Genomic DNA, 230,686 nt, shown 5'->3' on the forward strand with positions numbered 1-230,686 from the left:
GTATCACCTCCACCAATAACGATTACTTTTTTGCCTTTGGCAGTTAGTTCCTCGCCTTTGTAAGGTATTCCATCCACCTTGCGATTGTTCTGTGGAAGAAAATCCATGGCCTGAACTACCCCTTTCAAATCGGAACCTGGTATGGGCAGCCCACGGCGTACTGTGGCACCACCACAAAGCACAATGGCATCAAAATCCTGCTTTAGTTCAGTAGCTGTTACATCAACACCAACGTGAACTCCTGTTTTAAATTCGATGCCTTCCTTCTTCATTACCTTCAAACGTCTGTCGATGACATTTTTTTCCATCTTAAAATCAGGAATGCCATAGCGCAATAGTCCTCCTATTTTTTCATCCCGTTCAAAAACTGTTACCTCGTGGCCGGCACGGTTTAGTTGTTGTGCGGTTGCCAGACCTGCAGGTCCGGAACCAATGACGGCTACTTTTTTTCCAGTTCTTTTAGAAGGAGGTTCGGGTTGGATCCAACCGTTCTTGAAAGCGGTCTCCACAATGTTCTTCTCGATATTTTCGATGGAAACGGGGTCTTCATTGATACCTAGAACACAAGCTTCCTCGCAAGGTGCGGGACATAATCTTCCTGTAAACTCCGGAAAGTTATTGGTTGAATGCAGAATTTTGGCCGCTTTTTGCCATTTCCCTTGATAAACCGCATCGTTAAAATCGGGAATCAAATTACCTAGTGGACATCCACTATGGCAAAAAGGGATACCACAATCCATGCAGCGCGCTCCTTGGTTCTTGAGCTCATTTTCTTTGAGTGGCTCCGTGAACTCCTTATAGTTTTTGATGCGTTCTTCAACAGGGGCATAACCTTCCACTTTCCTGTCAAATTCCATAAATCCTGTAATCTTTCCCATCTGTCAAATTATAAGGTTTGCATTTTTTCTTGCTCCAATCGGATAAGGGCCTGTCTGTATTCCTCAGGAAATACCTTGACGAACTTGGGTAGCACTTTTTCCCAGTTTTCCAATATATCCTGCGCCAATGGACTTAGTGTTGCATTGTAGTGGTTCTCGATTAATTCCCTAAGTTGTGCAATGTCGTTGGATTCCTCAACGGGAAGGAGGTTAAGTGCCTCACCATTACATTTTTTCTCGAACGTACCATCTTTGTCATAAACATAGGCAATACCGCCACTCATACCAGCGCCGAAGTTTCTTCCAACGGCACCCAAGATTACGGCGACACCACCGGTCATGTATTCGCATCCATGGTCACCGATGCCTTCCACCACCGCTTTGGCCCCTGAGTTTCGTACACAGAAACGTTCCCCGGCCTTACCGTTGATATAGGCTTCTCCTGAAGTGGCCCCATAAAGTGCAACGTTTCCGATGATGATATTGTCCTCTGGTTTAAAGGTGGATTTAAACGGAACCTTGATGACCAATTTTGCACCCGAAAGTCCTTTGCCCAAATAATCGTTGGTGTTTCCATTGACCACCATGGTGAGCCCTTTGGTGGCAAACGCACCAAAACTTTGTCCAGCGGAACCCGTAAAGTTCAATTTAAGGGTGTTGTCTGGTAAGCCATCTGCTCCATAGATTTTTGAGATTTCATTACTGATGATGGCCCCGACCGCCCTATCGGTGTTATGGATCGGAAAATCCAAAGACGTCTTTTCTTTCCTGAAAAGGGCAGGGTGCGCTTTCGCAATGATACCAAACTCAATGGAATCCATGATATCGTGATGCTGTTTTTGTGTATTGTAGAATTTGGTCCCTTCGGGAACATCAACCTGATATAAAATAGGGGTTAGGTCGATACCTGCAGCTTTATAATGGGCAATAGCCTTGTTTCTATCCAGTTTTTGTACTTGACCTACCATCTCATTAATGGTCCTAAAGCCAAGCTTGGCCATAATCTCTCTTAATTCTTGGGCTACAAAATACATATAGTTGACGACGTGTTCCGGTTTGCCCTGGAATTTTTTGCGTAGTTCAGGATTTTGGGTGGCGATGCCTACTGGACAGGTATTCAAGTGGCACACACGCATCATGATACAGCCCGATGCCACCAAAGGTGCCGTGGCAAAACCAAATTCCTCAGCTCCCAAGAGACAGGCTATGGCCACATCCCTTCCGGTTTTCAATTGTCCGTCACATTCTAGGACTACCCTATTTCGAAGATCGTTCAAGACAAGGGTTTGTTGTGCCTCGGCGATCCCAAGTTCCCATGGCAAGCCTGCATGTTTCAATGAGGTCAATGGAGATGCCCCTGTACCGCCATCAAAACCTGAGATCAATACCACATCAGCCTTGGCCTTGGCTACCCCTGCGGCTACGGTACCCACGCCCACTTCGGAAACCAATTTCACATTGATCCTCGCTTCGCGGTTGGCCGATTTCAGGTCGTAGATCAATTGGGACAAATCCTCAATGGAGTAAATATCGTGGTGGGGTGGTGGAGAGATCAATCCCACATAAGGGGTTGAATTTCGTGTTTTGGCAATAGCGGGATCTACTTTTGGTCCTGGCAATTGACCACCTTCCCCAGGTTTTGCCCCTTGGGCCATTTTTATCTGGATTTCTTGGGCATTGGCCAAATAATTGGAGGTTACCCCGAACCTGCCCGAAGCTACCTGTTTAATGGCGCTGTTTTTCCAGTCGCCAGTCTGACTTCTATAGAAACGAGCCGGGTCTTCTCCACCTTCACCTGAATTGCTTTTTCCACCGATACGGTTCATGGCAATCGCAAGATTTTCATGTGCTTCCTTGCTGATACTTCCGTAGGACATGGCCCCTGTCTTGAACCTTTTTACGATTTCGGTCCAAGGTTCTACTTCCTCAATGGGAATGGGATCATAGTTTGAAAATTCAAACAAACCACGGATGGTCATCAAGTTTTTCGATTGCTCATTGACCAATTCGGAATACTCTTTGTAAGTCTCCGGCTCGTTATTGCGTACCGATTTCTGAAGTTTGGCAATAGTCAATGGGTTGAACATGTGTTTTTCACCATTCCTTCTCCAACGGTACTCGCCACCAACCTCAATGTCGAGATTGGCTGCTAATTCCTGATTCTTGAATGCCTTATTATGGCGTTTGGCAATCTCCTTCTCAATTTCATACAGTCCTATGCCCTGGATGCGAGTGGGGGTATTGGGGAAATACTTGTCCACCACCTTGGTGTTAATGCCGATGCATTCGAATAGTTGGGAACCTCGATATGAATTCAAGGTGGAAATCCCAATTTTGTTCATCACCTTTAAGATGCCTTTACCGATGGCTTTGTTGTAATTTTTGATGGCTTCCTCAAAAGTGAATTCTGTGATATTGTTCTCTGTGATCTGCTCCCCGATGATCTCATTGACCAAATAGGGGTTGATGGCACTTGCCCCAAAACCGAAAAGCAGTGCAAAATGATGCACCTCACGTGGTTCAGCAGATTCTATGATGATGCTCAACTTGGAACGTTTCCCCAGTTTTTGCAAGCCGCTGTTCACATATGAACAGGCCAAAAGTGCTGGAATAGCGGCCATTTCGGTGCTTACCATCCTATCGGAAAGGATGATGATGTTGGCACCCTCGTCAATGGCTTTTACAGCTTGTGAAAGAATGGAGTCCAAAGCCTCTTCCAGTCCATTGTGTCCTTTAGCTATTTCATAAAGGATGGAAATGGAGACCACTTTGTAATCTGGACTGGCATCGTAATTTTTGATTTTATCCAAGTCTTCTTTCGAGATGACCGGATTCTGGATCTTCAATTTTCGGCAGTGTAGTTCGGAAAATTCGAAAATATTGTGGTCACTACCCAAAGTAAGGCTGATGTCGGTGATCAACTCTTCGCGGATTCCGTCCAAAGGTGGGTTGGTCACCTGTGCAAAAAGTTGCTTGAAATAATTATAGATCAATTGGGGCCTTTCAGAAAGAACAGCAATAGGTGTATCCGATCCCATGGATCCAATGGGCTCCTTGCCTTGCTTGGCCATAGGCATGATGATGGTGTTGATATCCTCATGCGTAAAACCAAAAGCGGCCCTTCTTGTTTTCAAAGGGAATTCGCCAAAGAAAACTGGGCAATCATTATAAGGAATATCGCGCAGGTGGACCAAATTGTCCTTCAACCATTTTTTATAGGGATATTTCTTGGCAATGGCTTCCTTGATTTCCTCATCGTTCACGATCCTGCCTTCTTCCATGTTCACTAAGAACATTTTTCCGGGTTCCAACCTACCATGCAATTCAATATCCTCGGGGTCCAATTCCACCACTCCGGTTTCGGAGGACATGATCACATAACCTTTTTTGGTTACCGAATATCTGGAGGGGCGAAGTCCGTTCCTGTCCAAAACCGCACCGATATAATTTCCATCGGTGAAGGGAATGGATGCCGGACCGTCCCAAGGTTCCATCAAACAGCTGTTGTATTCGTAAAATGCCTTTTTGGATTCGGACATTTCAGGGTTCTTTTCCCAAGCTTCGGGCACCAGCATCATCATCACTTCCGGAAGGGAACGACCTGTCATCAACAACAGTTCCACCACCATGTCCATACTGGCAGAATCGGATTTGCCTGGGAGCACAATGGGAAGTATTTTTTTGATATCCTCCCCGAACCAATCACTTTTCATCAATTCTTCGCGGGAGCGCATACGCGATACGTTGCCCCTCAAAGTGTTGATCTCCCCATTGTGGCACATGTATCGGAAAGGTTGGGCCAAATCCCATGTAGGGAAGGTATTTGTGGAAAAACGTTGGTGTACCAAGGCCAAACGGGTCACAACCCTTGGATCCAAAAGATCCTCATAATATTTGCTGATGTCCTTTGGTACCAAAAGTCCCTTAAAAATGATAATCTTGGTGGAAAGGCTGGGCAAATAGAAAAATGGACTTTGCGACAGTTTACTTTCTATAATGGTGTGCTCGGTAATCTTGCGGGCTATGAAAAGTTTCAAGTTGAATTGGAAATCGTCCAAGGCCTCTCCCTTGCCGATAAATACCTGCATGACATATGGTTCAGTTTCCGCAGCGATCCTGCCTGGAACGGAGCGGTTTACCGGTACATCCCTCCAGCCTAACAACTGTAGTCCTTGTTTTTCCATGTTCTCTTCAAGGACCTTGATGCAAAAATCGCGTTGATTCGCCTTTTGGGGGAGAAAAACGTTACCCACGGCATATTCACCTGCTTCAGGGAGACTGAATTTGCAGACATCACTGAAAAAATCATGGGGAACATCAATAAGGATACCTGCTCCATCGCCAGTTTTACCATCGGCGCTTACGGCTCCCCGGTGTTCCAATTTATCAAGAATCTCAAGGGCCTTATGAATTATATCGTTGGATTTTCTTCCTTTAAGGCTACAAATGAAACCTGCGCCACAGTTATCATGCTCAAATTCTGGTAGGTATAAACCCTGTCTTTCCAATTTCATCATTAAGGTATTTCTTCAAAAATATCAAATATGATGAACAAACAATAAGATATTTACTGATTATCAGATAAATAATCAACGTATTGAAGTAAGGGTTGAATTATATTCAATTTAGGAATTAATGGAATGTTAAATTATCATTATCATAAATTCCCTGGTCAAATAGCTTCATATCCCTATGTCCAATGGAGGCTTTGCCACAATTTGGGATGCTATTTTGCCCTCTGCCTTTTCGGTAGTAGGGGTGAACCTAGTCAAAATGTCATTTTAAAAAAGAAACCCCTCTTTTTGGAGGGGTGTGAAAAATATTAATCTTTTAAAATGCTCCTCGATATGACAATTTTCTGGATTTCCGAGGTTCCTTCATAAATCTGTGTGATCTTTGCATCGCGCATCAGACGCTCCACATGGTAATCCTTTACATATCCATTCCCGCCATGTACCTGAACGGCTTCAATGGCGGTTTCCATGGCAACTTCGGAAGCATAAAGCTTGGCCATGGCCCCGGATAAAGTGTAATCTCTTTTGGCATCCTTATCGCAGGCCGCCTGATATACCAGATGACGTGCTGCTTGGATCTTGGTATGCATATCGGCCAATTTGAAGGCTATGGCCTGATGGTTGGCAATTTCTGTTCCAAAGGCTTTGCGTTGCTTGGAATATTGAAGGGCCAGTTCATAGGCTCCAGCTGCAATACCCAGGGCTTGGGCAGCAATTCCGATCCTACCCCCAGCGAGTGTTTTCATGGCAAATTTGAACCCGAAGCCATCTTCGCCGATACGGTTTTCCTTAGGAACCTTAACATCGTTGAAGAGCAGGGAGTGCGTGTCACTTCCCCGAATGCCCAATTTATTTTCCTTGGGACCGATTTCGAACCCTTCCATGCCTTTTTCAACGATTAGGGCATTAATGCCATGATGGCCTTTTTCCACATGGGTTTGGGCGATTACGAGGTATACTTCGGCCCTGTTGCCATTGGTGATCCAGTTTTTGGTACCATTCAATATGTAATGGTCTCCCTTATCGATGGCCGTGGTTTTTTGTGAGGTGGCATCGCTCCCAGCTTCAGGTTCCGAAAGGCAAAATGCGCCAATGATCTCACCGGAGGCCAGTCGGGTCAAGTATTTTTCTTTCTGTGCTTCGGTTCCATAGGTTTCGAGCCCCCAACAGACCAATGAATTGTTCACGGATACCATAACAGATGCCGAGGCGTCCACTTTGGAAAGTTCTTCCATGGCCAAGACATAGGAAAGGGTATCGAGCCCGCTACCTCCATATTTTTCGTTGACCATCATTCCCAAAAAGCCCAGCTGTCCCATTTTTTGGACCAACTCATTGGGAAATGTTTGGGTTTCATCGCGCTCTATTACTCCAGGGAGAAGCTCGGATTGGGCGAAATCCTTGGCCGCCTGTTTGATCATCAATTGCTCTTCGGAAAGTGTAAAATCCATAAAACTGAAAAATAACTAAAAATGACCCACAAATATACTTTTACAATGGGAATTTTACATGATTTTCATCAATTAAATGAGAATGATGTAAATTACAATGGAGTATTTGTAGGCAATCTCCCAATTTCACAATATTTTATGCCAATAAGATTATGCGGAAAAACTCATTTTGAATATCTTTAGCACCATAGATAACTACTTCAAAAAAATAATTCCTTAATTAAACCAAACTTAACATGGAAACCCTCTTAGTTGTTGTTTTTGTCGTTGGATATTTGGCAATAACCCTCGAACACAACTTAAAAATAGATAAACTTATTCCTGCCTTGGCCATGATGGCCGTTCTTTGGGCCTTGATTGCCTTTGGGTTGGATGGATTTACGAGTTGGTTCGATTCAAGTGAGCACCATTTGATGGAGAACTTCAATACTTTTGGGCATGCCGAAAAATTGGAGCTCTTGGAAGAAACCTTGCTCCATCATTTAGGTAAGACTTCCGAGATTTTGGTGTTCCTTTTGGGGGCTATGACCATTGTGGAAATCATTGACTATTTTGATGGTTTCTCCACGATAAAGACTTTTGTAAAGACTAGGAGTAAGAAGAAAATCCTTTGGATATTTTCGTTCTTGGCCTTTATTCTTTCCGCAATCATTGACAACCTTACCGCTACGATCGTTTTGATTTCCATTCTTCAAAAAATCGTTAAGGACAGGGATACCAGGATTTGGTATGCCGGTTTGATTATCATTGCTGCCAATGCCGGAGGGGCATGGTCACCGATTGGTGATGTGACCACGACCATGCTTTGGATCGGTAAAAAGGTGACCACGGCCAATCTTATTGAACATTTATTGCTTCCCTCTATGTTGTGTATGGTCATCCCATCGCTTATTGCTTCGTTCCTTCCTGTTTTCAAAGGAAAGATCGATGCAGAAGAGGAAGAACCGCCAAAATCAAGGTTTGGTGCAAAAATGTTGTATTTAGGTTTGGGTGCCATCATTTTCGTGCCCATTTTCAAAACGATCACACACTTGCCCCCTTATGTGGGAATGATGCTTTCCCTTGCTGTGGTTTCTACTTTTGCAGAAATTTTCAGTAGTGCCAAATTCTCCATTTCCAATGTGGATGAGGAAAGCGATGCAGCCTCCCACCATAGTCCGGTGCACAAGGCTTTGACCAAGATCGAGTTGCCCAGTATTCTCTTTTTCTTGGGAATCTTGATGGCCGTTGCCGCGTTGGAATCCTTGGGCTTGTTGTTCAACTTTGCCGAAGGATTAAAGCAGGGGATGCCTATGATCGGTACTGAGATGTCCAGTACCCACGTATCGGATTTGGTCATTTTGTTACTTGGGGTTGGGTCTGCTGTAATAGACAACGTGCCTTTGGTGGCCGCCAGTTTGGGGATGTTCTCCGAGCCCATGAACGACCAATTGTGGCACTTCATTGCCTACTCTGCAGGTACCGGTGGTAGTATGTTGATCATTGGATCCGCAGCAGGGGTTGTGGCCATGGGTATGGAGAAGATTGACTTTTTCTGGTACTTGAGAAAAATCTCATGGTTGGCCTTTTTAGGTTTTATCGGTGGGGCCATTTGCTTCATGATCATGCGAAATTTGTTCTAAAGAAAATACTTTAGGTCAAAAATCTCCGTTATTATTGCAACTAAAATTGGGGATTCTATATGATTATTTTTCAAGAAGCAGCGGAGGGAGCTGAGGCAGTAGCCTCTATTTCAGAAGAAAAGACCCTTTCCGTAATGGACCTTATTGTAAACGGGGGAACAGCAAGTATTGTAATTATTATGGTGCTTTTTGTACTTCTCTTCGTAGCATTGTACATTTATTTTGAACGTGTTTTTGCCATAAAGGCTGCGTCAAAGATTGACAAGAACTTCATGAACCAGATTCGTGACCATGTCATGAACGGTAAGTTGGAAGCAGCTAGATTGCTTTGTGCACAGACCGATTCGCCTGTGGCCCGTTTGATCGAAAAAGGGGTTGCTCGAATAGGCAAGCCTTTGGATGATATCAACACGTCCATAGAAAATGCGGGAACACTGGAAGTCTACAAGTTGGAGAAGAACGTCAGCGTTTTGGCAACGGTAGCAGGTGCTGCGCCCATGATCGGGTTTTTGGGTACCGTAATCGGTATGATTTTGGCTTTCCACGAAATGGCAAGCAGCGGTGGCCAGGCCGAGATGGGTTCTTTGGCGTCAGGTATCTACACGGCGATGACCACTACGGTGGCCGGTTTGGTTGTGGGTATCATTGCTTACATCGGCTATAACCACTTGGTGAACAGAACGGACAAGGTAGTCCACCAAATGGAAGCCAATGCCGTAGAGTTTTTGGATTTGTTGAACGAACCCATATAGTATTCTGTTATGAAACTAAAGGGAAGGAACAAAATCAGCCCGGAGTTTAGCATGTCGTCCATGACAGATATTGTGTTTCTGTTGTTGGTGTTCTTCATGTTGACTTCCAATGCGCCAAATGCCCTGGACTTACTTTTGCCCAAAGCGAAAGGGAAATCCACCAATACGCAAAATGTTTCGGTCACCATTAACAAGGACCTGAAATATTTTGTGAACAACGAGCAGATCAACAAGGAATACATTGAAATTGAACTAAAAAAGGCACTTGAAGGTCAAGAAAAGCCTACTATCATCTTAAGGGCAGAAGAAAACGTGGCCATCAAAGAAGCGGTTAACGTGATGGATATTGCCAATAGGAACAATTACAAGGTTATCTTGGCAGTGCGGCCAAAATAATGTCATTTTTAGATACGAGACACAAGAAAAAATCCTTTACACTCACAACACTTTTGTTGAGTGGGTTACTGCTATTGCTTTTCTACATAGGCCTTACGTATTTAGACCCTCCCATTGAGAACGGTATTGCGGTAAATTTTGGCACCATGGACTTTGGAAGTGGTGAAGTACAGCCCAAGGAAAAAGTCAAATCTGAACCCAAAGAAGTGGTGAGCGAACCTGTGGAGCAGGTAGAGCCCGTGAAACCACAAGAAGTAGTTGCCGAAGAGGCACCTGTGGAGAAGGTTTTGACCAGTAACGATGAGGAATCCATAAAGATCAAACAACAGCAAGAGGCCAAGCGAAAAGCGGACGAAGCTGCAGAAAAGGCCAAAGTTGAAGCAGAACGTATTGCAAAGGAAAAACGGGATGCGGAAGAAAAGCAACGTCAGGAACAGGAAGCCAAGAAAAAGAACATCGATGCCTTGATTGGTGGTATTGGTAAATCCGATGGGACCAGTACGGGAAGCGAGGGAGATGATAACAAACCTGGTGATAAGGGTAATCCGGATGGCGACCCCTATGCACCTACTTATTATGGTGCGCCAGGAGTTGGAAATGGAGGTTCTGGTTATGGGTTAAGTGGAAGAACTCTATCGAATCAGGGAAAAGTTTCGCAGGAATGTAATGAAGAGGGTGTAGTTTGGGTAAGAATTACTGTTGATAGGTCAGGTAAGGTAATCAAAGCTGAGCCTGGTGTTAAAGGAACTACCAACAATTCACCATGTCTTTTGGAACCAGCTAGAAAAACAGCATTACTCTATAAATGGAACTCCGATTCAAAAGCACCCGCCCAACAAATAGGTTTTGTGGTGATCAACTTTAAACTGGGGCAGTAGTGACCTATAAGGAAACCTTAGACTGGATGTTTTCCCAGCTCCCCATGTACCAACAAAAAGGTATCGTAGCCCTGAATGCCAAATTGGATAACATCATCCACTTTTCCAGTTATTTGGCCAATCCGGAACATAAATTCAAGAGTATACATGTGGCGGGCACCAACGGCAAGGGTTCCAGCAGCCATATGTTGGCCTCTATTCTTCAGGAGGCAGGGTATAAAGTAGGTCTTTACACATCGCCACATCTTAAGGATTTTAGGGAACGCATCAAGATCAATGGCCAAATGGCGGATAAAGGTTTTGTGAAGGATTTTATAGCCGATCACAGGGCTTTTTTGGAGTACCACAAGCTTTCTTTTTTTGAAATGACGGTTGGGATGGCCTTCACTTATTTTGCCATGGAGCAAGTAGATGTTGCCGTTGTGGAAGTCGGATTGGGCGGTCGTCTCGATTCAACCAATATCATAACCCCGGAAGTATCCCTGATCACCAATATTGGGCTGGACCATACCCATATTTTGGGAGATACCCTCGAAAAAATTGCTCTGGAAAAAGCAGGGATCATCAAACCAGGAATTCCTGTAGTGATCAGTGAACGCCAACCTGAAACGGAGACCATCTTCACCTTGATTTCCCGACAGCTTCGGTCCAAAATTGTTTTTGCCGATACTTTGGGCCAATTGGAATATACCACTGATCTGCTGGGGGATTATCAACAGAACAATATGAGGGGTGTGGTAGCCACGATTAAACAATTGGAACATTTTGATGTCCCCGAAAGGGCTATTTCGGAAGGCCTAAAGAACGTTGTGGCGAACACGGGACTCATGGGAAGGTGGCAGATATTGCAACAAAATCCTTTGGTGGTCTGCGATACGGCACATAACAAAGAAGGTCTGCAATGGGTAATTTCGCAAATCGCCAAACAGCCGTTCAAGAAACTGCATATTGTACTTGGATTTGTGAGTGATAAGGATGTAAAGGGTGTACTGGCTCTCTTTCCAAAGGATGCCCACTATTATTTTGTACGCCCCGACATCTCACGCGGGATGGATGTGGATATTTTGCAAAAATTGGCCGCCGAGGAGGAACTGCAAGGTAGGACCTATAAATCCGTTAAAAAGGGTTTGAAAAAGGCCCTGGCCAACGCGGCAAAAGATGATATGATCTATGTGGGAGGAAGTACCTTTGTAGTCGCCGAGGTGGTTTGACCAAAGCTGTTTTATAGCCCCAGCATGTGGAAAAAACTGGATTTGTAGCTTTCCCCGATGGGAATCCTCACATCGTTGATGACAATCCGGTTGCGCTGTACTGTTCGGATGCAACTGATGTTCACCACAAACGATTTATGTACCCTTAAAAATTGATGGTTGGGGAGTTTGTCCAAAATTTCCTTGAAACTCATTAGGGTCAGAATGGCCTTATTGGTTCCAGTTACGTGGATTTTCAAATAGTCTTTCAGCCCTTGTATGTATTCGATATTGTCCAGATCAATTTTCACACTTTCATATTCCGCCTTCACAAAAATGTATTTTGGAGTGGTGCTCGCTGCTTCGCCATGGGAAGGAAAAACATTATCGTTTACCGATGTTTTTTTATAGGCCATAATCTCCTTGGCACGTGATATGGCTTTTATGAAACGGTTGTACGGTATGGGTTTTACCAAATAGTCTATGGCATTCAGGTTGAAACCTTCCACGGCGTATTGTGAATAGGCCGTTGTAAAGATGAACATGGGAGTGTTGTCCAATGAAGTGATAAAATCGATACCGTTGATCTGTGGCATTTCAATATCACAGAAGATAAGGTCGATCTTTTTCTCCTTGATCACAGAAATGGCCTCCAAGGGATTGGTAAACGTGCCTTCCAGTTCCACAAAATCCAATTTTCGGCAATAATCCATCAAAACATCGATTGCCAAGGGCTCGTCGTCAATAATGATACACTTCATGGGGTCACTTGGTTAGTTGCTCCTATTTTTACAAATTCAGGTTCAAATCTACCACATACGTTTCTCCGTTGTCCGTAATCTGTAGCTTGTGCGAGTCGGGATATAACAACCGTAATCGGTTTTTGATGTTCTCCAATCCCACACCCGAGTCTTTGGTTTGCTTTCTATGTGCTCCTATTTTGTTTTCTACCCGTAGGTGAATATTCTTTTCGCTTATCAACAGACCAATGTTCACATAGGTTCTGCCTTTGTAATCCGTACCGTATTTGAATGCATTTTCGATAAAAGATATGAAAAGTAAGGGAGGAACCTCTTTTCCCCGCTCTTCCCCGGAGATTTTTAACTTAACATTGGCACTATCCGAGAGTCTCAAGCGCTGCAATTGCACATAATTTTTGATGTACTCCAGTTCCTTTCCCAATTTTACCTTGTCCTTATCCGCTTCATAGAGCATGTAACGCATCAATTCTGAAAGGGATATAATGGCTTCCGAAGTCTTGGAAGATCCCTTGACCGACAATGAATAAATGGCGTTGAGTGAATTGAACAAAAAATGGGGGTTCAATTGGGTCTTCAAGAACTGAAGCTCTGAACTTACCTTTTCGTTTTCCACTTTTTTTCTTAGGTCCTCGTTTCTGCGCCATTCCACATAAACTTTAAGAAGTGCACTGATAAAAAAGGGCGCGCTGAGACTCAACATCATGAATACCTGTCTGGTCCAGTCTCCATCCCTAAAATTCTCATTTCTGTGGAAATCTGGCGGCGGTTTTGGTTCAAATGAAAAATTCATGTTTATAACAACCCCTACTGAGATGATAATGGCAAGGCATATGAGGATGTAGGTCCATGTATTTTTTTTTAGAAGGAACTTGGGAACCAATAAAAAGTAATTGATGTAGAACAGGATAATGGTAAGCACCAGTCGTACTGGAAGGTCCGGGGGTACTTGTCTTAGTTGCAGGAAGAACGGATATAGAAAGAAACCATAGAACAGGGCCCAAATGGAAAAATGGATAAAAAATACCTGTATGTGCTTTCGTTCAATGGTCATGGATGGGTGTTATTGGCCTAAAATTACAATTTCCATTTCTTTGAGTTCATCAATGGAAATCTTCGGACTGGTTCTGTTACGGATTTTATCGATAACCAATTTGGCTACTTTTTCGGCGTCTTTTGCAGATTGAAAAGGTTGGTTTCCCCTAACCGCTGGTATGAACTCCTGTTGCACCAATAGCTTTTCACCACTGAAGATTTGATAACCATACCCGTTGTGCACTTTAATGACCTCTTTCCTCAGTATGGGTTCCTGTACTTTTTCGTCAAACGAAAGATGTGTCACCCCATATAAGAACAGACCAAGTATCAGGATGGTGGCAACAATTATTGTAATTTTTCTCATGACATATCCCTTTAACTGGAAGGGACCAAGGTTTTACCCTTGGCCCCGTAACACAAACTAAAACTGACTAGTTAAAAAAATTAATCTTCGTCGTCATATTCATCAAAGGGAAAGAACTCGTCCAGGTCATCCAAGTAGAGTGTTCCGGTACGGCCCATGCCTATAAAGGCCCTTGATGAATTTGAGAATGCAATTGCATCTTGCCTGGTAGCTCCCTCAAAACTTGTCTTTTGTTCCCAGGTATCGGTGGATGGGTCGTATTCCCAAACAGTGTTGGTAGCGCCGGATTGCTCCCCGCAGGCAATGTATCCATACCCGTTGAGTTCAAATCCCACGGCGTTGCTTCGGGCAACATCATAGTCATCTTCTTCATCGAGGTCCAATTTTTTGGTCCAGCTTTCGGTAGCAGGATCAAACACCCAAAAATCATCCAGATAAACCCCATTGGAAATCCCGGTCCCCAAATAGACCAATCCGTTTATGGTAAAAGTGGTGGCAGATCTTCTCTTGTTTCCGCCAAAACCTTCCAACTCTGTCCATGTATCGGCGGTAGGGTCGTATTTCCAAAAATCCTTTAGATCGTTTTCCCCGTCGTAACCGGTTCCGAAATATCCATAGCCATTGGCTCCAAAAGCCACGGCGCTTCTTCTCTTGGTATCTGGCAAAGAGGCAATGGGTGACCAACTATTGCTTGAAGGATTGTAGGCATAGAAGTCGCTCAACTCGTCCACACCGTCATATCCCGACCCAATATATCCTGTTCCATCTACTTGGAACCCTACGGCAGCATTTCTGGGTACTCCGGGAAAATCAGCCTTTTGGGACCAATAATCTCCTTCCATATTGTAAGACCAAAAAGAATTTAGGTAGTCGTCACCGTCGTAGCCAACTCCCATGTAACCAATATTGTCGATCACAAAACCGGAAACACTGCTCCTAGGACTTCCGTCAAAAACGGAGCGGTCTACCCAGTTGCCTAATTCTTCATCATCGTCATCATTGGAACAACTATAAAAGGAAAGGATGGAGAGCGTAAAAATGAATGCCGATTTATATAGCCGTGCTGCTGTTTTCATGCCTGTCATTATAAGTTTTTGTCAAATGTAATTTTGATTGCAAAGAGGTTGAAAGAGAATATATGAAGCACAGGATTTAACATATGAACCATGGGAAACGATCTACGAACAGGGTATGGGGTTTGGTAGTGAAATTTGTCGGCTTTGTCCTAAAACTACAGGGGTTGGTCTATCGACATTTTGAGCGTTTTGCAATGCATCTACTTTAGCTGCAAATAAATATTATGGAAAGAATTTTGGTTCTCTTGATTGCCGTTGCATTGATGGCGGTGTCATGTAGTTCGGATAATTTCAACACCTCCGATTTTTTGGCGGGTGAAGCATTTACCGATAGCAATCTAAGGGTGGTTTTGGTGGATACCCTTACCGTGGATACCTCTACAATGAAGTTCGATAGTATTGTCAGCAGTGAATCGACCAGAATTTTGGTGGGGAAATATATTGATCCCGTATTTGGAACCGTCAAAACGTCCAGCTACATGGGCATGTTGCCCTCTTCTTTTAGCATAGATTCTGAGGCGGAGTACGATAGTATCGCCCTGTACCTAAAACTGGACAAATATTATTATAACGATACGCTCCGGACCAATACCATCAAGGTAAAACGACTGACCAAGACCCTCAGGCCTAGAGAGGGAGATTATATCTACAATACCGATGTGGCCGAGTATATGGACGAGGACCTGGCCATTTTTACTTACAATCCACGTCCTTTGGCTTCCGATACCTTGGAGATACGGCTAATGGATGAACTGGGTACCGATCTATTTACCAAGTTTCAGGAAAAGGAAATTACCTCTTCGGATCAGTTCAAGGATTATTTTAGAGGGATAGCCTTGCTTCCGGGAGATGATGACAATGGCTCCGTGATCGGATTTTCAAAAACTTCCGGGGCCAGTTATATGCGGATATATTTTAGCACGGCGGAAGAGGATGAACGTGTACAGGATTATTTGGATATCAATTTGGATGTTTCTTCAGATCCTACTCCTTTTTTTAACCAAATACTCGCTGAAAACCCCATTGCTCCCCTTCAAACCTTAACGGATAAGGAAATCAATTTAAGCAGTGCCGATGCCGATAATTTGAGTTTTGTACAATCTGGTATCGGAATCACGACCCGGGTTCAGATTCCTTACCTAAAAACCCTATATGACATTAAAGGGCAAGGAACTCTGTTGGATGCCGTGCTCAAGATAAAACCCGCCACAGGCACTTTTGATGACCATTTGATTTTGCGAGATACCTTGTCGGTCTATATCGTAAATCAGAACAATGACCTCACCTCGCAATTGTTGATCGGGGAATCTAACCCTGTCTATGGTATTTTGAACAGGGATGATGAGGAATTCAACAACATTTATTATGAAATCTCATTGGGGAGTTATCTGGAGGGATTGCTCACTACCGACAGGGATACCGATGACGCCCTTATTCTTTTGCCCGATAATTACAACTCAACCGTGGACCGCTTTATCCTTACCGGTATGGATGGTTCGGAATTTAGCACGGTGTTGGAACTTATATATGCCATTTATGATGAAGATGATGAATAGGATTTTACTTGTTGTTTGTACTGTTCTGGTGCCCATTTTTGCCATGTCCCAATCCGAAGGATTGACCAGTTCCCCCTATTCCCTTTATGGACTTGGGATAATCAACCAGACCAGTATCGGGAAGACCAATAGTATGGGGTATTCCGGTATTGGACTGAAATCGGAGACAGACATCAATAACCTGAACCCCTCCAATTATTCCCTGGTTCCCAAAAACTCGTTTTTTTATGATATCGGTGTGGTGGGTGAGTTCAACAGTTATAGCAACAGGGGGGATGATGAGTCAAAGACCACGCTTAACTTTTCCAACTTGGCCTTTGCCTTTCGTATTGCCGATCGGTTGGGGGCCGGGGTAACCTTGGTACCTTATAGTGATGTGGGGTACACGCTATTGGGACTGGTGAGCAATATTGAAGGTTCCAATGAAACGTTCGAAAGCAACGTATCCGGTTTGGGAGGCCTCAACGACCTGAGTTTTAACTTGGGATATGGCATTACAGATCATTTTCGGTTGGGGGCCAGGGCATCCTTTTTGTTTGGGAATATTGAGGAGACGGAAGCCTTTGTGATCAGCAATAGCTATTTCTCGCTAAGCGAGACCACCAATTACAGTGGATTACGATTGGGACTGGGTATGCAATATGATATTACGGATGCATTTACTTTTGGAAGCACGGTACAACTCCCGGTAGGCCTTACCGGTCACTTGACCCGCTCGGTATATAAAACTTTGGATGGTACAGAAGTGACCGTGGAAGACGATGAAGCGGACGATGTGTCCGATTTTAAGTTGCCGTTGGAATTGGGGTTTGGTTTTAGTGCCAAGATCAAGGAGTCACTGACATTGACTGCCGATTACAAACGAAACCTATGGGATGCTACCGATCAATCTGAAAGTATCGGGACCTATAGGGACCAAGATATCTACGCTTTTGGATTGGAGTTTCAGAGAAACCCCAAAGGCTATAAATATGGGCAGCGAATACGCTACCGGGCCGGTTTCAATTACGATAATGGGTATTTGGCCATCAACGACAACAAGATCGATGGTTATACGATAACGGCCGGTATCGGTTTTCCTGTTGGGTTCGCCACCAATTCTGTGATTAATCTATCCTATGCATATGGATCAAAAGGTCAGATACAGAATATTTTGGTAAAGGAAAATTACCATACGCTCACCCTTAATTTCAGCTTGGAAGACCTTTGGTTCAGGAAAAGGGTGATCGATTAACGCAGCGTTAGATTTTATGTGCGATGGCAGAAAAAAATAAATTATCTCTTTTTTGATTTTTTCTTTTTTGGAATTCAAAAACTATTTTATATTTGCACTCCCATTCAGGAAAATGAATGGGCGCTTAGCTCAGCTGGTTCAGAGCACCTCGTTTACACCGAGGGGGTCGGGGGTTCGAATCCCTCAGCGCCCACAACAGACAAAAGCGGTCATATCTTAAGATATGACCGCTTTTTTATTTCATAATACTCAGGAGCATCCAAAAAAGTTTCATTGACACCACATCAGCACACGGGCTGGATTGAAAAACTTAAGACGGCGAGGCATAAAAATTACAAGAATGCCAGGTCTGGGCAATCAGACATTGCACAAGGCCATGTTGGCAGAACGATACTACAGGGACAATAAACAAACCTTGGACACAGCATCTTGTAAAAGCACAAAAAGAAAATCAAAAAGTAATAATTGCTCGAATTGTAAGGATAATATGTATTTTAAAGCGATGTAAACACCATAACCATTAATAAATACTCCATGAAAAAATTAATATATGGATTGATTCCATTTTTAATTATCGCTTGCAGTACAAAACCAGATAATCAATTTCAATTAATCGGCACTACCAATGGAATTGAAAACGGTACAGTTCTATATATTGATGACACTGGGACCGAAACCTCGGTGGATTCTACAATTGTTGAAAACAATTCTTTCCATTTCCAAACAAAATTATCAAAAACACCCTTACAAGTGGTTTTGAGAACAAAGAACTACACTCATTATCGGTTTTTATGGCTTGAAAACAATTCTATGTCCTTTGATGCCACTAATGCCGATTTCAGAAATGCACTTGTCACCGGTTCTGTTGAAGAGAACTTAAGCTACAGCTTGAGCAAGGAAACCGATACGCTTCCACGGGATGAAAGGATAAGAAAAGAACAACAATTTGTAGAGCGGCATCCAAACAGTATCCACAGTGCTTACATTCTATCAGTTTATGCCTCCACTTGGGGAAAAGAAAAAGCCAAAGAACTTTACGAAAATCTTTCAATCGAAATCAAGCAAACAGAGTACGGAAAGAAAATAGCAAACTTTATCAAGCTGAACAAAAACCCAAGGATGGGTGATAGTTATGTTGACTTTGAAATGGAGAGCCCCAATGGAGAATTAAAAAGGCTATCTGAGTTTAAAGGCAAATTGGTTTTATTGGAATTTTGGGGTTCAGGTTGCCTTCCATGCAGACAGGAAAATCCAAACTTGGTGAATACCTATAAAAAATACCAGCCTAAAGGATTCGAGATTTTCGCTGTATCCCAGGATACAAAAAGAGAAAGTTGGCTGAAAGCAATTGAAGATGATCAATTGCCTTGGATTCAAGTCAGTGATTTAAAAGGGCATAATAACACAGCTTCTTTAATTTATGGGATAAATTATATTCCAGACAATTTTTTGATTGATCAAAAAGGTATCATAATAGAACGGGATATCCGGGGTGAAAGACTAATCGCAAAACTGGAAGAGTTGTTAAACTAAACAAGTTTAAATAAGTGATTACAACCGAAGAACAGATTGTTGAAAAAGCTAATATTAATATTATTCTTTGGACTTTGTGCCTGTAAAACAGGATTTGATTCCACTTCAACCAATACAACTTCAAAAGAATGTGTTGAAAAGGAACAAATGAAAACTTTAGAAAAGGCGGTAGAATTGTTTGAATTTAAAATTGAGGACCAATATTCTGAGATTTCTAAGGAAGCAGCTTATTTTGAATTCATATCCGATTGGGCAAATAATGAATTGCCTATGAATTTTTTCAAAGATTCATTGGAATTGAAGATTAGAAATTTGAATATATGGGTAGAGTCCAATCGCTCAGAAAAGGATTTGGACTTGGAGAAAAATTGTACAATGTTGACTCAATGAATCCCATTCGAGTCAAATTAAACCCTGATTTTTCAGTTTGCCTTGCGAATAAAATCGATTGGATGCTTGGGACTAGCAGTTTTTTGAGAGTGAATTCAAAATATCGGTTAAGTCCAAAGCTTGCTAAAAAGCAATTGTACAAAACAAGTGAATATGACTTAAAAATATTTGAAAATAGGTTGGCAATTGTTCTTGGAGTTTATTATCAAACTATGTTTAATATCAATACTACGGTTGTCTACACTTTAGATAATTAATTTTTTTAAAGTTTAAATAAACGATGATCATCAACTCAATGAAACGACATGATTTGAATGGAACCTGGTTAATGACCATGGATGGCCATACTTATGGAAGACAAATGTTCATTGAATTTGAGAATGAACAAATTGTGCATTACAAAGTTGCAGAACAGTCAACCAATGGAACTTTGGAAAGAGAACTTCTTTTCAAGGAGAAATTATCAGCAACAAAAAATGAGCTTGTGAATGAAGATAGGATTCGTCTTTACAGAATGGGAGAAACACACTTTATAATTAGTGAAACCGAATCTAAATCAGAAGACACTGAATTTGCTACAGATTATGTCAGAATTGAACCCACCATGACTTATCTGACAAAAGAAGAGATTCAAAAATTGAAGTTTAAAATTGTGTGGAACAATGAGGAATTTAATTTCATTTTCAACCAAATATTGGATAACGAAACGATTCAAGAAATAAACCAAAGATTAGGGAGAAAGGGTAGTATGATGTTTTTGGAGGAAATGAACGAAACCTATTTTGGTTCCATTTATGACAATGACATTAGAAGAACCATGATGGCCATCAAGGAAATTAATCCTGATAAGATTATTCTTTATGGCTTTCCTGCCAAACCATATGAAGTAGTAAGTTATAAAACAATAAAGACATAAATTACCATTAACAAAAGTTCAAATAAACGGTCATCATAGTTCCTGGAAATTCTACCATTTAAACCCTTAAAACTGCACTCATGTACTTTTACTAGGTTGGAAGATGCCCTTTTCATTGCTTTGTATGCTATTGTTCATCATAGATGTGAAACATAAAAAACAAGTGTCGATCTTAAATACAGAGAAATGGGAAAAAGAGTAATGATAAGTCTAACACTGGTATTGATGTTAGCTTGTTTTGCATCAACAAAAACCAACTAACCCATTGCAAAAGATTACCAAATTGAGGAAAAATGGATTTGGGATGGGAACGAAAAGTAAATGGCGAAGTTAAGGACAAAGTATATGATATTCAATAAGTTATAAAACGCAAAGGAACTTTTGAGAAAAAATGTTCTTGCAGGAATACAGTCACTTAATGTAATCTTCATACTTATATTTGAATCGCCTCGATCAAAAAAAATCAAATTCAACAGAATGATATATATAAAAAGGTTTTTTAGTCTTTTATTGTTGTTAATCGTAGTTTTCTCCTGTTCACAGCCTAAAGAACAAGATGATAAGATTAAGATTTTGTTTATCGGAAATAGTTATACGTATTATAACAGTACTCCGGAGTTATTAAAGGCATTGATAAAAGAGAAATTTCCGGAACAGATAGTAGAAACCCAGTTGATTAGCGGTGGCGGCATGACACTTGCAGACCATTGGAAAAATGAAAGCACAAAAGAAACCATAAGGACAGGTGAATGGGACTATGTCATACTTCAGGAGCAAAGCAATCTGGGAATGGGAGTGATAATTGACCACAACACATATTTTGGACAAACGGACCTATTTTATGACCACGCCAGAAAATTTGATGCCGAAATAATAAAATCAGGGGCTAAGACAGTATTCCTAATGACATGGTCAGTTAGAAATCAACCGCAAGAACAAGCGATATTGACTCACGCATATGCGACTATTGCAAAGGAACTTGAGGCAATAGTAGCTCCAGTTGGCTTGGTGTGGGACAAGATGAGAACGAATCCAAAGATTGATCTATATGCTGATGATGGAGGTCACCCATCACCAATGGGCTCCTATTTAGTGGCAACTACACTATACGGAACATTAATGGGCGAAAACCCTCTAGGGCTTTCAGGAGTTATCACAGGAAATCGGCTGTCGAATAGCGGTGAACTTTTAGAAGACAAAGAATTGTTGGTCAATCTTTCTGACGAAGAAACTCAGTTGATTCAAGAAGCAAGTTGGGAAGTGGCCAAGACCATGCAAAATCCTTCCGATCACCTTGATTTCAAACGACCGGAACCTAGTTATACCATTCCTGTTATAGCCCAAGGCGAACCTATTGAACTAAAAAATATTATCGGAAAATGGTATGGTACCAGCACTTATGGATCTGATTATCTTGGTCAAATAATGGAGGTTAATGATGTGGAAGGCAAACCTGAAGTGAGTCTATCATTTTTCTCGCCTCATGCAAAAGATCAAATGAGAGTGGATAGTTCAGTTATTAAAGGAGATCAATTGATTTTGACTCTTTATGACTCTTTAAGAACCAGAAACTCTGAAGTATGCATTTCGCTTAGCGGAAGTAATATGGAGGGGATATTAAAATCCTCCGGTAATATTCAAATTTATAAGCATTTATATTTTTCTAAAAAACCTTCCCTTAACGAAATTGATCTTTCAGTTTTAGAATTGCTGATGGAATCCTTCCAATCCAACATTGTTAAGGAGGGTTATGCAAAAGCTGCATTAAAACACTATAAACAATACAGTAAACTGATAAGTGAAACGTATAAACCTGAAGAATTTTATCTGAATGCAGTTGGGTACAATTTGCTGCGGGATGAAAAAGTAAATGATGCACTTAACTACTTTCAATTGGCCATGATTTATTATCCTGAGTCTATAAATACATACCAAAGCTATGCAGAGGCTTTGATTTTAGCAGGGCAGAAAGATAAAGCATTGGCCGTTTATATGAATGCATATGAGCTCGCCAAAAAGTCGGGCGATGAAAACCTTGCGTTTATCGAAGATAATCTGAACAAATTGAAAAAAAATATTTCAGTTGATTTTGAGGGAGAAGGAAGTCCACCACCTCCACCACCCCCATCTCATTAGTTGTTATTCGTTTCATGCCATATTCTGCTTCATTCAAAGTTGCAAGGTCTATGCAAATCGGCGACGTTTATTTTAGTATCAAGGATTTCATTTAATAAGCTTCAAGGACACATTGCAATGCTAAAAGCAGTAGCGATTTGGCTATATACTCAAACAGTTTTTGTTATTAATAGGTAGCTTGCCAACGTAAGTGTTTTATCCGAAAACTGAGCTTATACTTACCGTCACCAAAGTTTAATTAAACGATGAAAAGCTCAAAGATGCATTTCGCAAATGCCCAATGTCAGTCCCTTATAAAAGAAGATTTTAAGAAGGAATTTTTCAGACGCTACAATTTTTGAGAATGACATTCTATAAATAATTGGGCGAGCTGGGGCGGTGGTCAAAAACTTTACCAACATTTACTTGCCTCCTACTCCAAAATGTCAATCTGATGGTTTTATTTCGGCAAGCGGTTCTTTATAGTGCCTATTTGCCCCATGTGGTTTGCCGAATGTTCCATGACATGGTACCAAATGTAACGGTAGTTCAAGCCCTCTTCAATGTTCGAGGCGAACCAGGCATCATCTTTGGTTTTGAGTCCGGCCAAGGTTTTTGCGCGCACTTCATCCCACAGATCTAAATAGTGGCCAATAGGCTCTCCTTTGAGCATGTTATTTACTTTGGAGTTCAGTTCCCCCGCAACCCCAAGGCTTTCTATCTCCTCTGATGTCCATTCCCTGTCTTCTAAGGTAGCTACTTGGTAATACGACTCCGTAGATACCAAATGCATGATCAATGCCCCTATGCTATTCGCATCGGCATCATATTGGAAATCGGTTTGTGTTTGGTCCAAGTCCTTCACCTGTTCGGTAATTCGTTCCTTTAGGTCTTCCAACATATAGACCATGCTACCAATGTTCGGCGAATAGCCCGCTACCGACTTTAATTCTCCCTGTGCCTGCAAAAATAGCATCGGTAAGCATAGCAATAAAAGGCTGTTTTTTGTTTTTAAAGATCTCATAGAGTCGGTTTCAAATGAATAAGGGAAAATATATAGCTTTTTTAATAGTGCTATTCTCTGCCATCCCCAAATATGGGAAAAAGGTACTTTAATCCCTTCAAGTAGCCATAGGTATACACCATTTTGACAAGTTCTTAACAGTGTATCTATTCCTTTTGTAACCTTTAGAACATATTTATTCAGTTACCGGTAGTTATAAAAATGAATCCATGAGGCTTCGCATTTGTTGGCTTCCTGTTTTCAAACCATTGATAAACCAGAATTCTTACCTTTAAAGAAAGTTCAAATAAACGATGAAAAATAAACTTAGTAAATGGACAAAAGAAATTGAGGAGGTTTCTATGTGTGTTTATAAAATTACTCTAACCCATGAACTTGGACCGTCAGTACAAAAAATAGGGCATGACTTAGAGAAATTAGAGAGTGAAGTTGAGCTTTCGGCGATTGAAATAGACAATCAAATCGAGGAAATGATAAAAACTAAAAAAGCATAGCCGGTAAAAGCAATTTTACAACTTTAAAAAGTTCAAATTAACGATTTATAGAGAGATCCTGTTAATTTTATAAGATGTATTCAGTAATAAAGGGACTGTTATTTCTTGTTTTCATAATGGGGTCCATTCTGTCCTGGAAGTTGTTTTCCTTTCCTAGAAAAACAAAGTTTATCGCTTTTTACACGCTGTCCATTACATTGATAGCTTGCAATCAAATGCTGTCTTATTATAGTTCAAACATTGAAATTTTCCCCATTTTTAATACGTTCATAGGCTATTTTCTCTCACCCTTACTTTTTTTTCAATGTATTTCACTGTTTAAGATCAATGATTTTAAAAAGCTTTTTTATCGACATATCTTAGTCAGCATCCCCTTTTTGTGTATCATTATCTATTGGATTTTTGATGACTACCGAAGAAAACTGCTGGGCTACGGCAACAATTCCTATATTACCATTTTACTGGTTGTTCAATATTTCGTTTATCTACTTCTTCTCATCCTATTTTTGGGCAAAAGGAAAGGATTGATGCGTGGGATCAAGCCCACTTTGCAATTTAAAAGAATACGTTTGACCGTCATACTTTTCTTGATCCAAGCCCTGATCACCATCGCTATGCTATTTGAGAATTTTACTTCCTATGAAGGTCTGACCGAATATTTGGTATTCTTTATTTTCCTGTTGTTTATGGGCCAGTTGGTATTGATTTTTTACAACCATAACAAATACCTGAATTTTTTTACGGGGAACGATGAGCCGATCCATTTTACCAATGAAGGATATGATAAAGTTGGGTGGGTTAAAAGTGAATCGTCCAAAGAGGTTTTGCTGGAACTCCAAAAGCTAATGTCTGAGCAAAAACTGTTCAAGGATTCCTCTTTGAATTTAAAACGTTTGGCAGATGAGTTGCATATGGCCGAGCATACCTTATCTAAAATTTTAAAGGACTCCTATAACTTGACTTATTCCCAGTATATAAGTTTTCAACGGCTGGAGGAAGCGAAAAAATTGTTGATACAATCCAGGGACAATGGCGCTAGGATCAATGAGATTATGTTTGAAGTTGGATTTAACTCCAAGTCGGCTTTCAACACGTGGTTCAAAAAAAGGACAGGTTTTACCCCAACAGAGTTCAAAAAAGGTTCTGAATAAAAAAACAGTACCCTTTTTATCGCATATTTTGGACGTTTCTTTTTTCTGTTTTTTATTATTGCCCATGATTACATAAATCTGGAAATGAATGCAATAGTGAAACAACGGTTCGAAAAAAAAACCTTGATACTTGCCATGTTGCTCCTGGCCATTGGGTGTTGGGCCGATCATTCCGATGAAAAAGGGTTGGCCGGAATCTATGAGGGCATGTTTGCCCACGGAAACTTTTCTACACCAATCCAAATTGAAATTAAAAAGGATTCTCTTGACTATAAGGTTTATTTCACCAGTCCGGATCAAAATGCATACGGCATACCTACTTCCCAGGTCAAGAAAATGGGAGACTCTATTTCTTTTGAACTCAATAGCGACTATTTCAGTTTTCGATTTGGAAGTAAATTATCCGAAGATGGCTCTGCGTTGAACTCTATTTTATTGGTTGACAGTATCGCACAAAACTTCACTTTAAAACGGATGGATGATCTGGAAGACCCGACCCATGGCCAGGAAGAAGTATCTTTTAATTCAGAAGGATTTAATTTGAAGGGTACGGTTTACCACCCAAGTAAACCTTCCAACAAGGCTATTTATTTTGTTACTTCTTCAGGGAATTCCGATAGAAGTGCCACTCGTGCCGAAGCCATTGCATTTACGGATAAAGGGTATGTGGCTTTTCATATGGACAAGCGTGGGACGGGTACATCAGAAGGGGATTGGGGAAGTTCTTCCATTGAGGATCTGGCCATGGATGATATCAATGCCATAAAATTTTTGGCCACCAAACTGGAAATACCGTTTGAGAATATCGGTATTAAAGGGAGTAGCCAAGGAGGGGCAAAGGTGCCGTACATCCTGTCCAAAATGAAAGATTTGGCTTTCGGGATCGTGGTGAGTTGTCCATCCACTACATTATTGGAAAGTGATTTGAACTATTGGAAAAATAGAAATAGCTCCTTAATTGAGGACCATTATTTTGATGAAGCGTTGGCTTTTGAACGTGGGGTCTTTCAATTTATTGGAGGGACGACATCTTTGGAAACTTTGAAGGGTTTGATAGCACAAAACTCGGGCAAACCTTGGTTTACAAAGGTCTGGGTGCCAGAATTGGACAAAGTGACGATTGATACGAAGTTGCAATATTCGCCGATGCCTTATTTTAAAATAATCGATTAACCTCTGTTGATCATACAAGGAACCAAGGACGAAATTATTCCGAAAGAAAGTAGCTCCTCCATTTATGAAGTCATCAAAGGCCAACAAAAGTCCAAATCCGTTATGTTGGTAAATGCGAATCATTCCATGCAACTGGTGGAAAACAACGATTTTCCATATTGGCCGATGCCGCATCCAAAGTATATGCCCACCATTATGGAATGGTTGGATGGTTTATGATGCATCTCGAAGAAACCAAGGGAAGCGAGGTTCCCAAAATTTGAAAAGTAAATGACCTTATCCAAAAACCCAATGGGCATATTGTTCAAATGCCCACTCATTTTGAAGATGCTCTTACCCTTTTGCGATGCTAAATGTCCAAAATGCCGCTAAGATTTTCTGAGGAAATGGGAGCGGATATGTGTTGGTGGACCACTGTCCAACGATCCGCGCCTTTGGAGAACCCAACAGTAATCCTGTTTTTCATACTTCTTAGTACCGCTCCTTTCGGGGAAATCGCCTGAAATTTAATCAACCCACTGGCAAACCCTATGGTTTCTGACAGGTGGATTTTTATCATTTCAAAGTCAACCTTCACTTTTTCATCACCCAGGGAACCTAACCAATTTTTGATCCCGGGTTTCCACTCCTCTAGGTTGGGATAAAAACCCCTGTCCCACATGTCAAATTGAACTGCTTCGGTGTCGTATAGCCCCAGTAGTGCGTTCGCATCTTTTTGCCATACGGCTTCTTGGTAGGCGGTAAAAAAGTCTTCAATGGTTTTTATCATGCAAATATCTTTTGGATGATTGGCTCAAGTTATTGGTTTTGTTGATTTCGATATGGGTAAGCATGGGACCATCTGAAGGCAAATGCCATGTTAATTAGGATATTCCCAATCAAGGTTCGTTCTGTATGGCCCCTCTAAAAAGCCTTGGAAATAGTATTATTTATATTACTCAATCCGGTTTCTTCCCTTTGAGCAAGGCATAAATGGCCATGGCATGCCCGTGCCCCAATTCAAATTCCTCTTTTAGCCAATCCGTGATCTGGGTAGCCTTAATTTCAGGTCTTATTATCCCATTTTGTGTAAATCCCTTCTTTTCTGCCATCGCTTTAAAATCGGAAGGGGATTTGCCCGTTTTCGCTTGAATATTATCTAGATATGCTTGAAACGACATTATTTGACCGTATTGAGTTTGTGAAATGTGTAGTAAGAGGCCATCAAGATTCCCAAAAATATCAGTGGGAAAAAGGATTGGAAATCCATCCCATCTACCGCAAAGTGACTAATGCAGGCAAAAATAAAATCGAACGCGAAACCGGCATAGGCCCATTCCTTGATGCGTTTCGGGACTTGCGGTATGATCAAGGCCAAGGCTCCCAAAACTTTGAATACCACCAGTGCATTTCCAAAGTAGTCTGGGTAGCCTAAGTGTCTAATGCCCTCTTTCGCAAGTTCGGTCTGTGAGGTTAGGGCAGGCATAAGTCCTTCCATTAAAAAAATGATGACGGTAGTGGTCCAGAAGATAATCTTGTTTGTTTTGGTTGTGGCCATTTCTACGGTTTTAAGTGATGAAACAAAAATATTTGAATTTTGTTGATTGATAAGAGGGAAATACGACAATATGGAAGGCTGATTGCGACAATATTGGGACGAAACCCTTTAAAGGTTACACCCAAACTTGCATCTGAAAATTATGGTCAACCTTTAGGTTGGTCTTTTTCCTAATCTCGGCCTTTAAGGGAAGAATATAAGTATCTGCCTTTGTATCGAACCAGATTGCGGTGTCCCACCGCACAACACCGATCTTGGCAGCCGCCTTCATTCTGCCCCAACCTTCTTCCTGCCATTTTAAATGTTCCCTGATTTCTTTGGAAATCACCATTGGCAAGGAAACAAAATACCAGCCTCCTGGGGCATTGTGTTGCCACATTTTGGTGGTGAATTCATATTTGATCTTTGTTTGCATTTTGATCAAGTTTCGACTCTTTTTTATGAGCTTCATTTATTTTTAAAATCAATGGTAACATTGATATACATAAAACGAAAGGCATTAAAGATTTTTTAGACTTTCTTTCCATCCATAAATTATTTCAGATTCGGTTGTATTCAATGCATTCAATAATTCTTGGATAGTATTGAATTTTAATAAGCTTATTAATTTTTCTCTGCCAAATTTTTCATCAAGGTACCATACTACGGTTCCAGAAAGGCCATATTTTAAGTTGCCTGTCCAGAATTCATCCAAAGTTTCCGGGATGTTATTTTCAGACAATGCTTTCTTGACTTCTGAAATTCTAATTGAATCACATTGTCCAGAAGTATAAACCGCAAGACCTTCAACAAACCAATCAATGCCGGTAACATTACTAAAATCGGGACTTTTATTTTGTTGGCCATGAAAAACATGTACCAATTCGTGTGTTATTAAGTGTTGTGTTTTGATTGAATCGGTATAGGAATGTTCACATGCAAGGCTATCCCACTTTTTTGGTGAAATAATATCAAGTTTATTGGAAACGCCACTTGCTACCATCCAACATTGGGATTTGAAATCAGGCATATTCCAATCTTTCTGCCATGTACTGTCCAATGATGAACGGGATGGATGGATATAAATACTAAAATTATTTTTAAATGGACTTTGGAAGAACTCCTCTACTGTTGTTTTTCCAACCTGGAAATAGATGGTGTATTCAATTATATTTTGTTTGTCCATGGCTGTATAATACAAAGAGTATCCATTTTGCTCTTCAACCATCCATTTATTGTCAATAAGTGTCCAGCCCAAAAGTATTGGGATTAACAATACAGATAACAGTAAGAATGAATATTGTTTTTTCATATCATATCCGATTTGTCCTTTTTCAAACAAGACGGTTCAGTGTCTTAAAATGTTACATATCTCTTGGCTTGTCGCGAACGGTTTTTTGGTTTAGGCCTCTTGTTGTCTTATTTTTTTTGTAATGCCTTATCGCTAAGATGGTTACGGTTAGAAATGGGATGATGGAAATGATAATTTTATAGTTTAAACTCATTAATCCTATCACAAACATTAACACCAATAAAATCCCTAAACCTCCAATACTTATATATGTTAATGTTTTACTAGGTGTCTTTTGAAATAATGTGACCAATAATATTACTTGCCCTATCAAGGGTAATATTGTGAAAGGGTGAAGAGCAGAAATAGGGTCAGTGAAAATTTTCGAAAGAATTTCATATTCTACTTGGAATAAAAATGAACGGCTGTTCCCGCCCCACTCTAAATATCCTAAAAGCGATGTGATGATTAAGAGGGAATTAAGAATTTTACTTTTCATTTTCTTTGGTTTTTCTGTTTATGAGGTCGATTTATGCTGATTGTCAATTTGTCCATATATAGGACTTTTTTGGACATACATCCATTTGGTTGGCTTTATGAAACTTTTACGGTTCTATATGCGGATTTTTTATCCAACAAAATAATCATGTTTTTCAATATAATGTAGCTAAGAAGCTTACTTGAAAAATAGGCGAAAGGTAATGTTGGGTGTAAATCCTAGGGAACGTCGGTAGATGACCTGATCTAAGAGGAGTTCACCATTTTGTTGGGAGGTGCGATGCACGATGGACAGGGGAACAACCCTGCTGTAGATGTTCAATGCCGAGAGACCGATCTGCATTCGGGAGTTTTTCCCGTCCAAATCGAACTCATAGATTGCAGAAGCATCCAACCGATGAAAATCTGGTAAACGTCCTGCATTCAAGGGCCCAAAATTGACCCTTCCGGTGTCTTCATCATAGCTTTCGATAAGGGTAACCGGTACGCCCGTTCGGTATTGCCACCCCAATGAAAATTGAAAATTGTTCAATTGTAGGCTGTTGGAGATCCTAAAACTATGGGTAATGTCGTTATTTCCGGAGAAACTACCTTCCTGTATTTCATCAAAAGTGAAATTCACGTCGTTGAACGAATACCCTGCCCAAAACCGATAGTTGTGGATGCGCTTTTTCAGGAGAAGGTCCATCCCAAAAATGCGGCTTTTTCCTTCACTAAGGTTGGGTTGTGGCAGAGTGAATCCCTGACTATAAGTGGTCAATCCCGTGAGGCGTTTATAATAGGCCTCCGCATCCAAGGTCCAACCATTCTTGTCAAAAAGTAGCCCTGCGGAAAATTGTTTGCTCTGCAATAAGGGAAACTCAACATCGTCGGATAATCTCCAAAGATTGTTATCCAACCGGAGTTCGGTCTGGTTAAATTCTATAAGTTGCGAAATGGGTTGGTTTCGCCTTTCCAATCCGGCCCTGAACCGTAAGGCTTTTGAAAGCGGGAGTTCCATGTTCAATCGGGGTTCTAGGTAAACCCTTGCCAAACTGCCGTAGTGAACCACCCTTAGCCCTATTTTAAATATGCCCGAGTTCTCCTTTTTTAAGGCATATTCCCCAAAGACCACATTTTTGAAATTACTCTCATGTACAGGCAGACTTATATTGTTTTCCGGTTCGGCATTGGATTCGGCACTCAGGTCAATTTCGAGATTCGTGTTGGAAAGTTGGTAGCCAAAGGTCAATTGGTCATTGTTTTTTAGGGTTCTGTCCGATTTTAGTTCTACCCCAAAATCACTGATCCGGTTACCTCGGATATTAGTTTCTTCCAATGCGTCGCCAAACAACTCTTCATTGCGATAATAGGAGTCATAGGATGAGAAATAGGCAGTAATCTCTTCGGTTTGGTTAGGTGAGGTATGGTGGGTCCAGTTGGCACTGATCCCGCCATTTCCTGTGGTAAGGGAGTCCTTTTTGGTTTCCCCATCATGGGCAAAGGAAAATTGGGTGCGGTTTCTGGTCATTAGGGCACTCACGGAAACCTTGTCCTTGTGGGAAGGTTGGTACACATACTTCGCGTTCAGGTCGTAGAATCGAAAGTCGTTTTGACTGTTTTCATAGGTGTAGTCGTCATCCGTGTTCACGTTCAACGGGTTACCATCGCTATCGGTAATAGTGCCGGTGTTATTGAAGATTTTCCTTTCATAGGCTTCGTAAGTGGGACCTTCAAATACATCCAGATAGGAACTCCTTGCAAAAAAGGATACCGATGATTTTGGGGACAAAGGTATTTTTATGTAGCCATCTGCACTCAATCCATCGATCCCAAGACCACCCGAGATTTTTTTTGCGACTTTATCATCTGTGCTGATGTTGATGACCCCTGAAACCCTATCCCCATAAACGGCACTCGTAGCCGTCTTGAAAATGGTTGCTTTTTCGGTGGCATAAGGGTTGAACCGAGAAAGCATTCCGTACAAATACCCTGTATTAAAAACTCGGATATGATCAAAAAGTACCAAATTCTGGTCAGAGGTCCCGCCGTGTATTTGGATACCCGATGCCGTTTCGTCCAAACTGGAAACCCCTGGGATCATTTGTATACTCTGTAGGATGTCCGGTGTGGTCTGTCCAGGGATAGGCCCCAAAGGTTTTTGGGTCAGGGTGATGGAGCCGTCGCGGTTCCGGTCTATCCCCGTGGTGATGTATGAGGTGACCACTACTTCTTTGAGTTCTTTGTATACTGGGGAGAGATAGATGGAGGAACATGTTCCCGTTGGTTTTAGATGTACGGAACCATACCCTGAAACTTCCAACAGATAATCCGATTTTCCTGTGTCCTCAAACAGGATGGCCCCCTTACTATCAGTTTCCATAACAAAACTGGAGTCTATCACCACTTGATTTTCCGTTAGGGGTAAATGGGTCTCTTGGTCCAATAGAAAAACACAAACTTTGTTTGTTGTAGGGATGGGGGCAATGATCACCTGTGGCTGACCTTCAATTTTTTCAAAATGCAGTCCGGTCTGTGCTTCAAGGGCGGCCAAAAGTTTCTCCAGGGATATTCCCTCTACCTGCACCGTAACACTCTTGCCTTCAATGGCATCATCGGCAAAGGAAAAACTAAGACCTAGATCCTTTTCCAGTTGTTGGATAAGGTCTTTCAAAGGAGTGTTCTCAAATCCGTAGAATAGATTTTCTTGGGCATGGGAGGCACCAATGCCCAAAATGAACAATAGTAATACGAATACAATGTGCTTCATTTCTTATTCAGACAAGGTAACAATTCTTTTGTCTGCAGAAATGAGATATTTGATGCCCATGGGTTCCATGGTGGTCTTAAGGGCGTTTTCTAGATTATTGTGCGTGAATTTTCCTGTGAACAAACGATCCGTTTGAATGGAATCCATGTTAAAGGTGACTGGGAATTGGAGTGCCAGCTCTTCCAATACCTTGGAGAAAGGTTGCTGCGAAAAACTGGAAAAACCATTCTTCCAATCGGGTACTTGCCCTGAAAAGTCCATGGTGTTTATTTTACCTTCCCCATAGTACATTTCCCTACCTTCTGAAAGTTGGGAGGGAGAGAGTTCCGTATTTGTAGGGGTAAATACGATGGAGCCTTCATAACATTGGATCTTTAGGTCTTTGCGATCTCTTACATTGAATTTTGTGCCCAAAACCGAAATGGTTCCCTTTTGGGTCCTGACCTTGAAATCCTTGCCGGAACGGATGTCAAAAAAAGCCTCTCCATCAAAATCTACGGCGCGGTCTTCTTCCCAACCAAATCGCTTGTATGATAGGGTTGAGTTTGCGTTCATCTCAATTAGGGAGCCATCGGCAAGGAGGACAGATTCTTTTTCGCCAATACCCGTGGAATAGGTCACATTTCCAAAGAAATAGGTATAACCGGCAAACAACAATGCAATGGACGCCGCTGCCGCCGAAAACCACCATAAACGTTTTATCTGGGGCTCTTCTTTTATGGTTTGTCTGTTTTTTGCAGTAACCAGTGCCAACGCTTTTTCCACATCGATTTCCGGACCGCCCAGTTTCTGGGCCTCTTGGTCAATGGCTATAAGCTGCCTGTAGACATCGGATGTCATGAACCCGGCAAGCTCTTCTTCACTTAGCTCATCTGCCAGCCATCGGGCCAAAAAATCTTCATTGGCGTATTTTTCTTCCATAGGCATTGACCTTCTTGATTATAGGACAGTTATATTGTTGTTTACCCTATTAAAATTTCAATTCTTTTCCCAAAACATCACGTAATTGTAACAAGGCTTTACTCATCCTCCGTTCTATGGCCTTTACGCCAAGTCCGGTCATCTCTGCAATTTCAGCATAAGTTTTTTTCTCGACGCGACTCAACAGATATACTTCCCTTTCTTTTTGGGGAAGGGATGCAATGGCGTTTTTCAACTTTTCGTGGAACTCTTCCATTTGCATGAGGTATTCGGGATTTTCATGATCCACAGGATTGCTAGCTTTTTTTAAATGCTTCAATACTATTTTTTCATGCTCTTTTTCATTGAGGAAAGCATTGTTGGACGCTCGGTAGAGGTATGCTTTCACTTTGGAAAAGGAAACCGATGAACACAGCCTCCAAAGTTTTACAAAAACATTCTGGACGATATCCTCGGCTTGTTGTAGGTCCCCACATTTATAATAGATGTATCGCGTCACGGCCTCGTAATGGGTCCGGAAAATCCTCTCGTATACTTTTTGTTCACAAATGGAAGGCTCTTGCTCTGTCATGCTTGGCTTGGGGCAAAACGTTTTGCGTTGGTCACAAAAATAATTAGAAAAAAATAGGGTGCATGCCCATTTGCCTGTCTAAGTAGTAGAAAAAGAAATTTATATCTGGATGATACACTACAAAAGATGGATGGCGGCCTTGTTCTTGGGCTGTTTTTTAGTGATACAAAACCTATCGGCCCAAGAGTGGCAAACCAACTTGGAGAAAGCCCAGGATTTGGCCCAAAAAAATAACAACCATATTGTTTTGGTATTTCAAGGTTCTGATTGGTGCGCACCCTGCATTAAATTGGATAGAGAGATCTGGAGCACCCAGGAATTCCAAAGTCTGGCCAAAGGCCATTTTGTCATGTTGAAGGCCGATTTTCCGAGAAAAAAACAGAACAAATTGCCAGCGGTCCAAGAGGAACATAATAAAACGTTGGCATCCAAGTACAATCCGAACGGATATTTCCCCTACGTGGTGGTGCTTGATGCCACCGGAAAAGTACTGGGGCAGGCAGGGTACGAAAAGACCACACCCAAGGCCTATTTCAATAAATTGAACTCATTTTAAAGGACCGGACATGTTGCGATTAAAACAAATGATGTCCGGTGTAGCACTGTTCTTTTTGGTCATTTCGGTATGTGCCGGTAGATCAAACGAAACATTGCCAGACACCACTTCCCAACTGCAGGTATTTCAACGTACCCTAAAACTGATGGGCAGTAGATTTGACCTCACCGTTGTCGCGGAAAATCAAGCCAAGGGTGATGAATATATGGACTTGGCCATTGCCGAAATCACTAGGATAGAGCGCCTGATTTCTTCTTGGGACCCGAATTCACAGACTTCCATGATCAATAAGAACGCAGGTGTGGCCCCGGTGAAAGTGGACCGTGAACTTTTTAATCTGATCGAGAGGGCCATCAAAATTTCAAAATTGACCCAAGGGGCTTTTGACATTAGCTATGCTTCCATGGACCGTATCTGGAAATTTGATGGTTCCGTGATGGAAATGCCATCCGAAGAAGCCATCAAGCAATCCGTTGCCAGGGTAGGCTATCAAAATATACTATTGGATCCCGAGAACAGCACCGTTTTTCTAAAGAAAGAAGGAATGAAAATTGGCTTTGGTGCCATTGGTAAAGGATATGCAGCGGATATGGCCAAAGCATTGTTGTTGAAACACGGTGTAACCTCGGGAATCATCAATGCATCAGGGGACCTGAACGCTTGGGGCACCCAGCCCGATGGGAAGGACTGGATGGTGGCTATTGTGAACCCACTCAACAAGAACAAGGTCTTTTCTTGGTTGCCCGTGCGCGACCAAGCCGTAGTTACATCCGGGAATTATGAAAAATTCATCATCCTGAACGGGGAACGCTACACCCATATCATCGACCCAAGAACCGGATATCCCAGCAAAGGGGTACGTAGTGCTACCATCTTTACCAAAAATGCCGAACTCGCCGATGCCCTGGCCACTTCAATTTTTGTGATGGGAGTGGAAACCGGTGTGGATTTCGTCAACCAATTAAAAGGGGTGGAGTGCATCATTGTGGATGATGACAATAAGATTATTACCTCTGAGAACATCACCCTAAAAGGAATTGAAAAACAAAGCAAATAATTGCATATGAAGAAAATATTGATTGCCCTGTGCGCCTTGACCAGTCTATCATCCTGCGTGGTATTGCACGAATATGAAAAGGTGGACATCAACGATCCCGATATGGTGCTGGCAGACAAGAAATTTGTGAAGTTCGAAACTAATTATCAGGTGTACCGCGAAGGGGCATCTGGTGGAAATGGAGGAAAAACAGGAGGTGGTTGTGGTTGCAATTAAGATGGACATATTCAGGTTGAGATGGTTGTTGCTGCTCTTCCCCGTATTGGGTATGGCCCAACAGGAAAATGCCAATTCCTATAAAAAGAGGGTTTTGGAATCCACCGAAGTGGATATCCTTTCCAGTTATTACGAACAAACGGGTAACAACGCATCCGTTACCGGAGGTATCGGTACAGAACAGCTTACCGATATAGCACCCTCCATTGTAGTGAGCATTCCCTTGAATGATGATGATGTTCTCAATATTGATGCGGGGATTTCTACCTATACCTCGGCTTCTTCAAGTAATTTGAACCCATTTGATTTAACACATTCATCAGGCAATGTGAGTGGGGCATCCAGGGGAGCGGTTGTGCAGCAAGAAGATACTTATGGGGGGGTTATAGGAAGTCCTTGGGTGGCTTCATCGGGTGCCTCGCGCCAAGATACTTGGGGAAGTATTTCGGCGGGGTATTCACACAGTTCCGATGATCGCAACCAGATTGTAAACGGAAACGTTTCCTTTGCTGCGGAGTTCGATTACATTTCCTTTGGCTTTGGAGGTGGCTATACCCGACTTTTCAATGAAAAAAACACGGAATTAAGCCTAAAGGGAAGCGTGTTCTTGGATAGCTGGTTACCGAGATACCCTACTGAATTGGATAGTTATTTGGAAGTTGATGGCAATCTGAATTCCGGGTTTTTTAGCGGAGTCGATATCTTGGACCAAAACGGAAACATTACCAACAAAAGCGGTTCCAATACTTGGAATCCCATCAATGGGTTTAGTTTGATTTCGGACAAAAAGCGTAACAGTTACGCCTTTTCGGTTTCCTTTTCCCAAATATTGGGCAAGAATACCCAAATGTCCATTTTTGCGGATGTGGTCCGTCAAGAGGGATGGCTTTCCAACCCCATGCAACGGGTGTATTTTGCGGATGTCCCCAACTATTTTATCGGAAATCCGGCCAGTATTCCTTTTTATACTTCTTCGCAAAACAAGGAAGTCTTTATGCTGGCCGACGATATGGAGCGGTTGCCGAACAATAGGTTCAAGATTCCTGTGGGTATTCGACTGAACCATTACTTCAATGAGATTTTGACGATTCGTACCTATTACCGTTACTATTTTGATGACTGGGGATTACGGGCGCATACGGCCAGCGTGGAACTACCCATCAAGATTTCGCAAAATTTCACCTTATATCCGTCCTATCGCTATTATACACAGAACCAGATAGACTATTTCGCGCCCTTTGACACCCATTTGTCCACGGAGCAGTACTATACTTCGGACTATGACCTTTCGCAGTACGATGCGCATCAATATGGATTTGGTATTTCGTACACCGACATTTTTACCAAGTTCAAAACGTGGCGGTTCGGGTTAAAGAGTATTGATTTAAAGTATAACAACTACCAACGGAGTACTGGCCTAAAGGCCAATTATTTTGGCATTGGATTCAAATTTGAAATGGATTGAACGAGGTCTTTGAACCCTCAAAGCTCTTGCACATATTGATTGCATACATGAAAACGAGTTTAAAATTATTTCCCTCACGCTACACCTTGGTAAATGCCTTCTCGGTACTATTTCTGGCGTTGTCCTTTTTGATGCGTTTGGCATTTTTGATGATGGACTTCTCACAAGTGGACCACTCTTTTATGGGGTTATTGAAGGTGTTTTTTGTGGGACTGTTCTTTGACCTGGGCACGGTGTCCTTCTTCTATGTGGTTGCCACCCTTTATTTTTTGTTGATGCCCAAACGGTTTTATGGGACTTTGGTTGACCGTATATTGGTTTACTTCGGGTTTTCATTGGCCTTGCTGGTGATTTACTTTTCCTTTTTTGCTGAGGTCACCTTTTGGGATGAGTTTCAACGGCGGTTCAATTTTATCGCTGTAGATTATCTCATCTACACCTACGAGGTATTCAAGAACATCAACGAATCCTATCCTTTGCCCCTTTTAATTGGAGGAATGCTGCTCTTGGTAGTGGCCACCGTATGGCTTTTTAAACGAAAGGGACTGTTCCAAAAGACTTTCAATGCTGGTGAAGGATTCAAACAAAAATGGATTCCTTTTACCATGGCGATTGCCATCATGTTGTTCTATGGAGCATCCATTGAGAACGATTTGGCGGAAACATCAAACAATAGATATAACAACGAACTATCCAAAGCGGGCATCTATTCCTTTTTTGCTGCTTTCAGGAACAACGAACTCAGCTACACCGATTTTTATAAGACCATCCCCGAAAAGCAGGCCTTGGCAAATGTCCAACATCAGATCAGTGGGCCGTTGGACAGTCTGTTGCATCCTGAAAAGAACATTCTCAGGGCCATTAAGGGAGGGGTAGAGAAAAGACCTAATGTGATCTTGATTTGTGTAGAAAGCTTGAGTGCCGGTTATCTGGGCATTTTTGGCAATGAAAAGCATATTACCCCAAACCTGGATTCCATTGCACAGGCCCAGACCTATTTTACCAATCTATATGCAACCGGAACCCGAACGGTAAGGGGCATGGAAGCCATCACCTTGAGCATTCCACCAACACCGGGAAGGAGTATCGTAAAGCGCAAGCATAACCAAAACTTGTTTACCATTGGAGAGGTATTCAAGAGCAAAGGATACTCCCGAACCTTTTTTTATGGTGGGGATGGATACTTCGACAATATGGATAAATTTTTTAGTGGAAACGGGTTCGATATTGTGGACCGCGGGCGAGGATTTTTACCATCAGGGGATATTGTCACTACTCGAAAGAATATTGAAGATGATGAAGTCACTTTTGAAAATGCCTGGGGGGTTTGCGATGAGGATATTTTTAACAAAGTGATAAAAGAAGCAGATGCTGCATCGGAACAGGGAAAGCCCTTCTTCGATTTTATCATGACCACTTCCAACCATAAACCCTATACCTATCCTGAAGGGAAAATCGACATTCCTTCGGGAACGGGACGGAGCGGAGCGGTCAAATACACCGACTTTGCCATAGGTCAATTCTTGAAGCAGGCAAAATCCAAACCTTGGTACAACAATACCGTTTTTGTGATCATGGCCGATCATTGTGCCAGCAGTGCAGGCCGATGGGAACTGGATGTGGACAATTATCACATTCCGGCCATTGTGGTGAATTTGGAGGGAGGCAAAGGGTATCAGATTACCCAACAATGCTCCCAGATCGATGTGATGCCGACCCTATTTTCCATGTTGGGTTGGAGCTACGAAAACAATTTTTTTGGTAGAGATGTTTTCGGCATGAAACCCGAGGAGCAAAGGGCTTTTGTAGGCAATTATAGAAAATTGGGACTATTGAAATCCAATGAATTGATGGTGTTGGGCGATGGCAAAGTGGCCAATCAATATACTTGGAACAAAGAAGATAACAGCCTTTCCGGTGAACCCACGGACGACGCGTTTTTGACCGAGACCATATCGTATTATCAATTGGCCGATTATCTCTACAATCAAGGAGGACTGGATCTAAATGCAAAACCATGAACAAGGTCCATTTTATAGTAAATCCGATAGCAGGAAAGGGAGATGGTACTTTTAATGAGGCCTCTTTATCCGGGTATTTTGAGCCCGAGCAATATGAGCTTACCGTAAAAACGTCTGACTATCCCGGACATGCGACTTTGCTGGCCAAGGAATCTTTGGCGGAAGGAGCAGGAATCATTGTGGCCTGTGGAGGCGATGGCACCATCAATGAGGTGGCCTCCTGTCTGGTGCATACCAAAGTACTGTTGGGAATCATCCCCATGGGTTCGGGCAATGGTCTGGCGGAAAGTCTGGACATTTCCCGAAACATAAAAAGGGCGGTGGAAATCATCAAAAGTGGAAAAACCAATAGAATTGATGTGGCCATGGTAAACGGCAAGCCGTTTTTCAGCAACATGGGTATCGGGTTTGACGCCACTGTGATTTCCAACTACAACGCTTCGCAGCACCGAAGGTTTTGGGCGTACCTCAAAGCGGTGATAAAATCCATCAGGGATTTTAAGTACAACGAAAAGATTAATGTGGAAATGAACGGGAAGAGTTTTAAGACCAGACCCTTTATGTTTTTCATTTCCAATTCAAAAGTTATGGGCTATGATATTTCGCTTACCCGAATGGCTTCCCTTCAGGATGGATTGTTGGATGTGGTCATCATCGATGATTTGAGCAAGTTTCAGATGCTCTTCATGGGTCTGTTCATTCTATTGCGGTTGGATCAATATTTGAAAAAAATACAATACTACAAGGTCAAACACTTAAAATTGGCCTTTGAGGACAAGCAAAAGGAACATTTGATGCAAGCGGATGGAGAGCTGCACAATCTTATGGACAGGGAAATCTTTGTCAATGTAGAGGAAAAGGCTCTCCATGTTTTGTGCCCTTAGACGATTGTTTTTTGATTTATATGTATTTAAGTTGTTAAGATGGGTGTTCAAGTTGGTTTTAATTAACTAAGCTTGACGCAAGCCTCCGGGAAACCGGGGGCTTTTTTATTGGGAGATATTCTTTGGTGATTTCAAAGGTCATTTCAGTTGGAATCAATAATTTTGTGAATCCAAAAACAACAGAGAATTCACTTGCAATATGATTGCCACCATTTGTAGAAAAGCCCATTTTAATGCCGCACACAGGCTCCACAATCCCAATTGGAGCAAGGAAAAGAACGTGGAGGTTTTTGGTAAGTGCAATAGCCCAAGTTTTCATGGCCACAATTTTGATTTGGAGGTCCGGATCAGGGGAGAGGTGGATCCCAATACGGGTTTTGTGATGGATTTGGCGGAATTGGGTATTTTGATTAAGAACGAGATCGAGGAACGTTTCGATCATAAAAACCTGAATGAGGATTGCCCCGAATTCAAGGATCTGTTACCTACTACGGAGTACTTTGTAAAGGTCATTTATGATATCTTGAAACCAAAATTGGCAAAGGGCCAGTTGCTGCACATTACCCTACACGAAACATCAAAAAATTCGGCAGAGTATGGGGATTGGTAATAATTTCCGATATTGCACCGCTTTTTAATGGGATATTAGCTCAGTTGGTTTAGAGCGCTGCCTTGACAGGGCAGAGGTCACTGGTTCGAATCCAGTATATCCCACTCTTTTTCACTTCCTTACAAGTTTTCCAAGACCCGCTCCAAAGCCATTCCACGTGATCCCTTGATCAAAAGCGTTCCTTTTTTTAAAGGTTGATGGTTCAAATATTCCTTGAAATCTGTAAATGATCTGAACTTTTGGAAGGGAGTATCCACGCCAAAGAAGTTTTCCCCAACCAAATACACCTGTTCAAAATTCAATTGTTCGGCTAAGTCTGCAATACCCTGATGCTCTTCCGCGGCCGTCGGTCCCAATTCGAACATGTCGCCAATGATTACTATTTTATCAAGGGCATCCATGGCATGAAAGTTTTCCAAGGCAGCCTTCATACTGGTCGGGTTGGCATTATAGGCATCCAAGATTACCTTGTAGCCGTTCTTCTCCATGATCTGGGAACGGTTGTTCTTGGGTTGATAAGATTCAATTGCAGCTTTGATGTCCTCCAAAGGCACATTGAAATATTTTCCCATGAGAACGGCGGCACAACAATTCGTAAAATTGTATTTGCCGATGAGTTGGGATTCCATTCGAAGACCTTCAGCTTCCAAAACAACATAGGGATTGGCCTCTACAAATGCAATGTTGTAATACTTGCGGTCCGAAATACTGAATCCAATTTTTTTGGTGTATGTCGCTAGCTTTTTCCGTTGGATGGGATCATCACCATTCATGAATATGTGCTTGCCGTTGGAAATGAGGTAGTCATAAAGCTCGCTTTTGCCCTGTATAACACCCTCCACACCACCGAACCCTTCCAAATGGGCCTTGCCAAAATTGGTAATGTACCCAAAGTCGGGTTGTGCAATTTGACACAAATGGGCAATCTCGCCTTTATGGTTGGCACCCATTTCCACAATGGCCATTTCTGTGTCTTCCTTGATGGATAGAAGCGTCAGGGGCACCCCGATATGGTTGTTGAGGTTCCCTTGTGTGGCAATGGTCCTGTATTTTTTTGAAATCACCGCATTGATCAGCTCCTTTGTGGTGGTCTTGCCGTTGCTGCCGGTCAAGGAAATAATCTTGGCCTTGTTGTGGTTTCTATGGTAGGTGGATAATTGTTGAAGGGTTTCCAACACATCATTCACCAAAATCGTCCTATTCGATGTTCTATGTTCTTCTTCATCTACGACGGCATATGCAGCCCCTTTTCCCAGTGCATCCTTTGCAAAGGCATTGCCATTGAAGTTGGGCCCCTTAAGGGCAAAGAATATACAGTTTTCCTCAATTTTTCGGGTATCGGTGCAAATGATAGGATGCTCTAAAAATAGAGCATGAAGCTTTTCCAATGTCATGAATCGAAGATAAAAAAAAGCCCCGATTTTTGGTCGGAGCTTTTAAAAATATGCTTACAGTTCTTATTTGGCTTTTTTGTGCCTAACCGTTTTGTTTTTGATCTTGGATTTGGAACCCACTCTGGACATGGCACATCTAAAACCGATGTCGTCCGTGGCCATATATTGTGGCAGATACCTTCTTTGGGCAGGGTCTAACCAATAGGCCCTGTCTCTCCAAGAACCACCTTTGTAAACCCTCACTTCATCATTGATCAACGAGGTCCTGTAGTTGGATGTATCGTATTTACGAATAAGTTTACCGGTTGAGTCACGCTCAGCTTTGAACTGTGGTGAATCGTACATTTTTCTGTTGTCCTCTTCATCGCTGAAACGGTCAAAGAATCTTGAGGATCCTGGGTCACCATCCCTATACCCACGGTTGTCGCTCTTGTCAAAGTTGGTCCTTAGGTAAGTTTCTTCCTCACCAACAGGAACTTCTTTGATTTCTCCTGGAAGGTTCATGGCTACTACTTTACCGTTGGGTAAGGTGTCATAAACAATCTGGTCGGTCAATATTTCAACTTTACCATCTTCACCAATGGCTTTCTTCATGAAAACGTTACCACGGTAATAGTTAAAGTCACTGATCTCATCATCCACAATGGGGCGATATACGTCGGCAACCCATTCGCTTACGTTACCGGCCATGTCGTACAGACCAAAATCGTTGGGTTTATAGGATTTCACCTGGGCGGTAATGTCGGCACCGTCATCGGACCACTCGGCAATACCACCGTAGTCACCTTTACCTTGTTTAAAGTTGGCCAACTGATCACCACGTCCCACACGTTGTCCGTTACGGGTGTAGTCACCTTCCCATGGGTATTTTTTTCTACCTCTGTAGTTGTTGTACTCTCTTGATCCAACCAAAGCTTGAGCAGCATATTCCCATTCGGTTTCGGTAGGAAGTCTATATTCGGGCATGATCACACCGCTGCTTCTTTTGGCAAATACGTTCACGGAGTCACGCTTTTGCTTTCCTTGCAACGAATCGATCTCACCACCATAGACGGAAGTAGGGTTGTTCAAGTAAGCTTCGGTGCTAAAAGTACCGTCCACTTCCCCATTCAATACTTTATATTTGGTGTCATCGGCCAAATAACCTTCCCTTTCCAACATGGCTTCGTTCACCCTGTCGGTTCTCCATTCGGCGTATTGGGTAGCCTGTACCCAATTCACACCCACAACAGGATATTCCGCATAGGCTGGGTGCCTTAGGTAGTTGTTGGTCATGGTCTCGTTAAAGCCCAATCGGTTCCTCCACACCAAAGTATCAGGTAGGGCACCGGTATAAATATTGGTGTAGTTGGGGTTTTCCGGTGGATATACTTCCTTAAGATAATCAAGGTACTCCAAGTACATCACATTGGTTACCTCCGTTTCATCCATGTAGAAGGACTGTACGTGTTGTTGCGTAGGTGTGTTGTTCCAATCGTGCATAATGTCATCTTGGACCTTACCTTTGGTAAAGGTTCCACCTTCAACAAATACGGTTCCTGGAGGAGTTTCCTGCTCCTTGAAGTCGGAATTGTATTGGAACCCTCCTTCTTTGGCGTTGATTTTCCAACCAGTGGCTCTGGAAACGTTCTTGGAAGATGAAGAGTTTTTACAACTTGAAAAACTTCCCATCACAATAGCGCAAGAAAGGACAACTTTGATAAAGTGTTTTTTCATAATTTGGGCTTGAGTACTTTAATACTTAGGGCTTTATGCCCTTGGTAACTTCAACTTGTTTAGATTTTTTTAATCCTTCAATGGCATTAAAACGACATTTTTGCCATTATATTTTGTGCTCATCAAATAATTCTGGCCACGCCTGCTTTGGCACTGGCTACACTTTTGTAACGGAGATGGTTGTAAATTAGTATGGAAGATGCACTTTTTAACGGTCGTGCCACCTTGTAATAGTGGGCTATTTCATATATAGGTATGCCTAACATCGAAAAAGGAACAAAAAATATGCACCTTGCCACAAGAATTTGCTCAAAAGACCGTTAACAGGTAATACATCCAAAACTATTTTGGACCGTGAACTTTACTAAACGCTAAAAACTTCGAATGAAAAAGTTACTCATTTTGGTAGTGTTTCTTATCGTGGCCCCAAGGATAAGTGCACAGCAAGAAAGAGCGATCACCACAGCTGTACCCTTTTTGACCATAGCAGCCGATGCAAGGGCATCGGGTATGGGCGACATGGGTGTTGCCACTTCCTTTGATGCGTATTCCCAGCAATGGAACCCTGCAAAGTATGCCTTTGCCACGCAAAAAATGGGTGTTGGGGTGAGCTATACGCCCTACTTGGAAACAATCGTGAACGATGTATCGTTGTTGAACGCCACTTTTTATAACAAACTTAACGATCGAAGTGCCTTTGCCTTTGGCTTGCGCTATTTTGGTCTTGGTGAAATTGAGTTGAGACAAACTATCGATCAAGAGGCAACTTTGGTAAAACCCAATGAATTTGCCTTGGATGGTTCTTACTCGCTGAAATTGAGCCAAAGCTTTTCAATGGCTGTTGCGGGTAGGTTCATCAGTTCCAATCTGAGATTTCAGGATGGAACACAGGATTCCCAGGCAGCCAATGCTTTTGCGGTGGATGTGGCCGGTTTTTACCGATCACCCGAAATTGCGTACAGCAATTTTGATGGCCGTTGGAGATTGGGTTTCAACATATCCAATATCGGTGGGTCCTTGCAATATGATGAAGGCGGACAGCAAAACTTTTTGCCTACCAACTTAAAGGTGGGAACAGGTTTCGATTTCATTTTTGACCAAGACAATGTATTGGCCATCAATACGGAATTCAACAAACTGTTGGTGCCTACCCCTAGGGATTTTAATGGGGATGGACAGATTACTTCGGAAGACAACGACGAATATCAGAATATCAGTTTCTTCAGTGGAATTTTTGAATCTTTTGGCGATGCGCCGGATGGTTTCAGTGAAGAATTGAAAGAGATTACCTGGGCGCTCGGTACCGAATACCGTTTTAGGGAAGCATTCATGTTGCGTGGAGGGTATTTCAATGAGAGTGCGGAAAAAGGTGCCCGAAAGTATTTCACCTTGGGTGCAGGGTTTAAATATAAGTCTGCACAGATTGACTTATCTTACCTTTTCTCTACCTCGCAGGTCAAAAATCCTTTGGAGAATACATTGCGTTTTTCCTTGACCTTCAATTTCGGGGAGGAATTTTTAAACGACTGATCATCAGTAAATATATATGGAAAGACCTGTCCCCGTGGACAGGTTTTCTTATTTTTGGGTAATACGCAATATCAAATGGAAAAAAAGCGAATCGGTTTTGATCTTCTCATTTTTGAAGATGAAGCGGAGTTGTCACAAAATGATCAAAAATTGTTACGTGCCGCTGAGGAAGCCCGCAAAAATGCCTATGCGCCCTATTCCCGTTTTAAGGTAGGTGCTGCGGCTTTGTTGGAAAATGGTGAGACCGTTATCGGCAACAATCAAGAGAACGCTTCTTATCCTTCGGGCCTTTGCGCCGAACGGGTTGCCGTATTTCAGGCTGGGGCAAGGTTCCCAGATGTGGCCATTGTTTCTATCGCTATTAGTGCGGCTTCCGAAGAACATGTAGTGGATATGCCCGCCGCTCCGTGTGGCAATTGCAGGCAGTCCATCATGGAGTACGAACACAAGCAGCAATCGCCTATTTCTCTCTTAATGAAAGCGGAAATAGGCCCCATATTCAAATGCAGTTCCATGACCGATATTTTGCCATTGGCCTTTGATAACTCATTTTTGGGTGATTCTTAAACCAATTCTTTTTCCAAAACAGATATATATGTATTTTTGCTCTTCCCCAGCACAGGGAAATTTCAATTAATACTACAGTTGATGAAAAAAATCACCAAAGAAGTTTACCTAAAATGGTATGAGGACATGTTGTTCTGGAGAAAGTTCGAGGACAAATTGGCCGCCGTATATATTCAACAAAAGGTCAGGGGATTTCTCCACCTGTACAATGGCCAAGAAGCCGTTTTGGCGGGTTCCCTGCATGCCATGGACCTTACCAAGGACCGCATGATCACTGCCTATCGTAACCACGTTCAACCTATCGGTATGGGTGTGGATCCAAAAAGGGTGATGGCAGAGCTTTACGGGAAGGTGACCGGAACCTCCAAAGGTATGGGCGGCTCCATGCACATTTTCTCCAAGGAACACCGCTTTTATGGCGGTCATGGTATCGTGGGGGGACAGATTCCTTTGGGTACAGGTTTGGCTTTTGGTGATAAATACTTCAAAAGGGATTCCGTTACCCTTTGTTATATGGGCGATGGTGCGGTAAGACAAGGTTCCCTGCACGAATCGTTCAACTTGGCCATGTTGTGGCAATTGCCCGTAGTTTTCATTTGTGAGAACAACGGTTATGCCATGGGAACATCGGTTGCCCGTACATCACACACCACCGATATTTGGAAATTGGGCTTGGGCTATGAAATGCCTTGTGGCCCAGTTGATGGTATGGATCCAGCGGCCGTGGCAAAAGAAGTGGACAAGGCCATTGAGCGTGCACGTTCCGGTGGAGGACCAACTTTCTTGGAAATGAAGACGTACCGTTACCGTGGTCACTCTATGTCAGATGCGCAACATTACCGAACTAAGGAAGAAGTAGAGGAATACAAAAAAATAGATCCCATCACCCAAGTAAAGGACATTATCTTTGAAAAAGGGTATGCCAGCGAGGATGAGATCAAAGAAATCGATAAAAAGGTAAAGGATTTGGTCGACGAGTGCGAGAAGTTCGCCGAAGAGTCTGATTTTCCACCGATCGAGCAATTGTACGACGTTGTTTACGAACAGGAGAACTATCCATTTTTACCACATAAATTATAATTAGATGGCAGAAGTAATCACCATGCCTAGATTGAGCGATACCATGGAAGAAGGTACCGTGGCAAAATGGCTCAAAAAATTAGGGGACAAAGTAGAAGAAGGGGATATATTGGCCGAAATCGAGACCGACAAGGCCACCATGGAGTTCGAATCCTTTCATGAGGGAACGTTGCTCCACATAGGAATTCAGGAAGGGGAAGGTGCTCCGGTGGATTCACTTTTGGCCATTATAGGTAAGGAAGGAGAGGATATTTCTTCGCTTTTGAACGGTGGGGCAGCCCCTGCCAAGGAAGAAGCCAAGGAAACCCCTGCTCCCAAAACTGAAGAAAAAGCCGCTGCTTCCATTCCAGAAGGAGTGGAAATCGTGACCATGCCCAGGCTAAGCGATACCATGGAAGAAGGTACCGTGGCCAGTTGGTTGAAGAAAGTTGGAGATAAAGTAGAGGAAGGCGATATTTTGGCTGAAATCGAGACCGATAAGGCCACGATGGAGTTCGAATCTTTTTATTCAGGCGTACTCCTGTATATAGGAATTAAGGAGGGTGAAGGCGCTCCCGTGGATGCCCTTTTGGCCATTATTGGACCAGAAGGAACCGATGTGGATGCCGTTTTGAATGCCCAAACCAGTGGAGGTACCTCTGCTAGTGCTCCTGAAGAAGAGACTCCAAAAACCGAAACGTCCAAGGCTGAAATAACCAGCACTGAAACAGCTGCTGTTTCCCAAGATGGCCATCGTATTTTGGCTTCACCGCTGGCCAAAAAGATAGCCAGTGATAAAGGAATCAACTTAGCCGATGTAAAAGGTTCAGGTGATCACGGTAGGATCGTGAAAAAGGATGTTGAGAACTATCAACCTTCTACAGCACCTGCAACTGCGCCTGCTGCCCAAACCACTGCAGCCGCTGCAACAGTGGCTCCGATGAACTTGCCGGTAGGACAGGAAAGTATGGAAGAGGTGAAAAACTCCACCATGCGTAAGGTCATCGCCAAGCGTTTGGGTGAATCCAAGTTTACCGCGCCACATTATTACCTGACCATTGAAGTGGACATGGACAATGCCAAGGCTTCGAGGGAACAAATCAATAATTTGCCGGACACCAAAGTGTCTTTCAACGATATGGTTTTAAAGGCCTGTGCCATGGCCCTTAAAAAGCATCCACAGGTAAACACCTCTTGGAATGGCGATACCACCGTGTACAAACATCATGTGCATATGGGTGTGGCCGTTGCCGTAGAAGATGGATTGGTAGTGCCCGTGATCAAATTTGCCGATCAATTGACCCTTTCCCAATTGGGTACAGCGGTAAAAGATTTGGCAGGTAGGGCAAGGACCAAGAAAATCAAACCGGACGAAATGGAAGGAAGCACGTTTACCGTTTCCAACTTGGGCATGTTCGGGATTTTGGAATTCACTTCCATCATCAACCAACCCAATTCGGCCATTTTATCCGTTGGAGCCATCGTGGAAAAACCCGTGGTTAAAAATGGACAGATTGTTGTTGGGAATACCATGACGGTTACTTTGGCCTGCGATCACAGAACGGTTGATGGTGCTACAGGTGCCCAGTTCCTTCAAACCTTGAGGGCCTATTTGGAGAACCCAGTGACCATGTTGGCTTAATTTTAAGTGCCCTGAGCGTAGTCTAAGGGACAATAACATATAATGAAAGCATCCTTAAAAGGATGCTTTTTTTATCTTTAGAAAGTTCAAAAAACGAAAAACATGAAGACCTTTTTCTATGCTCTGGTAACCCTTTTGACGATGCACTGTGGATTGTCACAGAATATGGCGAGTCCGACTGTCGAGCCTATAACTGTTGAGGATTCCAAGAGCGCCTTTACCGATGTGGAACGTATTGGCGACATGATGAACTTTTTGGCATCCAACGATATGAAAGGTAGGGATGCTGGAACAGAGGGAATCGAATTGGCTGCGACTTATATTGAGAACTACCTAAAATCCTATGGAATAAAGCCCTATTTCCAAACCTATCGGGATACCTTGTCCAATTTTAACAAGCCAGCCTATAACATTGTGGGCATTGTGGAAGGGAATGATCCCAGTCTAAAAAATGAATTCATCGTGATAGGAGCCCATTACGATCACATCGGTATCGTAAAAATGGAGAACGGTGATGCGATTGCCAATGGAGCCAACGACAATGCCTCGGGTACCACAACTGTACTTGAGTTCGCTAGATATTTTGGAACCCACAAGACCAACAAGCGTAGTTTGATCTTTGCACTCTTCAGTGCTGAGGAAAAAGGGCTGTTGGGATCCAAGCATTTGGCCAAAGAATTGAAGGAGCAAGGTTTGAACTTGTATACCATGCTCAATTTTGAAATGACCGGTGTACCCATGAAGGATAAAGATTATTTGATGTACCTCACGGGCTATGAAATGTCGAATCTGGCGGAAGTGAGCAATGCCTATGCAAAGGAAAAGTTGGTAGGCTTTTTGCCGACGGCCAAGGAATACAGTTTGTTCAAGCGTTCTGACAATTATGCGTTCCATTTGGAATTGGGATTGCCATCCCATACCTTCAGTACCTTCGACTTTACCAATTTTGACCATTATCACAAAGTTGGGGATGAAGCGGATAAGATGGATTTTGAACATATGGCCCATTTGGTGAACAAGACTATTCCCGTGTTGGAAGGGATAGCCAATGCACCGACTCAGGAAATTAAATTAAACGAGTAAAGTTTCATTTCGAATCCCTTGAAGGGGTTGAGAAATCAATAGATTAACAGATTTCTTCCATCCGGTCGAAATGACTTAGAAAATTGAACCATGGCAAATATTGTAATCACAGGGACAAGTAGGGGTATTGGTTTTGAATTGGTGAAACTCTTTGCCCAAGAAGGGCATCAGGTTTTGGCCCTTTCCCGAAATTCGAAACCCGTTGAAAGTTTAGACCTTTCCAATGTCCATACTTTTCCTTTCGATTTGGGAAACCCGACCGATTTTCAAAAATTAAAGGACTTTCTTGGGAGATGGCATGTGGTGGATGTGCTGATCAATAATGCGGGAAAACTGGTAAACAAACCATTTCAGGATATTTCAGCAGAGGCATTTGAAGAAGTTTACAAAGTAAATGTGTTCGGTGTGGCGGAGATGACCAAGGCTATACTTCCCCAAATGGGTAAAAACGGACATGTGGTGACCATCAGTTCCATGGGAGGTGTGCAAGGTAGTGCCAAGTTTCCTGGTCTGTCCGCCTATAGTTCCAGTAAAGGGGCCGTGATCACGTTGACCGAACTTTGGGCGGAGGAATTCAAGGAAACGGGTCCTAGTTTTAATGTGTTGGCCTTGGGGGCTGTACAGACCGAAATGTTACAAGAGGCTTTTCCGGGATACCAAGCTCCCGTGACCGCTCTTGAAATGGCTACCTATATTAAAGACTTCGCCTTGACGGGACAAAAACTCTATAATGGCAAGTTGTTGCAGGTGAGTAATAGTACGCCATAACACTTGTATTTCATAAAGTTGTCCACGAAACAACTACCTTTGTTCAAGTGAGCAATACCCTTCAAAAATATTTACCAGATAGAGCCGTGGAACCCTGTTTTGAGTTGATCAAAACATACGGCGTCCATCTGAAGATCGTGAACCATAGGGTTACCCGTCATGGGGATTACAGAAGAATGCCCGATGGATTGCATTTGATTACGGTAAATGCATCCCTCAATAAATACCGATTTTTAATTACACTCGTCCACGAGATAGCACATTTGGTGGCCTTTGAAACGTACGGCCGTCGAATAAAACCCCATGGGGAGGAATGGAAGCGTACTTTTCAACATTTGATGGTACCTTTTATACGGCCCGAAGTGTTTCCAAATCAATTATTGCCTATCATTGCGAGCCATTTCAAGAACCCAAAGGCCAGCAGCAGTACAGATGCCAGGTTGTCCATCGCACTAAAGGCTTTTGATGCTGAGGAAAGAAGCAATAGTTATGTGTATGAGTTGCCCCATGGCAGTATTTTTAGGTTGTACAATGGCAGGTTGTTCAAGAAAGGAGACAAAAAGATAAAACGTTACGAATGCGTGGAATTGTCCACGGGCAGAATGTATCTGTTTCAACCCAACGCAGAGGTGGAGTTGGTCCGTGATAAGCCCATGGAGCCACCATTTTAAAAGGAACAATACAGATGAACAAGAATTATTACGCAGTTTTGATGGCCGGAGGGGTAGGTTCCCGATTTTGGCCCGTAAGCACAACAGCAAACCCCAAACAGTTCCATGACATGTTGGGAACCGGGAAAACCTTGATTCAAAAAACCTTTGATCGATTGAATCGTTTTATTCCCACCGAGAATATTTTGGTTTTGACCAATGAACGATACAATGATTTGGTACTGGAGCAATTACCAAAGGTAAAACAAGAACAGGTCGTATTGGAACCTGCCATGCGGAATACGGCACCCTGTATTCTATATGCCTCCTTGAAAATTCAAAAAATGAATCCCAATGCGGTGATGATTGTGGCACCCAGCGATCATTGGATCGAGGATGAGGCCGCTTTTGAAAAGGACGTCATCGCTTGTTTTGATAAGTGCGAAAAGGAAAACGTACTTTGTACCTTGGGAATCCAGCCCACTTTCCCCAATACCGGTTTCGGTTATATCGAGTTTGAAAAGGGAAGTGACGCAAAACTAAAGAAGGTGTCACAATTCAGGGAAAAACCGGATTATGAAACGGCAAAAGAGTTTTTGGCCCAAGGTAATTTTCTATGGAATGCAGGCATCTTTATGTGGAGTGTAGAAACCATTGTGGGAGCCTTTAAAGCCTATCAACCGAGTCAATATGAACTGTTCGGTGGTGGGATTTCGTGTTACAACACCATGGAAGAAACGGCGTTCATTAAGGAAAACTACGCCAAGGCCGATAACATATCCATAGATTATGCTATCTTGGAACAATCCAAATCCATCTATACCTTGCCTGCTACCTTTGACTGGAACGATCTTGGAACCTGGGGTGCCTTGTATGATAAATTGGACAAGGATCCTTCCGATAACGCCGTGGTCAATGCCCAGGTGGTACTTGAAAATGCAAAAGGCAATATGATCAGGTCCCCAAAAGGTAAAATTGTAGTGGTAGACGGATTGGAAGACTACATTATCGTCGATAAGGAAGATGTGCTGTTAATCTATCCAAAATCAAAACAACAGGATATTAAAAAAGTCCTTGGAGAGGTAAAAGAAAAATTTGGAGAGCAGTTTGCGTAATATATGAGCGAGGAACAACTACAAGGGACTGCCATGCCCGAACAAGACAGTGGCGACGAGGTAAAGAAGGATTTTAAGGGACTTTTGGGGAGTATAAGGAAGTTTCTTTCCGAACTTTTGGAAATACGTTCCAATACCGATGCCGTGGCCACCAAAGAGTCCATTATTGCGGACATCCCGTTTAAGGGCCACACCTCATGGATCCTTATTTGTTCCATTTTCATTGCCTCCATTGGTCTCAATGCGAACTCAACCGCAGTGGTTATCGGAGCCATGTTGATTTCACCCTTAATGGGTCCTATTTTGGGCATGGGGCTGTCTTTGGCCATCAACGATATTGATACCTTGAGAAGATCGCTCAAGAATTTCGGTGTTATGGTCGTTTTGAGTGTGATCACCGCTTTTTTGTTCTTTTATCTTTTCCCGTTGAGGGATGAATCCTCGGAATTGTTGGCACGGACCAAACCTGATATCCGCGATGTACTTATCGCATTTTTTGGTGGGTTGGCATTGGTTATTGCGCGAGCAAAAAAGGGAACCATTGCCAGTGTTATCTTTGGTGTGGCCATTGCCACGGCATTGATGCCACCACTCTGCACAGTCGGTTTTGGATTGGCTATTGGAAAACCTTGGTATGCGGCAGGTGCCATGTACCTATTCACCATCAACACCATATTTATTGGGCTGGCCACATTTTTGGTAATCAAGTTCTTGCGTTTTCCCATGGTGCGTTATGCCAACTCGCACAGGAGAAGGTTGATTGCCCGGATTGCTTCCATTACCGGTATTTTGGTTATGATACCAGCAGGATTTACATTTTACAAGGTGTTCCAGGAATCGCTCTTCAATAAACAGGCCCAGGAATTTTTAAAGGAAACCATAGAGATGTACCAATTTAATGGTGCGGGCAGGTATGTGGACAACCTGACCAAGATTGAATATAATGATGGCAAGACACCATTGATCGAGCTGGTATGTATGGGGGATGAACTGATTCCTGACAATGTGGTGAACACATGGAGGACCCAAAAAAATCAATATTCCCGATTGAAGGATGCCGATTTGCATATCATTCAGGGTGGTAAGGATGATTCGGAAGAAAAGTTCAATTATGTGAGCGAGCTTTATGAAAAGAACAAGGCTGAATTGCTCAACAAGGATGAACAGATCAAGATGCTGAAGGAGGAAGTGTCCCATCTATCAAAAAATGCCGAAAAGCAGATTCCGTTTAAGGAGATTAGTGCTGAGGCCAGGGCCAATTATGAAAATTTGGCAGAGATGGGATTTTCGTATCAAATCAGCACAGATTTTAAGAAACTGGACACGGTTCCCGTTTTCAGTATCAAATGGAAAGAGGGAATACGTTCCCCCCAAAAGGAGGCCGATGCCAAAAAAATGTTGGTCTGGTTAAAGTTGAGGCTTCAGGATTCCACCCTAGTGGTTAAAGAAGTAGAGTGATTTTGAAGTTGTCAGAAGTCTGAAATCTGAACTCTGATGTCTGAAGAAGCCTACAGGTTGCTTAGTTGCGCTCCTCAATATACATTTGGCGTACTTTTTTGAAAAGTTCCGAGGAGTAAACAAAATCCGTTACGGCTTGGTTGTCCGTTTTAAAGATTTCCTTATTGGTCCCTTCCCATTCCTTAAAACCATTTTTCAAAAAAATAATCTTTTCCCCGATTTCCATCACCGAGTTCATATCATGCGTGTTGATCACAGTGGTAATGTCGTATTCCTGGGTAATCTCGTGGATGAGGTTGTCAATCAAAATAGCGGTCTTGGGATCAAGTCCAGAGTTGGGCTCATCACAGAAAAGGTATTTGGGGTTCATCACAATGGCACGTGCAATGGCGACCCGTTTTTGCATTCCGCCGGAGATTTCTGCCGGAAATTTTTTATGGGCATCGATAAGGTTCACCCGTTTCAAAACAAAATCCACACGGTCCTGCATTTCGGATTTGGATTGGTTGGTGAACATGTCCAAGGGGAACATTACATTGCCTTCCACCGTCATGGAGTCAAAAAGTGCACTGCCCTGGAATACCATGCCCATTTCCTGCCTTAGGTTACGACGTTCCTTTATTGAAAGCTCGGAATAATATTGCCCATTGTAACAGATCTGGCCTTCATCCGGCTCGAATAATCCCAACAGGCATTTTAAAAAGACTGTTTTTCCAGAGCCACTTTGTCCGATAATCAGATTGGTCTTTCCTTTTTCAAAAGTGGTGGAAATACCTTTGAGCACATGATGGTCCCCGAATGATTTGTGTATGTTGTCTACTTCGATCATTAGCCCAATAGCATTTGCGTTAACACATAGTTCAAAATAATGATGACCACACTGGTCCAAACAAAAGAGGTGGTGCTGGCCTTGCCCACTTCCAATGCCCCACCTTTCATATAAAAGCCATGAAAGGAAGGAACGGTGGCGATCACGAAGGCAAATACTACGGATTTGATAAAGGCGTAGGTGACATGGAATGCATCAAAATCCATTTGAAGCCCTTTAATAAACTCGCCGCTGGGAGCGTAGCCTCCAAAAACAGCGGCCACCCATCCGCCCAAAATACCAACGAACATGGATACGGCTACGGCAAATGGATACATCATGGTCGCGATGATCTTGGGGAATACGAGATAGTTCAGGGAATTCACCCCCATGACCTCCAAGGCATCTATCTGTTCCGTGACCCGCATGGTGCCGATACTGGAGGTGATGTACGACCCCACTTTACCCGCCATGATGATAGAGGTAAAGGTCGGGGCAAATTCCAGGATCACCGATTGACGTGTGGCAAAACCGATAAGGCTTTTGGGTAAAAAGGGACTGTTCAGGTTAAGCGCGGTCTGTATGGTAACCACACCTCCGATAAAGAAGGATATGAATATGATGATGCCCATGGCCCCGAATATAAGCTCATCTATTTCCTTTAAGATCAGAGATCTCATGATGGGCCATTTGGTTGGTTTTTTAAATACTTCCCAGATCATGATGAAGTATTTTCCAATCGCTTCTAGGTATTTCATGCGTTTGTTATGGACTTGAGGTGATAAAAATAAGAATATTGTGGAGCATTTAACCTTCATTTAAATTTTTAAACACGATAAATGAATAGCTTTGTTGTTGTTTTACTAATTCCATTCCATGAAAAGGACCAACCTTATTTTATCGTTTCTATTATTATGTATGATCAGTCTGTCCTATGGACAGCGAAAGAAAAAGACAGTCGAAGAAGTCCAATCTGAACGTATTGCCCAATCACCCAAATTGGTAGTGGGAATCGTGATAGACCAAATGCGGTTCGATTATCTCACCCGATTTTGGGACCAATACGGGGAAGGTGGCTTTAAACGGATGGTGAATGAGGGGTTCAACTGTAAAAATAACCATTATAACTATGCGCCGACCAGCACAGGCCCCGGACATACCTCAGTATATACAGGTACTTTTCCGGCCATGCATGGAATCATTGGAAATGATTGGTATGACAAGGAATCCGGTAAAATGGTTTATTGTGCTGGGGATGATAGCGTTGCTTCTGTAGGTACCACTTCGGATGCAGGGAAAATGTCGCCCCATCGTATGTTGACCACTACCATAACCGATCAATTGCGTTTACATACGCAACAAATGGGTAAGGTCATAGGGATTGCCCTGAAAGATCGTGGTGCCATTTTGCCTGCAGGGCACTCTGCTAATGGGGCTTTCTGGTATGAGGGTGGTGAAACAGGAAACTGGATTACGAGCTCTTACTATATGGATGCCCTTCCACAATGGGTAGTCGACTTTAATGACTCCGATGCCGTGGAGGTGTATAAAAAATCTTGGACTACCCTTAAACCAATAGGAACTTATCTGGAAAGTGGGACGGATGCCAATACATATGAAGGTATGTTCAAAGGGGAAACCACTACGGCTTTTCCACATGACCTCCCAGCCATATGGGATGCCAATGGGCAGTTCAGTTTGTTGAGGAGCACGCCTTACGGAAATAGCATTACGGCCGATTTTGCCTTGGCCGCTTTGGAAGGAGAAGACTTGGGAACCGATGCCATAACCGATTTTCTGGCCATTAGTTTTTCCAGCACTGATTATGTCGGACACTTTTTTGGGGTGAATTCCAAGGAAATAGAGGATACGTACATTCGATTGGATCAGGACTTGGCCCGATTGTTTACTGCCTTGGATGCCAAGGTGGGAGCAGGGGAGTATACGGTTTTCTTGACCGCAGACCATGCGGCCATCAACGTTCCAGCATATCTACACGATCAAAAATTACCAGGAGGCTATCTCGACATGAAGGGTATGAAAGAGAAGTTTGATGAATTTCTGAAATATAAATATGGAACTACTGACGTGGTAAAAAACCAATCCAACTCCCAACTCTTTTTGGATCATAAAATTTTGGCCAACTTGGACATTGACTTGGATGATGCCCAGGAAGACATCGCCAAAGAACTTCTAAGTTATGAAGGCATTAGCCAAGTGTACACAGGACATCAAATGTGGGAGAACGACTATACCGAAGGCATTCCCTATATTCTGCAGAACGGATATAACCAAAAGCGTTCGGGGGATGTGTTGATTGTACCCAGTCCTGGTTATATCTCGTATAGCAGAACTGGTTCCACCCATGGATCTCCACAGATTTATGATACCCATGTGCCCCTCCTTCTTTTTGGGAAGGGTATTAAGCATGGTAGCACCGTGAACAGGACCGAGATTCCAGATATTGCGCCAACGATAGCATCTCTATTGGGTATTGCATTCCCAAGCGGTACCACAGGGAAACCTATTGGAGAGGTTTTGGATTTTAATTGACCAAACAGCTAGGTTGAATATTGAATTTATTGGCTTAACATTTCTGCGATCTTGGATGCAAAATTTGAAAAATCAGGGTCTCGTAAAATAAAGTTTTCGATTCCGATTTGTTTTGGTGCCATGGCAATAGTTTTTTTTATGGTGTCCATGGTTTCCTTCTCCAGACCCAGTCCTGCATAAACACAGGCCAGATTGTAGTAGCCCTGATAATTTGTTGGGTTTAAACGGATGGCTTCCAAAATAAATTCCAATGCCTCCTTATACTTTTTGGTGTGTATATAGGTACAAGCTTTTCCTTGATAAGCTTGGGCTTCCTTTGGGTCTAGCTCTATTGCCCTTTCGTAAAAGAGTAGGGCTTCATCATATTCCTTGAACATATCTGAAATAAAGCCGATATTGTAACACGAGTGATAGTCTTTGTCATTTAGTTCAAGTGCCAGATTAAAGTGATCATAAGCATCTTGGATGTGGTTGGTGTTCATCAAAGCAAAACCAAGTTCCCTGTTGATCAGCGAATAGAATTTATCATCAATGTCCAAACCTTGTACTTCATCGAATAATGAGTCGAGAAGGGTAAGGGCCTCTTGAAAACCATTCAGTCTGTTCAGGGTATAGGCAATGCCGTATTTAGGGTAAAGTTCGTTGGGCGCCGCTTTGTGGGCGTTTTCAAATTTTTCCTTGGCTTTTCCATACTCATCGAAAGAACATAGCAGGTTTCCCCAGTCGTGCCATGCATGAAAATAGGTAGGTTCCAACTGGGTGGCCATTTCATAGCATTCAATTGCTTCCTGTTTTTTATTAAATTGTTCGAGTAATACCCCCTTGTTGTAATATGCCCGATGCAATTCTGGCCCTTTTAAATTAATTGCCCGATCATATAGATCAAAAGCTTCATTGTAATTTCCTTGATGCTTATGGTGAATGGCATTAGAAATTAATTCGGAATCGTTTTCTTGCATTTTTTGAAAATTTGGCGACAAAATAGGACTTGTTGTACATCAACTCCATCAAGGATTGATGGATGGGGTATTTAAATTGATGGATCAAGACCCATCATATATCATCAAATGATAATGTTAAAAACCTCTTTTACCTTATTGATGTTCCGAATACCATTACCACGGTTGAACAAGCTGGTCAATAGATGGGGTTTGCTCTGAACTTCAATAAGACTTTGATTTTCATCTATCTCGGATATATGGATCACTATGGTTTCGCTGCACGATGCAAAGGAAGACTTCACTTTATATTTAAGACTGAGTTCTGACCCATGGTCCAATAATCGATACCACCCTTTAAAGGTGAGACCTTTGTCCAATCTGGCTAAGATTTCGCTGGCACTGAGTTCAATCTCAAATTTTGATGCCTCCTGAACGACTGGTTTCATGATGAGGTTTTGTTTTTTCTACCATTATCAATGATTTGTAGGAAAATCTGGCAACGTTTTAAAATACAGATTGTTTGCTCATTTCATCAGCACGATTGATGAAGGTCTATTCTGAATTGATGAATATTATTTTTGGATTGATGAATGGGAAATATGGTGTAGGATACATCAGAGTTTTGATACGATTCCCTCCCATCTATATTTTCGGATGAATCTCCCCTCTTGTTTGTTCACGTAATAAGGTTTTTGCCTTAGGAAAGCGTTCAGAAAACCAAAAATCATTTGAATATATAGTCTTGGACTTTTGGCTTGCCAAGCCATTTTTAGGGCAGCTATTTTGGCAAGGACAATTCCATACCGCATTTTATAAAGTGCTTCACCCTTTGCTTGATAGTTTTTGGAACTGTACCCATGTCCGGTAGGGCGAAGGTGCTTTACAAGGAGGTCCTGAACGGTTTGCGTTTCAAAATCATGGTATTTGGCCAATAACGTATCCACGGTATCCCAACCAATACCAGTTCGCAATCCACCAATTTTATGGAAACAGGCTTTGTGGTACAATTTTATAGGACCTCGGATATGGCCTTTGTCCGCAATGCTTTCATAAATCCAATCATTACCTTTTTTGATGTAGAGAAGTCCAGAGCACATTCCCAGCTTCCAGTTGGCCTGAAAATGATTGACTATGATTTCGAAATAATCGGGCGGTAAAATAATATCGGCATCGAACTTGCCGATAAGATCAAAATCAGAAGTTTGTGCCAGCCCAAAGTTAAAGGTGTCCACCACTTTTTTGCCGGGGATATGTTCATCCACTGATTTCCGTTGAAACACTTTGATCCATGGATGATTTTGAGCAAAACCTTGGGCGATTTCAAAAGTGGCATCAGAAGAATTGTCATCCACCACAATGACTTCGTTGGGTAGATAGGTTTGGGCTACAAAAGAATCCAAACAGTCTTTTAAATAGGCTGCTTCATTATGGGCCGGGATAACAATGCTGATTTGCATGGCTTAAAATTCCTAAAAACAATTTACAATTCCCAATAGGTTTTAACCGCTGATAGGAATTTAATGGGCTTGGTCATTCTGAAAGAGTGAAGTGATGGAAGAATCTTTGAAAATCCTTCATCGAAAGCTAGTGCACTTGAGATTTCTCGACTGCGCACGAAATGACAAACTAATCATTTCTTTCTGCGTAAACAATGTAATATCGATTAGTGAAGTACCGTAACAATGGTCGAATTCCAATTTTTTTGGCGGGATTGGTCCATTTGGCGGTATCCTTTATTGTCCATCCAGCTTTTTCCAACAACCAATCGAACTGCCAATCCTCAAATTCATGATAATGTCGGTCCCAAGGGTCGGTTTTGCTTCTATAAGCAGAAGAAAACCATAAACGCATGGGAATACTGGCCACCAATTTTTTGGCTTTCATCTCCTTCAGCACATTGAAAGGGGCCACCAAATGTTCAAAAATTTCGAAAGCTGTCACCACATCGGCATCGGATTGGACAACTGCTGCAAAGTCAATGTCCAAATCCTCACCTTTGGTGTTCTCGACCTTGTAGCCATTGGCTTTCATGATCTCTGAAAAGGGGTTCTCTACCCCAAGATCCAAAATGGATTCGGAGGTGGGGACGTGTTTTTGCAGAAACGCCAAGGTGTGCCTGTAGCGTTTGTTCGGAAAGTTGTTTTCGTACATCTAGTATCTATATACAATGGCATTGACGTTCATTCCGGCGCCAACGCTTGCAAAGATAACAACATCTCCCTTTTTTAGTTCATGTTCTGGAAGTTCCCCGTTCAAGACCTTGTCCAACAACGTGGGCACCGTGGCCACGGAGCTATTTCCCAATTCATGGATGCTCATCGGCATCACGTTTTCAGGGACTTCCTTACCATAAATTTTATAAAACCTTTTGATGATGGCCTCGTCCATTTTTTCATTGGCTTGGTGGATGAAGATTTTTTTTACTTCATCGATACTTACCCCGCTTTTATCCAAACAAGTGGCCATCGCCTTTGGAACATTGATACAGGCAAACTCATAGATTTTGCGCCCTTGCATTTTTATATAGCGGGTATCCTTGCAACCGCTGGAACTATTACTTTTGTCGAAATAGAGATAGTAAGCCTCTTCATTGGCAAAGGTCATGGAGGCATGGGAAAGGATTTCACCCGAAGCAGGATTGGCCTCTAGAACAGCTGCCCCTGCACCATCGGAAAAGATCATACTGTCGCGATCGTGTGGATCTATGATCCTTGAAAGGGTTTCCCCACCAATGACCAAACATTTTTGGGCCATGCCACTTTTCATAAAGGCCGTGGCTTGGATGACACCCTCTATCCAACCTGGGCATCCAAAAATCACATCATAGGCCACACAATTTGGATTTTTTATTTTTAGCAAATGCTTTACCCGTGTTGCCAAACTGGGCAGGGTGTCCCCTTGGATTTTCCCTGGGGTGAGATCACCAAAATTATGGGCAAAAATGATATAATCCAGTTCTTCCCTATCAATACCAGCATTGGCAATGGCCTTTTCGGCGGCCAGATATCCCAAATCAGATGTTTTTAGTTCCGGTTCGGCATAGCGCCGTTCGGCAATTCCCGTGATAGCCTTGAATTTTTCAATGATGACCGTGTTCTCCTGTCCAAAAGAAGAGCCATCGGTTTCCATAAACCGATGTTCAAGAAAAGCATCATTTTTAGTGACGATGGTTGGGATGTAACTTCCAATGCCTGTAATGCCAATTTTCATATTGAGGTTTTTAAAATTGATTTAAGATAGCAACTTTTTCATTTAGTTATTATGCATGCATAATAAATGCTACAATGTCCAAAACACGGTTTCCAAATATTTGAAAAAAGAAAAAGCCTTGATGGAAAATCCCAACCAAGGCTTTTTATCAATATTTATAGAGGTTTTTAGGCTTCCATATACTCTTCGATAGGGGTACAAGTACAGATCAAATTACGATCCCCAAATGCCTCATCGGTTCTTCTAATGCTGGGCCAAAATTTATTTTCGGCCACAAAAGGCAACGGGAAGGCAGCTTTTTGTCTGCTGTATGCATGGTCCCAAGTATCACTGGTGATCATACCCAATGTATGTGGAGCATTTTTGAGCACGTTGTCCGTTTCTTCGGCACTGGCTTCATCAATCTCACTTCGGATGGAAATCATGGCATCACAGAACCTGTCCAATTCGGCAAGGCTCTCACTTTCCGTGGGTTCGATCATCAAAGTACCGGCAACCGGGAAGGAGACCGTTGGCGCATGGAAACCATAGTCCATCAATCGTTTGGCAATGTCCGTGACCTCAATTCCATTGGCCTTGAAAGGACGGCAATCAATGATCATTTCGTGTGCGGCCCGACCTCTTTCACCGGCATAGAGTACATCAAATTTTCCTTTCAACCGGTCCTTGATGTAGTTGGCGTTCAAGATGGCCGCTTTGGTAGCATTGGTGAGTCCTTCGGCTCCCAACATCTTGATATATCCATAGGAAATCAAACAGACCAAGGCACTGCCCCAAGGAGCAGCGGAAATAGCTGTAATGGCCTCTTCTCCTCCTGTTTTTACCACTGGATTGGAGGGTAGGAACGGTTTTAGTTGTTCCGCCACACAAATAGGCCCAACACCTGGTCCACCACCCCCGTGTGGTATGGCGAAGGTTTTGTGAAGGTTCAAGTGGCATACGTCGGCACCAATGGTCGCAGGGTTGGTCAACCCGACCTGGGCATTCATATTAGCCCCGTCCATGTATACTTGTCCACCGTTGTCATGGATCAATTTGGTGATTTTTTTAATGGATGACTCAAATACTCCGTGGGTGGAAGGGTAGGTCACCATCAAAGCTGCTAAATTTTCGGAATGCTGCTTGGCTTTTTCTTCCAAATCGGCCATATCAATGTTTCCTTTTTCATCGGTCTTGGTCACCACCACTTTCATGCCCGCCATTACTGCGGAAGCTGGATTGGTTCCGTGTGCCGAGGCAGGAATTAGGCAGATATCACGATGTCCCTCACCACGGGATTCGTGATAGGCACGGATGACCATCAATCCGGCATATTCCCCTTGTGCCCCAGAGTTGGGTTGCAACGAAGTGGCGGAAAAACCGGTGATCACATTCAAATACGATTCCAAGGACTTCAACACTTCTTGGTAGCCCTCAGCTTGTTCCAAAGGAACAAAAGGGTGGATATTGCCCCAATGGGGCCAACTCAACGGAAGCATTTCCGAGGCGGCATTCAATTTCATGGTACAGCTTCCCAAAGAGATCATGGAATGGTTCAGTGCCAAATCCTTGCGCTCCAATTTTTTGATGTAACGCATCAATTCGGTTTCGGAATGGTAGGAGTTGAACACGTCATGCTGCAAAAAGGCAGTGTTGCGTTGTAGGGATGCAGGAATCACCTCTTTGATTCCACTTTCGAACGAAAACTCCTTTTTATCCTCTTGGGAAACAATAAAACAGGAAAGCAATAACTTCAAATCCTCTTCGGAAGTAGCTTCGTTCAATGAAATGGAAACGGTTTCCTGATCAATATAATTCAGGTTGATGCCACGGGTCTCGCAAACCTCCTTTAATTTTCCAATGCTGGAAAATTTCACCTTGATGGTGTCAAAGAAGCTTGTGTTCAATTGTTCAAGTTCTATGGCTTCGAGGCCTTTCGCCAATAGTTTGGTAAGGGTATGCACCTTGTTGGCTATGTATTTTAATCCATTTGGGCCATGATACACGGCATACATCCCCGCCATTACGGCCAATAAAACCTGGGCAGTACAAATGTTGGATGTGGCCTTGTCCCTTTTAATATGCTGTTCCCTGGTCTGGAGTGCCATTCGCAGGGCACGGTTGCCATCGGTGTCTTTGGTCACCCCAATGATTCTTCCGGGCAAACTTCTTTTATATTCTTCCTTGGTGGCAAAAAAGGCCGCATGAGGTCCACCGTATCCCAAAGGGATACCAAATCGTTGGGTGGTACCCACTACAACATCAACACCCCATTCACCGGGAGCTTTCAGCAGAACCAAGCTTAGGATATCCGCAGCAACGGCTACCTTGATTTCTTTTTCTTTGGCCTTCTCCACAAACCCGGCATAGTCATGGATTTGACCGTGTTTTCCGGGGTATTGCAACAAAGCGCCATAGAATTCAGAAGCGAAATCGAAAGTTTCGTGATTGCCAACTACCAACTCTATTCCTAAAGGAATAGCCCTTGTTTTAAGGAGGTCCAATGTTTGAGGCAATACTTCCTCCGAAACAAAAAACTTAGAGGCACCATCCTTTTTCTGTTGTCTTCCACGAACATCGTACAACATGGTCATGGCCTCGGCCGCGGCCGTACTTTCATCCAAAAGGGATGCATTGGCAATTTCCATTCCGGTCAAGTCGGTGATCATGGTCTGGAAGTTCAAAAGGGCTTCCAAACGACCTTGGGCGATCTCTGCTTGATAGGGTGTATAGGCAGTATACCATCCAGGGTTCTCCAAGATGTTCCTTTTGATAACGGACGGGGTCAAGGTTTCATGATACCCCAATCCGATATAGGTTTTGAAAATCTTATTTTTTTGGGCCAATTCCTGAAGATGGCTCAGAAACTCGTGCTCACTGATTCCAGCAGGAAGGTCTAATGGTTGTTTGAGTTTGATGTCATCCGGGATGGTCTCGTAGATGAGTTGTTCCACATTTTCAACCCCAATAGTTTTGAGCATGTGGGGCATGTCTTTTTCTGTAATGCCTATGTGTCTGGCGGCAAAAACCTCTGTGTTCATGTTCAATCCAATAAAGTGCACAAAATTAGGGATTAATTCAATGAAAAAGGGCAATTTTGATGGTCGGGGATGCAAAGTTGTTAACCACAAATTAACCTTTTACTTTCTCCCGCCGTTTTGTTCTTATGCGCACGTTGAAATCCATATTCGATTTTTATTTGGATGCGAGTATCCATGTGGCCTTGGCGGTCATAGCGATGGCTGGTGTCACCTTTCACCTGTTCGGTACTTTTTCGGATATTGATCTATTGGGCTTTATTTTTTTCAGTGTGATCGTATGCTACAATTTTATCAAGTATGGTGTGGAAGCCTATAAATATTTGATTGTTTCCAATGCGTACCATAAAAGCATCCAAATATTCAGCTTTTTGTCCTTCGGATTCGCCCTTTACTTCTTTTTTCAATTGGATGTGGAGATTTGGTGGGGAACCATTGCCCTGGGCTTATTGTCGGCTCTCTATGCCGTACCTCTTTTACCACGAGCCAAGAACCTCAGGAATTTGGCCGGGCTTAAAATTTATATCGTTGCCTTTGTTTGGGCAGGGTTTACGGTGCTGTTTCCGGTTCTGGATGCCCAAATGCCATTGGATTGGGATTTTTGGATAAACTTTTCACAGCGGTTCCTTTTGGTATTGATATTGATCCTTCCGTTTGAAATCAGGGATTTGCAGTGGGACGACAAGTCCTTAAGAACGTTGCCTCAGGTATTGGGTGTACGGAACACCAAAAAAGTGGGGATTGCCATGACCGTCATTTTCTTTCTCCTCACTTTTTTGAAAGATTCCATCCATCCCATGGAAATTGGTATGAGGTTGGTCCTTGCCATCGTTTTGGTGTTGGTACTGATGTCCGACAAAAGAATGAGGTCACCCTACTTTGTATCCTTTTGGGTGGAAGCGATTCCTATTTTTTGGTTTTTGTTGTTCTGGGGAGTGGAGAAAATCTTCTAGAATTTTTTTTCAAGGTCACGCTTCATACGTTCCTTGTCATCTTTGGAAAGCATGGTAAGCCCCGCCCGATCGCACATGGAGGTAAGCTCACTGTTCTTTTTGGAATACTGTTTACAGGCCTTGCAGTACAATAGGTGAATACGAAGTTTGACAATATCCCAAAAGCTTGCCTCTTTGTATTGTGATTTGTTACAGATATTTGATGCCTCCTGACATGTAATCTTCATAGCTAAAACCAATTATCGTTTAAACAACCCATTAATGCTGTTCGGGCCCTATGGATCATCACCCAAAGATTGGACGGATTAATGTCCAGTTCATTACAGATGTCCTCCGTGCTCATGCCCTGTATGGTCTTCATTTTAAAGACGACGGCTTGTTTCTGGGGCAGTTTGGAAATGCAATCCTGAATGGCGAGCCCCAGTTCCTCGTTTTCCATGATATTGTCACCGTCCTTGCTGAATGGGTCGGCCACTTGTTGTTCCAACCAATCCCCTTCGGCATCGGAATCCGAACTGTAATTGATGCGCACTTCGGCCTTTCCTTTTTTAGAGTTGATCTTTCTGTAATGATCGATGACCTTTCTCTTTAAGATGGAAATCAACCAGGTACGCTCCGCGGCATCCCCTTTGAAGTTTTTGGCGGAATTCAGTCCTGCATAAAAAGTTTCCTGGACCAGGTCTTTGGCCAAATCGGTATCGCTTACCCTAGCAACCGCATAGTTGAACAGGTAATCTGCATAGAGGTCTACCCAGTTTTCAGGATGAAGTTCTTGTGCGGCCATAGTTGTTTAGATGTGCCAAAATTAATTTTTTTTGGAACAAATTACCTTTTTTGTCGGTTTCTTTGGTAAAAACCTATTAGACGTGGAATGAATGCCAGACTAACAATATAAAGGTTTTTATGGCCATAATAATCTGGGATCGTGCTTTTTTGAGAAAAAACTGCCTAGATATATTGAAATGGAGAGTTGTCTTTTACCCTGTTTATGATATTTGAAGTAGAATATCCTTAATATCCTCCGATTTAAGGGGTTTTACCAGATAATCTGAAATGGCGTCGATTCTTCGGGCCCTTTTCATGTCCATGGGGTCTATGGAGGAGGAAACCAAATACACTTTAATTTCCTTGTCCAACCCAGGAAGCAAATCAACAAACTCATCCATAAACTGAAATCCATCCATAACCGGCATATTGATATCCAAAAAAATGATGTCGGGAAGTGCTTCCAATTGTTCTTTGTTGGCTGTTATGTGTTCTAGGGCTTCGGCCCCATCAGAAAAAGTACTTATCGATTTTACGGAAGGAATACTTTTTAAAGTTACTTTCAGGGTAAATTGGTAGATATCGTCATCATCCACGACAAAGACATTAAGGGAGTTCATAGTCAGTTATTTAGGTTTATAAAAAAGGATGTTCCAACGCCCTCTTCACTTTCGGCCCAGATACTGCCACCCATTGCATCCACTTGGGCCTTCGTCAAAAATAGTCCAACGCCCTTGGCATCCTTGTGTCGGTGGAACACTTTGTTGAAACCGAAAAGTTTGTGTCCATTTTTCTTCAAGTTGATTCCAAGTCCATTGTCCCTGAATTCAAGTTTTGTTTTTCCATTCTCAACTTTGGAATGGATGAAAATTTCGGGTGTTCTGTTTTCAGAGCTATACTTCAAGGAGTTACTTACCATATTCAGGAAAATACTCTCCAAATAGACTTTATTGTACATAGCAAATGGAGCGTCGGTAAAATCGGAGGTTATGTTTGCTCCCGATTTTAAGATTTGGGCCGCCAACATTTCTTTCGTCTTTGATAGGATATCCTCAAAGGAAATTTTTTCCACTGGGATTTGTTCGGCATTTTTTATCATCAATGATTCCACCAAGGTGTCCAACGTCCATGTGAGATGATGGGTGACGGTCTCGATTTTTTCGATGAGTTCCTCCTTCATCTCTGCATCGTCTTCGGTCTTGTAAAGGCTTAACAGGGTACTCAGGTTGCTCACTGGGGACCTTAAATTGTGTGAGGTGATATGGTTGAACTCTGCGAGCTGTCGGTTTTGGGCCTTTAGTCTTTTTGCGGATTCTTTTAGACTCTTATTGGTTTCCATAATTCTGTGCGCTGCTTGTTTTAGGGTGGTTATGTCCCTGATAGCTATGGAAACAAGTAGGCCTTCGGGTGTTTCAAGAGGGCTCAGGGTAACTTGAACCGGAATTTGGAAACCAGATTTGTTATGTACGAAGAAATCCAAGTTGTCTGGAAGTCCGGTATGTTTGGGATCTTTAAAAAAAGCAATTGCGTAAAATTCCATGGTATCCCATAGCCGTTCTGGAACAAGCATGGACACATGTTTCTCTTTTAGTTCGGAAGATGTGTATCCAAACATTTTTTCGGCTTGTTTGTTGATCAAATGGATGGTGCCTTTTTGATCAACGATTACCATGGAGTCCGGAGCGGAATCCAAAAGTCCCCGGAATTTGATTTCAGACATACGCTGTTCCGTAATGTCCTGGGTAATGCCTACCATTTTAATCACATTACCGGAACCATCCATGATCAGTTCACCAAAAAGCTCAACGGTTCTGATGGTGCCATTTTTGTGAACTATTCGGTGCATGAACTTCCTGAACCGTTTTTCGGATATGAATTCCTCTGCATTGGCACGAAAGTCATCCCTGTCATCTGGGTGAATTGCTGCAACGACATTTTCAAAACCTAACGGGGATCCAATTTCAAGGCCAAAGATCCGATACATAGTGTCGGACCATATAAGGTGGTCGTTCAAAATGTCCCATTCCCAATAGCCAATTTGGGCCATTTCCTCCGCAAATGTCAATTGTTGGTTTTTCTGGACCAGTTCTTGCTCTTTGTTGACTTGCTCGGATATATCTTGGCATGTGCCAAACATTTCCACAGTTTTTCCGAGATCGGTTTTGACAATGCCCATGGACTTGATGATTTTTATGGTACCGTCCCTATGCTGAATACGATATATGAGATCATCGTAGGTCCCGGTTTCCAAAGCCTTCAATATTTTTTGCTCCACAAGGTTCCTGTCGTCCTGATGAATATAGTTCAAATAGACTTCATAGGAAATGGGCTCATTTTTGGAATGACCGTAGATTTCATAAAGATTTTCGGACCAAGTCAGTTCCCCGGTAACGGTACTCCAGTTCCAATTTCCAATTTTGGCCATTTTTTCAGCATTGTTGAGCTGTTGGTTTTTCTTGGCCAGTTCAAATTCTGCTTTTTTACGATCCGATATGTCTACAAGGATGCCCACTATTTTAACACACGTTCCATCTTCAAATTCGGGATAACCAATTTTACGTACGAAGCGTTGATTTCCCTTGGCGGTGACCATTTCCACATCAAAATCATGCGGTTCCCCTTTATGAATGGCATTTTCCAGTGCCTGCTCAGCCTTTTTTCTACAATCCCCTTCTTTGTAGAAATGTAATCCTGATTCAAATGTGGGTTCAAAATCGTTAGGGACTTCTACAATTTTCTTTATCGTATCATTCCAATATAATTCTTGGTTGACAATGTCAAATTCATACACGCCTATCTGTGCGGCATTGGCCGTATGGTTCAGTATTTGCTTGATTTTGATATCCTCAATGTCCTTATGTTTCATTTCAAGAAGAATTGACTGATTAGATTTGTGGGATAATCAGGTTGGGTCAGAAACCGGTTGGCTTCCAATTTCCTAAAAAAACTTAAAACTAAGATAGAAAAGATAGCAAATATATTGTGTGAAATTTATGACAGGAGTCATTTTTTCAGTAATCCAGCCCTTTCCAATAACGCATCAATGTTGGGCTCGGCTCCACGAAAGCGTTTGTAAAGCTCCATGGGATTTTCAGTGCCACCTTTGGAGAGTACATATTCCCGGAACTTATTTGCGATTTCCCTACTAAAAATGCCGTTTTCCTTAAAATAGGCAAAAGCATCTGCATCCAATACTTCGGCCCATTTGTAGCTGTAGTATCCGGATGAATAACCACCCTGGAAAATATGGGAAAATGAGGTACTCATGCAGGTTTCAGGAGTTTCGGGAAACAAGTTGGTGCTTTTGAATGCTTCGGTCTCGTATGCTTTCACATCCTTGATGTTAGAGGGGTCCTTTCCATGCCATGCCATGTCCAAAAAGCCAAAACTCAATTGGCGAACGGTTGCCAACCCTTCTTGGAAGTTGGCTGATTCCTTAATTTTTCCCACCAATTCCATGGGGATCAATTCTCCGGTTTCATAATGAAAGGCAAAAAGTTCCAAAGCCTCTTTTTCATAACACCAGTTCTCCATCACCTGACTGGGTAATTCCACAAAATCCCAATACACCGAAGTACCTGAAAGACTAGGATAGGTGGTATTGGCCAACATGCCGTGAAGCCCGTGCCCAAACTCATGGAAAAGGGTGGTTACCTCATTAAACGTTAGCAGGGAAGGCTTGGTGCTGGTGGAACGGGTAAAATTGCACACGTTGGAGATGTGTGGACGACTGTTCTTTCCGTCTAGAGTGAATTGTGGTTTGAAGGATGTCATCCAAGCGCCATCGCGCTTGCCGGGTCTTGGGTGAAAATCGGCGTAAAAGAGCGAAATAAAGTTGTTGGCATCATCGTACACTTCATAGGTTTTCACTTCCGGATGATATTTTTCCACATTGGTGACTTCCTTGAACCGAAGGCCGAACAGTTTCTCGGCGACCAGGAACACCCCGTTGATCACATTTTCCAACTTAAAATAGGGTTTCAGTTTCTCATCATCCAGGTTGAAAAGCTTCTGCTTTAATTTTTCCGAATAAAAGGCACTGTCCCATTTTTCCAAACGATCTATGCCATCCAATTCTTTGGCATAGTTTTCCAACTCTGTATATTCTCTTTCGGCGGCGGGTTTTGCCTTGATCAAGAGTTCGTTGAGGAATTCCAAGACTTTTGCAGGGGTTTCGGCCATGCGTTCTTCTAATACAAAATCGGCATGTGTGGGATACCCCAACAAGTTGGCACGTTCAAACCGAAGGTTCACAATTTTCAGCACATTTTGCTGGTTGTCCAATTCATCGTTGTGGAAGCCCTTGCTGCCGAAAGCGATGGACAGTTTTTTACGCAATTCCCTGTTTTCGGCATACTTCATAAAAGGAATATAGCTCGGGTACTCCAGGGTAATCAGCCAACCTTTTTTCCCTTTGGACTCGGCCAACTGGGCAGCGGCCTCCACGGTACCTTCGGGAAGTCCTTTTACATCCTCCTCATCCGTGATCAGGAGTTCATATTTATTGGTCTCGGCAAGTACATTCTCACCGAACTTCAATTTTAATTTGGAAAGTTCCGCGTCGATTTCACGAAGCCGTTTTTTGTCCGTTTCGTTCAAATTGGCCCCGTTGCGACTAAAACTTTTGTATTTCTTGTCCAAAAGGGTGTACTGTTCCGGTGTCAGTTCCAAGCTGTCCCTTTGTTCATAAACGGTTTTGATGCGTTCAAAAAGGCCTTGGTTCAAGGTGATGTCGTTACTGAATTCTGATAATAATGGGGAAACTTCCTGAGCGATTTTTTGGATTTCTTCATTGGTCTCTGCAGAATTCAGATTGAAAAAAATGCTTGAGATACGGTCCAATTGCTGTCCTGCAAAATCAAGTGCCTCCAAGGTATTTTTAAAAGTTGGAGGTTCTGGATTGTCCACGATTTCGTCAATTTCTTTTCTGGCATCATCCATGGCCTGAAGAAAAGCAGGTTTAAAATGTTCGTTTTTTATTTTTGAAAAGGGAGCTTGTTCAAAAGGCTCCAACAATGGATTGTTCATAGCTTTTTTTCTGATTTTTTTTGTTTTAATCGAGTTACCGTAACATCGGATACCAAAAAGGCAAAGCCAATGATCGATGATAACACGGCCATGGTCGCAGGCGCATAGATCCTGACTTTGGAGCCATAGGTTCTTTTGTTCATGGCATCCATGGCTTCTTCGGAGTATTCGTTTAGATCTACAAATCCGTTACCGTTCAGGTCATATTTACTGGCATATTCAGCAATAAATTGCCAATGGATTTCAATATAGATCAACAATGCGGCATATAAGGTGAAGACCAAAAGAGCAGTGCGCCATAAGCTTTTTAAATAGGGATTGTTCACTTTTTTCCATGTAATCCCAACAAAGGCAATAACAATTATCGCCAACAATATGCCCATTTGATTATAGCTCATGACAAGCTTTAAGATTTTTTCCTGACCTCTTCCGCTCCTTTGATCACTTTTTCTTTCAGTGATTCCTTGTAGGCTTCAATCTTGGCCAAAACCTTGGCATCTGTACTACCAATGATTTGAGCAGCCAAAATCCCAGCGTTTTTGGCTCCGTTCAGAGCCACGGTGGCTACAGGTACTCCGCCAGGCATTTGTAGAATGGAAAGGACAGAGTCCCACCCGTCAATGGAATTGCTGCTCTTCACAGGCACCCCAATAACCGGTAAGGGTGATAATGATGCCACCATGCCGGGAAGGTGTGCGGCACCCCCGGCACCTGCAATGATCACGGAGTAACCTTTTTTATGGGCGTTTTTACTGAAATCGAACAATTTCTCAGGGGTACGGTGTGCAGAAACAATGTCCACCTCCACAGCAATCCCAAATTCCTTCAACATATCCACAGCGTCCTGCATAACGGGAAGGTCACTGGTGCTTCCCATGATCACGGCTACTTTGCTCATATTATTCACTTATCACTTTAATCGTTTCCTTTACTTTTTGTGCCACTTCGCGGGCGTGTGCCATATCTTCATCCACAATGGTCACGTGGCCCATTTTTCGGAAAGGTCTGGTCTGTCTTTTGCCATAGATATGCGGTGTAACACCCTCCATTTCCAAGATCTGTTCCATGTTTTGGTACACCACATCACCGGTATGACCTTCGGCTCCTACCAAATTCACCATAACACCGGCCACCTTGCTTTCGGTCTTACCCAAAGGTAAACCCAAAATGGCGCGGATATGTTGCTCAAACTGGTTGGTATAACTGGCCTCAATACTGTAATGTCCACTGTTGTGTGGCCTTGGGGCCACTTCGTTCACCAAAATTTGGTCTTCCTTGGTCTGAAACATTTCCACGGCCAAAAGGCCAATATGTTTCATGTGTTCAGAAACTTTTAAGGCTATGTCCCTGGCTTTTTCCGCCACCTTGGGGTCGATTCTTGCGGGGCAGATCACATATTCCACTTGGTTGGCTTCAGGATGGAATTCCATCTCCACCACGGGATAGGTAACCACCTCACCTTTGGTGTTCCTGGCCACGATCACCGCCAATTCGTTCTTAAAATCGATCATGCGTTCCGCAATGCATTCCACATTGGGCAGTCCCTGAAGGTCTTCTATTTTACGCACCACTTTTACACCTTGGCCATCATATCCAAATTGCGCGCTCTTCCAAACAAAAGGCAATTGTAAACCACCATTGTGTATGCTGTCCTCAATTTCTGAGGTATAGGCAAATCGTGTAAAGGGTGCTGTGGGAATTTCGTGGTCGGTATAGAACAATTTCTGCGTGGCCTTGTTCTGTATCGTTCTAAGCGTTTTGGTGGGCGGATATACTTTTTTCCCCTCATGTTCCAATTTCTCCAAGGCATCGATGTTCACATTTTCGATTTCGATGGTGAGCACGTCCACATCCTGTCCAAATTGGTATACCGCATCAAAGTCCATCAAGCTGCCTTGTACGAATTCGTTACAGGCAATTTTGCAGGGGGCATCTGCGGATGCATCCATTACTTTGGTGTAAATGTCCCATTTTCGGGTTTCGTAGAGCATCATCTTGCCCAGTTGTCCACCTCCTAAGATTCCCAGTTTAAAGTCGGATGAAAAAAATTGCATTGATCGGCGAATTGGAATGAAAGCAAAAATACATGAAATCCATGAAGGTATGAAAGAACTGGGATCATACCACCTTTAAAAATGCTATCTTTGCCAACCTGACCATAACGAGAATACAGTGATCAAGCTTCACGATAAAGTTTTTAAACCCTATTTGAAGGAAGAGGAGATTCTCCGCGCCATAGAAAAAATGGCAGTGGAAATTGCCAAGGATTATAAAGATGAGGTTCCCTTGTTTGTGGGGGTGCTCAACGGTGCCTTTATGTTCGTTTCCGATTTTTTGAAGGCTTACCAGCATCCGTGCGAAGTTTCCTTTGTGCGATTGAGTTCCTACCAAGGTCTTACCTCAACAGGAATTGTGGAAACCTTATTGGACGTTCCCGAGGAATTGGAGGGAAAGAGCGTGATCATTTTGGAGGATGTGGTGGATACCGGTCGTACGTTGAAGCATCTGGTGCATCTGTTCTCCAATACCAATGTGAAAGAATTCAAGATAGCGGCCCTGTTCTATAAATCTGAAGTGTACAATGGCGAGTATCCGATAGATTATATAGGATTGGATATCCCCGATCATTTTATCGTGGGCTATGGACTGGACTACAACGAGTTGGGCAGGAACCTGAGGGAAGTTTACCAATTAAATCAAGCTAATATGATCAACCTAGTGCTTTTCGGCAAGCCAGGTGCCGGAAAAGGTACCCAGGCCGGGTTTTTAAAAGAAAAGTATAATTTGAAACACATCTCAACAGGGGATGTTTTTCGCTATAACATCAAAAACGGGACAGATTTGGGCAAGTTGGCCAAATCGTACATAGACCGTGGGGATTTGGTTCCCGATACGGTGACCATAGACATGTTGAAGGACGAGGTGGAGAAAAACCCTGATGCCGCAGGCTTCATTTTTGACGGGTTCCCTCGCACCGCGGCCCAGGCCGAAGCATTGGACAATTTTTTGGAATCCAAGGACATGAAGGTAGATGCCACCATTGCTTTGGAAGCCGAAGATGATATTTTGGTGGCCCGTTTGTTGGAACGCGGTAAGGTAAGTGGTCGTTCCGATGATCAGGACGAAAGCAAGATCCGCAACCGTTTTGACGAGTACAATGAAAAAACGGCCCCGCTCAAAGCCTATTATGAAAAACAGGGCAAGTTCCATTCCGTGAACGGTATTGGGGAAATCGACGAGATCACCATGCGGTTGAGCCAAGTGATTGAATCATTGGTTTGATCCGAACTTCTTACGGCCGAATAGGCCTTTCGCTTTAAAACTAAAACCGACAAGATGACCGAAGGCAATTTTGTGGATTATGTGAAGGTACACATCTCTTCCGGTAACGGGGGTAAGGGCTCTGCGCACCTGCACCGCGAAAAATATGTGGCCAAGGGAGGTCCCGATGGAGGTGATGGCGGCCGTGGCGGGCATGTGATTGTTCGAGGCAACAAAAACCTTTGGACCTTATATCACTTTAAGTTCCAAAAACATTTTAAAGCGGGCCATGGAGAACATGGGGGCAAGAGCCGTAGCACCGGCGCCGATGGTACCGATGTGTATATGGAAGTGCCCTTGGGTACCGTGGTACGCGATACCGAAACCAACAAGATCCTTTTTGAAATTACCGAGGACCAGGAAGAAAAAATCATTCTTGAAGGAGGCATGGGTGGTCGTGGTAACTGGCATTTTAGAACCGCTACCAACCAGACCCCTCGTTATGCACAACCGGGTATTCCTGGTCAAGATACCCAAGTCACTTTGGAGCTAAAGGTGTTGGCCGATGTGGGACTTGTAGGGTTCCCGAATGCTGGTAAATCTACCTTGCTTGCTGCTATGACCTCAGCAAAACCCAAAATTGCCGATTATGAGTTCACGACCCTAAAACCGAATCTGGGCATTGTGGAATACCGCGATTTCAAGAGTTTTGTAATGGCCGATATCCCCGGAATCATTGAAGGTGCAGCTGAAGGAAAAGGGTTGGGACATTATTTCCTGCGCCATATCGAACGGAATGCCACACTGCTGTTTTTAATCCCAGCGGATAGTAAGGATATCAGTCAGGAGTACAATATTCTCTTGGGGGAATTGGAACGGTACAATCCCGAGTTATTGGACAAGAACCGATTGGTGGCTATATCCAAATGTGATATGTTGGATGCCGAACTTATAGAAGAAATGAACGAGGACATGAAGGAAGATTTTAAGGATGTTCCGTATCTATTTATCTCATCTGTAAGTGGTTTGGGTGTCCAAGAACTCAAGGATAGGCTTTGGACACTGTTGAACGAATAAACACTTTTCTTTCCTTATCCAATCATTTTATTGACTAATTTTAAGGGAATCAGATCTACCACTTATGCGTTTTGTTTTTTCCTTGGTATTGGTTTTCCTAGCACTGTCCTGTACAACCGTCAGGGTCAATTATGACTATGATAAGGATATAGACTTTTCTAGTTATGCTACCTATAACTATTATTCCGATATGCAGACCGGTCTCAGTCAATTGGACGAGAAACGCTTGGTCCGTATTTTGGACTCCACACTCAAGACCAGGGGATATCGATTGACCGAGGAGCCCGATTTTTTCATCAATATTTTGAGCAGTGAATTCCAAAGTACCCCGAACAGTTCGGTTGGCGTTGGTATTGGAGGTGGCGGACGGAATGTTGGTGGTGGTATATCCGTTGGACTGCCTGTGGGGAACCCTGGAATACAACGGAGCATACAGTTCGATTTTGTGGATGCCCAAAGGGATGCATTGTTCTGGCAGGCCACCGCCCAGAGCGGCTACAGGGAGAATGCTTCGCCCAGTGTTAGGGAAAGCAATTTAAGGGCTTTGGTGAAAAAGGTATTTTCCAAGTTTCCTCCAAAAGCTAAATAGCAAAGATTCAGCTACATATCTGCAAATATTCATCATTTTTCAGCTTTTACCGTTCAGGTGATCCTATTTACCACTGGTCATAATTCCGGTTTAAGGACAATCGACTTGTTTTACTTTAGCCGAACAATCACAAATCAAAAAGCCATGATCGTACTTGCAAAATTGATTATCGCCGTATTAGTAAGCATTCTACTGTAATCAAGCAGGCTATCTGTAAAACAAAAAGTCATGAAAAAACTTAGAACATCACAAATTGTAGTCATCGCCATTGGTATCATAGGCGGTCTCATAGGTATCTTCGGAAAGTTTGATGGATGGGAATACATGGAATATTTTCCATTTTTCTACTCAGGAATGACCATGATCTGGATCGCATTTTTACCGAACAAGGGATGTTGTTGCAATCTTTTCAAAAGAAAGACTACCCAAAAATCTTAATTTCTCGATTTTGATGATTTACCAACTTTCAACGATACAAAGGGTATATTTGGGAAAATGACCATTCATGTATGGAATTGAGTAAGGGGAGAAGGAACAAAATATTTTGGGCGTTGCAGCTTTTAGGGTGGGGCTTCATCAACTCATTGGCAGCTTTCATTCCCAAGAACATTAGTATTGAACTCACCACCTTTTCGGTGGTTGCAGGGATGTTTATCGGCATCTTTTCCACATCCTTGCTTCGATTTTATCTTAAAAGAAACATCAATTTTGAATCCTTTGGCATCAAGGAATTGATCAAAATAGTGGTGTCTTTTATCCTTACTTCGGTATTATATGGGGTCCTGAACCTCTTCTTTGGTTATCTGTACCTTAAACTCGGACCTGCCCTCACGGAATCCGAACTACACCTTTTTAAGGGGTATGATAATTTTTGGATACAGGTGGTCAATTCGGTCTTTTTGGTCGGGGCATGGACCGTTACCTATTTGGTGATCAAATTGTTGTTGAAACTCAATCAGGATAGGATCGAGCGCTTGGAACTCAATACCAATTTAAAACAGGCCCAATTGAATACGTTGAAAGGGCAGATCAATCCCCATTTCATGTTCAATAGCCTGAATAACATTCGTGGGTTAATGTTGGAGGATGTAAATCGATCTAGGGAAATGCTCACGAAACTTTCTGAAATCTTAAGATATTCCCTGACCAAGAACAATGTCAATGATATTCCGGTTCGGGAAGAATTGGAGGTGGTTGACAATTATATCGACCTGTCCAAGATTCAATTTGAAGACCGCTTGGAATTTATCAAAAGGGTGGATCCGGACACGTTGGATTTGAAAATTCCACCTATGGTGATCCAATTGTTGATTGAAAATGCGGCAAAGCATGGTATTGCTAATCTAAAGAATGGGGGAAGGATTGTATTGACCATTCAACGGATGGATGATGAGCTGTTGATAGAGGTCAGGAACACGGGTAAGTTGAATATTTCCAAGGATTCCACGCAATTAGGATTGCAAAACATCAAACAGCGCTTAAAATTGTTGTATGCGGAGAAGGCATCCTTTACCTTGGAGGAGGTTTCCAGTGAGGTGGTGGCCAAAATCATAATTCCCATGTCATGAAGATCAGAGCGGTTATAGTGGAAGATTCCCGTTTGGCAAGAAATGAGTTGAAAGAACTCATTAAACTGCATGACGACCTTGACCTTATCGGTGAGGCGGAAAATGTGGACGATGGTGTGGAACTGATCCAATCGGAAAGACCCGATCTTTTGTTTTTGGACATCAATATGCCCGAAAAAGATGGATTTGAGCTATTGGAAATGTTGGATGAGGTGCCCATTACCGTTTTTACCACTGCCTATGATGAATACGCCATAAAGTCGTTTGAATACAATGCCCTCGATTATCTTTTGAAGCCCGTTAGTGAAAAACGCTTCGGTCTTGCGTTGGAAAAGGTAAGGGCCCAAATGGAATCACGGAACAACCAATCCAAGGCAAAAAAACTGACCGAAGGTAGCCAGATTTTCATCAAGGACGGGGAATCGTGCTGGCTGGTAAAGGTAGGAGACATTGCTTTGTTCGAGATTGTCGGGAATTACACCAGGGTCTATTTTTCCGACGAAAAACCGCTATTATACAAATCGCTAAATCAAATCGAGGAAAAACTTCCGGAGGAATCTTTTTTTAGGGCCAATAGGCAACAAATTGTGAACACGAATTTTGTGGAGGGTGTAGTTCCTTGGTTCAATGGTAAATTAAAATTGACATTGACCAATGGGGAGGAGGTTGAGGTTTCCCGAAGACAATCCTATATTTTTAAAGATCGTATGAGTTTATAAAAAAGGCCTTCTTAAGAAGGCCTTTTTCAATATTATCATGCACGCAGGATATCCTTGTACCGATCTTTGTAGCCTACAAGGACTACAATGTTCAAGATCAAAAGGGCCAGGGCGGGACCGATAGTTTCTGGTGCCATGGTAATATGAAAGAGCACGGCGCAGACCGATACGCTCATCAAGATCAAGGCCATAAGAGCCCCATATTTGTTAAGAATAAAGGCAATTCCCGAAACAACTTCCACCAATCCTACCAATAGTAAGGTTTTGGAAGAGGTAAGTGCTGTAAAATAGGTCATCAAACCTTCTGGCATTTCTTCCGGAGCAGGGAGAAAGGGGTAAAGCTTGTTCGCCCCAAAAACGATGACAAAAAGCCCCAAAAGGATACGGGCAACCAAAAAAACTTTTGAATTCATAGGTGATTGTTTTGTGGATTAGATACTAAATGTACCTAAAAATCAAACATATGATAATTGTTTTTGGGGTGTATTTTGTTGAAAATGAAACACTTTTAGAGTGATTTCAATAATCCGCCATCAATGGGAATGTTCGTCCCGGTGATAAATGCAGCTTGATTCGAGGCCAAAAAGGCCGCCAAATAACCATATTCTTCTGGTTTTCCAATACGTTTCATGGGGACCTGTTCTTCCATATTGGAACGAACCTCATCTGTGGAGATTCCGAGTTTTTCCGCTTTTTTGGAATTGAGTTGAGCAATACGGTCCGTATCAAAATATCCGGTGAGCGTACTGTTCACTGTGATACCATCCTTGGCCACATCGTAGGCCAAACTCTTTGCCCAAGTGACTACTGCGGCCCGAATGGAATTGGATAATGCCAGATAGTTCAGAGGTTCTTTAACAGAGATGGAGGCCACATTGATGATACGTCCCCAATGTTGTTGTTGCATGTGGGGAAGGGCCAGTTGAGTAGTAAATACAACGGATTTGAATAGGAGATCGAAAGCTTCTTGGTAATCGTCCACATTTTTTTCCAGGGCACCACCTGCTTGTGGACCTTGGGTGTTGTTCACCAAAATGTCCACGGTATTGTTTTTAAAATAGCGGGTCAGAGTGGTTTTGAAACCTTCAAAATCTGAAAAATCAATCACCAGATATTGATGTAGTTGACCTAGGTCGGTGTCCAATTCCGAAACAATGGCTTTCATCCGCGCTTCGTTCCTTGCCATAAGGGTCACGCTGGCGCCACTGGCCGCCAATTGTCGGGCAATGGCCTCCCCGATTCCCTTACTGCTGCCACCTACAAGCGCTTTTTTGCCTTTTAATGAAATGTTCATCTTATTTGTATTCAGATCTTACAGGGCTGAAAATATCCATCAATTTGCAAACAGTGATGGCTTTGCCACTGTGTGGCGTGTTGGATGGAATGATAACGACGTCCCCTGGTCCATAAGTTTTTGTTATCCCATCCAGGGTAAATTCAAAAGTGCCATCCACCACGTGCATGATCTGTTCGTTCACATGATGGTGCTCGGGCACCATGGCACCAAGTTCCACATCCCAAAACACCCAGCTCATTTGCTCGCCATGGACCAATTTTCCATGATAGCCGGGCATGATTTCCTTTGATTCGATTTCCGATAGGTTCATTGTTCTCAATTTTACCACCAAGATAAAAATTAATAGGGGTTTCTTTGTTTGTATTGGGTTGGGCAATGGCTATTTTTGAACAATAAATGGATTTGATGCACATACATTTTATAGCCATAGGAGGAAGCGCCATGCACAACTTGGCTCTTTCACTCCAAAAAAAAGGCCATACGATTACGGGGAGTGATGATGTAATTTATGAACCATCCAAAAGAAGGTTGGAGGCCAAAGGGTTGTTGCCGAAGGAATTTGGTTGGTTCCCTGAAAAAATACACGAAGGTTTGGATGCCGTGATCTTGGGAATGCATGCCAAGGCTGATAATCCGGAGTTGCTCAAAGCCCAGGAATTGGGTCTTAAAATGTATTCCTACCCTGAGTTTCTGTATGAACAATCCAAATATAAAACCCGTGTCGTGATTGCAGGAAGTCATGGGAAAACCACCATAACTTCCATGATCCTTCATGTGCTCCAGTATCATGATAGGGATGTGGACTACATGGTAGGGGCCCAATTGGAGGGATATACGGACATGGTCCATCTCACAGATGAAAATGATTTTATGGTTTTGGAAGGTGACGAATACCTATCCTCGGCCATTGATCGTAGGCCCAAGTTTCATCTGTATCGACCAAATATTGCGTTGTTGAGTGGTATTGCCTGGGATCATATCAACGTATTCCCAACGTTTGAAAACTATGTGGAGCAGTTCCGTATTTTTGTGGACAGCATAGTGAAAGGAGGAAGCATCACCTATTGTGAGGCCGATCCCGAAGTAAAAAAAATGGTCGAGGCTACTGAAAACCCCATACGAAAGTTTCCGTACTCGGCACCGGCCTACCGAGTGGAAGATGGTGTGACCCTGCTCGAAACTGAGGAAGGAGAAATGCCCTTGGAAATTTTTGGGGAACACAATTTGACCAATCTTGCCGGGGCCAAATGGATCTGCCAACAAATGGGTGTGGACGAGGAGGATTTTTATGAGGCCATTTCCACGTTTAAAGGGGCATCCAAAAGATTACAGAAAATTGCTGAAGGAAAAAATAGTGTCGCGTACAAGGATTTTGCCCATGCACCCAGTAAAGTAAAGGCAACAGTGAATGCCGTAAAAGAACAATACCCAAACCGAAACCTGTTGGCCTGTTTGGAATTGCATACTTATAGCAGTTTAAATCCGGAATTTTTAGTGCAATACCGCAATGCATTGGATCAGGCAGACCAAGCTGTTGTATATTACTCGTTGGATGCCTTAAAAATTAAGGGAATGACCGAAGTCTCCCCACAACAAATTTTGGAGGCTTTTGGCAGACCAGACATTGAAGTTTTTACTGATGTCAAGGACTTTCAGGACTTTGTATATGGACTGCAATTTGAAAATTCAGCCCTGTTGCTAATGAGTTCAGGGAATTATGGGGGCCTTGATTTTGAAAAATTAGCTGCGAAATTTTAAAGATTTAAACCCCGAATTGCCGCAAATGATGATCTAGATGTTTGTATTGCATCTGGCCCCATTGCTGTGGGGTGAAAGGTCCAAAAACAGGATGTGGGTCCCATTCGGTTTTGTCTTTTTCTTGGTGAAAGTCGTTGATCAAGGCCAACAATTTCCCTTTTTCCGTAGCAAAATCTTTTTCCTCGGTCACTTTTAATCCTTTGGCCGTTGGAAGGTTGTGTCGCCAAGGCTTATCGTTGTAAAGGCTTTTTCTGAATAATTTTCCCATGAGTTTCAATATAAGATTGGGTTTGTTGTTGGGATTGGTCCTGCCCAACCCGATCTTAAGTGGAAAATGACAGTGGTGCAACATTTGTCCCACTTTCATTTTGCCCCATAAGCCTTCCGAATCGGCGGTCAAATGTTCGATTCGAGATAGAATTTCGGCATGGGCCCCTGCGTCGAAAAGTGATTTCATGTTGAAGGGTTTATCCTGAAAAATACATAAAATTATTCTCCTATCTTTAGACCATGCAAGAAAAACTAGCTTCCTTTTCCATAAAAAATTGGGCAGACGATGACCGACCTAGGGAAAAATTGGTGCAGAAGGGCAGTTCCGTTTTGTCCGATGCGGAATTGATTGCCATTTTGATCGGTTCGGGAAGTAGAAATGAGAGTGCCGTAGAACTTGCCAAGCGCATTTTGGCATCCGTGGACCACAACCTCAACGAACTGGGGAAACTTTCCGTGAACCAATTGATGCGATTTAAGGGTATTGGTGAGGCCAAAGCGGTGACCATTGCCGCGGCACTGGAGGTTGGAAGAAGGAGAAGGGCGGAGGATACCAAAAAAATCACCAAGATAACCGGTAGCAACGATGTTTTTGAATTGTTGTACCCCATGATCGGGGAACTACAGCATGAAGAATTCTGGATTATTTACCTGAACAATTCCAACAAAGTGGTGCACAAGGCGCAATTGAGCAAAGGTGGCATTACCGGAACTTTGGTGGATGTAAGATTGGTGTTAAGGCAGGCCTTGGAATTGGGTGCAGTGGGTATCATTTTAGCGCATAACCATCCTTCAGGTACCCTAAAACCAAGTGCGGCGGACAAACAGATTACCCAAAAATTAAAAACGGCCTCCGAGGCTTTGGATATAAAAGTGCTTGACCATTTGATCATAGCACAACACGATTATTATAGTTTTGCGGACAAAGGAATATTATAGCGATATGCTGCTGATATTTACCCATAAGGTCACCAATAGGCTTACGTATACGGCCAAACAAATCTTTGAAAGAATCTTGGGCGTGGATATATCCTTTACCACAAAGGTGGAGGATTTCATCAAGCACAATGGCCCCAAGATGACCTATTCCAAGCAACCTTTGCAGAATGAGTTCTTTATTCGGAGCAATGATCTGTTGTTCGAACAGGGTATCAATGATTTGGAGATCAAGGTTTCTGATTGGGATGGGGTTCCCTGTTTTTTTGCCAGCGGCGAGAAAAGCACCGTACCCTATGATGTTTTTTCGGCCAGTTTTTTTCTTTTAAGTCGTTATGAGGAATATTTACCCCATGTGAAGGACAGTGTAGGTAGGTTTCCGGTAAAGGAAAGTCTCGCTTATCAACATAAATTTTTGGAGCTTCCGGTTGTGGATCTATGGGCATACAGGCTTTTGGATGCGCTTAAAGAACGTTTTCCCAATCTGGAATACAAGGAAAAATCATATGGCTTTACCTCCATCATCAATGTGACCACCTCCCACGCATACAAAATGCGTGGTCTGGCTCGTACACTTGGTGGATTATTTTTGGATTTGGGCAATTTTAAGTTCAGATACGTATGGGAACGTATTTCGGTATTGTTGGGACTCAGGAGAGATCCTTACGATAATTTTTATGAACTGGTGGAGATACACAAAAAATTCCCCATTAAAACTATGTTCTTTTTTCAGTTTGCCAAACATTCGGCACACGATAAGAACGTTTCCCCGAACAACAACAAGTTCCGCTATCTCATCAAATCCATCGCCGATTATAGTATCGTTTCCCTGAGTACATCCTTTCTTTCCTCAACGAACAAGAATGTGCTCAAGGAAGAAAAGAAACAGTTGGCTAATCTTATCCATAGGCCCATCAACTACTCCAGGTTGAGGTACAACAGGGTAAATGTGCCAGCCGCATACCGAAATTTGGTAGAAACCGAGTTTACCGACGATTTTTCCATGGGATACACACATGAAATCGGTTTTAGGGCCGGGACCTGTACACCGTTCCATTTTTACGACATCAATATGGAAGTAAGGCAACCCTTGAAGGTGCACCCTTTTGCCCTGCATGATTATGCCTTGGTGAACTACAAGAAAAAGGACGAGGTCTATGAGAAAATGGATAGGGTTTATCGCATGGTGAAACAGGTAAAAGGGGATTTTGTCATGGTTTTTTCCAATGAACTTTTGGGTAGTAAGCACCGACTGGATTGGATGGAACTGTATCAATCTTTTATAAAGCGCTATTATGTCTGAGTACAGGGTTACGGACATCTTTTTTGATCTTGACCACACTCTTTGGGATTTCGAAAAAAACTCGGCCCTTACTTTTGCCAAAATATTGGCCGAGAACAGGGTGGCAGTGGACCTGAATGGTTTTTTGGAGATTTATTCACCTATCAACTTTCAAATGTGGGCCTTGTACCGTGAGAATGGCATAACCAAATCTGAACTTCGCTACCAAAGGTTGAAACAGACTTTTGATGCATTGGATACTCCCGTTTCCGATGAGATGATCCATGTGTTGGCCCATGAGTATATAGAGAGGTTATCTTCCTTTACGCACCTGTTGCCCAATGCCATTGAAATTTTGGAATATCTCTCTCCAAAATACAAACTTCACATTATCACCAACGGGTTTCAAGAGGTACAGGAAAGGAAAATGAAAGGCAGCAGTATCCATCACTATTTCGACAAGGTCATCAATTCTGAAATGGCCGGTGTAAAGAAGCCACATCCCCGCATCTTTGAACTGGCATTGGGTATGGCACAGGTGGACCCCAAGAACACCTTGATGATCGGGGATGATCTAGAGGCAGACATTCAAGGGGCAAAGGCCATGGGGATGCAGGCAATCCATTATAATTCCCACAATGTGGCAAGCCATGAGGTTTGCAGAATGATTAACGATCTCATTGAAATAAAAAGCATTTTATAGAGTTATACTAAGAGCGGTAAACCCCGTTCTGGACACTGGAAAATGTTTTTGGCTATGAAAAGATCATTTTATCTGCTCCTTTGCTTTGCTGTGGTGTTGATGCTTTCCCAATCTTGCACAGAACAGCAGGATTTCGGTCAATTTGAAGACCTTAGCATTACACCGACCTTGGCAACCGGACTTTTTTATATGGAATCCGATGAGGCGACCATCAATGATGCTGGTACCTTTGGCACATTCTATGCCCAAACAGTCAATTTTGATGCCTTTAATGAAGAGTTTGTGGCAGACCACCTAATTGAAGGGACCATCACTTACGAGATTGTGAATACCACAAGCAAACAGTTGCGCATTACCATCGAGTATTTGGATGAGGCGGGCAATACCTTGGATGGCGAATTGTTCAATGTGGATGCTGATCCTTCCGGATTGATGACTTGGGAAGTGGCGTATGGACCAGGGGGCAAAAGCTTGGACATTTTGGCGAATACCTCGAGCCTTAGACTTACGGCGACCAATCTTAGCGATGCCACCAGTGTTTCGTCACAACCTGAACCCAAAGTGAAATTTAAGTCTGCAGCAGAGTTTTTATTTAGGTTGAAATGAGGTTACGGTCCTATTTAGTGTTTTCTGTCCTTTTGGCAAGTTTTATGATTTCCGCGCAAAACAAGGAATTGCTTTATGACTTTTATGAAATTCCTCAGGCCCTTATGGTCAATCCCGGGGTAAAAGCTTCTGAAAAATGGCATGTGGGTATCCCGGTCATTTCAGGACTGTCCTTTCAAGGAGCCACCAGTGGGGTTACGGTAAACGATTTGTTTGCCAATGATGGAATCGATTTCACGACAAAGGTGCAGGAGCGCGTGTTGGATGTCATGACCCACAAGGACGATTTCAGTACAACCAGCCAAATTGAAGGTTTTACCATAGGTTTCAGGGGAAGGAACAGACCGGATGACTACTATTCTTTCGGGATGTACGGAGAAACCGATGTCATTGTCTATTGGCCCAAGGATTTGGCCATCCTGGCCTTTGAAGGTAATGGAGGCAACAATATTGGGAGGAGCTTTGATCTAGGCGACTTGAAGCTACGGGGCGAAATGATCAACGTGTACCATTTCGGAATCAATAGAAAAATGAGCAATACCCTTACCGTTGGCGCAAGGGCCAAGCTGTACTCCAGTATTTTTCAGTTTCAATCCATTAAAAATTCTGGGTCTTTCAGGACAACGGAAGGGCAGGACAATATTTATGTTACCTCCATCGCTGCGGATATGCAATTGCAAACTGCCGGGGTAAAGGGCTTTTACGATATTGTGGAAGAAGATACGGGTACCACAAGAAAGGATGTTACAAGTTTGTTCACCAAGCGTGTATTATTGGGAGGCAACCTAGGTTTGGGATTCGATGCGGGGTTCAGTTATCAGTTAACACCACAAACCACCATTACAGGTAGTGTATTGGACATCGGATTCATATATAATAGCAAGGATGTTTGGAACTATACATTCAACGGAAGCACGAGTACAGAAGGGATTTCAGTCTATTTGCCGGAGGATATCGATAATCTGGACAATGATCTTTGGCAAGAACTCATAGATGATATTGATCAGGCCTTGCCCCATGGAGAAAACACTTCTTCCTATATTTCCTTTAGACCGGTAAAGGCATATGGATCCATTCGTTATGACTTTGGTGAAGGGAGCAACAGTGCGTTTGACAATTGCGGATGTGGAGTAAATGCAGGTGGTGGAAGCAACCAAGATTTTTATAGGAACAGTGTAGGAGGACAATTGTTCATGATGAAAAGACCTCGGGGCGTTCAGGCGGCCCTGACAGGGTTTTATCAAAAAAAGTTCGGAAGGGGATTGTCCCTTAAAACAACCTATACCATAGACAAGTATTCCTTTACCAATGTGGGATTGGGACTGAACCTTCAGGCTGGACCCGTAAATTTTTATGTGTTGGGTGACAATCTCTTGAGCTATGCCAATGTGGCGGACAGTCATTATGCATCTTTACAGTTTGGATTTAATATCATATCTTGGAACGGTAATTGATTTATCTTCCATATGAAGTCGAAACTTGTATATATTATTTTGTTTGTCTTTGGGTTGAATTTCTCAGGCTATGGGCAGTTGAATGATTATAAATATATTATTGTTCCTAAAAAATTTGCGGCCTTCAAGGGTGAAAACAGGTATCAGACCAGCACACTGGTCAAATATTATTTCACACAGAACGGTTTTAATACCATTTATGATGATGAACTGCCATTGGACTTAGCAACCAATAGATGTTTGGGACTTGTGGCTGACCTTTTGGATAATTCCTCCATGTTTTCTACAAACGTAATCATCACACTAAAGGATTGCAAGAATACCGAGGTGTACCGAACCTTTGAGGGAAAAAGTAAGACGAAGGACTATGCGGATGCGTATAAGGAGGCCATTCAAGATGCCTTTACTTCCTTTGCAGGAATGGGCTATACTTATGAACCAAAGGAAACTGAAACCCCTAAAAAACCAGTTGTTGTAAGTTTTAAGGATGATGTGAAAACCGTTGATGATAAGGTGGAGGAAAGAGTCGTTGAGCAAAAGGCAACTACTGAGGAGCAGGTATATAAAAGTGTTGAGCCGAAACCTTCCAATTTTACAAAGGCAAACCAAACCGAAGGAGGGGAGCCCATATCATCCGATCTATTATATGCCCAGCCTATTGCTACAGGGTATCAATTGGTGGACAGTACGCCCAAGGTTGTCCTTAAACTTGAGGAAACCTCCATGGAAAATGTTTTTCTTACCACCTACCAAGGTAACTATGCCGTGGTATTTAGCAAGGATGGCAAATGGATATTGGAGTATTTGGAAAACGGAGACAAACAACAAAAGGAACTCAATATCAAATTCTAATACCCGTATTTGTCCTTCCATCGGGATTTTAAAAAATCTTTCATGGTTTTTTCCCTGGGGTTGTTCCCCGGGCGGTAAAAGGTGGTGCCCGAAATTTCATCGGGCAAAAACTCCATTTCGGCAAAATTGTTTTCATGGTCATGCGCATAGGCATATCCTTGCCCATAACCAATATCCTTCATGAGCTTTGTGGGTGCATTTCTAATGGCCAAGGGAACTGATAGATCCCCGGTTTGTCTAACGGTTTGTTGTGCCTCATTGATGGCAATATAGCTTGCGTTGCTTTTGGCAGAGCTGGCCAAATATGTCGCACACTGACTTAGAATGATCCGGGCCTCGGGGTGTCCTATGGTATTCACGGCTTGGAAAGTCGTATTGGCCATCACTAGGGCCGTGGGATTGGCATTGCCAATATCTTCGGATGCCAATATGACCATCCTTCGTGCTATAAATTTAACGTCCTCGCCCCCTTCGATCATTCGAGCGAGCCAATACACGGCCGCGTTGGGATCACTGCCCCGGATGGACTTGATGAAAGCGGAAATGATATCATAATGCTGTTCTCCTGTTTTATCATATAAAACGGTATTCTTTTGAACCTTGCCCAGGACCATGTCATTGGTGATGGTCATAGGACCTTCGGGTTCTGAGTTTACGATAAGTTCGAAAATGTTCAACAATTTTCGGCCATCCCCTCCCGAGAGCCTCAGCAAGGCCTCGGTTTCCTTTAATTCTATTTTTTTGGACTTTAGAATGCTATCGGTCTTCATGGCCCTTTCCAAAAGGGCAATAAGGTCCTCCTTTCCAAAAGGGTTTAGGATGTACACCTGACATCGGGAAAGAAGTGCCGGTATTACCTCAAAACTAGGGTTTTCCGTTGTGGCCCCGATCAAGGTTACCCAACCTTTTTCCACGGCACCCAAGAGCGAATCTTGTTGTGATTTGCTAAAACGATGGATCTCGTCAATAAAAAGAATTGGATTTTTGGAAGTGAAGAGTCCGCCACTCTGTTTGGCCTTTTCGATGACTTCCCGAACGTCCTTTACGCCACTACTGATGGCACTGAGGGTATAAAAGGGTCTTTGGCTTTCCGTGGCGATAATGTTGGCCAAGGTGGTTTTGCCGGTGCCAGGGGGTCCCCAAAAAATCAAAGAGGGAATCACGCCATTCTTGATTTGGGTGGTCAAAGCGCCATGTTCACCTACCAAATGTTGTTGACTGATGTAATCTGCAAGGGTTTTGGGCCGTATACGTTCTGCCAAAGGTTCGTTCATAGGATAAAAATAAGACAATTTTAGAGGTGTTCGGCTTGGTTACTAGGAGGAGATCTTAACCAAATCTGACAATTTGTGTAAATTGGATATCGTGGTAAGCTATTTGAGTCCATTGGAAACATGAAGTCATCCGAACCTTTTAAAATACCGCTAAGTGTTGTATTGGCGCCTATGGTTGCCGTCCTCTGTATTTGGACGGTGTTTTGGGTAGAGGTCGGCTTTGGGGTCAATTTTAACGACTATGGCATATTTCCAAGAAAATTATGGGGATTGAGGGGAGTGGTGCTCAGTCCTTTTATCCATGGATCGGTGGAGCACTTATACAACAATACCATACCTCTGGCCATTTTGTTGGCCTTCCTATTTTATTTTTACCAAAAGGTAGCTTTAAGAGTCCTTTTTTTTGGGGTGATATTGTCTGGAATCCTAACATGGGCCATTGCCCGCCCTTCATATCACATAGGTGCGAGTGGTGTTATTTATGTTTTGGCAAGTTTCATTTTTTTCAAAGGGATTTTGGCCAAGTATTACAGACTGGTTGCCCTTTCGTTGGTGGTTGTCTTCATCTACGGTAGCATGGTATGGTATATATTTCCGGTAAAAGAGGATATCTCTTGGGAGGGACATCTTGCTGGTTTCGTAACGGGATTGTTGTTGGCATTCATCATACAGGCAGAAGTGCCGGAGCTACGAAAATATGAATGGGAAAAAGAGGATTTTAATGAAGATGACGACCCGTTCCTAAAACACTTTGATGAGCATGGTAATTTTATTGAAAACAAGGAGGAACCAGAACCTGGTATACAAATAAAATATCACTATCGGGAGTCCAAAAAAGATTGATGCTACCCTTGTCGCTGCCGGACTACTTCATATAGGAAAACGCCACAGGCAACAGAAACATTTAGGGAACCAATTTTACCCAGTAGAGGCAGTTTGGCCTGATGGTCCACCATGCCCAGTATGGAAGGGGAAATACCTTTTTCCTCCGAGCCCATGATAATGGCCGTGGGTTGGTCAAAAGTTATGGAATAGATATCATTTTCAGCCTTTTCGGTGGCGGCGGTAACGGATATGCCCGAGGATTGCAGATAAAAAAGAGCGTCCTTTAAATGGTCCACTTTGGCAATGGGAACGTTGAACACGGCACCTGCAGAAGTTTTTACCGTATCATCGGTTATGGGGGCCGAACCATTTTTGGGAACAATGATCCCATGGACACCACAGCATTCCGAGGTACGGATAATGGCCCCAAAATTCCGTACATCGGACACTTGGTCCAGAAGTAGGAAGAAGGGCATTTTTTCCTCAGAAAGGATCTTTTCCACCATGGTTTCAAAATCTTGGAACTGAACTGGCGAAATCTGGGCCACCACACCTTGGTGGTTGTTCCGTGTCATCCGGTTCAATTTTTCGATGGGAACATAGGACGAGCTCAGGCCCGATTTGCGGATAGTGGACTCCAACTCTTTGAACAGTTCTCCTTTCAGTCCTTTTTGGATAAATATCTTATTGATGGGCTGATCGGCGTGTATTGCCTCCAAAACCGCACGTATACCATAAATGAGTTGGTTGTCTATCATGGCGCAAAAGTAAATAAAAACGGCCATCTGAGGATGGCCGTTTTGCAATAGTTGTCTTGGAGAGGACTATGAATCTTTATTAGAGTTCAAGTAGTTGAAAACCTTGATCAGGTCATTTTCGTCCTTAAGATTAATGTTTTGCTCTTTTATATAATCTTTTAGCTCTTCTTCATTTGCGCTACCGAAAGTTTTGACAAACTTGCCTTTGTTGGTGGGAATCAATTGGGCGAATTTGGCCCCGTCCTTCATATAATAAAATTCCACAAATTGAGAGAACTTGTTAGGCGTAGGCCTAACCATGGAGTTTACAGGTTTTGTGCCCTCGGTAAATTTTACATTTTTCTTGAACAAAAGGTTATAGTCCTTTCCTTCGTCGATTATATAGAAATAACCATTCTTCACCAATTCGTCTTTGTTCTCATAGGTCATCATACTAATTTCCTGACCGGTAACCTGATCTACAACCTTCAATTGTTTCATGGTGGCCAATGAAGTAGGGTTCTCTTCCGGAAGCGATGAGTCTTTGATCTCAATTTCATCATTGTATGCATTGTGCCTGTAATACATGTTTCCTACAAGTTCATCTTTGTAGTACACTTTACAGGGAACAAAGTTTTCATTTAAGTATGGTGAGCCAACGGTGTTAAGGCCCATTGCATCAGTATTCAAATTTTTTCGGAGAGCCGAAAAGAAAGCCCCACCTTGTCCTGATCCATTAAAGGTTTCAAGATTTGATCCTCCCATCCCAACCTGTCCATATGACAATGTTGTAAGGGCAGAAAGAAGCAATAAAGTTGTGATGTGTTTCATAAAAGAATTTTTTGCAAAATAAGAAAAATATAATGGTTTCAAGGTTTAAGCATGTTAATTTGTAAATTCCTAAGAATTAGTGGTTTTAACTCTTATAAAGGCAAAAAAAATACCACCCGATCGGGTGGTATTTAAATTTTTGTTCAATCTTAATTTTAGTTGGCCGCTGTCAACTGTAAAACATAACCATCATAAATACCAGCAAAGGTAAGATTGAGTGTCATGTCTCCGGTACAGGTATTGATAGTTCCGTCTCCGGTAACATCTGCACAGATAAATCCGTCATAATCGAAACATTCGTTCGATGCCAAAGTAACATTTCCATCACCATCCACTACTGTTACTTTAATGTAAGAAGTGTCTGGATTAAAGATGTATGGATTGTTTGTGGATAGAATTCGGAAGCTCAAAGGATCGTCTGGATCTGGAATTACCGGTAGCGTTTCTCCTGGGGAATAATCCTCCCAAGTATCGGTAACCACTTCAAAATCCCCATTAAATAATGTGGAAGTATCCGTAAGACCACATTTGAAGGCAATAGCGTAGAAGAATGGTGATGAGTAGTAGCCACCGATAGCGGCTACGTCACCACTCGCATCTCCTTTGGTATAAGATCTACCGTCTGTGGTAAATACTTCCCACACTACCTCGAAGGAATCCACTCCCTCCACATCAGCTTGATCAATACCCAAAGCTGTAAGGGCTTCACCATAGGTAAAACTGAAAGTAGTTGTTGGTTCACCAAATTCATTGTTGGTGAAACTTGAGGCAGGGAGGGTTTCAACCAGTGCTGTACCGGAAATGTCCGATCCACTGACCTCGGTGTCGGTAATGCTCACGGAGAAATCCACATGGTCCAAAAGCGTGTTGTTCTCACCGTCTTGGTAAGAGGCCACCATAGTAAAAGTGGAAGAGGTATCATTAACATCGATGACGGTACCTGCAGTACTTACAATTCGCAAGAACGCACCTTGTTCTACTTGGTCAAAGACCTTGTCGATGACCTTTTCTTCACTGTCGCATGCCGCAAAGGCTATAATTAAGCTACATGCAATAGATTTTATTAATGTGTTTTTCATAGTCTCTTTATTAGTTTGAATAAGGGAATGATGGTCCTGCAGGATTGGTATCCCAGAAAACCTGAACGGTCTGCGTAGCCTTCTGTGTAATGTTCGAGTTGTTGTTCGCTGCATTGGAAGGGTAGAAGAATGATCTTATAAAGCTTCCTGGATCTGGCTCTAAATTGGGCTGCAGGTTGCTTGGGTAACCAGTTCTTCTGTAGAAGTTATAGGCATCGATTCCGTTTCCGTATAGGGCTACGAACATCTCTTGTCCCAAAACGTTCCATCCACCAGTTGCATCTGCATCAAAAGCCGCATCAATGGTGTCACTATGATCAGAGATCTCAGTGGCAGTAGGCTCGTAAGTTTCTACATCGGCAGCAGAGTCAAGCGATCCAAAGGTCAACACCTTTGATACCGACTTGCTCAAACCAGCCAAAACAAAATTTTTGGCAGTACCTGGATCGTTGGCCAACATGGCTACTTCCGCTCTCCAGAAGTCTACGGTTGAAGCCAACAATACTGGAGTGATACCAGCACCACCACCACCTTCACCAAGTACGCGACCTTCGAAAGTGTTGTCGTCAAAAGCACCTCCAGCTGGGTATACTCCTACCAAAGTCCTTAGGAATCCATCTGGTGGAATACCTTCATCATTCCCGTGGTCACGTCCCCAATATCCATTGGTCAACGTACAGAAAGGGAAACCTGCATAGTGTGCTGGAGCAGTTTGCAAAGAACATTCCAAAGTTTCCAAGCTTGGTTCTGCACCATCTGATCCAGGGGTGAACTCATTTTGACGATAGAAATAGTAACGCATCCTTGGATCCGCAGTATCCATCATGTATTGTATCAAACTGTTAGAACGGTAACGGCCACCACCGGAAGTAGTATAGTCGGCACCGTATGCAGGGTGACGTGTGTCAGGGGAAACCTCGTTTGTACCCCAAGTAAACTGCATGTCGTCAGCAACTGATTGAATGTAGTTACCACTACTTATAATGCTATTGAACTTGCTAACGGCATCGCTGGACGCCAATCTTTCGGTGATATAGATTTTAAGCTTCAAGGTGTTACAAGCTTTGATCCATTTGCTGGCACTTCCATTATAGAAGAAATCATTGTCAGGAGCAACTCCACCGCTATTGAAGGCTGCAATGGCTTCATTCAATAGGGTTTCTATATTGGCATAGATGTCAGCGCCGGAGTCTGGGCTTGGGTTAAAGTTATCCGCACCATTGTTTGCTTCAGAATAAGGGACATCTCCCAAGAAATCCACCAACATGGACATGGTGTAAGCTTCCATGAATTTACCCATTCCTATGTGATAATTCAGTTCTGATGCTTCAGCAAGGGTATACATGGCATAAGTATCGGTCAAAATCTCGGTGTAGGCATCTTCCCATCTGCCATCAAAAGATGAAGGAGAAAATGCAGTACGATACTGTCTAGATCCCATATATTCGATACGGGTAACTTGGCCACCTGTACGTCCAAAATCTTCTACTATTCGAATAAATGTTTCCTGAATCCCATTCAATAAGAAGTTGGGATCGGCATTGTCTGTTGACAATGCATTTGGATCCGTTCTCAAATCCAATTCTGTGGTCTCGCACGATTGGAACAATACCATTCCGAATGCCAGTGCTAAACTCAATATTTTTACTATTTTTTTCATAACGAAGTTATATTATTTTATGTCCTTGATTAGAATGTGGCTTTAACACTTACACCATATCTCTTTGAACTAGGTCCGTTCAACCAGTCAAAACCACGTCCGTTACCAACACCAAGACCAGCTACGTTAGGGTCAAAGTTTGCACTCTTTGGCGTATTGAAGGCCTCATACCAAAGGTTGAAACCAGATACGGTGAAAGAAAGCGAACCAAATGGTGTTTTGTCCAAGAATTTCTTAGGTACTGAATAACCCAAGGAAACTTCCTGCAATCTCAAAGTAGTAGCGTCATAAATATTCATCTCAGCTGGACCGAAAAGTACATTGCTGAAATAATAGGCAGAGTTGTTGATCTGTACATTGTTAGGCTCCCCACTGGTGTTATAACCTGGCAATACGAAAGAAGTCTCACGATCATCTGTATCTGCAATTAGACCCCTACCCAATAAGGTAGCAACAGTTTGGGAATAAATGTCACCTCCATGTACATAATTGAACAAGAAGTTGAAGTTGAATCCTTTATAGCTGAACGTATTGTTCACGTTCAAGATGAAATCTGGGTTTGGATCACCAATAACAGGCAACCTGTCATTTTCATCCACCTCTTCAGAAATGTAGTTACCACTACTATCGGTCAAGAAGTTTCCATTTTCATCCCTTGCAACCCTACTACCTACGATCACACCCAATCTTTCGCCTTCGATGGCTGCGTTACCCAAGTTGGAGTAACCGGAGTAAACGATTAAATCGGTATCGGCTCCCAAATCGGTAACTTCGGAATAACCGGTGTTAAAGTTGGTATTCACGGACCAGTTAAGGTTATCACCTCTAATCAGGTCAAATCCCAAATCAATTTCAAGACCCTTTCCTTTGATCTCACCCACGTTGGTCTGAATCAAAGTACCACCTGTACTCGGATCTAAAGGTCTATTGATGATCAAGTCTTTGGTAATCCTTTGATAAGCAGAAAGATCAAGATTTACAAAATTGAAGAAACGTCCTTCCACACCTACTTCGATCTCAGAATACTTTTCTGGCTTGATGTTTGGGTTGGCCACTGTATTGGATACAGAGTTGGTCACTACGTAGCCACCATCATCGTTGATGAAATCCTGCGTATTGATACTTAAGTTAACGGAAGTTGGAAATCCTTCGGCAAAACCAGCAGATTCTCCATAACCACCTCTAAGTTTCAAGAAATTGACACCGCCTTGGCTTTGTAGACCATCAATGGCAGAAGTTGGAACAAATGAGAAACTTGCTCCTTTGTAGAATAGGGATCTATTGTCAACAGATTGGTTGGATACCCAGTCATTCCTTCCATTCAAAGTCAAATAAAGGAAATTGTTATATCCAAAATCTACCTGACCATATAAACCTACGATGTTTTTGTAAGAAGTGTATTGGATTTCGTTTTGAAGGTCGAAGTTGAAGTGTCTCAACACCCCAAAAACATTCTGTCCACTACTGAAAACACCTTGTCTGTCATAATTGGTAGACCTTGTGGTTCCACCAACGTTAAAGGTCATGTCCAATTTTTCGGTAAGGTCGTAGTTACCGGTCAAAATTAAACTGTGGTCCCAAATGGTATTGTTGTTGTCCCAAGTTCCGTAGATACCTGAAATGTATTGGGTAGATACCCCAACACCACCTTTGTCCTGTGCTTCGGTGTTACGCTCGTTATAAATGTCATAACCGAAACGGTACAAGATGTTCAAGTTCTCGGTAATGTCATATTGTAGGGACATGTTACCAAAAGCCCTGTTGGTCAACTGGCGCGTTTTAGCGTGAGCCACAGTCCAAAGTGGATGCTGGATGGAGTTGTTCTGTCTATAGTAAACACTTCCTCCGGTAATTGGGTTTTCATAAGGAAGTCCCATCAAATCCACGGATCGTGGAGTAAAGAAGATGTTACTGAAAACAGAAGAACCATTTCCAACAACTTGGTTACCATCCCCCAGGGCAACAGGAGGTGATTTAAAGTCGGTACGTGAGTAGTTCATGGTACCGGAAACGGTGAACTTGTTGCTCAACATGGCTCTACCACCGATCCCGATAGTATTTCTGTTCAAAGAGTTTCCTCTGGTAAAACCTTGGTCTTCCAAATGTCCAAAAGTGGCGTTATAAGAAACTTTTCCATCATCGGAAGAGCCTCCCGCATTGATGGACAAGTTGGCTACAGTACCTGTTTTGAAGAACTCCCCTACAGAATCATAAGGTTTCCATGCATACCTTCTTCCTTGATATTCTGGGAAGGCTGCTGGGATACCTGTAGCAGATCCGGCAGTTGAATAGGGGTGTAGGATGGTTCCATCTGACTGTAGGTCATATGTACCTGGGAAGTTGGCGGCATTTCCCCAACCTGCTCTACCTTCTTTTTCGAAGCTTGGTCCCCAGTTACTGAAGAACCATCCGAATGCTTGGTCAAAACCGTTACCATATTTCATGGTATATTCCGGCATGGAGGCAATTTGGTTGAAGAATAACGAAGAAGTTACCGTAATCTCTGATTTTTTGGGCTTTCCTCCGGCAGCGCCGTTTTTGGTAGTAATCAAGATCACACCATTTTTACCGGCTTCACCATAAAGAGTGGCTGCTGAAAGTCCCTTAAGTACGTTTACTTCTGCAATACTGTTAGGGTCCAAATCCAGGAACCTGGAAGAACCGTTGTTACCGTCCTCAAAATCACCTTGTGCGTTGGTGTCACTACTGAAAGGTACACCATCCACAATAAATAAAGGCTGGTTGTTTTGACTAAACGATTGGTAACCACGAATAACGATATTGGTAGCAGAACCGGAAAGACCACTCTGCTGGGTGATGTTAACACCAGAAGCTTTACCACTCAGAATCCTACCCACATCACCTTCTGTTTTCTGCTCAAGCTGATCGGCACCAACAGAAGAAACTGCATAACCAAGCGCTTTCTTTTCACGCTTGATACCTTGTGCGGTTACTACTACCTCTTCAAGTGCCTGGGTGTCTTCCACCATCTGAACATTGACCACACTGCCTGCTCCAACAACTCTTGTTGCAGGTTTTTGACCTATATAGGTAAAGAGCAATGTTTGACCTTGACTTGCACTGATCGAATAGTTTCCATCAAAATCTGTTTGGGTACCGTTGCTGGTCCCTTCAACGACAATGTTGACCCCAGGTAGAGGGAGGCCGTCGGCATCCGTAACTGTACCTGTAATCGTCTTGTCTTGTGCAAAGGATATATGCACAACAAACGCCAATAATAGCGTTAACAATCCATTAAGTTTTGTTCTCATTGTTAAATTATTTGAATTAGCTAATGGCTAAAATCATAATTTCATGTTAATAATCCAAACTAATTTTATAAAATCTTTAAGACTGCGTTCGTAAATGCAATAACTGCAAAATGTTTCTGAATGATTGAAAACTCTTCAATTTGATGGGGTGTGAATTGATCTTAATGCAAATAACATGGTATATGCCCTGAAATCATTGGGGGTTGGTTCATTGAAGTACCTAAAATACCCCAAATTGATACTTTGGAAGGGATGGGGTGCTTCTTGCTTTTTGTTAAGCAAAAATTAACAAAATGGAAATATCCGCTTTTTATACCTTAATATATTATTAAGCTTTTACTGAGGTTTTTTGACGGTCAATTTGGTTTGTTGTATGCCGTTGCCGCCGAGTGTCGGATTATTAAGAGATTTTTCTGGGATTATTGTGGACCCTTTCAAATTCGGATGAGTGCCATGAAACATTTTTCGGACTTTTTTTTAGGTCGCAGGCAAAATTAATTCCCTTCCATTTGAATTATTCCGAAATATCACTACATTTGCAGCCCTCAAAATGAGGGTTATTCAGTTTTTAAAAGAAATTTAATGCCAACAATTTCACAATTAGTACGAAAAGGAAGGGCCACGATTACCAAGAAGAGTAAATCGGCTGCTTTGGATTCGTGTCCTCAAAGAAGAGGGGTTTGTACGCGTGTGTACACCACTACACCAAAGAAACCAAACTCTGCAATGCGTAAAGTTGCCAGGGTAAGGTTGACCAACGGTAAAGAGGTGAACGCCTACATCCCTGGTGAGGGACACAATCTTCAAGAGCACTCGATAGTATTGGTAAGGGGCGGAAGAGTAAAGGATTTGCCTGGTGTTCGATACCATATCGTTCGCGGGGCGTTGGATACCGCCGGTGTTGCCGGTAGAACACAACGTCGTTCGAAATATGGTGCTAAGCGTCCTAAAAAGTAATCAACTTTAAGAAGAAGCGATGAGAAAAAAGCAGGCAAAGAAAAGACCATTATTACCAGACCCAAGATTTAACGACCAGCTTGTTACACGTTTTGTGAACATGATGATGTGGGATGGTAAAAAGTCAATTGCATTCAAGATTTTCTACGATGCAATCGATATTGTTGATGAGAAAAAGACCGACGAGGAAAAAACAGCCTTGGAACTATGGAAAGATGCTCTTTCCAATGTAATGCCACACGTAGAGGTAAGAAGTAGGAGGGTTGGTGGTGCTACATTCCAGATTCCAATGCAGATCCGTCCGGACAGAAAGATATCCACTGCCATGAAGTGGTTGATCAGTTACTCCAGAAAGCGTAACGAGAAATCCATGGCCCAGAAATTGGCCGCCGAAATCTTGGCCGCTGCCAAAGAAGAAGGTGCTGCAGTGAAGAAAAGAGTAGATACACACAAAATGGCCGAGGCCAATAAAGCATTCTCACACTTTAGATTCTAATTCACAACATGGGAAGAGATTTAAAATATACAAGGAATATAGGTATTGCAGCTCACATCGATGCTGGTAAAACAACTACTACTGAACGTATTCTTTTTTATACTGGTGTGAGTCACAAAATTGGTGAGGTGCACGATGGTGCGGCCACTATGGACTGGATGGAGCAAGAGCAGGAGCGTGGTATTACCATTACTTCTGCCGCTACTACCTGTACGTGGCAGTTTCCTTTGGAAAATGCCCAACCTACGCCTGATACAAAGCCATACCACTTTAATATCATCGACACTCCCGGGCACGTGGACTTTACCGTTGAGGTAAACCGTTCTTTGCGTGTTTTGGATGGATTGGTATTCTTGTTCAGTGCCGTTGACGGTGTTGAGCCACAATCTGAAACCAACTGGAGGTTGGCCGATAACTATAAAGTGCCACGTATCGGTTTCGTGAACAAAATGGACCGTCAAGGTTCCAACTTCTTGAACGTGTGTAAGCAGGTTCGTGAGATGTTGGGCTCCAATGCAGTGCCAATTGTGTTGCCGATCGGTGATGAGGCCGACTTTAAAGGTATCGTGGATTTGGCCAAAAACAGGGCTATCGTATGGCACGATGAAAACTTCGGTTCTACTTTTGATGTTGTGGATATTCCTGCTGACATGGAGGCTGAAGTTAAAGAATACAGAGCTGCCTTGATCGAGGCTGTTGCTGAATATGATGAAAATCTGATGGAGAAATTCTTCGAAGATGAAGATTCCATCACTGAAGAAGAAGTGCATGCTGCTTTGAGAGCTGCGGTAATGGATAGGGCAATCATCCCTATGATCTGTGGTTCTTCTTTCAAGAACAAGGGGGTTCAGTTCCTTTTGGATGCTGTTTGCCGTTACTTGCCTTCTCCTTTGGATAAAGATGCTATCATCGGTATCAATCCAGATACAGAAAAAGAAGAAAAAAGAAAACCAGATCCAAAAGAACCTTTTGCTGCTCTTGCATTTAAGATTGCTACCGATCCATTCGTAGGTCGTTTGGCATTCTTCAGGGCATATTCTGGTCACTTGGATGCAGGTTCTTATATCTTGAACAACCGTTCAGGAAACAAAGAGCGTATTTCCCGTATCTATCAAATGCACGCCAACAAGCAAAATGCCATTGAGTTTATCGAAGCTGGTGATATCGGTGCTGCTGTTGGGTTCAAGGATATCAAGACCGGGGATACCCTTTCTGATGAAAAACACCCAATTGTTTTGGAAAGCATGCAATTCCCTGATCCTGTGATTGGTATTGCTGTGGAACCAAAAACAAAGGCTGATGTTGATAAAATGGGTATGGCTTTGGCCAAATTGGCCGAAGAAGATCCAACCTTCCAGGTTAAAACCGACGAGGCTTCCGGTCAGACCATCATTTCTGGTATGGGCGAGCTTCACTTGGATATCATCGTGGATCGTTTGAGACGTGAGTTCAAGGTTGAGGTGAACCAAGGTCAACCTCAGGTTGAGTACAAAGAGGCCCTTACGGCTAAGGCAAACCATAGGGAAGTTTACAAGAAACAGACCGGTGGTCGTGGTAAGTTCGCGGATATCGTGTTCTCCATGGAGCCAGCCGAAGAAGGTAAAGTTGGATTGGAGTTTGTTAACGAGATCAAAGGAGGTAACATTCCTAAAGAATATGTTCCATCTGTAGAAAAAGGATTCAGGGAAGCCATGAAGAATGGTCCTTTGGCCGGATTTGAGATGGACAGTATGAAGGTTACCCTTTCCGATGGATCTTTCCACCCTGTGGATTCTGATTCCTTGTCCTTCGAATTGGCCGCGAAATTGGGTTACAAAGCTGCTGCCAGAGCTGCAAAAGCAGTGTTGATGGAGCCGATCATGAAGTTGGAGGTGCTTACACCAGAGGAAAACATGGGTGATATTGTAGGTGACTTGAACCGTAGAAGGGGGCAAGTGAACAACATGGACGATAGGGCCGGTGCCAAAGTGATTAAAGCTGAAGTGCCACTTTCTGAAATGTTCGGATATGTAACCTCATTGAGGACCTTGTCTTCAGGTAGGGCAACATCCACCATGGAATTTTCACACTATGCCGAAACCCCTTCCAATATTGCAGAGGAAGTGATCAAGGCAGCTAAAGGAGTAACAGCATAATTATCAGCAAGATGAGTCAAAAAATTAGAATTAAATTGAAATCTTACGATCACAATTTGGTGGACAAATCTGCTGAGAAGATCGTGAAAACAGTTAAAACAACTGGTGCTGTGGTTACTGGACCCATTCCATTGCCAACGCACAAAAAGATATTTACGGTTTTGCGTTCACCCCACGTGAACAAAAAATCGAGGGAGCAGTTCGAATTGAGCTCTTACAAGAGACTTTTGGACATTTACAGCTCTTCATCAAAAACCATCGATGCCCTTATGAAGCTTGAGCTTCCCAGTGGTGTTGAGGTTGAGATCAAGGTCTGATAATCAGTTGTAAGTGTTGAGTCTTAAGTTTTGATTGTTCAGAACTGTCAACTTAAAACTTATAACTAAAATGTACATGTCTCTGACGATGGTCAGGGAAAAACGGAGAAAGAAAAAAATCTGGGTCAGAGCAGAAAATTTTCTTGACCCAATTTTTTTGCCAAGAAATTGGCACAATTAAAAAAGTAAACAATTAATAATTAATAAATATGTCTGGGTTAATAGGTAAAAAAATCGGCATGACCAGCATTTTTGACGAGAATGGAAAAAACGTTCCATGTACCGTTATAGAAGCTGGACCATGTGTGGTTACCCAAGTCAGAACCGAAGAGGTTGACGGGTACAAAGCCCTTCAGCTTGGTTTCGATGACAAGGCAGAAAAACGTGCTAACAAGGCCGAAACAGGTCACTTTAAAAAAGCAGGTACTTCTCCTAAAAAACAAGTCATTGAGTTCCAAGGATTTGAAGGTGAATACAAATTGGGAGATACTGTTGGTGTCGACATTTTCCTTGAAGGAGAGTTTGTTGACGTTGTAGGTACATCCAAAGGAAAAGGATTCCAAGGTGTTGTTAAACGCCATGGTTTTGGTGGTGTTGGACAATCCACCCACGGTCAGCACAACAGATTGAGGGCCCCTGGTTCCATTGGTGCTGCTTCTTATCCTGCCAAAGTTTTCAAAGGAATGAAAATGGCCGGTAGAATGGGTGGTGAGAGAGTGACCGTACAGAACTTAAGAGTATTGAAAGTGGTTCCGGAGAAAAACATCTTGGTTGTAAAAGGATGTGTGCCCGGTCACAAAAATTCATACGTAACAATTCAAAGGTGGCAATAATGAAGGTAGCAGTATTAGATATCACAGGAAAAGAGACCGGAAGAAAGGTAGAGCTTTCTGACGATGTTTTCGCCATTGAGCCCAATGAGCATGCCATTTATTTGGATGTGAAACAATATTTGGCCCACCAAAGACAAGGTACCCACAAAGCCAAGGAAAGAGGAGAGATCGCTGGTAGTACCAGAAAGATCAAAAAACAAAAAGGTACCGGTACCGCAAGGGCAGGTAGCATTAAGTCTCCTGTTTTTAGAGGTGGTGGTAGGATCTTTGGTCCAAGACCTAAGGATTATTCCCAAAAGTTGAACAAGAACCTTAAGCGATTGGCTAGAAAATCTGCCTTGACCCTTAAGTCAAAAGAGAACGCTTTGGTCGTTGTGGAGGATTTCAATTTTGAAGCACCGAAGACCAAGGATTTCGTTAGTTTCTTGACTTCATTGGGATTAGAAAATAAAAAGTCCCTTATTGTGTTGGGCGATACAAATAATAACGTATATTTGTCGTCGCGTAATTTGGAGCGTTCCGAAGTTGTAACTGGTTCAGAATTAAACACTTACAGAATTGTTCATGCGAACAGTGTAGTGCTTACTGAAAGTGCTTTGGAAGGAATTGAATCGAACCTAAAGAAATAAGAATATCATGAGTGTGTTGATAAAACCGATAATTACGGAGAAAATGACCGCTGACAGCGAGCTTTTCAATCGCTATGGTTTCTATGTTGATCCAAAGGCCAACAAGTTGGAAATCAAGGAAGCGGTAGAGGCTACTTATGGTGTTTCTGTGGAAAAGGTAAGAACCATGAACTATGGTCCAACGCGTAAGAGTCGCTATACAAAAACCGGAATCCAACACGGAAAGACGAACGCCATGAAAAAAGCGATCGTTGATGTTGCCGAAGGTGATATTATTGATTTTTACAATAATCTATAAAGACGAGAGATGTCAGTTAGAAAATTAAAACCGATAACCCCTGGTCAGCGTTTTAGAGTAGTAAACGGATTTGACGCGATTACTACTGATAAGCCGGAGAAAAGCTTGCTTGCTCCGTTAAAAAAGTCAGGTGGTAGGAACAGTCAAGGTAAAATGACCATGCGCCACAGAGGTGGAGGTCATAAAAGAAGATATCGTATCATCGATTTCAAAAGGGACAAACAAGGAGTGGATGCCACTGTGCAATCCATCCAGTATGATCCCAACAGAACTGCATTTATCGCCTTGGTAGAGTACGCAGATGGTGAAAAAAGATATGTGATCGCACAAAATGGAATGCAGGTAGGACAGGCTATCCAATCCGGAACCGGTTCTGCTCCTGAGATTGGAAATGCACTTCCTTTGGGTGAGATTCCTTTGGGTACCATCATTTCCTGTATCGAATTGAGACCTGGACAAGGTGCCGTTATGGCCCGTAGTGCTGGTACGTTCGCACAGTTGATGGCGAAGGACGGCAAGTTTGTGACCATCAAATTGCCATCTGGTGAAACCCGTATGGTGTTGGCCACATGTTTGGCAACCGTAGGGGCTGTTTCCAACTCTGACCACCAATTGTTGGTATCTGGTAAAGCAGGTAGAAGCAGATGGTTGGGCAGAAGGCCAAGAACTAGGCCAGTGGCCATGAACCCTGTGGATCACCCAATGGGTGGTGGTGAAGGAAGGGCTTCCGGAGGTCACCCAAGATCTAGAAACGGTATTCCTGCAAAAGGTTACAGGACCCGTTCCAAGACCAAGGACACCAATAGGTACATCGTAGAACGTAGAAAGAAATAAAAGAAAAAGTAAATGGCACGTTCGTTAAAAAAAGGACCATTCGTTCATTATAGTCTGGAGAAAAAAGTTCAGACCAATATAGAGACAGGTAAGAAAACAGTTATCAAAACGTGGTCAAGAGCCTCTATGATAACCCCAGATTTTGTGGGACAGACCATCGCGGTACACAACGGTAAACAATTTGTACCCGTGTATGTAACCGAGAACATGGTAGGTCACAAACTTGGAGAATTTTCACCAACACGATCTTTTAGGGGTCATGCTGGAGCTAAAAACAAAGGTAAAAAGTAAGTAAGCAATGGGAGTTCGTAAAAGACAAATGGCCGAAAGGTTAAAGGAAGAGAAAAAGCAACTTGCTATCGCAAAGCTTAACAATTGCCCAACATCTCCAAGGAAGATGCGTTTGGTGGCGGATTTGGTAAGAGGGAAACAGATTGAGATGGCTTTGGCCATCCTAAGGTTCAATCCCAAGGAAGCATCCAGAAAATTGGAAAAACTATTGCTTTCTGCCATCGCCAACTGGGAAGCTAAAAATGAGGATGCCAGTATTGAGGATGCTGATCTTTACATCAAGGAAATCCGTGTAGACGGTGGAACCATGTTGAAGAGATTGAGACCAGCTCCACAAGGTAGAGCCCACAGAATCAGAAAACGTTCCAATCATGTGACCATGATCTTGGAGTCCAATAACAACGTTCAAAGCTAGAAGAAGAATATGGGACAAAAGACCAATCCAATAGGAAATCGCTTAGGAATTATCAGAGGATGGGAATCCAACTGGTACGGAGGAAACGATTACGGCGATAAGCTGGCTGAAGACGATAAGATCAGAAAATATGTCCATGCCCGTTTGGCCAAGGCCAGCGTGTCAAGGGTCATTATAGAGAGAACCTTGAAATTGATCACCATCACCATTACCACGGCACGTCCTGGTATCATCATCGGTAAAGGTGGACAAGAGGTAGATAAACTTAAGGAAGAGCTTAAGAAAATCACCAACAAAGAGGTTCAGATCAATATTCACGAGATCAAGAGACCTGAATTGGATGCCAATTTGGTAGCTGCCAGTATCGCAAGACAGATCGAGAGCAGGATTTCATACAGAAGGGCCATCAAAATGGCTATTGCAGCTGCAATGCGTATGAATGCCGAAGGAATCAAGGTTCAGATTTCAGGACGTTTGAACGGTGCAGAGATGGCACGTTCAGAATCTTATAAAGAAGGAAGGATTCCATTGTCTACTTTCCGTGCCGATGTGGATTATGCCTTGCACGAAGCCCACACTACCTATGGTAGATTGGGTGTGAAGGTTTGGATCATGAAGGGTGAGGTCTATGGAAAAAGAGAACTTTCCCCATTGGTAGGATTGAGCAAGAGTCAACCAGGAAAAGGCGGTAAACAAGATGGTGGTAAAAAACCACGCCGTAGAAAGTAATAAGATAAAGTAAGGTAAGATGTTACAGCCAAAAAGAACAAAGTTTCGTAAGGCCCAGAAAGGGCGTATGAAGGGAATCTCACAAAGAGGACACCAGCTTTCCAATGGAATGTTCGGTATCAAGTCCTTGGACTCCCACTTCATCACCGCCCGTCAAATTGAGGCTGCGCGTATTGCTGCGACAAGGTACATGAAAAGACAAGGTCAATTGTGGATCAAAATATTCCCGGACAAGCCCATCACCAAAAAACCTCTTGAGGTTCGTATGGGTAAAGGTAAGGGTGCTCCAGAATATTGGGTAGCTATTGTGAAACCTGGAAGGATCATGTTCGAGGTGGCCGGGGTTCCCCTGGATGTTGCCAAGGAAGCCTTGAGGCTTGCGGCACAAAAGTTGCCCGTGAAGACCAAGTTTGTGGTAGCTAGGGATTATTCCGCTTAATTTTTAATTGAGAAGAAAGATGAGACAATCAGAAATAAAAGAACTTTCAATTGAAGAGCTAAAGGAAAAGTTGGCCGAGTTGAAGAAACAACATGCCGATCTTAAAATGGCTCACGCCGTTACTCCTTTGGAAAATCCTTTACAGATCAGAAAGACCAGAAGGACGGTGGCAAGACTTGCAACTGAATTAACTAAAAGGGAATTACAATAATTGGTTCTGCCTTATGGAAAACAGAAATTTAAGAAAAGAAAGAATAGGCGTTGTTACCAGCAACAAAATGGAGAAATCAATTGTGGTTTCTGAGGTAAAACGAGTTAAGCACCCTATGTACGGTAAATTCGTTTTGAAGACCAAGAAGTATGTAGCCCACGATGAGAAAAACGATTGCAACGAAGGTGACACCGTTAAAATAATGGAAACCAGACCTATGAGCAAAACAAAATGCTGGAGGTTGGTAGAAATCCTAGAAAGAGCTAAATAATTATGGTACAGCAAGAATCAAGATTAAAGGTTGCGGACAATACCGGTGCAAAAGAAGTTTTGACCATCCGCGTACTGGGAGGTACAAAGAGAAGATATGCTTCCCTAGGTGACAAGATTGTTGTGTCCGTTAAGGAGGCAACTCCTAACGGTACCGTTAAAAAAGGTTCTGTGTCAACAGCTGTTGTGGTTAGGACGAAAAAGGAAGTAAGAAGACCTGATGGTTCTTACATCCGTTTCGACGACAACGCCTGTGTATTGTTGAACGCTGCTGGTGAGATGAGGGGTACCCGTGTATTCGGACCTGTTGCAAGGGAGTTGAGGGACAGACAGTTCATGAAGATTGTTTCATTGGCGCCAGAAGTGCTATAAAAGAATTATCAGAGAGATGAAGTTGAAAATCAAAACAGGGGATACGGTCAAGGTCATTGCGGGAGACCACAAGGGCAGTGAAGGTAAAGTACTTCAGGTAGACCGTGAAAAGAACAAAGCTATCGTGGAAGGCATCAACGTGGTGTCCAAACATGAAAAGCCAAGTGCTAAGAATCCTCAAGGAGGCATAATCAAAAAGGAAGCACCTATCCAAATCTCCAACCTAGCATTGATCGATCCAAAATCTGGAGAGGCTACCCGCGTGGGTTATGAAGTTAGGGATGGTAAGAAAGTAAGGGTTTCCAAAAAATCCAATGAAGTAATTTAGTCATGAGCTACATTCCAAGATTAAAACAAGAATATAAGGAGCGTGTGATCAAGGCTCTTACCGATGAGTTTGGGTACCAGAATGTAATGCAGGTTCCAAAATTGCAAAAGATCGTAGTAAGCCGTGGGGTCGGTGCAGCCGTATCCGACAAGAAGCTTATCGACCATGCCGTGGATGAGTTGACCATGATCACAGGTCAGAAAGCGGTGGCCACCCTTTCCAAAAAGGACGTTGCTACGTTCAAATTGAGAAAAGGTATGCCTATCGGTGCCAAAGTAACCTTGAGAGGTGAGCGCATGTACGAATTTTTGGATCGATTGATTACCTCTGCCCTTCCAAGGGTACGTGATTTCCAAGGGGTTAAAGCTACCGGTTTTGATGGTAGGGGTAACTATAACTTGGGTATCACCGAGCAAATCATCTTTCCAGAGATCAATATAGACAGGATCAACAGGATCAACGGTATGGACATTACCTTTGTTACTTCTGCTGATACTGATAAAGAAGCAAAATCATTGTTAACCGAACTGGGAATACCCTTTAAAAAGAACTAGTATGGCCAAGGAATCAATGAAAGCCCGTGAGAGAAAAAGGGCGAAAATGGTTGCAAAATATGCCGAGAAAAGAAAAGCCCTAAAAGAGGCTGGCGATTATGAAGCCCTTCAAAAGCTTCCGAAGAACGCATCTCCGGTACGTATGCGCAACCGTTGCAAATTGACCGGAAGACCAAGAGGTTACATGAGAACTTTTGGTATATCCAGGGTTACTTTCAGGGAAATGGCCAACCAGGGCCTTATCCCAGGAGTTAAAAAGGCAAGTTGGTAATTTAGATAAAGAAAAGAAATGCTTACAGATCCAATTTCAGATTATTTGACCAGGATTAGAAATGCCAGCAAGGCAGGTCATAGGGTAGTGGATATTCCCGCTTCCAATCTAAAGAAACAGATTACCAAAATATTGTTCGACCAAGGATATATTTTGAGCTATAAGTTCGAGGAAGACGAAGTACAGGGGAACATCAAGATTGCCTTGAAGTACGATAAGTTTACCAAAGAGCCCATCATCAAAAAATTGCAAAGGGTAAGTAAGCCTGGTTTGCGTAAGTATGCAGGTTCCGAGGAGCTACCAAGGGTATTGAACGGTTTGGGGATTGCCATCGTGTCCACTTCACATGGAGTGATGACCAGCAAGCAGGCCAAGCAAGAGAATGTGGGTGGCGAAGTATTGTGCTACGTATATTAATAGAGAAAAGAGTAGAAAAATGTCAAGAATAGGTAACAGTCCAATTGCAATTCCTGATGGTGTGACCGTTGAAGTAAAAGATTCAGTGGTTACCATTAAAGGTAAGTTGGGAGAGCTTTCACAAGAATTTTCAGAAGTAGAGGTGAAGGTAGAGGATGGCAGTGTTTCAGTGGAAAGACCTTCCGATGCCAAAGAGCATAGAGCTAAACACGGTTTGTACCGTGCCCTATTGGCCAATATGGTAAAAGGGGTATCGCAAGGATGGTCCAAGGAATTGGAATTGGTGGGTGTTGGATACAGAGCCAGCAACCAAGGACAAAAGTTGGATTTGGCCCTGGGCTTCTCCCACAACATCATCCTGGACATCGCTCCAGAGGTGAAGGTTGAGACCGTTTCCGAAAAAGGGAAGAACCCTATTGTTAAACTAACATCTCACGACAAGCAATTGGTAGGCCAAGTTGCCGCCAAGATCAGATCTTTCCGTAAGCCAGAGCCTTACAAAGGAAAAGGTATCAAGTTTGTTGGTGAGCAACTAAGAAGAAAAGCAGGTAAATCAGCTTAATAATTAAGACTATGGGATTATCTAAGACTGAAAGAAAATTTCGCATCCGAAGAAGAATCAGAAAAGTATCCTTCGGAACTGAAGCAAGACCAAGATTGTCTGTGTTCAGGAGCAATAAGGAAATATATGCCCAGTTGATCGACGACAACAAAGGGGTAACTTTGGCATCTGCCTCATCCAGGGATAAGGAAATCGACGCCAAAGGAACCAAGAGTGAAGTCGCTACAAGCGTGGGTAAGGCCATAGCGGAAAAGGCCCTTAAGCTAGGTATCGAGGCCGTGGCTTTTGATAGGGGAGGAAACCTATATCACGGAAGAGTAAAATCATTGGCTGAAGGAGCTAGGGAAGCAGGACTAAAATTCTAAGAAAACTATGTACCAGAATTACAAGAACGTAGAGACAGTTAAGCCAGGTGGACTGGAGTTGAAAGACCGTTTGGTTGGAGTACAAAGGGTTACCAAGGTAACCAAGGGAGGTAGAGCCTTTGGTTTTTCAGCGATTGTCGTTGTAGGTGATGAGAACGGAGTTGTTGGACATGGTTTGGGAAAATCCAAAGAAGTTGCCACAGCTATTGCAAAGGCCATTGAGGATGCCAAGAAAAACTTGGTTCGCATTCCTTTGAACAAAGGAACCCTTCCCCATGAGCAAAAAGGTAAGTTCGGTGGTGCCAGGGTATATATCCAGCCAGCATCACACGGTACCGGAGTAATTGCTGGTGGAGCCGTAAGGGCGGTATTGGAAGCCGTTGGTGTACATGACGTATTGTCCAAGTCACAAGGTTCATCCAACCCCCACAACGTGGTAAAAGCTACTTTCGACGCCTTGTTGCAATTGAGAAGTGCCGATACCGTTGCCAAGCAAAGGGGAGTTTCTTTGGAAAAAGTCTTTAAAGGATAAATCGAGGATATTATGTCAAAGATTAAGGTAAAACAAGAAAAAAGCGCCATCAAAAGGCCAGAGAACCAAAAAAGAACTTTGGAGGCTCTTGGTCTGCGCAAGATAGGGCACGTTGTGGAACACGAAGCAACGCCCAGTATCCTTGGAATGATTAATAAGGTAAAACACTTGGTTTCCACTGAGGAAGCTTAAATATAGAGGCACATGGATCTAAATAATCTTAAACCAGCCGAAGGCGCTGTGCACAAAGAAGGAAAACGTTTAGGTAGGGGTGAAGGTTCCGGTAAAGGGGGTACAGCTGCCCGTGGACACAAAGGAGCCAAGTCTAGATCTGGATATTCCAAGAAAATTGGTTTTGAAGGTGGTCAGATGCCTTTGCAGAGACGTGTTCCCAAGTTCGGTTTCAAGAACATCAACAGAAAAGAGTACAAAGGAATCAATTTGGGTAAATTGCAGGAGTTGGTAGATAAAGGTACCGTTAAAGGTGAAGTGACCTTGGATACTTTGATCGACAACGGATTGGCCCACAAAAATGATTTGGTAAAGATTTTGGGTGATGGCGAATTGAAAGCGTCCCTAAAAGTATCTGTACATAAATTTACTGCTTCCGCTAAAGCCGCTATCGAGGCTGCTGGAGGTGAGGCAATAAGTTTATAAGTAGTGTAGCATGAAGAAATTTATTGAGACCATATCTAATATCTGGAAGATTGAGGAACTGAGACAACGTATCATCCTCACCTTAAGTCTATTATTGGTTTACCGATTTGGTGCCCAGATTGTACTTCCCGGTATTGATACAACCCAATTGGCCCAATTGACTTCCAACACGGAGCAGGGTATTTTGGGTATATTGAATGCTTTTACGGGTGGGGCTTTTGCCAATGCATCCGTTTTTGCCTTGGGGATCATGCCATACATCTCCGCTTCCATTGTAGTGCAGTTGATGGGAATAGCAATTCCTTATCTACAAAAACTACAAAAAGAAGGGGAAAGTGGTAGAAAGACCATCAATCAAATTACCCGTTGGTTGACCATTGGTATCTGTATTGTTCAGGCCCCTGCTTACTTGTATGGTTTAGGAGCCTTGGGTGTGCCGGATAGCGCATTCGTTTTGGGCAAAGGAATGGATTTCATCGTGCCAGCAGTGATCATCTTGGTGACTGGGTGTGTGTTCGCCATGTGGTTGGGTGAGAAAATCACCGACAAAGGTATCGGTAACGGTATCTCTTTGTTGATCATGGTTGGGATCATCGCTAGAATGCCACAAGTATTCGCTCAGGAATTCGTGTCAAGGACTACCAACAATACAGGTGGTATCATGTTCATCTTGATAGAAATCATCGTTTGGTTCTTGGTTATCTTGGCCAGTGTGTACTTGACCATGGCCGTAAGGCAGATTCCTGTACAATATGCGCGTAGAACAGCTTCCGGTGGATACGAAAAGAACATCATGGGTGCAAGGCAGTACATTCCGTTGAAGTTGAATGCTTCCGGGGTAATGCCTATCATTTTCGCCCAAGCGATTATGTTCGCACCAAGTTTGTTGGGTAGAACGTTCAACAATACAGCCGTAGGACAGTGGATGGAAGTCCAGTTTGCCGATATTTTCGGGTTGGCCTACAATACATTGTTTGCAATTTTGATTATCATATTTACCTACTTCTATACCGCAATTACCGTGCCTACCAACAAAATGGCCGATGATTTGAAAAGAAGTGGTGGTTTTATCCCAGGTATCCGTCCAGGTAAAGAAACTGGGGATTTCTTGGATCATATCATGTCCTTGATCACCTTGCCAGGTTCCATTTTCTTGGCCCTTTTGGCTGTTTTGCCAGCCATTGTGGTAAAGTTGATGGATGTTCAAGCAGGTTGGGCCTTGTTTTATGGAGGTACATCCCTATTGATCATGGTGGGTGTTGCAATAGATACGGTACAGCAAGTAAATTCTTATTTGTTGAACAGGCATTATGACGGCTTGATGAAAACCGGAAAAAATAGAAAAGTAGCATAATTTATGGCAAAGCAGCCAGCAATAGAACAAGACGGGACTATCATTGAGGCATTGTCAAACGCAATGTTCAGGGTAGAATTGGAAAATGGGCATGTTGTTACGGCGCACATCTCCGGGAAAATGAGGATGCACTACATCAAATTGCTCCCTGGGGATAAAGTAAAGTTGGAAATGAGCCCATACGATTTAACAAAAGCAAGAATTACTTATAGATACTAGTTACAATGAAAGTAAGAGCATCAATAAAGAAGAGAAGTGCCGACTGCAAGATTGTTCGCAGAAAAGGCAGATTGTACGTAATCAACAAAAAGAATCCTAGATTTAAACAAAGACAAGGGTAATTATGGCAAGAATTGCAGGTGTAGATATACCTAAACAAAAGCGTGGCGTTATTTCGCTTACCTACATTTTCGGTGTGGGCAAGAGCAGGGCGCAAGAGATTTTGAAAGCAGCCCAGGTAAGCGAGGATACCAAGGTTTCAGATTGGACCGATGACGAGATCGGTAGAATTAGGGATGCAGTTTCCGCTTATACTATTGAAGGTGAGCTTCGCTCGGAGACCCAAATGAACATCAAGCGTTTGATGGACATCGGTTGTTACCGTGGAATCCGTCACAGAGCTGGTTTGCCACTTAGGGGTCAACGTACCAAGAACAACTCTAGGACCAGAAAAGGAAAAAGAAAAACAGTTGCCAACAAGAAAAAAGCAACTAAATAATAAAACATAGTCATTAGTCTTTAGACGTTAGAAGAATCTGTTTGAAATGTAAAAGTCTAGGATTCCAATAACTAAAAACTAACACTAGAAACTAAAAAATATGGCAAAGGCAAGTACCAAAGTCGCTAAAAAGCGCAAAGTAATAGTAGAATCTACAGGAGAGGCGCACGTGGTGGCATCTTTCAACAACATCATCATTTCCCTTACCAATAAAAAGGGAGATGTGATTTCTTGGTCTTCTGCAGGTAAAATGGGATTCCGTGGATCTAAAAAGAACACCCCATATGCTGCACAGGTAGCCGCCGAGGATTGTTCCAAAGTAGCTCACGAAGCAGGATTAAGAAAAGTGAAGGTTTACGTTAAGGGACCAGGTAACGGTAGGGAATCCGCTATCCGTTCCATCCACAATGCTGGGATCGAGGTTACCGAGATCGTGGACGTTACGCCACTACCACACAACGGTTGTAGACCTCCAAAAAGAAGAAGAGTTTAATCAATTTTAATAATGGCCCGAATAGGGTCTTCACCAGAAGGCGCAGTTTAGATTATCGAAGGATAAGCCTTAATTCATAATCGCGCTTTCCAATTTTAAGAAGATGGCAAGATACACAGGACCAAAATCAAAAATCGCTAGAAAGTTTGGAGAAGCGATTTTCGGGGACGACAAGTCTTTTGAAAAGAAAAATTACCCTCCAGGACAGCACGGTAACAACAGACGCCGTGGTAAAAAATCAGAATATGCTATCCAGTTGATGGAAAAGCAAAAGGCCAAATACACATACGGTATTTTGGAGCGACAGTTCCGTAACCTATTTGAGGAGGCCAAAAGAAAAGAAGGAGTAACCGGTGAGATATTGCTTCAATTGTGTGAGTCCCGTTTGGACAACGTAGTCTACAGAATGGGCATCTCTCCTTCAAGAAGGGGAGCACGCCAGTTGGTTTCACACCGTCATATCACCGTTAATGGTGATGTAGTGAACATTCCTTCCTACAAACTAAGAGCCGGCGACGTTGTTGGTGTTAGGGAAAAATCAAAATCTGTTCAGGCTATCGAGGATTCGTTGGCGGCCAACAGTTCCGTTTACGAATGGATTACCTGGAACACCGAGAAAAAAGAAGGTACTTTTGTGGCCGTTCCAGAAAGACTTCAGATTCCAGAGAACATCAAGGAGCAACTGATCGTCGAATTATACTCTAAATAAGAATTCAACATTAATCCAATTATGGCATTACTTAATTTTCAGAAGCCCGATAAAGTTATAATGATAGATTCAACAGATTTCGAAGGGAAATTTGAATTTCGCCCTTTGGAACCTGGCTACGGATTAACAGTTGGGAATGCGCTGAGAAGGGTATTGCTTTCCTCTTTGGAAGGTTTCGCCATCACTTCTGTGCGCATAGATGGAGTTGAACATGAGTTTTCTGTTATCCCAGGCGTTGTTGAAGACGTAACTGAGATCATACTGAACCTTAAACAAGTGAGGTTCAAAAGACAAATTGATGATGTTGAGAGCGAGACCGTTTCCATTTCCGTTAGCGGGAAGGAACAGTTGACCGCCGGAGATTTCCAAAAATTCATTTCAGGATACCAAGTCCTTAACCCCGATTTGGTAATCTGTAACATGGATCCAAAAGTGAGCATCAACTTGGAGATCGTGATAGAAAAAGGACGTGGTTACGTTCCTGCAGAGGAAAACAAAAAATCCAACGCACCGCTTGGTAGCATTGCTGTGGATTCTGTGTACACTCCCGTAAAGAACGTAAAATACAGCATCGAGAACTACAGGGTTGAGCAAAAGACCGATTACGAAAAATTGGTTTTTGAAATCATCACCGATGGTTCCATCCATCCTAAGGATGCGTTGACTGAGGCTGCTAAAGTTTTGATCCACCACTTTATGTTGTTCTCTGACGAACGCATCACTTTGGAAGCTGACGAGATTGCACAGACCGAAACCTATGATGAGGAGTCCTTGCATATGCGTCAGTTGTTGAAGACCAAATTGGTAGACATGGATTTGTCCGTAAGGGCACTGAACTGTTTGAAAGCTGCCGAGGTGGATACCTTGGGAGATTTGGTTTCTTTCAACAAGAACGATTTGATGAAGTTCAGGAACTTCGGTAAAAAGTCCTTGACAGAATTGGAGGAATTGGTCATCAACAAAGGCCTTCAATTTGGAATGGATTTGAGCAAATACAAATTAGATAAAGATTAATTAATCATATTTTGCTCCCCGGTTCCGATTGGGTTTGGTAGCAAGATGATAAACTGTAAAAATGAGACACGGTAAAAAAATCAATCACCTAGGAAGGAAATCAGCCCACAGAAAGTCCATGTTGGCCAATATGGCTTGTTCCTTGATCGAGCACAAAAGAATCAACACCACGGTTGCCAAGGCAAAAGCTTTGAAGCAGTTCGTTGAACCGTTGATTACCAAAGCAAAGACCGAGAACAACCAGACCGCCGAGAAAGGCATGCACAACAGAAGGATTGTTTTCAGCAGCTTGAGAAACAAATATGCCATCACAGAATTGTTCGGTACCGTTGCTGAAAAAGTTGGCGACAGACCAGGTGGATATACAAGAATCATTAAATTGGGTAACCGTTTGGGCGACAACGCTGATATGGCCATGATCGAATTGGTCGATTTCAACGAGTTGTACAATGCAGGTGAAACCAAGAAAAAATCTACAAGAAGAAGTAGGAGGGGCGGTGGTGCCAAAAAAGCAGAGGCTCCGGCACCTGCAGCAGCAGAAACCAAAACCGATGATTCTGAAGAATAAGAACAATGTTATTAACTATTGCATTAGTGGAAAAAGGATAAGTGAAAACTTATCCTTTTTTTATGTTTTTTTGCCATAACTGAAATTTAAGAACACGACATGAAGTATCACACAAAGAAAAGAGCATTGATTTTGTTGGCCGATGGCACCATTTTTTATGGAAAAGCCGTTGGTGGAAAAGAAGGTACCGCTGTTGGGGAAGTTTGTTTCAACACGGGGATGACAGGGTATCAGGAAATTTTTACCGATCCCTCCTATTATGGTCAACTCATGGTGACCACCAATGCCCATATTGGTAATTACGGTACCAATGAAGACGAGGTGGAATCCGATTCCGTTAAAATTGCAGGACTTATTTGCAAAAATTTCAGTTACGAATACTCTAGGCCCAGTGCCGATATGAGCCTGTTGGATTTTTTGGACAAGAACAACCTATTTGCCATTTCCGATGTGGACACCAGGGCCCTGGTAAGTTACATTCGGGACAATGGGGCCATGAATGCCCTGATCTCTACCCGAGTGGACGATATTAATGCCCTAAAGGAAGAATTGAAACAGGTGCCCAGTATGGAAGGCTTGGAACTTTCCTCAAAAGTGTCTACCAAAGAGCCATATTACTATGGTGAGGAAGATGCCAAGTACAAGATTTCTGCTTTGGACATCGGGATCAAAAAGAACATTTTGCGCAATCTGGCCAAAAGAGGAGCTTACATCAAGGTTTTTCCATACAATACCTCATTTGAGGAAATGAAGTCTTGGAATCCGGATGGGTACTTCATATCCAACGGACCTGGGGATCCAGAACCTTTGACGGATGCCATCGCGGCCACCAAGGAAATGATCGGGTCCAACAAACCTTTGTTCGGAATCTGCTTGGGGCACCAAGTGTTGGCCTTGGCCAATGGAGTGTCTACTTATAAGATGCACAACGGACATAGGGGAATCAACCATCCCATCCTGAATTTGATGACAGGCAAAGGGGAGATAACCTCCCAAAACCATGGTTTTGCCGTGAACAGGGAAGAAACCGAGGCGCATCCTGAACTGGAGATCACCCACGTGCATTTGAACGACCAGACCGTTGCCGGTATCCGAATGAAGGACAAGGAGGTTTTTTCTGTGCAATACCACCCAGAGGCAAGTCCGGGACCACATGATGCCGATTACCTTTTCGACCAGTTCTTCGATGCGATCAAGACAGCGAAAAACTAAAACGTTATAGTTTTATTTTTAAGCATTTAAGTACGTTTTGTGTACAATATGTTAAAGTAAAAAGGAGCTGCTTTTGTATCTTAGCCTAATAATCACAACTATAAATATTGATTTAAAATGAGCATTATTATCAACATTCATGCAAGACAGATATTAGATTCAAGGGGTAATCCTACCGTTGAGGTAGATGTAGTTACCGAAAATGGTATTTTGGGACGGGCTGCCGTTCCTTCAGGAGCCTCAACGGGAGAGCATGAAGCTGTTGAGTTGCGTGATGGAGGAAGCACTTTTATGGGAAAAGGTGTGACCAAGGCTGTAAACAATGTAAACTCCGTTCTAGCGGAGGAATTGATCGGAACCTCAGTGTTTGAACAAAATTATATTGATCAGACCATGATCGAACTGGATGGAACTCCTAATAAATCAAAATTGGGTGCCAACGCTATTTTGGGAGTTTCCTTGGCCGTGGCCAAAGCTGCAGCCAACGAGTTGGGTATGCCCCTTTACCGCTATGTAGGTGGAGTGAGTGCCAATACCCTTCCTGTTCCCATGATGAACATCATCAATGGTGGATCCCACTCTGATGCACCTATTGCGTTCCAAGAGTTCATGATCATGCCGGTGAAAGCAAAGAATTTTAGCCATTCCATGCAAATGGGAACAGAAATCTTCCACAATCTTAAGAAAGTATTGCACGACCGCGGTTTAAGTACTGCAGTAGGTGACGAAGGTGGTTTTGCCCCAACCTTGGAAGGCGGTACCGAAGATGCTTTGGATACCATCGGAAAAGCAGTGGCCAAAGCGGGTTACAAATTAGGGGATGATGTGATGATTGCTTTAGATTGTGCCTCCGCAGAATTTTACGTGGATGGCAAATACGATTACACCAAGTTTGAAGGGGATAAGGGTATGGTAAGGACTTCTGCCGAGCAGGCCCAATATTTGGCCGACCTTTGCGAAAAATATCCTATCATCTCCATCGAGGATGGCATGGACGAGAACGATTGGGAAGGTTGGAAGCTGTTGACCGAAAAAATCGGTGACAAAGTTCAGTTGGTAGGTGATGATTTATTTGTGACTAACGTAGAGCGTTTGTCCAGAGGTATCGAAAATGGTATAGCCAACTCCATTTTGATCAAGGTAAACCAGATTGGAACCTTGACCGAGACCATTGCTGCGGTGAACATGGCCAAAAATGCCGGGTACACTTCTGTAATGTCTCACCGTTCGGGGGAAACTGAGGACAATACCATTGCCGACTTGGCAGTGGCATTGAACTGCGGTCAGATCAAGACCGGTTCCGCTTCAAGGAGTGACCGTATGGCCAAGTACAATCAATTGCTAAGGATTGAGGAAGAATTGGGGGATACGGCTTACTATCCACAAGAAAAGGCCTTCAAGATAAAATAAACATAATGATTTATTAGTGTATCAAAAACCTTTCCCATTTGGGAAAGGTTTTTTTTTGCTACAGTAACAAAGTTTGGTTAAATTGAATATTCAACAGAAATAACTATCAAAATTTCCCTAATGAACAATTTCCTTTTTGTATCCGCAGAAAATGATGCCTTGGAAAACTGTAAGGCTGGAGGTATGGGTGATGTGGTGCGCGATGTGCCCAGACAGATTTCAGAGAGAGGTGACAAGGTGCACGTAATCGTACCCGCTTATTCAAGACTGCATCATGGGGGATTGCCGAAGGCCACATTGAATTTTTCATTGAGGGGATTGAACTATACTGCAGAACTGTACGAGGTAAAACCCAAAAAGGAGTTTCCGAACATTTTCCATTATGTTCTGCATCATCCAGAGATAGAAGCAGGGGACATTGCCCATATTTACCATAACGATCCCGAAGAACCGTTTTATACCGATGCCATCAAATACTTCATTTTTTGTACCGCTGTGGCAGAGGCCATCAAAAAAGGGGCATTTGGGGATTTGGATGTGGTGCACCTGCACGACTGGCATACCAGTCTATTGTTGTTTTTAAGAGAATACCATCAAGACTACACCAATTTAAAGGATATACGGTTTGTTTACAGTATCCATAACCTGGCCATTCAGGGTATCCGCCCTTTTGATGGAAATTATTCTTCGGTAAAGAACTGGTTCCCCAACGTTCCCTTGGACTATCAAAAGTTGATGGATTACAGGTATCAGGACTGCATCAATTTGATGGCCGTGGGTATCCGTTTTGCGGATGCGGTACACACCGTTTCACCTTCCTACAAAGAAGATGTGCTGCTGCCCAGTTCCCCGCCGGAATTTATCGGGGGCGAAGGTCTGGAAAAAGATTTGCAACAGGCCGATGCCGAGGGGAGGCTCTTCGGAATTTTGAACGGCTGCAACTATAAGAACATCAACAAAGAGAAAAAGGGAAATATTTACCGAAACACTGTTAAGGCGCTGTTCAGGTGGCTACAGCAGGAGGATAAAAAGTACAAGGCCGACTTTTTGGCCCACACGGGTGAAAAGATCATGGATTACGTGGAGGACAGGCCTAAGTTCATTGCATCAAGTGTGGCCCGACTTACGGAGCAGAAGTTCTACTTTATCATGCGTTCTCCGGAGGCATTTGTGGAAATCCTGAAAAAATTGGAAAAGGTGGACGGTATTTTTATGTTGCTGGGTACAGGAGCTCCGGAATATGAGGAACTGTTCCGAAAGCTGAGCTACAAGCACAAAAATTTCATCTTTACCAATGGACAATCCGAGAAGTTGATAGACTCCATGTATTTGGAATCCGATCTTTACTTTATGCCCAGCCTTTTTGAACCCTGTGGGATAAGCCAGATGTTGGCCATGCGTAATGGTAACCCATGCTTGGTACATCATACAGGTGGTTTAAAGGATACCGTAGAGCATATGAAGACCGGTTTCAGTTTTGATGGGAACACCTATGACGAGAAAATTGAGAACATGCTAAAGGTGTTTGATGAGGCCCTGGATGTGTTTGCCAATGACAAGCCCACATGGAAAAAAATACAGGCTTCGGCAAAGAAAATGCGCTTCACTTGGCAGAAGTCCGTGGACCAATATTACAAGCTTTTGTACAAATTGGACTAGCCAAATTTTAACCGCTATATTTTATTGTTAACAACAGCACAAATAGTGGCTGGAAATTGTTAATGGTCGCGGTTTTTCGTAATTTCCGCATTCTATTTTTACTAATCTATTAAAATATAAAATGTCGGATACAGCTATACTCGAATATGAGGGAAAACGGTATGAATTCCCTGTAATTAAAGGTACGGAAGATGAATTGGCCATAGATATCAAAAACCTGAGAGCCACAACAGGAATGGTGACGATCGACCCGGGTTATAAGAACACCGGATCATGTGAAAGTGCCATTACCTTTTTGGATGGTGAAAAAGGAATTTTGAGGTATCGAGGGTATTCTATTGAAGAGTTAGCTGAGAAAGCAGATTTTTTGGAAGTTGCATATCTTTTGATTTTTGGCGAGTTGCCAAATAAGGAGCAGCTGACCAAATTTCACCGCGATATAAAGGAAGAATCCCAAGTGGACGAGGAGATGAAAAAGATTTTGGATGGTTTTCCAAAAGCGGCCCACCCAATGGGGGTGCTTTCTTCCCTTACCAGTGCCTTGGTGGCCTTCAACCCTAGTTCTGTGGATGTTTCTTCCGAGAAGGCGATGTACAATTCCATTGTACGTATTTTGGCGAAGTTTCCTGTTTTGGTAGCATGGACCATGCGGAAGAAGAAAGGACTTCCGCTGGATTACGGAGACGATACCCTGGGCTATGTGGAGAACATCCATAAAATGATGTTCAAAAGACCCAACCAAGAATATAAGAAAGATCCCATTGCCATTGATGCTTTGGACAAATTGTTGATCCTTCATGCCGATCACGAACAAAACTGTTCCACCTCCACGGTACGAATCGTAGGATCGTCACACGCCGGTCTTTTTGCCTCATTGTCCGCAGGTATTTCTGCATTGTGGGGACCTTTGCACGGGGGTGCCAACCAAGCGGTATTGGAAATGTTGGAAGCTATTGAAGCAGATGGTGGCGACACCAAAAAATATATGGCGAAGGCCAAGGATAAGGATGACCCTTTCCGATTGATGGGCTTTGGGCACCGAGTGTATAAAAACTTCGACCCACGGGCCAAGATCATTAAAAAAGCAGCGGATGATGTCCTTGGGAACTTGGGCATCGAAGATCCTATTTTGGACATTGCCAAGGGATTGGAAAAAGAAGCTCTGGAAGACTCTTACTTCGTGGATAGAAAATTATACCCCAATGTGGACTTCTATTCCGGAATCATCTACAGGGCTTTGGGCATTCCTACCGAAATGTTCACCGTAATGTTCGCCCTGGGTCGTCTACCCGGATGGATTGCACAGTGGAGAGAAATGCGTTTGAGAAAAGAACCTATTGGAAGACCGCGTCAAATTTATATCGGGGAAAACCTAAGACCCTTTGTGCCTTTGGAAAAAAGGTAAGATTTGGGGGAGAACTCAATAATAAAGAAAAGGGCGGTATATCCGCCCTTTTTTTGTCATAGTTGGCCGGCCGAACCAAGGTTCATGAACCGGTCACTATCATAGCACATTCGCATAATTTCACAATGGTAATATTTTCTGATATCTGAAATATCCTTGTTTTGAAAAATGGCTTTGGACCTTTGGAACTCCTGATGGATAAAATTATGGGCATCGATGGAGTTCAGGTTCCTAATGGTGGAATCCAAGGTTTGGCCATACCTTTTTAGGGAAGCATCAACCTTCAAGGTATTCCAATCCCGCTTGCTGCTGGGAAGGTCCACAGGGAATTGATAGTTCTGGGGGAAATCCGTTTGGGAAATACAGTCCTTATATTTGGCGGAATAATTGTTCGATATATTTTGTTCAATTTTCTCCGTATCACCTATCCCATTAATTTCATGTAAAGCATTCATGCCTCCCAATACAGCGAAGGCACTTGCTAGCAGCATGGATGAAAATAGCAACTTTTTCATATGTAAGAAAAATCTTATTGCAAATGTAGTATATAAAAATGTAACTTCCACATTTAAACGTTACTATTTAACATAAAATGACCAATTTTAACTATCAGATAAACAGGTCATTATGATTTTGTGGATTTTCCATTTTCTTACTGGGGAAAACCCATAGTTTAACTGATAATTTTCCATTTCTGTAGGAGGGAAATAGGTGGCAAAACACTAGATTTGCCCTACTGATATGAAGCTGTTTCTTGGGAAGGAGCAAGGAACAATGCAATGGCCAGTAAATCATAGATATGATGCAATTGAACATTAAGGATGAGACCAGTCCTTTAAAGGCAGTGATATTAGGGACTGCAAAGAGCAGCGGACCGACTCCAAGTCCTGAAGAAGCCTATGATCCCAAGTCGTTGGAACATATTTTGGCGGGCACCTATCCCAAGGAAGAGAAAATGATCAAGGAAATGGATGCCTTCGCCCAAGTGTTCCAAAAATATGGGGTACAGGTGTTCCGACCCGAAGTCTTGGAGGATTGCAACCAGATTTTTGCGCGCGACATTGCCTTTGTGATCGAGGATAAATTGTTTCATGCCAATATCTTACCCGATCGGGAAAGGGAATTTGTGGCCATTCATGAGGTTTTGGATATGATTGACCCCAGCAAGATCATCAGACCTCCGGAGGAAGTACATATTGAAGGAGGAGACGTGATGCCCTGGAATGACCATATCTTTATCGGAACCTATACGGCTGCGGATTATAAGAGCTACATCACAGCTAGGACCAATAGGGAGGCTGTGGAGTTTATCCGCGATATGTTTCCCCATAAAACTGTAAAATCCTTCGAGTTACGAAAATCCAATACGAACCCTAAAGAGAATGCCCTGCATTTGGATTGTTGTTTTCAACCAGTGGGGAAGGATAAGGCCATTTTGCACAAAAACGGGTTTTTGGTAGAGGAGGAGTACGAATATTTGGTGGATTATTTCGGGCCGGACAATATCTTTGAAATCGATAAGGAAGAAATGTACCAAATGTTCAGCAATGTATTTTCCATCTCGCCAGAAGTGGTGGTTTCTGAACGGAATTTTACCCGATTGAACCATTGGTTGCGTGATCAGGGTTTCACCGTTGAGGAAATTCCCTATGCAGAGATTGCCAAGCAAGAAGGGTTGTTGCGATGCAGCACCATGCCTTTGATCAGAGAATAATATAAACCTACTTCCTGCTGCCACAGGTAAGCCAAACACACACAACAGTTGAGAGCACAGATTACCAACACCATTCTTATGGTTCGTCCCGTGAGTTTTCGGATGAACGAACAAACGGCGGTCAATAATTATTTTCAGGAAGACCCACATCTAAAAAATACCGTGATCAACCAACGGGCTCAGGAGGAGTTCGACCAGTTTGTAAAAGTACTTCGAGGCCATGGCGTTAACGTCATTGTAGTAGAGGATACCTTGGAGCGCGACACCCCGGATTCCATTTTTCCGAACAATTGGGTTTCCTTTCATGAAAGCGGAACGGTTTGTATCTATCCCATGTTCGCAGAAAACCGCCGTAAGGAACGCCGAGAGGATATTTTGGATCTTTTGGAGGAGGAAGGATTTGTGATCAACGAAGTCATGGACTATACCGTTGCTGAGGAGGATGATGTTTTTTTGGAGGGAACAGGCAGTATTCTCATGGACAGGGTGAACCAAAAGGCCTATTGTGCGCTTTCGGAACGGGCTCACGAGGAACTGTTCATTGAATTCTGTGAGGATTTTGATTGTTTTCCGGTCATTTTCCATGCCAACCAGACTGTTGATGGCAAGCGCCTTCCCATTTATCATACCAATGTGATGATGGCTTTGGCGGAAACCTTTGCAGTCATCTGTTTGGATTCCATTGACGATAAAAAGGAACGCAAAAATGTGGTGGAGCATCTCAAAATGGATGGTAGGGAGATCATTGCCATCACCGAGGAACAAATGAACCACTTTGCAGGGAACATGTTGCAGGTTATCGGGGCCAAGGACCAACGTTATATGGTCATGAGTTCCCAGGCGTACAAAAGCCTTATGGACGCACAGATCAAGGCCATTGAAAAACATGGTCCCATCATCCACAGTTCTTTGGACACGATTGAGCTTTGTGGTGGGGGTAGTGCCCGTTGCATGATGGCAGAAGTGTTTTTACCCAAAACCAATTTACAATAAACAATGAACAGTTTACAATAAACAATTATCAATTATCAATGGGTTAGCACTATATGGTCGTTTTTTATAACTAAAATATCTTCAGCTTTAATGAATATGACCTGCATGATTGATCATATAATCAACTTTATTGAACATTGATAATTGATTATTGAGCATTGAATTGATTATCTTCGACCATGCGCAGAAATTTTGAAATTTTGGGTTTTACCATGTCGTGTTTTGCTGTGGTCACCCAATTGATTTTGATGCTTCATAACCGTGAAGCGAGCCTAGGCGAGACCTTGTTGCGCTTTCTGGGTTATTTTACCATCCTCACCAATACTTTGGTTGCTTTATACTTTGCCGTTCGGGTGTTTGGTCTTAAACGGCGTATGTGGGTTTTATTCCATAGAAGGGCGACCCCCATGGCACTTACCGCGTTCATTTTGGTGGTGGGATTGGTATACCAAGTGGCTTTGCGAAAAATTTGGAACCCTACCGGTTTGCAAATGATCGTGGATGAACTTTTGCACACTATCGTCCCCGTGTTCATGTACGTGTATTGGTTGATGTTCCAAGCCCGGAACTTGGTCATGTGGCAGGAGCTTCGCTCATGGTTGCTCTTTCCTGTGCTGTATTTGGGATGGGTACTGCTTAGGGGCTATTATTCCGGTTTTTATCCATACCCGTTCTTGAACATGGACCAGTTGGGAACTGGCACCCTTGTTTTGAACATTTCTATGGTATTGGCCTTGATGCTTTTGGTCATGGCAGCCCTTTATTTCCTCGGAAAACTCCTCCGACCGAAACAATGAACAATTTACAATAAGCAATAAACAGAAAGCAATTTCAAGTTGTTGTCCCTCTCTGTCATTTTGAGTCATGCCCTGAGCCCATTGAACGAGCCACACTCTGTCATTTTGAGCAAAGCGAAAAATCTCTAGGGGTTTGACACGCCTGCCCGCCGCAGGCAGGAATTGCACCAATTTTCACGAATATCCTAATTGTCATTTCGAGCCATGTCCTGAGCCCATTGAACGAGCCACACTCTGTCATTTTGAGCAAAGCGAAAAATCTCTAGGGGTTGACACGAATTACACTAATTTTCTCGAATATCCTAATTGTCATTTCGAACGAATGTGAGAAATCTAAACCCCTTTGGGATTTCTCAATCGTTGCGTTGCCCCTCATTTCGAAATGACACTTTCCGTCATGTTGTCCCGATAGCTATCGGGATTGTTTCAGCATCCCACTCTTCTTGGATGGGATTCCGTGTCAAGCACGGAATGACATTACCCTGTCCTTTTGAGCCATGTCCTGAGCATTGCGGAGGAACTGCGAAAAATCTAAACCCCTTGGGATTTCTCAATCGCTGCTTTGCACCTCATTTTTTGAATGACAGAATGTACCTGTCTGATGCTGATGGGGTTGTTACGGAAAAGCGTAAGTGATTTCAAACAAAAAAATGTATATTGGGTTGACTTTTAAAAGTGTACCTCCCCCCCCCCAATTTTACTTTAATAAAATACTCTCAAACCATATAAACTCCAAGTTTATCGCATGAATAATAAATTAATCAACCAATAATATGACTAGCAGAAAGATTACCTTCCACACTTTGAAAATGTTCAAAAAAAAGACAGATGATGTAATATTTGAAGACTTTGATTTTGATGATTTTGCAACTTGGTTTAATGGTTTGCAAGATGAAGATAAAATTTTCAACTTAAGTCAAAACAAGTTCACATCGATGGATCACATAAAATTGATTCCCCAAAGAGAAATTACCACTCACAAGAAGGCCTATTTTGGAATGATGAGTACTGGAAATTTTGGTTCAAGAAGAAATCTTAAAAATAGTGTTGATAATTCCAAACGACCTAATCCTAAAAAAATTGAGGAAGGCGAAGAGCAGGAGAATTATTTTATTTTAGCATTCAATTCAAATGGTGATATCGACATGATTATGCAGAATGCCGGACGGGGTATTAAATCGGTACAATTGAAAAATTATTTGGATAAATATTTTAATATTTATTTGACAAATCATTCGCTAACCAAAGAATTTAGATTAGTAGAAGGAACGGTTATTTCAACTCCTGACAAAATGATTGATAGATTGGATCGGGTAACTAAGACAAAGGTATATATTGATAAATCAATATTAGGAAAAGATGAATTGGATTTGGCAGAACGTACCTTGCAAGCAAGAGAAGATTTAATTATTGATGTTCGAGCAAGTAGAGGAAAAGATATTCGTGATCTGCTTCAGGATTTAAGACAAAAATTGGTATATAACTCAAAAATTGATAAATTATGGGTGGAGGGTAAGGATAATCACGGAAATGTAAGTCAATTTTATCTAAATCAGATACAGAAATCGACATATGTGACTATTGATATTGACCCTTCAACTGCCGCTCTTGTGCGAAGTGATGTTCGTAGGGAGTTGATAAAACTTCTTTAAATTGTATCGGAGCTATCTAATACTTATTAATGATTATCTTTTGACCGTTAGATGGAATGCTATTTTTGATATAGTATTACCATTTTTAGTGGCCGGATTGTGCTATGTTTTGATGACTCAAGACTTACTTGTTATTAATAGATCTTTTTTATCGGACATCCTTAGTGTGTTGGGAATTATTGCTGGATTTAGTGTGACCGCAATAGCTTTATTGGCAACTTCAGACAGTGAAGGAATTAAAGAACTAAAGCAAAAGCAAACCGGTTTATCAGTCGATGGTATCGAAATAAGTGCTTTTAGAAGATTTTATATATTAGTAAGCTATTCTGTTTTAATTTCTTTTATCGCAATTTTAATCAATGTTATAGGTTATCTCATCCCTTGGTCCCAATTAATTTCTCAAACTGCTATTATGATAATTAAATCATTGAATTTGTGGATGATTTTTCATATTTTTTTCATTAACATCCGAAACATTTCCTCCTTATACTTTGTTTATTTTACCAATACATAAAGTGTCGTATTGATTCAATATTTAGGGTAAATTATCCCCTCAACCCAACAACCAACCCTCTAAGCGCAGCCACTACCTGTTGCACTTCTTTTCTATCAAAAGTATTTTCTTCTAAATAAAACAACATCTCTATACCGTAATCTAGAACTTTTGCCAGTTCTTCCGGAGTGCCATAGGTATCTTCAATCCATTCCGATAAAGTAGTTTCCTTGCCCATCCTTACCTTTAGGTAAGCAAGTAAGGTATTTGAGTCAAAAGCCTGCATGCCATATATGGCAAGTCATCTAGCCAAAACCCAACAACTAAAAACTAGGAACTTAAAACTTAAAACCTACAACTAAAACCTACTGTTCTTCCTCCGAAACCGTAAAACCACGGATGGCCTGGTTGGGTTCCATAATGTTATAGCCCTTCCAAAACTCGGGATCATAGTTGGGCATATAGGTGGCCCGTACGGTTTTGTCTTCCTTGTAATTGGTAAAAGTGCCTTCGGCAATTTCTTCCTGGTTAAAGACCACCAATTCCCATTTATTGGTCATGTTCATGCGAAAATCGATGTTCAACAACAGCTCGTTCTGCTTGCGGCGACCTTTTACGTGCTTGTTCTTTTCCACCACTTTTAAAGGTCGGTCTACGGCAAAGTAGCGTCCTTCGGCAAAATCCATAAACTGAAGATCATATTTACCACTGGGCAATTTAGCAAAGCGCATGGTGCCCTTGTATACATTTTCACGGTAGGTAATGCCCAGCAATCTAAAATTGCGCAGGCGTTTCGTGTTCTCAAAGTCGAGGCGCATAATGGCAAAATCCTCAATGTTGATATACAGTCGGCCCCTAAAATCGGCACTGCTGCGCTTGGGTTCAAAGTCGATGACGTATACCCCGGCATCATTGATATCGGCATAGCCCACCAGTTTAAATTCGTACCGGTTCGTTTTTTCAACCAGGTCCAGTTTGGTGTCTTCTTTGTAGTAGAGTTGGCTCAACATTTCACGAAGTTCGCCCCGTTGGCTGTCCGTTAATCCGGAAATGCTGTCCTTTTGCATTTGCGCCTTCACCTTTTTCATCTGTTCCACCCGTTCGTCATCAAACGTATCGATGATGGAATCCACTTCTATCTTTTCACTAAAGATTCCCGATTTGATCTTGAGGTACGAACCCGGTTTCACGTTCTTTTTAAAAATCTCCTCCATGTGCTCGGCCAATTCCTCAAAAGAGCTCACGTCCCTTTTATCGAAAAGGTCTGCCGCCTTAAAAATATCGAGTTTGTACTTGGTGTGGTGCTTGTACAGGTCGCCCAAACTTTCGGTATAGTGATGCGCATTTTTGGGGATGGAGTTGGCAATACTGTCCATAAGTTCCTTGTTCAGTTCCTTGATGGACGATTTTTCAAACCCAAAATCCACTTTTTGCATATTGGCCAGTTCGGAGGTCCGAAGGAAAAAACGTTGCTTTATGGGGTCTTTGTTTACGTTCTGTGGAATGCGTTCCTTCATTTTCTCGATGATGTCATCCACCTCCAGTTCCTTGTCGAACACATACACCCCACTCAGTTCAATGGCTTTGGAATTTAGGAGGATGATGCTGTCCTGCAACTGTTCCAAAGAGTAACCCTTTTTCTCATACCCCATGGAAGTCACGTACACGGAATCGGGCAAAGTGGCACCTGCATCCAACACAAAACTGAATCGGCCTTCCTCGTTGGTGATCACGCCTTGGTGCTCTCCATATTGCACGGTGGCATAGGGAATGCCTTTTTGTGTCTTGGCATCTACCAAACGGGAACTTACGGTCTGTGCCGAGAGGGGCAAGCCTATGAAAAGGATAAATAGTAAATGGATCAGTGTTTTATTGATTGACATAGCTTTTTTTAAAGGTTCTACCATAAAGACACCTTTTTGGGGCCAAAGGTTGCTTCGGTGATTAGACGAGCTTTTGGGGAATTTGTGACAAAGAACGTCAAACAATATTCAATAAACAATTCACAATGAGCAATGAACCATACGGTTCTTTTGTTTTTTCAATAACTGAAAACTGCTAATTGGAAATTGTTCGTGCGATGTTCCGGATCATTCCTCCAAAGATGAAAACATGAAAAGGGAGCACGGAATACCAGTACAATCGGCCCCAAAGACCTTTAGGCCTAAAAGTAGCGGTTTGATACAATACGCCATCCACAATCTTAAATTCGAGCCAAGCTTCTCCCGGAGTCCTCATTTCTGCGAATAGCAGTAAACGTTTGGCTTTTCGGTCGGCCAATAGCACGCGCCAAAAGTCCAATGCATCTCCCGGATATAAGCGATCAGGATGTGTTCTACCGCGGCGCAACCCGGGTCCACCAGCGAGTTTATCCAGGAAACCCCTTACTTTCCAGAGCCAATTGCCATAATACCAGCCGGTTTCGCCACCAATTCGCCAAATATTGTCCAGAACGGTTTCCTCATTTTTAATGGCGAGAGATTTTCGGTCCTGCAGTACCCCAAATTTGGGAACTTGGATATAGGTTTCAAGGTCTTCCTTGATCTGTCCGCTGGCAATACTGTCTTTCCAACTGCTCACCACCAGATTCTGTTCAATTTTTTTAAAGGCCATCTCGATCGCTTCTTCATAGGTATGTGCCGGTACACCTAGCATTTCCTGTAATCGGTTATCCTTGGCCACTACTTCCATCTTCATGCTGTCCACAAGATTCACGGCCAGTTTATAAGAGGTTGAGGTAACAAAATACAGCCAATAGGAAGAAAGTTTGGGAGTCATCACGGGAACGGTAAGAATCCAATTCTTAAATCCCCGTACCTTGGCATAACGTTGCAACATATCCTTGTAGGTGAGGATGTCCGGACCACCAATATCGAACGATTGATCGTAGGTCTGCGGGTTTCCCAACACCTTGGTCAGAAATTGAATGACATCCCGGATGGCAATGGGCTGGGTTTTGGTGAGCACCCATTTTGGAGTGATCATTACAGGTAATTTTTCGCATAAATCTCGAATGATCTCAAAGGATGAGCTCCCGGAACCAACAATGATCCCCGCCCGCAAAACGGTCAATTGGAAAGAACCTTGGTAAAGGATGTCCTCCACATTTTTTCGGGAACTGAGGTGCCTTGAAAGTTGTTTGTCATTCACAATACCACTGAGATAGATGACCTGCTTGCATTGGGTCCCTTCCAGCAATGTATTAAAATGTCCGGCAGCTAGGGCCTCCTTTTCATCAAAATCGGTAATGGAAGATGCCATGGAATGGATCAGGTAATAGGCGGCATCAATATCGGATGGCAGCACTTGTGGGTCGGTAGGGTCCAAAAAATCCAGTTCCACCACTTCAATCTTTTTTCTGATGTTCGGATCTACCGATAATCGCTTCCCATCACGAACAGAGCAAACCACTTGATGGCCCATTTCCAATAAGTTGGGAAGTAGACGCATTCCAATATACCCGTTTGCACCAGTCAACAAGATCTTCATAGATCCTCAATATTGGTGGGCAAATTATCCGCGCGGTGGTCCAACAGTTTTCGAAAGAATTTTTGAACGGCCATACTATCCGAACGCACCTTGATGAAATGATGATCCATAAAAATGGAATAGACCGCTATATCTCCTTTATAAAGATTCAGTTTGTAGTAGGGTATGACCAGCCCGAAGGTTTCCAACAGTGATCGGAACCGGACAATGATACCCTTGGGCCGCAGTTCAATGTTGCAGGTGTCCAGGTTGTTGTCCAGAATCAACAGGTTATGGATTTCTGCGCTGGTTTCGGTTATAAAAAGCTTGGGGCTGCCAATGCCGCCCATGGCAAAGCGTTCCCTTAAGGGAAAGGGCTTGCCCACGGCCTCGTCTATTTTTTTGGTGATGTTTTTATCAGTGTACGAAACGTTCAATAGCATCTTTACAGTTTTTGGCCAAACCGCAACAGGTTTCCTTCTCCATCAAGGGCAGAAAACTCCCGAAGGCCCCAAGGTTTGTTACCTAAAGGTCCGTTGGGATGTACAACCCCCGTTTTTTTCAGTTCGGCGTAAAGTCCATCCACATCGGTCACATGGATGTAGCAGCTGGTGTTCTCTGGAAAAATCTTGTCGCTGCATTTGGCAATATGTAGTTCAATTTGATCCCTGCCGATTACGGCATAATGGTCATCTACCCAGCCCTGCTTGTCAAATCCAAATTTCTCTTGATAAAAAGTGACCGATTTTCGCACATCGAGGGCAAAGAGGACCGGAACGGCACGTTGTAAATGTTCCATCTGCTAGTTTTTTCTAAAATTACGGTTTCTAGGATGTCAACGCCACTCTAGATTGCCAAAAAAGGGCAAAAAATATGTAGTTTTGCAGGCTGAAAAGCCTTTTAGATGAGTTTGCAGAACGATTTGACCCAAAAAGTGATCGAGGCGGTAAAACAACTGTATCAAGTTGACCTGCCCACGGTGGAATTTCAACCTACCCGAAAGGATTTTGAGGGGGATATTACCGTGGTGGTATTCCCCATGTTACGCTTTGTTAAGGGAAATCCGGTTCAGATCGGTGCCCAGATCGGGGAATACTTGCAGGAACATGTGGATGAAGTGGCCAAATGCAATGTGGTCCAAGGCTTTTTGAATATTGTGATAGCAGAAAGCTATTATCTGAATTTCTTCAATAGCATTAAAGATGAGGTGGATTTCGGTTATGTGAAAACACCATCCAAAGGTGCTACCATGGTGGAGTATTCTTCACCCAATACCAACAAACCGTTGCACTTGGGGCATATCCGAAATAACTTATTGGGTTATTCGGTTGCTGAAATATTGAAGGCTTCCGGTAAGAAGGTGTACAAAGCGCAGATTATCAATGATCGTGGCATCCACATCTGTAAAAGCATGTTGGCCTGGCAAAAATTCGGTGATGGGGAGACCCCGGAATCCTCTGGAATAAAGGGGGATCACTTGGTGGGGAAATACTATGTGGCTTTCGATAAGGCCTATAAGGAACAGATTGCCGAATTAGTGGCAAGTGGGACACCCAAGGATAAAGCTGAGAAAGAAGCACCCATCTTGTTGGAAGCCCAGGAAATGCTCCGCAAATGGGAAGCCGGTGATGCAGAAGTAGTTTCCTTGTGGAAAACGATGAACGGTTGGGTGTATGAAGGTTTTGATACTACCTACAAGAACCTCGGGGTCGATTTTGATAAACTGTATTACGAGAGCGATACCTACTTGTTGGGTCGCGATGTGGTGAAGGATGGACTTGAAAAAGGGGTCTTCTTTAAAAAGGAGGATGGCAGTGTGTGGATCGACCTGACCGAAGATGGCTTGGACGAGAAAATTGTGTTGCGTTCCGATGGCACCGCGGTTTATATGACGCAAGACATTGGTACAGCCATCCAACGGGTAACCGATTTTCCGGATATCAACGGAATGGTGTACACGGTGGGAAACGAGCAGGACTATCACTTTAAGGTGTTGTTCCTTATCTTGAAAAAATTGGGATATAGTTGGGCCGAAAAGCTATATCACCTAAGTTATGGGATGGTGGACCTGCCCAGTGGAAAGATGAAGAGTAGGGAGGGTACCGTGGTGGATGCCGATGACCTGATTCAAAACATGGAGGAGACCGCCGAGACCATTTCCAAGGAACTGGGCAAACTGGATGGCTATTCCGAGGAAGAAAAACAAAAACTGTATAGAACCATAGGTTTGGGGGCGTTGAAATATTACATCCTAAAAGTGGATCCCAAAAAACGAATCCTGTTCAACCCTGAAGAGTCGGTGGATTTTCAAGGGAACACAGGTCCGTTCATCCAATATACCTATGCTAGAATCCAATCCATTCTAAGGAAGGCGGATTTTGACGTCTCGACTGCGCTCGACGTGACCATGGAGCTTCATGAAAAGGAAAAGGAACTGTTGAAGCAAATCCAATTGTTCCCGGAAACCATTCAACTTGCAGCTGAAAATTACAGTCCAGCCCTTATTGCCAATTATACCTACGATCTGGTTAAGGAGTTCAACTCATTTTACCAGCAAGTTTCCATTCTTGGGGAAACGGACGAGCAAAAGAAAAACTTCAGGGTACAGTTGTCCAAAAAAGTGGGTGAGGTGATTCAATCTGCCTTCAAACTTTTGGGGATTGAAGTGCCCGAGCGAATGTAATGCAGCAAATTTCCGAAGCAGATAAGCAGTTGGCAGCCATCATTTTGATGTGCGGACTCTTTTTTGTGTTGGCCAAGGCCATCTACGAGAATGTAGCCAAGGAACGCCTTACCCTTTTCAATCTGCTGCATCCCGTTAAAAAAATCACGGCCAAGGAGCGGCAGTTCATTTCCCAATTCTTGCAACCTTTCCATATTCTGAATCCGGATCAGCGGAGAAAATTTCTGGAACGTTTCGCTTGGTTCAAGTCCAAAAAGCCTTTTATTTTTTATGGCAACATTGAAAACAAGGAAGAGATCAAGGCGTATGTTACGGCTTCGGCAGTGCTGCTGACGCTAGGGATGAACAACTACCGGTTTGAGAAATCCATCGTACGGGTCATCATTTATCCGAGTAAATACTATTCCAAAATTTCGCGTCGGCACCATATCGGGGAATACAATCCAAGGTTGCGAACCTTGGTGTTTTCTGCGGAAGGTTTAAAGGACGGCTTCGGCATTCCCAATGACAATGTAAATTTGGGAGTTCATGAAGTGGCCCATGCCCTAATGATCGAGACATTGAGAAAGCCATCTTTTGAGGCCAAGAGTTTTCAAGTGGGTCTGGCCAAAATCAAGGAACTGTTCGAGTCCGATGCTTTTTCCGAACGGTTATCCCAATCCACTTATTTTAGGGAATACGGCCAAACCAATTTTGTGGAATTCTTTGCTGTGATCACAGAAAATTTTGTCGAAACCCCACAAATGTTCAGACAGGACTTTCCGGAGTTGTACGAAATTGTTAGAAGAATGTACAATTTCGATTTGAACGATACCAGTTGGAATCTCAGAAGTTGACCCTAAAACTCAGATTAGGGGTAATGCCCAACGATACATTGTCCACCGTTTCAATTTCGTCATCATCGTTTACCCGGTAGTATCTGTTCAGCGTATTTTTCCGATTGGTCAGGTTTAAAACCGAAAGGCCGGCATTGGCATTGATCCTCGGACTCAATCTAAAACTGTAAATGGCCGAGGCATCTGCCCTAAAATATTCGGGTAGTCTACTGGAGTTCGGGGATTTAAAGTTGATTCGGGAAGGGGTATAATCGGTATCCAAACCTTGGTCGCCATCCATGGGTTCGGTAAAGGGCTTGCCCGTTCTGTAGTTAAGACCAATGCTCAATTTTAAGTTGTTGTAAGTGTAGGTTCCAGCAAAGGTGACAGTGTGCCTAATGTCCAGATTATTGGGGAAATTTTGGGGTACAATGGAATCGAAAGTGTAATCGTTCTTGTTGTAGGCATAGCTTAACCAAGTGCTGTAATTCTCTCCTTTTTTATTGACGAGGAATTCAATACCCTTCACATCATAACTTCCAATTTCTCCAGAAAATTGGTACTGGTTCTGAAACCCTTGGGTACTGGTGCTGATACCATCCACTTGCTTATAGAAACCTTCCAGTCCCACATAAAAATGGTTCTTTTCGTAGTTCAGTCCCACAGAACCCTGCTTGCTTTTGGTCACCGGTAGGGAACTATCATTGGAGAGGATCCATCGGCGTTTCTCGATCCCCAAAAAGTTTTGTTCCAGGTCTACTACTTGGTTGGTGGTCTGGCTTTTGAATTCACCCAATACTTCGGCCCTTAGGTAATGGGCCAATTTAATGTTGAGATTCACCCTAGGTTCTATCAACAGTTTGGAGAAAGTGTTCAGGTTTTGAATAAAGTTGAATCTTGACCCGACCTTTGCGATAAAGGTATTTTCAGGCGAATGATAATCGAACTCCGTATAAGGAGCGTGTATTCTGATGACCCCTTTGATCTCGCTGTCGAAATTGGGCTCACTCAGCACCGTAGCATTTGTGATACCGGTCTCAATATATTGGTAGCCATTGTTCCAATTGAATTGGTCGGTCAATTGATAATCCGTGTTCAGTTTTACCGCGTTTTCAACGACTTCGTTTTTTTGGAACAATTGCTGGACCTGGTTCCCGAAAACGTTCTGCGCATCCAAGTTATATCGGGAATAATAGATGTTTAAATGTGAGGAGAACCTGCTGTTCCACTGACTTTGCAATTGCCCCCCAACGGAGAGGTTGTCCTGTTTCAATAGGCTGATATTGGTCTCCATGTCCGTGATATTGTTCTCCACGTATTTAAGGTTGTTCTTAATGTGGATGGCACTGAACCTTAATTGGTGATCATCATTGATGTTGTAGAGAATCTTTCCTGAAAAATCGTAAAAGAAGAAATCTTCCTTTCTTTGGATTTCATCATCAACCGAGTTATTGTTCTGGTCCGTAATCTCACTGTCCTGAAAAGCACGGTCAAAGAATTGGTTGTAGGTTGGGGAGTTCAAAAAATCGGTAGCGGATCGTCTTGCTGCAAACTGAATCCCCAATTTGTCGCTAAGGGGCACTTCGGTATAAAAATCCCCGCTGATGAGGTTAAACCCGGCCCCGCCTTTCCATTGTTCGGTAATTTTGTTGCTGGTTTCCATTTGGATCACGCCGCTTACCCCATCCCCATAAGCTGCAGGGGTCCCATTTTTGTAGATGGTCACTTGGTCCGTCAAATAAGGGTTGAAGGCAGATATCAATCCAAAGAAATGTCCGGATTGATACATTTTGATACCGTTCCATAACACAAGGTTCTGATCGTTGGTGCCACCCCTCACATTGATGTCGGATACCGTCTCATCAATGCTTTTGATGCCCGGTAGCGCTTGAACGGTCTGAAGGATATCAGGCTCGATCTGCCCTGGAAGAATCCCGAATTCGGCCGTGTTCAGGGTAATACTTGCGTCTTTTTCCTTGATGATACCTGTGGTAAGGAATTGGTAAACAACGACTTCGTTTAATTGTTCCATGTGCGGTGTCATCAAAATTTTGGGACACTCCCCGAGGCCCAAAAACTCAGAAACACTCATATTTTGGGTGAGGAATCCCAAATAGCGAATGCGTATGGAAGCCTCTTTGGGAACATCTTGTATGGTGAACTTCCCATCGTCGCCAGTTATCAGTGCCCTATTGGTTCCCAAGATTTCAACGGTGGCGCCGGGTATAGTATTGCTGGCAAAATTATCGAGTACCATTCCGCACAAATCAACGTGCGAGTTTTTAGTCAGGGTATAGTAGCGATCGTTGAGTTTTTTGTAGTGTATTTGAAATTGATTCTCGATATAGGAAAGGATGCCGTCCAAAGTATTCAATGTCTCGGGAACGGAAATGGTAAGGCCTTCCACATCTTCATTGATATAAGAGAATTTCACGTTGAAACGATTCTCCAAGGTTTTGATATAGGAAACAAGGGCAATGGAAGGTTGTTGTTCTTCTTGGGCATGGACGGAGACCATGCAAAATAAGAAGAACAAGAAACCCAATAAGAGGTTTGAATGCTTATTACGGCGTGTTCCCAGCATAAAAAAGTACGTTATCGCCTTCTACTCTGTACTTGATTTGAGACGGGGTACTTATACTTTTTAACGCCATATCGAGGTCTGTGTTGTTGAAGGTACCGGTAAAATATATCTCGGTATTCACATTTTGTGTGGAAACCTTTACATTGAACTGTCGCTCCAATTCGGCAAGAACGTATTTGAGCGGGATACGCTCAAAGCTACTTTCGTTGTTCATCCAAGCGGGTACATCTCCTTCAGGCATTGGGGATTCCACAATTTCACCATTGATGGCCATAAAAGAGGTGCCTGCCGGAAGCTTGGTTTCAATACCTTGGTAGCTTACGCTGACCAGACCTTCATAACAAGTGACTTCAAAAAAGTTTTGTCTGTTTTCCACATTGAACTGCGTGCCCAAAACGGCCACAGTACCGTGATCAGTGGAAACGGTGAATCTTTTTCCTTTGGAAACCTTAAAGAAGGCTTCCCCTTTGAGTTTAACGTCCCTTTGTTTGTCCCAATTCTTTTTGCTGTAGGAAACCTGCGATTCTGCGTTCAAAAATATTTCGGAAGCATCGGGTAGGGTCATTTCGGTACGTTGTGCAAGTTCCGTGGATACGGTTTCGTTCAAGGTATTCACATAGAAATAAGAACCTGCAAGCAATAGGGCAATCACTGCGGCCACCCGTAGGAATTTTTTAAAAGGACTCAAAATAATAACCTTGGGAGCGGTACCGATGCGCTCTTCTTTCAAACGCTCGAGGGCTTGGTCCACGTCAAAGTCGGGAGCCTTCAGGGTACTGGAGACCTCCTTCAGCTTTTGGTAGGAAGCATACTCGGCAGATGCTTTAAATTCTGCCAGCTCCTTATCCGAAAGCTCTCCGTTGAGCCACTTTGCCAAGTAATTTTCTTGCATGGTTTCTATGCTTTACCTTGTTATAACAATCAATTCGTAAAAAACCCTACTTCTATTTTGTTGAAAATCAACATTTTTAGAAAATAATGGTCTCATTCTATGTCAATTTTAAATCTTGGTGTTCTAAATAATTAAAAATCAATCACTTAAATTATATCCCATCTATATGCTCCCGCAGGCTTTTTAGGGCCAAATGCATCCTTTTTTCAATCGCTTTTACGCTAACGCCCTCCATTTCGGCAATTTCCGCATATTTCTTTCCATCCACCCGGTTGAGTAAAAAGGTCGTCCGCTGGTTTTCCGGCAATGCGTCCAGGGCATCATCCAATTTCTGCTTGTATTCCTTTTCTTCCATCAAAAATTCCGGCGATTCATGGGAGCGGTCGTTGGACGCATCGGCATACTTCATCCTAACCTTTTCTGCCTTGATCACATTCAAGTATAGGTTGTTGGCCACCGTGTACACAAATGATTTGGCTTTCTCCGGGCTCACCTTGGAACAGTTTTCCCAAAGCTTCACAAAAGCTTCCTGTACGGCATCGTGTGCCTTCTCCTCGTTGCCGAACTTATAGAAGATGTAATTGAATACCGTTTTGGAATGGGCCTTGAAAATGGAACTGAAAGTATGGTCTTCGCAGACGTTGCTCATGTTGCGGAAATTGTAATTCTACTCAAAGATATTTGAAAAAAATTAAGATAAAGTAGGGTTTTTTTTAAGACAGTTGTTTCACTACCGAATTATAACCCCAAAATTCAATTCGTTATGAAAAAGTTGATGAACAACATGTTGCGCGCAGCACTAGTTGTATTAGTTTTAAATTTTACATCCTGCCAAGAGGAATTTGAACAAGTTGGCGGGGGCACAGAGGAACAGACCATTTCTGCAAGTTCCTCCACGGCCGTATTGATTGAGGAAGCCTGTTCCCACGACGGTTCTTTTGACAACATTGTGGATGGTGCCAGTTGTTTCGCCGTCCAATTTCCATATACCGTAGAGGTGAATGGAGTTGAGGTGACCATCAATTCCGAAATAGACCTTAAACAAATCGAGGAAATTTTTGATGAACTCGATACCGATGACGATATCTTGAATATCGCTTTCCCAATCACCATTACCTTGGCCGATTTCAGTGAGATTACGATCAACAATATCGATGAACTCGAGGCAATGGCCCGAGAATGTCTGGAAGGCGGGGAAGATGATGACATCGAATGTATCGATTTTGTTTACCCTATAACCTTGTTCACCTTTGATTTGAACAACCAGCAGACCGGTCAGGTTCAAGTGGAAAGTGACAAAGGTATGCGTAGATTCTTTGCCGAGTTGGGAGATAACGAACTGGTGAGCATCGACTTTCCGATTACCCTTAAGAAATATGATGGCACCGAAGTAGTGGTAGAAAACAATGCAGAATTGGCTGCAGCTTTGGAAATGGCCAAAAATGAATGTGATGAGGATGATGACAACGATTACAATGATGACGATTTCACCAAAGAAGAATTGGATGCCTATTTGGTGGCCTGCCCATGGGAAGTTCGTCAGGTAATCAGGAACGAGGTGGACAGCACCGAACAGTATTTTGAGCAGATCATGACCTTTACCGAAGATGGAAATGTGGTAATCGGAGGAGGTGCCAGTGTTTCTTTGACCGGAACTTGGACCACGACCACAAACGACAATGGGGTATACTTGAGCCTCAATTTTGAGACTTTGGTGGACTTTAACCTAGAAGGTCAGGTATATGAACTTGAAGAAGGTGTCATTAAATTGTATAAGGATGGCGGTAACCGAATCGTACTTAAAAAACGTTGCGATGTCGACCCAATTGGGGAAACCGATCCCGATACCTTGAGGGCCATTTTGAACGAATGCCAGTGGGTGATCAAAAAAGTCAAAAACCAAGGAGAAGAAGTGGAAAGACTTTTGGGCTATCAATTTGAGTTCTCTGCGGAAGGAACCGTAACCTTGAGCAACGGTGTGGATGTTAAGGAAGGTACTTGGGAATTGGGCTACAACAGTCAAATGCAATTATCCCTTATGATTACCATGGGTGATGAAGCTGCAGTAAGTTTTGAGTGGCCGGTACGTGAACTGACCCAAACCCGATTGAAGTTTGAAATCACCGATACCGATTATGAAATGATCCTGCTGCGTGTGTGTAACGATAGTGCCGATGATGGGGATGTGGCCGAAATCAGGAACATTGCCATGGGTGGACCTTGGAATGTGGCCCTTTACAAAGAAGGTGAAGTGGATATGACCGCTTCCTACACCGGAATGGATTTTAATTTCAATGCCATGTATCAAGTTGAGGTATCTGTAAACGTCGACCCCATTGCCAATGGACTTTGGAGGGTGCTTCGCGACTCTGAGGATGGATTGAAATTTTACATCAACTTTGATAGTGTTGACGAGCTTGGAGACCTAACGGACGATTGGAAGATTGTTTCCGTGACCTCCACAAGAATTGAGCTCTCCGATGAGAGTAGTGATGGTACTGTTGAGACCTTAGTGTTTGAAAAACCATAAAGATTTTCCCCAATCTTTTTTAAAAAGAGGACGGCTCTCCCCAAAGCCGTCCTTTTCTTTTTTATTATTCTTAAATTTGTCCTTCCTTTAAAACAAAGAGAACCTATGTTCGACAATTTAAGCGAAAAACTGGATAAGGCACTCCACGTCCTCAAGGGGCATGGGCAGATTACGGAGATCAATGTTGCGGAGACCCTCAAAGAGGTTAGGAGGGCCCTGTTGGATGCTGACGTCAACTTTAAAATAGCCAAGGATTTTACCAACAGGGTAAAGGAAAAGGCACTGGGACAGGATGTATTGACCACCCTTCAACCAGGTCAATTGATGGTGAAGATCGTAAAGGACGAGCTTACCGAATTGATGGGCGGCGATGCCGAAGGAATCGACCTTTCAGGAAATCCTTCCATCATTTTAATGTCCGGTCTGCAAGGTTCCGGTAAAACCACTTTCTCTGGTAAGTTGGCCAATTTTCTCCAGAGTAAAAAGAGCAAGAAACCGTTATTGGTGGCCTGTGACGTATACCGACCCGCTGCGATCGATCAGTTGCACATCGTTGGGGAACAAATAGGCGTAGAGGTATATTCCGATCGGGAGAACAATGATCCTGTGGCCATCGCCAAGGCAGGTATTGCCCACGCCAAGAATTTGGGCTGTAATGTGGTCATTATCGATACCGCGGGTCGTTTGGCCGTGGATGAACAGATGATGGCCGAGATTGCCAACATCCACAAGGCGATCCAACCCCAAGAAACCTTGTTCGTGGTAGATGCCATGACGGGTCAGGATGCCGTGAACACTGCCAAGGCGTTCAACGATGTCTTGAATTTTGATGGGGTGATCCTAACCAAACTCGATGGTGATACCCGCGGTGGTGCCGCCATTTCCATCAAATCCGTGGTAAATAAACCGATCAAATTTATCGGTACGGGAGAAAAAATGGAGGCCATCGACGTATTCCATCCTTCCAGGATGGCCGATCGTATTTTGGGTATGGGAGATGTGGTTTCCTTGGTGGAGCGTGCTCAGGAGCAGTTTGATGAGGAACAGGCGCGAAAAATTCAAAAGAAAATTGCCAAGAACAAGTTCGGTTTTGACGATTTCTTGAGCCAGATACAACAGATCAAACGTATGGGGAACATGAAGGACCTTATCGGGATGATCCCTGGTGCCGGAAAGGCATTGAAAGGGTTGGATATCGATGACGATGCCTTCAAGCATATTGAGGCCATCATCCATTCCATGACCCCCACCGAACGCTCAACACCCACTTTGCTCAACGCTAGTAGAAAAAAACGGATTGCGGCAGGTAGTGGAACGTCCATCCAAGAGGTGAACCAATTGTTGAAACAATTTGACCAAATGAGCAAGATGATGAAGATGATGCAAGGTGGAGGGGGCAAAAAAATGATGCAGATGATGCAGAATATGCGTTGATTTTCAGACATCAGACATTTGATTCAGATAAACTTAATCAAACCAGATAACCGAGTAACCACAAACGCAAACTAAACCAATTGTCCATGGAAATCCTTGACGGAAAAAAGATATCGAACCAGATCAAAGAAGAAATTGCCGTTGAGGTGGCACAAATGAAGGAAAGAGGGGAGAAGGTCCCCCATTTGGCAGCCGTTTTGGTAGGGAACGATGGCGCCAGCCTTACCTATGTAGGCAGCAAAGTGCGCTCTTGCAAGAAAATCGGGTTCGAATCCACATTGATACACCTTCCTGAAGAAACTTCCGAAGAAGCGTTGTTGAAGCAGGTTCATGATTTGAACAACAACCCGGATATCGATGGTTATATCGTGCAATTGCCATTGCCCAAACATATTGACGAGGAAAAAGTTTTGATGGCCGTAGATCCTGACAAAGATGTGGATGGGTTTCACCCTACCAATTTTGGAAAAATGGCACTCGAGATGGAATCCTTTATCTCTGCCACTCCCTTTGGAATCATGGAGTTATTGGACCGCTACAATGTGGAAACGGAAGGCAAGCATACCGTAGTGATCGGACGTAGCCATATTGTCGGTAGGCCCATCAGTATTTTGATGAGTCAAAAAGGGAATCCAGGCAATGCAACGGTTACCCTGACCCATAGTCGTACCAAGGATATCAAGGCACTGACGCTTCAGGCTGATATTGTGATTTCTGCATTGGGGGTTCCCCATTTCTTAAAGGCGGATATGGTAAAAGACGGTGTGGTCGTCATAGACGTGGGTATTACCCGTGTGGCAGATGACTCACATGAAAAAGGATATTACATTACCGGCGATGTCGATTTTGAAAATGTAAGCAAAAAAGCATCCTACATCACGCCCGTTCCTGGGGGTGTTGGTCCTATGACCATTGCCATGCTCCTTAAAAATACATTGTTGGCGAGGGAACGCCACAAGGCCAAATAATTTAGTTCGGTTGTTCCTGAACAGTATCTACTACTTGGGTAGCTTGTTGTTCCTCATCTGGGTTGATGTAGTCAAATTCAGTATCGCTTTCATCATTGGTACAGCTCGATACGGCCATGGATGAGAACACAATGGTAATCAAAAGTAGAATTGTTTTCATAATCGTAAGATTTGGGATGGCCCTAGGGCCCGTTCTATGCACTTATAACGATTTGCCTGCTAAATTCTTGTTTTTCTGAACAAATATTCGATAACTTACTTCCTTGTAAATCAAACTATATGGCCAAAACGGTACGGAATAAGGTCGCTTGGGTGGTATTTGTATTGTTGGCCATCGGTATAGGCCTATATCCTTTGTTCTATCTTGTAACTTCTGGCGAGTTTGGGCTGCTTTTGGGTAAGGACGAGGCCATTCGTAATAGTGAGGTTTGGCGTTTGGCGTTCTACGGACATATCATTTTTGGCGGGTTGGCCTTGTTGTCTGGCTGGTCACAGTTCAGTAAAAAGCTTCGGGCCAAAAAACTGGAACTCCATAGAAACTTAGGTAAATTCTATGTGATTTCCGTTCTCGTCAGCGGTCTTTGTGGCATCTATTTGGGAATTTATGCCACAGGTGGCATCATTCCATCGGTTGGATTCATCAGTTTGGGGATTGTTTGGTTGTTCACCACTATAAGGGCCTATATGGCGGTGAGAAAGAAGGATTTGTCCCTTCACCAAGGGATGATGATCTATAGCTACGCTGCTTGTTTTGCTGCCGTGACTCTTCGCATTTGGTTACCCTTCCTCACTATAATCTTCGGTGAATTTTTACTCGCCTATAAAATCGTGGCATGGCTCTGTTGGGTGCCCAACATGGTTTTTGCCCATCTGTGGGTGCGAAAAAAAGGGCTTACCTTAGGCTGATCTATTTGGCGAACAATTGCCCCATATCCTTAAACGCTTTGAATTCCAGAGCATTTCCTGCAGGATCTAAAAAGAACATGGTGGCCTGTTCTCCTACTTCCCCCTTAAAACGGATGTAGGGTTCGATGACAAATTCGATGCCCTTGCCTTCCAGTTTCTTGGAAAAGGATTGAAAAGTATCCCAAGGCAAAACCACACCGTAATGGGGAACAGGAACATTTTTTCCATCCACTGGGTTGGTATGTAGCTCTTCTTCGGATTTGGGTTTGTAATGGATGACCAATTGGTGCCCAAAAAGATTGAAATCCACCCAATGATCGGCAGATCTTCCTTCCTCACATTCCAGTACTTCTCGGTAAAAGGTCCTACATTCATCCAAATTGTGAACGGGGATGGCCACATGAAAAGGGGTAATGTTTTGCATCTTCTATTTTTTCTGAAAATTAGGATAACTTTCTCAAGCTTCCAAAAATGAAATGATTTGATCGTTCACATCGTCTTGGTGCATGGAATGCCCCAAACCTTCGGTGCTGATTAAAGTACTGCCCTCCCAATTTTTGTTCACAGCCACCGAGGCGTGGTACGGGGTGATCTGATCCCATTTGTCATGGAACAAAAGTCCTTTTTTGCTGATGGATTGGGCAAATTTTGAAGTGGAGAACTCATTAATTTTGAAACCGAACCGATCTAGGATATAGGCATCGAGTTGTTTCATGACCCGATCATTGAACTTCAAGATGTTCTGAAAATGCTGCATGATCTCGTGAAACTCCGAAGGAGATCCGATGGTGACCATTTTCTCCACTTCCGGACTCGGATTTTTGTATTGGTTGTAGATGATGGTCATGCCGCCAACCGAATGCCCGATCAAATGTTTGGGGTTGTATTTTTTGACCATGTGGTTTACGGCAATCTCATAAAGTGGTACATACAAATGCTTGCCTGTAGAGTACCCATGGGAAGGTGCATCGAACGCAATGATGTTGAAATCGGCCTCCCGAAGCTTTTTGATGAGATTGCGCCACCGAAACGTATTGCTTTCCCAGCCATGGACCAATAAAACGGTTTCCTTGTTCCCGGGCCAATGATAGGACTGTATCTTATGTTCTGCCACTTCCTCCATTTCTAATTTGGCCCCGTTCAAATAGTCGGCCTGTTGTGGAAGTACCCTGCCTTTCCGAACGGTGCAAAATAAATGGAAAGCGCTATCGGCTGCCTTCTTAGGGGCGATCAAGGTGTACACGTTGTAGTATTGGCCGTAGGCCAATGGCATTATTTTGTTGAGCAGTTTTTTCATTAGGTTACTTTTTGTAACTTACTCTTGATTTGAAACTAAAATTACACATTCCTTTTTGAACAAGAAAGAGGTGACGAACTGAAAACTAGGTGTTTATATGGAAACTATTACTGAAAATCAGAAAGTTAGAACCGTAAAAAAATTGGAAAAAATGTTCGGGCATATCGATTATAGGAATCCGCCAGAACTTTGTCCCGTGCGTGATGTGATGTCGGTGGCTTCGGACCAGTGGAGCATTTTGATCTTGTTGTGGTTGGGATACTTTCCGGTTTTGCGGTTCAACAAGTTGAAAAAGTTTGTGTACGGCATTTCCAATAAAGTTTTAAGCCAACGCTTGAAAGTATTGGAAGCAGACGGCTATATTGAACGAAAGGCCTATCCTGAGGTGCCCATTCGCGTGGAATACAGCCTCACAGAATTTGGTAGGTCCTACGTGGAGAAATTGTTGGAGCTAGCGGAGTGGATGCACGACAATAGTCCCAAAGTCTTGGCTAATCGGGAACGTTATGGTCTGGTTTGATCTTGAATCCGGTTCCAAATGTCAAGGTACATTTTCCATTCACCATCTTCCTTTTTCCATATGACCACATATTTGCCTCTCCAATTAGCAATCGACCCATCCTTGTTTTCCGACTTTCCCTGGTAATATCCATAATCATGTGCATAGTTCCCAAAAAATTTGATTTCCAGGGGTAGGAGCTCATGATGAAGAATTTTAGTTCCTGCGCCTAACATCCAACGCTCTTTTATGGCTTCCCTACCCGATATGATATCCGTATTGTTTGGAAAAATTTTGGCATCCTTGGTATAGCTATTGGCTATGGTCTCAAAATCCCCATTCATATAAGCTTTGGAAAAAACTTTGGTTGCCGCAATGATCTTCCTCTTTTCTTTGTCGAAGCTGTTTTCAAATTTACTATTGGAACAATCAATTTTCCAGGTTGGGTAAACAAAGGATTCGCTTTTATCTACCCACTCGCCAATCCACTTAAATCCATCGCCATCCATTTCGGAAAAAGTAATCCTAAAAAAACCTTCAGTTCCGTTGGGGGCTTTTTGTTCTCGATATAAAATGATTTTGTCATCTTCCTTTTTGTTGCCCTCCCATACAGGTAATGAGGTGGCCACCGAGGGATAGCTATAGTAGTGCACATACCAGCGGGTACTATCTTGACTGAATTGACGGATGCTTCCCGAATAGGTTCCGTCCTCTTTCAAGGTTTCATCCTGTATGGCCATGCCGTTCATAATGTACTTGAACCGCCATATCATTTTCACGGGTTCTGCCCAAGATTGGTCCGGTTTTCTAACTTGTGAAAGGCATTGGCATTCCCCGATCAATGGGGCAAAATCTAATAGTTCCGATGGTGCTGCCGGATTGGGGAGCCCATAAGGATGCTCTTGGGAAGGTTCATATTGGTATTGGGCACAAAGTACAATGGGAAACAGGAAAACTAACAGGAAGAGGTTCTTCATTTGGATGGAAATTTCCTTAATTTACCAAATATGAACTTGCTATTCCTCTGTTTGGCAATAAATTAACAGCTCATTCCCATCCCAACATCAGATATTTCAACTTGGCATCATCAGGAATTTGGACCTCTTCAATATTGGAAGTGCTGAACCTAAGATTGCCGGGGAGTTCTTCCTTGTCAATTGTAAAATAGAGATTGCTTTCCTTTGGAAAGATTACGACACTGTTCAAAGTGGTCACAATCTTTTTGATGGAATACTTCTTTTTGATATCGGCAAAAGTACTCTTCAGTCCAATTCCCTTGTCAGAAATATACCTCGGGTCCATGATACGAACATTCTGGATGCCTTGGATGCTGTCCGAGCTTGGTGTTAACGAAAGCAAGTGTTTACCTCCCTTTTCGTAGATTTCTATCTTGTTCGATTTGGTTCCGGAAACTGCCCTTGTAGTGTCCATGACCACAGAATCTTGCGCGAACAGTGATTTCAATTCGCTCACCTTGGTGGATTGGGACATGGGCCCCACACTGGTTTCGGTTATTAAAAAGGTGGTTTCCTTTTCGCAGGATTGTACAAAAATAAGGCCCAATAGCAGGGCAATTGCTTTCGTGGTGTTTTTCATAAAATTATCGGATCACTTTTTTCAATACTCCCAAAACGCCCCTGATGAATGTAGCACTGGTCAATACTTTTACCACTGGGTTCATTCGGGTACTGCTACGGGATGTGGTTGTTCTTCTGGCTGTAGCTTTTTGCTCTTTTACTTTTTCGGCTTCCTTTTCAGCCTTCTCCATTTTTTCGTTCAAGATTTCATAGGCACTTTCCCGATCTACCTCTTCATTGTATTTTTTGATCAATTTGGATTTGGATAGCACTTCCTTGATCTCGGCATCGGTCAAAATATCCATTCGGCTCATGGGTGCCCGCATCATGGTGGCTGCCAATGGAGTAGGCCTTCCCTTCTCATCCAAAGCGGAGATAAGGGCTTCACCGGTACCCAATGAGGTCAATACTTCGGCAGTATCATAAAACTCGGAAATGGGATAGTTCTGTGCCGTTAATTTGATGGCTTTTCGGTCCTTTGCCGTAAATGCCCTAAGGGCATGCTGTACTTTCAACCCCAACTGGGCCAAAACATCGTCTGGTACATCGGTAGGGTTTTGGGTAACAAAATAAAGCCCGATTCCTTTGGAACGAATCAATTTTACAATGCTCTCTATTTGGTCCAAAAGTGCTTTGGAGGCATTGTCGAAAATCAAGTGGGCCTCATCAATGAACAGCACCAATTCAGGCCGGTCGCTATCACCCTGCTCGGGAAAAGTGGAGTATATTTCTGCCAAGAGGCTCAACATAAAGGTGGAGAACAATTTTGGGCGGTCTTGGATATCCGTCAATCGGATGATGTTCACATAACCCCTTCCATTTTCATCGATGCGGACCAGATCATCCACCTCAAAGGATTTTTCCCCAAAGAAAAGGTCGGCACCCTGCTGTTCCAATTCGATGATCTTTCTCAAGATGGTTCCCGTTGAACTGGTTGAAATACGACCATACGATGATTGGAATTCTTCCTTTCCTTCCTCAGTGGCGTACTGCAATACTTTTTTGAAATCCTTCAGGTCCAAAAGGGGTAGCTTATTGTCATCACAATATTTGAAAACCACAGCTACAATACCTTCCTGTGCTTCGGAAAGATCTAAAATCCTGGACAACAGTACGGGACCAAATTCCGATACCGTGGCACGCAAACGGATTCCGTCCTGTTCGGAAAGCGACATGATTTCCACAGGAAACCCTTTGGCCTCAAAGGGAAGCCCAATTTTGGCATGGCGTTCATCAATTTTAGGGTGTCCGGGGCTGGGCTGGGCAATACCGCTTAAATCACCCTTAAGGTCCATCAACAATACAGGGATGCCCTTGTCGGATAGATTTTCGGCCAAAACCTGCAATGTTTTGGTCTTCCCGGTACCTGTGGCCCCGGCGATCAGTCCATGTCGGTTAAGGGTCTTCAGGGGTATTTTCACAAAAGCATTGGTCATGGTTTCCCCATCCAACATGGCGGCTCCCATAACAATGGAATCACCTTTCATGGTATAGCCCTGTTCTATGTGTTCAAAGAATTTTTCTTTGTCGCCCATGGTGTACAATTTCCGATAAAAATAGGGTAATTTTAAGCAATACTAAAAACCGGAATATGAAACCTTTTCACTACGCTCTGTTGTGGTTATTGATGAGTGGGGTCATAGCCACCACTTATGCACAGGAAAATACCGATATTATTTTCCATAAGTCACATGAACCCAAAAAGCAAAATGCACCTTATAGTGATGCCGTTCAAGCAGGAAACACCTTCTATTTGGCTGGGCAATTAGGGATGGACCAAACAACAAGAACGTTGGTGGAAGGTGGCATTCAGGCCGAAACCGAGCAGGCCATAAAGAATATCGAAGCAGTTTTGGGACAACATGATCTGACCTTGGACAATGTGGTAAAATGTACCGTGATTCTGAGCGATATCTCCGATTTTGCTGCCTTCAACGAAGTCTACGCCCAATATTTCACCAAAAAACCGGCACGGACCACTTTTGCCGCCGGTGGTATTGCTGCTAATGGCAAGGTGGAAATTGATGTCATCGTCGTTAAATGACCTTGTCCGTCGTTATAATCTTAGTGTTCATCCAGTAATGTGTTTTCTGAGGGATAAGTTTGTATATTTCCGGCCACCGCATTAAAGAAATACATGCAATCTTGGTATCCAGGTAAGAGTAGGAAAGTTACCCTTCTAGTGTTGGGGCTTCTACTTTTTTGTCTCGATTTTGCCCAAGCTGCATACAATGTGGCTCCTGAAATCACTGCTGAAGGCAATCAAGTCTATTGCCCACTGTCCACTATCCCGATAGTGACGGATTTCAACATAATAGACCCGGATGATACTGAAATTGACGCCTTTTACATACAGATTTCAACAGGATATGAGCGTGGTTTCGATTCATTGACACTGCTCAATTCACATCCGAACATTACCGCCAGTTGGAACGATCAGGAAGGAAAGCTTACCCTTACCGGTATAGGTGGTGTTCCCATGTTATATACCGACCTTATTGCCGCAGTGAAAGATGTGGTTTTTGAGAGTACATCAGAATCACCAACGGAAGAAAAATTTTTCTCCTTTACCATTGGTAGTGCCAATTATCTCCCCGAAACTGGACATTATTACGAATATGTCCCTCAAGTGGGTATCAATTGGGAAGATGCCCGAGTTGCCGCACAAAACAGAACTTATTTTGGACTTCAAGGCTATTTGGTTACGGTGACATCGGCCGCTGAGGCACAAATTACGGGGGAACAAGCGGCAGGTACAGGTTGGATAGGGGGGTCGGACGCCCAAACCGAAGGGGTTTGGAAATGGATGACTGGTCCAGAAGCAGGACAGATATTCTGGAACGGTGACTATACGGGAAGCACTCCTAATTTCGCATTTTGGAACACCAACGAACCCAATAACCTTAATGATGAGGATTATGCCCACGTCACCGCGCCAGGAGTTGGGATTGCCGGGTCTTGGAACGATTTGCCCATTGGAGGAGGTGATGGGGACTATCAACCCAAAGGCTATGTGGTAGAATATGGTGGAATGCCAGGGGATCCTGTGCTAAACCTATCAGCGAGCACCAAGATTACCGTTCCCAAAATTTCAGCGACTTCTTCGGGTACGCGATGTGGCCCTGGTACGGTCATTCTTGAGGCAACTGCCACCTTGGGCCAAGTACTCTGGTATGATTCCGAAGGGAATAATCTAGGCTCCGGGGATAGTTTTGAGACCCCTTTTTTGGACAGTACAACTTCTTTTTATGCCTTGGCTTCCTACAATGGGTGTACAACGGGTCAAAAAGCTCTGGTTGAGGCTGAGGTGAAGATAGTGCCCGAAATCAATGATGGACTAACCATATCCAACTGTGATGGGGATGGTGTCCCCGATGGATTCACCAATTTTGACCTTACCCAATATCTCTATTTGTTGAGCGCGAATTATGAATCGTTTAATTTTTCGTTCTACTTCACCGAAATGGATGCAGAAAACGAGGTGAACCAAATTACCGCCAACAACTTTAACAATACGGTGGCTGACGAGCTTTTTTTCAGGGCCAATGGGGTAGGGCAGTACTGCCATGTTGTTGGGTCGCTATATCTTGAAGTGTCCACAACTTCGTTTCCTGAGGGATATAGTTACGATTTGCAAGCATGTGATCAAGGGGAAAGTGATGGCATTACCCAGTTTAACCTGCAAGATGCGGAGGCCGATATGTTGGCGCAGTTTCCTTCGGAAAACGGGCTAACGGTTACCTTTTACCAGACGGAAGATGATGCACTTTATATGCGGAACGAGATAAGCAATACAGGAATGTATTCCAACAGTGTTCCCTATTCCGAAACCTTGTTCGTTCGGGTAGATGATGAAGGTTCGGGCACCTGTTTTGGAGTGGGGGAATATCTTACCTTGACCGTATGGCCCATTCCGTCTTTTGAGTTGAATGAAACGTATTCCTTTTGTACTGTAGGACAAGTTGAGGTTTCGCCCATGAATGCAGCAGGTAATTACACATATTCTTGGCGAAATGAGGGTAATAACGAAATAGGAACAGGAGCTACCATTTCTATTTCTGAAGTGGGAAGCTATAGTGCTATAGCTACTTCCGAAGAAGGTTGTGCATCGGCACCGGTCCATTTTGAAGTGACCGAATCAGGTCCACCCCATTTGTTGCCGGAATATGTTCTGGTGGACGATGACGGGGATACGGGTACCATAACCATTCTGCATGAGAAAGGGGAGTTGGGTCTGGGAGAATATGAGTTTTTCTTGGATAGTCTCTACGGTTCGGAAGGAGCAACCTCGGAATTTACCAATGTAGAACCAGGCCTACATACCCTCTACGCCGTGGATAAAAACGGCTGTGGAATGGATTGGATCCAAGTAGGGGTGGTGGGCGTTCCCAAATTTTTCTCGCCCAATGATGATGGTGTCAATGATATCCTTGGAATAAAAGGGATTACCAGCGAATTTTATCAGGAAGGCAGTTTTTCTGTCTTTGACAGGTATGGTAAACTTTTGGTTCAATTGGACCCCATGCTTCATGGTTGGACCGGTTTTTATAATGGACGGCCCTTGCCGCCATCCGATTATTGGTATGTGCTGCAGTTGGTGGACCATGATGGTGCCATCCATCTCAAAAAAGGACATTTCACCCTAAAGCAATAATAAAAAGATAGCTGGGAATCAACGGGCAGAAACGTATCTTTGCACCATGGTTGAAAACAACGTGATGGAATTGGTGGAAAAGGGACTGATGTTGCCTTTAATGGAAGAATTTTATACCATTCAAGGAGAGGGGTTCCATAAAGGAACAGCGGCCTACTTTATTCGGGTAGGTGGTTGTGATGTGGGTTGCCATTGGTGTGATGTGAAGGAAAGTTGGAACGCTGAAACGCACCCTCCAACCGACATTGAAAGTATCATTTCCAATGCCGAGAAATATTCCGATACCATTGTGATTACGGGAGGTGAGCCGTTAACTTGGGACATGGGTCCCCTTACCGAAGGGCTAAAGGCCAAAAAGATGAAGACACACATTGAAACTTCTGGGGCCTATCCACTCACAGGGGTATGGGATTGGATTTGTCTGTCCCCTAAAAAGAACAAACTGCCCGTGGGCGATGTGCATCAAAAAGCGGATGAATTGAAAGTCATCGTCTACAACAAACACGATTTTATCTTTGCCGAAGAACAGGCTGCGCAAGTAAGTGAGGATTGTATCCTTTACCTACAACCGGAATGGAGCGTGCGAGACAAAATGGTACCCTTGATCGTGGACTATGTGATGCAACATCCCAAATGGAAGGTTTCCCTACAGACCCATAAATATTTGAATATCCCTTAAGCAAGACTTTAGCGACCACCATATTTTTGGAGGTCCAGCAGGCATTCCGAATCAAATTCCGGGATGGAGGCCAAGCCTTTGGATGCCCGGTTCTGCATGGTCTTCAATAAGGAAGTCCCAAATTCAAGTTCGGCACGCATCAAACAACCGGCCACATTGCAGTGGTTGGAAGCATCCGGATCTTCATGGTCGTTGACCGATTGGGTGCTTAGGTTGACCAAGCCAAACAAATGCCCAAATTCATGGAACAAGGTAGCGGTCTCCACATCGGCAACAGTTACTGCAGAACTGGCATTGGCCAAATCCCTAATGGTGGCCTCATATGCGATCATGGAGGTATTTCGATATACAGCACCCAATGTTACCGTCCCTTTATCCGGATCATCAGAATCTGAAGGAGCATCGGCAAAGTAGATGTAAATGGCCAAGGTGGAGCCGTCGTTGTATTCGGTCCTATTTTTGTTTTCCAAGTCGACCACTTCATCAAGGGTCAACGTTTCTTCACCTGGAGAAGTCAGGGGCGTGTATTTGAACTCAATGTTTTCCTTGTAAGTACGGGCCCGTAAAAAATCCTCAAAATTGCTAATGGCCTCCGTTGTAGGTTGATTTCCAGAAACGTAACCTATCTCAATCAACAGTTTATCAAAATTGGCATTGGCAAGCAGATCGCTCGCAGAAGCCCCTGTGGTCAATCGGTTTCCAGATTTGTCAATAGTGGAGGAGGAGTTGGAAGATGTAATATCGGAATCCTTGGAGCATCCGATCAATAAAATCAATCCAAATACGATGTACAGTGCATTTCTCTTTTTCATATATAGCAAATATAAAATAGAACGTTCCATATCGGAATCTATTACTTTTTATGGGTGAGTCTAGCCAAATAGTCGTAATGTTCACCGGAAACCATCAGTTCGCATTGCAATCCATTGGCCCAACAGGCATTTTGCAAGGTGTTGTAGTCCAAATAAATCCAATCAAATGGTTCACTTTTTAAACCTTTGTACTGCATGGTAAATGTTACCTCACCATAATATTTCCCGTTGTTGGGAATCCAATAGCCGCCATCCTCATCTTCATCAAACATATAGATGATATCGCTGGAATCCAACAATATTTGTCCATTGGGCCGCAACAATGAGGCCAAATGTTGCAAGAATGCGGTTAAATTACTTAGGGTACCTGCCAAACCGATGCCGTTCATCAGCAAAAGAAGGGTATCGAAGGTTTCTTCTGAATAGTCCAAAATATTGCTCAACACGGCTTTTTGCACGCCTCTTTCTTTTGCGACCGTAATACAGCCTTCGGAATTGTCCACAGCGGTCACATCGAATCCCTTATTTTGAAGGTGCAATGCATGGCTTCCTGCACCGCAGCCAATGTCCAGAATCTTTCCCTTGGCCAGTTTAAGGGCTTTTTGCTCGACTTTGGGCATCTCTTTGAAATCGCGAAACAAATAGGGAACCGGAATCACATCCTCTTCATCCAATGAGGAAAAAGTTTTGATGTCCTCTGTATAGTTTCCTTGTTGAAAGTCCATGACGGCCTTGCCTAAAACATCTGCCATGAAATTGGTGTTTTTACAAAGGTGGGACTTTAATTGCAGAGAAAAGTTTAATTTGGATAAGTTTGTGCAATATGGATGAAATTCTTGAAGGATTGCTACAAAAGGCCAAGGAGAAGCATGCGGAGAACAAAAAATTCTTCAGCAAGCTAAAACAGCGTCCGCCCAAGGACCTGGATTATGTAATGCAAGGACTTCACGACGCAGAATTTGAACGCACGGATTGCCTCACCTGTGCCAATTGTTGCAAGACCACAGGTCCTCTTTTCACCAATGCCGATGTGGAACGGATAGCAAAACATTTCCGGATGAAGCCTTCACAGTTCATCGATACCTACCTCAGGGTTGATGAAGAGAACGATTACGTGCTTCAAAGCGTGCCCTGCACTTTTTTGGGAGCCGATAATTACTGTTCCATTTACGAAGTTAGACCCAAGGCCTGTCGCGAGTTTCCACATACCGACCGCAAAAAATTCCAACAGATCAGTAACCTCACCTTAAAAAATGTAGCCATTTGTCCGGCGGCTTTTAACATTGTTGAAGCGATGAAAAAAAGCATAAAATTTTGACGATTGCTTATATTTGAGCGTATGGAGCAGATCATTTCATACTTTGAGACCATTCCCTCCTCACACCGAAGCCTTATTTTGGTAGGGGGAATCACTTTTTTCTGGATTTTGGAAGGCATTATGCCATTGTTTGGTACTCCCTACAAAAAATGGCGGCACTCCGTTCCCAACTTCTTTTTGACCATGACCACGATCATCGTGAATTTTCCGCTCGCCTTTCTGTTGCTCAAGACTTCGGATTGGGCCGTGGAAAACCAATTTGGTATTATCAATTGGTTGCCAGCAATGCCTTTGTGGTTGTACGTTCTGCTCGGGGTCATGTTGTTGGACTTGATTGGAGCCTATGCTGCCCATTGGGTGGAGCATAAAGTAAAACCGCTTTGGATGGTGCATTTGGTACACCATTCAGACCATCATGTGGATACCACAACGGCCAATAGACACCATCCATTGGAGAGTTTGATACGCTATGCCTTTACCTTGGCCGGAGTTTTGATCGTGGGCGCTCCCATCGGTGTCATTATGCTCTATCAAAGTTTGTCCGTGGTGTTTTCACAATTTAACCATGCCAATATAAGATTGCCCAAAAAGGTGGATAATGCCATCAGTTGGTTTGTGGTGAGCCCGGATATGCACAAAGTGCACCATCATTATCAATTACCTTATACCGATTCCAACTATGGAAATATTTTTGCCATATGGGACAGAATGTTCGGAACTTATATGACCATGGATGTGAAGGATATCGTATATGGAGTGGATACGTTTCCCGATGAAAAGGAAAACAGCAGTATTGCTGGACTCCTAAAACAGCCGTTTCACAAATACCGAAGACCTACAACCGAGCCAAGGAAGGTCATCTCGAAAGGAAATGTATAACAGCAGTTGTGAAATGTCACGAAGCGTTAGATTTTTCACTTGCTCCTTCGACTTCGCTCAGGATACTAGCTCAAAATGACATTTAAACGATTTGTGCGAATTTGTGTAATTCGTGTCGAGGCGATGAATGAAGGTTTCCACGTATTCCTTTTAAAAAAGACAAGCAATATATAATGCTAAACTATTCGTAGATTAAATACTTTGCCCTAATTTTTTTGAAATTTTCCAGGTCGTCTTGCCACGTAGCCTTGATTTCTGCTTCGGAAAGTCCGGCCTCAATTTGTTGTTGCAACACAGGTGTTCCCGCATGTTTGGTGAATCCACTGGTCAGGAAGAATTTGGACTTGTCCATGGTGTTTTTATAGGCGTCGATGACCCATCGTAAGGTCATTTCGTTCATTCTTGGTAATTGTGACAGGTCTTTGCCATAACAGATTTTTCCTTCCTCTTTGGGATGTTTGGAACCAAAATTGGGCTCGGGTACATAAGTGAAATCGTATTGGGTACTGTCCATAAAGGAAGCCCCATATCGTTGAAACTGAAACTCCGTGCCCCGCCCAGCGTTTACGTTGGTACCTTCAAAAAGTCCTAAACTAGGGTATAAGGTGATTGAAACATCGTTGGGAAGGTTGGGAGAGGGGCGAATGGGTAAATGATACTCGGAAGCGTGGGTATAGTTTTCAAGTTGGATAACCGTTAAATCCGCTTTGTTGCCATTTTCCAGCCAACCTTCACCATTGAGCATTTGGGCATATTCACCCATGGTCATTCCATACACCAATGGAATCGGTTGCAGGCCCAAATAACTGGCATGTTCCTTCATCATGGTGGGTCCATCCACATAATGTCCGTTCGGGTTGGGTCGATCAAGCACTATGATGGGTGTTCCATGTTCCGCGCAGGCTTCCATCACCAATTGGAGTGTAGCGATAAAAGTGTAAAAGCGGACCCCAACATCCTGAATGTCAAATACCACCACATCCAATTCGTCCAACTGTTCCTTGGAGGGTTTTCGGTTTTTTCCATAAAGGGAGATGATGGGTACCCCGGTTTTGGCATCCATACCATCTTTCACATGTTCCCCAGCATCGGCAGTGCCACGAAATCCGTGTTCCGGGGCAAAAACTTTTTTTACATCAACCCCAAGTGAAACCAAAGAATCCACCAAGTGGGTGTACCCTTTGTCATGAAAAATTGCGCTGGTGGGATTCGCTACAATACCCACCTTCTTGCCTTGTAGCATGGGCAGGTATACTTCCGTGCGGTTTGCAGCTACTTTTATTTCTGCAGAAGGAGTGGAAATTACCTCCGATGGTGGGATATCAGCTTGTTTTTGCTGGCCCTTGCAACAAGAAAGCGCCAAAAACAATAAGAAAACAGTACTTTTGAGATTAGATAAAATGGGCATTCGTTGAATTTAGAATTGTTTATTGCCAAACGCCTGATTACAGGGAAGGAACATAAAATTAGTATTTCCGCCCCTATAATAAAAATCGCCATTGCTGCAATTGCGATCGGTGTGGTCATGATGCTCATCGCCATAGCCACAGGTGTCGGGTTGAAAAACAAAATTCGTGAAAAGGTCTCGGCTTTCAATGGCCATATCCAGATTTCCAACTACGACAATAATACTTCCGAAGTTTCCGTTTCACCGATTTCAATCCATCAAGATTTTTATCCCGAGTTCAAAAATGTGGATGGGGTACGCCATGTGCAGGCCGTTGCCACCAAAGGTGGAATCATCCGCACCGAGGATACCTTTGAAGGAATGCTGGCCAAAGGTGTCGGCCCCGATTATGATTGGAGCGCCTTTAAGGAATATCTGGTGGAGGGTAGATTGCCGGACTATACCGGAAAGCTCAACGATGAGGTGTTGATTTCACGGATGATGGCCAATCGGTTGCAGTTGGGTGTTGGCGACAGCTTTTTTTCCTTCTTTTTAAAGGATGGGGATGCTTCCCAGATTCCCAATAACCGAAAGTTCAAGATTGTTGGCATTTATGATAGCGGATTTGAGGAATTTGATGCCACTTATGTCTTTGTGGACATTCGTCATATTCAGCGGATGAACAAATGGGAAGATGATCAGGTCGGTAATTTTGAGGTGTTTCTGGATGATTTTGATCAATTGGAAGAAAAGAGCAATGAAATCTACGGCAAAACGGTTTCCAGCCTTGATACCCAGAACATCAAGACCAAATACTATCGCATTTTTGAGTGGATCGGCCTGTTTGATTTTAACATCGCGCTGATCATTGGGATTATGATCATTGTAGGGGGTATAAACATGATTACGGCACTCTTGGTGTTGATTCTGGAGCGCACCCAAATGATTGGAATCTTAAAAGCACTGGGGTCTGCCAATTGGAGCATCCGAAAAGTGTTTTTGTACAATGCGGCCTACTTGATTGCCATTGGACTGTTCTGGGGTAATTTGATCGGATTGGGGGTCATTTTCCTTCAGGGCAAATACCGCATGTTCAAGTTCCCAAATCCAGAGGAATATTACATTGAATACATTCCGGTCCATATGGATGTTCCAACCATATTATTGCTTAACATCGGGGTCATGTTCTTGTGCCTTTTGATGCTTCTGGTCCCATCGTACATCATCACCAAAATTACGCCGGTAAAGGCTATCCAGTTTGAGTGATAGCTGTGTCTTTCCTTTTAAATTGATACATTAGGGGTAAAATAACTACCATGACCCTAAAACCGATTATCTCCTCAGTTTGCCTTGTATTGGCCTTTACCGTAACGGCCCAAAAATTGACCTGGACCGAAAAAAAGATTGTTGCCACGATTGAAAAGAACAGCGACGAAGCCATTTCATTTTTGGAAAAAGTGGTGAATATAAACAGCGGTACTTTAAATGCGGAAGGCGTAAAGGAAGTGGGCATGGTGTTCAAAGATGCGTTTGATGACATTGGTTTTGAGACCAAATGGATCGACATGCCTGCCGAAATGGATCGTGCAGGACATTTGTTCGCGGAAACTTCAGGCAACAAAGGCAAGAAATTGGTATTGGTAGGTCATTTAGATACCGTTTTTGAAGAGGATAGTCCGTTCCAAAAATTCGAAAGGGTCAATGACAGCATTGCCCACGCACCAGGCGGTAACGATATGAAAGGCGGGGATGTGATTGTGCTCTATGCCCTAAAGGCATTATACGATAATGGCTTGTTGAACGATGCCCAAATTATCGTCGCTTTTACGGGGGACGAAGAAAGTACAGGGAAACCGTTGGATATCAGTCGGAAGGATCTAATCGAAGCTGCCCAAAGGAGTGATGTTGCCTTGGGATTTGAAACATCCACAGGGTTTAATTATGCCACGGTAGCGCGCAGGGGAGCCTCTGGATGGGAGGTGGAAGTAGAGGGTAAACGAGCCCATTCCTCAGGTATCTTTAGTGAGAATACCGGTGCGGGTGCCATTTTTGAAATGTCGCGAATTCTTCATGAATTCTATACCGATGTAAAAGGTGAAGATCTGTTGACCTTCAATCCAGGGATATTGTTGGGAGGTACCTTTGTAAATTATGATCCTTCCACAGGTAAGGGAGATGCCTTTGGAAAAAGCAATGTGGTAGCCCAAAAAGCGATTGTAAAAGGAGGTCTCCGATTTATTTCCGAAGAACAAAAAGAAAGGGCACGTGAAAAGATGAGGGAAATTGTAGGCAACAATCTTCCCAAAACTTCTGCCACGGTCAGCTTTACGGATAGCTATCCTGCCATGCAGCCCACTGAGGGAAATATGGGATTGTTGGGTATTTTGAACGAGGTAAGCCTTGATCTGGGTCAAGGGGAAGTGTTGGCCTATGATCCAGGAAGACGGGGAGCTGCGGACGTTTCCTTTATAGCCGAATATGTGGATTGTTTGGATGGATTGGGGACCATGGGGTCAGGGGCGCATACTCCTGAAGAAACCGTGAACCTGAACACCATCAACGATCTCACCAAACGGACTGCCATTTTAATTTACCGATTGATAAACGCCAAATAATGGTCAAATTAAAAAACAAAGATTGCACGGTTGGCATAGATGCTGGCGAGTTGGTCAGTTTTGTGTGCGATGGCCATGAATTTATCCATCAAAAAGGAAGTCCTGGTTGGGGAAGTAGTGATACAGAGATGTTCCCGGTCATTGGTCCTTTGGACAAGGCCAATTTTAGGATTCAAACTCCTAAAGGGGAAGCTATCCAGGACCAGCATGGGTTGTTGAGACAAATCCCTTATGAATTGATTTTACAAACAGAATCTACCGCTGTTTTTGTAAAGGAATACCTAGCGGGTACCAAAGTGAAAAATTCCAAATACCCTGCAAAATCTACCGAACCTTTCATGGACTGGCCCTACAGTTTCCGATTTGAAAAATCCTTTGAATTGAAGGAGGGAGCATTGGAAATTGTTTTTCGGATTTCTGGGGAAGAAGGCATGCCGTTTATGTTGGGATACCATCCCGCTTTCAAGCTCCATACCGATACCCCTGTGATTATTGCTAATGATCAGAAAATCTCTTTGGATGAGGTTTTGGCCGTGGGCAGTCGGGCATTTCAGGTTCCGGATTGTACTGCTGTCACTTTGAAGGATAAAAAAAACATAACTATAGAAACCAAAGGTTTTGGGCATTTCATGTGCTGGACGGAAGTAAGGAATATGATCTGTATCGAGCCGATTTCCTTTTATCCCTACGCAGTGGAACAAAAAGATTTGGACAAAGGGTTTCAATACCTAAAGGACAAGGCTGAATTCAAGGTCGTGATAAAACCAAACTTGTAGCCTAGCTGAATTTTTTCTGGAGTTCTTGCACAACTTTTTCGGTCTTAACATTGCGCTCCTGTCTTTTTAAGATGGTAGGTTGCGCTTGTCTCACATCGCAATTGGCAATGGAACAACGTTCGCAGGTAACGCCTACCTCATAGGTTTTGATGGCGGGGTCATCCAAAAAGACTACTTTTTTCCTTAGTTCGGCATTGATGAGCAATCCCAAACTTACGCTTCGGTACTCATCTTTTTTAAAGGGGTCGACGGTGGCACTGGAAAAAATCAAATAGGAAAGACCATCACTGGGATAATGTGAAATCTGTATATCCATGTGGTGCTCTTCCTCGGTTTTGGCAATTTCCTGCAACACCCGAATGGATACCCAACGCCTGCAATACTTTTCATTGGTTTCATTGCCGTGGGGCGAATGATGATGGGTCAAATGGAGTTCTTTGGTAATATCAAAACGGTTGGAGTTCTTTTTATGGCTCAACCGAAGAAAGAAAAGGTTCTCCAAATGGTAATCGTTCGGCAGAATATTGGTCAAACGTTGATAAAGTGATTCTGGGGAGGCGTTGTAATAATTTTTGATTCCTGTTAAAAAGGTCTTGTCGAACTTGGGTTTGGACAAGAAAGAATCCACGTGTTTCTTGATCAAATCCCTGGGGATGACCAATGCTCCTGCAAAGTAAGAGGCATAAAAATTATTGAGTACTTGATCAAAATTGTGGAATTTGATCCATGTGAACGTGTAAAGGCGCTCCTCGATATTCAAAAAATTATAACCGATTTCCTTGGCGTAGATGAAGGTACGTTGGGCTTCATCAATATGGTTGGCCACCAAAAGGGTTTTGGTCTTGGGTATGAACATGGAGCGTAGGTTGTCCAATTCCTTGTACTTGGTCAGCTCCTCATTATTGATGGTATACCCATACTCTTCCACCAAAATTTCTTCCAGTTCCGATGAACTTACCGATTTTTTCAAGTCCACTTGGTATGCTTTGGCAAACTGGAGAGCGGAATCTTCCAAGTCTGGAAAAAAATTGTTGCTGGCTTCTTGAAAGGAACGGAGGGAAGCCAAATAAAAGTTTTCCTTCCCAAAGTTATAATGCTTGGCGATTTCTATGATGGTGCTGATAAAGGCATTCACCTTGGTCGGGGCGTTGGCAACAATATCGATCAGATCACTTTCCTTGATTCCGAACAGTTCCAAGGGCAACTCCTTGAAAACTTTGGATTGTAGCAATTCGCCAACAGGAGCCAAGTTTTTGTCCAATTTTAAGGAAACCAAGCTGTCATAGGGCACTTCCAGCTTTTCTGCCAGTAGGGCGATCTTATCCGTTTTAGGGTATTTCTTGCCTTTTTCAATCTCGTTCAGGTACGATTTTGAAAGTCCTGTAAGCTTGGAAAGACCGAACAGGGATAGCTTTCGCTTGGTCCTTACCTGCTTCAATTTTAGGCCAAAAATCAATTTGATGTACTCCTCTTCCATTTTTCTTGATCAAAGATAGGGTATTTTGCGAATCTTATAAAAATAGCGAACAAATATAAAAAAGCGAACGTTCGCTTGTTTTTCTCAAACGTTTGCGTTAATCTTGTTGAACAAAATGATACTGTTATGGAAGAAGCATTGATTACCAGTACACAATTGCAGTTTGCAAAGGAGGTGGAGCACTATTATCCAGAGCTGTTGACCGATGGCGCCTTGGAGTTTTTGATCGCATTGCACCAAAAATTCAATAGGTCCAGATTGCAGTTATTGGAAGAACGGGCAAAACGACAAGTACAATTTGATTTGGGTGAATTCCCAAATTTTTTGCCTGAAACCGAACAGACAAGGACTGCCAATTGGAGGGTGAAACATATCCCGGATGATTTAAGGGACCGACGCGTGGAGATTACCGGGCCCGTGGATCGCAAGATGGTCATCAATGCCTTGAATTCTGGCGCCAAAACTTTTATGGCCGATTTTGAGGACAGTAATGCACCCACTTGGCACAATTGTATGCAGGGGCAACAAAATTTGATCGATGCCAATAATAGGTCCATTTCTTATTTTGACTCCAAAAAGGGAAAAAGCTATGAATTGAACGATGAGGTGGCCGTTCTTTTGGTTCGCCCTCGGGGTCTTCATTTGAATGAAAGACATATTCTCATCAATGGAGAAGTGACCTCGGGAAGTTTGGTGGATTTTGGACTGTACGTTTACCATAACTCGGGTATCCTGAGAAGAAGAGGTTCGGCTCCCTATTTTTATCTACCAAAATTGGAACATTATTTAGAGGCTAGATGGTGGAATGATGTGTTCACTTTTGCCGAGGAATACATCGGTATTCCAGTAGGGACGTACAAAGCCACGGTATTGATAGAGACCATTACGGCAAGCTTTCAGTTGGACGAGATCATTTACGAACTCAAGAACCACATCGTAGGGCTCAACTGTGGGCGATGGGACTATATTTTTTCATACATCAAGAAATTCAGGAATCATTCCGCCTACATTTTGCCAGACCGTGACCAGGTTACCATGACCGTGCCGTTTATGGATGCCTATTCCCGATTGGTCATCCAACGATGCCATAAAAGGGGTATCCATGCTATGGGTGGAATGGCGGCCCAAATCCCTATCAACAATGATCCTGTGGCCAACGAGAAAGCATTGGAGAAGGTTCGATTGGACAAGGAACGAGAGGTAAAGAACGGGCACGATGGTACCTGGGTGGCGCATCCCGGTTTGGTAAAGATAGCCAAGGATATTTTTGACAAGTACATGCCAAAAGCCAATCAATTGGAGAAGTTGAGGGAGGATGATCATATTTCTGCCACGGATTTGATCGCCATTCCCGATGGTACCATTACGGAAAAAGGGATTCGAAAGAACATTTCAGTGGGAATCTTGTATTTGGAATCTTGGTTAAGGGGCAACGGCTGTGTGGCCATCAACAACCTGATGGAAGATGCTGCAACAGCCGAGATTTCAAGGACCCAAGTGTGGCAGTGGCTTAAGTTCAATGCCCGGTTGGATGACGGCAGAAAACTCACCAATGAACTATATCAGTCCATTTTTGATGAGGAAGTAGTAAAGATCAGGCACTTGGTAGGAGAGGGCAACCTGCACAACACCAAGTTTGAAGAGGCCATTGCCCTGTTTGATAAATTGGTGAAAGCCAATGAGTTTGAGGAATTCCTGACGATTAAAGCCTATAACGAGATATAGGCGTATCGATCATATCAATAAAAAAATCCCAAGAATGCGCGAACATTACCTGGGATTCAAGTCAAATTTCGAATTATAAAATTATGGAAAAAAAGGAGAAAATTCAAGCTTTGGTAACGGATTGGACCGTTAACCCTAGGTGGAAAGGTGTTGAACGCCCTTATACGGCCGAGGAAGTCATCAAACTTCGCGGATCGTATGAAATTGACCATTCCATTGCGCGGATGGGGGCCGAAAAACTTTGGGAGAAATTGAACAACCAGGATTTTGTGGCAGGTTTGGGAGCCTTAACGGGAAACCAGGCCATTCAGGAAGTGGAAGCCGGTTTGGATGCCATTTACCTTAGTGGCTGGCAAGTGGCGGCCGATGCCAATCTTTCCGGGGAAATGTATCCCGATCAATCGCTTTACCCGGCGAACAGTGTACCCATGGTGGTAAAACGCATCAACAATGCTTTGTTGCGTGCCGATCAAATCCAAACGGTGAACGGCGTTGCCGAAAAAAAGGATTATTTGGTACCGATCGTAGCCGATGCCGAAGCTGGTTTCGGGGGAAACCTAAATGCTTATGAACTCATGAAATCCATGATAGAAAATGGGGCTTCTGGAGTGCATTTTGAGGACCAATTGAGCTCCACAAAAAAATGTGGACACTTGGGAGGCAAGGTTTTGGTCCCTACCCAGGAAGCTATTAATAAACTCATTGCGGCCCGTTTGGCTGCCGATGTCATGGGGGTGCCCACCATTATCATTGCCAGAACCGATGCTGATGCCGCCAATTTGTTGACAAGTGATATTGACGAACGAGATCATAAATTTTTGACCGGAGAACGCTCTTCCGAAGGATTTTTCTATATAAAAAATGGCTTGGAACAAGGAATTGACCGAGGTTTGAGCTATGCTCCTTTTGCCGATCTGATCTGGTTGGAAACCTCTACACCCGATTTGGAACAGGCTAAAAAGTTTGCGGAGGGTATCCACAGCAAATACCCCGATAAGATGTTGGCTTACAACTGTTCGCCATCCTTCAATTGGGCGGCCAAGTTGAGCATGAAGGAAATGGAAACGTTCAGGGAAGAACTAGCGGCCATGGGCTATAAATTCCAGTTCATCACCTTGGCAGGTTTCCACGCCTTGAACACGAGTATGTTCGAACTTTCCAAATCGTATAAGGAAAGGGGAATGGCTGGATATTCGGAATTGCAGGAGCGGGAGTTCGCTTTGCAAAAGGATGGCTTTAAAGCCGTAAAACACCAAGGATTTGTAGGTACGTCCTACTTTGATATGGTACAGAATGTTGTTACGGCCGGCAAGGCAAGTACCATGGCCATGAAGGGCAGTACGGAAACAGCACAATTTTAATTTTGGGAATTTTTCAATCTGTAGTTATTTGCTCATAATTCCACGCCCCCTTTTTAGGGGGCATTTTTTATGTATCAGGATATAGGGGAAGTAATTTGAATGTTTGCGTTTTTGAGCAAATAGGCGCCAAGAATACTTTCGGTTTCGATGGTGTTCTTTTGAGGGGTGATGAAGGCCTCTATATCCTCCAAGGTAGAAACATCCGAATCATTATCGATAAAACCATAGCCCTTGTACATACCATCAGCAATCAGGATAACGGCACTTTCATTTTCGTCCCTTCCTTTTTCTTTAATGATTTTCACTTCGGAAGCCAATAACTTCATGTGTGAAATGGCCTCCTTAACCTTTTCGTTATAATGCTCCACAGGTTCCTCTCCCTTACAAATGCCCTCACAGGTGGTGATTTCGTGGTGGGAACATGCCGCATGGGTTTGTTGTAAATGACAGTAGCGTGGGCAAAGCGAGAAGGTTTTACAAATTTCTTCCAGATAGGCCCTGCATTCTGTTTGGCCGTAAAAAATCTTCAACGGATTAGGAGCTCCCTTTATGGTATTGTAGGCCAAGTGCAGGATATCGTTGCGATCTTCATATGCAAAAATGGCGTATTGCCTCACAATTCGTTTTTGAGCCCGATTATAGGGTGGAAAGAGCCGTTTTATTTCCGCGGATTCCATCAATAGGGCAACCAATTCGCTGCCGGACAGTTGATAATCGATATGGGCCGTTTCACTGCACATTTGGATTTCCTTGGTGCTTTTGTCATAAAAATGGCCCAATACCCTTTTTTTAAGATTGATCGCCTTACCTACATAAATGATTTCCCCTTTTTGGTTTTTAAAATAATAGATTCCGGGTTTTGAAGGAATCTTGGTAAACGCCGATTTGGGAAGGTGCGGGGGCAAGGTGGCCTCTTGGCTGCGGGCGTTCAAGAATTTTTTGAAAACGCCATCTGCACCTTCCATGTTGATCAACCTCTCGAACAAGAGCATGGTGGCATGGGCATCGCCCCGAGCACGGTGCCGATCTACTAACGGTATTCGGATGGATGAGCACAGTTTTCCCAAACTATAGGAGCCAAGCCCCGGGATCAAACTTCTTGACAAACGGACGGTGCACAGTTTTTTTCGGGTAAAATCGATGCCGATCTGACGAAATTCCTCCTTGATTACCCCATAATCAAAATTTACGGAGTGCGCCACAAATATGGCGTTTTCGGTCATATTCAAAATGTCGTCTGCTATGTCGGAAAAAGTGGGGGCGTTCTGCACCATTTGATCATCGATGCCTGTCAATCCGGTAATGAAATAGGGTATGGGACATCCGGGATTGACCAAAGTGGTAAACTCATCCACCACTTGGCTGCCGTCAAACTTAAAAATGGCAATTTCGGTTACCTTGTTCCCTTTAATGCCGTTTCCCGTGGTCTCTATGTCGATGATGGTGTACAATCCAGATAAAATTGGACAATGAAATTATGGATAAACTGCACAGCATACAAATCCAAAACTATCCTTTAATGCGTTGCCGGTATTGGGTGGGAGTACACCCTTTCAGTTCCCTGAATTTTCTGTTGAAATTGGCTATGTTGTTAAAACCGCACTGTTCCGCTATCCCATTTACGGGAGATTCGGGCTGTCCCGATAAAAGCTTACAGGCATTTTCTATTCGGATCTCGATTAGAAATTGGAAGAAGGTCTTGTTGGTTCGTTTTTTGAAATACCTGCAAAATGCATTTTTACTCATATTGGCCCGCTCCGAAATCTCCTCCAGGGAAATTTGTTCATGATACCGCTCCATGGCATACTCGTATACATTGCTCATGCGTTTCCCTTCGTCATCGGAATAGGTTTTTCTATAGACAAAGGAAGAAAGGGGCTCCGTTTTGGATTTGGTTATTTGACTGATGATGAGTAACAATGTGGCAATTTGCTCCACTTTGTCCTGACGAGCCAACAGGTTGAACAAGGCTATGATCTTGTCTTGGTTCGATAGTACTTTCATACCGTATTCTGACTGTCTGAAGAATTCGTTGGCCAAAGCAAGGTCAGAAAGCTTAAAGAAATCCTTTCCAAAGGAATTGTAATCAAAGAACAAGGTGTGCACGACCGATTCTTTGTTTGCACTGGCATCACTTCTAAAAACGTGGGGAATAAATCCTCCAATGATCAAAATGTCCCCTTCTCTATATTCATTAATGGAATCCCCTACGATCAGTGTACCGAACCCTTCCTGAACATAACTGATCTGGATTTCACCATGTTGGTGAAGTTGATCGTACAAGACCTTCTCTCGGTCTACTTGATAGACCAAGGCCTCATCTTTGGGTTTCGGAATTTTGAAGGGAAGAACTTTCAAGACCTCTTTTTACAAATATTATTAAAAAAAATGACCCTAAATAAATATAAGGGTTAATATAGTATCACAATGAGCTAATAATTGGAGCACTTGTTGCGGACAACTCTTTTTATTTTTGTTATATAAACAATTGACTACTATGATCAAATGGGAAGGCGTAATGCCAGCTTTAACCACAAAATTCAACAGTGAGGACCAATTGGACCTTGCCATGTTCGAGAAAAATGTAAGGGCCCAAATGGAGGCCGGTGTCCATGGGATTATTTTGGGCGGAACCTTAGGGGAGGCCAGCACCTTGGAACAACACGAAAAGGAAACGTTGATCAAAACCTCGTTGTCCATTGTGGAGGGTAAAATCCCTGTGATTATCAATATTGCGGAACAAAGTACCAAAGCGGCCATTGCTGTTGCCCAACATGCCGAAAAAGTAGGCGCCCAAGGATTGATGTTATTGCCTCCCATGCGGTACAAAGCCACTGATTATGAAACGGTCACCTATTTTAAGGCTATCGCGAAGAGCACCTCGCTTCCCATTATGATCTATAACAACCCTGTGGATTATAAAATAGAGGTAACTTTGGATATGATGGAAGAATTATTGGAGTGTGATAACATCCAGGCGATTAAAGAATCAACTAGGGATATCACCAATGTCATTCGCTTGCAAAACAGGTTCGGGAATCGTTTGAAGGTGTTTACCGGAGTGGATACCTTAGGTCTGGAAAGTTTGGTTATTGGTGCAGATGGCTGGGTGGCCGGTCTAGTATGTGCCTATCCTGCTGAAACGGTTGCCGTTTATGAATTGGTAAAAGCGGGACGAATCCAGGAAGCCTTGAAAATCTATAGATGGTTCATGCCTTTGTTGGAACTGGACATTAGTCCACAATTGGTGCAGAACATCAAACTGGCAGAAGTGGCCACAGGTATAGGGACCGAGAATGTACGGGCACCAAGATTACCGCTACAGGGAGCGGAAAGGGAACGGGTGCTCAAGGTCATTGAAACAGCCATGGCAACCAGACCAGAGTTGCCCGAATATAAGAATCTTAAAAGTGTAGTATGATTACAGGTAAAAACTGTATCGCAGGAGAATTTATTGCCAAGGGGAAGGTGGAATTCAGAACCATCAACCCTAAATTGAATATGGAAAACCCCACCGTTTTTGTGGAAGCCACAAAAGAGGAGGTAGGAGAAGCTGTGACCAAGGCATGGGAAGCCTTCAAGGTATTCCGTAAAATGTCCGGCGCCAAAAGAGCCGAATTTTTGAATGCCATCGCTGATGAAATACTGGCTTTGGACCAAGAACTGGTGGATATGTACATGCTGGAGTCCGGATTGCCAGAAGGTAGGGCTGTTGGTGAAAGGGGCCGTACTGTTTTTCAGTTGAGGTCTTTTGCGGAATTGGTGGCCAATGATAATTGGAGGGAGAATACTTTTGATGCCGCCCAACCTGACCGAAAGCCATTACCAAAGGAAGATCTTAGAAAGACCATGATCCCGTTGGGTCCTGTGGCCGTATTCGGGGCCAGTAATTTCCCATTGGCCTATTCCACGGCAGGCGGCGATACCGCAAGCGCATTGGCTGCGGGTTGTCCGGTAATCGTAAAGTCACACCCCATGCATGCGGGAACTTCTGAGTTGGTGGCCTCGGCCATTGTGAAAGCTGCAGAAAAAACTGGAATGCCGAAAGGGGTATTTTCCAGTGTCAATGGTGGAATTCAAGCGGGTGTGGACCTAGTGAACCATCCGAAGGTAAAAGCTGTTGGTTTTACAGGTAGTATTGCGGGCGGTAGGGCTTTGTTCGACCTAGCTTCCAAAAGGGAAGAACCTATTCCGGTATTTGCGGAAATGGGTAGCATCAACCCCGTGGTCATTACACCCAAGGCGTTGGCCAAGAGAGCTTCGGAAATTGCCAAAACCTATGCGGGATCTATTACCTTGGGTACAGGGCAATTTTGTACCAATCCAGGGTTGTTATTGACGGTGAAAGGAGACCATACCGAAGAATTCATACAAGAATTGGCCAAGGAAACCATCGCCTTGGATCCCCAATGCATGTTGCATCCCAACATCAAAAGTGGGTACGAGAAGAAGGGTGAAAATGTGACTTCACAAAGTGGGGTGACCATAGTGGGCAAGGTGGAAGGAACTTTGGAACCCAACTATGCCGCCTCCATTGTTGCAACAGTTTCAGGAAAGGATTTTTTAGCCAATCCTAAGTTGCACCAAGAAGTATTTGGACCTTTTTCCATGGTGGTCCAATGTAAGGATGAGGATGAGCTTCTCCAAATCATTGAAGGTCTGGAAGGCCAATTGACAGCGACACTTATTGCCGAGAAAGATGATGATGTGGATTTGATGGAGCTTGTGGATGCTCTTCAAAATAGGGTTGGCCGAATCATTTATAACGGAGTCCCTACCGGGGTTGAAGTTTGTCCATCCATGCAGCATGGCGGCCCATATCCCGCGTCAACGGATTCAAGATTTACGGCAGTTGGAATCCATTCCATTAAAAGGTGGGTACGGCCTGTGTGCTATCAGTCCTTTCCACAGGAATTGTTGCCCGATCATTTAAAAGGGTAAGGATTTTTAATCTGAAAGATTGCATAAAATAGAATAGTTTTTAAAGACCTGCGAGTGGCAAGAAAAACTTTTTTTTGTGTTGATGCACATACCTGCGGCAACCCTGTTCGGGTGGTTGCAGGGGGAGGTCCCAATCTGGTAGGGGCCAACATGAGCGAAAAACGACAACATTTCCTTAAGGAATATGATTGGATACGAAAAGGGCTCATGTTCGAGCCAAGGGGCCACGACATGATGAGTGGTAGCATTCTCTTCCCACCCCATAATCCCCAAAATGATTTTGCCATATTGTTTATAGAGACTTCTGGGTGTCTGCCCATGTGTGGTCATGGCACCATAGGTACCATTACAATCGCCATCGAGGAGGGCCTTGTCTCTCCAAAAGTCCCAGGAAAAATACGGATGGAAGCGCCTGCCGGTTTGGTAGAGATTGAATACCAACAAACGGGAAAGAAGGTAGATTGGGTGCGATTGACCAATGTGAAATCTTATTTGGCTGCCGAAAACTTGACCGTAGAATGTCCGGAGTTGGGTGAATTGACTTTTGATGTGGCCTACGGAGGCAACTACTACGCCATTGTGGATTCTCAGAAAAACTTTAGCGGAGTACAGGATTTTACCGCTGGCCAGATCATTCAATATTCGCAGGTGGTGAGAAGCCGCATCAATGAAAAATACCCGAACCGATTTATCCATCCAGAAAATAGCACCATACGTGATGTAAGCCATATGTTGTGGACAGGTGAACCGATAGACCCCACATCATCGGGCAGAAATGCCGTTTTTTATGGCGATAAGGCCATCGACCGTTCTCCATGTGGAACCGGTACATCAGCCCGAATGGCACAATTGTACGCTAAGGGAAAGTTGAAATTGGGTGAACCGTTCATCCATGAAAGCTTTATCGGAAGTAAATTTATTGGTCGCGTTGAGCAAGAGACTACATTATCCGATAAGAAAGCGATTGTTCCCAGTATTCAGGGTTGGGCACAGGTGACGGGCTATAACAACATCATTATAGATGATGACGATCCCTATGCCCATGGGTTTCAAGTCCTATAATCGATTTCTCGGGTAAAGGACCCCTACAGTATTTTCATAACTGTTTTAAACATAGTTATTTCTTGATATAATTTTCATATTATTTTGCCTATACACAACGGTTAAGGGTAATATAGTATCAGTTTGTGGTAATATGAAGGGGGTGAAAAACCTAGATTATCTCTAGTTTTAGATGTCATGATGAAAAGTAGTAAAATAGCTATTTGGACCTTATTTGCTTGTGTGATGGTTACGGGTGTGCTCAAGGCCCAATCTGGCAATCAAATATTGGATGGCATTGGAGAAACGGGAATGGTTGCCCGATATATCTTCAATGGCAATGCCAAGGATTGGTCCCGAAACAACCTTCATGGCAGAATTTATGGCCCGAACGCCAAATTTGAGGATGATGAAAAATTTGACAAGGTACTTTCCTTGCCAAGCGATGACAAGACTTTTGTGTCCCTTCCGGGGGAGGCTGTGGAGGGAGAAGAATCCCTAAGCATCACTACATGGGTGAATTTCCGCTCCGACCAAGTGGGTCAGACCCTTTTTGATTTTGGAAAGGATTATAGGAACCATTTTTTTGTGGTTCCTTTTGGTACCAAGAAAAAGGAAGGGTTTCAGGCCCAAGTTATTCAAAATGGGAAGGAGAAATATACCGCCCTTTCAACCGATTTCAAAATTGAGGTAAACCAATGGGTACACTTGGCAGTTGTGCTCGATATTCCCTCCAAAACCATGAGTATCTTCATCAATGGGAAGCAGGTAGGAAAAGTGGATCACATGGAAATGGAACTGGGAGATTTGTTCACTCATGAAAACCTGATGTACATCGGACGATCTATTACCTCTAATAATCCATTTCTCTATGCAAAAATCCACGATTTCAGATTGTATCGAATTCCATTGAGTGAACAACAGATAGGAAGAATATTAAATACTGGCGAAGAGGTCGTAAAAAGAGAAAAACCCGAAGATGAGCTACCTCAATTTGAATCGAATCAACCACAATTGTACAATTCCTATTTAACTGGAGTTTCCAATGTGCAGGGAGAAACAACGGTGGGCTACCTTCCTAGGTTGCCCCGTTTTGTGAAAGGAACTTATAAAAGTGGTGTCCAAGGCCCCGAAGTGAGGGTTTTATGGCCTTCACCAACGGACAATGCCGAAGTAAAACAACCTGGTATTTACGAGGTGATCGGAAAAGTTGCTGGGACCGATTTTCAGCCAAAAGCAATCATCACGGTCAAAAATGACCAAACAGAAGTTACCCCCCATCAAACTTTGGAAGCCTTTTCTCTGGAGGAGGTTTCCTTAGATTTTGATGCTTTGGGAAAACAAACCAAGTTTATAGAAAATAGGGACAAGTTCATCAATACCTTGGCACAGACCAACCCGGATTCGTTCCTCTATATGTTCCGAAATGCTTTTGGGCAACCGCAGCCAGAAGGAGCGACACCTTTAGGGGTTTGGGACAGTCAGGAGACCAAACTGCGCGGCCATGCCACGGGCCATTATCTTACAGCGATTACCCAAGCATACGCCAGTACGGGCCATGACAAAAAATTGCAGGCCAACTTTGCCAAAAAGATGGACTACATGGTCAATACCCTCTACGAGCTTTCCCAACTTTCTGGTCATCCAAAACAAGCGGACGGGCCATACGTTTCAAATCCCACTGAAGTGCCCCCAGGTGTCGGTAGGGAAGGATATGATTCCGATTTGAGTGAAAGTGGTATCCGCACCGACTATTGGAACTGGGGAGAAGGTTTTATCAGTGCCTATCCTCCCGATCAATTCATTATGCTGGAGGGTGGGGCCAAATATGGCACTCAAAAAACACAGATTTGGGCGCCCTACTACACCTTGCACAAAATTTTGGCTGGTTTGATGGATATTTATGAAGTTACAGGAAACCAAAAAGCGTTGGACATTGCCAAGGGAATGGGCAACTGGGTACATGCACGCTTGAGTCAATTACCTACAGATACCCTGATTGGCATGTGGAATACCTACATTGCCGGCGAATTTGGCGGGATGAACGAGGCCATGGCACGTTTGTACCGGATCACCAACGAGCACCGTTACTTGGAAGTGGCACAATTGTTCGATAACATCAAAGTCTTTTTTGGTGATGCCGAACATTCTCAAGGTTTGGCAAAAAATGTGGATACTTTTAGAGGACTCCATGCCAATCAACATATCCCTCAGATCATGGGAGCCTTGGAAATTTATCGCGATTCCGAAATTCCCGAATACTTCCTTGTGGCGGACAATTTTTGGTACAAGGCCAAAAACGACTACATGTACAGTATTGGAGGTGTTGCTGGCGCCCGCAATCCTACTAATGCCGAATGTTTTATCAGACAACCCGCCACCCTATATGAAAATGGGTTTTCCGCAGGAGGTCAGAACGAAACCTGTGCCACCTATAACATGCTCAAGTTGACCCGCAATCTTTTTATGTTCGACCAGCGGGCCGAGTTGATGGACTATTACGAGCGCGGACTCTACAATCATATTCTGGCTTCGGTGGCGGAGGATAGTCCGGCCAATACCTACCATGTGCCCCTTAGGCCAGGTTCCATTAAAAGATTTGGCAATGCCGATATGACCGGATTTACTTGCTGTAATGGTACCGCTTTGGAGAGCAGCACCAAACTGCAAAACTCTATATATTTTGAAAGCTATGATCACAAAGCCTTATATGTTAACCTTTTTGTTCCTTCCACCTTACAATGGAAAGAAAGGAACATCACAGTAGAACAAAAGACAGTTTTCCCTAAGGAGAACCATACACAGTTGATCATTAAAGGGAAAGGGAAGTTCGACCTCAATGTTCGTGTACCCCATTGGGCCACCAAAGGGTTTTCTGTAAAGATCAATGGTGAAGAAGAGAAAGTATCGGCCCAACCAGGCTCGTACCTTACCCTATCAAGAAATTGGAAAAATGGGGATACTATAGATATCCAAATGCCATTTCCGTTCCACCTAGATCCAGTAATGGACCAACAGAACATAGCCAGCTTGTTTTATGGACCCATTTTGTTAGTGGCCCAGGAACCCGAAGCGAGAAACGATTGGCGTAAGGTTACCTTGGATGCTGGTGATCTTGGCAAAACAATCCAAGGGAATTCCGAGAAATTGGAGTTTACCATTGATGGCGTAGTTTTCAAACCTTTTTATGAAACTTATGGTAGACATTCTGTGTATTTGGATGTTACTTTAAAATAAATGAGCTTAAGAAAGAGAGAAAATAATTTAATAGTTTGAAAGACCAATCGATACATCAAGATGTAGCACAAAAACCAATACAAATATGATGAAAATGGGTTTAAAGAAAATCGGGACTTTGGCATTTGCCTTGATTGGTTCCCTTGCTTCGGCACAGAACAGCAAATTGGCCGACCTTGTAACGGAATTTGAAGCGGACAATTGGGCACTGAACCGCACCTATAGCTTGCACGAATCCCAAGAATATTATGAAAGGTTCAAGATCTTTTATGCAGATTGGCAGAAAAAAATGGCCACGTTGGATTTTGATGGACTTTCGCAACAGGGAAAAGTGGATTATGTGTTGTTGAAAAACTTGGTGACCAAAGGCTCTTATTTTTTAGACCAGGATTATGATGAATTCCAACAGGTTGAGGAGGTAGCAGTTTTTGCCAAGGATATCTACACCTTTATCAAGGAAAGACGAAGAGGGAAAAAGCCGGATGCTAAAAATTTGGCGCAGACCCTTCAAGATGCCTCCAAGGCCATTGCCGCTGATACCGAGACATGGAAATCCAAACCTTTCAAGGATTGGCAAACAGCCGACAAGGCATCCGACGTGGTGGTATCCCTTCAAAAAGGATTGGAAGAAGCCTATAATTTCTACTATGCCTACGACCCGGATTTTACGTGGTGGGTGAAGGAACCCTATAAAAAAATCAATGAAGAGCTCACCGCCTATGCCGAATTTCTCAAGAATAATTATTCGCAGAACAGTGTTAAGGACGATGGCAGCGGCATCATTGGCAAACCCATTGGGGAAGCGGCCCTCAAGGAAAGTCTGGCCATGGAATTTATACCATACACTCCTGCTGAACTCATCAAAACGGCAGAGGAGCAGTTTGCTTGGTGCAAAAGCGAAATGATCAAGGCTTCCCGTGAATTGGGTTATGGCGACGACTGGAAAGCTGCACTGGAACATGTGAAGAACACCTACGTCCCTGCTGGGGAACAACCTCAGGCCATTATGGATTTATATTCACATTCTGTGAAATTTATAGAGGATCGGGATTTGATCACCTTACCCGAATTGGCCAAGGAAACCTGGGGAATGGAAATGATGAGCCCCGAGCGGCAGAAGGTGAGCCCGTTCTTTTTGGGTGGAAGGGATATCATCATATCTTATCCCACGTTGGACATGGATCACGACGATAAGTTGATGAGTATGCGTGGCAATAATCCTAATTTTTCATTTCCCACAGTACAGCACGAATTGTTGCCCGGCCACAACTTGCAATACTTTATGACCAGCAGGCATAAAAGCTACAGAAGGCCTTTTTCCACGCCTTTCTGGACGGAAGGATGGTCTTTGTACTGGGAGATTATTCTCTGGAACAAGGATTTTCCGCAGACACCGGAACAGAAACTGGGCATGCTTTTTTGGAGGGCTCACCGATGTGCTCGGATTATCTTCTCCCTGAAATTCCATTTAGGTGAAATGACCCCTCAGCAATGTATAGATCTATTGGTAGATCAGGTGGGGCATGAATATGCAAACGCAGAGGCTGAGGTAAGACGTTCCTTTACCACCAGTTATCCCCCTTTATATCAATTAGCCTATATGATGGGTGGTCTGCAATTTTATGCGCTCCGAAAGGAGATGTTGGACAAGGGTTGGACAGAAAAACAGTTTCATGATAGGGTGATGCAAGAGGGCAGAATGCCCATTGAACTGTTGAGAAGCTTGTTGCAGGACCTTCCTTTGAACAAGAATTATAAGACCAAATGGAAATTCTCCACCCAGTTCAAGTAGAAGAAAAAGGTCTTAATCAGATTGTAGCTGAAAACGAAAGAATTTCAATGTAGGACTGGTGAGTTGCGGAAATCCTATCGATTTTCGGTATCTAAATCTTGAAGTTAAACCCGTCTTCTTCCACCTTTTTCTCGTACTTCTCTTTGTCAAAAACATACAGATAAGACCCTTTTCTAGAAACGGTCATATCCTTTTCATTGAGTTTTACCAGTACGTCCAAGGAATTGATCTTGTTGATGAAATTTCGCTTGTCCAGTTTTTTGTCAAGTATGGATTCGTAAAGCGTTTGGAGCTGCCTCATAGTAAATTTCTCGGGCAACAATTCAAAACCAATGGGCTTGGTCAATGCCCTTCTACGGAGTCGGGCAATGGCTTTTTGTACCATCTCGTTATGGTCAAAGATGAGATGGGGGGCTTTCTTCACATCGAACCAATTTGCAGAATCCATTTGTATATCGCCGAATCTGTGTGCATTTACGTCGATGAGCGCATAATAGGCCACAGAAATGGTTCTTTGCCCGGGATCTCGATCTACATTGCTATAGGTATGCAGTTGCTCCATATAAATGTCGCTAAGGCCGGTCAAGGTCTTCAATACCCGAACGGCAGCTTGATCAAGGTTCTCGTTTTTCTTAAGAAAGCCACCAATTAAGGACCACTTTCCCTTTTCAGGTTCAAGATTACGTTTGACCAATAATATCTTTAAATCCTCCTTGTCGAATCCAAAAATAATGCAGTCCACTGCCAAAAGAACCTGATCTTCTTTTTGGTAATAATTGAGTTGCAGGTTGGCATCTTTGGCAGCTTCCATATGATCAGAAATTTTTCGTGAGGTCTAAAATCCTAAATCTAAAATTATTAAGCAAATAACACGTCAGGAATCCCAAATAAAACAAATGAGCGCTTAAAAATTTAAATTAGCTAAAGTATGTTCTTGATAAATGATACCAACAAATGGAACATGGCCATGAAAACAATGTACCCATCTTTATATTTGTTTTTCTTCTAACACTTCTAAATTTGGGATGTAAGAAGAGCAAGAAAGAAAGTCAATCGAACATGATAACCGACAACACTCAAATGGATAGTGATTCTATAATAAAAACCACCTTTGGTGCAATGCCCGATGGTACCCAAGTTGAAAAATACACCTTAAAAAATCCCAAGGGCATGGAGGTGGATGTAATCACTTATGGTGGAATCATTACCCGTTGGACCGCTCCCGATAAAACGGGGAAATATGAAGATGTCGTGCTCGGTTTCGATGACCTCAAATCCTATTTGGATGGAAACCCTTTTTTTGGGGCTTTGGTAGGGAGGTATTGCAATCGCATTGCCAAGGGTAAATTCAATTTGGATGGAAAAACCTACACTTTGGCCACCAACAATGGGGAGAACCATCTGCATGGCGGTTTAAAAGGTTTTGATAAGGCAGTATGGAAGGCTGAAGCAAAGAGTACTAAAAAAGGATCTGTTTTGGAACTGACCTATACGAGCGCTGATGGAGAGGAAGGATATCCAGGTAAATTGGACGTGAAGGTAACGTACACCCTAACGGATGACAATGAACTTGAGGTACTCTATGAAGCCAAAACGGATAAGGCGACCGTGGTCAACCTTACCCAACACAGCTACTTTAACCTTTCAGGGAATTTTACCCAAAGTGTTTTGGACCATGAGCTTTTTTTGAATGCAGGTGCCTTTCTCACGGTGGATGCCGGATTGATTCCGACCGGAGAACTTAAACCTGTTGTGGGTACCCCGTTTGATTTTACAACAGCCCATTTGATCGGCCAGGAAATCGATTCAAGGAATGAACAATTGCAATTGGGCAACGGATACGACCATTGTTGGGTACTCAATAAGAAAGAGAGGGAGTTCGAGCTCGGGGCGAGAGCTTATCACCCGACTACGGGTCGTGTTTTAGAAGTGTATACCGATGAGCCCGGAGTACAATTTTACAGTGGTAATTTTCTTGATGGCACCCTACCTGCCCAAAAAGGAAGTATTTATGGGAAAAGAGCTGGCTTTTGTTTGGAAACCCAACATTATCCTGATAGTCCTAACCAACCCAGTTTTCCATCTGTTCGGTTAAACCCTGGTGAGGCCTATACTTCCAAAACAACTTTTAAGTTTTTGACCAAATAAAAAAGCCATCCAAAGGATGGGACTTTTTTATATATCAAGGTTGCCGGCCAATTGTTTTAAAATAATTTCGGAAACCTTGGCCTGAAACTTGGCATTGCTTAGGCGAACCTGAGCGTTGATGTAGTTGAGCTGGGCAGTTCTAAACTCGATGGTAGGGATAATACCGATTCTGTATTTTTCTACCGTAATGTCGAGATTTTCCTTTGCAATGGCCTCGTTTTTCTCCTCAAGCTCCATTAGGCTGATGTTGGTCAAATAGGTTTGGTAAGTTGTATTGACCATGGATGCGAGTTCTTGTTCTTGCTGTGAGATGGCAATTTCTGCATTTTGAAGGGCCACTTTGCTCTTCTTCTCATTTCGGGTTTGGTTGAAACCATCAAAAAGGTTCAAAGAAGCACCGAAACCATAACTAAATCCTTTTGAATCCGAGCTTGTGGCAAAGCCCAGCTCCGATTTTGAATTCCCTATGTTATATCCAGAGGTGACAAATACGGATGGATACCGGGCCGCTTTGATTTGCTTAAGTTCCAGTTCACTGATCCGTTTGTTGATTTTTTCGGCCAACAACTGAGGATTTTCGGCAGCAACCAAGGCTTCCAATTCTTCCAAGTCAAGGGTTTGGTCCACAAAAATTTCAGGGATTACCTTAAAATCCAATTTCAGGTCGCGTGCCAATTGTTCGTTTAACTGGATCTTAGTGTTCTTATATAATTCCAGCTGGCGCTGCATCTGTGTTTGGTCCGTATTGAGATCCACTTGGGCATTCAAGACCTCGAGTTTGGATGCTTTGCCTATCGTAAATCGGTTGTGTGCCAATTCCACACGTTGTTGGGAAATGGTCAACGTACTGTCAAGGGCAGATAACTGCTGTTGCTGCTGGACCAAGTCATAGTATGTGGTCATAATCTCCCCGACCTTGCTTAAAATGGCTTGTTTTAATTCGGCTTCCCCTAATTTTTGGGTTTCCTTCAGCTGCTCATAATTGGCAAACATGCTTAGGCCATCAAAAACAGTCCATTCCAAGGCCACGCCATAGTTGAAACTGCTGTTCTTTACATTGTTACGATCCTGTACGGTACCGTCGTTTCGTACTTGTGTAAGGCTTTGTACACTGTTGTTGTCCGAAAGATTTGCTCCCAATTGGGGCAACATCCCAGCTTGCCCGGGGCTAACCCCCAATTCATCTATCTGAAGGTCGTTCTTTGCTGTTTTTATCTGGTAGTTGTTTTCCAAGGCAATTTTTACAGCCTCGTCAACCGTTAAAACGTCTTGGGCACTACCCAAAGCTATACCACCTATCGCAAACAAAAATATGTTCAATACATGTTTTACGTCCATGCTAGGAAAGTTCAAGGGTTTTGAATTCTGGTCGTTGTACTTTTTTTCTGGACCACATATAGTATAGGGCAGGGATGACGAACAAGGTCAAGATCAACGAGAACAAAGTTCCACCAATGATAACCACTCCCATTCCTGTTCTACTAGCCGAAGCGGCCCCCAAGGAAAGAGCAATGGGCAAGGCGCCCAAAGCGACGGTAAGGCTGGTCATCAATATGGGTCTGAGCCTGGAAACGGATGCTTTCATAATGGCTTCCATTTTGCTCAAACTTTCGTCTTCTTCCTGTAATTGATTGGCAAATTCCACAATCAAGATACCGTTTTTCGTTACCAGACCGATCAACATAATGGTACCGATCTGACTGAAAATGTTCCAGGTTTCCCCAAACAACCAAAGAGAGAACATAGCTCCGGCAACTGCCATGGGCACTGTCAAGATAATGATGAACGGGTCAATGAAACTTTCAAACTGTGCGGCCAGGATCAGGAAAATAAGAAGGAAGGCCAACCCAAAGGCAAATGCCGTATTGGAGCTACTTTCCACAAAGTCCCTGGATTCCCCACCTAAATCTGTGGTGAAGGTGTCATCCAAAACCCGATCTTTAATCGCGTTCATGGCGTCGATACCATCCCCGATACTTTTTCCCGGGGCCAGGTTGGCGGAAACTGTGGCCGACATATATCGGTTGTTGTGGAACAGTTGAGGCGGACTGCTATGCTCTTCCACGGTAACCAAGTTGTCCAATTGGATCAATTGCCCTTCCTTGTTCTTCACAAAAATCGAAGTCAAGTCCATGGGTTCATCACGGTCTTGTTTGTCAAATTGCCCGATGACCTGATATTGTTTTCCATTCATCAAAAAATACCCAAAACGCTGTCCGCTCAAGGATAATTGAAGGGTCTGGGCAACATCCCTTACGGAAACGCCCAAGCTTTCGGCCTTTTCCCTATCGATGGAAACATAAAGTTCAGGTTTGTCGAATTTCAGGTTTACATCCACGAAAGAAAATGTGGGGTCCTTTTCGGCCTCTGCCAAGAACTCAGGCACTTTCTCCTCCAATTTTTCGAAATTCTTCGCTTGGATGATGAACTGGATAGGGGGACCACCACGGCGGTTCACCGATATGGTGGGCCGTTCGGAAACATTGGAACGACCACCTACATAGGCCTTGGCCCATCGTCCAAGATCTTGTGCAATTTCATGTTGGGAACGCTCCCGTTCACTTGGGTCTACCAAAGCTACGTTGGCCCGACCGCTGTTTACCGAGGATGATCCAAACCCTGGCGATGTAAGCACCAAGCTTACTTTCTTCTCGGGGATAGAGTCATTTATCAGTTCGGTGATATCGGTCATAAGACGATCCATGTACTCATATGAAGACCCCTCTGGAGCGGTCACGTTCAACCGAACAAAAGCACGGTCATCATAAGGTGCCGTTTCTTTTTGTAATAGGGAATAGAACAGTACGATCAGGCCTATACATCCAAAAAGGATAGGGATGCTGAGCCATTTGCGTTGCATGAATTTTTCCAGTGAACTTTTATAGGATTCGTTCATGGCCACAAAATATTTTTCGGTGACCTGATAGAATTTGGACCTGCTCTGTTTGCCGGGTTTGGTCAAGTATGCATTGAGCATGGGCGTAAGGGTAAGTGACACAAATGCCGATACCAATACGGCAGTGCCCAAAACCACACCGAATTCCCGGAACAACCTACCTACAAACCCTTCCAAAAAGATTACGGGCAAGAATACGGCAGCTAGCGTAATGGAGATGGAAATAACGGCAAAAAAGATTTCTTTGGAACCTTTAATCGCTGCTTCTATGGGGTTCATTCCCTCCTCAATTTTTTTATAAATGTTTTCCGTAACCACGATTCCATCATCCACTACAAGGCCTGTAGCAAGTACAATGGCCAATAGGGTGAGCACGTTTACGGAGAATCCCAACAGCCACATAAAAAAGAATGTAGCGATCAAGGAAACCGGAATGTCCAATAAGGGGCGCAGTGCCAAGGACCAGTTCCTGAAGAATAGGTAAATCACCAAGATTACCAGTATGATGGAGATTAGAATGGTCTCTGCCACTTCGGTTACCGCCCGCTTTACGAACACGGTGTCATCAATAACAATGTTCAGTTTAAAGTCTTCAGGAAGATCTTTTTGTAGCTTGTCGTATTCCTTATAGAAAGCATCGGCGATTTCAAGGTAATTGGTTCCTGGTTGGGGAACCACGGCAACGGCAACCATAGGTTGGCCGGAATCACTCATTTTGGTTTCCATGTTCTCACCTTCCAAGCTTGCATGACCGATATCGCTTAATTGTACCAATTTCTCACCATCTGCCAGAATGATGATATTGTTGAATTGTTCCTCGGTGTTGAGATTCCCCAAAGTTTTTACGGTCAACTCGGTATTCTTTCCAGTAAGTTTTCCTGATGGCAATTCGATGTTCTGCGCCAAAAGGGCAGCACGAACGTCGGCCACGGTGAGTCCGTACGATGCTAATTTCAAAGGGTCAATCCACAATCTCATGGCGTATCTTCGCTGTCCCCAAATTTGGACACCACTTACACCTGGAATGGTCTCGATTCGTTGTGCAATCACATTTTCGGCATAATCGGAAAGTTCCAAAATGTTCTTGTTGTCACTTTGCACCGTCATGGAAATGATCCTATCCGCATCGGCATCGGCCTTTGATACCACGGGAGGGGCATCAAGGTCTTCAGGTAAGCTCCGCAATGCTTGGGAAACCTTGTCCCGAACATCATTGGCAGCAGCTTCCAAGTCTTTGTCCAGGTCAAATTCAATACTGATGGAACTCGATCCCTGTACACTGGAAGAGGTGATATTCCGTATCCCGTCTATGGAGTTGATGGCCTTTTCCAAAGGCTCCGTGATCTGGGATTCAATAATATCGGCATTGGCCCCTGAATAACTGGTACGAACGGATACCACTGCAGGATCAATGGAAGGAAATTCCCTTACCCCTAAAAAAGTGTATCCGATAATCCCAAAAAGGATTATGGTGATGTTCATTACAATAGTAAGAACCGGACGTTTTATACTTATGGTAGAGAGGTTCATTGTACGTTGGTCAAAGATTCGAATTCTTCAAGTTTAACCTCTACGGGTGCACCATCCTTTAATGCCATGACACCGTAAGTCAAAATGGTATCTCCGGCATGAAGATTGGTCAATACCCGCACGGCTTTACCGGTACGCGCTCCAATCTGTACATCTACTTCCTTTGCCTTTCCATTCTGGTATACAAAGATTCTTTTTCCATTCTGAACGGGAATCAAGGCTTCTGATGGAACCAACAAGGCATCATTTATGGTTGCCAAAGGCAACTTTACACTGGCATATGCCCCGGGATAAAGACCATTCTCACGGTTGTCCGTAATGGCACGCATCCTAAGGGTTCTTGTGGTAATGTCAACTTCGGGGTCAATGGCATAAATGGTCGCCTTGTATTCTTCCTCCGAATCTGAAGTGGTAAAGGTGAGCACGGTGCCCACGCTTACTTGGGAAGCGTATTTTTCAGGTACCGAAAAAGTTATCTTTAAATCATCGGTGTTCACCAATTTTGCGATGACCGTGGATGGCGTTACATAGGTTCCCATGGATATGGAACGAAGACCTATGGTTCCTGAGAAAGGGGCCCTTATGGTTGTTTTGGATAATTGTGCGGCGATAAGGTCCGCTTCCGAACTGGCCGATTGGAAATCCGCGCTGGCGATATCATATTCCTCTTGGCTAATGGCCTGCTTTTCGAGCAGTAGCTTGGCCCTTCTTTCATTTTCCGAAGCCAGTTTTTTTGCCGTCTGTGCCTTGGATAATTGCGCTTGCAGTTCAATATCGTTCACCTTAAGAAGTACTTGGCCTTGGGTGACCTTGCTTCCCTCCTTAAAATTAATGCTTTCCACAACTCCGGAGACCTCGCTGCGTATCTCTATCTGTTCATCGGCTTCCAAAGTACCGGATATGGCGATGTTATCCTTGAACACTTGAGGTTTTAGGATCATTCCGGATACTGTGGTGATCCTAGGTCCGGAATCAACATTTTTACCTATTTCAGCGTTGGACTTGATTCTGTAGGCGATAAGGGCACCTATTCCAACAACTAATAAGATGTAGACAATCTGCTTTACTTTCATTTTGGTTTGGTGGATGGTAATGCGTTTCAACAAGAAACAGCACATTGTCAAAGATATAGTTTAACCCTTGTTCTTTAAAAAACGGGGCATGTATTTTAACAAGTGAATCCGTTGAACGTCCAGATGTTATGGGTTAACGACAAAAAGGGAGGTGTAAACCGCAATACCTCTCCCCAAAATTGTTAAAATCTGTTTGATGGGCGGATTGACCAATGTCATTTTCTAGGTGGGGCCGTACCAGTACCTTTGGAAAAAGAGAGATAAACATGCGAACCGTACTGATTCCCACAGATTTTTCGAAGAATGCACTTCATGCCCTGAGGTATGCACAGGAACTCTACAAATGTGAGAGAGCATGTTTTTTTATTTTTCACGCCTATGCCGATGAAGTGTACGGAGAGTACAAGACCGCTTCACAAGAACAGATAGAGAAGCTGAAATTGGAGAAAAAGGAGGAAACGGAAAAGAAATTGGATCAATTGCTTGACATTGTTGTGGGAATGCCTCCCAATCCTTTACATACTTTTGAGACGGTTGCCTGCTTCGATAGCCTTGTGGATGGAATCAATGATTTTGTGGATGAGATGAACATAGACTTGGTGGTGATGGGAACAAAAGGGGAGACCAGTGATCATAAAACGACCTTTGGCAGTTATACGATTGAAGTGTTCAAATATGTAAAATGCCCTGTTTTGGCCATCCCAGAGGAATTTGAATATAGGCAGCCGAAGAACATCCTTTTTCCAACGGATTATATGCTCCCCTTTAAGCGTAGGGAGCTTAAACTATTGGGAGACTTGGCAGGAAAGTTCAAATCCAATGTTTATTGCCTTTACATCACGGATTTTGAGGAATTGAGCCCAAGACAGGAAGACAATAAGATGTTCCTGGAAGGAGTCCTTACCAGACCCTACTTATTTTTTGAGACCACCGCCGTTATGAACAGGGCTAATGCGATCATGGAATACATAGATGAGAAAAATGTGGGTATGCTGGTCATGGTCAATTCAAGGCACTCTTTCTTTGAAGATATGCTCTATCGTTCCACTGTGGATCTTCTAAGTTTAAAGATCAAGATTCCATTTTTGGTCATGCAGAATCTCAATAGATGAGAAAAAAGCGTATCATATTGCCTACGGATTTTTCCGAAAATGCATGGAATGCCATTGTGTATGCCCTTGCCATTTTTAAAGATGTTGCCTGTGATTTCTTTATTTTGAACGCATATCAAGTTGGAACTTCAGGATTGAGCACAAAAATGGGAATGGCCAATGATACCCGGTTGTTCAATTTGATCAAGGAAGAATCTGAACGGGAACTGAAAAGAACGTTGGAAAGAATACAGGGAGTAAGTTCCAATCCCGAGCATAGTTTTAGAAGTTTATCCGTTGTTGATAATTTGGTGAATGCCATTGGCAGGACCGTTTACAACCAAGGTGTGGACTACATCATCATGGGAACCAAAGGAGCCTCGGGACTGAAAGAGGTGTTTATGGGAAGCAATGCTTACAAGATGATCCGTGAAATCGACTTTTGCCCCATTATTGCGGTACCTGATGACTACCATTCCAATGGAACTATAAGGACCATATTATTGGCTACGGGATATGAACACCTTTTTGAATCCTATGAATTAAAACCGTTGCTTCAAATTGCGGAACTCTTTGATGCCAAGATCCGTATTGCGCATGTAGCGGATGGGGAGCTTGCAAAAGAGCAGGAACAATCCAAAAAAACCATAAAGAACAAGTTGAAATCCATCCGGTTTGATTTTGTGGAACTGGAAAAGGATTCGACCATCAACAATACCATTCAAAAAACGATAGGGGAAGACGATTCCATAGACATGGTGGCCATGATCAATCACGATAAGGGATTTTTTGAAAGGCTCACCCGTGAACCCGTGATCAAAAAAATCGCATTCAATTCCCAAGTGCCTTTTTTGGTCATACACCTATTTGAGTAATTCTTGAGTTTGGGTGCAAAAGGAAAATGTTTAATGGAACCATGATTAAAGCAAGAAATGCCAACCTTTTTCTTGGATTTAAAATCATTTCTTCAAGAAGCTGTTCAATGAAGAAATGGTTACATAAATGACTGCGCCACTTTTACAATATCCGCTTTTTGAAGTACGCCCGATTGCCTCCAGAGCTGTTTTCCGTTCTTGAAGAACATTATGGTGGGCACGCCACGGACTTGGAAAGTATTGGCCAAGGCCTGGTTCTTGTCCACATCGATTTTAACGATTTTAAGTGAATCGCCAAGTTCATCCTTGACCTGTTTCAGGATAGGGGCCAACATCTTGCATGGGCCGCACCATTCTGCCGAAAAGTCTATGAGCACCAATTGGTCCGTGTTGATCAGGGCGGAAAAATTTCCTTTCATGGCTTTAGAATATTTAAATATACAAGGTATGAAAACCCTTCTTTATGCAAATTGATGAATGTCATTTTTCAAAAATCAGGACATTTATGCAATTGACCTAGAATGGGTCAAGTTCTTTTTCTAATTTTAGGGACTGCGCAATCTAACAAACCAAAATATAATGCACACAAAAATTACAATTCTTTCATTTGTTCTATTTGCCATGGTTTCTTGCAAGAATGAAAGTAAAAAGGAAGGGACCCAAACATGGCGAACCAAAAAAATGGCGCTTGAAAACGAGACCCATAACCAACTGTTGGATGTGGAAAAAGAGCAAGGATGGGAACTCCTCTTTGATGGGAAGACCTTGAACGGATGGCATCTGTACAACAATCCAGGAGCCAATTCTGTTTGGGAAGTGGTAGACGGGGAACTGCACAGCAATGCAAATGATGAGTCATTAACAGCAGGGGATTTGTTGACCGACAAACCTTACACCAATTATGAACTTACCTTGGAATGGAAGATTTCGAGTCGTGGAAACAGTGGCATTTTTATCAATGTACAGGAAAATCCTGAGATACCCACAGCGTGGCAGACCGGTCCTGAATATCAAATATTGGACTCGGAACATATGGATTATAACCTTCCCGAAAAGCGACCAGGATGCCTTTACGTGTTCGCGCCCCAAAAAAATGCCGTGGAAATGAAGCCAGGGGAATGGAACACGGCAAGGATCAAACAAGTGGATGGCAAAGTGGAGTTCTACCTGAACGGGGTGCTTACCGGGGAACAGGATTTCAATGACCCGGAATGGAAAAAAATGATCGCTGCCACACATTTTTCCAAATATGCCGAATTTGGGAAGGCCACTCAAGGCAGGATTGCCCTTCAGTACTGGTATTTTGAAACTTGGTTCCGGGATATCAAGATAAAGGAGTTGTAAACCCTTTGATTGAAAAAATTTACAGGTAGAGAAGGTTATTCCCTTTGTTTTCTTTTCAACAGGAGATTGGTATGGTCACCAACCATTTGTCTTCGTTCCAATTTGGCACTTAGGTATGGTGTCAGCCGGCATCAAAAAGTTGTTTGTCCCTTAATACAAATCTCTTTTGATCCATTGGGTAATTCCTAACTGTTTTCATACTTTCTATAAAGCTCAGTTGGACTCATTCCATAAGTTTTTTTAAAGGCAAATGAAAAATGAGAAAGGTCTTCGAATCCTAGATCCAGATAAATTTCGGATGGTCTTTTGTTCTTTTTGTCCAAGAGGAAATGAGCTTCCCGCAAGCGTCTTTGTTGCAACCAACGACTGGGAGTTTCTTGAAAAACCTGTTTGAAGTCCCTTTTAAAGGAAGATAGACTGCGACCTGTCAAATAGGCAAATCGTTCCGTGCTCACATTGAATTTGTAATTTCGGTTCATAAAGGCCTCTAGGTTGATTTTTTCAGGTGTTCCATAATCAAAGAACAAGTTGGCCAGTTCGGGTTGGTTGCGCAGCAGTATAAGCAATAATTCTTCCCGTTTGATGTCCGCAAAGGTTTCATCCAATTTCCCGACCCCATTGTAATAGGGCATCAGGGAGCGGATGAAATTTGGAACCAGTTCATTTTTTTTCAAGGGAAAAAAAGCATTGGTTGGCAAAAATTCCGATGAGGTCAGGGCATGCTTTTCTTGAAACGCTTTAAGAAATGGCTCATCAAAAATGATGACCACTTTTTCAAACTCCACATTTTCCCTTTCCTTGTTGTACCGGGCCAAACGATTTTTACGAACCAGACAATATTCCCCGGACCTTAAGGATTGATATTTGTCACCGTCATAACCGTGGATGGTTCCCTTGGCTATAAATAAGAAAAAATGCTCGGGGACAAACTGTTCCGGAGAGATTTCCGGGCCGATATAACAGGATTTGATATCAGTGACCTTCATTCCCCAATAGTTTAATGTCGGATATTTCCAATACTTTTTTGGAATACCCATTTGATGCCGTGTTTATCATCGCCCTGCCCACTTCGGACAAGGTTAGGGAGCGTTTTGGGAACAAGAGGGGAAATACCCAGATAATGGGCGTGAAAAACCATTTTACGTTCTGTTGTTCCTTGAACGGTTTCATAAATCCGGGACGAAAATTGTATTGTCCCTTAAAAGGGAGCTTCATCAAGTCATTTTCGGTCTTTCCCTTTACCCTTGCCCACATCAGTTTTCCCTTTTCAGAACTGTCCGTATGGCTTCCGGTCACAAAATTGAAGACCATTTTGGGATTCAACCTAGAAAGGGTTTTGGCAAAATGTATGGTGGTATCATAAGTGATCTTGGTATATTCGGTTTCGTTCATCCCAACTGAGCTTACTCCGGCACAGTAAAAACAGGCATCGTAATCCTTCAATACTTCGGAATGGCTCTCAATGTCCAAAAAATCTGGGATCAAGAGTTCCCTTACCTTTGTGTGTTTTAGGGGGTAATGCCGTCGGCTTACCAGCAGAATTTCGGACACCTTATCATTCTGTAAGCATTCCATTAGAACTCCTTCGCCTACCATTCCAGTTGCTCCGGTCAATACTATCTTAAGTCCCATAACCGTTTCTATATGTTCCCGAATTTAATCATACTTTCCACGGAAGCCAAAATAGCGGCCTCATTGGTGGAAATGGGACTCCAGTCCAATATATCTTTAGCTTTTTGATTGCTCACCTTATCACGTTTGGCCTTTAACATGGAAGCTACGTTCTTCAATTTTGGGTTGAACAAGCCTCCCAATGAAACTATCCAATCGGGCAACATTCTTGTGGGAACCTTTTTGGCAATCTCAGGCATTTCCCGTTTCAGTAATTCCGCAATCTGGGGCAATGATATTTCGCCTCCTGCCAGAGCCAAAAAGCGCTGACCTTGTGCATTAGGGGTGGTCATGGCTCTAATATGAAGGTCGGCTACATCCCGAACGTCAATAACATTCATTTTTAGATTGGGAATGGCCTTCATGGAACCATCCAAAAGATTCTTTAGCAATTCAAAACCAGCTGACAATTTTCCGCTGAGGGAGGGACCAAAGATTCCGACTGGATTAATGACACTCAATTCCAGTTCTCCCCCTTCTTTATCAATGAAATCCCACGCAGCCTGTTCCGCCAAAACCTTTGATCTGTTATAGGATGAGAGCCCTTTTTCGTTGGGGTCGGTCCAATCCTTTTCGGTAATCTCGGTATTTGGATTTTTGTGGCTGTAACCGACAGCTCCAAAGTTGGAGGTCATCACGACTCGTTTCACCCTGGCATCCCTGGCCGCTTTCAACACGCGCAGGGTACCTTCCACTGCAGGACGGATCATTTCGTTCTTGTCCTTTGGCAAGGAAAGGAAAATAGGGGAAGCAAGGTGCAGCACATAATCGCAGTTGCCCACAGCTTCGTCCCAATGGGTGTCCTTAGTCAAATCGGCCTCTACGAATATTAGGTCATCGAAGGTGGAGATTCCTCCATATTTGAGCATTTCAAGGACTTCATCTTTTCGGTTCAGGTTACGGATTGTGGTTTTTACTGCGTACCCTTTCTGTAAGAGTTGAAGAATGGTATGTATCCCCACAAAACCAGTTCCTCCTGTAACCAATACAGTTTTTTTGTCTCTCATTGTACATGAATTTTATGAGACAAAGTTCCGTTTAAAACTAGTTGCTTGCTTTGTTGTGAGGTCCAAAGCTATTTTGTTGTAAGGTCCAAATATTTGAATACTTGACATTGCCTCTGTACTCGTAATGGGTTCCATAATAGAAAGGGCTACTTGCGGTGGTAATATATGTGAGTAAGCAGATATTAAAATAAAGAAAAATTGATTTTAAGAAATCTATAAAAGGCAAGACAATTCAAGGGTTGTTAGTGGATTAATCCTACAATATATATGAATCCTCAACTGAAATTATGAAAAACATTAGACAACAGGCTTATATGTCCTTTGGAATTTTGCTGGTGACCGTGATTTTGGTTATGGGCATTTTGTTTCGAAATGGATTTTTCGGATAAAACTAATTTTGAATTTAAAGTATTTGGCCTTCGACTAGAAGTTGCAGTAAGGAACAAAATTACGGAACAATTTCCGTAGCAAATTTCCCTGTAAACAAAATACCTACAGTAGGGTATATAGTGGATTCGAACGTGGGAGCCTATACTTGAAAACCCTAATATATAAGGGTTTTTCGGCCTTTCAATAATTTATGCTCACCGAATAGGTGACTTTCTTATTGATTTCATTCAGCTTTTACGGATAAACCCCAGTTTTTTTAAGGGAAATCTACAATAGATTTAAATGATAAATAGCTAATTTACAGAGCTTCAAAGTATTACCTGATTGTTTTTTTCTTCTTTGTTAAGGTAAAAGTACCCGCAGTAGCATTGCGTATAAGAAATACCCATGAGTGGGGATTTTCTAACTTGGATTTATAGAATTATTTTGGAAAAATTAAATGTATGGAACACTTTGAAAAAAAGCACCTTGTAACCTCAGTCGATCTTGGTTATTTCGAAAATGAAGAGAAACCTGTCTATCATTTTATATATGGATCTCAGCTCTATGAAACTCTATTTGGGGTATTTGCAAAATTTCAATTGGAGACTGTGAATGAAGGAGAATCTTACTTGCTTAAAAAATTAACTATACTGCTGATGAACTATCAAGGAACTATAAATTTGGGATTTACGTCACATAAGCTCCATTTTGACGGAAACCACAATGTTTATTTTGCGGTAAGGGGTGGTAGAAAGCGTTTTAAGAAAGATCTGAATTTTGAAAAACCAATAGAGTTAAAGAAAGGGGAACGCTTTCCTCTGATTTTTAATCGAATACTATATCCTTTGCCTGGTTTTAGTTTTGATATTGATGAGCGCAATAGTCGCGATAACTCAAAACCTCTTAAAGTCAAAATTCCTAGGACTAGAATTTTTGATACAGAGTTTCAATATAGAAACGGAGTAGATTACTATGATAAAGAACTTAGGCCTGGCATGCTAGGATTTAATGGAATTAGCATGGAGAGCTTGAAAAATTCACATCCATTTCCCTCACCAAGATGTCATCAAAGCAATGTTAGCTTAAAGTTTCAATGAGGAATAGCATTAATTCCATTTTTCTTCTCATACCTTGGATAATATTTGCGTCGCATCAAGAAGAAGAACTTCTTTTCTTCAAACATTTAAAAAGTTTAGAATTTGATGAGGCAATCAACATTTCCAAAAAAATAGATGACGATAAACTATCTTCAGAATTTCATCTTCTTGCGGAAGTTCTATACTTTGAAGGTCAAAAGGAACTTTCCTATTTTCTGAAAAAAATTGACCAACAGGATGACAAGGTAATCGCCGAGAATGAACTGGGAGTTGTAATCAACTTAAAGCTAGGTTATCTGGACTTGTTTTATAATCGGGCGAATGGAAACGCTTACAAATATTTTTACCAAGCTTATACGATTGCTAATTATTTAAATAAATCATATCTACGCAAAGCTTGTCTTTTGGCTTTCATGAAATACTATAATTATGAAATTGCCCAAAATAGTGAAGCTTACAAACCATACTTGGAGGAATTCACAAAGATTATCGATGATAACATAGATGAGGTTTGGGCAACAATTTATCAGCTGATTTTCTATTCAAAGACATTAAATGAATTCAATGAGCACTATTTCCAATTTGCGGACAAGCTTGAACAATTTGAACACCAACTAAGAAAAGATAATCCTCTGTTAGCAAATATATTTTATGAAAAAGCACTGATGCTAGACCTGAATGGAGATACGGATGAGGCATCAGAATATTATCAAAAGGCCAATCTAGGGGCAGGGAGTTATCCATTTTTGAAGAGTGTAAAATTCTTTGCTTTAATAAAATTGGCAATGATTGCCGTTAAAAGAAAGAACTTTGTCGAAGCTGAAACATTTTTAAAAAGTGCCAAAGAGCATTTAAACAAAGCGGATACCCTAAGATCTAATTACTACTTACACTTAAATAAATCCTTTCTTTATCGGGCCCAGGAGGATAGAAATATTGCGTTCGACTTTTTGCTATCAGCATATAGAAAGGATTTTGAATTGGATTTCAGGACTAATACCCTGGAAGTTACTAGACTAAATGTCGAACTTGAAACACAGAAAAAAGAAAAACAGATTTTAAAAGAACAACAAAGGGCTGAAACTAATCGTAATTGGTTAATTGCAGCAATTTTGGCACTTTTCCTAGGCTCTGGAATCGCCATCTTAATTCAGAAAAATACCGCCAAAAAAAGATTACTGGCAGAACAAGAAGTTCAACTAAAACAACAACGGGTGGAAAACTTGCTCAAAGAACAGGAGTTGGTCAGTATAGATGCCATGATTGAGGGCCAGGAAAAAGAACGCCAAAAAGTGGCAGGGGAACTTCATGATGATTTGGGAAGTCTCATGGCAACCATTAAACTCCATTTTGACAATGCCAAGGTCAGTACCCAAGACCCTGCATTGAAAAATGCTCAAAAATTGCTGGAAGAAGCCTACCAAAAAATCCGGGGAATGGCCCACAGCAAAAACTCCGGGGTTATGAGTGATCAGGGGTTGTTGCCTGCCATCAAAAAAATGGCAAAGTCCATCTCCGAATCCAATACCCTGCAAGTCTCGGTGGAAGATTTTGGATTGGGGGAGCGTATGGAAAATTCCTTGGAACTTTCCATTTTCAGAATGGTACAAGAACTGGTGGCCAACGCCATTAAGCATGCGAACGCGACCAAGGTAAATATCCAGTTGACTCAACACGAGGACAACCTGAACATTATTGTGGAGGACAACGGTAAAGGCTTTGACCGTTCCAAATTGGACAAAGTAAATTCGGGTATGGGATTGACCAACATTGAAAAACGAGTGGAACATTTGGAGGGCAGCTTTACCGTTGACAGTGTGTTGGGCAAAGGAACTTCCATTCTAATCGATATTCCAGTATGATTACCGTGGCCATAGCAGAAGATCACCAGGCTCTGATCGATGGCATTCGATCGTATGTGAGGTATGAAGATGACATATCCATAATAGGCCATGCAAACAATGGGGAAGAATTACTCAAACTGGTCCGACTGAAGCGCCCCAAAGTGGTCCTTTGTGATATTCGTATGCCCAAATTGGATGGCATTGAGGCAACGAAAACTATCCTTAAAGAATTGCCCTATACCAAAGTGGTGGCCTTTACCATGTTTGACCAAGAGGAAGCCGTAAAACAAATGCTGGAGGCCGGAGCACAGGGGTATATCCTCAAAAACAGCAGTCTGGAAGTGGTTTTGGAGGCTATTCGCGCGGTAGCATCGGGAAACACCTACTATGACAAGAAAATTCACCAACCAAGTGCCGAAAAAAACAGCTCCCAAAGCATTTTATCTTCTCGGGAGCGGGAAATTCTACAACTGATCGCAAAGGGCAGAACCTCCCACCAAATTGCAGACGAACTTTTTATCGGTAAAAGCACTGTGGATACCCACCGTAAAAATATGATTCGAAAATTAGGACTTAGTGGAGCTGGGGAGCTGTTGCGTTATGCGGTGGAGAAGAAATACGAATTTTAAGTTTCTTGTTTTTAATGGGTTAGTGTAAAAATCCCTATGAATGGGGATTTTCTTGAATACCTAAGTTCGATAGGTTTGGACTATCAACTAATAGGTATAGCCATGAAAAACTATGTACTTCTTTTCCTAATGATTTTGAATGTTGGACTGCTAAGTGCCCAATGTTCTAAAAAAGAGAAATGCCTTAAAAAAGATTCAACGGCCATTGTTTTGAACCCATTTGGGGAAAACCAGATTCCAAAATGTGTTTGCTATAGATCTTGGGTTAAATACAAAATAAACAACGTAAATAACATTTTGGTGAATGGAGTTAGCGAAAGTGAATCTACAAACATAGATTTTGAGATTCCGGAAATGATTACAAACGCATTGAAAAAGGCTGAGAAAGACAAAAATGGATCTGCAGAGCTTTACGCACCTGAAGTTTCAGATGTAGATTTTCTCTCAGAGTTAAAACAATTTGTCCAATACTTTAGAAAAATTGAAGGCTATACCCAATTGGAAGGCCAATTGGTGGCCTTGTTGAACGACCATCTTTTTATTGAGAACGCGGATGTCTTCAAAAAGCATGCTGGGAGTATGGTCCAGTCCCATTTTGATGAAGACAGTATACCTCTCGAGCTTTATAAGAAGCTACCCAAAACATTGAACTCCTTGGATGCGGCATATTTTCAGCTTAAAAAATTGTATGAGGAGATAAACGCGATGAAAGAAATAGGGACCATGTCGGTTGTCTTGACATTTGATAGTGGAGAAAAAAGAAACATCGAAAGTATGGCTATAGTGGAAGTTGGCCAGCCAAAGTTTAAGGCAGAATACGATTTTGTAAAGAAAGCCTATGAAGAGCTGCACAAGAAGGAGAACAAGCAAAATCTGGAGAACAAGGTAAACGCAGGGATTCGGTTGTATCAGAAAATAAAAGACGCATGTTTTACAATTTATGGGGATGCCGGTCAGGCCATGGGGGATATTTTCACCACTAAAATTGCTCTTAAAAATGCAAAAGGCGATACCCTACATACCTACAAGCCAATAACCATCAGGACACGGGGTGGCTTCAAAGTCAATTTCAGCAGTGGGTATTTGTTGAGTTTTAAAGGAAATGATAGTTATTCCAGCTTCCGTACAGATGGCTCCTCCGCTACATCCATTAAGGCGGACAACAAAGATAAAATGACCCATGCCTTGGGAGCTTTATGCCATGTTTATTTTAGGGGAATACATGATTTACAGCCTGGTATTTCAGCAGGATTAAGTGTGGAAGATGATGCTGATCTAGGTTTTTATTTAGGGTTATCTGCACTTTTTACAGAATCAAACCGGCTTGTGTTTACGGCAGGGGTATCCATGACAAAGATTGACAAACTCAATACGGCAAACCTGTCCGATGCCAATAACGGTATTAGGACCTTTCTGTCGGAGGACAATACAAACATCAATTACGATAAAGTGTATCGCCCGGCATTTTTTGTTGGTGTTACTTTTAATTTGAGTAAGCAAGGGTCAACTAAGAACTAAAATTTCCAATTATGAAAAATTCAAATGCAAGAATCATGTTTCTCTTTGGCATATTGGCCTTTGGGATAGTCACACTAATTGTTAATCGTGTTCAATTCCCGGAAGGAGATTTTGCCTTATGGGTGTTTCGTGTACTTATAGCATTGGCTGCCTCTGCCATTAGCATTTCAATTCCTGGTATGCTACAGATACGGTACCAGAATAACCAAAATGGAATGCACATGCTCACAAATGCAAGTGGTGATCCAGAACCCGCCAATTTGGCTGAAAAAGAGCCTGCTATAACGGCTTCAGGCGCTATAGCTGTATTTGTTTTGGTGTATCTTTTCAATCCGATTGGTTAAATTTAGGGGATGAATTTAAGTCAGATACGACAAGAAGCGGTAAAGAACAATATTGAGGTTAAGTACAGTTGGATTGTACAATTTTTGATTGCCTTAGACCAATTGGGAAATGTGCTTGGTGGCGGGATAGCTGATGGTACCATCTCGGCGAGAATTGGTTTCAATCTCCATGGCAAGGATGGTGAAAGAGACTTATATTGGAAAAGACTTGAAAATATTGTTGATTTTACGTTTTACCCTTTGGACGGTCCAAAGCATTGCCTTTTGGCATATTGTAGCGACAAAGAAGAAGAGTATAGGGGTGCCAAATTGTTTTTCAGGATAGTTATTGCCATTATTGTAGTGGTTTTTACCATTTTGCTGTTTCTTCCAATTAGGCTTATTTCAATTTTTAAACCAGCGAGAACACATTACAGATTGCCAAATGGGACTAATATCCCTTACAAGGACTTGGAATCCTATATTCATGAAACACTTGAAGACGAAGATCCTTGTGCTGTTTTAAATTGTTTTGCAAAAAAGGGAAGGTTTGCATAACATCAACTTCATAATTTTAGAATTGTCAAATGCTTTTTGTAAAGCAAAAAGCCACCTTATAAGGTGGCTTTTTTTAAGTGGAGCCGGAGGGATTCGAACCCTCGTCCAAACAAGCAATAACCATGCTTTCTACATGCTTAGTTTCCGTTTGGTTGTCGACGCACGACCGACCGAAAACCGCCTATCGTACGCTTAGCTTCTTTAGCTTTACGACCTTAACGAAGCTATAAGATCGCTATGTTGACTTTTATGGTGCCCCTAATAAGACCGCCATCAACAAGGGCTGTCAAGGGACATTCAGCTTTCCCGCCTTGCGGGACTAGGCCATGACTTACTGTATTTCAGTCAATTAGGCAGCTAAAGCGTAGTTAGACTCGCCATTTAAAAGGTTGGAACGGATATTAACGAGCGTCAATTCCATAGCTCGGCATGCTTACATAGCCATTGGTCTTGCTGTCAAAACCGGTCGGCCCCATAATGAGATGTCATTCCTGCGAAGGCAGGAATCTCTCCCATTTTTATCAAAGAACTTGGCCTGCACCGAGTGCAGTTATAAAGCGGGCGTTCCCTCGAATTCTCGAGGGTCGGGCTATCGGCTGTACAAGGTACTTGCCTCTATCCCTAACGCGGTCGGCAAAGGTAACCATATCGATCAAAAGATAAAAAGTTTGTTTACCCTTGCCAAACCTCTTATTTTGGTCAACAATTATACCAAAACATTTTATGAGATTCGGAATCATTCGCGAGCGAAAAAACCCGCCAGACCGTAGGGTAGTGCTCTCTCCTTCAGCATGCCAAAATGTCCTTTCCCAGTTTCCCGGGGCCCAAATTTTAGTGGAATCGTCGCCCATCAGAGTGTTCACGGATGGGGAATACAAAGAAAAAGGTCTCCAAGTAGTGGATAGTATGGATGCTTGTGAGGTGCTTTTGGGGGTAAAGGAAGTCCCCATCGATGACCTAATTCCGAACAAAAAGTATTTTTTCTTTTCCCACACCATCAAAAAACAGCCGTACAACAGGGATTTGCTTCGCGCCATCTTGGATAAAAACATCGAGTTGTATGACCACGAAGTCATTACCAACCCAAAAGGACAGCGATTGGTGGCCTTTGGTAGGTATGCAGGGATTGTTGGGGCGTATAACGGTTTCAGGACGTATGGATTAAAGTTTGGTCTGTTCCAATTACCAAAAGCAGAAATGTTGAAAGACCAACAGGCACTGATTTCAGAGCTCAAAAAGGTGAGTTTGCCCAATATCAAGATTTTATTGACCGGAAGGGGTAGGGTTGGCAATGGCGCCAAAGAAATGTTGGACGGCATGGGCCTAAAGAAAGTTGGTGTAGATGATTATTTAAAAAAGACTTTTTCAGAACCGGTCTATTGCCAGATTGATGCTTCGGAATACAACAAACGCAAGGACGGGGTACGAGGCAATAAGGCGGATTTTTTTAAAAACCCGCAAGAGTACAGATCCAATTTTTTCCGTTTTGCAAAGGTGACCGATTTTTATATCGCCGGTCACTTTTATGGTGATGGTGCCCCTTATTTGTATACCCGAGAGGATGTCAAGCACCCTGACTTTAAAATAAAAGTAGTGGCCGATATCAGTTGCGACATTGATGGACCTGTGGCCACGACCATTAGGGCATCCACCATTGCGGACCCTATTTATGGTTATGATCCCATTTCGGAATCGGAAACCGATTATACCAAGCCAAATGCCATTGCCGTAATGGCGGTGGACAATCTACCATGCGAATTGCCACGCGATGCAAGCAATGGGTTTGGGGAAGCATTCTCCAAATATGTGATTCCTGCTTTTTTCAACAAGGACGAGGATGGTATTTTGGAACGGGCGCGGATGACCCAAAATGGCAAACTCACCCCCCGATATCTGTACCTGCAGGATTATGTTGACGGTAAGGAATAGACCGTAAATCGAGAACCAAGAATTTTTGGTTGGTAATCTCTTGTTTTTTAGTATATTGTCTGTCCTATTATTCTAAAAAGTGCATTTTAATTGGTTGACTTCGGGTGACGAGAACCTGGCCACAAAAAGGGCTTGTATCGATATGGAATACAGCCTAAGGCCAAAGATTACCCGATTTCTTTTAAAGAAAATCGATGGGGATTTTTGTAGTGATTTCTCTTGTTTTCATTTTGATGTGGACCTCAAGCGCAAATGGGTCTGGATCTCCGAAAAGACACCCATGGAATACATCAAAAAAATGTTACCCGATTTTGATACGGAAATCAATGGGTCCAATATTTCCTCCGTCGCTTAAACTTAATCCTCAACCTTGATGGCCCATTCAATGGTGGGTTGCTCCTTTGGAGCCACATAGGCACCCAATGCTTTCAGTTTTAAGGTTATCCCATCTTTCTTTTCCAAGGTTTTAATGTTGATGGTCTTTGTGCCACCAGCAGGAACCGTGAATACAGGGGAACTTGAATAGAACGTGTAGGGCATCTGGTTTTCAAAGATGAGGTCGCTACTCGAAACGTTCTTCAAGGTAACTTCCAAAATGGAAGTTTTGTTGATGTATTCGGCCTTCTCGACTTCGATGCAGGCCTTCAAGAGCGGGACCAAGTTTTCCTTCTTCCCGACCAAGAGTGAATTGAAGACCGCCACGGTCCTTCCGGCAAACAAAGCATCCTTGAGGGATTCGGCAGTTTTTTCTTTGGCGAAAACCAGAGTTATGGGACGATCATGCCCTTTTTCGATATAATCCCAATCAATGAGGCCGTGGATATCACTGGTTCCCATAATGGTCAAATTGTTTTCCAAGGCAAGGGCCAGGGATTCTTCGGCATAATCACCGGTATTGATGACCTCTATCCCATTGAGCTCACCTTTCTTGATCCGTTCTTTTTGAAAATCACTCAAAATAGGTGTTCCCTGTGGGGACTGTGCATACCATGCCGGATGGTTCCAAAAGATAAAAGCGCCTTGTTTTTTGGCCTCTGCAAAGGAATCTTCGGCATTTTCATTCAATAATTTGTTCGCATCCTGTATAAAGACCGCGTTATTGTGTCCCATGGGAGCCTGTCTTGTAATCTCAGACCCGTGGATGATCAAAAGGTCATGATTCTTGGCTTCCTGTAGTGCCAAATGATACGATCGGTTCCTGTCTGGGTGGGGTATATCCTCTTTGTGGGGTTGATATTCAATGTGTTCCGTTAATGAAATAACGTCCAGATTATCGCGAAGTGCCTCCATCACTCGAATGGTCGGCCACACATTTCCATCTGAAAAAACCGTGTGTTGGTGAAGGTCGGTCTTCAAGGTTTTATATCCGGGAACATCGGGGAAGGTGATGGCTCGTGAACTTTTGTGCGAATGGTCTTGGGCGGATAGGGCCAAAGTGGAAACAAGGGCAATAAAAAGAGGATGGAATTTCATGTCGTTGGTTTTTCCAAAAGTATAAAACCAACGTATTCTTTGGTTTAAGAAACGGTTAATTGAAATGTTTTTTCGAATTTTAATTCATGAATCCGGCCGAAGACTATATACTGAACCAAGAGGAACCTTTTAAGAGCATTTTATTGCAATTACAGGTATTGGTGGAGACCACGGCACCCAAGGTTGAACTAAAGTTCAAGTACCGGTTGCCGTTCTATTATTTGAATGGAAAACCTTTCTGTTATTTCAATGTGTCCCGTAAAAAAGGATATGTGGATGTAGGTTTTTGGAGCTCAGCGCACCTGAGCGTCCATCTGGACAAAATGGTGACGGAAAAGCGAAAAGTGATGAGATCCCTACGCTATTTCAATTTGGATGATTTGGATGCCGAAGTTTTTGTAGAGGTCATCCAAGATGCGGAAACCGTCAACTACAAAGGGTTTTGGAAATGATCAACTTTTACTTGGGACAAACTCGGTTTGTTTTGTTTTCAACTTGAAGAAGGCAATCCACAGGGTCACCATTCCCAACACCAACCAAAGCAAGTCTACCAACAAAATTTGTTCCTGTCCATTCCTGTAAGCTGTCCAAAGCCAGTTACCAGAGACAAGTCCATTGGTAATGGGAATTAACAAAGCCAAAATACCACCCGAAATCAACGTCCATTTATTGGTAAAGCTTATGTTTTTCTTGAAAACGAAGAAAAGAGTGGCCACCAACCAAATGGGGAAATAGGTTCGATAAAGGAAGGCCATATCCACATGCTGGGCAAACTTGACTATGATGAATTCCAAAGCAGTAACGGGATACATTGTCAAACAGATGGCCATATAAATATTGGCCACTTGATGATTGAATTTCCGCCTTTTCTCGGGAATGTTCTTTTTATCGCGTGCCACCAACCATATCAGGATTCCTGAAAGGATTACAAAGCAGGATATCAATCCGAGGATAAAAGAAATGACCCGCAAGCCATAACCGGCATAATCCCCAAAATGCAATCGGAACATAATGTTCTTTACGCCATCCAGATAAGAATTGTTGGTCATGGGAACTTTTTCCTCCACAAGGGAACCATCTCCAATTTTATAGATGCGATATCCCGCACCACTGAATTTGGAACCATATCCCAAATGTCCGCTTATGGAAACGTGCATGTTGGTGTCCCCATAATTGAAAATATGGGCCTCTGTGAGCCTAAAATCGGGCCAATCCTCTTTTACTTCGTCGACTAGGTTGTCAATAGGGATGGGTCGTTCCAATTTTTCATTTTGATAAGCATAAATGGGATGGTTGTATTCCAGGTCTTCATACAGTTTGTTCTGGTCACCATCGTACAAGCCCATGACGATGGGCAGTATCAAAATCCCTTTCAACAAAAAGAAGGCCCCGGTAACGGCATATACAAATTGAAATGGAAACCCGATTACGCCAAGAGCGGTATGGGCATCTGTCCATACGGTCTTTAGTTTGGCCCATGGCCTAAAGGTGTAAAAATTGGATACGATTTTGTCCCAGTGAACCAAAATACCTGTGATAATGGCAAAAAGAAAGAAGAATGCCACCAGTCCAGCCAAATATCGGCCATAAGGGTAGGGGATTTGGTCTAAAAAGTGAAGGCGATACAAAAACTCTCCCAAGTGATAGGAACCCCTGTAGTCCGAGGTGGTCTTATCCTCGGTATCCATGTAGAAAAAAGCCCCGACCTTGTCTTTTTCAGTGGCCAACGAATCTTTGGAAGCCGATAGGCTCACAGATATATTACGTTCATTGAAATAGTGGCGGAGTTCCACATCCCTGCCTCGGAGGTTGTAATTTTCGGAAAGATCTTTTAAATATTGGTCCACACTCCCTGGAATGGCATCTTCCTGGGAAACTTCGTGCCCACGTTGCCAATTGGCAATCTCATCCCTGAAAAAGGAAAAGGAGCCTGTGAAGAAAATCACATAAAGTGCCACACTGATCACAATACCGCTCACGGTATGGGTATGGAATAGGATGTTGTAGATGCGGTTTCCCATAGTTTTAAACAAGCGGGTTGGTTTGATTTCCCAAATAAAATACGAGACCTAGAATAGCACTAGCCAGTAGATAAATGCCCCATATTTTCCAGCCATTTTTGCCCAAAAAGGCCAAAACCATCAAAACGGCCCACAGAATGAAGGCAGAAAAGGTGCTGGTGATGATAACGGCAACATGATCGAACCAACTGGCCAGGGCCATATGAAAAGTGACGGCAACCATAAGTCCACCCAAAATGGCAGCACTGATCTTGGCAAATCGTTGCCATGGCGATGGGGTCAAATATTTTTTGTTGGCAGGCATGGTTTAGAACAAAATGGTTTCAAAAAGTAAGGACAGTACCAAGGCACAAACGAGTGAGGTGTAGGTTAACAATCGCATGGGCGCCAGTAAAATGACCAAACTGGCAACGGTCATGAGAATGATAAAAAAAGTAAACGCCCCGGAGCCCAATCCCCAATAAAAGCAGCTTAGCCCCAATGACAATGTCAAAAGGGCCAAACCAGTATATTTAGAGGCTTTGGCATGTTCACTTAACCAGGTTTCAACCCCAAAGCTGCCTACCACAGCCATCTTTTTGGAAGTACTGTACAGCAGATAGAAGGCAATAAAAACGAGAAGCGAAATACCGGTAGCCATAAATTGGGTCTATTTGATGCAATACGTGGCGCAGTGCCAAATAAATTGATAATCCTCGTCTTTGTAGGTGCCAGGAACTTCTTCTTTGATGGTGGTCTCCACGATGTATTTGGTGTCCCAAGGTTTTGCATAGGAAACCTGCCCGTTATCATCCGTATACAAAGTCTTGGACCAAAGGTCGGCCACATAAATTTTCAGCTCGTTCTTGGCCAGAGGTTCTCCTTTGTAGAATACCTGAAGCTTAACCTCATTGTCATCATTGGCCAATTGTTTTACCACAATTCCATTTGGGTTTGCCGTTTGGGTATCCCCATCGGTCTTCCCTACTTGTACTTTTGCAGTGGAGTGGTAGTGGGTCTTGAAAATGCCAAAATCGTATTGGGTGTAATCGATGACATCAATTTCATTGTTGTTGAGGGTCACGGTATACACCCCATTTTTGGAAGGGGTGAAATAAGCTAGGTAATGGTCTTCCTTGGCCTCGGTCTTCAATTCGGTCTTGGTTCCATCCGGGGCAATTACCCAAAGGGTAAAGTTGGCTACCGATGGAAAGGCTTCGCCTTTTACCTTTTCGATAACACCATAGGTGTACTCCCCAAAATGGACGCGGACTTCATGTCTTTGACCCGATTTTGCATTGCCGTTGGTTTCGATCCAAAGATAATGTGCGGATGCCGATAGTACGGGCAGTGTAATGAGCAGTAGGGTTGCAATCAGTTTCTTCATCTGGGTTCTCTTAGAATTTATAGGTAAAGTTTGCGGAAAGACTTCTCAAATTTTGTGGGCTGATGGTAGACCAACCTTTGTAGTAGTCCTTGTTTGCGATGTTGTCCAACTTCAATGTGATTCTAAAATCCTTGGCATCATAAAAGGTTGATGCATTGAGAATGGTGTACTCGTCAATGGCGAAGGTGCCATTGGTCCTGTTGAAGATTTTATTCTCACTGGCATAATTGCCCCCAAACCCAAGTCCGAAGTTTTCCAAAACACCCTGGGTGAATCGGTAGCTGGCCCAAACGTTGGCTAAGTTCATTGGACCGGCACTTTCTGGTCTAAAACCGGTAAAGCTGGCATCCCCCTCTACCAATTTGCTGTCGTTGTAGCTGTAACCCGCAACAATGTTCAATCCATCCACAGGGGAGGCAATAATACTGGCCTCAAGACCTTTGCTGGTCTGTTCCCCATCTTGGGTGTAGAAATAGTTGTCGGCATCGGTGTCGATTCGTTGTGCCATATCGCTAACGGTAATGTCATAGTAGCTCAAAGTGGCCGAAAGTTTATCGTTGAACAAGTTCAATTTGGTACCTACCTCAAATTGGTTGGCATGTTCTGGGTTCAATGCCCTGACAGATGTGTTTCCGTTGGATAGTTCGGTTACGGGAGCCACATTGCTGAATCCGTCCATATAATTGGCGAACAACGAAACTTTGTTCAAAATGGGTTGATATACCAGACCAAATTTTGGTGAAAATGCAGTCTGGTTGTACCCGTCATTGGAAAAACGGTCCACACGTAGACTGGCCATTGCGGACAATTCTGGCAATAGGTTGATGACGTTGGATGCATAAGTGCTGAAAATCTCTTGCTTGGCTTCGCTAAACTGAGCACCTGGATTGGCCAAAGTGGAGATTCCAGCATCGGCACCTGCTTGGGTCAGCACTCCGGAATCGTACAATCCTGTTCCCATTGGGGTTCCGTAATAATCGTGAAGCGCAGGGACAACGGCTTGAAATTCATCCGTATTCCTTCCTACATAGGCAAAACCTTGGTTTCCATATCCCGTACTATTGTTGATGGTCCTGGTTTTGAGATAATCCAACCCTACCACCAAACGGTTCCGCATGGTTCCCACATTGAAATCCCCGATGAAGTTTTGTTGGATATCGGTTCCCAAAGTTTCGGAGTTTTGGTTGCTGGTGTAGCGCGCCAAAATAATACCATCGTTTATTGGAGTTCCCGAGAGCGCTTCTACCGTTGAGGTTACCTCGTACAAGTAGGAGTAGTAACCATCAGACTTGGCATTAGATCTGGAAATTACGGTTTGCGAGGTCCAGGAATCACTCAAGAGGTAGTTCATCTGACCTTGTAGGCTATACGTTGGTGTGTCGATGTACAAATCGTTGCTGGTGTAGGAACGTTTGTAATCATAACCCAATTCATCCAAATTGGTAACGCGAAGTGGCGAACCACGATCTACGAACAACATGGTTTGGTTAGTGCTTCTGCCGTTGTAAAATTCGGTGTTGATGTTGAAAGAAAGTCTGTCATTGGCCTGAAATGCCAAGGATGGAGCAAAGAAGAAGGACTTTCTGAACCCAGCGTCTTGATAGCTGTTCTGGGTGTGGTAGGAAGTGTTCACACGTAAGGCGATATTGTTTTGGTCGCCCAAAGTGGTGTTCACATCGGCGCTTACCCTATTGAGTCCATAGCTTCCGGAAGTGTAGGATATGTTACCTCCAAAACCGTAAAATGGTTTTTTAGTGTTGATATTGATAAGACCTCCATAGGAGATAAGACTACTTCCGTACAGTGTGCCTGAAGGGCCTTTGATGACCTCAATGGATTCGATGTTTGCCGGGTCGGGGCTACCATTGGTAAGACCGGGCAATCCGTTTATCATGGTAGGTTGAACAGCAAAACCACGTAGCGAAAAATAACCGGCACCATCGCTGCCTCGTCCGGTGGACTCCCAAAGTTTATCGATACCAGGGGCATTTTTAAGGGCATCATCAAAATTGGTCACTACCTGATCCTGTAACAATTCGGTGGAAATGGAATTGTATACCTGCGGGTTCTCGATGTCCTTCAAAGGCATCTTGGAAACATAAACACTGGCTTTACGGGCATATTTGTTTATTTGTTCTCCCTCTACCACTACTTCGTTCAATTGTTCTTGCCTTTCAGCGAGTACAACAGTGGGAACGTTGGTGGTTTGGTCTGCATATACCGTTACGGAAACATTCTTGGTGCCGTATCCGACCATGGAGAAGGTAAGTTTATAGGAGCCTGGTGCCAAATCGTCAATTTGATAATTTCCAGCTTCGTCAGTGGTGGCTCCTAAACTGGTGTTGGATAAGGCCACGTTTACGTTATGTAAAGATTGGTTTCTTTGGTCGGTAACTTTACCTTTTAGGTTGCCAGTTTGAGCTTGGGAAGTACAAAAGACAGCTAAACTGAGGATGAGTAGTATATTCTTCATTTTATTATTTATAATTGGTCTAAATAAATTTCAGATGCAAATGTATATTCCAACACTTGTCCGTCCAAATAATATTTAGACTAATTATAAATAAAACTTAAAATAAATTTTAAATATCTGTAAATCAGTAAGTTTAAAAAATACAATATGGGTTGAAAACCTCTACAAGGAATTGATGGTCGTTCTGATAGCCGTAAGATCAGTCAGTAGTTTTTCCAATAAACTTAGATCTAACATATTGGCCCCATCACTTTTGGCATTGGCAGGGTCAAAGTGAGTCTCCATGAAGAGTCCGTCCACGCCAGCAGCAATTCCAGCCCTGGCCATAGTACCTATCAAGGCGGGCCTTCCACCTGTTACACCTGAGGATTGATTGGGTTGTTGTAGGGAATGGGTCACATCCAAAACCACAGGGGCATATTGTTTCATGGTGGGTATCCCCCTAAAATCCACGATCATATCGTGATAACCGAACATGGTACCGCGATCGGTGATAATGGCTTGTTCATTACCCGTTTCAGTGACTTTGGTTACGGCATGTTTCATGCTTTCCGGACTCATGAACTGGCCTTTTTTTAGGTTGACCACCTTGCCCGTTTCTGCAGCAGCTACCACCAAATCGGTCTGGCGTACCAGAAAGGCAGGAATTTGGAGTACATCCACATATTCGGCCGCCATAGTGGCATCAGAAATTTCATGGATATCCGTAATGGTCGGTACCCCAAAAGTATCGGATACTTTTTTGAGGATTTTCAACGCTTTCTCATCACCAATACCGGTAAAGGAGTCGATACGGCTACGGTTCGCTTTTTTAAAACTTCCCTTGAATACATAGGGAATCTTGAGCTTGTCCGTAACAGCTACCACTTTTTCGGCAATTCGCATGGCCATTTCCTCCCCTTCAATGGCACAGGGACCGGCCAAAAGGAAAAAGTTGTTGCTATCCGTATGTTTTATCTGAGGGATTTTGGTGATGTCCATTTCTTAAAGTTTGCACAAATATACTACATAAGCTTGGTAACCTTTTTAGATTTATCACAATCAAAACCCTCAATTATGAACCAAAAACTACTCCTTGTTCCCTTTATGGTTTTAAGCTGTTTTTCCGTCTTTTCACAATTTTATGAAAAGGGTAGAACCTTTGATCTGATCAATCTGGAACGCCATCAATTCAAGTTTGATTTATTGAGTCCTGGATTCAGTTATGAATTGGGATTGTTCAAAAACCAAAGTGTCTCTACCGGTTTGGGTTTGGCCACTGCCACTTATGGGGAAGGATATGTGTTTGGGTTGACATCGAACAACAGGTACCGCTATTACCACAATTTTCAAAGACGGATTAATATGGATAAGAATGTTTCGGGCAACTCGGGAAATTACATAGCCGCAGCCCAGGCCATTTTCTTTTCCCAGTTGCGGATATCTACCAATATTGATGGACCAAAGGATTTTAACCTAGGCTTTTATGGAATGGTCTATGGCATCCAACGAACCTATAAAAACGGGTTCAACTTTAATGCGGAATTAGGGGCAGGGCTGTACAAAGGAGATGGTGTACAGGATGGATATGGCCCGTTGATCCATTTTACTTTTGGATGGGTGGCGACCAAACGAAAATCTAGGGAACCACAGTTTGATTAAATCACTATTTGGCAACAAGGAATTTTGGGATTCTGAATACTTTTTTTAAAAAGTAGGTGTTATTACAGTACCAAATGTACCTACTATGCGCCGTTTCTTTTTGTTGGTGATCTTGTTCACTGGCTTTTTGAGCCACTCCCAATATGGCAAAAACTGTGAGATACGCCAGATAAAACTGAATATCTTCAATCCGGGCCTTGAATATGAGATGGGTGTTGGGGTCAACAGTACCTTGGACTTTAGGGTAGCATGGCAAGTGGCCTTGGAGCCGGCCAGCAGTGAACCCATGCAAAATTTGGACTTTTTCCCTGCCATCACCACCCAATATCGGTTTTATCACAATTTCAATGGTCGTTACCATCGTCGTCGGTCCATTTATGGCAATTCCGGAAATTATATTGCGCCCACGGCAGCCTTGTTTTCGCCTGGGGAGCGCACTGTGGAAGGGCAATTGGTGGATGGAGTGCATGGTTATGGTGGATTGGTCTATGGAATCCAACGCAGCTATAATTCAGGAATCAGCTTTTCCATTGATGCTGGTGCAGGGTACTATGCCGGACCCTTTAAAGGCGGCATTTACCCTGTTGTGAACCTTAGTATTGGTTTCATCATCAGCGAAAAACGTTGGTGTGTGGGTCTTTGATGGGTGTTCATAATATCTATGGTCCAGACTGTTTAGGTATGGTCTTTGATAGGTAAAAGCAAATCAAACGAAACATTTATGAAAACCATTACGTCTTTTCTTCTTTTTCTGTCCGTTAGCAACATTATTATGGCCCAATCTGGCAAAAATGTGGAAAATCACCAACTAACCTTGAATGTGCTTCTTCCCGGAATTATTTACGAACAAGGATTGTCCCAGAATTCAACTTTAGTTGCCGAAGCCACCATTGGTTTCGCTTACCGTGAATCAGACTTTTTGGAAAGTGGATTAGGTATTTATCCAATTGGCAAGTTGCAATATCGTTACTATTATAATTTCGATAGACGACTTGAAATGAGCAAAAATATTTCTGGCAATACAGGAAATTATATTGCTCCAACCGTGGCTATTCAAGGTGGTAAGGCGGTAATTGGAGATTTGGATTATGTTTCTGATTATTTTGGAGGAATAGGTGCAGTTTATGGTCTCCAACGAACTGGTCAAAAAGGATTACAATTCAGGTTCGAAGTTGGACCAGGATATTTCTTTGATCAATTTGAAAGTAACTTCGGTATTTTTCTTGCCTTAAAGCTCGGTTGGGTAGTCAGTAAGGGGTGATATAATGAAACTACCACAAAATCAATAAGATAAAAATAACATTTGGGTGTATTGACAAGTAAAAAATAGCAGTATCTTTGCGGGCTTAAAAATCAGGTTATGTCCAACATCAAAAATATTGCAATCATTGCCCACGTAGACCACGGTAAGACTACCTTGGTGGATAAAATCATGTACCATTGCCAGTTGTTCCGTGATAACGAGAACAAGGGCGATTTGATTTTGGACAACAACGACCTGGAGCGGGAACGCGGGATTACCATCGTATCCAAGAACGTTTCCGTGGTGTACAAGGATACCAAGATCAACATTATCGATACTCCTGGGCACGCCGATTTTGGAGGTGAAGTGGAGCGCGTACTCAATATGGCCGATGGCGTATTGTTGTTGGTGGATGCCTTCGAAGGCCCCATGCCGCAGACCCGTTTTGTATTGCAAAAGGCCATCTCCCTTGGTTTGAAACCCTGTGTGGTGATCAATAAAGTGGACAAAGAAAACTGTACCCCTGAAGAGGTACACGAAAAAGTATTCGATCTCATGTTCGAATTGGGTGCCGAGGAATGGCAGCTCGATTTCCCAACGGTTTACGGTTCTGCCAAAAACAACTGGATGGGAGAGGATTGGAAAACCCCGACCGAAAATATAGAACCTCTTTTGGATATGGTCATTGAGCATATTCCAACCTTCAAACCACAACAAGGTACCACCCAGATGTTGATCACCTCATTGGATTTTTCCTCTTTTACAGGACGAATCGCTATTGGAAGATTGCAAAGGGGTACTTTGAAGGAAGGTCAGAACATTTCTTTGGTAAAGCGAGATGGAAAAGTCATCAAAACCAAAGTAAAGGAGCTTTTCACTTTTGAAGGTCTTGGCAAGGTAAGGGTACAGGAAGTGGTAGCTGGTGATATTTGTGCCATTGTGGGGATGGAAGGTTTCGACATTGGGGACACCGTTGCCGATTTCGAGAATCCTGAAAAATTGAAGTCCATCGCCATTGATGAGCCCACCATGAGCATGTTGTTCACCATTAACGATAGCCCATTCTTTGGGAAGGATGGAAAGTTCGTTACCTCAAGACACATCAAGGAACGTTTGGAAAAGGAGCTGGAAAAGAACTTGGCCCTAAGGGTAGAAGAAACCGGCAGCGCGGATAAATTCATGGTTTTTGGTAGAGGGGTATTGCACCTTTCCGTATTGATCGAGACCATGAGAAGGGAAGGTTATGAACTTCAGATCGGACAACCACAGGTGATCATCAAGGAGATTGATGGTGTGAAATGTGAGCCCGTGGAACACTTGACCATTGACCTTCCGGAAGAAGTTTCGGGCAAGGCCGTGGAAATGGTTTCCATTAGAAAAGGGGAGATGATCAGTATGGAGTCCAAAGGATCCCGTATGTTGTGTGAGTTCATGATCCCATCCCGAGGTATCATCGGTCTAAGGAACCAATTGTTGACCGCAACGGCTGGTGAGGCCATCATGGCACACCGTTTTAAGGAATATCAACCTTTGAAAGGAGATATTGCCCAACGTTTGAACGGTTCCTTGGTGTCCATGGAAAACGGTACGGCTATTCCTTATTCCATTGACAAACTTCAGGAAAGGGGCAAATTCTTTATCGATCCGGGAGAGGATATTTATGAAGGGCAGGTTATTGGTGAAAACTCGCGTGGTGATGATATGACCGTAAACGTGACCAAGACCAAAAAACTTTCGAACGTGCGTTCATCAGGTGCTGATGAGAAGGCCAAGATTGTGCCTGCCATCAAGTTTTCTTTGGAAGAAGCGTTGGAATACATCCAAAAGGATGAATATGTTGAGGTTACCCCAAATCACTTAAGGATTAGAAAGATATACTTAAAAGAGGTAGATCGTAAGCGCAATAAGCCGATTTAACCCTTAGCACTCAAATGCCCGTGGTGCTGTTCGCGAAGACAGGCCACGGCTGCACCAATAATTCCGGCGTGGTTCATAAGTTCCGCCTTCACAACTTCGGTTTCAATGTTGATGAGATGGCTGAACTCTTCCCATTTTTTGGAAGTGCCACCGCCCACGATGATGAGGTCCGGGCTAACGATCAGTTCAACGTATTCCAAGAACTTGTTGAATCGCTTAGCCCATTTTTCCAAACTTAGGTCTTCTCGGTCCTTGGCAGAAGCAGCCGCCCATTTTTCAATCTTCTTATATTTTTTATAAGGAATCTGTCCCAGCTCAAAATTTGGAATGAGTACCCCATTAAAAAAGGCACCACTACCAAGTCCGGTTCCTATGGTGGTCATGATGACGAGCCCACCCTTGCCTTTTCCGACCCCATAATTCATGGAGGCATAACCAGCGGCATCGGCATCGTTGAGTACCGTGAACTCATGTCCGGTGGTTTCGGTGAACAATTCATCGATATTGACCCCTACCCAACTCGGGTGAAGGTTTCCGGCGGACATACAGACCCCATTTTTAACAATGGAAGGGAAACCACAGCCTACAGGTCCACTGTAGTTGAAGTGTTCCACGATTTCGGCCACAACTTGGGCCATATCATTTGGTTTTTTGGATTTTGGGGTGGCAATTCGATAGCGTTCCGTCAACATTTCCCCTGTTTCGGCGTTGACCAGGGCACCTTTGATGCCTGACCCGCCTATATCAATACCAAGAATTTCCATAAATGGAGGTGTGATTTATTTAGACAAAGAAACGAAAACTTTTTTGGTTTAATTGCGTATCGGTTTTTTAATGGATAGTGATCAAAAAGAAAAGCCCCGGACCAATCCCCTTGTCGTTCAGGATTGTAAAAGACAAATTAAAAACACAAACGACATAGCCTCCCTTAAACCTCACTTCCGTTGTGGCGGTGAAGTTAAATGGCCTTTTGGATGACCTCAAAAACCTTGCTGCCATCACATTTAAGGGTCTTGTGCGGGTATTTTAAAATAAGGGCATAATCATGGGTGGCCATGATGATGGTGCGCCCATTTTGGTTGATGTCCTGTAATACCTTCATGACCTCTACACTGGTCTGGGGATCTAGGTTTCCGGTTGGCTCGTCCGCCAAAATGAGTTCGGGGTCGTTCAATAGGGCACGTGCAATCGCGATACGTTGCTGTTCCCCGCCCGACAACTCGTGAGGAAATTTGAAGCCTTTGGTTTTCATCCCGACCTTATCCAGTACTTCTTCAATTTTATCGTTCATCTTTTTGGGGTCGGTCCATCCAGTAGCCTTCAAAACAAACTGAAGGTTATTGTTCACATTACGGTCCGGCAGCAATTTAAAATCCTGGAAAACAATGCCCAATTTTCTACGTAAAAAGGGAATGTCTTTTTCTTTTAAGGTCTTCAAGTTAAAATCCACTACGTTTCCATCGCCTTGTTTTAAGGGGAGATCCGCGTAAAGTGTTTTCATAAAACTACTCTTGCCGCTACCGGTTTTACCGATCACATACACAAATTCACCTTTTTTCACTTCAAGGTCGATGTGGTTTAAAACCATGTTCTCATTTTGGAATACGGCTACATCTTGTAATTTTACAATGGTCTCGGGCATAATGGTACTTTCTGGAATAAAGGTACTAAGTTCTAAAAATATTCGCCATTATTGCCGGGTCAATAAAAACATCTTTGTGCCAAAATATACTTTGGCTTAAATTTTGACGTTATGTAAAAGTCAATCGAGAACAGCGTAGAACACTATGAATCGAACAAACCTCCTTTTTATTCCCATTTGGTTGGGAACTTTTTTTATACTTTCTGCCCAGGAAACCGAAATTTATTCCCACGAAAACAAAGTTTACCAAGATGCTCTGGCGTTGTACAACGACCAGCAGTACCAAGCGGCGCAGACCATTTTCGAGAAAGTCAAGGCAAACACCAACGATTACGAGACCGAGGCCAACAGTGCCTATTATGCCGCCAACGCGGCCATTCGGTTGAACCAACGTGGCGCTGACAAAATGATGGAGGATTTTGTGGAGCGATACCCAACTTCTACCAAGCGCAACTCCGCTTTTTTGGATGTAGCCGATTATTATTTTGAAACAGGAAAATACCCCTATGCCCTAAAATGGTACAAAAAGGTGGACGAGTCCTCCATGGCCTACGGCGATAGGGAACGTTTTAATTTCAACAATGGGTATGCCCTGTATGCTTCCAAAAATCCGAAAGAGGCCGAACGGTATTTAAGCAAGGTGTCAACCTCCCAGAAATATGGTTCACAGGCCAAATATTATTTGGGCTATATTGCCTACGAGCAAGATGATTATACCGAGGCCAGCGCTCGATTTGACCAGATTACGGACCCGGAATTGCTCAATGAGAAATTGTCCTACTATCAGGCCGACCTGAACTTCAAATTGGGAAAATTTGAGGAAGCCATCGCTATGGCGGAAAAGCAATTGCCCAAATCCAATAGGGAAGAGGTATCCGAACTGAATAAAATTATCGGGGAGAGTTACTTCAACCTTGGAAAATACGATCAAGCTATCCCGTATTTGGAAAAATACAGGGGTAAACGTGGCAAATGGAGCAACACCGATTACTATTTGTTGGGGTACAGTCATTATAAATTGGGCGATTACCAAAGTGCCATCCAACAGTTCAACAAAATTATCGGGGGCACCAACGATGTTTCCCAAAATGCCTATTATCATTTAGCGGAATGCTATCTAAAGTTGGATAAGAAACCGGAAGCTCTCAATGCGTTCCGAAATGCTTCCCAAATGGATTTTAGCCCTCAGATCCAAAAAGATGCCTTCCTCAACTACGCCCGTTTGAGCTATGAGGTCGGGAATGCATACGAACCGGTCCCGCAGGTGCTGACTGCCTATTTGGAAAAATATCCAAAGGATGAGCACCAGTTGGAAATCCAGGAACTTTTGGTGGATTCCTACATCACCTCCAGAAACTTTGAAGGGGCCATGAAACTTTTGGAAGAGAACAAAAATTACGCGAGCAAGGAAACCTACCAAAAAGTAGCTTATTACCGAGGTGTGGAACTTTTTATCGATGGGGATTATGAAGGAGCGTTGGAACGTTTTTCCAAATCCTTGAAAAGTGCCGATAATGCCAGTTTTCAAGCTAAAGCGCTGTATTGGAAAGCCGAATCGGCCTACCGATTGAACCGATTTGATGAGGCCCTCGTTGATTTTGTTAAGTTTCAGGGACTGCCTGCGGCAAAAGCGATGCCCGAGTATCAGGAATTGGACTATAACCTCGGCTACTGCTATTTTAAATTGAAGGACTACAACAATTCCATTGCCTATTTTAAGAATGTGGTCAATTCCAATGCCCTAGACGACGAGCGAAAAAATGATGGATACCTCCGGTTGGGGGATGGGTATTTTGTGACCAGCCAATACCAATTGGCCATGAAAGCTTATGATACGTCATCAAAGATGAACGGACCCGAAAGGGACTATGCGGCCTTCCAAAAAACGCTGTGTAGTGGATTTTTGGGAAACAACAAGGCCAAGATTGATGGTCTCAACGATTTTTTGAACATGTTCCCAAGTTCTTCCCTTCGGGATGATGCCCTTTTTGAACTCGGCAACACGTACATCGCCAACAACCAGGAGCAATTGGGATTGCAGACTTATGACCGATTGGTCCAGGAGTTTTCCAAGAGCAAGTTTGCCCCGCGCGGACTTTTGAGGGAAGGGTTGGTGCACTATAATGCCAGTAGAAATCAACAGGCCCTTGACAAGTTAAAGGAAGTTGTACAGAAATACCCGAATACCCAAGAGGCGAAACAGGCCGTGGCTACCGCCAAATTGGTTTATGTGGATGAAGGTCGTGTGAGCGAATATGCCACTTGGGCTAGAAACCTCGATTTTGTGGAAGTTACCGACGCCGAGTTGGACAATGCCAGCTTTGAATCGGCCCAGCGCAAACAAATGGAAGGCAAGACCGATGCTGCACTTCGCGGATACGAAGATTACCTAAAACAATTCCCTAACGGACTTCATGCCCAGAATGTCAACTTTGCCTTGGCACAATTGTATTTCGCGGCGGGCGATAAAAACAAAGCGCTACCGAAATATAAAGTTGTTGCCGATGGAAGCAATGGGGAATATACCGAGCAGGCCTTGACCCGTGTTTGTGAAATTTATGTGGAAAAACAGGATTACACCAGTGCCATTCCCTATTTGAAACAATTGGAGAATACGGCGGAAATTACAGAGAACCGAACCTTTGCGCAATCCAATCTCATGAAGGGGTATTACGGGCAAAAAGATTATTCCCAGACCCTTGCCTATGCTGAAAAAGTGCTGAAAGCCCCAAAAATCGATGACCGTATCAGGAGTGATGCTCAGATCATGATCGCACGTTCTGCCATTGCCACGAACAATGAAAACTTGGCCAAAACCGCCTATCAGGAAGTGAAGAAAATTGCCACGGGGGAGTTGGCGGCCGAAGCGTGGTACTATGATGCCTTTTTCAAAAACGCTGACGGTAATTTTGAATCGTCAAACGAGTCGGTGCAAAAACTGGCGAAGGATTATTCCGCTTATAAACAATGGGCGGGTAAGGGATTGGTGATCATGGCGAAAAACTTCTATGGTTTGGGCGATGCCTTCCAGGCAACCTATATTTTGGAAAGTGTAATTACCAATTTTGCGGAGTTCGATGAAATTGTCATCGATGCCAAAACGGAACTGGCGACCATCAAGGCCAAGGAGGCCGAGAGCAATTCTTCCGTGAACCCAAACCAAAATTAAATTGAGACACAGCATGCAAACGAGAACAACCTATATATTTCCATTACTTTTTTTGAGCCTTTTTGGAGCGATGTACGGTCAGGACAAGACCGATGATATTGGTACGGAAACGGTGACGGTGGTAAAACCTTATTCGCCCACCGTTTCAGATGCCTTCAAGATCAAGTCGACGCCAAGCCTGAACGATTCCATCGTCCTTCAAAAAAAGAAAATTGATTACAGCATATTTTCGGTGCCAGTGGCATCCACGTTTACCCCAGCCAAAGGCAAGGCATCCGCAGTAAAGAAGACCCCGCCGCCAACGCTGTACAATTCCTATGCATCGGTAGGTTTGGGCAATTACAACAATGCGTTGGTGGACTTTTACACCAGTAGGGAATTCAATCGGGGAGAAGACCTGTTGGATTTTGGACTTACCCATAATTCCTCTCGCGGGGATCTGGATTCCACGCCTTTGGATACGGATTTCTACAACACCAAACTGGATGTTTCCTATGCCAAAAAGGACCGCTACATGGATTGGGGTGCCGCCGTGGGTCTCCAACATCAACTGTACAACTGGTACGGGATCCAAAATGGTGTGTATTCCGAAGATCTTGTGGCCAGCATGGATGAGACACAAAACTATTTCAATGCTGAGGCCAAGGCGCACTTGAACATGGAGGATTCCTTTTTTAAACAAGGGAATATTTTGTTGAGACGTTTTTGGGATGCCACGGAATCTGGGGAAAACCGGGTGGTGGTCAATCCCACGATTGAGCTGCCCATCACCGAGGAACTCATCACCATTTCTGCCAAGTTTGATTATGTGGGCGGCAATTTTAAAAATGCCTCTTTGAACAGTACCACCAATGACGGCGAAATCAATTACAGCCAGTTTCAGGCAGGGGTAACCCCGAGCCTGTTGATCTTGCGTGATGATCTGACCGTGAATCTGGGTGCCAACATTGTGTATGGGTTGGATGCCGAGAACAGTGACAGTAATTTTTATATCTACCCCGCGGTTACCGCTTCGTACCGGGTGATGGAGGACAACGTGATCGCTTATGGCGGTATTGAAGGACAGTTAAAGCAGAACTCTTACCATGATTTTGTGGATGAAAACCCATATGTATCCCCCACTTTGGATATTCAGCCCACCGACCAGCAATATGAAGGGTATGTGGGGTTGAAGGGACAATTGACATCCAATATTGGGTATAACCTGAAAGGGTCGTATATGGCCGAGAACCGTAAGCCTTTATTCTACTTGAATCCTGAAAATACTTTTAGGGATGATGAAAAAAGCTATTATTATGGCAATTCCTTCCAAGTGTTTTATGATGATGTAAAGACCTTGGGTGTTTTTGGGGAGATCAATGTGGATGTGAACCGAAACTTCACCTTGGGGGTCAACGCTGAATTTTACGACTACGATACCGAAACCGACAATCCTGCATGGAACCTTCCTTCCATCAAAGGGTCTTTGTTCTTGGATTATCAGATTGATAAACAATGGTACATGGGCGCCAATCTTTTCTATATTGGCGAGCGTGATGACTTGATGGCCGTGGCGGAACAAAACGCCTTGCCCAATGAATTCCCGGCTATGATCGTAACCTTGGATGGTTTTTTTGATGCCAATGCCCACGTGGGATATCGCTTCAATGATCAGCTATCCATCTTTGTGAAAGCCTCGAATATTGCTAACAACAATTACCAACGCTGGGCCAATTTTAGGGTACAGGGTTTTCAAGCTTTGGCCGGGGTATCGTACAAGTTTGATTTCTGATTTGTAAGGGAATACGCAATAAAAGGCTGGTTAGGTCGTTTTGTACTTTCCATCAATCCTTTGAAAATCATGTGATTGGTGGTTCCAATGAAATTGGAAACCATGCGACTACGACCTTTGTACATAGTGACCCAACTGTTGCTTTGCCTCACTTTTGGTATAAGTTTTTCTCAAAATTTGGTGAGAAACGGGAGTTTTGAGGAATATAGCTCCTGTCCCGAAAAAATGAGCAACCTCAACAAGGATGCCGACTATTGGAGTGCCCCAACGTTGGGTACCACGGATTACTTTAACGAGTGTAGCAGGACCAAATTAGGTATCCCCATGAACTTTAAGGGAAAACAGGAGCCTTTTGATGGAAGTGCCTACGCAGGACTTTACTTGTATGCACCTGACGACTACCGGGAATACATTCAGGTACCTTTGGCCGAAACCCTGGAAAAGGGTAGCCGTTACCGTTTGACATTATATATCAGCTTGGCCGAAAAATCGGATGGGGCCGTTATGGATATGGGCGCCATTTTTGCCGAAAAACCCTTATCTATTCATACCAAAAGGCACTTGTCACAAGGAGTCCTTTTATCGGTCGCCACAGAAACCACGCCCATCAAACAGTTTTCTACCACTGGTTATTATGATGACAAGCAAAAATGGATGGAGTTGAGCTTTGATATTGTGGGAAAGGGCTTTGAAAGCCAGCTTATCCTAGGGAATTTCAAGAGTAATGCAGGTACCAGTTACCACGATTTTGGACACACGACCAATAACAAGGGCGGGTATTCCTATTATTATTTGGATGATATTTCCCTGACTTATCTGGGGCCGGATTACCAGCCTAATGAAGTGTACGTGTTGGACCATGTCAATTTTAATTTTGACAAATTTGACCTTCAACCCAAGGCCAAACAAAGTTTGAAGGATGTGTATGATTATTTGCAAAAACATCCCAATCTGATGGTTTCCATCAGTGGACATACCGATGATTTGGGTTCCGAGGAATACAATGATGTCCTTTCCAAGGAAAGGGCCCAGACCGTAGCCAAATATTTAATGGCATTGGGGCTCGATAAAAAGCGGATCACCTCAAAAGGTTTTGGTGATAAAATCCCTTTGGATTCTTCACTAACGGATGAAGCCAGGAGAAAAAACCGGCGGGTGGAATTTGTAATGACCGAGTTCGAGGACGACAATCCATAAAATAAAAAAACCTGTGGATTTCCACAGGTTTTTAATATTCATTTAATCCAACGCAATTGCGCTAGATTAAGACTGGTAAATTACCAGCCTGGATTCTGTTGCTCTGCCAAGGTTGGGTTGGAATTGATCTCAACCTGAGGTATTGGCCAAAGGAATTTATAGTCGGCATAGGGTATGGTGGGCACACCATAAGGGCCGTCATATGGAGTTCCCAATGTGTAAGAATCTGCAGGTGGTGTTCCGTTGGCCACTTTTTGTGGCACACCATCGATTGGTTGCATGTCGTCTCCCTGCAACCTGTGGATATCGGACCATCTTCTACCTTCCATCAAGAATTCGATTCTTCTTTCCTTAAGAATGGCACCAACCAGTTCTGTGGCATTTGCAAAATCTGCACTTACATATGCCTGTGTGGCTGGATCTGCCAAAGACCTGTTACGTACTTGGTTTAAAAGTCCCAAGGAGGCAACAAGATCTGGAGAGGTCTTTCTAGCTTGGGCCTCTGCCATATTGAGCATTACCTCGGCATATCGTATAACAGGGGAGGCATCGGTATAATTTACGCCATCTTTGTATTTAAGGGTGAATTTTGCCCCTCCGGCCGTAAATACCATTCCTGTTCCAACTTCTGTTTCCGTTGAGTTGTCCTCCCTTCTCAAATCATCCGCCAACCAGCTTGGATCCCTCCAGATAATTGGACTGATGGCCACCAATCTTCTTCTGTTGTACTGGGAAGCCAAGGCAGCATTTACGCCTGGGTTTTGGGTTGCGGCCTGGGTCAATGAAAAGATGGATTCTGAGTTTCCATAGCTATCCAAGAATGGACCGTTCGGAGAATCTTCCAAAGTATAGCTTCCATTAAGTTTGGTTCCTTCAGCGATTACGCCATCCCAGTTGCCCATGTGAAGGTAAACCCTTGTTTTGAAAGCAATGGCAGCATTTCTGGATGCCTTTGTGAGCCCAGTGTTTGTAATAAGACTTTCGGCATCGTTCAAATCCTGTAGCACTTTTTGGTAGCACTCTGCCACGGTATTCCTTCCCATAAGGATTTCGGAATCTATCTCAGCCTGTGTATCGATCCCAACTTCCCTGTAAGGTACACCTGGGTGGTTGGCCCCAGCGGTAAAGTTATAAGGTCTGGCAAAATAGATCAACAATTCAAAATGGGTAATGGCACGAAGAAATTTAGCCTGACCAATATAATCATTGGCAACATCTTGGGTGATGATACCTGCCTCCACGGCGGCAGTTACCCCTTCAATGACCAAATTGGCCCTGTTGATCAAACGGTAACCATCTACCCAATAGTAAACATTGTTCGCAGTGGTTGGATCATAGGTTCCGGTATAGGTAAGCTGATAGAACGTTGCAGTGTTCACAACATCCTCACCTCTGTTGTCCCCTTGTTGAACAAAAGCCGCTCCCCAGATATACCCACGACCACCGTTGGGGTTTGTAGAGTTATACTGGCCTATTGCAGCGGCATTGTACATCCCGTTCACAGAACTTTCAATCAATGACGGTGATGAAAAGGCATCGCTCAACGATATGTTGTTGATCGGGCTCAAATCCAGAAGGGTTTCATCTGAACATGAGATTACGCCAAATCCAAGAATGGATAGGGTTATGTATTTGAATATTTTTCTCATCTTAATATAGAATTATAGATTAACATTTAGACCCAGCGACAAAACCTTCGACCTTGGGGTTCCATTTATATCCACACCGTTAGACTCCATTTCTGGATTCAACCCTTTGTAATTTGTGATGGTAACAAAGTTTTGAGCCTGAACAAAGAACCTGACCATGTTCACATGTAACCTTTCCGTTAGCATGGAAGGTAATTTATAGCCCAAAGAGATATTGTCCAAGCTGATAAAATCACCTTTTTCCACAAACCTTGTGGTGGCGTGACCGGTCAGATTGGTGAAAGTGTTACTACTGGCGTACAATTTTGGTGTTCTTCCATCTCCTGGTTCAGCAGCGCTCTGCCATCTTCCCAAGATCTCGGTAGAGTTGTTGTTGAAGTTCTGTGTTACCAAATCCCTTCTCGTGGAGTTGAATACACTGTTGCCGCCACTATATCTGAACATGAAGCTAAAATCGAAGTTTTTATAGGTGAACTTATTGATCACGGAACCATAGTAGGTTGGCAAGGAAGTTCCCAAAATAAACTTGTCATCTGCTGCGCTCAATGAAGAGCTTTCGGAAAGATCTTCAGGGTTACTTGGATCGAAGACAAAATAAGATTGTGTATCAATATTGCCCTGAACCAAGCTGCCATCGGCCTTATAATAAACCGGGTTACCATTTGCAGGGTTTACGCCCCAATACCTATATCCGTATAGTGAGTTGATGGATTCACCTTCCCTAATGATCAAATTGGGAGCTATATTGGTGTTGGTGGAAGTACCTCCAATAATATCCTGTCCATCGGGTATACTGGTTACCCTGTTCTTGTCCAAGGTCAAATTGGCGGAAACGTTCCAGCTGAAATTCTGGGTGTTGAAAGGAGTGTAGTTCACAGAGAATTCATAGCCCTCATTCACCATGGTTCCAATGTTCTTCTTGATCCTGTTGTCCGGTACACCCAATGATTGTGGTACAGGTACATCGAGGATAAGACCATCAATATCATTTTTATAGTAGTCGAAGCTAAAGGTCAGCTTATCTGACATAAAGCCAAAGTCGACTCCAAAATCGGTCTTTTTACTGGTTTCCCAAAGCAACTGGTCGTTACCGAACTGTGTAAACGCAATACCGTTCAAGGTACCATATTGGGAAGCCGATGTTAGTCCGAGGTAAGGATAACTACCGATATCGGTATTTCCCACTTCTGAATAGGAAGCCCTAAGTTTGAATAGGGAGATGGTTGGGTTCAAGGCACTGAAGAACTCTTCATTGGCAATGTTCCAACCTGCAGAGTATCCAGTAAAGTTGTTCCACCTTGTGGACTCGCTCAATTTTGAGATACCATCCCTACGAACAGATCCTTGTAGATAGTAACGCTCTTTAAAGTTGTAGCTGATACGCCCAACATAGGAACTGATACCATTTTCAGTCACACTACCACCAGAGGTCTGGGTGCCATATGCTCCGGTCACCAAGTTTTGGTTGTAGAATTCATCCAATAGGTCGGTTCCGGTTCCAAAGAAATATTTATTCTGCTCTTTTTGGTATTCGGCAACCGCAGTAACAGCAATATTGTGGGCATCGTTAATGGAGGTATTGTAGTTTACAATGTTCTGGATGTTCCAACGAAGAATATCCCTATTGTCGTTTTGTAACCTACCATTAGACCCCCTACCGTCACCATGAACAGGACTGTAGTAAAGGAATCCAGAAGTAATGGTGTTGTTGGCACTGGCCTGGAATCTATAGGTCAATCCTTTCAAAGGTTTTACATCTGCAAAGGCGCTAACCAGGGTGTTATTGATCTTGGATTGGAATTTGTTGTTGGCCAAAACATAGGCAATATTGGATATGTTGTCACCCACTGGGTCGGTGTTGTCCCACTGACCAACTACGCTTCCATCTGGAGATAGGTTATAACCTGTTGGGTTGTTGACATCATAAATAGGGGTGTTGGGCAATTGTCTGGTTGCATTGAAAATGTTTCCTGAAAGTGAGTTGCCACCAGTGTTTAGACCATTGTATTCGGTCCTGGTCACGCCTACATTGGCTCCGACGCTCAGCCATTTGACAATCTCGTGCTCCAGGTTGGTCCTGATGCTGTATCGTTTCATGTTGTTTGAAACCGCCACCCCATCTTGGTCTGTAAAGCCCAATGATAGGTAATACCTTGTCCTGTCGGTTCCACCATTTATCGATAGGCTATGGTCCATTTGAAGTGCGCTTGAATTGAGTACGGCCTTTTGCCAATCGGTATCATAATCGCTGCCCACTGCCCAAGGAGCCTGACCTCTGTTCGTTCTTTTTTCATTTGCGATTTCCAAGAATTGCGAAGTATTCAAAAGGTCGAAGGTTTTGATTGGGGAAGCAAAACCGGTTACTACATTGTAGTTCACCTGTGTTGATCCTTTTTTTCCTTTTTTGGTGGTGATCAAGATTACGCCATTGGCTGCACGGGATCCGTAAATAGCTGTAGCGGCACCATCTTTCAAGATTTCAAAGGATTCAATGTCGTTTGGATTGATATCGCCTAGTCCGTTGGCGGAAGCGTAACCTCCAACATCACCTGTTATAATGGGAATACCATCTACAACCACCAAAGGATAGGTGCCAGAACCTATAGAGGCAACACCCCTGATCCGAATCCTTGGTGTTTCACCAATGATACCTGTGTTAGAAGTGATCTGCACACCTGCAGCCCTACCTGCCAATTGACTTTCGAAACTAGGTGTTACAAGTCCTTGTATATCTGCACCCGATACGCTGGCTATGGCTCCGGTGATTTCCTTCCTTTTTTGTACACCATAACCGACTACCACAACCTCTTCCAAGGCTTGTGCGTCCTCTTCCATTTGAATGTCAATGACACTCTGGGCACCTACGGTTACCCTTACTTCTTTTTGACCTAAGTAGGAATAAATAAGGACTTGACCTGTTTGGGCCTGTAGCGCATACTTACCATCAAAGTCGGTCTGGGTGCCGTTGGTAGTACCCCTTATTATAACATTGACGCCAGGTAGGGGCAATCCTGTCTGGTCGGTAACGGTGCCGGTAATCATTTTGTCCTGCGCAAAAGAAAGATGCACGACAAATGCCATCAGCACTGCGAGAAATACTTTTGATTTTGATTTCATGTAGTTCACATTGATTGAGTTAGTAATAATGTTTGAATAAGCTATTGAAAAGAAAACCGGTCAATTTTTTATTGAGACTAATCCAAAAAATTAACAAGACCCCTTAAGTAATTGTGGCAATGTTTTAGTAGCATGACCGGTTATCCTAATCAGGGGTCGAAATAAATATGTTATTGCGGGAAAGGGATTACGCCCGACCTAAATTTACCTATACCGATAAAAATTAACCTTTATCAATTTTTATAGAATCCTGTATAGGAGACCTTTAGGATATGCAGGGTGTTTTCTTGATTGAAAGGAGGTTTCATGTATTTATTGCAGTCATTCAGGAATTACTCTTGTAGGCTCTTGATATATTGCACGGGGGTCAGGTGCTTTCTCTTTTTGAATGCCTTGTAGAATGATACTTTATTGTTGAACCCGGACTCGTAGATCAGGTCGGTTATGAGTTCAACCTGCTTGGGGCTGTTCTCTATAATAGTGATGCATTCATTGATGCGATAATCGTTGATGAACTCATAAAAGTTTTTGTTGAACTCTTGGTTGATTACCTGGGAAAGGCTGTATCGATCGGTATTCAATCTATGGGCCAAATCTTGGAGCGACAGTGTGTTGTCCAAATAAGGCTTTTCTTGCATTGCTTCCAAGAGTTGTGTCTTTAATGTCTCTATCATTGTTTTGGTAAGCCCGGAATTTTGGTATTTCTCCTTTTTAACCAGTTGTTTGTCCATGTTGGCCGTCAAGATTTCCGTAATGTTTTTAGGTAGCAGGAACAATAAGAAGGAGATGATGATAATAAAGGCTGAAAAGAAATAGGCAAGGGTATACTGCAACATGTTGTTTATGGAACTTTGATTCTTTACAATGGCCTGAAAGCAAAATATAAAGCAGATAATGGCCAAAAAGATAATGAGTGATAACGTCCATTTGCGTGTAAGCTCGTCAAGTTGGAACCGGCAATCCTGATAACGTCTGATGAGTATGATAAGGAAAAGACCAAAATAGACAATTTTAATATAGATGTTGTTCAACAACAGTACAAGGGTTTTACCTGTCCCGGCAAGGGGCATCTCCCCGATGCTATTGGTCAGGATCAATAGTAAGATCAGGCTCAAGAAAAAGGGGCCAAATAATAAGGCAATGACCCGTAATCTAATTTGCCTGTGGGGATATAGGCTTTTTTCAAGAAATAAATAGATGCATGGCCCGAGCAAAAATAGCAAGCTTGAGTAAAACGGGATTTTAGGAATATGCATGATACCGTCCCACCATAAAAAGGTCAGTTCAAGGAGAATGGAGGCTATCGAAATGGTAAAAATGCCCATATAGGTATTGAGTCCTTTTCTATAGAGCAGATAAAGGCCAATGCCGAATCCCAACATGGATATTGCAATGAATATGAAATGTAGGAGGCTCAATTCATCCTGAGCTGCAATTTGCACTGCGTCAATGCTTAAGAAAGCTTCTGTCATGCCAAAAAAAGAGGAATATATTTGCTTTTATCAATCTTGTTTTGGGGGATGGAAAAGTAGTAATTATTGCAAGGCCGAAAATTTTATTAACATAAATTAATGAAATTCTAATTTCATGCCTCCCCCATTGATGTTTCCGAAAATCTACCACAAATTTCAAGGATCCAATTGTACACTCTTCTACGGGGAAAAATGTCTTTTGATGTTTTGCCGACGGGAAGCTTTTGTGGTTATGTTGATCAAATTGTTACACAGGGACATTTATTTTTGTCTGCATTTTCTATTTTTGAAAAAACCATCATCCAAAATGAAAAAGCTCATACTCCTCTTTATTACCCCTTTATTTTTTGCTTGTAATCCAAAAGAAGAAGTGGACCTGATTGTCTACAATGCCAATATTTATACCGTGGATAATGATTTCTCCAAGGCTTGTTGTGTGGCCATAAAGGACGGAAAATTCGTTGCAGTTTCAGAAAACGCCGATATCTACAAAAAGTACAAGGCCAAAGAAGAATTGGATGCTGAAGGAAAGACCATAGTGCCTGGATTGATCGATGCCCATTGTCATTTTTATGGTTTGGGATTGAATCAACAGGTCGTGGACTTGGTGGGTACTACCAGTTTTGATGAGATTTTGGATAAAGTGGTTACGTTTCAGAAGGAACGGCCATCCGATTTTATCCGAGGGCGGGGCTGGGACCAGAACGATTGGGAAGAAAAGGAATTCCCTACCAAGGATAAATTGGATGAATTGTTCCCTGATATACCTGTGGCATTACGAAGAATTGATGGTCACGCCCTTTTGGTGAACCAAAAGGCATTGGATTTGGCCGGGATTACGTTGGAAACCAAAGTGGAAGGTGGGGAAATTGTGACCAAGGACGGCAAGCTTACCGGAGTTTTGGTGGACAATCCCATGGGATTGGTGGATGCTGTAGTTCCGCAACCATCCAGAGCACAACAGATACAGGCTCTAAAGGATGCGGAACGCATCAGTTTGGATTACGGACTCACCACGGTAAATGATGCCGGATTGGCCCGTTCTACCATAGAATTGATTGATAGTCTGCAGCAAGCGGGAGATATGTCCATCCGTGTCTATGCCATGGTTTCCAATTATCCGGAAAATCTGGATTATTTCTTGAACAAGGGTATCATTAAAACGGATAGGCTCGATGTTCGTTCTGTAAAAGTATATGGGGATGGGGCCTTGGGCTCACGGGGAGCGGCACTAAAAGTACCCTACTCGGATAAACCAGGTCATTTTGGGGCCATGGTCACCCCTGTTGATGAAATTGGAGCCCTGGCCGAGCGCATTGCAGCCACCGATTATCAAATGAACACCCATGCCATTGGGGATTCTGCCAATGTAGTGGTGCTACGCGCTTATAAAAAAGCCTTGGAGGGCAAGCCGGACCGTCGTTGGAAAGTGGAACATGCCCAAGTAATATCCATGGAAGATTTCGATTACTTTAAACTGGGCATTATTCCATCCGTTCAACCTACCCATGCCACAAGTGATATGTACTGGGCCGAAGATCGTTTGGGTCCGGAACGTGTTAAGGGCGCCTATGCTTATAAGAAACTTTTGGACGAGGCAGGAATAGTAGCTTTGGGTACCGACTTTCCCGTAGAGCAGGTAAGTCCCTTCTTGACTTTTTATGCTGCTGTGGCCCGTCAGGATTTGAAAAATTATCCAGAGGGAGGTTTTCAAATGAAAGATGCTTTGTCCAGAGAGGAAACATTGAAAGGGATGACCATCTGGGCAGCCTATTCCAATTTTGAAGAAGGCGAGAAGGGAAGTATTGAACCGGGTAAGTTCGCCGATTTTGTAATCTTGAGCGATGATATCATGACTGTTCCCGTTTCGGAGATTCCCAATCTAAAAGCCGAGCAGGTTTTTGTGGGAGGAGAAAAGCTCAAATAGAATCTATTAAATAGCGGATCACAAAAAATAAAAAAGCCCCAAATAGGGGCTTTTATTTATAAAGAAATATGGTTTTTTAAATGCTGATCGGCACGGTAACCCTAGTGGTTCCCCATCCCATGACCATATCGCCGCTATCATCAAAAGCTATGGAAAAAGCCTCCAATTCTTCATTGTCGGAACTGGTCTTGGCCATTACTCGGGCAACATCGGCCTCGCTGTCATAGGAAAAAGCGCCCCATTGGTTCAGGTTACTGTTCAAAATAACGGTCCACTCACCTTCACCTGGAATAGTGAACAGGGAATAAGTTCCAGCTTTTACGGACTTACCTCCAACAGTGGCATCCTTATAAAAAGTGATTTCGGTACACTCGTTGGCGCCAGTTCTCCATACTTTTCCTTGTGGGGCAAGCTCGGTCAAGCTACGTCCCTTAAGTTGTGGCCTGCTGTAAATGACCTTAATGGATTTTTGGGGCACGCGCGAACTGGTGGGGAAAGTGACAATATCCGCGGGACTCTTGTCCAAGCCACTGAATTTCTGGGCGGTCGCTTCCGTCGAAAATACCATGGCAAAAGCTAGAACAGTAAATAAGAATACATTTTTCATGATTGTGATTTTAGTAGTTTTCAAAACTAGGGTGTTATTAAATGGTCTGTATCTAAAAAGACGTTAAAAAAGAATAAACTTACAAAACGTTCGGGATTGTCACGGTATTTTGAAGATATAGTTTCAATACCACATAATTTTTATATTTATTATTACAATATGAAACTTATAGGTCATTTGTGGTTTTATTTATAAAGTTACTGGCTCATTTTTGTATCAAAATTGTTACTAATTTATTTGATTATGTGTGGTATTGTATGCGCATTTGATGTGAAGGAAAGTACGGAAGTACTTAGGCCCCAATTATTGGAGATGTCGAAGAAAGTAAGGCACCGCGGGCCGGATTGGAGTGGAATTTATGCTGATGACAAAGCGATATTGGCCCATGAGCGTTTGGCCATCGTGGATCCAGCTTCTGGAAAACAGCCATTGTTAAGCGCCGATGGGAAATTGGTGTTGGCGGCCAATGGTGAGATCTATAACCATCAACAATTGAGAAAACAGTTCGAGGGTAAATATGAGTTCAAGACCCAATCGGATTGCGAGGTCATTCTGGCCCTATACCAAGAAAAGGGAGTCGACTTTGTGGATGAAATGAACGGTATCTTCGGATTTGCCATTTACGATAGTGAGAAGGACGAGTACTTCATCGCGAGAGATCATATGGGTATCATTCCGCTTTACATCGGATGGGACAAAAACGGGACTTTTTATGTGGCTTCCGAATTGAAAGCGTTGGAAGGAACCTGTTCCAAGATCCAATTGTTCCCTCCCGGACACTATCTGCACAGCTCCGATGGCGAGTTCAGAAGATGGTACCAAAGGGATTGGATGGAGTACGATGCCGTAAAGGAAAACGAGACCAGCATTCAGGCCATTAAAGATGCCTTGGAGGCTGCTGTGCACCGTCAGTTGATGTCCGATGTTCCTTATGGTGTTTTGTTGTCCGGTGGATTGGATTCTTCTGTGACTTCGGCCATCGCGAAAAAGTATTCCCAAAAAAGAATTGAGTCAGGTGATACGACCGATGCCTGGTGGCCCCAATTACACTCCTTTTCTGTAGGTTTGGAAGGTTCTCCGGATTTGGCTGCCGCCCAAAAGGTGGCCAAGCACATAGGTACGGTACACCACGAGATAAAATTTACCATTCAGGAAGGTTTGGATGCCATCAAGGATGTTATCTATAACTTGGAAACGTATGATATTACTACTATCCGGGCATCTACACCCATGTATTTGATGGCAAGGGTCATCAAGTCGATGGGTATTAAAATGGTATTGTCCGGTGAGGGAGCCGATGAGCTTTTCGGTGGATACCTTTACTTCCACAAGGCACCAAGTCCAAAGGATTTCCATGAAGAAACCGTAAGAAAGCTGGATAAATTACACATGTATGATTGTTTGAGGGCCAATAAATCCTTGGCGGCTTGGGGTATTGAAGGGCGTGTGCCGTTTTTGGATAAAGAATTTATGGATGTGGCCATGCGCATCAACCCAAAGGATAAAATGATCAACGGGGAGCGTATGGAAAAATGGGTGGTGCGAAAGGCATTTGAGTCGTATCTCCCTGAAAGTGTGGCCTGGAGACAGAAGGAACAATTTTCCGATGGTGTAGGCTATAGTTGGATCGATACCTTGAAGGCGATGGTTGCGGAAGAAATTAGCGATGAGCAATTGAAGAATGCGCACTTCAAGTTTCCGATTCAGACCCCAACTACCAAAGAGGAATATTATTACCGTTCCATATTTGAAAGCCATTTCCCCTCGGATGCGGCTGCCCTGAGTGTTCCACAGGAACCTTCCGTGGCCTGCAGTACAAAGATTGCGTTGGAGTGGGACGAAGCCTTTAAGAACATGAACGATCCATCTGGCAGGGCGGTGGCTAAAGTACACACCGATGCCTACGTAAAATAGCAGTAATTAGCAATCAAGGATTTGGAGCAGGAGAAGTTTTGTTTCATTTTCAATTAGTCGAAAAAGCCCCTCAATTGAGGGGCTTTTTGTTGTTCTTAACAGTACTTTCACGACCAAGTGTAAATATCCTGTTTTTCCACAGATTTTGTTGATAACTTAAGGGGTTCATTTAGCCTCTATGCCCTAATTACACAGGGTATTCTTTATATTTGTAGGATTTGAAAAATTCTAAGCAAATAAAGAAAATATATGAGCGAAGAAGCTAACAAGAAACAATATTCGGCGGATAGTATCCAGGCCCTTGAGGGCATGGAGCACGTACGTATGAGACCTTCCATGTATATTGGGGATGTAGGGGTCAGGGGGTTGCATCATTTGGTTTACGAAGTAGTGGACAACTCCATCGATGAGGCCATGGCCGGATATTGTGATGCAATAGAAGTAATCATTAATGAAGATAACTCCATTACCGTAAAGGATAATGGTAGGGGTATACCTGTTGGGCTTCACAAGAAGGAAGGAGTTTCCGCTTTGGAAGTGGTCATGACCAAGATTGGTGCCGGGGGTAAATTCGATAAGGATTCGTATAAGGTTTCAGGTGGTCTGCACGGTGTGGGGGTTTCCTGTGTGAACGCCTTGTCCAATCATTTAAAGGCAACCGTATACACTGACGGTAAAATCTGGGAACAGGAATATGAAAAGGGTAAGGCCCTATATCCCGTAAAAAGCATTGGGGACAGTAACGAAACCGGAACCATCGTAACTTTCGTTCCGGACGATACCATTTTTACCCAGACCACGGAATATAGCTATGAGACCCTTGCCAATCGGATGCGGGAGCTTTCCTATTTGAACAAGGGCATCACCATCACACTTACCGATAAGAGGAACAAGGACGAGAAGGGGGAGTTTGTTCATGAAATCTTCCATTCCGAGGAAGGGCTGAAGGAATTCATCAAGTTCTTGGACGGTAACCGTGAACCACTTATCCAGAGTGTGATTTCCATGGAGGGAGAGAAGAACGGAATTCCTGTGGAAGTGGCCATGGTCTACAACACTGGCTATACCGAAAACCTTCACTCCTATGTGAACAACATCAACACCCATGAAGGAGGTACGCACCTTTCCGGGTTTAGAAGGGGTTTGACGACCACTTTGAAAAAATATGCCGACAACTCCGGTATGTTGGACAAATTGAAGTTCGAAATTTCTGGGGATGACTTCCGTGAGGGACTTACAGCCATTGTTTCCGTTAAGGTGGCAGAACCCCAGTTTGAAGGTCAGACCAAAACCAAATTGGGTAACCGTGAGGTGACCAGTGCGGTGAGTCAGGCCGTTTCTGAAATGTTGACCGATTATTTGGAAGAGCACCCGGAAGACGCCAAACAAATTGTGGAAAAGGTAAAATTGGCCGCACAGGCCAGACATGCCGCTGCCAAGGCCCGCGAAATGGTACAGCGTAAAAACCCAATGAGCGTCGGGGGATTACCTGGAAAACTTTCCGACTGTTCCGAGCAAGATCCAACCAAATGTGAGGTGTTCCTGGTAGAGGGAGATTCCGCAGGGGGTACTGCCAAACAGGGTAGGGACAGGAACTTTCAGGCCATTCTTCCGCTAAGGGGTAAAATCCTGAATGTGGAAAAAGCCATGCAGCATAAGGTTTTTGAAAATGAGGAAATCAAGAATATCTATACCGCTTTGGGTGTTACCATCGGTACCGAGGAAGACAGCAAGGCGTTGAACTTGGATAAACTGCGTTACCACAAAGTAGTGATCATGTGTGATGCCGATGTGGATGGTAGTCACATTGAAACGCTGATCCTTACCTTTTTCTTCCGCTACATGCGCGAATTGATCGAGGGAGGACATGTTTACATCGCTACGCCACCTTTATATTTGGTAAAAAAAGGAGCAAAAAGACGTTACGCATGGAACGACAAGGAGCGGGATGAGATTGTGGCATCCATGAACGGTGGAGCAAGCATCCAACGATACAAAGGTCTTGGGGAGATGAATGCCGAGCAGCTTTGGGATACCACCATGAACCCAGAGTTCAGGACGTTGCGCCAAGTAAGTATTGAAAATGCAACGGAATCTGACCGAATCTTCTCCATGTTGATGGGGGATGAGGTGCCGCCAAGACGTGAATTTATTGAGAAAAATGCCGTCTATGCCAACATAGATGCATAGATAACAGCCATTTCACAACAAAAACTCGCCCCTAACAGGCGAGTTTTTTAGTTTTAGGAAAAATTTTACAAAATGAAGAAAATTGTTTTGTTGATGGCCTTGGCCTCAATAACCCTGGGAAGGGCACAAGACCTGAACGATCTTTTTGTTTCAGGTGTAGCTGATGCAGAACGTTTTGCCAATGCTTATTTGGCACCTGTTTCGGAAGCATCCATTTACAGTATTTCAAACGGATGGTACAATTCTGCAGATTCCAAACCTTTGGGCGGATTCGAAATTTCCATTATTGGGAACATGACCGGTTTCAAGAATAAGGACGATAAAAAAGCCTTTTTATTGAATCCTGCTGACTATGACAACTTGAACTTTGTCCAGAATCCTGACGAGCCACGCTTGGTTGCCACAGGTTTGGGGGATATTGAAGGAGTAGAAGTATACGTGGAAGGACAGAACGGTCTGTTCCGTGAAGAATTTGAATTGCCTTCCGGTCTGGCTTCTGAAAATTTGAATTTTATTCCCTCTGGCTATCTGCAAGGAAGTGTGGGATTGGTGAAGGGATTGGAAGTAAAAGCCCGTTTTTTGCCCAAGATCAAGTTTGACGACGATGCCAAGATTGGATTGTTCGGAGCTGGCCTACAGTATGATTTCACCAAGATGCTTCCGGCCGATAAGGTTCTTCCAGTGGCGATTGCCGCAGTAATCGGCTATACCAAATTGGATGGGGAATATGATTTTACCGATTCCTCTACCATTAATGGTAGTGATCAACGTATCGAGGCTTCTTTTAAAACATGGAATTTTAGTGCTGTGGTTTCCACAACAAAGATTCCCGTAATCAATTTTTATGGGGGATTGGGATATATCACCGGTAAATCGGATATCGACCTTTTGGGGACTTACGAAGCCAGAGGCCCATTCTTTACCGAGACTGTTGTAGATCCTTTTACAGTATCCAAAGATGTAAGTGGGGTTTCCGCCAATTTGGGTACCAAGATCAAATTGGGATTCTTCCGGCTTAATGCCGAATACAATATTTCCGAGTTCAGTACCTTTACCTTTGGTATCAACTTCGGATTCAGATAGTTTTATGTCAGTTAGATTTTTTTCCAAAAGAAAAAGTATCGAAAACAAACCACCAACCGACCAACCAATAAAGAAGGCCCCAATGTTCGTTGGGGCCTACTATTTTCATATAAGTGGTCTTCCGTCTATTCCCTAGTGGCGAAGACCGAGCCGTTCCCTAGGGCCAAGATTTCAGGATCTTGGGCTTTCAACAAGTTGACTGAGACATCAGTAACCTGTGGATCGCCATATATAATGGTATAGGTGCCGTTTTCCACGGACCATTTAAAATCGGTATAAAAAACCAGCTTGGAG

General features: G+C 43.1%; 222 protein-coding genes, 2 tRNA genes and 1 other RNA gene (2 of these 225 only partly in view). 136 read left to right on the forward strand and 89 right to left on the reverse strand.

The features are described from left to right. The 3 genes from D2U88_RS05585 to D2U88_RS05595 form a co-directional block, all read right to left on the reverse strand. Positions 1-878, reverse strand: partial view of a glutamate synthase subunit beta gene (locus D2U88_RS05585; RefSeq protein ID WP_119639321.1) — the 5' portion only. It extends 589 nt beyond the left edge of the window; 878 of the gene's 1,467 nt are visible here — the first part of the coding sequence; its start codon is at positions 876-878; the stop codon falls past the left edge of the window. An 8-nt stretch (positions 879-886) separates the two neighbouring features. Then, entirely contained in the window at positions 887-5,392 is a 4,506-nt protein-coding gene (gene gltB / locus D2U88_RS05590) for a glutamate synthase large subunit (RefSeq protein ID WP_119639639.1), read from the reverse strand. 308 nt (positions 5,393-5,700) lie between these two features. Beyond that, positions 5,701-6,843 carry an acyl-CoA dehydrogenase gene (locus D2U88_RS05595; RefSeq protein WP_119639322.1) on the reverse strand — a complete coding sequence of 381 codons (1,143 nt, stop codon included), beginning with the start codon at positions 6,841-6,843 and terminating at the stop codon, positions 5,701-5,703. Positions 6,844-7,079: 236 nt separating this feature from the next. On the opposite strand from D2U88_RS05595, the gene nhaD reads away from it, so the two are divergent. The 5 genes from nhaD to D2U88_RS05620 are packed head-to-tail and all read left to right on the forward strand — an operon-like array spanning position 7,080 to position 11,702. Next, positions 7,080-8,465: a sodium:proton antiporter NhaD gene (gene nhaD, locus D2U88_RS05600; protein WP_119639323.1), complete on the forward strand. Its 1,386-nt coding sequence runs from the start codon at positions 7,080-7,082 to the stop codon at positions 8,463-8,465. A gap of 59 nt (positions 8,466-8,524) precedes the next feature. Beyond that, positions 8,525-9,217, forward strand: coding sequence for a MotA/TolQ/ExbB proton channel family protein (locus D2U88_RS05605; RefSeq protein WP_119639324.1), 693 nt, complete (start codon positions 8,525-8,527; stop codon positions 9,215-9,217). Positions 9,218-9,226: 9 nt separating this feature from the next. After that, on the forward strand, positions 9,227-9,613 hold the full coding sequence (locus D2U88_RS05610; RefSeq protein WP_119639325.1) for an ExbD/TolR family protein: 387 nt from the start codon (positions 9,227-9,229) through the stop codon (positions 9,611-9,613). After that, complete coding sequence (locus D2U88_RS05615) at positions 9,613-10,491, forward strand: energy transducer TonB (protein WP_119639326.1); 879 nt, start codon at positions 9,613-9,615, stop codon at positions 10,489-10,491. Before D2U88_RS05610 ends, D2U88_RS05615 begins: the two co-directional genes overlap by 1 nt. Further along, positions 10,491-11,702: a bifunctional folylpolyglutamate synthase/dihydrofolate synthase gene (locus D2U88_RS05620; protein ID WP_119639327.1), complete on the forward strand. Its 1,212-nt coding sequence runs from the start codon at positions 10,491-10,493 to the stop codon at positions 11,700-11,702. Before D2U88_RS05615 ends, D2U88_RS05620 begins: the two co-directional genes overlap by 1 nt. A gap of 11 nt (positions 11,703-11,713) precedes the next feature. On the opposite strand, the gene D2U88_RS05625 is transcribed toward D2U88_RS05620, so the two are convergent. From D2U88_RS05625 to D2U88_RS05640, 4 genes are all read right to left on the reverse strand, one after another. Continuing rightward, positions 11,714-12,442, reverse strand: a complete 729-nt coding sequence (locus tag D2U88_RS05625; protein ID WP_119639328.1) for a LytR/AlgR family response regulator transcription factor — start codon at positions 12,440-12,442, stop codon at positions 11,714-11,716. Between the two features lie 28 nt (positions 12,443-12,470). Beyond that, positions 12,471-13,493: a sensor histidine kinase gene (locus D2U88_RS05630; protein WP_119639329.1), complete on the reverse strand. Its 1,023-nt coding sequence runs from the start codon at positions 13,491-13,493 to the stop codon at positions 12,471-12,473. 9 nt (positions 13,494-13,502) lie between these two features. After that, a complete protein-coding gene (locus tag D2U88_RS05635) occupies positions 13,503-13,841 on the reverse strand; it encodes a DUF4907 domain-containing protein (RefSeq protein ID WP_119639330.1) in 339 nt (112 codons plus the stop codon). Between the two features lie 80 nt (positions 13,842-13,921). Then, positions 13,922-14,917 carry a Kelch repeat-containing protein gene (locus D2U88_RS05640; protein WP_119639641.1) on the reverse strand — a complete coding sequence of 332 codons (996 nt, stop codon included), beginning with the start codon at positions 14,915-14,917 and terminating at the stop codon, positions 13,922-13,924. A 224-nt stretch (positions 14,918-15,141) separates the two neighbouring features. Here D2U88_RS05640 and D2U88_RS05645 point away from each other — a divergent pair, with 224 nt between their 5' ends. The 7 genes from D2U88_RS05645 to D2U88_RS05680 all read left to right on the forward strand — a co-directional run bounded on the left by D2U88_RS05645 (position 15,142) and on the right by D2U88_RS05680 (position 22,682). Continuing rightward, a complete protein-coding gene (locus tag D2U88_RS05645; protein WP_119639331.1) occupies positions 15,142-16,473 on the forward strand; it encodes a DUF4270 family protein in 1,332 nt (443 codons plus the stop codon). After that, positions 16,463-17,707 carry a BamG family beta-barrel-assembly machinery protein gene (locus D2U88_RS05650; RefSeq protein WP_235855731.1) on the forward strand — a complete coding sequence of 415 codons (1,245 nt, stop codon included), beginning with the start codon at positions 16,463-16,465 and terminating at the stop codon, positions 17,705-17,707. Before D2U88_RS05645 ends, D2U88_RS05650 begins: the two co-directional genes overlap by 11 nt. Positions 17,708-17,825: 118 nt before the next feature. Then, positions 17,826-17,900 (forward strand) — tRNA-Val (locus D2U88_RS05655). Between the two features lie 341 nt (positions 17,901-18,241). Beyond that, entirely contained in the window at positions 18,242-19,240 is a 999-nt protein-coding gene (locus tag D2U88_RS05660; protein ID WP_119639333.1) for a TlpA disulfide reductase family protein, read from the forward strand. Between the two features lie 39 nt (positions 19,241-19,279). Next, positions 19,280-19,630 carry a hypothetical protein gene (locus tag D2U88_RS05665; RefSeq protein WP_147378536.1) on the forward strand — a complete coding sequence of 117 codons (351 nt, stop codon included), beginning with the start codon at positions 19,280-19,282 and terminating at the stop codon, positions 19,628-19,630. Between the two features lie 295 nt (positions 19,631-19,925). Continuing rightward, positions 19,926-20,546, forward strand: coding sequence for a hypothetical protein (locus D2U88_RS05675; protein ID WP_147378537.1), 621 nt, complete (start codon positions 19,926-19,928; stop codon positions 20,544-20,546). 477 nt (positions 20,547-21,023) lie between these two features. Then, the gene (locus D2U88_RS05680; RefSeq protein ID WP_147378538.1) at positions 21,024-22,682 is read left to right on the forward strand and encodes a hypothetical protein; all 1,659 of its coding nucleotides are present in this window, start codon (positions 21,024-21,026) and stop codon (positions 22,680-22,682) included. A 439-nt stretch (positions 22,683-23,121) separates the two neighbouring features. On the opposite strand, the gene D2U88_RS05685 is transcribed toward D2U88_RS05680, so the two are convergent. Continuing rightward, positions 23,122-23,685, reverse strand: coding sequence for a DinB family protein (locus D2U88_RS05685; protein ID WP_119639338.1), 564 nt, complete (start codon positions 23,683-23,685; stop codon positions 23,122-23,124). Between the two features lie 293 nt (positions 23,686-23,978). Here D2U88_RS05685 and D2U88_RS05690 point away from each other — a divergent pair, with 293 nt between their 5' ends. The 4 genes from D2U88_RS05690 (at position 23,979) to D2U88_RS05705 (ending at position 26,722) form a co-directional block, all read left to right on the forward strand. After that, a complete protein-coding gene (locus D2U88_RS05690; RefSeq protein ID WP_119639339.1) occupies positions 23,979-24,179 on the forward strand; it encodes a hypothetical protein in 201 nt (66 codons plus the stop codon). 377 nt (positions 24,180-24,556) lie between these two features. Continuing rightward, positions 24,557-25,330 (forward strand): helix-turn-helix domain-containing protein, encoded by a 774-nt coding sequence (locus tag D2U88_RS05695; protein WP_182859111.1) that lies wholly within the window; start codon positions 24,557-24,559, stop codon positions 25,328-25,330. 84 nt (positions 25,331-25,414) lie between these two features. Next, on the forward strand, positions 25,415-26,503 hold the full coding sequence (locus D2U88_RS05700; RefSeq protein ID WP_119639341.1) for an alpha/beta hydrolase family protein: 1,089 nt from the start codon (positions 25,415-25,417) through the stop codon (positions 26,501-26,503). Positions 26,504-26,509: 6 nt separating this feature from the next. Beyond that, complete coding sequence (locus D2U88_RS05705) at positions 26,510-26,722, forward strand: alpha/beta hydrolase (protein ID WP_119639342.1); 213 nt, start codon at positions 26,510-26,512, stop codon at positions 26,720-26,722. 130 nt (positions 26,723-26,852) lie between these two features. Here D2U88_RS05705 and D2U88_RS05710 read toward each other — a convergent pair whose 3' ends face one another. From D2U88_RS05710 to D2U88_RS05750, 9 genes are all read right to left on the reverse strand, one after another. After that, positions 26,853-27,272 carry a YybH family protein gene (locus tag D2U88_RS05710; RefSeq protein ID WP_220473487.1) on the reverse strand — a complete coding sequence of 140 codons (420 nt, stop codon included), beginning with the start codon at positions 27,270-27,272 and terminating at the stop codon, positions 26,853-26,855. 169 nt (positions 27,273-27,441) lie between these two features. Next, complete coding sequence (locus D2U88_RS05715) at positions 27,442-27,663, reverse strand: DUF4287 domain-containing protein (protein ID WP_119639343.1); 222 nt, start codon at positions 27,661-27,663, stop codon at positions 27,442-27,444. Then, positions 27,663-28,040 (reverse strand): DoxX family protein, encoded by a 378-nt coding sequence (locus D2U88_RS05720; protein WP_119639344.1) that lies wholly within the window; start codon positions 28,038-28,040, stop codon positions 27,663-27,665. The genes D2U88_RS05715 and D2U88_RS05720 overlap by 1 nt, the downstream gene beginning before the upstream one ends. Before the next feature lie 115 nt (positions 28,041-28,155). After that, positions 28,156-28,455, reverse strand: coding sequence for a DUF1905 domain-containing protein (locus D2U88_RS05725; protein ID WP_182859112.1), 300 nt, complete (start codon positions 28,453-28,455; stop codon positions 28,156-28,158). Positions 28,456-28,539: 84 nt separating this feature from the next. Further along, a complete protein-coding gene (locus tag D2U88_RS05730; RefSeq protein WP_147378539.1) occupies positions 28,540-29,331 on the reverse strand; it encodes a gluzincin family metallopeptidase in 792 nt (263 codons plus the stop codon). A 52-nt stretch (positions 29,332-29,383) separates the two neighbouring features. Beyond that, a complete protein-coding gene (locus D2U88_RS05735; protein WP_119639346.1) occupies positions 29,384-29,809 on the reverse strand; it encodes a hypothetical protein in 426 nt (141 codons plus the stop codon). Between the two features lie 177 nt (positions 29,810-29,986). Beyond that, complete coding sequence (locus D2U88_RS05740; RefSeq protein WP_119639347.1) at positions 29,987-32,557, reverse strand: TonB-dependent receptor plug domain-containing protein; 2,571 nt, start codon at positions 32,555-32,557, stop codon at positions 29,987-29,989. 3 nt (positions 32,558-32,560) lie between these two features. Continuing rightward, positions 32,561-33,478, reverse strand: a complete 918-nt coding sequence (locus D2U88_RS05745) for a FecR family protein (RefSeq protein ID WP_182859113.1) — start codon at positions 33,476-33,478, stop codon at positions 32,561-32,563. Positions 33,479-33,527: 49 nt separating this feature from the next. Beyond that, a complete protein-coding gene (locus tag D2U88_RS05750; protein WP_119639349.1) occupies positions 33,528-34,049 on the reverse strand; it encodes an RNA polymerase sigma factor in 522 nt (173 codons plus the stop codon). A 109-nt stretch (positions 34,050-34,158) separates the two neighbouring features. On the opposite strand from D2U88_RS05750, the gene D2U88_RS05755 reads away from it, so the two are divergent. The 8 genes from D2U88_RS05755 (at position 34,159) to D2U88_RS05790 (ending at position 40,962) form a co-directional block, all read left to right on the forward strand. Continuing rightward, positions 34,159-34,605, forward strand: a complete 447-nt coding sequence (locus D2U88_RS05755; protein ID WP_313781676.1) for a thioredoxin family protein — start codon at positions 34,159-34,161, stop codon at positions 34,603-34,605. A 145-nt stretch (positions 34,606-34,750) separates the two neighbouring features. After that, on the forward strand, positions 34,751-35,662 hold the full coding sequence (locus D2U88_RS05760; RefSeq protein WP_235855740.1) for an FAD:protein FMN transferase: 912 nt from the start codon (positions 34,751-34,753) through the stop codon (positions 35,660-35,662). Between the two features lie 6 nt (positions 35,663-35,668). Next, positions 35,669-35,878, forward strand: coding sequence for a DUF4266 domain-containing protein (locus tag D2U88_RS05765; protein ID WP_119639352.1), 210 nt, complete (start codon positions 35,669-35,671; stop codon positions 35,876-35,878). Continuing rightward, the gene (locus tag D2U88_RS05770; protein WP_313786730.1) at positions 35,865-37,343 is read left to right on the forward strand and encodes a DUF3570 domain-containing protein; all 1,479 of its coding nucleotides are present in this window, start codon (positions 35,865-35,867) and stop codon (positions 37,341-37,343) included. Before D2U88_RS05765 ends, D2U88_RS05770 begins: the two co-directional genes overlap by 14 nt. 47 nt (positions 37,344-37,390) lie before the next feature. Further along, positions 37,391-39,364 (forward strand): LTA synthase family protein, encoded by a 1,974-nt coding sequence (locus tag D2U88_RS05775; RefSeq protein WP_119639646.1) that lies wholly within the window; start codon positions 37,391-37,393, stop codon positions 39,362-39,364. Further along, positions 39,361-40,248 (forward strand): diacylglycerol/lipid kinase family protein, encoded by an 888-nt coding sequence (locus D2U88_RS05780; protein WP_119639354.1) that lies wholly within the window; start codon positions 39,361-39,363, stop codon positions 40,246-40,248. Before D2U88_RS05775 ends, D2U88_RS05780 begins: the two co-directional genes overlap by 4 nt. Positions 40,249-40,447: 199 nt before the next feature. Then, the gene (locus D2U88_RS05785) at positions 40,448-40,858 is read left to right on the forward strand and encodes a 6-carboxytetrahydropterin synthase (protein ID WP_119639355.1); all 411 of its coding nucleotides are present in this window, start codon (positions 40,448-40,450) and stop codon (positions 40,856-40,858) included. A 29-nt stretch (positions 40,859-40,887) separates the two neighbouring features. After that, positions 40,888-40,962, forward strand: a tRNA-Val gene (locus tag D2U88_RS05790). Between the two features lie 15 nt (positions 40,963-40,977). On the opposite strand, the gene D2U88_RS05795 is transcribed toward D2U88_RS05790, so the two are convergent. Both D2U88_RS05795 and gldJ read right to left on the reverse strand, forming a co-directional pair. Continuing rightward, positions 40,978-42,252: a UDP-N-acetylmuramoyl-tripeptide--D-alanyl-D-alanine ligase gene (locus tag D2U88_RS05795; RefSeq protein WP_119639356.1), complete on the reverse strand. Its 1,275-nt coding sequence runs from the start codon at positions 42,250-42,252 to the stop codon at positions 40,978-40,980. Positions 42,253-42,315: 63 nt separating this feature from the next. Beyond that, on the reverse strand, positions 42,316-43,968 hold the full coding sequence (gene gldJ / locus D2U88_RS05800) for a gliding motility lipoprotein GldJ (RefSeq protein ID WP_119639357.1): 1,653 nt from the start codon (positions 43,966-43,968) through the stop codon (positions 42,316-42,318). A 384-nt stretch (positions 43,969-44,352) separates the two neighbouring features. Here gldJ and porV point away from each other — a divergent pair, with 384 nt between their 5' ends. The 9 genes from porV (at position 44,353) to D2U88_RS05845 (ending at position 53,840) form a co-directional block, all read left to right on the forward strand. Continuing rightward, positions 44,353-45,498, forward strand: coding sequence for a type IX secretion system outer membrane channel protein PorV (porV, locus tag D2U88_RS05805; RefSeq protein ID WP_119639358.1), 1,146 nt, complete (start codon positions 44,353-44,355; stop codon positions 45,496-45,498). Between the two features lie 75 nt (positions 45,499-45,573). After that, positions 45,574-46,065 (forward strand): cytidine deaminase, encoded by a 492-nt coding sequence (gene cdd / locus D2U88_RS05810; RefSeq protein ID WP_119639359.1) that lies wholly within the window; start codon positions 45,574-45,576, stop codon positions 46,063-46,065. 81 nt (positions 46,066-46,146) lie between these two features. After that, on the forward strand, positions 46,147-47,145 hold the full coding sequence (gene pdhA, locus D2U88_RS05815; protein WP_119639360.1) for a pyruvate dehydrogenase (acetyl-transferring) E1 component subunit alpha: 999 nt from the start codon (positions 46,147-46,149) through the stop codon (positions 47,143-47,145). Between the two features lie 4 nt (positions 47,146-47,149). Further along, complete coding sequence (locus D2U88_RS05820; RefSeq protein WP_119639361.1) at positions 47,150-48,766, forward strand: pyruvate dehydrogenase complex dihydrolipoamide acetyltransferase; 1,617 nt, start codon at positions 47,150-47,152, stop codon at positions 48,764-48,766. 102 nt (positions 48,767-48,868) lie between these two features. Beyond that, entirely contained in the window at positions 48,869-49,849 is a 981-nt protein-coding gene (locus D2U88_RS05825) for a M28 family metallopeptidase (RefSeq protein WP_119639362.1), read from the forward strand. A 90-nt stretch (positions 49,850-49,939) separates the two neighbouring features. Further along, the gene (locus tag D2U88_RS05830; RefSeq protein ID WP_119639363.1) at positions 49,940-50,617 is read left to right on the forward strand and encodes an SDR family NAD(P)-dependent oxidoreductase; all 678 of its coding nucleotides are present in this window, start codon (positions 49,940-49,942) and stop codon (positions 50,615-50,617) included. A gap of 47 nt (positions 50,618-50,664) precedes the next feature. Next, positions 50,665-51,288, forward strand: coding sequence for a SprT-like domain-containing protein (locus D2U88_RS05835; protein ID WP_119639364.1), 624 nt, complete (start codon positions 50,665-50,667; stop codon positions 51,286-51,288). A 14-nt stretch (positions 51,289-51,302) separates the two neighbouring features. After that, positions 51,303-52,382 (forward strand): mannose-1-phosphate guanylyltransferase, encoded by a 1,080-nt coding sequence (locus D2U88_RS05840; protein ID WP_119639365.1) that lies wholly within the window; start codon positions 51,303-51,305, stop codon positions 52,380-52,382. A gap of 3 nt (positions 52,383-52,385) precedes the next feature. Next, the gene (locus D2U88_RS05845; RefSeq protein ID WP_235855732.1) at positions 52,386-53,840 is read left to right on the forward strand and encodes a DUF389 domain-containing protein; all 1,455 of its coding nucleotides are present in this window, start codon (positions 52,386-52,388) and stop codon (positions 53,838-53,840) included. A gap of 61 nt (positions 53,841-53,901) precedes the next feature. Here the strand turns inward: D2U88_RS05845 and D2U88_RS05850 are convergent, their stop codons facing one another. Further along, positions 53,902-54,669, reverse strand: a complete 768-nt coding sequence (locus D2U88_RS05850; protein WP_119639366.1) for an ABC transporter ATP-binding protein — start codon at positions 54,667-54,669, stop codon at positions 53,902-53,904. Then, positions 54,669-55,406, reverse strand: coding sequence for an MlaE family ABC transporter permease (locus tag D2U88_RS05855; protein ID WP_119639367.1), 738 nt, complete (start codon positions 55,404-55,406; stop codon positions 54,669-54,671). Before D2U88_RS05855 ends, D2U88_RS05850 begins: the two co-directional genes overlap by 1 nt. A 118-nt stretch (positions 55,407-55,524) precedes the next feature. Between D2U88_RS05855 and pafA the strand changes: the two genes are divergently transcribed. Then, complete coding sequence (gene pafA, locus D2U88_RS05860) at positions 55,525-57,201, forward strand: alkaline phosphatase PafA (RefSeq protein ID WP_119639368.1); 1,677 nt, start codon at positions 55,525-55,527, stop codon at positions 57,199-57,201. A gap of 26 nt (positions 57,202-57,227) precedes the next feature. On the opposite strand, the gene D2U88_RS05865 is transcribed toward pafA, so the two are convergent. From D2U88_RS05865 to gcvP, 6 genes are all read right to left on the reverse strand, one after another. Further along, a complete protein-coding gene (locus tag D2U88_RS05865; protein WP_119639369.1) occupies positions 57,228-58,160 on the reverse strand; it encodes a tetratricopeptide repeat protein in 933 nt (310 codons plus the stop codon). 104 nt (positions 58,161-58,264) lie between these two features. Next, positions 58,265-58,588: a hypothetical protein gene (locus D2U88_RS05870; RefSeq protein ID WP_119639370.1), complete on the reverse strand. Its 324-nt coding sequence runs from the start codon at positions 58,586-58,588 to the stop codon at positions 58,265-58,267. Between the two features lie 168 nt (positions 58,589-58,756). Next, positions 58,757-59,599 carry a glycosyltransferase family 2 protein gene (locus D2U88_RS05875; protein ID WP_119639371.1) on the reverse strand — a complete coding sequence of 281 codons (843 nt, stop codon included), beginning with the start codon at positions 59,597-59,599 and terminating at the stop codon, positions 58,757-58,759. Between the two features lie 169 nt (positions 59,600-59,768). Continuing rightward, the gene (locus tag D2U88_RS05880; RefSeq protein ID WP_119639372.1) at positions 59,769-60,293 is read right to left on the reverse strand and encodes a class I SAM-dependent methyltransferase; all 525 of its coding nucleotides are present in this window, start codon (positions 60,291-60,293) and stop codon (positions 59,769-59,771) included. After that, positions 60,294-61,352, reverse strand: a complete 1,059-nt coding sequence (locus D2U88_RS05885; protein WP_119639373.1) for a 3-oxoacyl-ACP synthase III family protein — start codon at positions 61,350-61,352, stop codon at positions 60,294-60,296. A 167-nt stretch (positions 61,353-61,519) separates the two neighbouring features. Further along, entirely contained in the window at positions 61,520-64,372 is a 2,853-nt protein-coding gene (gene gcvP, locus D2U88_RS05890) for an aminomethyl-transferring glycine dehydrogenase (protein WP_119639650.1), read from the reverse strand. A gap of 125 nt (positions 64,373-64,497) precedes the next feature. Between gcvP and D2U88_RS05895 the strand changes: the two genes are divergently transcribed. Further along, on the forward strand, positions 64,498-65,322 hold the full coding sequence (locus D2U88_RS05895) for a UbiA prenyltransferase family protein (protein WP_119639374.1): 825 nt from the start codon (positions 64,498-64,500) through the stop codon (positions 65,320-65,322). Here the strand turns inward: D2U88_RS05895 and D2U88_RS05900 are convergent. From D2U88_RS05900 to D2U88_RS05935, 8 genes are all read right to left on the reverse strand, one after another. Then, positions 65,319-65,549, reverse strand: a complete 231-nt coding sequence (locus D2U88_RS05900) for a hypothetical protein (RefSeq protein WP_119639375.1) — start codon at positions 65,547-65,549, stop codon at positions 65,319-65,321. The genes D2U88_RS05895 and D2U88_RS05900 overlap by 4 nt on opposite strands. A gap of 2 nt (positions 65,550-65,551) precedes the next feature. Then, positions 65,552-66,106, reverse strand: a complete 555-nt coding sequence (locus D2U88_RS05905) for a sigma-70 family RNA polymerase sigma factor (protein WP_119639376.1) — start codon at positions 66,104-66,106, stop codon at positions 65,552-65,554. Positions 66,107-66,308: 202 nt separating this feature from the next. Further along, positions 66,309-66,707 carry a response regulator gene (locus tag D2U88_RS05910; protein ID WP_119639377.1) on the reverse strand — a complete coding sequence of 133 codons (399 nt, stop codon included), beginning with the start codon at positions 66,705-66,707 and terminating at the stop codon, positions 66,309-66,311. A 2-nt stretch (positions 66,708-66,709) separates the two neighbouring features. Further along, positions 66,710-68,953 (reverse strand): PAS domain-containing sensor histidine kinase, encoded by a 2,244-nt coding sequence (locus tag D2U88_RS05915; RefSeq protein ID WP_119639378.1) that lies wholly within the window; start codon positions 68,951-68,953, stop codon positions 66,710-66,712. Between the two features lie 137 nt (positions 68,954-69,090). Further along, the gene (locus D2U88_RS05920; protein ID WP_119639379.1) at positions 69,091-71,115 is read right to left on the reverse strand and encodes a M3 family metallopeptidase; all 2,025 of its coding nucleotides are present in this window, start codon (positions 71,113-71,115) and stop codon (positions 69,091-69,093) included. Then, positions 71,112-71,513: a hypothetical protein gene (locus tag D2U88_RS05925; RefSeq protein ID WP_147378540.1), complete on the reverse strand. Its 402-nt coding sequence runs from the start codon at positions 71,511-71,513 to the stop codon at positions 71,112-71,114. Before D2U88_RS05925 ends, D2U88_RS05920 begins: the two co-directional genes overlap by 4 nt. 8 nt (positions 71,514-71,521) lie before the next feature. Next, positions 71,522-72,013 carry a 5-(carboxyamino)imidazole ribonucleotide mutase gene (purE, locus tag D2U88_RS05930; RefSeq protein WP_119639381.1) on the reverse strand — a complete coding sequence of 164 codons (492 nt, stop codon included), beginning with the start codon at positions 72,011-72,013 and terminating at the stop codon, positions 71,522-71,524. Between the two features lies 1 nt (position 72,014). Beyond that, the gene (locus D2U88_RS05935) at positions 72,015-73,169 is read right to left on the reverse strand and encodes a 5-(carboxyamino)imidazole ribonucleotide synthase (protein WP_119639382.1); all 1,155 of its coding nucleotides are present in this window, start codon (positions 73,167-73,169) and stop codon (positions 72,015-72,017) included. Between the two features lie 118 nt (positions 73,170-73,287). Here D2U88_RS05935 and D2U88_RS05940 point away from each other — a divergent pair, with 118 nt between their 5' ends. The 6 genes from D2U88_RS05940 to D2U88_RS05960 all read left to right on the forward strand — a co-directional run bounded on the left by D2U88_RS05940 (position 73,288) and on the right by D2U88_RS05960 (position 78,329). Further along, a complete protein-coding gene (locus tag D2U88_RS05940; protein ID WP_119639383.1) occupies positions 73,288-74,397 on the forward strand; it encodes an adenylate kinase in 1,110 nt (369 codons plus the stop codon). Between the two features lie 54 nt (positions 74,398-74,451). After that, positions 74,452-75,453: a GTPase ObgE gene (gene obgE / locus D2U88_RS05945; protein ID WP_119639384.1), complete on the forward strand. Its 1,002-nt coding sequence runs from the start codon at positions 74,452-74,454 to the stop codon at positions 75,451-75,453. 64 nt (positions 75,454-75,517) lie between these two features. Next, positions 75,518-76,042 carry a DUF4136 domain-containing protein gene (locus tag D2U88_RS05950; protein WP_119639385.1) on the forward strand — a complete coding sequence of 175 codons (525 nt, stop codon included), beginning with the start codon at positions 75,518-75,520 and terminating at the stop codon, positions 76,040-76,042. Between the two features lie 228 nt (positions 76,043-76,270). Then, on the forward strand, positions 76,271-76,480 hold the full coding sequence (locus tag D2U88_RS19395; protein WP_147378541.1) for a hypothetical protein: 210 nt from the start codon (positions 76,271-76,273) through the stop codon (positions 76,478-76,480). A gap of 71 nt (positions 76,481-76,551) precedes the next feature. Continuing rightward, positions 76,552-77,610: a sensor histidine kinase gene (locus D2U88_RS05955; protein ID WP_119639386.1), complete on the forward strand. Its 1,059-nt coding sequence runs from the start codon at positions 76,552-76,554 to the stop codon at positions 77,608-77,610. Further along, positions 77,607-78,329 carry a LytR/AlgR family response regulator transcription factor gene (locus D2U88_RS05960; protein WP_119639387.1) on the forward strand — a complete coding sequence of 241 codons (723 nt, stop codon included), beginning with the start codon at positions 77,607-77,609 and terminating at the stop codon, positions 78,327-78,329. Before D2U88_RS05955 ends, D2U88_RS05960 begins: the two co-directional genes overlap by 4 nt. A 35-nt stretch (positions 78,330-78,364) precedes the next feature. Here the strand turns inward: D2U88_RS05960 and D2U88_RS05965 are convergent, their stop codons facing one another. The 3 genes from D2U88_RS05965 to D2U88_RS05975 form a co-directional block, all read right to left on the reverse strand. Beyond that, positions 78,365-78,742 carry a DoxX family membrane protein gene (locus D2U88_RS05965; RefSeq protein ID WP_119639388.1) on the reverse strand — a complete coding sequence of 126 codons (378 nt, stop codon included), beginning with the start codon at positions 78,740-78,742 and terminating at the stop codon, positions 78,365-78,367. Between the two features lie 95 nt (positions 78,743-78,837). Next, the gene (locus D2U88_RS05970; RefSeq protein ID WP_119639389.1) at positions 78,838-79,623 is read right to left on the reverse strand and encodes an SDR family oxidoreductase; all 786 of its coding nucleotides are present in this window, start codon (positions 79,621-79,623) and stop codon (positions 78,838-78,840) included. Between the two features lies 1 nt (position 79,624). Continuing rightward, complete coding sequence (locus D2U88_RS05975; RefSeq protein WP_119639390.1) at positions 79,625-79,936, reverse strand: cupin domain-containing protein; 312 nt, start codon at positions 79,934-79,936, stop codon at positions 79,625-79,627. Between the two features lie 95 nt (positions 79,937-80,031). On the opposite strand from D2U88_RS05975, the gene D2U88_RS05980 reads away from it, so the two are divergent. Continuing rightward, complete coding sequence (locus tag D2U88_RS05980; protein WP_119639652.1) at positions 80,032-81,384, forward strand: UDP-N-acetylmuramate--L-alanine ligase; 1,353 nt, start codon at positions 80,032-80,034, stop codon at positions 81,382-81,384. A 4-nt stretch (positions 81,385-81,388) separates the two neighbouring features. Here the strand turns inward: D2U88_RS05980 and D2U88_RS05985 are convergent, their stop codons facing one another. Beyond that, entirely contained in the window at positions 81,389-81,841 is a 453-nt protein-coding gene (locus tag D2U88_RS05985) for a DUF1569 domain-containing protein (RefSeq protein WP_119639391.1), read from the reverse strand. Between the two features lie 53 nt (positions 81,842-81,894). Here D2U88_RS05985 and radC point away from each other — a divergent pair, with 53 nt between their 5' ends. Genes radC through D2U88_RS06015 form a run of 6 tightly spaced genes read left to right on the forward strand, consistent with a single transcriptional unit; the run spans position 81,895 to position 87,487 of the window. Further along, entirely contained in the window at positions 81,895-82,593 is a 699-nt protein-coding gene (gene radC / locus D2U88_RS05990) for a RadC family protein (protein ID WP_119639392.1), read from the forward strand. A gap of 4 nt (positions 82,594-82,597) precedes the next feature. After that, entirely contained in the window at positions 82,598-83,893 is a 1,296-nt protein-coding gene (locus tag D2U88_RS05995) for a polysaccharide deacetylase family protein (protein WP_119639393.1), read from the forward strand. Then, positions 83,886-84,575 carry a YjjG family noncanonical pyrimidine nucleotidase gene (locus D2U88_RS06000; RefSeq protein ID WP_119639394.1) on the forward strand — a complete coding sequence of 230 codons (690 nt, stop codon included), beginning with the start codon at positions 83,886-83,888 and terminating at the stop codon, positions 84,573-84,575. The genes D2U88_RS05995 and D2U88_RS06000 overlap by 8 nt, the downstream gene beginning before the upstream one ends. Before the next feature lie 54 nt (positions 84,576-84,629). Next, entirely contained in the window at positions 84,630-85,181 is a 552-nt protein-coding gene (locus D2U88_RS06005; RefSeq protein WP_119639395.1) for a hypothetical protein, read from the forward strand. Next, positions 85,178-86,635 (forward strand): DUF5723 family protein, encoded by a 1,458-nt coding sequence (locus tag D2U88_RS06010; RefSeq protein ID WP_119639396.1) that lies wholly within the window; start codon positions 85,178-85,180, stop codon positions 86,633-86,635. Before D2U88_RS06005 ends, D2U88_RS06010 begins: the two co-directional genes overlap by 4 nt. A gap of 12 nt (positions 86,636-86,647) precedes the next feature. Next, the gene (locus tag D2U88_RS06015; RefSeq protein WP_119639397.1) at positions 86,648-87,487 is read left to right on the forward strand and encodes a hypothetical protein; all 840 of its coding nucleotides are present in this window, start codon (positions 86,648-86,650) and stop codon (positions 87,485-87,487) included. Here D2U88_RS06015 and D2U88_RS06020 read toward each other — a convergent pair. After that, complete coding sequence (locus D2U88_RS06020; protein WP_119639398.1) at positions 87,484-88,761, reverse strand: replication-associated recombination protein A; 1,278 nt, start codon at positions 88,759-88,761, stop codon at positions 87,484-87,486. The genes D2U88_RS06015 and D2U88_RS06020 overlap by 4 nt on opposite strands. A 120-nt stretch (positions 88,762-88,881) precedes the next feature. On the opposite strand from D2U88_RS06020, the gene D2U88_RS06025 reads away from it, so the two are divergent. Next, positions 88,882-89,604, forward strand: coding sequence for a rhomboid family intramembrane serine protease (locus tag D2U88_RS06025; RefSeq protein WP_119639399.1), 723 nt, complete (start codon positions 88,882-88,884; stop codon positions 89,602-89,604). A gap of 2 nt (positions 89,605-89,606) precedes the next feature. Here the strand turns inward: D2U88_RS06025 and rlmB are convergent, their stop codons facing one another. The 5 genes from rlmB to D2U88_RS06050 all read right to left on the reverse strand — a co-directional run bounded on the left by rlmB (position 89,607) and on the right by D2U88_RS06050 (position 97,165). Beyond that, entirely contained in the window at positions 89,607-90,371 is a 765-nt protein-coding gene (gene rlmB / locus D2U88_RS06030) for a 23S rRNA (guanosine(2251)-2'-O)-methyltransferase RlmB (protein WP_235855733.1), read from the reverse strand. Between the two features lie 39 nt (positions 90,372-90,410). Next, the gene (locus D2U88_RS06035; protein WP_119639400.1) at positions 90,411-91,154 is read right to left on the reverse strand and encodes a hypothetical protein; all 744 of its coding nucleotides are present in this window, start codon (positions 91,152-91,154) and stop codon (positions 90,411-90,413) included. Between the two features lie 155 nt (positions 91,155-91,309). Further along, on the reverse strand, positions 91,310-92,233 hold the full coding sequence (locus tag D2U88_RS06040) for a hypothetical protein (protein WP_119639401.1): 924 nt from the start codon (positions 92,231-92,233) through the stop codon (positions 91,310-91,312). Between the two features lie 10 nt (positions 92,234-92,243). Next, positions 92,244-93,893 (reverse strand): SusD/RagB family nutrient-binding outer membrane lipoprotein, encoded by a 1,650-nt coding sequence (locus tag D2U88_RS06045; protein ID WP_119639402.1) that lies wholly within the window; start codon positions 93,891-93,893, stop codon positions 92,244-92,246. A gap of 29 nt (positions 93,894-93,922) precedes the next feature. Then, on the reverse strand, positions 93,923-97,165 hold the full coding sequence (locus D2U88_RS06050; protein WP_119639403.1) for a SusC/RagA family TonB-linked outer membrane protein: 3,243 nt from the start codon (positions 97,163-97,165) through the stop codon (positions 93,923-93,925). Positions 97,166-97,747: 582 nt separating this feature from the next. Here D2U88_RS06050 and rpsL point away from each other — a divergent pair. The 36 genes from rpsL (at position 97,748) to D2U88_RS06230 (ending at position 120,619) form a co-directional block, all read left to right on the forward strand. Further along, positions 97,748-98,122 (forward strand): 30S ribosomal protein S12, encoded by a 375-nt coding sequence (gene rpsL / locus D2U88_RS06055; RefSeq protein ID WP_013305196.1) that lies wholly within the window; start codon positions 97,748-97,750, stop codon positions 98,120-98,122. Between the two features lie 19 nt (positions 98,123-98,141). Next, complete coding sequence (gene rpsG / locus D2U88_RS06060; RefSeq protein WP_119639404.1) at positions 98,142-98,618, forward strand: 30S ribosomal protein S7; 477 nt, start codon at positions 98,142-98,144, stop codon at positions 98,616-98,618. 8 nt (positions 98,619-98,626) lie between these two features. Beyond that, positions 98,627-100,753 carry an elongation factor G gene (fusA, locus tag D2U88_RS06065; RefSeq protein ID WP_119639405.1) on the forward strand — a complete coding sequence of 709 codons (2,127 nt, stop codon included), beginning with the start codon at positions 98,627-98,629 and terminating at the stop codon, positions 100,751-100,753. Between the two features lie 11 nt (positions 100,754-100,764). After that, positions 100,765-101,070, forward strand: a complete 306-nt coding sequence (rpsJ, locus tag D2U88_RS06070; protein WP_013073266.1) for a 30S ribosomal protein S10 — start codon at positions 100,765-100,767, stop codon at positions 101,068-101,070. 209 nt (positions 101,071-101,279) lie between these two features. Next, on the forward strand, positions 101,280-101,903 hold the full coding sequence (rplC, locus tag D2U88_RS06075; protein WP_119639406.1) for a 50S ribosomal protein L3: 624 nt from the start codon (positions 101,280-101,282) through the stop codon (positions 101,901-101,903). Then, positions 101,903-102,532: a 50S ribosomal protein L4 gene (gene rplD / locus D2U88_RS06080; protein WP_119639407.1), complete on the forward strand. Its 630-nt coding sequence runs from the start codon at positions 101,903-101,905 to the stop codon at positions 102,530-102,532. The genes rplC and rplD overlap by 1 nt, the downstream gene beginning before the upstream one ends. 7 nt (positions 102,533-102,539) lie before the next feature. Further along, entirely contained in the window at positions 102,540-102,830 is a 291-nt protein-coding gene (gene rplW, locus D2U88_RS06085; RefSeq protein ID WP_119639408.1) for a 50S ribosomal protein L23, read from the forward strand. Between the two features lie 9 nt (positions 102,831-102,839). Then, the gene (gene rplB / locus D2U88_RS06090) at positions 102,840-103,664 is read left to right on the forward strand and encodes a 50S ribosomal protein L2 (RefSeq protein ID WP_119639409.1); all 825 of its coding nucleotides are present in this window, start codon (positions 102,840-102,842) and stop codon (positions 103,662-103,664) included. 12 nt (positions 103,665-103,676) lie between these two features. Next, a complete protein-coding gene (gene rpsS, locus D2U88_RS06095; RefSeq protein ID WP_119639410.1) occupies positions 103,677-103,955 on the forward strand; it encodes a 30S ribosomal protein S19 in 279 nt (92 codons plus the stop codon). Positions 103,956-103,962: 7 nt separating this feature from the next. Next, on the forward strand, positions 103,963-104,370 hold the full coding sequence (rplV, locus tag D2U88_RS06100) for a 50S ribosomal protein L22 (protein ID WP_073181014.1): 408 nt from the start codon (positions 103,963-103,965) through the stop codon (positions 104,368-104,370). Positions 104,371-104,379: 9 nt separating this feature from the next. Beyond that, positions 104,380-105,099, forward strand: a complete 720-nt coding sequence (rpsC, locus tag D2U88_RS06105; RefSeq protein ID WP_119639411.1) for a 30S ribosomal protein S3 — start codon at positions 104,380-104,382, stop codon at positions 105,097-105,099. A gap of 19 nt (positions 105,100-105,118) precedes the next feature. Then, positions 105,119-105,538 carry a 50S ribosomal protein L16 gene (gene rplP, locus D2U88_RS06110; RefSeq protein ID WP_119639412.1) on the forward strand — a complete coding sequence of 140 codons (420 nt, stop codon included), beginning with the start codon at positions 105,119-105,121 and terminating at the stop codon, positions 105,536-105,538. Between the two features lie 19 nt (positions 105,539-105,557). After that, a complete protein-coding gene (rpmC, locus tag D2U88_RS06115) occupies positions 105,558-105,749 on the forward strand; it encodes a 50S ribosomal protein L29 (protein WP_090293759.1) in 192 nt (63 codons plus the stop codon). Between the two features lie 13 nt (positions 105,750-105,762). Further along, on the forward strand, positions 105,763-106,020 hold the full coding sequence (gene rpsQ / locus D2U88_RS06120; RefSeq protein WP_119639413.1) for a 30S ribosomal protein S17: 258 nt from the start codon (positions 105,763-105,765) through the stop codon (positions 106,018-106,020). A gap of 2 nt (positions 106,021-106,022) precedes the next feature. After that, the gene (gene rplN, locus D2U88_RS06125; protein WP_072881245.1) at positions 106,023-106,391 is read left to right on the forward strand and encodes a 50S ribosomal protein L14; all 369 of its coding nucleotides are present in this window, start codon (positions 106,023-106,025) and stop codon (positions 106,389-106,391) included. Between the two features lie 16 nt (positions 106,392-106,407). Beyond that, the gene (gene rplX, locus D2U88_RS06130; RefSeq protein WP_119639414.1) at positions 106,408-106,719 is read left to right on the forward strand and encodes a 50S ribosomal protein L24; all 312 of its coding nucleotides are present in this window, start codon (positions 106,408-106,410) and stop codon (positions 106,717-106,719) included. 2 nt (positions 106,720-106,721) lie between these two features. Next, positions 106,722-107,273 carry a 50S ribosomal protein L5 gene (gene rplE, locus D2U88_RS06135; protein ID WP_119639415.1) on the forward strand — a complete coding sequence of 184 codons (552 nt, stop codon included), beginning with the start codon at positions 106,722-106,724 and terminating at the stop codon, positions 107,271-107,273. Between the two features lies 1 nt (position 107,274). After that, positions 107,275-107,544: a 30S ribosomal protein S14 gene (rpsN, locus tag D2U88_RS06140; protein ID WP_116218582.1), complete on the forward strand. Its 270-nt coding sequence runs from the start codon at positions 107,275-107,277 to the stop codon at positions 107,542-107,544. 18 nt (positions 107,545-107,562) lie between these two features. After that, entirely contained in the window at positions 107,563-107,961 is a 399-nt protein-coding gene (rpsH, locus tag D2U88_RS06145; protein WP_119639416.1) for a 30S ribosomal protein S8, read from the forward strand. 19 nt (positions 107,962-107,980) lie between these two features. Beyond that, positions 107,981-108,523, forward strand: coding sequence for a 50S ribosomal protein L6 (gene rplF, locus D2U88_RS06150; protein WP_119639417.1), 543 nt, complete (start codon positions 107,981-107,983; stop codon positions 108,521-108,523). 11 nt (positions 108,524-108,534) lie between these two features. Beyond that, on the forward strand, positions 108,535-108,888 hold the full coding sequence (rplR, locus tag D2U88_RS06155) for a 50S ribosomal protein L18 (RefSeq protein WP_119639418.1): 354 nt from the start codon (positions 108,535-108,537) through the stop codon (positions 108,886-108,888). Between the two features lie 7 nt (positions 108,889-108,895). Continuing rightward, positions 108,896-109,420, forward strand: coding sequence for a 30S ribosomal protein S5 (rpsE, locus tag D2U88_RS06160; protein WP_119639419.1), 525 nt, complete (start codon positions 108,896-108,898; stop codon positions 109,418-109,420). A gap of 12 nt (positions 109,421-109,432) precedes the next feature. Beyond that, positions 109,433-109,612, forward strand: a complete 180-nt coding sequence (gene rpmD, locus D2U88_RS06165) for a 50S ribosomal protein L30 (protein ID WP_119639420.1) — start codon at positions 109,433-109,435, stop codon at positions 109,610-109,612. Positions 109,613-109,624: 12 nt separating this feature from the next. Next, complete coding sequence (gene rplO, locus D2U88_RS06170; protein WP_119639421.1) at positions 109,625-110,077, forward strand: 50S ribosomal protein L15; 453 nt, start codon at positions 109,625-109,627, stop codon at positions 110,075-110,077. A gap of 10 nt (positions 110,078-110,087) precedes the next feature. Next, complete coding sequence (secY, locus tag D2U88_RS06175) at positions 110,088-111,431, forward strand: preprotein translocase subunit SecY (protein ID WP_119639422.1); 1,344 nt, start codon at positions 110,088-110,090, stop codon at positions 111,429-111,431. Positions 111,432-111,434: 3 nt separating this feature from the next. Then, complete coding sequence (infA, locus tag D2U88_RS06180; RefSeq protein ID WP_014031991.1) at positions 111,435-111,650, forward strand: translation initiation factor IF-1; 216 nt, start codon at positions 111,435-111,437, stop codon at positions 111,648-111,650. Positions 111,651-111,655: 5 nt separating this feature from the next. Next, positions 111,656-111,772, forward strand: a complete 117-nt coding sequence (gene ykgO / locus D2U88_RS06185) for a type B 50S ribosomal protein L36 (RefSeq protein WP_010519235.1) — start codon at positions 111,656-111,658, stop codon at positions 111,770-111,772. 2 nt (positions 111,773-111,774) lie between these two features. After that, positions 111,775-112,149: a 30S ribosomal protein S13 gene (rpsM, locus tag D2U88_RS06190; RefSeq protein WP_119639423.1), complete on the forward strand. Its 375-nt coding sequence runs from the start codon at positions 111,775-111,777 to the stop codon at positions 112,147-112,149. 100 nt (positions 112,150-112,249) lie between these two features. After that, positions 112,250-112,642 (forward strand): 30S ribosomal protein S11, encoded by a 393-nt coding sequence (gene rpsK / locus D2U88_RS06195; RefSeq protein ID WP_119639424.1) that lies wholly within the window; start codon positions 112,250-112,252, stop codon positions 112,640-112,642. A 103-nt stretch (positions 112,643-112,745) separates the two neighbouring features. Next, positions 112,746-113,351 carry a 30S ribosomal protein S4 gene (gene rpsD, locus D2U88_RS06200; protein ID WP_119639425.1) on the forward strand — a complete coding sequence of 202 codons (606 nt, stop codon included), beginning with the start codon at positions 112,746-112,748 and terminating at the stop codon, positions 113,349-113,351. 21 nt (positions 113,352-113,372) lie between these two features. Continuing rightward, entirely contained in the window at positions 113,373-114,365 is a 993-nt protein-coding gene (locus D2U88_RS06205) for a DNA-directed RNA polymerase subunit alpha (protein ID WP_119639426.1), read from the forward strand. 61 nt (positions 114,366-114,426) lie between these two features. Then, positions 114,427-114,933, forward strand: a complete 507-nt coding sequence (rplQ, locus tag D2U88_RS06210; protein WP_119639427.1) for a 50S ribosomal protein L17 — start codon at positions 114,427-114,429, stop codon at positions 114,931-114,933. A 99-nt stretch (positions 114,934-115,032) separates the two neighbouring features. Continuing rightward, complete coding sequence (carA, locus tag D2U88_RS06215) at positions 115,033-116,145, forward strand: glutamine-hydrolyzing carbamoyl-phosphate synthase small subunit (protein WP_119639428.1); 1,113 nt, start codon at positions 115,033-115,035, stop codon at positions 116,143-116,145. A gap of 117 nt (positions 116,146-116,262) precedes the next feature. Then, the gene (gene eno, locus D2U88_RS06220) at positions 116,263-117,555 is read left to right on the forward strand and encodes a phosphopyruvate hydratase (protein WP_119639429.1); all 1,293 of its coding nucleotides are present in this window, start codon (positions 116,263-116,265) and stop codon (positions 117,553-117,555) included. 120 nt (positions 117,556-117,675) lie between these two features. Continuing rightward, positions 117,676-119,214: a glycogen synthase gene (locus tag D2U88_RS06225; RefSeq protein ID WP_119639430.1), complete on the forward strand. Its 1,539-nt coding sequence runs from the start codon at positions 117,676-117,678 to the stop codon at positions 119,212-119,214. 121 nt (positions 119,215-119,335) lie between these two features. Then, complete coding sequence (locus D2U88_RS06230; protein ID WP_119639431.1) at positions 119,336-120,619, forward strand: citrate synthase; 1,284 nt, start codon at positions 119,336-119,338, stop codon at positions 120,617-120,619. 56 nt (positions 120,620-120,675) lie between these two features. Here D2U88_RS06230 and D2U88_RS06235 read toward each other — a convergent pair whose 3' ends face one another. After that, positions 120,676-121,134, reverse strand: a complete 459-nt coding sequence (locus D2U88_RS06235) for a hypothetical protein (protein ID WP_119639432.1) — start codon at positions 121,132-121,134, stop codon at positions 120,676-120,678. A 284-nt stretch (positions 121,135-121,418) separates the two neighbouring features. Between D2U88_RS06235 and D2U88_RS06240 the strand changes: the two genes are divergently transcribed. The 5 genes from D2U88_RS06240 to D2U88_RS06260 all read left to right on the forward strand — a co-directional run bounded on the left by D2U88_RS06240 (position 121,419) and on the right by D2U88_RS06260 (position 126,289). After that, a complete protein-coding gene (locus tag D2U88_RS06240; protein ID WP_119639433.1) occupies positions 121,419-122,333 on the forward strand; it encodes a dimethylarginine dimethylaminohydrolase family protein in 915 nt (304 codons plus the stop codon). A gap of 78 nt (positions 122,334-122,411) precedes the next feature. Then, positions 122,412-123,326: a citrulline utilization hydrolase CtlX gene (ctlX, locus tag D2U88_RS06245; protein WP_119639434.1), complete on the forward strand. Its 915-nt coding sequence runs from the start codon at positions 122,412-122,414 to the stop codon at positions 123,324-123,326. 179 nt (positions 123,327-123,505) lie between these two features. Beyond that, positions 123,506-124,123: a Pr6Pr family membrane protein gene (locus tag D2U88_RS06250; RefSeq protein WP_119639435.1), complete on the forward strand. Its 618-nt coding sequence runs from the start codon at positions 123,506-123,508 to the stop codon at positions 124,121-124,123. Positions 124,124-124,932: 809 nt separating this feature from the next. Then, positions 124,933-125,775: a hypothetical protein gene (locus tag D2U88_RS06255; RefSeq protein ID WP_119639436.1), complete on the forward strand. Its 843-nt coding sequence runs from the start codon at positions 124,933-124,935 to the stop codon at positions 125,773-125,775. Positions 125,776-125,815: 40 nt separating this feature from the next. Further along, complete coding sequence (locus D2U88_RS06260) at positions 125,816-126,289, forward strand: hypothetical protein (protein ID WP_147378542.1); 474 nt, start codon at positions 125,816-125,818, stop codon at positions 126,287-126,289. A gap of 31 nt (positions 126,290-126,320) precedes the next feature. Here the strand turns inward: D2U88_RS06260 and D2U88_RS06265 are convergent, their stop codons facing one another. From D2U88_RS06265 to D2U88_RS06285, 5 genes are all read right to left on the reverse strand, one after another. After that, complete coding sequence (locus tag D2U88_RS06265) at positions 126,321-126,506, reverse strand: hypothetical protein (protein ID WP_119639655.1); 186 nt, start codon at positions 126,504-126,506, stop codon at positions 126,321-126,323. A gap of 127 nt (positions 126,507-126,633) precedes the next feature. Beyond that, a complete protein-coding gene (locus tag D2U88_RS06270; protein WP_119639657.1) occupies positions 126,634-128,151 on the reverse strand; it encodes a peptidase associated/transthyretin-like domain-containing protein in 1,518 nt (505 codons plus the stop codon). A gap of 175 nt (positions 128,152-128,326) precedes the next feature. Continuing rightward, positions 128,327-129,757 (reverse strand): SDR family oxidoreductase, encoded by a 1,431-nt coding sequence (locus D2U88_RS06275; protein ID WP_119639438.1) that lies wholly within the window; start codon positions 129,755-129,757, stop codon positions 128,327-128,329. Further along, positions 129,754-130,179: a hypothetical protein gene (locus D2U88_RS06280; protein WP_119639439.1), complete on the reverse strand. Its 426-nt coding sequence runs from the start codon at positions 130,177-130,179 to the stop codon at positions 129,754-129,756. The genes D2U88_RS06275 and D2U88_RS06280 overlap by 4 nt, the downstream gene beginning before the upstream one ends. A gap of 2 nt (positions 130,180-130,181) precedes the next feature. Further along, positions 130,182-130,535, reverse strand: a complete 354-nt coding sequence (locus D2U88_RS06285; protein WP_119639440.1) for a bleomycin resistance protein — start codon at positions 130,533-130,535, stop codon at positions 130,182-130,184. 105 nt (positions 130,536-130,640) lie between these two features. On the opposite strand from D2U88_RS06285, the gene argS reads away from it, so the two are divergent. Further along, a complete protein-coding gene (argS, locus tag D2U88_RS06290; RefSeq protein WP_119639441.1) occupies positions 130,641-132,419 on the forward strand; it encodes an arginine--tRNA ligase in 1,779 nt (592 codons plus the stop codon). Beyond that, positions 132,419-133,255: a zinc-dependent peptidase gene (locus D2U88_RS06295; RefSeq protein ID WP_119639442.1), complete on the forward strand. Its 837-nt coding sequence runs from the start codon at positions 132,419-132,421 to the stop codon at positions 133,253-133,255. Before argS ends, D2U88_RS06295 begins: the two co-directional genes overlap by 1 nt. Here D2U88_RS06295 and D2U88_RS06300 read toward each other — a convergent pair. The 3 genes from D2U88_RS06300 to D2U88_RS06310 form a co-directional block, all read right to left on the reverse strand. Next, on the reverse strand, positions 133,245-135,770 hold the full coding sequence (locus D2U88_RS06300) for a TonB-dependent receptor (RefSeq protein WP_235855734.1): 2,526 nt from the start codon (positions 135,768-135,770) through the stop codon (positions 133,245-133,247). The two genes, D2U88_RS06295 and D2U88_RS06300, sit on opposite strands and share 11 nt — an antisense overlap. A 28-nt stretch (positions 135,771-135,798) precedes the next feature. Continuing rightward, the gene (locus D2U88_RS06305) at positions 135,799-136,710 is read right to left on the reverse strand and encodes a FecR family protein (protein ID WP_119639444.1); all 912 of its coding nucleotides are present in this window, start codon (positions 136,708-136,710) and stop codon (positions 135,799-135,801) included. A gap of 151 nt (positions 136,711-136,861) precedes the next feature. Then, positions 136,862-137,359, reverse strand: a complete 498-nt coding sequence (locus tag D2U88_RS06310) for an RNA polymerase sigma factor (protein ID WP_119639445.1) — start codon at positions 137,357-137,359, stop codon at positions 136,862-136,864. Between the two features lie 114 nt (positions 137,360-137,473). On the opposite strand from D2U88_RS06310, the gene D2U88_RS06315 reads away from it, so the two are divergent. The 3 genes from D2U88_RS06315 to folD all read left to right on the forward strand — a co-directional run bounded on the left by D2U88_RS06315 (position 137,474) and on the right by folD (position 141,642). After that, entirely contained in the window at positions 137,474-139,240 is a 1,767-nt protein-coding gene (locus D2U88_RS06315; protein WP_119639446.1) for a hypothetical protein, read from the forward strand. Positions 139,241-139,345: 105 nt separating this feature from the next. Then, on the forward strand, positions 139,346-140,674 hold the full coding sequence (ffh, locus tag D2U88_RS06320; RefSeq protein ID WP_119639447.1) for a signal recognition particle protein: 1,329 nt from the start codon (positions 139,346-139,348) through the stop codon (positions 140,672-140,674). Between the two features lie 86 nt (positions 140,675-140,760). Further along, the gene (gene folD / locus D2U88_RS06325) at positions 140,761-141,642 is read left to right on the forward strand and encodes a bifunctional methylenetetrahydrofolate dehydrogenase/methenyltetrahydrofolate cyclohydrolase FolD (RefSeq protein WP_119639448.1); all 882 of its coding nucleotides are present in this window, start codon (positions 140,761-140,763) and stop codon (positions 141,640-141,642) included. Between the two features lies 1 nt (position 141,643). Here the strand turns inward: folD and D2U88_RS19495 are convergent, their stop codons facing one another. After that, the gene (locus D2U88_RS19495; RefSeq protein WP_182859114.1) at positions 141,644-141,802 is read right to left on the reverse strand and encodes a hypothetical protein; all 159 of its coding nucleotides are present in this window, start codon (positions 141,800-141,802) and stop codon (positions 141,644-141,646) included. Between the two features lie 119 nt (positions 141,803-141,921). Between D2U88_RS19495 and D2U88_RS06330 the strand changes: the two genes are divergently transcribed. Further along, entirely contained in the window at positions 141,922-142,548 is a 627-nt protein-coding gene (locus D2U88_RS06330) for a DUF2306 domain-containing protein (protein ID WP_119639449.1), read from the forward strand. A gap of 1 nt (position 142,549) precedes the next feature. Here D2U88_RS06330 and D2U88_RS06335 read toward each other — a convergent pair whose 3' ends face one another. After that, complete coding sequence (locus D2U88_RS06335) at positions 142,550-142,972, reverse strand: VOC family protein (RefSeq protein ID WP_119639450.1); 423 nt, start codon at positions 142,970-142,972, stop codon at positions 142,550-142,552. A gap of 33 nt (positions 142,973-143,005) precedes the next feature. Continuing rightward, a complete protein-coding gene (locus D2U88_RS06340) occupies positions 143,006-143,845 on the reverse strand; it encodes an alpha/beta hydrolase (protein WP_119639451.1) in 840 nt (279 codons plus the stop codon). A 97-nt stretch (positions 143,846-143,942) separates the two neighbouring features. Between D2U88_RS06340 and D2U88_RS06345 the strand changes: the two genes are divergently transcribed. Continuing rightward, positions 143,943-144,365: a winged helix-turn-helix transcriptional regulator gene (locus D2U88_RS06345; protein ID WP_119639452.1), complete on the forward strand. Its 423-nt coding sequence runs from the start codon at positions 143,943-143,945 to the stop codon at positions 144,363-144,365. Here D2U88_RS06345 and D2U88_RS06350 read toward each other — a convergent pair. The 3 genes from D2U88_RS06350 to D2U88_RS06360 form a co-directional block, all read right to left on the reverse strand. After that, positions 144,350-145,321 (reverse strand): YybH family protein, encoded by a 972-nt coding sequence (locus tag D2U88_RS06350; RefSeq protein WP_119639453.1) that lies wholly within the window; start codon positions 145,319-145,321, stop codon positions 144,350-144,352. The two genes, D2U88_RS06345 and D2U88_RS06350, sit on opposite strands and share 16 nt — an antisense overlap. A 70-nt stretch (positions 145,322-145,391) precedes the next feature. Then, the gene (locus D2U88_RS06355) at positions 145,392-145,940 is read right to left on the reverse strand and encodes a hypothetical protein (protein ID WP_119639454.1); all 549 of its coding nucleotides are present in this window, start codon (positions 145,938-145,940) and stop codon (positions 145,392-145,394) included. Positions 145,941-145,944: 4 nt separating this feature from the next. Continuing rightward, positions 145,945-147,456 carry a helicase HerA-like domain-containing protein gene (locus tag D2U88_RS06360; protein WP_119639455.1) on the reverse strand — a complete coding sequence of 504 codons (1,512 nt, stop codon included), beginning with the start codon at positions 147,454-147,456 and terminating at the stop codon, positions 145,945-145,947. A 56-nt stretch (positions 147,457-147,512) separates the two neighbouring features. Here D2U88_RS06360 and D2U88_RS06365 point away from each other — a divergent pair, with 56 nt between their 5' ends. The 3 genes from D2U88_RS06365 (at position 147,513) to D2U88_RS06375 (ending at position 151,254) form a co-directional block, all read left to right on the forward strand. After that, positions 147,513-147,965: a Rid family detoxifying hydrolase gene (locus tag D2U88_RS06365; RefSeq protein ID WP_119639456.1), complete on the forward strand. Its 453-nt coding sequence runs from the start codon at positions 147,513-147,515 to the stop codon at positions 147,963-147,965. A gap of 93 nt (positions 147,966-148,058) precedes the next feature. After that, on the forward strand, positions 148,059-150,575 hold the full coding sequence (locus tag D2U88_RS06370; RefSeq protein ID WP_119639457.1) for a T9SS type B sorting domain-containing protein: 2,517 nt from the start codon (positions 148,059-148,061) through the stop codon (positions 150,573-150,575). Between the two features lie 46 nt (positions 150,576-150,621). Further along, positions 150,622-151,254, forward strand: coding sequence for a 7-carboxy-7-deazaguanine synthase QueE (locus tag D2U88_RS06375; protein ID WP_119639458.1), 633 nt, complete (start codon positions 150,622-150,624; stop codon positions 151,252-151,254). A gap of 8 nt (positions 151,255-151,262) precedes the next feature. Here the strand turns inward: D2U88_RS06375 and D2U88_RS06380 are convergent, their stop codons facing one another. Both D2U88_RS06380 and D2U88_RS06385 read right to left on the reverse strand, forming a co-directional pair. Beyond that, positions 151,263-152,066 (reverse strand): hypothetical protein, encoded by an 804-nt coding sequence (locus D2U88_RS06380; protein ID WP_119639459.1) that lies wholly within the window; start codon positions 152,064-152,066, stop codon positions 151,263-151,265. A gap of 41 nt (positions 152,067-152,107) precedes the next feature. Continuing rightward, complete coding sequence (locus D2U88_RS06385) at positions 152,108-152,818, reverse strand: class I SAM-dependent methyltransferase (RefSeq protein WP_119639460.1); 711 nt, start codon at positions 152,816-152,818, stop codon at positions 152,108-152,110. Positions 152,819-152,889: 71 nt separating this feature from the next. On the opposite strand from D2U88_RS06385, the gene D2U88_RS06390 reads away from it, so the two are divergent. Together D2U88_RS06390 and D2U88_RS06395 are read left to right on the forward strand one after the other, a co-directional pair. After that, the gene (locus D2U88_RS06390) at positions 152,890-153,384 is read left to right on the forward strand and encodes a YkgJ family cysteine cluster protein (protein ID WP_119639461.1); all 495 of its coding nucleotides are present in this window, start codon (positions 152,890-152,892) and stop codon (positions 153,382-153,384) included. Positions 153,385-153,405: 21 nt separating this feature from the next. After that, on the forward strand, positions 153,406-154,263 hold the full coding sequence (locus tag D2U88_RS06395) for a sterol desaturase family protein (RefSeq protein WP_119639462.1): 858 nt from the start codon (positions 153,406-153,408) through the stop codon (positions 154,261-154,263). A gap of 181 nt (positions 154,264-154,444) precedes the next feature. Here D2U88_RS06395 and D2U88_RS06400 read toward each other — a convergent pair whose 3' ends face one another. After that, complete coding sequence (locus D2U88_RS06400) at positions 154,445-155,671, reverse strand: exo-beta-N-acetylmuramidase NamZ family protein (RefSeq protein WP_119639463.1); 1,227 nt, start codon at positions 155,669-155,671, stop codon at positions 154,445-154,447. A gap of 3 nt (positions 155,672-155,674) precedes the next feature. On the opposite strand from D2U88_RS06400, the gene D2U88_RS06405 reads away from it, so the two are divergent. From D2U88_RS06405 to D2U88_RS06415, 3 genes are read left to right on the forward strand one after another with little or no spacing between them, the layout of a single operon-like run. Next, on the forward strand, positions 155,675-156,916 hold the full coding sequence (locus tag D2U88_RS06405) for an ABC transporter permease (protein WP_119639464.1): 1,242 nt from the start codon (positions 155,675-155,677) through the stop codon (positions 156,914-156,916). Positions 156,917-156,966: 50 nt separating this feature from the next. Further along, on the forward strand, positions 156,967-158,265 hold the full coding sequence (locus D2U88_RS06410; RefSeq protein WP_119639465.1) for a M20/M25/M40 family metallo-hydrolase: 1,299 nt from the start codon (positions 156,967-156,969) through the stop codon (positions 158,263-158,265). Further along, positions 158,265-159,041, forward strand: a complete 777-nt coding sequence (locus tag D2U88_RS06415) for an aldose 1-epimerase (RefSeq protein ID WP_119639466.1) — start codon at positions 158,265-158,267, stop codon at positions 159,039-159,041. Before D2U88_RS06410 ends, D2U88_RS06415 begins: the two co-directional genes overlap by 1 nt. A gap of 1 nt (position 159,042) precedes the next feature. Here D2U88_RS06415 and D2U88_RS06420 read toward each other — a convergent pair whose 3' ends face one another. Beyond that, positions 159,043-160,518: a helix-turn-helix domain-containing protein gene (locus D2U88_RS06420; RefSeq protein WP_119639467.1), complete on the reverse strand. Its 1,476-nt coding sequence runs from the start codon at positions 160,516-160,518 to the stop codon at positions 159,043-159,045. Between the two features lie 126 nt (positions 160,519-160,644). Between D2U88_RS06420 and aceB the strand changes: the two genes are divergently transcribed. Continuing rightward, positions 160,645-162,243, forward strand: coding sequence for a malate synthase A (gene aceB, locus D2U88_RS06425; RefSeq protein WP_119639468.1), 1,599 nt, complete (start codon positions 160,645-160,647; stop codon positions 162,241-162,243). Positions 162,244-162,326: 83 nt separating this feature from the next. Then, a complete protein-coding gene (gene aceA, locus D2U88_RS06430; protein ID WP_417935273.1) occupies positions 162,327-163,604 on the forward strand; it encodes an isocitrate lyase in 1,278 nt (425 codons plus the stop codon). Positions 163,605-163,678: 74 nt separating this feature from the next. Here the strand turns inward: aceA and D2U88_RS06435 are convergent, their stop codons facing one another. After that, positions 163,679-165,055: an exonuclease domain-containing protein gene (locus tag D2U88_RS06435; protein ID WP_119639470.1), complete on the reverse strand. Its 1,377-nt coding sequence runs from the start codon at positions 165,053-165,055 to the stop codon at positions 163,679-163,681. A 58-nt stretch (positions 165,056-165,113) separates the two neighbouring features. Beyond that, the gene (locus D2U88_RS06440) at positions 165,114-165,962 is read right to left on the reverse strand and encodes an AraC family transcriptional regulator (RefSeq protein ID WP_119639471.1); all 849 of its coding nucleotides are present in this window, start codon (positions 165,960-165,962) and stop codon (positions 165,114-165,116) included. A 139-nt stretch (positions 165,963-166,101) separates the two neighbouring features. On the opposite strand from D2U88_RS06440, the gene D2U88_RS06445 reads away from it, so the two are divergent. The 5 genes from D2U88_RS06445 (at position 166,102) to D2U88_RS06465 (ending at position 174,615) form a co-directional block, all read left to right on the forward strand. Next, positions 166,102-167,025 (forward strand): dihydrodipicolinate synthase family protein, encoded by a 924-nt coding sequence (locus D2U88_RS06445; RefSeq protein WP_119639472.1) that lies wholly within the window; start codon positions 166,102-166,104, stop codon positions 167,023-167,025. Then, entirely contained in the window at positions 167,022-168,545 is a 1,524-nt protein-coding gene (locus D2U88_RS06450; protein ID WP_119639473.1) for an aldehyde dehydrogenase (NADP(+)), read from the forward strand. Before D2U88_RS06445 ends, D2U88_RS06450 begins: the two co-directional genes overlap by 4 nt. Positions 168,546-168,599: 54 nt before the next feature. Beyond that, complete coding sequence (locus tag D2U88_RS06455) at positions 168,600-169,607, forward strand: 4-hydroxyproline epimerase (protein WP_119639474.1); 1,008 nt, start codon at positions 168,600-168,602, stop codon at positions 169,605-169,607. Between the two features lie 180 nt (positions 169,608-169,787). Beyond that, entirely contained in the window at positions 169,788-172,823 is a 3,036-nt protein-coding gene (locus D2U88_RS06460; RefSeq protein WP_119639660.1) for a beta-L-arabinofuranosidase domain-containing protein, read from the forward strand. Positions 172,824-172,917: 94 nt separating this feature from the next. After that, a complete protein-coding gene (locus D2U88_RS06465) occupies positions 172,918-174,615 on the forward strand; it encodes a DUF885 family protein (protein WP_119639662.1) in 1,698 nt (565 codons plus the stop codon). A 91-nt stretch (positions 174,616-174,706) separates the two neighbouring features. Here the strand turns inward: D2U88_RS06465 and D2U88_RS06470 are convergent, their stop codons facing one another. Continuing rightward, a complete protein-coding gene (locus tag D2U88_RS06470) occupies positions 174,707-175,426 on the reverse strand; it encodes an NUDIX hydrolase (protein WP_119639475.1) in 720 nt (239 codons plus the stop codon). Positions 175,427-175,635: 209 nt separating this feature from the next. Here D2U88_RS06470 and D2U88_RS06475 point away from each other — a divergent pair, with 209 nt between their 5' ends. Continuing rightward, positions 175,636-176,763 carry an aldose epimerase family protein gene (locus tag D2U88_RS06475; protein ID WP_417935274.1) on the forward strand — a complete coding sequence of 376 codons (1,128 nt, stop codon included), beginning with the start codon at positions 175,636-175,638 and terminating at the stop codon, positions 176,761-176,763. Positions 176,764-176,790: 27 nt separating this feature from the next. Here the strand turns inward: D2U88_RS06475 and D2U88_RS06480 are convergent, their stop codons facing one another. From D2U88_RS06480 to D2U88_RS06490, 3 genes are read right to left on the reverse strand one after another with little or no spacing between them, the layout of a single operon-like run. After that, positions 176,791-178,101 (reverse strand): TolC family protein, encoded by a 1,311-nt coding sequence (locus D2U88_RS06480; protein ID WP_119639477.1) that lies wholly within the window; start codon positions 178,099-178,101, stop codon positions 176,791-176,793. A 1-nt stretch (position 178,102) separates the two neighbouring features. After that, positions 178,103-181,189 carry an efflux RND transporter permease subunit gene (locus D2U88_RS06485; RefSeq protein WP_119639478.1) on the reverse strand — a complete coding sequence of 1,029 codons (3,087 nt, stop codon included), beginning with the start codon at positions 181,187-181,189 and terminating at the stop codon, positions 178,103-178,105. Then, the gene (locus D2U88_RS06490; RefSeq protein ID WP_119639664.1) at positions 181,186-182,262 is read right to left on the reverse strand and encodes an efflux RND transporter periplasmic adaptor subunit; all 1,077 of its coding nucleotides are present in this window, start codon (positions 182,260-182,262) and stop codon (positions 181,186-181,188) included. Before D2U88_RS06490 ends, D2U88_RS06485 begins: the two co-directional genes overlap by 4 nt. A gap of 266 nt (positions 182,263-182,528) precedes the next feature. On the opposite strand from D2U88_RS06490, the gene D2U88_RS06495 reads away from it, so the two are divergent. Then, on the forward strand, positions 182,529-183,374 hold the full coding sequence (locus D2U88_RS06495; RefSeq protein ID WP_119639479.1) for a universal stress protein: 846 nt from the start codon (positions 182,529-182,531) through the stop codon (positions 183,372-183,374). Next, positions 183,371-184,228, forward strand: a complete 858-nt coding sequence (locus D2U88_RS06500; RefSeq protein WP_119639480.1) for a universal stress protein — start codon at positions 183,371-183,373, stop codon at positions 184,226-184,228. Before D2U88_RS06495 ends, D2U88_RS06500 begins: the two co-directional genes overlap by 4 nt. Positions 184,229-184,347: 119 nt before the next feature. Here D2U88_RS06500 and trxA read toward each other — a convergent pair whose 3' ends face one another. Then, a complete protein-coding gene (trxA, locus tag D2U88_RS06505) occupies positions 184,348-184,647 on the reverse strand; it encodes a thioredoxin (RefSeq protein ID WP_119639481.1) in 300 nt (99 codons plus the stop codon). 160 nt (positions 184,648-184,807) lie between these two features. Between trxA and D2U88_RS06510 the strand changes: the two genes are divergently transcribed. Continuing rightward, positions 184,808-185,572, forward strand: coding sequence for a 3-keto-disaccharide hydrolase (locus D2U88_RS06510; protein WP_119639482.1), 765 nt, complete (start codon positions 184,808-184,810; stop codon positions 185,570-185,572). 185 nt (positions 185,573-185,757) lie between these two features. Here the strand turns inward: D2U88_RS06510 and D2U88_RS06515 are convergent, their stop codons facing one another. Genes D2U88_RS06515 through D2U88_RS06525 form a run of 3 tightly spaced genes read right to left on the reverse strand, consistent with a single transcriptional unit; the run spans position 185,758 to position 188,250 of the window. Further along, the gene (locus D2U88_RS06515; protein ID WP_119639483.1) at positions 185,758-186,558 is read right to left on the reverse strand and encodes a helix-turn-helix domain-containing protein; all 801 of its coding nucleotides are present in this window, start codon (positions 186,556-186,558) and stop codon (positions 185,758-185,760) included. Beyond that, on the reverse strand, positions 186,545-187,204 hold the full coding sequence (locus D2U88_RS06520) for an NAD-dependent epimerase/dehydratase family protein (protein ID WP_119639484.1): 660 nt from the start codon (positions 187,202-187,204) through the stop codon (positions 186,545-186,547). The genes D2U88_RS06515 and D2U88_RS06520 overlap by 14 nt, the downstream gene beginning before the upstream one ends. A gap of 8 nt (positions 187,205-187,212) precedes the next feature. Further along, on the reverse strand, positions 187,213-188,250 hold the full coding sequence (locus D2U88_RS06525) for an SDR family oxidoreductase (protein ID WP_119639485.1): 1,038 nt from the start codon (positions 188,248-188,250) through the stop codon (positions 187,213-187,215). A gap of 833 nt (positions 188,251-189,083) precedes the next feature. Between D2U88_RS06525 and D2U88_RS06530 the strand changes: the two genes are divergently transcribed. The 6 genes from D2U88_RS06530 (at position 189,084) to D2U88_RS06555 (ending at position 194,591) form a co-directional block, all read left to right on the forward strand. Beyond that, a complete protein-coding gene (locus tag D2U88_RS06530; RefSeq protein ID WP_119639486.1) occupies positions 189,084-189,719 on the forward strand; it encodes a hypothetical protein in 636 nt (211 codons plus the stop codon). Then, positions 189,716-191,581 carry a tetratricopeptide repeat-containing sensor histidine kinase gene (locus D2U88_RS06535; protein ID WP_119639487.1) on the forward strand — a complete coding sequence of 622 codons (1,866 nt, stop codon included), beginning with the start codon at positions 189,716-189,718 and terminating at the stop codon, positions 191,579-191,581. Before D2U88_RS06530 ends, D2U88_RS06535 begins: the two co-directional genes overlap by 4 nt. Then, positions 191,578-192,192: a response regulator gene (locus D2U88_RS06540; RefSeq protein WP_119639488.1), complete on the forward strand. Its 615-nt coding sequence runs from the start codon at positions 191,578-191,580 to the stop codon at positions 192,190-192,192. Before D2U88_RS06535 ends, D2U88_RS06540 begins: the two co-directional genes overlap by 4 nt. Before the next feature lie 300 nt (positions 192,193-192,492). Continuing rightward, positions 192,493-193,710 carry a hypothetical protein gene (locus D2U88_RS06545; protein WP_147833603.1) on the forward strand — a complete coding sequence of 406 codons (1,218 nt, stop codon included), beginning with the start codon at positions 192,493-192,495 and terminating at the stop codon, positions 193,708-193,710. An 11-nt stretch (positions 193,711-193,721) separates the two neighbouring features. Continuing rightward, on the forward strand, positions 193,722-194,054 hold the full coding sequence (locus D2U88_RS06550) for a hypothetical protein (protein WP_119639490.1): 333 nt from the start codon (positions 193,722-193,724) through the stop codon (positions 194,052-194,054). A gap of 9 nt (positions 194,055-194,063) precedes the next feature. Beyond that, positions 194,064-194,591 (forward strand): hypothetical protein, encoded by a 528-nt coding sequence (locus D2U88_RS06555; RefSeq protein WP_119639491.1) that lies wholly within the window; start codon positions 194,064-194,066, stop codon positions 194,589-194,591. A 75-nt stretch (positions 194,592-194,666) separates the two neighbouring features. Here the strand turns inward: D2U88_RS06555 and ssrA are convergent. Further along, positions 194,667-195,065, reverse strand: a transfer-messenger RNA (tmRNA) gene (ssrA, locus tag D2U88_RS06560). 249 nt (positions 195,066-195,314) lie between these two features. Here ssrA and D2U88_RS06565 point away from each other — a divergent pair. Both D2U88_RS06565 and D2U88_RS06570 read left to right on the forward strand, forming a co-directional pair. Then, complete coding sequence (locus D2U88_RS06565; RefSeq protein WP_119639492.1) at positions 195,315-196,520, forward strand: NAD(P)-dependent oxidoreductase; 1,206 nt, start codon at positions 195,315-195,317, stop codon at positions 196,518-196,520. Positions 196,521-196,599: 79 nt separating this feature from the next. After that, a complete protein-coding gene (locus D2U88_RS06570; protein WP_119639493.1) occupies positions 196,600-196,875 on the forward strand; it encodes a hypothetical protein in 276 nt (91 codons plus the stop codon). A gap of 2 nt (positions 196,876-196,877) precedes the next feature. Here D2U88_RS06570 and D2U88_RS06575 read toward each other — a convergent pair whose 3' ends face one another. Next, positions 196,878-197,993, reverse strand: a complete 1,116-nt coding sequence (locus D2U88_RS06575) for an Sb-PDE family phosphodiesterase (RefSeq protein WP_119639494.1) — start codon at positions 197,991-197,993, stop codon at positions 196,878-196,880. Positions 197,994-198,079: 86 nt separating this feature from the next. On the opposite strand from D2U88_RS06575, the gene D2U88_RS06580 reads away from it, so the two are divergent. Beyond that, positions 198,080-198,445, forward strand: a complete 366-nt coding sequence (locus D2U88_RS06580) for a DUF1801 domain-containing protein (RefSeq protein ID WP_119639495.1) — start codon at positions 198,080-198,082, stop codon at positions 198,443-198,445. Here the strand turns inward: D2U88_RS06580 and D2U88_RS06585 are convergent, their stop codons facing one another. The 6 genes from D2U88_RS06585 to kdsA all read right to left on the reverse strand — a co-directional run bounded on the left by D2U88_RS06585 (position 198,446) and on the right by kdsA (position 204,834). Continuing rightward, positions 198,446-200,014, reverse strand: coding sequence for a PepSY-associated TM helix domain-containing protein (locus D2U88_RS06585; RefSeq protein ID WP_119639496.1), 1,569 nt, complete (start codon positions 200,012-200,014; stop codon positions 198,446-198,448). It abuts the gene before it with no gap. Positions 200,015-200,018: 4 nt separating this feature from the next. Continuing rightward, positions 200,019-200,318 (reverse strand): hypothetical protein, encoded by a 300-nt coding sequence (locus tag D2U88_RS06590; protein WP_119639497.1) that lies wholly within the window; start codon positions 200,316-200,318, stop codon positions 200,019-200,021. A gap of 3 nt (positions 200,319-200,321) precedes the next feature. Continuing rightward, positions 200,322-200,654 carry a hypothetical protein gene (locus tag D2U88_RS06595; protein ID WP_119639498.1) on the reverse strand — a complete coding sequence of 111 codons (333 nt, stop codon included), beginning with the start codon at positions 200,652-200,654 and terminating at the stop codon, positions 200,322-200,324. 9 nt (positions 200,655-200,663) lie between these two features. Continuing rightward, positions 200,664-201,380, reverse strand: a complete 717-nt coding sequence (locus tag D2U88_RS06600) for a DUF4198 domain-containing protein (protein ID WP_119639499.1) — start codon at positions 201,378-201,380, stop codon at positions 200,664-200,666. 10 nt (positions 201,381-201,390) lie between these two features. Then, positions 201,391-203,853 carry a TonB-dependent receptor gene (locus D2U88_RS06605; RefSeq protein WP_119639500.1) on the reverse strand — a complete coding sequence of 821 codons (2,463 nt, stop codon included), beginning with the start codon at positions 203,851-203,853 and terminating at the stop codon, positions 201,391-201,393. A gap of 162 nt (positions 203,854-204,015) precedes the next feature. Then, on the reverse strand, positions 204,016-204,834 hold the full coding sequence (gene kdsA, locus D2U88_RS06610; protein WP_119639501.1) for a 3-deoxy-8-phosphooctulonate synthase: 819 nt from the start codon (positions 204,832-204,834) through the stop codon (positions 204,016-204,018). 75 nt (positions 204,835-204,909) lie between these two features. On the opposite strand from kdsA, the gene D2U88_RS06615 reads away from it, so the two are divergent. The 4 genes from D2U88_RS06615 (at position 204,910) to typA (ending at position 208,654) form a co-directional block, all read left to right on the forward strand. Further along, positions 204,910-205,494 (forward strand): hypothetical protein, encoded by a 585-nt coding sequence (locus D2U88_RS06615; RefSeq protein ID WP_119639503.1) that lies wholly within the window; start codon positions 204,910-204,912, stop codon positions 205,492-205,494. Between the two features lie 85 nt (positions 205,495-205,579). Then, on the forward strand, positions 205,580-206,137 hold the full coding sequence (locus D2U88_RS06620) for a hypothetical protein (RefSeq protein WP_119639505.1): 558 nt from the start codon (positions 205,580-205,582) through the stop codon (positions 206,135-206,137). Positions 206,138-206,215: 78 nt separating this feature from the next. Continuing rightward, positions 206,216-206,755, forward strand: a complete 540-nt coding sequence (locus D2U88_RS06625) for a hypothetical protein (RefSeq protein ID WP_119639507.1) — start codon at positions 206,216-206,218, stop codon at positions 206,753-206,755. 99 nt (positions 206,756-206,854) lie between these two features. Further along, positions 206,855-208,654, forward strand: coding sequence for a translational GTPase TypA (gene typA / locus D2U88_RS06630; protein WP_119639509.1), 1,800 nt, complete (start codon positions 206,855-206,857; stop codon positions 208,652-208,654). Here typA and ppgK read toward each other — a convergent pair. Both ppgK and D2U88_RS06640 read right to left on the reverse strand, forming a co-directional pair. After that, positions 208,651-209,418: a polyphosphate--glucose phosphotransferase gene (ppgK, locus tag D2U88_RS06635; RefSeq protein ID WP_119639512.1), complete on the reverse strand. Its 768-nt coding sequence runs from the start codon at positions 209,416-209,418 to the stop codon at positions 208,651-208,653. The two genes, typA and ppgK, sit on opposite strands and share 4 nt — an antisense overlap. A 194-nt stretch (positions 209,419-209,612) precedes the next feature. After that, positions 209,613-210,296: a cell division ATP-binding protein FtsE gene (locus tag D2U88_RS06640; protein ID WP_119639513.1), complete on the reverse strand. Its 684-nt coding sequence runs from the start codon at positions 210,294-210,296 to the stop codon at positions 209,613-209,615. 145 nt (positions 210,297-210,441) lie between these two features. On the opposite strand from D2U88_RS06640, the gene D2U88_RS06645 reads away from it, so the two are divergent. The 3 genes from D2U88_RS06645 to D2U88_RS06655 all read left to right on the forward strand — a co-directional run bounded on the left by D2U88_RS06645 (position 210,442) and on the right by D2U88_RS06655 (position 216,433). Then, entirely contained in the window at positions 210,442-213,465 is a 3,024-nt protein-coding gene (locus D2U88_RS06645) for a tetratricopeptide repeat protein (RefSeq protein ID WP_119639515.1), read from the forward strand. Between the two features lie 13 nt (positions 213,466-213,478). Next, positions 213,479-215,236 (forward strand): porin family protein, encoded by a 1,758-nt coding sequence (locus tag D2U88_RS06650; RefSeq protein WP_119639516.1) that lies wholly within the window; start codon positions 213,479-213,481, stop codon positions 215,234-215,236. 102 nt (positions 215,237-215,338) lie between these two features. Beyond that, positions 215,339-216,433 (forward strand): OmpA family protein, encoded by a 1,095-nt coding sequence (locus D2U88_RS06655; RefSeq protein WP_182859115.1) that lies wholly within the window; start codon positions 215,339-215,341, stop codon positions 216,431-216,433. An 80-nt stretch (positions 216,434-216,513) separates the two neighbouring features. Here the strand turns inward: D2U88_RS06655 and D2U88_RS06660 are convergent, their stop codons facing one another. The 3 genes from D2U88_RS06660 to D2U88_RS06670 all read right to left on the reverse strand — a co-directional run bounded on the left by D2U88_RS06660 (position 216,514) and on the right by D2U88_RS06670 (position 222,671). Beyond that, positions 216,514-218,082 (reverse strand): RagB/SusD family nutrient uptake outer membrane protein, encoded by a 1,569-nt coding sequence (locus D2U88_RS06660; protein ID WP_119639519.1) that lies wholly within the window; start codon positions 218,080-218,082, stop codon positions 216,514-216,516. Positions 218,083-218,094: 12 nt separating this feature from the next. Continuing rightward, entirely contained in the window at positions 218,095-221,199 is a 3,105-nt protein-coding gene (locus D2U88_RS06665) for a SusC/RagA family TonB-linked outer membrane protein (protein WP_119639520.1), read from the reverse strand. Between the two features lie 332 nt (positions 221,200-221,531). Further along, complete coding sequence (locus tag D2U88_RS06670) at positions 221,532-222,671, reverse strand: helix-turn-helix domain-containing protein (RefSeq protein WP_119639522.1); 1,140 nt, start codon at positions 222,669-222,671, stop codon at positions 221,532-221,534. 307 nt (positions 222,672-222,978) lie between these two features. Between D2U88_RS06670 and D2U88_RS06675 the strand changes: the two genes are divergently transcribed. Beyond that, the gene (locus D2U88_RS06675; RefSeq protein WP_119639666.1) at positions 222,979-224,598 is read left to right on the forward strand and encodes an amidohydrolase; all 1,620 of its coding nucleotides are present in this window, start codon (positions 222,979-222,981) and stop codon (positions 224,596-224,598) included. Positions 224,599-224,674: 76 nt separating this feature from the next. On the opposite strand, the gene D2U88_RS06680 is transcribed toward D2U88_RS06675, so the two are convergent. Continuing rightward, positions 224,675-225,205 (reverse strand): DUF2911 domain-containing protein, encoded by a 531-nt coding sequence (locus tag D2U88_RS06680; protein ID WP_119639523.1) that lies wholly within the window; start codon positions 225,203-225,205, stop codon positions 224,675-224,677. 243 nt (positions 225,206-225,448) lie between these two features. Between D2U88_RS06680 and asnB the strand changes: the two genes are divergently transcribed. The 3 genes from asnB (at position 225,449) to D2U88_RS06695 (ending at position 230,392) form a co-directional block, all read left to right on the forward strand. After that, positions 225,449-227,119, forward strand: a complete 1,671-nt coding sequence (gene asnB / locus D2U88_RS06685; protein ID WP_119639525.1) for an asparagine synthase B — start codon at positions 225,449-225,451, stop codon at positions 227,117-227,119. 249 nt (positions 227,120-227,368) lie between these two features. Then, complete coding sequence (gene gyrB / locus D2U88_RS06690; RefSeq protein ID WP_119639527.1) at positions 227,369-229,309, forward strand: DNA topoisomerase (ATP-hydrolyzing) subunit B; 1,941 nt, start codon at positions 227,369-227,371, stop codon at positions 229,307-229,309. A gap of 72 nt (positions 229,310-229,381) precedes the next feature. Further along, positions 229,382-230,392: a DUF6588 family protein gene (locus D2U88_RS06695; protein ID WP_119639529.1), complete on the forward strand. Its 1,011-nt coding sequence runs from the start codon at positions 229,382-229,384 to the stop codon at positions 230,390-230,392. Positions 230,393-230,517: 125 nt separating this feature from the next. Here the strand turns inward: D2U88_RS06695 and D2U88_RS06700 are convergent, their stop codons facing one another. Continuing rightward, on the reverse strand, positions 230,518-230,686 hold the 3' end of the coding sequence (locus tag D2U88_RS06700) for a hypothetical protein (RefSeq protein ID WP_235855735.1). 203 nt of this gene lie beyond the right edge of the window; only the last 169 of its 372 coding nucleotides appear in the window; its start codon lies beyond the right edge, outside the window; it ends in the stop codon at positions 230,518-230,520.

It is taken from the genome of Flagellimonas aequoris (assembly GCF_003584165.1).
Classification (GTDB): Bacteria; Bacteroidota; Bacteroidia; order Flavobacteriales; family Flavobacteriaceae; genus Flagellimonas; species Flagellimonas aequoris.

Coding starts and splice junctions, on each gene's coding strand:
- D2U88_RS06640 (WP_119639513.1), bottom strand. CDS start 210,296: ATGCCCGAGACCATTGTAAAATTACAAGATGTAGCCGTATTCCAAAAT.
- D2U88_RS06250 (WP_119639435.1), top strand. CDS start 123,506: ATGCGCAGAAATTTTGAAATTTTGGGTTTTACCATGTCGTGTTTTGCT.
- D2U88_RS05785 (WP_119639355.1), top strand. CDS start 40,448: ATGATTGCCACCATTTGTAGAAAAGCCCATTTTAATGCCGCACACAGG.
- D2U88_RS06225 (WP_119639430.1), top strand. CDS start 117,676: ATGAACAATTTCCTTTTTGTATCCGCAGAAAATGATGCCTTGGAAAAC.
- pdhA (WP_119639360.1), top strand. CDS start 46,147: ATGAAAAAAATCACCAAAGAAGTTTACCTAAAATGGTATGAGGACATG.
- D2U88_RS06510 (WP_119639482.1), top strand. CDS start 184,808: ATGCACACAAAAATTACAATTCTTTCATTTGTTCTATTTGCCATGGTT.
- D2U88_RS05725 (WP_182859112.1), bottom strand. CDS start 28,455: ATGCAAACAAAGATCAAATATGAATTCACCACCAAAATGTGGCAACAC.
- cdd (WP_119639359.1), top strand. CDS start 45,574: ATGGAAAAAAAGCGAATCGGTTTTGATCTTCTCATTTTTGAAGATGAA.
- D2U88_RS06360 (WP_119639455.1), bottom strand. CDS start 147,456: ATGGGCGACAAAGAAAAATTCTTTGAACACATAGAACAGGGCTATACC.
- D2U88_RS05735 (WP_119639346.1), bottom strand. CDS start 29,809: ATGAAAAGTAAAATTCTTAATTCCCTCTTAATCATCACATCGCTTTTA.
- fusA (WP_119639405.1), top strand. CDS start 98,627: ATGGGAAGAGATTTAAAATATACAAGGAATATAGGTATTGCAGCTCAC.
- rplF (WP_119639417.1), top strand. CDS start 107,981: ATGTCAAGAATAGGTAACAGTCCAATTGCAATTCCTGATGGTGTGACC.
- D2U88_RS05970 (WP_119639389.1), bottom strand. CDS start 79,623: ATGAACATTTCATTAAAAGGCAAAAAAGCGCTTGTAGGTGGCAGCAGT.
- D2U88_RS05820 (WP_119639361.1), top strand. CDS start 47,150: ATGGCAGAAGTAATCACCATGCCTAGATTGAGCGATACCATGGAAGAA.
- D2U88_RS05660 (WP_119639333.1), top strand. CDS start 18,242: ATGAAAAAATTAATATATGGATTGATTCCATTTTTAATTATCGCTTGC.
- porV (WP_119639358.1), top strand. CDS start 44,353: ATGAAAAAGTTACTCATTTTGGTAGTGTTTCTTATCGTGGCCCCAAGG.
- rpmD (WP_119639420.1), top strand. CDS start 109,433: ATGTCAAAGATTAAGGTAAAACAAGAAAAAAGCGCCATCAAAAGGCCA.
- D2U88_RS05980 (WP_119639652.1), top strand. CDS start 80,032: ATGCACATACATTTTATAGCCATAGGAGGAAGCGCCATGCACAACTTG.
- D2U88_RS06035 (WP_119639400.1), bottom strand. CDS start 91,154: ATGAAACACATCACAACTTTATTGCTTCTTTCTGCCCTTACAACATTG.
- D2U88_RS05960 (WP_119639387.1), top strand. CDS start 77,607: ATGAAGATCAGAGCGGTTATAGTGGAAGATTCCCGTTTGGCAAGAAAT.
- D2U88_RS05680 (WP_147378538.1), top strand. CDS start 21,024: ATGATATATATAAAAAGGTTTTTTAGTCTTTTATTGTTGTTAATCGTA.
- radC (WP_119639392.1), top strand. CDS start 81,895: ATGCAAGAAAAACTAGCTTCCTTTTCCATAAAAAATTGGGCAGACGAT.
- D2U88_RS05645 (WP_119639331.1), top strand. CDS start 15,142: ATGGAAAGAATTTTGGTTCTCTTGATTGCCGTTGCATTGATGGCGGTG.
- D2U88_RS05610 (WP_119639325.1), top strand. CDS start 9,227: ATGAAACTAAAGGGAAGGAACAAAATCAGCCCGGAGTTTAGCATGTCG.
- D2U88_RS05965 (WP_119639388.1), bottom strand. CDS start 78,742: ATGAATTCAAAAGTTTTTTTGGTTGCCCGTATCCTTTTGGGGCTTTTT.
- rplE (WP_119639415.1), top strand. CDS start 106,722: ATGAGCTACATTCCAAGATTAAAACAAGAATATAAGGAGCGTGTGATC.
- D2U88_RS06675 (WP_119639666.1), top strand. CDS start 222,979: ATGAAAAAGCTCATACTCCTCTTTATTACCCCTTTATTTTTTGCTTGT.
- infA (WP_014031991.1), top strand. CDS start 111,435: ATGGCAAAGCAGCCAGCAATAGAACAAGACGGGACTATCATTGAGGCA.
- ffh (WP_119639447.1), top strand. CDS start 139,346: ATGTTCGACAATTTAAGCGAAAAACTGGATAAGGCACTCCACGTCCTC.
- D2U88_RS06515 (WP_119639483.1), bottom strand. CDS start 186,558: ATGAAGGTCACTGATATCAAATCCTGTTATATCGGCCCGGAAATCTCT.
- D2U88_RS05715 (WP_119639343.1), bottom strand. CDS start 27,663: ATGTCGTTTCAAGCATATCTAGATAATATTCAAGCGAAAACGGGCAAA.
- D2U88_RS05985 (WP_119639391.1), bottom strand. CDS start 81,841: ATGAAATCACTTTTCGACGCAGGGGCCCATGCCGAAATTCTATCTCGA.
- gldJ (WP_119639357.1), bottom strand. CDS start 43,968: ATGAAAAAACACTTTATCAAAGTTGTCCTTTCTTGCGCTATTGTGATG.
- rpmC (WP_090293759.1), top strand. CDS start 105,558: ATGAGACAATCAGAAATAAAAGAACTTTCAATTGAAGAGCTAAAGGAA.
- aceA (WP_417935273.1), top strand. CDS start 162,327: ATGGAAAAAAAGGAGAAAATTCAAGCTTTGGTAACGGATTGGACCGTT.
- D2U88_RS05710 (WP_220473487.1), bottom strand. CDS start 27,272: ATGATAAAAACCATTGAAGACTTTTTTACCGCCTACCAAGAAGCCGTA.
- D2U88_RS05740 (WP_119639347.1), bottom strand. CDS start 32,557: ATGAAGCACATTGTATTCGTATTACTATTGTTCATTTTGGGCATTGGT.
- D2U88_RS06050 (WP_119639403.1), bottom strand. CDS start 97,165: ATGAGAACAAAACTTAATGGATTGTTAACGCTATTATTGGCGTTTGTT.
- D2U88_RS06575 (WP_119639494.1), bottom strand. CDS start 197,993: ATGAAATTCCATCCTCTTTTTATTGCCCTTGTTTCCACTTTGGCCCTA.
- rpsE (WP_119639419.1), top strand. CDS start 108,896: ATGTACCAGAATTACAAGAACGTAGAGACAGTTAAGCCAGGTGGACTG.
- rpsH (WP_119639416.1), top strand. CDS start 107,563: ATGCTTACAGATCCAATTTCAGATTATTTGACCAGGATTAGAAATGCC.
- rpsD (WP_119639425.1), top strand. CDS start 112,746: ATGGCAAGATACACAGGACCAAAATCAAAAATCGCTAGAAAGTTTGGA.
- D2U88_RS05755 (WP_313781676.1), top strand. CDS start 34,159: ATGATACACTACAAAAGATGGATGGCGGCCTTGTTCTTGGGCTGTTTT.
- rplO (WP_119639421.1), top strand. CDS start 109,625: ATGGATCTAAATAATCTTAAACCAGCCGAAGGCGCTGTGCACAAAGAA.
- D2U88_RS05870 (WP_119639370.1), bottom strand. CDS start 58,588: ATGAAACCAGTCGTTCAGGAGGCATCAAAATTTGAGATTGAACTCAGT.
- D2U88_RS06205 (WP_119639426.1), top strand. CDS start 113,373: ATGGCATTACTTAATTTTCAGAAGCCCGATAAAGTTATAATGATAGAT.
- D2U88_RS06590 (WP_119639497.1), bottom strand. CDS start 200,318: ATGCCTGCCAACAAAAAATATTTGACCCCATCGCCATGGCAACGATTT.
- D2U88_RS05900 (WP_119639375.1), bottom strand. CDS start 65,549: ATGAAGATTACATGTCAGGAGGCATCAAATATCTGTAACAAATCACAA.
- rpsM (WP_119639423.1), top strand. CDS start 111,775: ATGGCAAGAATTGCAGGTGTAGATATACCTAAACAAAAGCGTGGCGTT.
- D2U88_RS05955 (WP_119639386.1), top strand. CDS start 76,552: ATGGAATTGAGTAAGGGGAGAAGGAACAAAATATTTTGGGCGTTGCAG.
- D2U88_RS06395 (WP_119639462.1), top strand. CDS start 153,406: ATGGAGCAGATCATTTCATACTTTGAGACCATTCCCTCCTCACACCGA.
- D2U88_RS19395 (WP_147378541.1), top strand. CDS start 76,271: ATGAAAAAACTTAGAACATCACAAATTGTAGTCATCGCCATTGGTATC.
- D2U88_RS06585 (WP_119639496.1), bottom strand. CDS start 200,014: ATGGGAAACCGCATCTACAACATCCTATTCCATACCCATACCGTGAGC.
- D2U88_RS06415 (WP_119639466.1), top strand. CDS start 158,265: ATGGTCAAATTAAAAAACAAAGATTGCACGGTTGGCATAGATGCTGGC.
- rplC (WP_119639406.1), top strand. CDS start 101,280: ATGTCTGGGTTAATAGGTAAAAAAATCGGCATGACCAGCATTTTTGAC.
- nhaD (WP_119639323.1), top strand. CDS start 7,080: ATGGAAACCCTCTTAGTTGTTGTTTTTGTCGTTGGATATTTGGCAATA.
- rlmB (WP_235855733.1), bottom strand. CDS start 90,371: ATGGCCGTTTTTATTTACTTTTGCGCCATGATAGACAACCAACTCATT.
- D2U88_RS06530 (WP_119639486.1), top strand. CDS start 189,084: ATGGAACACTTTGAAAAAAAGCACCTTGTAACCTCAGTCGATCTTGGT.
- D2U88_RS06265 (WP_119639655.1), bottom strand. CDS start 126,506: ATGGGCAAGGAAACTACTTTATCGGAATGGATTGAAGATACCTATGGC.
- argS (WP_119639441.1), top strand. CDS start 130,641: ATGAGTTTGCAGAACGATTTGACCCAAAAAGTGATCGAGGCGGTAAAA.
- D2U88_RS06270 (WP_119639657.1), bottom strand. CDS start 128,151: ATGTCAATCAATAAAACACTGATCCATTTACTATTTATCCTTTTCATA.
- purE (WP_119639381.1), bottom strand. CDS start 72,013: ATGAGCAAAGTAGCCGTGATCATGGGAAGCACCAGTGACCTTCCCGTT.
- D2U88_RS05850 (WP_119639366.1), bottom strand. CDS start 54,669: ATGATCGAAGTAGACAACATACACAAATCATTCGGGGACCATCATGTG.
- D2U88_RS06295 (WP_119639442.1), top strand. CDS start 132,419: ATGCAGCAAATTTCCGAAGCAGATAAGCAGTTGGCAGCCATCATTTTG.
- D2U88_RS06010 (WP_119639396.1), top strand. CDS start 85,178: ATGAGGTTACGGTCCTATTTAGTGTTTTCTGTCCTTTTGGCAAGTTTT.
- rpsQ (WP_119639413.1), top strand. CDS start 105,763: ATGGAAAACAGAAATTTAAGAAAAGAAAGAATAGGCGTTGTTACCAGC.
- D2U88_RS06390 (WP_119639461.1), top strand. CDS start 152,890: ATGGATGAAATTCTTGAAGGATTGCTACAAAAGGCCAAGGAGAAGCAT.
- rplN (WP_072881245.1), top strand. CDS start 106,023: ATGGTACAGCAAGAATCAAGATTAAAGGTTGCGGACAATACCGGTGCA.
- rplW (WP_119639408.1), top strand. CDS start 102,540: ATGAGTGTGTTGATAAAACCGATAATTACGGAGAAAATGACCGCTGAC.
- D2U88_RS06550 (WP_119639490.1), top strand. CDS start 193,722: ATGAAAAATTCAAATGCAAGAATCATGTTTCTCTTTGGCATATTGGCC.
- D2U88_RS05615 (WP_119639326.1), top strand. CDS start 9,613: ATGTCATTTTTAGATACGAGACACAAGAAAAAATCCTTTACACTCACA.
- D2U88_RS06650 (WP_119639516.1), top strand. CDS start 213,479: ATGCAAACGAGAACAACCTATATATTTCCATTACTTTTTTTGAGCCTT.
- asnB (WP_119639525.1), top strand. CDS start 225,449: ATGTGTGGTATTGTATGCGCATTTGATGTGAAGGAAAGTACGGAAGTA.
- D2U88_RS05760 (WP_235855740.1), top strand. CDS start 34,751: ATGGGCAGTAGATTTGACCTCACCGTTGTCGCGGAAAATCAAGCCAAG.
- D2U88_RS05845 (WP_235855732.1), top strand. CDS start 52,386: ATGAGCGAGGAACAACTACAAGGGACTGCCATGCCCGAACAAGACAGT.
- D2U88_RS06660 (WP_119639519.1), bottom strand. CDS start 218,082: ATGAGAAAAATATTCAAATACATAACCCTATCCATTCTTGGATTTGGC.
- D2U88_RS05865 (WP_119639369.1), bottom strand. CDS start 58,160: ATGCAAGAAAACGATTCCGAATTAATTTCTAATGCCATTCACCATAAG.
- folD (WP_119639448.1), top strand. CDS start 140,761: ATGGAAATCCTTGACGGAAAAAAGATATCGAACCAGATCAAAGAAGAA.
- aceB (WP_119639468.1), top strand. CDS start 160,645: ATGGAAGAAGCATTGATTACCAGTACACAATTGCAGTTTGCAAAGGAG.
- rplR (WP_119639418.1), top strand. CDS start 108,535: ATGGGATTATCTAAGACTGAAAGAAAATTTCGCATCCGAAGAAGAATC.
- D2U88_RS06380 (WP_119639459.1), bottom strand. CDS start 152,066: ATGAAAAAGAGAAATGCACTGTACATCGTATTTGGATTGATTTTATTG.
- D2U88_RS05675 (WP_147378537.1), top strand. CDS start 19,926: ATGAAACGACATGATTTGAATGGAACCTGGTTAATGACCATGGATGGC.
- D2U88_RS05875 (WP_119639371.1), bottom strand. CDS start 59,599: ATGCAAATCAGCATTGTTATCCCGGCCCATAATGAAGCAGCCTATTTA.
- D2U88_RS05745 (WP_182859113.1), bottom strand. CDS start 33,478: ATGGAAGAAAAATACGCCAATGAAGATTTTTTGGCCCGATGGCTGGCA.
- D2U88_RS06375 (WP_119639458.1), top strand. CDS start 150,622: ATGGTTGAAAACAACGTGATGGAATTGGTGGAAAAGGGACTGATGTTG.
- D2U88_RS06450 (WP_119639473.1), top strand. CDS start 167,022: ATGATTACAGGTAAAAACTGTATCGCAGGAGAATTTATTGCCAAGGGG.
- pafA (WP_119639368.1), top strand. CDS start 55,525: ATGAAAAGGACCAACCTTATTTTATCGTTTCTATTATTATGTATGATC.
- typA (WP_119639509.1), top strand. CDS start 206,855: ATGTCCAACATCAAAAATATTGCAATCATTGCCCACGTAGACCACGGT.
- D2U88_RS06605 (WP_119639500.1), bottom strand. CDS start 203,853: ATGAAGAATATACTACTCATCCTCAGTTTAGCTGTCTTTTGTACTTCC.
- D2U88_RS05825 (WP_119639362.1), top strand. CDS start 48,869: ATGAAGACCTTTTTCTATGCTCTGGTAACCCTTTTGACGATGCACTGT.
- D2U88_RS05605 (WP_119639324.1), top strand. CDS start 8,525: ATGATTATTTTTCAAGAAGCAGCGGAGGGAGCTGAGGCAGTAGCCTCT.
- D2U88_RS05625 (WP_119639328.1), bottom strand. CDS start 12,442: ATGAAGTGTATCATTATTGACGACGAGCCCTTGGCAATCGATGTTTTG.
- rpsL (WP_013305196.1), top strand. CDS start 97,748: ATGCCAACAATTTCACAATTAGTACGAAAAGGAAGGGCCACGATTACC.
- D2U88_RS06240 (WP_119639433.1), top strand. CDS start 121,419: ATGATGCAATTGAACATTAAGGATGAGACCAGTCCTTTAAAGGCAGTG.
- D2U88_RS06645 (WP_119639515.1), top strand. CDS start 210,442: ATGAATCGAACAAACCTCCTTTTTATTCCCATTTGGTTGGGAACTTTT.
- D2U88_RS05880 (WP_119639372.1), bottom strand. CDS start 60,293: ATGTACGAAAACAACTTTCCGAACAAACGCTACAGGCACACCTTGGCG.
- D2U88_RS06500 (WP_119639480.1), top strand. CDS start 183,371: ATGAGAAAAAAGCGTATCATATTGCCTACGGATTTTTCCGAAAATGCA.
- D2U88_RS06625 (WP_119639507.1), top strand. CDS start 206,216: ATGAAAACCATTACGTCTTTTCTTCTTTTTCTGTCCGTTAGCAACATT.
- D2U88_RS05915 (WP_119639378.1), bottom strand. CDS start 68,953: ATGAAACATAAGGACATTGAGGATATCAAAATCAAGCAAATACTGAAC.
- ykgO (WP_010519235.1), top strand. CDS start 111,656: ATGAAAGTAAGAGCATCAATAAAGAAGAGAAGTGCCGACTGCAAGATT.
- secY (WP_119639422.1), top strand. CDS start 110,088: ATGAAGAAATTTATTGAGACCATATCTAATATCTGGAAGATTGAGGAA.
- ppgK (WP_119639512.1), bottom strand. CDS start 209,418: ATGGAAATTCTTGGTATTGATATAGGCGGGTCAGGCATCAAAGGTGCC.
- D2U88_RS06615 (WP_119639503.1), top strand. CDS start 204,910: ATGAACCAAAAACTACTCCTTGTTCCCTTTATGGTTTTAAGCTGTTTT.
- D2U88_RS05975 (WP_119639390.1), bottom strand. CDS start 79,936: ATGAACCTATCGGAAATCGAATCAAAGGAAATCATGCCCGGCTATCAT.
- rpsN (WP_116218582.1), top strand. CDS start 107,275: ATGGCCAAGGAATCAATGAAAGCCCGTGAGAGAAAAAGGGCGAAAATG.
- D2U88_RS05690 (WP_119639339.1), top strand. CDS start 23,979: ATGAAAAATAAACTTAGTAAATGGACAAAAGAAATTGAGGAGGTTTCT.
- D2U88_RS05750 (WP_119639349.1), bottom strand. CDS start 34,049: ATGACAGAGCAAGAGCCTTCCATTTGTGAACAAAAAGTATACGAGAGG.
- D2U88_RS06525 (WP_119639485.1), bottom strand. CDS start 188,250: ATGAGAGACAAAAAAACTGTATTGGTTACAGGAGGAACTGGTTTTGTG.
- D2U88_RS06480 (WP_119639477.1), bottom strand. CDS start 178,101: ATGGACGTAAAACATGTATTGAACATATTTTTGTTTGCGATAGGTGGT.
- D2U88_RS06485 (WP_119639478.1), bottom strand. CDS start 181,189: ATGAACCTCTCTACCATAAGTATAAAACGTCCGGTTCTTACTATTGTA.
- D2U88_RS06330 (WP_119639449.1), top strand. CDS start 141,922: ATGGCCAAAACGGTACGGAATAAGGTCGCTTGGGTGGTATTTGTATTG.
- D2U88_RS05595 (WP_119639322.1), bottom strand. CDS start 6,843: ATGGATTTTACACTTTCCGAAGAGCAATTGATGATCAAACAGGCGGCC.
- rplV (WP_073181014.1), top strand. CDS start 103,963: ATGGGAGTTCGTAAAAGACAAATGGCCGAAAGGTTAAAGGAAGAGAAA.
- D2U88_RS06600 (WP_119639499.1), bottom strand. CDS start 201,380: ATGAAGAAACTGATTGCAACCCTACTGCTCATTACACTGCCCGTACTA.
- D2U88_RS06355 (WP_119639454.1), bottom strand. CDS start 145,940: ATGAAAAACACCACGAAAGCAATTGCCCTGCTATTGGGCCTTATTTTT.
- D2U88_RS06310 (WP_119639445.1), bottom strand. CDS start 137,359: ATGAGCAACGTCTGCGAAGACCATACTTTCAGTTCCATTTTCAAGGCC.
- D2U88_RS06470 (WP_119639475.1), bottom strand. CDS start 175,426: ATGGAAGCTGCCAAAGATGCCAACCTGCAACTCAATTATTACCAAAAA.
- gltB (WP_119639639.1), bottom strand. CDS start 5,392: ATGAAATTGGAAAGACAGGGTTTATACCTACCAGAATTTGAGCATGAT.
- D2U88_RS06620 (WP_119639505.1), top strand. CDS start 205,580: ATGCGCCGTTTCTTTTTGTTGGTGATCTTGTTCACTGGCTTTTTGAGC.
- D2U88_RS06420 (WP_119639467.1), bottom strand. CDS start 160,518: ATGGAAGAGGAGTACATCAAATTGATTTTTGGCCTAAAATTGAAGCAG.
- D2U88_RS05950 (WP_119639385.1), top strand. CDS start 75,518: ATGCGTTTTGTTTTTTCCTTGGTATTGGTTTTCCTAGCACTGTCCTGT.
- D2U88_RS05720 (WP_119639344.1), bottom strand. CDS start 28,040: ATGGCCACAACCAAAACAAACAAGATTATCTTCTGGACCACTACCGTC.
- rplB (WP_119639409.1), top strand. CDS start 102,840: ATGTCAGTTAGAAAATTAAAACCGATAACCCCTGGTCAGCGTTTTAGA.
- D2U88_RS05935 (WP_119639382.1), bottom strand. CDS start 73,169: ATGCAATTTTTTTCATCCGACTTTAAACTGGGAATCTTAGGAGGTGGA.
- D2U88_RS06305 (WP_119639444.1), bottom strand. CDS start 136,710: ATGCAAGAAAATTACTTGGCAAAGTGGCTCAACGGAGAGCTTTCGGAT.
- D2U88_RS06235 (WP_119639432.1), bottom strand. CDS start 121,134: ATGAAAAAGTTGCTATTTTCATCCATGCTGCTAGCAAGTGCCTTCGCT.
- D2U88_RS05840 (WP_119639365.1), top strand. CDS start 51,303: ATGAACAAGAATTATTACGCAGTTTTGATGGCCGGAGGGGTAGGTTCC.
- D2U88_RS06680 (WP_119639523.1), bottom strand. CDS start 225,205: ATGAAAAATGTATTCTTATTTACTGTTCTAGCTTTTGCCATGGTATTT.
- D2U88_RS05635 (WP_119639330.1), bottom strand. CDS start 13,841: ATGAGAAAAATTACAATAATTGTTGCCACCATCCTGATACTTGGTCTG.
- D2U88_RS05630 (WP_119639329.1), bottom strand. CDS start 13,493: ATGACCATTGAACGAAAGCACATACAGGTATTTTTTATCCATTTTTCC.
- D2U88_RS06040 (WP_119639401.1), bottom strand. CDS start 92,233: ATGAAAAACACATTAATAAAATCTATTGCATGTAGCTTAATTATAGCC.
- D2U88_RS19495 (WP_182859114.1), bottom strand. CDS start 141,802: ATGAAAACAATTCTACTTTTGATTACCATTGTGTTCTCATCCATGGCC.
- D2U88_RS05775 (WP_119639646.1), top strand. CDS start 37,391: ATGAAAACGAGTTTAAAATTATTTCCCTCACGCTACACCTTGGTAAAT.
- eno (WP_119639429.1), top strand. CDS start 116,263: ATGAGCATTATTATCAACATTCATGCAAGACAGATATTAGATTCAAGG.
- D2U88_RS05765 (WP_119639352.1), top strand. CDS start 35,669: ATGAAGAAAATATTGATTGCCCTGTGCGCCTTGACCAGTCTATCATCC.
- D2U88_RS05995 (WP_119639393.1), top strand. CDS start 82,598: ATGCTGCTGATATTTACCCATAAGGTCACCAATAGGCTTACGTATACG.
- ctlX (WP_119639434.1), top strand. CDS start 122,412: ATGGTTCGTCCCGTGAGTTTTCGGATGAACGAACAAACGGCGGTCAAT.
- D2U88_RS06230 (WP_119639431.1), top strand. CDS start 119,336: ATGTCGGATACAGCTATACTCGAATATGAGGGAAAACGGTATGAATTC.
- D2U88_RS06025 (WP_119639399.1), top strand. CDS start 88,882: ATGAAGTCATCCGAACCTTTTAAAATACCGCTAAGTGTTGTATTGGCG.
- D2U88_RS06315 (WP_119639446.1), top strand. CDS start 137,474: ATGAAAAAGTTGATGAACAACATGTTGCGCGCAGCACTAGTTGTATTA.
- D2U88_RS06665 (WP_119639520.1), bottom strand. CDS start 221,199: ATGAAATCAAAATCAAAAGTATTTCTCGCAGTGCTGATGGCATTTGTC.
- carA (WP_119639428.1), top strand. CDS start 115,033: ATGAAGTATCACACAAAGAAAAGAGCATTGATTTTGTTGGCCGATGGC.
- D2U88_RS06695 (WP_119639529.1), top strand. CDS start 229,382: ATGAAGAAAATTGTTTTGTTGATGGCCTTGGCCTCAATAACCCTGGGA.
- D2U88_RS06520 (WP_119639484.1), bottom strand. CDS start 187,204: ATGGGACTTAAGATAGTATTGACCGGAGCAACTGGAATGGTAGGCGAA.
- D2U88_RS05795 (WP_119639356.1), bottom strand. CDS start 42,252: ATGACATTGGAAAAGCTTCATGCTCTATTTTTAGAGCATCCTATCATT.
- D2U88_RS05700 (WP_119639341.1), top strand. CDS start 25,415: ATGAATGCAATAGTGAAACAACGGTTCGAAAAAAAAACCTTGATACTT.
- rplQ (WP_119639427.1), top strand. CDS start 114,427: ATGAGACACGGTAAAAAAATCAATCACCTAGGAAGGAAATCAGCCCAC.
- rpsG (WP_119639404.1), top strand. CDS start 98,142: ATGAGAAAAAAGCAGGCAAAGAAAAGACCATTATTACCAGACCCAAGA.
- D2U88_RS06595 (WP_119639498.1), bottom strand. CDS start 200,654: ATGGCTACCGGTATTTCGCTTCTCGTTTTTATTGCCTTCTATCTGCTG.
- D2U88_RS05830 (WP_119639363.1), top strand. CDS start 49,940: ATGGCAAATATTGTAATCACAGGGACAAGTAGGGGTATTGGTTTTGAA.
- D2U88_RS06020 (WP_119639398.1), bottom strand. CDS start 88,761: ATGAACGAACCTTTGGCAGAACGTATACGGCCCAAAACCCTTGCAGAT.
- D2U88_RS06555 (WP_119639491.1), top strand. CDS start 194,064: ATGAATTTAAGTCAGATACGACAAGAAGCGGTAAAGAACAATATTGAG.
- D2U88_RS06565 (WP_119639492.1), top strand. CDS start 195,315: ATGAGATTCGGAATCATTCGCGAGCGAAAAAACCCGCCAGACCGTAGG.
- D2U88_RS05895 (WP_119639374.1), top strand. CDS start 64,498: ATGCGCACGTTGAAATCCATATTCGATTTTTATTTGGATGCGAGTATC.
- trxA (WP_119639481.1), bottom strand. CDS start 184,647: ATGAAAGGAAATTTTTCCGCCCTGATCAACACGGACCAATTGGTGCTC.
- D2U88_RS05685 (WP_119639338.1), bottom strand. CDS start 23,685: ATGAGATCTTTAAAAACAAAAAACAGCCTTTTATTGCTATGCTTACCG.
- D2U88_RS06465 (WP_119639662.1), top strand. CDS start 172,918: ATGGGTTTAAAGAAAATCGGGACTTTGGCATTTGCCTTGATTGGTTCC.
- D2U88_RS06280 (WP_119639439.1), bottom strand. CDS start 130,179: ATGCTATTGAACGTTTCGTACACTGATAAAAACATCACCAAAAAAATA.
- D2U88_RS05855 (WP_119639367.1), bottom strand. CDS start 55,406: ATGAAATACCTAGAAGCGATTGGAAAATACTTCATCATGATCTGGGAA.
- D2U88_RS06340 (WP_119639451.1), bottom strand. CDS start 143,845: ATGAAAAAACTGCTCAACAAAATAATGCCATTGGCCTACGGCCAATAC.
- D2U88_RS06370 (WP_119639457.1), top strand. CDS start 148,059: ATGCAATCTTGGTATCCAGGTAAGAGTAGGAAAGTTACCCTTCTAGTG.
- rplD (WP_119639407.1), top strand. CDS start 101,903: ATGAAGGTAGCAGTATTAGATATCACAGGAAAAGAGACCGGAAGAAAG.
- D2U88_RS06005 (WP_119639395.1), top strand. CDS start 84,630: ATGAAAAGATCATTTTATCTGCTCCTTTGCTTTGCTGTGGTGTTGATG.
- D2U88_RS06255 (WP_119639436.1), top strand. CDS start 124,933: ATGTTCAAAAAAAAGACAGATGATGTAATATTTGAAGACTTTGATTTT.
- D2U88_RS06540 (WP_119639488.1), top strand. CDS start 191,578: ATGATTACCGTGGCCATAGCAGAAGATCACCAGGCTCTGATCGATGGC.
- D2U88_RS05920 (WP_119639379.1), bottom strand. CDS start 71,115: ATGAACAATCCATTGTTGGAGCCTTTTGAACAAGCTCCCTTTTCAAAA.
- D2U88_RS06655 (WP_182859115.1), top strand. CDS start 215,339: ATGCGACTACGACCTTTGTACATAGTGACCCAACTGTTGCTTTGCCTC.
- D2U88_RS06285 (WP_119639440.1), bottom strand. CDS start 130,535: ATGGAACATTTACAACGTGCCGTTCCGGTCCTCTTTGCCCTCGATGTG.
- D2U88_RS06460 (WP_119639660.1), top strand. CDS start 169,788: ATGAAAAGTAGTAAAATAGCTATTTGGACCTTATTTGCTTGTGTGATG.
- D2U88_RS05650 (WP_235855731.1), top strand. CDS start 16,463: ATGATGAATAGGATTTTACTTGTTGTTTGTACTGTTCTGGTGCCCATT.
- rpsC (WP_119639411.1), top strand. CDS start 104,380: ATGGGACAAAAGACCAATCCAATAGGAAATCGCTTAGGAATTATCAGA.
- D2U88_RS06490 (WP_119639664.1), bottom strand. CDS start 182,262: ATGAAAGTAAAGCAGATTGTCTACATCTTATTAGTTGTTGGAATAGGT.
- D2U88_RS06580 (WP_119639495.1), top strand. CDS start 198,080: ATGAATCCGGCCGAAGACTATATACTGAACCAAGAGGAACCTTTTAAG.
- D2U88_RS06410 (WP_119639465.1), top strand. CDS start 156,967: ATGACCCTAAAACCGATTATCTCCTCAGTTTGCCTTGTATTGGCCTTT.
- rplX (WP_119639414.1), top strand. CDS start 106,408: ATGAAGTTGAAAATCAAAACAGGGGATACGGTCAAGGTCATTGCGGGA.
- D2U88_RS06045 (WP_119639402.1), bottom strand. CDS start 93,893: ATGAAAAAAATAGTAAAAATATTGAGTTTAGCACTGGCATTCGGAATG.
- D2U88_RS06350 (WP_119639453.1), bottom strand. CDS start 145,321: ATGAAGAACCTCTTCCTGTTAGTTTTCCTGTTTCCCATTGTACTTTGT.
- D2U88_RS06000 (WP_119639394.1), top strand. CDS start 83,886: ATGTCTGAGTACAGGGTTACGGACATCTTTTTTGATCTTGACCACACT.
- obgE (WP_119639384.1), top strand. CDS start 74,452: ATGACCGAAGGCAATTTTGTGGATTATGTGAAGGTACACATCTCTTCC.
- D2U88_RS05910 (WP_119639377.1), bottom strand. CDS start 66,707: ATGAACTCCCTTAATGTCTTTGTCGTGGATGATGACGATATCTACCAA.
- D2U88_RS06535 (WP_119639487.1), top strand. CDS start 189,716: ATGAGGAATAGCATTAATTCCATTTTTCTTCTCATACCTTGGATAATA.
- gcvP (WP_119639650.1), bottom strand. CDS start 64,372: ATGAACACAGAGGTTTTTGCCGCCAGACACATAGGCATTACAGAAAAA.
- rpsS (WP_119639410.1), top strand. CDS start 103,677: ATGGCACGTTCGTTAAAAAAAGGACCATTCGTTCATTATAGTCTGGAG.
- D2U88_RS05640 (WP_119639641.1), bottom strand. CDS start 14,917: ATGAAAACAGCAGCACGGCTATATAAATCGGCATTCATTTTTACGCTC.
- gyrB (WP_119639527.1), top strand. CDS start 227,369: ATGAGCGAAGAAGCTAACAAGAAACAATATTCGGCGGATAGTATCCAG.
- rplP (WP_119639412.1), top strand. CDS start 105,119: ATGTTACAGCCAAAAAGAACAAAGTTTCGTAAGGCCCAGAAAGGGCGT.
- D2U88_RS06495 (WP_119639479.1), top strand. CDS start 182,529: ATGCGAACCGTACTGATTCCCACAGATTTTTCGAAGAATGCACTTCAT.
- D2U88_RS05925 (WP_147378540.1), bottom strand. CDS start 71,513: ATGAGCTATAATCAAATGGGCATATTGTTGGCGATAATTGTTATTGCC.
- rpsK (WP_119639424.1), top strand. CDS start 112,250: ATGGCAAAGGCAAGTACCAAAGTCGCTAAAAAGCGCAAAGTAATAGTA.
- D2U88_RS06445 (WP_119639472.1), top strand. CDS start 166,102: ATGATCAAATGGGAAGGCGTAATGCCAGCTTTAACCACAAAATTCAAC.
- D2U88_RS06275 (WP_119639438.1), bottom strand. CDS start 129,757: ATGAAGATCTTGTTGACTGGTGCAAACGGGTATATTGGAATGCGTCTA.
- D2U88_RS06400 (WP_119639463.1), bottom strand. CDS start 155,671: ATGCCCATTTTATCTAATCTCAAAAGTACTGTTTTCTTATTGTTTTTG.
- D2U88_RS06385 (WP_119639460.1), bottom strand. CDS start 152,818: ATGGCAGATGTTTTAGGCAAGGCCGTCATGGACTTTCAACAAGGAAAC.
- D2U88_RS06345 (WP_119639452.1), top strand. CDS start 143,943: ATGGAAACTATTACTGAAAATCAGAAAGTTAGAACCGTAAAAAAATTG.
- D2U88_RS05780 (WP_119639354.1), top strand. CDS start 39,361: ATGAACAAGGTCCATTTTATAGTAAATCCGATAGCAGGAAAGGGAGAT.
- D2U88_RS06670 (WP_119639522.1), bottom strand. CDS start 222,671: ATGACAGAAGCTTTCTTAAGCATTGACGCAGTGCAAATTGCAGCTCAG.
- D2U88_RS06365 (WP_119639456.1), top strand. CDS start 147,513: ATGAAACCTTTTCACTACGCTCTGTTGTGGTTATTGATGAGTGGGGTC.
- rpsJ (WP_013073266.1), top strand. CDS start 100,765: ATGAGTCAAAAAATTAGAATTAAATTGAAATCTTACGATCACAATTTG.
- D2U88_RS05730 (WP_147378539.1), bottom strand. CDS start 29,331: ATGAAAAAACAATATTCATTCTTACTGTTATCTGTATTGTTAATCCCA.
- D2U88_RS06015 (WP_119639397.1), top strand. CDS start 86,648: ATGAAGTCGAAACTTGTATATATTATTTTGTTTGTCTTTGGGTTGAAT.
- D2U88_RS06335 (WP_119639450.1), bottom strand. CDS start 142,972: ATGCAAAACATTACCCCTTTTCATGTGGCCATCCCCGTTCACAATTTG.
- kdsA (WP_119639501.1), bottom strand. CDS start 204,834: ATGGACATCACCAAAATCCCTCAGATAAAACATACGGATAGCAACAAC.
- D2U88_RS05905 (WP_119639376.1), bottom strand. CDS start 66,106: ATGGCCGCACAAGAACTTCATCCTGAAAACTGGGTAGACCTCTATGCA.
- D2U88_RS05885 (WP_119639373.1), bottom strand. CDS start 61,352: ATGAAAATTGGCATTACAGGCATTGGAAGTTACATCCCAACCATCGTC.